Source organism: Pseudomonas sp. A34-9 (assembly GCF_029543085.1).
Classification (GTDB): Bacteria; Pseudomonadota; Gammaproteobacteria; order Pseudomonadales; family Pseudomonadaceae; genus Aquipseudomonas.
The window spans coordinates 6237550-6467668 of the sequence record NZ_CP119967.1; the positions used below are offsets into that span (position 1 = coordinate 6237550).

Genomic DNA, 230119 nt, shown 5'->3' on the forward strand with positions numbered 1-230119 from the left:
CACCCGCGGTTCAAACGCAGCTTCGGCGTCGAAGGGTTTGACGCTCAGCGGGCTGCCGTCGAGCAGCAGGACTTCCAGCCCGCTGTCCTGCAACGCCAGCGCCAGGGCGCTGCCGACCATTCCGGCTCCGACAATCAGCAGATCTGCGCGCATGTCCATGCTTTAAGCCTGTCTCGCTTGCGGCTTGAGCCGCACGTAAAGGGTTTTACCGACCCGCGCCACCAGATTGCCGGCGCCGTCATGAATGTCGACCTGCAACTGCGGCAGGTATTTCTCGCCATCGGCGGTCTGCCGGCGAATCTCGGCGAGCAGTGTCTCGTCGATGCTGAACCGGGCGAACACCGGGCCTTTGCCCGGCGCGATGAAATCGATGTCGGCAGCCTTGTCCCAGACGATGTAGCGCGAGCCGAGGTTTTCCATGAGCATCAGCATGAAGAACGGATCGACCATCGAATACAGGCTGCCGCCGAACTGCGTGCCGACGTAATTGCGGTTGTACCAGCCAAGGCCCATCGACACCTGGACGTCGCGAAAGTCATCGCTGATGTGCCGGACTCGAACACCGGCGCCGAGGTACGGCGGGTAGAACGTCATCACCCAGCGCATCAACCGCGCCTTGCCGAATTTTCCGCTTAACCACTTAAGCATCCGGTCGCGTTCCCAAACCCATGGCCTGACGCGCAAACCAGCGCTTGGCCGGCGGCAACAGATCGAGACCGAGCAAACCGATGTTGCGCCCCAGCGACACCAATGGCTGCTTGCTGCCGAACAGGCGCGTGACCTGATCGGAGAAGCCGACGGTGAGGTCCTGATCGAGACGCTGACGCTCGCGATAAGCCTGCAAGGTGGCGAAATCGCCCAGCGGTTTGTCGCTGGCCAACAGCGCAGCGGCCAAGGCATCGGCATCACGCAGCGACAGGTTGAAACCCTGCCCGGCTATCGGGTGCAGGCTGTGCGCGGCGTTGCCGAGCACGGCCAGGTGCGAGCGCACTTGTTCTTCGGCCTCGACCAGCGTCAGCGGATACAAATGCCGCGCGCCGACCTGTTTCAGCGTGCCGAGGCGGTAACCGAACACGCCCTGCAATTCGCTGAGGAAGTCGCGCTCGCTCAAATCGGCCAGACGCTGCGCGTCCATGCCCAGGCGGGTCCAGACCAAAGCGCAGCGGTTTTCCGGCAGCGGCAGCAGCGCCATCGGTCCTTCGTCGGTGAAGCGCTCGAAGGCCATGCCGTTGTGCGCTTCGCTCGGGGTGATGTTGGCGATCAGCGCGCTCTGGTTGTACGGACGCTTGCGCACATTGATGCCCAACTGCTCGCGCAGGCCGGAGCGACCGCCATCGGCGAGCACCGCGAGGTCGCATTCAAGGGTGGTTTCATCGTTGAGGGTCAGGCGATAGCCGTCGGGCAGCGGCTCCATACGCGTGACTTCCGCCGGGCAGCGCCAACTGATCACGTCTTTGTCGATGTGCTGCCACAGGCACTGGCCGAGCCAGGCGTTTTCCACCACATAGCCGAGCGCCGGCACGCCCTCTTCCATCGCCGACAAACGCGCGGTGGAGAAGCGGCCACGATCGGAGACGTGAATCTGCTTGATCGGCTCGGCACGGCGGGAGATTTCCTGCCATACACCCAGCCGTTGATAAATCTGCCGCGAGCCAAAGGACAGCGCCGACGAGCGCGCGTCGTAGCTCGGCTGCCAGCTGTCGCCCGGGGCGAACGGCTCGATCAGCACGATTTTCCAGCCACGCGCCTTGGCCCCGGCCTGCAAGGCCAACGCCAGACTGGCGCCGACCAGACCACCACCGATGATTGCCAGATTGACTCGACTCATGCCGCGTGTGTCCGTGCTTGCGCCATCAGCGCTTCGATTTCAGCGACGGTTTTCGGCACGCCATGGGTAAGGATTTCACAGCCAGTCTTTGTCACTACCACGTCGTCCTCGATGCGCACGCCGATGCCGCGCCATTTCTTCGCTACGTTCTGATTGTCCGGGGCAATATAGATGCCCGGCTCCACGGTCAGCGCCATGCCGACTTCCAGCACGCGCCATTCGCCGCCGACCTTGTACTCGCCGACGTCATGTACATCCATGCCCAGCCAATGGCCGGCGCGGTGCATGTAAAACGCTTTATAGGCTTCACTGGCGATCAATTCGTCGACTTCGCCTTGCAGCAATCCGAGCTTCACCAGCCCTGTGGTAATCACTCGCACCGTGGCTTCGTGCGCCTGATTCCAGTGTTTGTTCGGGGCGATTTCAGCGAATGCGGCTTCCTGTGAAGCCAATACCAGTTCGTAGATCGCTTTCTGCTCGGGCGAAAACTTGCCGTTGACCGGCCAGGTGCGAGTGATGTCGCTGGCATAGCAATCGATCTCGCAGCCAGCGTCGATCAACACCAGATCGCCGTCCTTGAGCACGGCGTCATTCTGCTGGTAATGCAGGATGCAGCTGTTGCGCCCGGCGGCGACGATCGAACCGTAAGCTGGCATTTTCGCCCCGCCCTTGCGGAATTCGTAATCGAGTTCGGCTTCGAGGCTGTACTCGTGGAGCCCGGCCCGACTGGCCTGCATCGCGCGGATGTGGGCTTGCGCCGAGATCCGTGCGGCTTCGCGCATCACCTTCACTTCTGCCGCCGATTTATACAGGCGCATGTCGTGCAGCAGATGATCCAGGGCAACGAATTCGTTCGGTGGCTGGGCGCCGAGGTGCGCCTTGGAGCGGATTACGTTGATCCAGTCCATCAAGTGGCGATCGAATTCGGGGTTGCTGCCCATCGCCGAATACACCCGGTCACGGCCTTCGATCAGGCCCGGGAGAATGTCGTCGATGTCGGTGATCGGGAAAGCGTCGTCGGCGCCGAAATCGCGGATCGCGCCTTCCTGGCCTGCACGCAAGCCGTCCCACAATTCGCGTTCGGCGTTGCGCTCACGGCAGAACAGCACGTACTCGCCATGCTCGCGGCCAGGCATCAGGACGATGACGGCTTGCGGCTCGGGAAACCCGCTGAGGTACTGGAAGTCGCTGTCCTGACGGTAGACGTGCTCGACGTCGCGGTTGCGAATGGCCACCGCGGCGGCGGGCAAAATCGCAATGCTGTTGGGTTCCATCTGCGCCATCAGGGCCTTGCGGCGACGGCTGTATTCCGCTTTCGGGATATGGGTCATGGGCAGATGGCTTTCCCTGGCACGCGATTAATGCAGCGACGGCTTGGCGGCTGGCGGCACGTCGGCTTTCTTGGTTTCCGAAAACAGCAGCAGCGGCGCGACGCGCAGGTACTCCATGACTTCCATGTAATCGTTTTCGCCGTCATCGGATTCTTCCAGGGCGTCTTGCACCTGGGAGATCGCTGCCAGATCCTGCAGCACTTCGGTGGCTTCAGTACTGAGCATGCTGCTGTCGCGGCAGTTCAGGCCGAAACCGCTGAGGAAGCCCTGGCACCATTCGCCCAGCGCGGCGGCGCGGTCGGCCAGTGGCGCATCATCGGTCGGCAGCAGCAGGACGACAGTGACGTCGTCGCCGGTCAGTTCACCTTTGACCATCTCTTGCAGGCCGATCAGGGCGTTGCGGACGTTGTCCTGGATGTCGCCTTCGAGCAGTTCGGCAGCGTCGATCAGCCAGCCTTCGTTATCGAAGCCGGCACCGGCGCAACTGCGCCCGAGCAGCACGCCGTGCAGTTCGGCAGGCGAGACGTTGTGGCCGCTGGCAGTCAGCAGGGTGGCAAAGGCTTGGTACGGGGAATTCGCAATGGTCATGGGCAGCTAGGCGCCAGACGGCGCTATGTCTAGAATGAAGGCCTTGTATCCTACATCGACAGACCCGCCAAGACTATTAAAGGCTGTCCGCCAGCTATCCCATCAGACAGACTCCGACCCAGTGGACACAATGGAAGACACCGACCTGCAAGCGCTGATGGCCAGACTCGAACTGCTGATTGGCCGAGTCGAGCAACTAAAGAGTCAAAATGCACTCTTACTAGCTCAGGAAAAAACCTGGCGCGAGGAACGCGCTCACCTCATTGAAAAAAACGAAATCGCCCGGCGTAAGGTCGAATCGATGATTTCGCGCCTCAAGGCCCTGGAGCAAGACTCATGAGTTCAAGCAATAGCGTCACCGTGCAGATCCTCGATAAAGAGTATTCGATCATCTGCCCGCAGGAAGAACGCAGCAATCTGGTCAGTGCCGCCCGCTACCTCGATGGCAAAATGCGCGAAATCCGCAGCAGCGGTAAAGTCATCGGCGCCGACCGCATCGCCGTAATGGCCGCGCTGAACATCACTCATGACCTCTTGCACAAAGAAGAGCGCCCGGACATCCAGGCCAGCGGTTCGACCCGTGAACAGGTGCGCGACTTGCTCGATCGTGTCGATCTGGTCCTCGCCGACGATCAGAGCACTACCAAGGGCTGATTCGACCGGCCGCTTGCGGTATACTCGCGGCACTCCCTGGGGTGCTTGCCAGTTGACGATGTCCCTGAGCCGATTCGCACTACCCTGGAAGTTGCACGTTGGGCTGGTGTGCATGTCCGCTAGACGGAAAGCCTTAAAGTCTACTGCATCTTCCACCTTGAACTTTCGGGTTCAAGGGCTAAGTTGACAGCGGTTCATCCGGGGAGCCTGATTCGAATCCGATGTCGGTGAAAGCCGCCATCGGATTTTTTATGCGTACGTTTTCGTCCAACCTGCCGAAGCCGAACCATGACCGAACCCGCGCTGCTGCCCCGCCCGCAACTCCGCCGCCTGCTGCGCAAGGCGCGCCGCTCGCTGAGCAAAAGCGAGCAACGCCAGGCCGCCAAGGGCCTGTACCGGCAACTGGCGCAAGACCCGCACTTTCGCCGGGCCAAACATATCTCTCTGTATTTACCCACCGACGGTGAAATCGATCCGCGCTTGCTGTTGCGTGAAGCGCAACGTCGGGGCAAAGCGACTTACCTGCCGGTGCTCAGCGCATGGCCGCGGACGAAAATGGTTTTCCAGCGCATTCGCCCGGGCGAAAAGCTCAAAGCCAATCGTTTCCGCATTCTCGAGCCACGGGCCAATCTGGCACAGCAACGCAAGGTCTGGGCGCTGGATCTGGTGTTGTTGCCATTGGTGGGGTTTGACGATGTCGGCGGGCGATTGGGGATGGGCGGCGGTTTCTATGATCGCAGCCTGGGGTATATGGCCCGGCGCAAAAACTGGCGCAAACCGACGTTGCTGGGGCTGGCCCATGAGTGTCAGAAGGTCGAGCGATTGGCGCAGGCGAGCTGGGATGTACCGTTACAAGGCACGGTCAGCGACAAGGCGTGGTATTTCGCGGGATAGGACGCCGCACAGATCAACGGCGTCGGGCGTGCAGTTTCAGCGCTTGAAGGCAGTAGACTGTTGAACCTGTTGCGCGACTTCGATCGGCGCATCGGCCTTGTTGGCCCACAGGCTCTGCGCGTACCCGGTGGTTACGACACCCAGGCCAAACAAAATTACCAAAGTCCATAGTAAATCCGGTTTGCGTTTCATCGATTGCCCCCCTCAAGGCACATCATCACGATGACAGCAGCGGTTTCCGTTTGTAGGCCGTGCAGCAGCGTCAAGCTTTAAAGGCCGGCATTTTGCGACAACGTGAACCCGCGCGCAAACGCTGACGTCAACCGACTGTCGGTTTGTCATAAAATTGCCCGACAACCTGCCCAATGACCGTTTCAGGAGCAAAAAACCATGGCCTATTGGCTGATGAAGTCCGAGCCCGACGAACTCTCGATCAAAGGTCTGGAAAAGCTCGGCAAAGCGCGCTGGGACGGTGTTCGCAACTATCAGGCGCGCAACTTCCTGCGCGCGATGGCGGTGGGTGATGAGTTCTTTTTCTATCATTCCAGTTGCCCGGAGCCGGGTATTGCCGGAATCGGCAAGATAATCGAAGCGGCGTACCCGGATCCCACCGCACTGGAACCGGAAAGTCATTACTTCGATCCGAAGGCTACACCAGAGAAAAATGCCTGGATTGCGATTGACGTTGAGCACGTCGAGACGTTTGCGCGGGTGTTGAAGCTGGATTACCTAAAGCAGCAAACGGCGTTGGCCGAGATGCCGTTGGTGCAGAAGGGTTCGCGGTTATCGGTGATGCCGGTCACACCCGAACAGTGGGCGGCGGTGCTTGCCCTGCGCTGACGCGCGAAAAGATCGCAGCCTTCGGCAGCTCCTACATTCGAATGCGTTTCCCTGTAGGAGCTGCCGAAGGCTGCGATCTTTTGACTTTAAATGCTTACTGAATGATCAGGTTGTTAAACAACAGATCTTCAACCACCGGCTTGCCGGTTTCGTCATTCATCACTTGCTGGGTCTGCTTCAACGCTTCCTGACGCAGCTTCTCTTTACCTTCGATACTGCCCATCGCCTCGGTGGTCTGCTGAGTAAACAGCGCCACCAGTTGATTGCGGATCAGCGGCTCGTTGGCCTTGACCAGTTTGGTCGCCTCATCGCCGGTCACCCGCAAAGCCACGTCAGCCTTGTAGACCTTGAGCTTCGGTGTGCCATCCAGCCCGTAGTTACCCACGAATGGCGGGCTCAGGGTGATGTAGTTGACCTTCGGCGCCTCGCCTTCTTTGGCTTCTTCGGCCAGCGCTGCCACAGGCAGAGACAGGGCCAGCAACAACATGATCCACGCTTTCACAATTCGCTCCTTATCCGGTTTGCGGCCTAGCATAACGACCCGCCGCGCAAGCACAAGCTTATGGCTGACTATCAGGGTCGGGCATGCTCGTTGACCCGTTGACTGACACACCTACACTTATCGGCCATCACTCCCAAAGGAATAGCCCTGATGAAAGCCGTGCTGTGCAAAGCCTTCGGCCCTGCCGAATCGCTGGTGCTGGAAGACGTCGCCAGCCCCGCCCTGAAGAAGAACGAAATCCTGCTGGAGGTGCACGCCGCCGGGGTCAACTTCCCGGACACGCTGATCATCGAGGGCAAGTACCAGTTCAAGCCGCCCTTCCCGTTCTCGCCGGGTGGCGAGGCGGCGGGCGTGGTCACCGAGATCGGGGAAAAAGTCAGCCACCTCAAGGTCGGCGACCGGGTCATGGCTCTGACCGGCTGGGGCAGTTTCGCTGAACAGGTCGCGGTGCCGGGCTATAACGTCCTGCCGATCCCGCCATCGATGGACTTCAACATCGCCGCCGCCTTCAGCATGACTTACGGCACCTCGATGCACGCCCTCAAGCAACGCGCCAATCTGCAACCGGGGGAAACCCTGCTGGTGCTCGGCGCTTCCGGCGGTGTCGGGCTGGCCGCCGTGGAAATCGGCAAAGCCATGGGCGCCCGCGTCATCGCCGCCGCCAGCAGCGCGGAAAAACTGGCGGTGGCCAAGGCTGCCGGCGCCGATGAGCTGATCAACTACAGCGAAACCAGCCTCAAGGACGAAATCAAACGCCTCACCGACGGCCAGGGCGCCGACGTGATTTACGATCCGGTCGGCGGCGATCTGTTCGACCAGGCCATCCGCGCCATCGCCTGGAATGGCCGCCTGTTGGTGGTCGGCTTCGCCAGCGGGCGAATTCCCGAACTGCCGGTCAACCTCGCCCTGCTCAAAGGCGCGGCAGTGCTCGGGGTGTTCTGGGGCTCCTTCGCCCAGCGCCAACCGCAGGACAACGCGGCGAACTTCCAGCAGTTGTTCGGCTGGTTCGCCGAGGGCAAGTTGAAACCGCTGGTATCGCAGGTGTACCCGCTGAGCAATGCGGCGCAGGCGATCAATGATCTTGGCCAGCGCAAGGCGGTGGGCAAGGTGGTGGTGCAGGTGCGCTGAAACGCCTCAACTGGCGGGCGACGCTGCCATGTCGCCCGGCATCAGTTGTTCCTGAACCTTCTCGCTTCGCGCCTGGATCAACTGCCCCTTGTCGTCGAAGCGCAAAACAATCAGCCAGTCGTAGACATCCACCGGCCATTTCGGCTGACCGATCAACGCCGGGCCATTACCGCCGAAGGCGGCAATCAGTTTGTTGATATGGCCGTGGTGCCAGGCAATCAGGACGGTCTTCGCCTGATGCTTTTGCGCATCGAGCTGACCAGTTTGTCGACGTCGTTATTGGCGAACGGCTGTTCAATGGGCAGTTGCAGGCGCCGGGACAGCGGGATCAGTGTTTGCCGTGGCCGGACACTTTCCGCGCTGTCAGCGGTAGCGATCAGCCGTTGAGGCGTGAGCGTCTGGCCATCCAGTTTCAACGGGGTGAAATAGTCGGCGTAGGCCGCAGCACGCTGTTCGCCCCGGGCATTGAGCTCACGACCCACCTCAGGCTTTTCCGCATGGCGAATGATCAACACAGTGACATTGCGTAAACCTGGCCCCGCGCAATCCTGCGCATAACTCAGTGCCAGCACTGAAACAGTGAGCGCTACCGCAACCAGCAATCTGGGCAGCAACATGCGAACTTTCACGGCCATCATTTTTCTCTGCGATCAGTCGGGTCTATTGATCGCGAGTCTAAGCCACAACATTCCGGCCGCCACAAAAACGCCCTGTTCTTACAGCTGAGCGACAGGTTCGTAAAGGAACACGCGACTTCCAACATTTTCCGCTGTTTGGTCGATGCGAACCGGTGCTATTTTCGGTAACGAAACTGTAACATTCGCATCCGCAGTCAAAACAAGAAATCTGGAGCTCTTGAATGTTTGCTTTCTTTCGTCCTGCCGCACATCAGGCTCCATTGCCTGAAGAAAAAATAGACAGCACGTACCGACGCCTGCGCTGGCAGATCTTCGCCGGTATTTTCTTTGGCTATGCGGGTTATTACCTGCTGCGCAAAAACTTCTCGCTGGCCATGCCCTACCTGATCGACGAAGGCTACAGCCGTGGCGATCTGGGCCTGGCGATGTCGGCGATCGCCATCGCTTATGGCTTGTCGAAATTCCTCATGGGCCTGGTGTCCGACCGTTCCAACCCACGTTACTTCCTGCCGTTCGGTCTGCTGGTGTCGGCCGGGGTGATGTTCATTTTCGGTTTCGCGCCTTGGGCAACGTCCAGCGTGACCATGATGTTCATCCTGCTGTTCATCAACGGCTGGGCCCAGGGCATGGGTTGGCCGCCAAGTGGCCGGACCATGGTGCATTGGTGGTCGCAGAAGGAGCGCGGCGGCGTGGTGTCCGTGTGGAACGTGGCGCATAACGTCGGCGGCGGTCTGATCGGCCCGCTGTTCCTGCTCGGCATGGGTCTGTTCAACGACTGGCATGCAGCGTTCTACGTACCGGCAGCCGTGGCGCTGGGCGTGGCGGTGTTCGCGTTCATTACCATGCGCGACACCCCGCAATCGGTTGGCCTGCCGCCGATCGAAAAGTACAAGAACGATTACCCGGAAGGCTACGACGCCAGCCACGAAGACGAATTCAGCGCCAAGGAAATCTTCGTCAAGTATGTGCTGCGCAACAAGATGCTCTGGTACATCGCCATGGCCAACGTCTTCGTCTACCTGCTGCGCTACGGCGTGCTGGACTGGGCGCCGACCTACCTGAAGGAAGCCAAGGGTTTCACCGTGGATAAAACCTCGTGGGCTTATTTCTTCTACGAGTGGGCGGGCATTCCGGGCACGCTGCTGTGCGGCTGGATGTCGGACAAGATCTTCCGAGGCAACCGTGGCCTGACCGGCATGGTGTTCATGGCGCTGGTGACTGTCGCGACCCTGGTTTACTGGTTGAACCCGGCCGGCAACCCGACCGTCGACATGATCGCGCTGTTCTCGATCGGCTTCCTGATCTACGGCCCGGTGATGTTGATCGGCCTGCAGGCACTGGAGCTGGCGCCGAAGAAAGCCGCCGGCACCGCTGCGGGCTTCACTGGCTTGTTCGGTTATCTGGGTGGTTCGGTCGCGGCCAGTGCCGCGATGGGCTACACCGTTGACCACTTCGGCTGGGACGGTGGTTTCGTGCTGCTGGTTGGCGCTTGCCTGCTGTCGATGGCCTTCCTCGCCCCGACGCTGTGGCACAAGCAAGTCGCCAGTCAGAGCCGCGAAGCGGTCGCTTGATCGGTCTGTGACTGACAGCGCTTGAGCCGCGCCTCCAGATTGCGGTCTGGCATGGCGTGGCTGCGCAGGGCGTGCGCGGTCTGCTCGACATAATCGCGAGTGGTTCCGTAACGCCCGCTGGCGCTTTCAAACACCTGGCTAAGCACGTGATCCGGCAAATTGCCGGCATAGCTGGGCAGGTGTCGCTCCAACACGAATCCCAATGCCTGAACCTGACTGCCATCTTCAAGCCGGCAGTTGAGCCAGTGTGGTCGATAGGACGGCACCGGCATCTCGCGTTTCCACAAGGCGTACAGCGCAGCGTCGAGATTGTCTTCCGGCAAGCGATAAGCGAAGCCGCTGCAAGAACCTCCGCGATCCAGACCAAAGACCAGACCGGGCATTTCCGGCGTACCGCGGTGCTCGTGCGACCACAGGTACAGGCCACGATGGTAGCCATGCACACGTCCGCGCACTCTTTCCACCGCCGAGCATTCCGGCCGCCAGATCAACGAACCGTAAGCGAACAGCCACACCGGCCCGCCCTTGTGGCGCGCCATGGTCGATTGCATGGAAGCGAGAAGTTGTTCGTGCGTCAGCTGCGGCCCAAGATCGAGCCGCGGAGGGTAATTCAAATTCAGAAAAGCGTTTTCAATGGCGCTCATGGCGAATAGCGTTCAGCTCCCCGCGGGTAAAGAATTACTTAATAGAACGCACCGCTGTAACAATAAGGCACATATGTTTTAAGGCAATTTGAGTGCCATGGCACGGTTCTTAATTGATTGCCTGATTGATATATAACCTAGCGGTATTTATGCAATTACATAAATACCGATCGGCTATATAGAGAGTTATAACGGACTCAGGAGCGCGGCGCGTAGGCGAACACGTCCGCACGCATTTGATGGGCGTCCATCCCGGCTTCAACCAAGGCATCCAGAGTGCCGTAGACCATGGCCGGCGAGCCGCTGGCGTAGACGTGCAAGGGCTTCAGATCCGGGAAGTCTTCACAGACTGCCTCGTGCAGCATGCCGCAGCGCCCTTCCCAACCGCATTGATCACTGACGACTTTGTGCAGGAACAGGTTGGGCAGCTTCAGCCATTCGTCCCAGTGTTCGATCTCATAGAAATCTTCCGGACGGCGCACGCCCCAGTAAAGATGCACCGGATGTTTGAAGCCGTTGGCGCGGCAATGCTCGATCAGTGCGTGAATCTGGCCCATGCCGGTGCCGGCGGCAACCAGCACCAGCGGCCCGTCCGGTAACTCTGCCAAATGCGTGTCGCCGAATGGCAGCTCGACACGCACCATCGCGTTGCGTTGCAGCTGTTCGATCAGGCTCAGTGCACTGGCTTCGCGCGCCAGCACGTGGATTTCCAGATCGCGTCCGCCGTGCGGTGCCGAGGCCATGGAGAACGCCGATTTCTCGCCGTTCTCGCGCTCAATCATCAAGTACTGGCCGGCGTGATAACGCGGCGGCTTGCCGGCCGGAGCGCGCAGCCGCACACGCCAGGTGTCGCCACCGACGTCGCGGCATTCGATGACCTGACACGACAGGCTGCGCACCGGCAGTTCTCCCAGCGCGAGCACGCCATCCCACAGCAGGATGCAGTCTTCCAGCGGCTCGGCTATGCAAGTGTAGAACTCGCCGTGGTCATGCACCTTGCCGTCCTGCGCGACGCTACCTTCAACCAGCAGTGCCGCACACACGTGACAATTGCCGTTGCGGCAGCTTTGCGGGCATTCGTAGCCCAGGCGCCGCGCGCCATCGAGAATCCGCTCACCGGGCCGTATCTCAAGCACCGCTCCGGAGGGCTGCAGGGTTACACGCATCAATCTATTCCTAACTGATTCCAGATGGCATCGATCCGCTGGGTGACGGCGTCGTCCTTGACGATCACGCGGCCCCACTCGCGATTGGTTTCGCCCGGCCACTTGTGGGTGGCATCGAGGCCCATTTTCGACCCCAGGCCGGAGACCGGCGAGGCGAAGTCGAGATAGTCGATCGGTGTGTTATCGATCATCACCGTGTCGCGCTTGGGGTCCATGCGCGTGGTGATGGCCCAGATCACGTCGTTCCAGTCGCGGGCGTTGATATCGTCGTCACAGACGATAACGAACTTGGTGTACATGAACTGTCGCAAAAACGACCAGACACCGAGCATCACGCGCTTGGCATGCCCCGGATACGACTTCTTCATGGTCACGATGGCCATGCGGTACGAGCAGCCTTCGGGCGGCAGGTAGAAGTCGGTGATTTCCGGGAACTGCTTCTGCAGGATCGGCACGAACACTTCGTTCAGCGCCACGCCGAGGATCGCCGGCTCATCCGGCGGACGGCCGGTGTAGGTGCTGTGGTAGATCGGTTTGATCCGGTGGGTGATGCGCTCGACGGTGAACACCGGGAAGCTGTCGACTTCGTTGTAATAACCGGTGTGGTCGCCGTACGGGCCTTCATCGGCCATTTCACCCGGATGGATCACGCCTTCGAGGATGATTTCGGCGGTGGCCGGCACTTGCAGGTCGTTGCCACGGCACTTGACCAGCTCGGTGCGGTTACCGCGCAAGAGCCCTGCGAAAGCGTATTCGGAAAGGCTGTCCGGCACCGGCGTCACGGCGCCAAGGATGGTCGCCGGATCCGCGCCAAGGGCCACCGACACCGGGAACGGCTGACCCGGATGCTTCTCGCACCACTCACGGAAGTCGAGGGCGCCGCCACGGTGGCTGAGCCAGCGCATGATCACCTTGTTGCGGCCGATCACTTGCTGACGGTAGATACCGAGGTTCTGCCGGTCCTTGTTCGGGCCTTTGGTGACAGTCAGCCCCCAAGTGATCAGCGGGCCGACGTCGCCGGGCCAGCAAGTCTGCACCGGCAGCATCGCCAGGTCGACGTCGTCGCCCTCGATGACCACTTCCTGGCAGACGGCGTCTTTGACGACTTTCGGCGCCATCGAGATGATCTTGCGGAAGATCGGCAGTTTCGACCACGCGTCTTTCAAGCCCTTCGGCGGCTCCGGTTCCTTGAGGAACGCCAGCAGCTTGCCGATTTCGCGCAGCTCGCTGACCGACTCGGCGCCCATGCCCATCGCCACCCGCTCAGGTGTGCCAAACAGGTTGCCAAGCACCGGAATGTCGTAGCCGGTAGGCTTCTCGAACAATAGCGCCGGGCCCTTGGCCCGCAGCGTGCGATCGCACACCTCGGTCATTTCCAGCACCGGCGAGACGGGAATCTGGATGCGTTTCAACTCTCCGCGCTGCTCAAGCTGCTGCACGAAATCCCGAAGATCCTTGAATTTCATTGACGATGGCACCCTCAAAATAGGCGTACATCCTACCTGCTCTGACGGGCAAACAGCAGCCCGTCAGTGCCCGGTATCGCTCAATTCTGACTCGCACCCAGCAGGATCGGCGCAAACAACGGGCTCAGTCTGGCACTGCCGACGTCAGAAAGATGATCCGCATCCTTGTACTGCGAGTGGCCGTCGACATCGATAGCGCAGAGCCCTTCCTTGCACATCAGCGGCGTCGGATCGATGACGTGCACACCGGAATCGGCGGCGCTCATCGAGCCGAACAGGTCGGTGAAAAACTGCTGGCGTGCCAAATGCTCACTGAGCGGACGACCAAGGCCTTCAGCTGAACGGCCGATCCGGGCCAGGCTGGTCAGGCGGTCGATGTAGCTCTTGTGCTGCAGCGGCACTTCCTTGAACAGCCAGACTTGCGCGCCGGCTTCGCGCAACTCGGCCACCCGCGCCTTGATGGCGGCGGCCATGCGCTGTTCTGCCTGACGCGGGTTGTCCTTGCGATCAAGCAGAAATTGCCGATCCCCGTCGCCGTCTTCGCGACCATAAACGTACAGGCTCCAGTTCGCCGCCAGCACCACGTCCTTGATCCCCAGACTGATGACGCGATCCATGTTGCGCTGGTTGAAGTCTTTGCACTGCGGGCGCAACGCGTCATCGATGATCGGCGGGCACCCCGTCAGGCTGTACAGCCACACTGGCTGCACCATGTGACTGGCATTGCCTTCGATGGCTGGCAACAACGCTGCGGCGTGACTGTCGCCCCAGAACATTTTTGTCGCCGCAATACTCTGATCACCGCCCACCAGACAGGACTTGGTCAGCGCCTTGTCGGTGCTCAAGTGCATGCACTTCGACTGTCCGGCGTTCCATTCGCGCGATTGCGCGTACTCAAGCGCCTTGCCGCTGAGACGTTGTGGAACACCGTCTGCCGAGCGGATCAGCGAACCCGTAATCGCCAGCACCGTGATCGACACCAAACCACCGACCAACACCGAGTTACGGCTGGCAAACACGCGTTTTTCGCGAAACGGCAGCTCGATATAGCGCAGGCTCAGCCAGGCCAGCGCCAATGCCAAGGCCATCCAGCCGAGCGCCTCCAGCGGCTGGATGCCGTCGATGGAGATCGCGTTGGCATACACGTAGACCGGCCAGTGCCACAGATAAAGCGAGTAAGAGAGCAAGCCAATCCAGACCATAGCCCGGACACTCAACAGACGACTGGCCCAGGTTGCGCCCTGTGCGCCCGACCAGATCAACGCCGTCGTGCCCAATACCGGCAGCAAGGCTGCCCAGCCCGGGAACACCGTGGTCTTGTCGAACGTGAACACCGCCACCAGCACCGCCGCCAGCCCGGCCAGACCAACGGACTGCCGCAGCCTTGGCCGCGCGACATGCTTAGGCACGGGAATTACCGCCAACATGGCCCCGCAGAGCAATTCCCAGGCGCGGGTCGGCAGGGCGAAAAAGGCAAACTCCGGCCGGCGCTCGATGTAGATGATGTTCAAGCCGAACGACACCAGCAGCACGGCGAACAACATCCAGCGCCAATGGCGGACGTAGCGCATCAGCAATACCATCATCAACGGGAAGAAGATGTAGTACTGCTCCTCCACCGCCAGCGACCAGGTATGCAACAACGGTTTGAGTTCCGAGGCGGGCTGGAAGTAGCCGTCTTCACGCATGAACAGAATGTTGGAAATGAACAGCGACTGGTAACGAATCGTGCGCCCCAGCTCCGCCAGATCCTTGGCCGTCAGCAGCAACCAGCCCAAGGCCAGCATCACCACCACAACCACAGTCAATGCCGGCAGAATGCGCCGGGCGCGACGCCCCCAGAAATCGAGAAAACTGAAGCGCTGGGCGCTGATTTCGCGGAACAGGATCGAGGTGATCAGAAAGCCGGAAATGACGAAGAACACATCAACGCCGACAAAACCGCCGCTGAATGTAGTGAATCCGAAATGAAAAAGTACGACGGGAATAACCGCCAGAGCCCGTAATCCGTCGATATCACGGCGATTGCCAAACGTGTGCATAACCGTTCTTATCCTTGTAGGTACAAACCGATCCAAACAAGGACACTAGCCTGTCGCGAAAGTTATGCACCGCGCACGCAAAAAAAAACGCCCCCTTGCGGGAGCGTTCTTTTTTACAGCGTGTGTATTACTTGCGCTTCATCGACAAGAAGAACTCGTCGTTGGTCTTGGTCGTTTTCAGCTTGTCGACCAGGAACTCGATGGCAGCCACTTCGTCCATCGGGTGCAACAGCTTGCGCAGGATCCACATGCGCTGCAGTTCGTCGTCGGCGGTCAGCAACTCTTCGCGGCGGGTGCCGGAGCGGTTGATGTTGATGGCCGGGAACACGCGCTTCTCGGCGATCTTGCGATCCAGAGGCAGTTCCATGTTGCCGGTACCCTTGAACTCTTCGTAGATCACTTCGTCCATCTTCGAGCCGGTTTCAACCAGCGCGGTGGCGATAATGGTCAGCGAGCCGCCTTCTTCGATGTTACGCGCCGCACCGAAGAAGCGTTTTGGCTTCTCGAGGGCGTGGGCATCGACACCACCGGTCAATACCTTGCCGGAGCTCGGGATCACGGTGTTGTAGGCACGGGCCAGACGGGTAATGGAGTCGAGCAGGATGACCACGTCTTTCTTGTGCTCGACCAGGCGCTTGGCCTTCTCGATCACCATTTCGGCAACCTGCACGTGGCGGGTCGGCGGCTCGTCGAAGGTCGAGGCAACCACTTCGCCGCGCACGGTGCGCTGCATTTCGGTTACTTCTTCCGGACGCTCGTCGATCAGCAGCACGATCAGGTGAACTTCAGGGTTGTTACGGGCGATGTTCGCTGCGATGTTCTGCAGCATGATCGTTTTACCGGCTTTCGGCGGTGCAACGATCAGACCACGCTGGCCTTTGCCGATCGGGGCGCACAGGTCGATTACACGACCGGTCAAGTCTTCGGTGGAACCGTTACCGGCTTCCATCTTCATGCGCACGGTCGGGAACAGCGGGGTCAGGTTCTCGAAGAGAATCTTGTTTTTCGCGTTCTCCGGACGATCGAAGTTGATCGTGTCGACCTTGAGCAGGGCGAAATACCGCTCGCCTTCCTTCGGAGGGCGGATCTTGCCAACGATGGTGTCACCGGTGCGCAAGTTGAAGCGGCGGATCTGGCTTGGCGAGACATAGATATCGTCCGGGCCGGCCAGGTAGGAAGCGTCAGCGGAGCGCAGGAAGCCGAAGCCGTCCTGGAGAATCTCCAGCACGCCATCACCGGAGATTTCCTCGCCGCTTTTCGCGTGCTTTTTCAGCAGGGAGAAAATCACGTCCTGCTTGCGCGAACGGGCCATATTTTCTATGCCCATCTGTTCGGCCAATTCGAGCAGTTCGGTAATCGGCTTTTGCTTGAGTTCAGTCAGATTCATATAGGAATGACGTAATCATTTATGGAGGGGGGGAAATTAAGCTTTTGGCTTAATGAGGCCGCGCCGCGGAGAAGGCGACAGGATCGCGAACTAATTCGAAAAGGAGTGCGTCGGCGACGGCTAGCAGGGGGCAGTGGAGAAACCAGTGCGGGGCCGAATGTACCACCTGAGTTTCGGAGCGTCTAGCCCTGAATACGTAAAAAGCCCCGCTAATTGCGGGGCTTTTTTTCAGGCACTTTACAGCGACGCTTAGATGTTGGCGTCGAGGAAAGCAGCCAGTTGCGACTTCGACAGGGCGCCGACTTTGGTCGCTTCAACGTTGCCGTTCTTGAACAGCATCAGCGTCGGGATACCACGCACGCCGTGCTTGGCCGGGGTTTCCTGGTTTTCGTCGATGTTCAGTTTGGCAACGGTCAGCTTGCCTTTGTAAGTCTCGGCAATCTCGTCCAGAACTGGAGCGATCATTTTGCAAGGACCGCACCATTCAGCCCAGTAATCGACCAGGACAGCGCCTTCGGCCTTGAGTACGTCGGCTTCGAAGCTAGCGTCGCTAACGTGTTTGATAAGATCGCTGCTCATGGAATTCTCCAGGTTGTAAGCAAAAAAACGTGGCCCATCATAGCCGCCCTTCCCCTGTTCAGGAAGCCGCAGTTGATTGAGTCTTGCTATGGCACTCGATGAGTTTGGGTATAGCTCAAGTCACGCCGTGGCGGGGGCAATGAAGGAAATTCCGGTACGCAGGGCCGCGTTGCGCACATGCTCCTGCATGGCTTTTTGCGCTGCAGCGCAGGCGCGACGTGCGAGGGCGCGCAGGATCTTGCGGTGTTCCTGCCAGGTTTCCATGGCGCGCTCGGCGCGGATGAACGGTAGTTTCTGGCTTTCCAGGAACATCTCGGCGCTGGCGGTGAGGATGCTCAGCATCGCCTGATTACCGCTGGCCAGCAGGATCCGTCGGTGAAATTCGAAGTCCAGTTTCGCCGCCGCTTCAAAGTCGCCGGCCTTCAATTGCTCACGCATGGCCGCGACGTTGTCTTCCAGCGCATCCAGATCAAATGTACTCAACGTCACCGCCGCCAGGCCTGCGGCAAAGCCCTCCAGCGCATAGCGCAATTGAAAGATATCCAGCGGTGACGCTTGCGCGGCGAATGACCAGCCCGGTGCGTTTTCGCCGCGCGACAATTCCACCGGCGCCTGCACGAACACGCCTTTGCCCGGCTGAATACTGACCACACCCAACGCACTCAGCGACGACAGTGCCTCACGCAACGATGCCCGGCTCACCCCCAGTTGCAACGCCAGATCGCGCTGTGAAGGCAAGGCGTCGCCAGCGCCGAAACCCTGTTCGGTGATCAGTTTGCGGATCGCTTGCAGCGCCACTTCGGGTACCGCACGGGAAATCGAATTCATGGTTTTTCAGACGCGCCAGGCCAATGTGCGGCTAGTTGTAAAGCTATTCGCCAAGTCCGGCAAGTCGTGCCCCAGCGGGGTTCGGTGCGGCACGCCGATGCGCGATAGCAGTGCGAAAACCAACCTGACTGTTCAGACCAGTAAGACCGAACAAACCCGCTAAAACCATGGCCTGCCGGGGCGAAAACCGCGTATTGGCACGGCCCGTGCTCTGTCCGATCGCAGAAATCACTTCCCCGCCGAACCGGAGATTGTTCATGACCAAGCGTTACAGCGCCCTTCTCGCCGCTCTGTTTTCCTCTCTGCTGCTCAGCCAGGCCCCTGCTCATGCCGACGGTCTCGACGACGTGGTCAAACGCGGCACCCTGAAAGTCGCCGTGCCGCAGGACTTCCCGCCGTTCGGCTCGGTCGGCCCGGACATGAAGCCGCGCGGTCTGGACATCGACACCGCGAAACTGCTGGCCGATCAGCTCAAGGTCAAACTCGAACTGACCCCGGTCAACAGCACCAACCGCATCCCGTTCCTGACCACCGGCAAAGTCGATCTGGTGATTTCCAGCCTCGGCAAAAACCCCGAGCGAGAAAAAGTCATCGACTTCTCCCGCGCCTACGCGCCCTTCTACCTCGCCGTGTTCGGCCCGCCAGACGCCGCCATCGCCAGCCTCGACGACCTCAAGGGCAAGACCATCAGCGTCACCCGTGGCGCGATCGAAGACATCGAACTGACCAAAGTCGCTCCCGAAGGCGTGACCATCAAGCGCTTCGAAGACAACAACTCGACCATCGCCGCCTACCTCGCCGGCCAAGTCGATCTGATCGCCAGCGGCAACGTGGTGATGGTCGCGATCAGCGAAAAGAACCCGAAACGCGTACCGGCGCTGAAAGTGAAGCTCAAGGATTCGCCGGTCTATGTCGGCGTGAACAAGAACGAAGCGGCGCTGCTGGCCAAGGTCAACGACATTCTGACCACCGCCAAGGCTGACGGCGCACTGGAAAAGAATTCGCAGACCTGGCTGAAAGAGCCGCTGCCGGCCGATCTCTGATCGACTGCGCGGGAGACTTTCATGGCTTATCAGTTCGATTTCATGCCGGTGGTGCAGAACACCGACCTGCTGCTGCGCGGGGCGCTGTTCACCCTTGAGCTGACGGCCATCGGCGCATTGCTCGGGGTCGGCGTCGGGATTGTCGGGGCACTCGTGCGGGCATGGAACATCCGCCCGTTCTCGGCGATCTTCGGCGTCTACGTCGAGTTGATCCGCAACACGCCGTTTCTGGTGCAGTTGTTCTTCATCTTCTTCGGTTTGCCGTCGCTTGGCGTGCAGATTTCCGAGTGGCAGGCGGCGGTGCTGGCGATGGTGATCAACCTTGGCGCCTATTCGACCGAGATCATCCGTGCGGGTATTCAAGCAATCCCGCGTGGACAGCTGGAAGCCGCAGCGGCGCTGGCGATGACGCGGTTCGAGGCGTTCCGCCACGTGGTGCTGCTGCCGGCGCTGGGCAAGGTCTGGCCGGCGCTGAGTAGCCAGATCATCATCGTCATGCTCGGTTCGGCGGTGTGTTCGCAGATCGCCACCGAAGAGCTGAGCTTCGCTGCCAACTTTATTCAGTCGCGCAACTTCCGCGCCTTTGAAACCTACGCGCTGACCACGCTGATCTATCTGTGCATGGCGCTGCTGATTCGCCAGTTGCTCAATTGGATCGGCCGGCGCTACATCAGCAGGAGCCGCGCATGAGCGATTTCACCTTCTGGGACATCCTGCGCAACCTGCTCACCGGCCTGCAATGGACGCTGGCGTTGTCGCTGGTGGCGTTTATCGGCGGCGGGATTGTCGGGCTGCTGATCCTGATCATGCGCATCTCGAAAAACCAGCTGCCAAGCAGCATCGCCCGCACCTGGATCGAGCTGTTCCAGGGCACGCCACTGTTGATGCAGCTGTTTCTGGTGTTCTTCGGCGTGGCGCTGGCCGGGATCGAAATCTCGCCGTGGATGGCGGCGGCGATTGCGCTGACCTTGTTCACCAGCGCTTATCTGGCGGAGATCTGGCGCGGCTGTGTCGAGTCGATCCCCAACGGCCAGTGGGAAGCCTCGGCGAGTCTGGCGCTCAATCCGCTGGAACAGCTGCGCTACGTGATCCTGCCGCAAGCGCTGCGCATTGCCGTGGCGCCAACCGTGGGTTTCTCGGTGCAAGTGGTCAAAGGCACCGCCGTGACCTCGATCATCGGCTTCACCGAGCTGACCAAGACCGGCGGCATGCTCGCCAACGCCACGTTTGAACCGTTCATGGTCTACGGCCTCGTCGCCCTCGGCTACTTCCTGCTCTGCTACCCCTTGTCCCTCAGTGCGCGCTACCTGGAAAGGAGACTGCATGCCTCTGCTTAGAATTTCCGCCCTGCATAAATACTACGGCGATCACCACGTGCTCAAAGGCATCGACCTCAGCGTTGAAGAAGGCCAGGTGGTGGCGATCATCGGCCGCAGCGGCTCGGGCAAATCGACCCTGCTGCGCACGCTTAATGGCCTGGAGTCGATCAACGACGGCGTGATCGAAGTCGACGGCGAATACCTCGACGCTGCCCGTGCCGATCTGCGCAGCCTGCGGCAGAAGGTCGGCATGGTCTTTCAGCAGTTCAACCTGTTCCCGCACCTGACTGTGGGCGAAAACGTCATGCTCGCGCCGCAAGTGGTGCAGAAAGTGCCGAAAGCCAAAGCGGCGGAATTGGCCCGGGAGATGCTGGAGCGGGTGGGCCTCGGGGAAAAGTTTGATGCATTCCCCGATCGGTTGTCCGGCGGCCAGCAACAGCGCGTGGCGATTGCCCGGGCGTTGGCGATGTCGCCTAAGGTTCTGCTCTGCGATGAGATCACCTCGGCGCTCGACCCGGAACTGGTCAATGAAGTGCTCAGCGTCGTGCGCCAATTGGCCAAGGAGGGCATGACGCTGATCATGGTCACCCATGAAATGCGTTTTGCCCGTGAGGTGGGGGACAAACTGGTGTTTATGCACCATGGCAAGGTGCATGAGGTGGGGGATCCGAAGGTATTGTTTGCCAATCCGCAGACGGCGGAGCTCGCGAATTTCATTGGCACAGTTGAAGCAACAGCCTGAGGGCTCTTGATCGTTACCCAATCGTTCCCACGCTCTGCGTGGGAATGCCTCAATGGACGCTCTGCGTCCGCTTTTGGGACGCGGAGCGTCCCGGGCTGCATTCCCACGCGGAGCGTGGGAACGATCATTGAGTGCGCAACGGTCCTTGGGTTTTTATGCGCAGGATCAAGGGTTTGAACCATGCGCGTTGGCGCCAGCGTTTGATCGTGGCACGATGTCGAGGTTATTGACCGAGACCCCCTGACCATGCCGCAATCCCAAGCCAAGAATCTTTCCCTGATCGCCGCAATCGACCTGGGCTCGAACAGCTTTCACATGGTCGTGGCCAAGGCCCAGAACGGTGAGATCCGCATTCTCGAACGCCTCGGCGAGAAGGTTCAGCTCGCCGCCGGTATCGACGATGAGCGCCATCTCAACGAAGAATCGATGCAGCGCGGCCTCGATTGCCTCAAGCGTTTTGCCCAACTGATCAACGGTATGCCGCTGGGCGCCGTGCGTATCGTCGGCACCAACGCCCTGCGCGAAGCGCGCAACCGCCTCGAATTCATCCACCGCGCCGAAGAAATCCTCGGCCACCCGGTGGAAGTCATCTCCGGCCGTGAAGAAGCGCGCCTGATCTACCTCGGGGTTTCGCACACCCTCGCCGACACCCCGGGCAAACGCCTGGTGGCCGACATCGGCGGCGGCAGCACCGAGTTCATCATTGGTCAGCGCTTCGAACCGCTGCTGCGCGAAAGCCTGCAAATGGGTTGCGTCAGCTTCACCCAGCGCTACTTCAAGGACGGCAAGATCACCCCGGCCCGCTACGCCCAGGCGTACACCGCAGCACGGCTGGAGATCATGAGCATCGAACACGCCCTGCATCGCCTGACCTGGGATGAAGCAATCGGCTCCTCGGGCACCATCCGCGCCATCGGCCTGGCGCTGAAGGCCGGCGGGCACGGCACTGGTGAAGTGAATGCCGAAGGTCTGGCGTGGCTCAAGCGCCGCCTGTTCAAGCTCGGTGACGTCGACAAGATCGATTTCGAAGGCATCAAGCCTGATCGCCGGACAATCTTCCCGGCGGGTCTGGCGATTCTCGAAGCAATTTTCGACGCCCTTGAACTGCAACGCATGGATCACTGCGACGGCGCCCTGCGTGAAGGCGTGCTCTACGACCTGCTCGGCCGTCATCATCATGAAGACGTGCGCGAGCGCACCCTGACTTCGTTGATGGAGCGTTATCACGTCGATCTCGAACAGGCGGCCCGAGTTGAGCGCAAAGCCTTGCACGCGTTCGATCAGGTCGCGGTGGACTGGGAGCTGGATGACGGCATCTGGCGCGAGCTCCTTGGCTGGGCGGCGAAAGTGCACGAAGTCGGTCTCGACATCGCGCACTATCACTACCATAAGCACGGCGCATACCTGATCGAACACTCCGACCTTGCCGGTTTCTCTCGCGAAGACCAGCAAATGCTCGCCCTGCTGGTGCGCGGCCACCGCCGCAACATTCCCAAGGACAAGTTTGCCGATTTCGGTGACGACGGTGACAAGCTGATCCGCCTGTGCGTGCTGCTGCGCTTTGCGATCCTGTTCCACCACATTCGTGGCACGCAGACGATGCCGCAGGTGGTGTTGCACGCCAAGGGCAACACCCTGGATGTGGAATTCCCGGAGAACTGGCTGGATGAGAATCAGCTGACTCAGGCGGATTTCGGGCTTGAGGCGGATTGGCTGACGCGGGTGGGGATTGTCCTGACCGTTCACTGAGTCTCGATTGGACATAAAAAAGGCGATCCTTCTGGATCGCCTTTTTTATTGGGTGTTCGCTTGGGTTCAGGCGGTGTAATCAAGATCGATCCCCCTCACCCCAGCCCTCTCCCCCAAGGGGGTAGAGGGGGAAAGGGAGCCGACCGCGTGAAGTTCAAAACCTGAGTTCGACTAGGTAGTTCAGGTCGGCGTAACTCGCCCATCCAACCCGGTCAGTCCCCTCTCCCTCCGGGAGAGGGTTAGGGTGAGGGGCTTTTGACTTTCAGCTCTCAGCTCTCAGCTGCTCACTGGCAGAATCGGGCTGCCCAACCGCTCCAGCAACGTCGCCTGCGCACTGCGCGGGTTCTGGTTGCCGGTCGGCGTGTTGCGGATGTAGCGGCCATCCGACTGCAGGCTCCAGCTGTGGGTGTTGTCGGTCAGGTACAGCTCCAGCTCTTTCTTCACCCGGGTCAGCAGCTTCTTGCCTTCTACCGGGAAGCAAGTCTCGACGCGCTTGTCGAGGTTGCGCTCCATCCAGTCGGCGCTGGAGAGGAACATCTGCTCATCGCCACCATTGAGGAAGTAGAACACGCGGGTGTGTTCGAGGAAGCGGCCGATGATCGAGCGCACATGGATGTTGTGCGAAACCCCGGCGATGCCCGGACGCAGGCAGCACATGCCGCGCACCACCAGATCGATGCGCACGCCGGACTGACTGGCCTTGTACAGCGCGCGGATGATCTTCGGATCGGTCAGCGAGTTGAACTTGGCGATGATGTGCGCCGGTTTGCCGTCGAGCGCAAATTGCGTCTCGCGGGTGATCATGTCGAGCATGCCCTTCTTCAGGGTGAACGGCGCATGCAGCAGCTTCTTCATGCGCAGGGTCTTACCCATGCCGATCAACTGGCTGAACAGTTTGCCGACGTCTTCGCACAAGGCGTCGTCGGAAGTCAGCAGGCTGTAGTCGGTGTACAGCTTGGCGTTGCCGGCGTGGTAGTTACCGGTGCCGAGGTGCGCGTAGCGGACGATTTCGCCGGCTTCGCGACGCAGGATCAGCATCATCTTGGCGTGGGTCTTGAAGCCGACCACGCCGTAGATCACCACCGCACCGGCCGCTTGCAGACGGCTGGCCAGTTGCAGGTTGGACTCTTCGTCAAAGCGTGCGCGCAGTTCGATGACCGCCGTCACTTCCTTGCCGTTACGCGCGGCATCCACCAGCGCATCGACGATCTCGGAGTTGGCGCCAGAACGGTACAGGGTCTGGCGTACGGCCAGAACGTGCGGGTCTTTCGCCGCCTGACGCAGCAGGTCGACCACCGGAGTGAACGACTCGAACGGGTGCAGCAGGAGGATGTCCTGCTTGCTGACCACGCTGAAGATGTTTTCGCTGTTCTGCAGCAGTTTCGGGATCTGCGGAGTAAACGGCGTGTATTGCAGCTCCGGATGGCTGTCCAGACCGGTGATGCTGAACAGCCGCGTCAGGTTGACCGGGCCATTGACCTGATACAGCTCGCTCTCGCTCAGGTTGAACTGCTTGAGCAGGTAGTCCGAGAGATGTTTGGGACAAGTGTCAGCGACTTCCAGACGCACCGCATCGCCGTAACGACGCGAGAACAGCTCGCCACGCAGGGCGCGGGCCAGGTCTTCGACGTCTTCGGAGTCGAGCGCCAGGTCGGCGTTTCGGGTCAGGCGGAACTGGTAGCAGCCCTTCACCTTCATGCCCTGGAACAGGTCATCGGCGTGGGCGTGGATCATCGACGAGAGGAACACATAGTTGTCGCCCGGGCCGCCGACTTCTTCCGGCACCTTGATGATCCGTGGCAGCAGGCGCGGCGCCGGGATGATCGCCAGACCGGAGTCGCGACCGAAGGCGTCGATGCCTTCCAGCTCGACGATGAAGTTCAGGCTCTTGTTCACCAGCAACGGGAACGGGTGCGTCGGGTCGAGGCCGATCGGGGTGATGATCGGCGCGATCTCGTCACGGAAATAGCGACGAACCCAAGTCTTCAGTTTGGTCGTCCAGTTACGGCGACGGATAAAGCGCACCTGATGCTTTTCCAGCTCCGGCAGCAGGATGTCGTTGAGGATTGCGTACTGCCGGTCAACGTGACCGTGGACCAGCTCGCTGATCCGCGCCAGCGCTTGATGCGGCTGCAGACCATCGGCACCAGCCTGTTCACGGGCGAAGGTGATCTGTTTCTTCAGGCCGGCGACACGGATCTCAAAGAATTCGTCGAGGTTGCTGGAGAAGATCAGCAGGAACTTCAAGCGTTCCAGCAACGGATAGGACTCGTCCAGCGCCTGTTCCAGCACGCGGATGTTGAATTGCAGTTGCGAGAGCTCGCGGTGGATATACAGGCTGCTGTCATCCAGACCGGGAATGGCAATCGCCGGCACCGCCGCCGCAGGTTCGGCCACCGGCGCGGGTGGCGCAGGCTCCAGTTCCGGCGGGGTCTCGGTGATTTGCTCGACCACCGGTTGAGCTTCTTTTACTGCAACTTCCGTGAGTCCTTCGGTATTCATTGAATGTTCCTGGGAGGGCTATTTCTGCTCTCGTAACAATTGAGCGGCGCGGACAGCAAAGTAAGTCAGGATGCCATCAGCGCCGGCACGTTTAAAGGCGGTCAGTGATTCGAGAATCACCGCCTCGCTCAACCAGCCATTCTGGATTGCCGCCATGTGCATGGCGTATTCGCCGCTAACCTGGTAGACGAAGGTCGGCACTTTGAAGGCATCTTTTACCCGGAAAAGAATGTCCAGGTACGGCATGCCCGGTTTGACCATGACCATGTCCGCGCCTTCAGACAAGTCCGCCCCGACTTCGTGCAGCGCTTCGTCGCTGTTGGCCGGGTCCATCTGATAGGAGGCCTTGTTGGCTTTGCCGAGGTTTGACGCAGAGCCCACCGCATCACGGAACGGGCCGTAATAGGCGCTGGCGTACTTGGCCGAATACGCCATGATCCGCACGTTGACATGACCGGCGATTTCCAGCGCTTCGCGGATCGCCTGAATGCGACCGTCCATCATGTCAGACGGCGCGACGACCTGAGCGCCGGCCTCAGCATGGGACAAGGCCTGGCGGACCAGTGCGTCGACGGTAATGTCATTCTGCACGTAGCCTTCTTCGTCGAGGATGCCGTCCTGACCGTGGGTGGTGAACGGATCGAGCGCGACGTCGGTGATCACCCCCAGTTCCGGGAAACGCTCACGCAGGGCGCGGGTTGCGCGCTGAGCGATGCCTTGAGGATTCCAGGCTTCGGCGGCGTCGAGGGATTTCAATCCGGCCGGAGTGACCGGGAACAGCGCCAGCGCCGGAATCCCCAGCTCAACCCACTTGGCTGCTTCCTCGAGCAAAAGATCGATAGTCAGCCGCTCTACCCCGGGCATCGAGGCCACGGCTTCGCGGCGGTTTTCACCGTCGAGCACGAACACCGGCAGGATCAAGTCATCGACCGTCAGCACATTTTCCCGCACCAGCCGACGCGAAAAATCATCACGACGATTGCGGCGCAGGCGTGTGGCTGGGAACAAACGGTTGGCTGGGGTAAAGCTCACGGCAGACTCCTGAGCCCGCGCAAACGGGCGAGCGTGACAGTTATAGACGGCCATTATGACGAACAGATGACAGTTATGTGAGACCTGTGTCACGTAGCCGCATTCCATTCTCAGTGTAGGAATTGTTCACGTCGAGACACATTTGGACACTTTCATGAATGTGTCCGAAGGGTTAGGCTGCGCGTTCATTTCGCCAGCACCCAGACAATGCTCCAACAATTTCTGCATGACTTTGGCTACTTTGCCTTGTTCCTCGGCACGTTCTTCGAAGGCGAAACCATTCTGGTGCTCGCGGGCTTCCTCGCGTTCCGTGGATACATGGACATCAACCTGGTGGTGGTTGTGGCGTTCTTCGGCAGCTATGCCGGCGATCAGCTGTGGTACTTCCTCGGCCGCAAGCACGGGCGCAAGTTGCTGGCGCGCAAACCGCGCTGGCAGTTGATGGGCGACCGCGCGCTGGAGCACATTCGCAAGCATCCGGACATCTGGGTGTTGAGCTTCCGTTTCGTTTACGGTCTGCGCACGGTGATGCCAGTGGCGATCGGCCTGTCGGGTTATCCACCGGGACGTTATCTGCTGCTCAACGGTATTGGTGCGGCAATCTGGGCGACCGCGCTGGCCGCCGCCGCTTACCACTTCGGCGCGGTGCTGGAAGGCATGCTCGGCAGCATCAAGAAGTACGAGCTGTGGGTACTGGGTGCGCTGCTGATTCTTGGCGTTGGCCTGTGGCTGCGCCGCCGCTTCAAGAATGCGCGTCTGGCCAAGCAGGTTTACGCCGACGAGCAAGCCGCGAAAGCTGCACTGCTCAATCAAGCCGAAGAGCCCAAGCCTGCCGAACCGAAGACGCCAGCCGAGTAATTCGCTGGCGACTCGCTACAGCCCGCCGGCACTGAGCGGGCTGGCCGACCCTTTCATTCAAATACGTCACTTTTATCCTCGCGACGCTGGCGCATTCAAGTTCGCCAACGGCGTTCTCACGCCAGAAATCTTCCGTTCGCCCACGCAGCAGGCAACCCCAAATAATGAACACCCCGCCGTTGTTGCGATCCATGTAGAAAGCGTTCCATGCAGGTGCAGCCACCACTTGAGCCTATGGCAACGCGCGACAATTTAGTGGACATTTAGCGCCATGAATCTGGAGAGAAACCCATGAGCAAAAAAGTTGCAGTGATCCTGTCCGGCAGTGGCGTGTACGACGGCGCCGAAATCCACGAAAGCGTGATCACCCTGCTGCGCCTCGACCAACGCGGCGCACAGGTACAGTGCTTTGCCCCGAACATTGCGCAATTGCACGTCATCAATCACCTGACCGGCGAAGAAATGCCCGAGTCGCGCAACGTCCTGGTGGAATCGGCGCGCATTGCCCGGGGCAACATCAAGGACATCCGCGAGGCCGATGTCGACGACTTCGATGCGTTGATCGTGCCGGGTGGTTTCGGAGCGGCGAAGAACCTCTCGAACTTTGCCGTCGAAGGTGCGGGCTGCAGCGTGCAGCCTGAAGTGCTGGCGCTGGCCGAGGCATTTGCCGAAGCGGGCAAACCGGTCGGCCTGATGTGTATCTCGCCGGCACTCGCCGCGAAGATCTACGGCCCGGGCGTGACCTGCACCATCGGCAACGACGCCGACACGGCCACGGCGATGAACAAGATGGGCGCGACCCACGAAGACTGTGCGGTGACGGAAATCATCGAAGACAAGGCGCGCAAGCTGGTGACGACCCCGGCTTACATGCTGGCGCAGAACATCAGTGAAGCGGCTTCAGGGATCAACAAACTGGTCGACCGCGTCCTCGAACTGACCCACGAAAACGACGCCTGATTCCCCCGTATGATCGTTCCCACGCGGAGCGTGGGAACGATCATCATAAGGCTCAGGGTGTGCGGGTCAGGCGCGTGAGGATGCGGTCCAGCGCATTGGCGAACGCCTGCTTCTCGCGATCGCCAAACGGTGCAGGGCCGCCACTTATCTGCCCCTGCTCACGCAGATCGGTGAACAGGTTGCGCACGGCTAGGCGCTCGCCCATGTTCTGCGCATCGAATTCCTTGCCGCGCGGATCGAGCGCCGCGACGCCCTTCTTCACCAAGCGATCGGCCAGCGGGATATCGCTGCAGATCACCAGTTCACCCGGCACCGCGTGCTCGACCAGATAATCGTCTGCCGCATCCGGGCCGCTCGGCACCACGATCAGTTTGACGATGGCCAGCGCCGGTTTGGTCTGCGGCTGCCCGGCCACCAACACCACTTCGAACTGGCGCTTGAGGGCGAATTTCACCACCAGATCCTTCGCCGCTCGTGGGCAGGCGTCGGCATCGATCCATACACGCATTTTCTTTACCTCTGAAAGCAAAAGATCGCAGCCTGCGGCAGCTCCTGCAGAGTGCGCGTCGCGCCGCAATATTGCGACATGCGCTGTCCCAGTAGGAGCTGCCGCAGGCTCGGGCCGCGATCGGACGATCCTTTAGGGATCACTCAATCAAGCAGGCGAAACCCGCCGCTTCTCCGCCACCCAACTACGCCCATACAACAGCACAATCGCCAGAATCGCCACCGCCTGCGCCGTCAACGAATACGCATCGGCATGGATCCCCAGCCAATCGAATTCAAAGAACGCCACCGGCCGCGTGCCGAAGATCCCGGCTTCCTGCAACGCCTTCACGCCATGTCCGGCAAATACCACCGACAACGCGCAGAGCAATGCGGCGTTGATGCTGAAAAACAGCGTCAGCGGCAGTTTCGCCGAACCGCGCAGGATCACCCACGCCAGACCCACCAGCAGCACCAGTGCGGTCGCACCGCCGGCGAGCACCGCGTCATGCCCGGCAGGACCGGCCTGCAACCACAGGGTTTCGTAAAACAGGATCACTTCGAACAGCTCGCGATACACCGAGAAGAACGCCAGAATCGCGAAACCGAAACGCCCGCCACCACCGACCAGGCTGCTCTTGATGTAATCCTGCCAAGCCGCTGCGTGGCGACGGTCATGCATCCACACGCCGAGCCACAGCACCATCACACTGGCGAACAGCGCCGTCGCACCTTCCAGCAATTCACGCTGCGAGCCGCTGACGTCGATCACATAAGCCGCCAACGCCCAGGTGCCGAGGCCGGCCAGCAGCGCCAGGCCCCAACCGACGTTGACGCTGCGCACCGCCGATTGCTGGCCGGTGTTGCGCAGAAAGGCGAGGATGGCCGCCAGCACCAGAATCGCTTCCAGACCTTCGCGCAACAGAATCAGCAGACCGGAAATGTAGCTCAGCGACCAGCTCAAGCCGTCACTGCCGAGCAACCCGGCGGACTCTTTAAGCTTGGCTTTGGCAGCGTCCAGGCGCTGCTCGGCCTGCGCGACCGGCAAGCCGTCCTGCAACGATTGCCGGTAAGCCATCAGGGATTTTTCGGTGTCCTTGCGCACATTGGCGTCGACGTTATCCAGCGAGCTTTCGACCAGTTCGAAGCCTTCCAGATAGGCCGCGACCGACAGGTCGTAAGCCTGATCGTGTTCACCGGCGCGGTACGCGGCAAGGCTCTTGTCCAGCGTTGCGGCGGTGTAGTCGAGCAACTGCGCCGGGCCACGCTTGACCTGCGGCGGCTGCGCGCGTTGTGCACGGAAGGTCGCCGCCGCTTGCGCGCCTTCGGCGGCCTGCACCTCGGCCGGTGTCTGACGGGCCAGATCGGCGATGTTGTAGGTCTTCTCGGCTTTGGCTGCCGCCGGATCGGCACTGAAGCCGGCGATGTAAGTCGCCAGATCCCAACGCTGACGATCGTCAAGCTGATCGGCAAACGCCGGCATGTCGGTGCCTTCAACGCCTTGGCCGAGGGTGTTGTAGATCGCGTACAGGCTCAGGTGATCCAACCGCGCCGCATCACGCAGATTGGCGGGTGCCGGGGTCATGCCGAGGCCCGCCGGGCCGTCACCGGCGCCGCTGTCGCCGTGGCACACCGAGCAATTTTGCGCATACAGCGGCGCACCCCGGGTGGGATCGGGGGTGATGATCGGTGCCTGGCTGACCTCATACGCCACCGCCAGTTGTGCGCCCAGCTGCCGCGCCTGACGGGCCACTTCGGCGCCGTCCTGTTTTGTGGTGATCGCCGCGTGCAGGGCGTCAACGCCCTGCTCCAGCGCAGCCTTTTCAGGCTTGGCCGGCATGCCGGCGATCAGGCCTTGCAGCGCTCGGGTAAATTCCAGTTGCTCACGGTACTCGGCGTCATCAACCACCTTGCCCGCCGCTACTGTCGGCGGATAGTCGGCGCTGATGTAATCGAGCAGGTGCAGCGCCTGGGGCGCGCCTTCCACGGTATCGGCCAGCAGATTAAAGCTGCTCAGGGCAAACAACGGGAACACCAGCCAGGCCAGAAATCGGGACGAGGCAGTCATGAAGGAGTCTCAAGGGGAAATACGGAGTTACATATTGTTCACTCCGGCGGCCAATCCCTCAAGCTTTGTCGGCACTCAGCGCAAGGGGGCGTCGACACTTCGGTAGTGTTCAGCCATGAATTCAACAAACACTTTGACCTTGAGCGCCACGTGCCGCGCGTGGGGATACAGCGCGTAATAGTGCCGCTGACCGAGGGTGCAATTGGGCAGCATCTGCACTAGGCGCCCACTCGACAAATCCTCCTGCACCGTCGCCCGAGTGAACGCGGCGATGCCCACACCGGCTAATGCGGCGGCGTGCAACGAGCTGATCGAATCGGCCTTGAAGCGCCCATTCGCACGGATCTGCGTGGCAACTCCGCGCGCATCAGTCAGCGTCCAGTCGCTGCCACCGGCAAACGCCAGCAACGAGTGCCCGGCCAGTTCCCGCACCTGCCGTACCAATCCGTGCCGTGCGATATAGGCCGGTGACGCGACCAGCAGCATCGGCGAAACCGTGAGCAAACGCGCCACCAAAGACGAATCTTCTAGCGGCCCGCAGATGCGCAACGCGACGTCGAAGCCTTCGGCGATCAGATCGACAAAACGGTCATCGCAGGACAGATCGACTTCAATTTCGGGATAACGCTGTTGAAACCCTGGCAGCCACTTCGCCAGTTCCAGCGTACCGATGACCACGGGGGCACTGATGCGCAAGATACCACTGGGTTTCTCATGGGCCTGACCGACCGCCACAGCGGCCTGATCGAGACGATCAAGAATATCCACGCAGGCGACATAATACTGCTGCCCCGCCGTGGTCAGGCTGAAACGCCGGGTGTTGCGATTGATCAGACGCGTGCCGAGTTCAGCCTCCAGTTGTTGCAACTGCCGGGAGATGGTCGAGTGCGTGGTCTCGAGCCGTTCAGCCGCAGCACTGAAACCGCGACACTCGACAATGCAACAAAAGGCGCGCATGGCTTGCAGTTGATTCATCGAGAGTTCCCGACTTGTTGATCGCTGAGCGCGCAAGCCTAGCGTAATCCTTACCCACCCGGCAGCAGCAAAGCGCCCCTATAATGCGTCACCCCCGTGCTTTTGCCGTTCAAGGAAGAACCCGTCTCCATGCGCCATTGTCTGCCGTTCTGCCTGCTGCTCAGCCTCATCGTGCAACTGAGCGGTTGCGCCGCTTATCGCAATTACGATCAGGAAATGCAGCAGACCATCGACCAGATGGCGCAGGGCAATCTGAACGAAGCGCTCTACCTGATGGAGCTGCACAATCCTTGGGAAGACAAGGATCTGCTGTATTACCTGGAGCGCGGCGCGATTCTCAGCGCCGGCACCAACCTGCCAAAAAGCCAGGAAGCCTGGCGCAGTGCCGACCGGATGATTTTCCAGCGTGAGGAGACTACCCCCTCAGCTCCAATCAAACTGCTGACCCGCTTCGGCAACGAAATGGGCACGATGCTGGTCAACGACAAGCTGCTGCGTTACGAGGGCTACGACTACGAAAAAGTCATGCTGACCACCGAGATGGCGCTCAACCAACTGGCGGAAAACGATTTCGACGGTGCCCGGGCCGACATCAAGAAAACCCACGAGCGGGAAACCCTGATTGCCCGCCAGCGCGAAAGGCAATACGAAGAAGCTGAAGAGCAAGCCAAAAGCCAAGGGATCACGCTGCATTACAAAGATTTGCAAGGCTATCCGGTGACCATCCTCGACGCTCCGCAAGTCATCGCGCTGAAGAATGGCTACCAGAGTGCGTTCAGTCATTATCTGGCTGGCTTCACCTATGAAGCCTTGGGCGAGCGTACGCTCGCGGCACCCGGCTATCGACAGGCGATCGAATTGCGCCCGGGCCTGCGGTTTCTCGAAAACGCTCTGCGCAATCTGGACAAACCCGGACCGGCAGGCGATGAAAGCGAGATTCTGATCGTGGTCCAGGCTGGCTTCGCCCCGGCACGCAGTTCGGTGCAAGTGCCGATCCCGGTGCGGCTGAACGAAAACCTGACGATTGTCGCCCCGATTTCATTCCCGGTGATGGTGCCCGACACTCTCACACCTCCGGTTCCAAGCGTGCTCGTCGATGGTAAACAATACCCGCTGACGATGATCAACAGCGTCACGGACATGGCCATGCGCACCTTGCGCGATGACATGCCGGCGATCATTTCCCGCGCCATGTTCCGCGCCAACATGGCCGCCATCAGCCAGGCGCAAAAGAACGAACGCGATCCGGCCAAGGCTTCGCTGGTGGTGACCGATCACGATCCTTTCGAGGAAGCTGACACACGAACCTGGCGCACACTGCCGGATAAAACCCTGGTCGCCCGTCTGCGCCTGAAAAAAGGCCTGCACCGCGTGAGCTTCCCGTACTTGCGTGCAGCGGACGGGTTCACCGTGCGCGTCGACCAGAACCATCAGGTGTTCAATCTGCGGGTATTCATGGGCATGAACTATTACGTGGGGTCTGCACTGGTGTTGCCCGAAGTACCCGAACCTACGAACGCTGGCGGTCCCGGACAGTAGTGGCACCCGACTAAGCAGTGAAATTAAAAAGCTATTACATAGCCATCAGCACACGCTTATAATGCCGCGCCCTCGCTATCGCGATACGGCATAAAAGCTCCTCTGGTTATGAGGAATTGGCAGGAGGCCAACGCCACTGTCGATGGGTCACACCAGCCCGACCAGCATCCGCGGCTGTAGTTACTCCAGGGAAGAAGTACCCCCATGGCATTCCGCGCCCCCACTCTGATCGCGCTCAGCGCCGTCACCCTGCTGTCCGGCTGTTCGGCGTTTCGCAACTACGACTCTGAATTGGCACAGACCAATCAGCAACTGGCCACCGGCAACGTCGACGCCGCGCTGACTCTGCTGGAGAAGAACAACACCGGCCCTGATAAAGACCTGCTCTATTACTTCGAGAAAGGTGAGTTGCTGCGCGCCAAGGGCGACCTCTCCGGCAGCCAGAATGCCTGGACCAGCGCCGACCAGGTGGTTGGCAAGTGGGAAGACTCGGTCAAGCTCGATACCGACAAGTACCTGGCCCAGTTCGGCAGTTTCCTGGTCAACGACAAAGTGCGTCGCTACGAAGGCTATGACTACGAAAAAGTCATGCTGACCACGCAGATGGCCCTGAACCTGCTGGCGGTCAACGATTTCGACGGTGCACGCACCGCGATCAAGAAGACTCACGAACGTGAGGCAGTGATCGCCGAGCTGCGCGACAAGGAATACCTCAAGAGCGAGGAAGAGGCCGAGAAAGAAGGCATCAAGACGCAGTACAAGGACCTGCAAGGCTACCCGGTCGCCAGTCTCGATGCGCCGGAAGTGGTTGGCCTGAAAAACAGCTACCAGAGTGCGTTCAGCCATTACCTGTCCGGTTTCGTCTATGAAGCCTTGGGCGAGAAAGGCCTGGCTGCACCGGGCTACCGCAAGGCCGCCGAACTGCGCCCGAACACGCCGCTGCTGGAGCAGGCACTGGTCAACCTCGACAAACCGGGCAAGTCCGACGACAGCGACATTCTGATCGTGGTGCAAAGCGGTCTGGCGCCGGCCCGCGATTCGATCCGCGTACCATTGCCATTGCCAATCTCCAACAACGTCGTGATCACGCCGCTGTCGTTCCCGATCATCAAACCGGACACTTCCACTGCGCCGTTCGCACAAATCGGTGTCGATGGTCAGCAAGTCGATCTGACCGCGCTCAACAGCACCACCGCCATGTCCCGCCGCGCCCTGCGTGACGACATGCCGGGGATCATCCTGCGCACCACTGTGCGGGCGATCACCAAAGGCGTGGCCCAGAAGAAGATCAACGAAACCAACCCACTGGCCGGTCTGGCCGTCGGTATCTCTTCAGCTGTGCTCGAAGGTGCCGATACCCGTACGTGGCGTACCCTGCCGGACAACACCCAAGTGGTGCGTCTGCGCTTGAAGAAAGGCGAGCACCAAGTCAGTCTGCCGAGCGCCGTCGGCGGTTCGGTGGTCAAGGTCACTGTCGATCAGCGTTATCAGGTGATCAGCCTGCGCGCCGTGGGCAACCAGGTGTTCGCCGCAGGCCTTGCCGCACACGTCATCCCGAGCGCCAGCGCGACCAGCGTCGCCAGCCTCAAACAACCTTAAGAACGGAGTCTTTGCATGCGCTTCAAACTCATCGCCGTCGCCGCCCTCGCCTTGCTGGCGAGCGGCTGCGCCACCCCGCCACCGCCAGAGCCGGGCAGCGCCGCGAGCAAAGTCGTGGCCATGGGTCCGCAGAAACACATCGTCGTCGGCGCCATGCGCGTCGCCCGCGAAAACGGCTTCATGACGGTCAATGTGCAGTTGAGCAACACCCTCAACAGCAACAAGATTTTCTACTACCGCTTCGCCTGGCTCGGTGCGGAAGGTTTCCCGATTGCCGAAGAAGAAGTGTGGAAAAGCCAAATGATGTACGGCGCCCAGACCAGCTTCATTCAGGGGATTGCCCCGACCCCGAAAGCCGTGGACTTCCGTCTGGAAATCAAGACGCCGTAAGCCTGTCACCCTATTTCTGTTTTAGAGAGCATTCCCATGTTTGTACGCTTTTCCTGCATCGCCGTAATCGCCCTGCTGGCCTCCGGTTGCGCCAACACATCGCCGACCCTGGGCAGCAAGAACATCAGCTATGGCGACACCAAAGCGGTTGAAACCGTGACCAACGAATTCGGCTCGACCGACCTGCAAATGATTGCCGAGTCGATGACCCGCTCGCTGGCCCAGTCCGGCATTCTGCAGGGCCGTCCGGTGGTTCAGGTCTACGACGTGAAGAACAAGACCAGCGAGTACATCGACACCCGCGAAATCACCACCAGCATCAAGACTCAGCTGATGAAGACTGGCGTCGCCCGCTTCGCCAGCGACAACAATGCGATGCAGAGCCAGGTTGACCAGCTCAAGCTGCAAAACCAGAGCGGCCTGTACAAGAAGAGCACCGTGGCCAAGACTGGCAACATGGTTGCCGCCAAGTACCGCATCGAAGGCTCGATCAGCTCGATCGTCAAGCGCAGCAGCGATTACAAGGACGTCTTCTACAAATTCAGCCTGCAACTGATCGACGTTGAGAGCGGTCTGGCCGAGTGGATGGACGAAAAAGAGATTCGCAAAACCACGGAGCGTTAATTGATGCGCGCATGGATTGGCATGATGGCCCTGGCTTGCGCGTTCAGCGCGCAAGCGGCCCCGAAAGTCGCGGTGACGGACCTGGCGTATCAGGAACGTGTGGAGCAATACATCCACATCGTTTCGGCCCAGAGCAATCACCGCGAGGGTTACTACAGCTCCAGCGGCTCGTCGAGTTACAACGAGATCGAAGCGAGCACCAGCTACATCGAACAGGGCGAGCTGCGCAAATTCACCGGCGACATCAAGGGTGAAATTCTGCGTACCGGCATGTTCCAGCTGGTGCAGGGCACGCCGTACACCGCGTCGTCCAAGGGCGACGTCTACGACGTGATCAAACGCATCAAGGCCGGCAACTTCAAGGGCGCCGACTACGTGCTGTTCGGCACCGTGTCGGACATCGACTTCACTCAGGACATGAACGAGCTGGCGCACACCGACAGCTATTCGGCGGTACTGGGCCTGACGTTGGTGGCGGACTTCAGCCTGATCAACACCAAGACCTACGAAATCACCTCGGCCTTCACGGCGATGGGCGAAGCGCAGGACACCAAACTGGTGAACCATCGCGACATCAAGATCTCGCTGAACCGCCCACGGGTGGTGCGTGACGTGTCGAAGGCCTTGGGCGAAGACGTGGCCGGGCAACTGAGCATGCAGCTCGGTGGCGGTGGTTACGAGCAGCCGCGCGAAGCGCCGCAGCGCAACAACTTGCCGCGTGATACCGCACCGGTGATTTTGCGCTGATGACTGGCCCCTGATCGTTCCCATGCTCCGCGTGGGAATGCATTCCGGGACGCTCTGTGTCCCAGCCACAAAAAAGGCGACCCGCAAAGGTCGCCTTTTTTGTGCCCGCTGGTTTATACCGCCGCTTTACGCAACGTCGCCATAAACGCCGCAGCGCCAATGAACAGCCCGGCAAACGTACGGTTCATGCGTTTCTGCTGGGTTGGCGTGCGCAGCAGGCGCAGCACCTTGGACGCCAGACCGGTGTAGCCGGCCATGACGATCAGGTCGACCACAATCATGGTCGCGCCGATTACCACGTACTGAATCAGCAGCGGTGCATGGGGATTGATGAACTGCGGCAGCACCGCCAGCATGAACACCAAGGCCTTGGGGTTGCTGATGTTCACCAGAAAGCCACGGAACACCAGCGCCAGCGGTTTGCCGATCGGCCGTACTGCGGCGTCATCGCTCATGTCCATGGGCAGCGCACGCCATTGCTTGATGGCCAGATACACGAGGTAAGCCACACCAAACCATTTGATCGCGTGGAAGGCCGTGGCCGAAGCGGTCAGGATCGCGCCAACACCGGCGCCGACAATCGCGATCTGCACAGCCAGGCCAATCTGCAGGCCGAGAGCGTTCCAGTAACCGCGCCAGAAACCGTATTGCAGACCGCTGGACATCGACGCAATGGCGCCGGCGCCCGGGGAAAGACTGATCACCCAGCAGGCGGCGAAAAACGCCAGCCATGTTTGTAGTTCCATCGCACACCTCGCATCTGAATCGTGACAGACGTCCAAGCTAATGCGGATTGGGGCTAAAAGCAAAAAATCGCAGCCTCCGGCAGCTCCTACAGGGTATTGACGTTCACCCTGTAGGAGCTGCCGCAGGCTGCGATCGTTTGATCTTGCTTGGAATATCTACTTCTCGAACCCGCTCGACGGAAACACATCCGAACCGCGCCAACGTCGCACCGAGCGCTGGAAGAACAAGCTGTTCGGCACCTGCACCATGGCGCTGCCAGTCCCCAGCTCTTCAGCCTCGATCAACGTGGTGTAGAGCAGATTGATCGCCACCACCCGGCCTTTGACGCCCGGCTTGTCGGTGGTGTCCACCAGCTCGACGATATCCCCGAGGCGAAACGGTCCGACGGTAAAGATCAGAATCGCGCAGAGCAGGTTCGACAGCACGCTCCACATCGCAAAGAACGCCACCGCCGCCACCGCGACGAAACCCGACAGCGCCGTCCACAAAACAGTGGCCGAAACGCCGAGTCGCTCCAAAACGAAGATCAGCGCACTGCCCATGATCAGCCAGCGTAGAACACCCCGCAGCGGCATCAGCAACTGCGGCGGGAATGGATAGCGCTCACCCAACCGGGTCAGACCTTTGGCAACGAAGCGCTGGGTAAGGTAGCCGGCCAGCAGGATCAGCAGAATCTGCACCGCAAACCAGATCGGCTCGATCCACTCCGCCGGCAGCGGCAGCTTGAACGCTTCCATCAGGACAGCGCCTCCAGCTCCGCCTGCATGCTTTCCAGCGTCTCGAGGGCTTCCATCCACGCTTCTTCCAGCTCGGCTTCGCGCACTTTCAGCTTGGCCTGCTCGGCCAGCAGATCACGCAATTCGTTCTTGCGCGCCGGCTCGTAGATGTCGCTGTCACCGAGGCTGGCATCCACCTTGGCCAGCTTCTCGTGAAGCTTGCCCAACTCGGCTTCGAGCTTGTCGGCTTCACGCTTGTGCGGGGCCAGTTGCTGACGCAACGCAGCCGCCGCCTGACGCTGAGCCTTCTTGTCGGTCTTGTCCGGGTTGGCCGGAGTGTTGCTGACCGGTGCATTGCGCTGGCGGTATTCCACCAGCCAGCGTGCGTAGTCCTCGAGGTCGCCATCGAACTCTTCGACCTTGCCGTCAGCGACCAGATAGAAGTTGTCGGTGGTGCTCTTGAGCAAATGTCGATCGTGAGACACCACCAATACCGCGCCGCTGAATTCCTGCAACGCCATGGTCAGCGCCAGGCGCATTTCCAGGTCGAGGTGGTTGGTCGGCTCGTCGAGCAGCAACAGGTTCGGCCGTTCCCAGGCGATCAACGCCAAGGCCAGACGCGCCTTTTCGCCACCGGAGAAGTTCAGCACTGGCTCGTCGATACGCGCACCACGGAAGTCGAAACCGCCGAGGAAATCGCGCAGGGTCTGCTCGCGTTCGGTCGGCGCCAGACGCTGCATGTGCAGCAACGGGCTGGCCTTGGAGTCCAGCGAATCGAGCTGATGCTGAGCGAAGTAGCCGACCACGGTGTTCTCGCCACGGGTCAGGCGTCCGGCGATCGGTGACAGCTCGCCGGCGAGGTTCTTGATCAGCGTCGATTTACCCGCGCCGTTCGGCCCGAGCAGGCCAATCCGCGCCCCCGGGGTCAATTGCAGCCTGACCTTCTCGAGGATGGTTTTGTCGCCATAACCCAGGCTCGCATCGGACAGGTCGATCAGCGGGCTGGAAATCTTGGTTGATTCGCGGAAGACGAAATCGAACGGCGAATCGACATGCGCGGCAGACAACTCTTCCATCCGCTCCAGCGCTTTGATCCGGCTCTGTGCCTGACGGGCCTTGGTCGCTTGCGCCTTGAAACGGGCGATGTAGCTTTCCATGTGCGCACGCTGCGCCTGCTGCTTCTCGTAGGCCTGTTGCTGCTGGGCCAGACGCTCGGCACGGGCGCGTTCGAATGCGGTGTAGCCGCCGCGATACAGGGTGATTTTGCGCTGATCGACATGGGCCACGTGATCGACGACTTCATCGAGGAAATCGCGGTCGTGGGAAATCAGCAGCAAGGTGCCCGGGTAGCTTTTCAGCCACTCTTCGAGCCAGATGATCGCGTCGAGATCCAAGTGGTTGGTCGGTTCGTCGAGCAACAGCAGGTCCGACGGGCACATCAATGCCTGCGCCAGATTCAGACGCATCCGCCAGCCACCGGAGAAATCGCCGACCTGACGATCCATCTGCTCGTTGGTGAAACCCAGGCCGGCCAGCAGTTTTCGCGCCCGCGCATCGGCGGTGTAACCGTCGGCGCTGTCGAGTTCGGCATGCAGACGGGCCTGAGCGGCACCGTCGTGCGCCGCTTCGGCGGCGGCGAGGTCACGTTGCACCTCGCGTAGACGCAGGTCGCCATCGAGCACATAGTCGACGGCAAGACGCTCAAGCGTCTCGATCTCCTGGCGCATGTGGGCGATGCGCCAGTCAGCCGGCAGGAAGCAATCACCCGAGTCCGGGTGCAGCTCACCCCGGATCAAGGCGAACAGGCTCGATTTGCCGGCGCCGTTGGCACCGATGAGGCCGGCTTTGTGGCCGGCGTGCAGGGTCAGCTCGGCGTCTTCTAGCAGACGTTGCGGGCCACGCTGTAAAGTCAGGTTCTGAAGTCGGATCATAATGGCGGCGGAGTCTACCAGCTTCGCTCACAACTGGCGCGAGTAGCACGATGTCCTCTGACCTGTGGAGCTTTTCCCTTGCCACCTACGCCCGACCGGGTGTGGAAGACGCCTGCCTGCAACTGCAGACGGCGGGCGCGAATGTGTGCCTGCTGCTGTGTGGTGTATGGCTGGAGCAACGCAAAGTGACCTGCGATGAACAACGCGTACGACTGCTTCAGGCGCTGACCGAGCCTTGGGATACCGAGGTGGTGCAGCCGCTACGAACACTGCGTATGCAGTGGAAAGCGCAGGCAGTTGATGACGCGGTGTTGAAAGGCATGCGCGAGCAGATCAAATCACTCGAGCTCGAGGCTGAGCGAACGTTGCTGTCACGGCTTGAGGGTGTGGCGCAGGAGTGGATGCGCAACGACGCAGGTTCAATAACCTGGCTTGAAGAATTGGCCGGCACGGCGGCCAGCCCGAACCGCGACGCGCTGCAAGTGCTGCGCGTCGCGGCAACCGGCACTTAGGAAGCGCTGGTCGGGTTGTTGCTGGCGCTCGACGCAGCAGCTGGCGATGGCGCCGTCGAAGGGGTCGAGGTAGTAGCGGCTGGCGCAGCGGCTGCTGGCGTAGCCGGAGTGGCTGGCGCGGTTGGCTTGGCAGCTGGTTTGGCGGCAGTTGGTTTGGCAGCGGCTGGTTTGGCAGCGGCTGGTTTGGCAGCGGCTGGCTTTTTCACGGCTGGTTTTGCAGCTGGCTTGGCGGCCGCAGGCTTGGCAGCAGTGGTCGCTGGTTTAGCCACGGCGGCTGGCTTGGCTGCCGGTTTGGCCGTAGCCTTTACGGCTGGTTTTGCAGCCGGCTTGGCGGCAGTTTTTGCAGCCGGTTTAGCTGCAGCCGGTTTTGCGGCTGGCTTGGCAGCGGCGGTTTTCGCAGCAGGTTTTGCGGCTGGTTTGGCAGCGGCAGTTTTCGCTGGAGCAGCTTTGCTCGGGGCTGGTTTTGCAGCCGGTTTGGCAGCGGCGGCTTTCGCTGGAGCAGCTTTGCTCGGGGCTGGTTTTGCAGCCGGTTTGGCAGCGGCGGCTTTCGCTGGAGCAGCTTTGCTCGAGGCTGGTTTTGCAGCTGGCTTGGCAGCGGCAGTACGTGCAGCTGGCTTGGCGGCAGCTGGTTTCGCAGCAGTGGTTTTAGCCGCCAGTTTTGCAGCGCTCGCCGCAGCCGGTTTTTTCGCCGCAGGTTTTGCAGCGGTTTTGGCAGCTGGCTTGGCCGCCGCTTTCACCGGTGCCTTGGCAGCAGGTTTGGCCGCCGTTTTTGCAGCAGGTTTAGCTGCTGCAGTTTTTGCCGCAGGCTTGGCTGCCGCCGGTTTGGCAGCTGCTTTCTTCGCCGGTGCCGCAGCCGGTTTGGCAGCACGGGAGGACAAAACTTTGCCCACGGCTTCTTGAACGCGACCCACACCCTGGGCCAGTTTCAGGCTTTCCTGGGCATCGCGCTTGAGTTGCAGAATGTAGCTGCGAGTGTCGGACTGACGATCCTTCAAGGCATCGAGCAGGTCTTCCAGTTCTTTCACTGCGCCCTTGGCTTTAGTCTGTGCCTTGGCTTTGCCGGCGGCAGCTGCGTCCTGCAATTTGGTGCGGGACTTGTGCAGTTTTTCTTGCGCCTTGCCACGTTGCTTTTCCAGTTTGGCGAGCAGTTTTTCAGCATCAGCCAAAGCTTGGGAGCAAGCGTTTTCCAGATGCTCGAGCAGGCTGCCCGAGAGTTGTTGGAGTAAGTGCAACGGAGTATTTACAGGCTTCTTGGTGGCCGACATGGTTTACCTCCTGGCTGACGTGAGTGCGGCTCATACTAGACCTCTGCAGTTACCGCCGCTAGGGCATCTTGACAGTATCGAATGCGTTGCGTTGCACCGGATCGAAAATGTTCTGCGCGAAGTCAAAAGCAGTTCACCGTTGCAGACCTTCGCGCTGGCATAATCCACCGCATCTCAGGACGGAGAGTGCCCATGTCGCGCTACTTTTTTTTATCCCTCTGCATGATTTTTACGGCCGCTCACGCGGACGAAAAAACCACCGCGAACGATGCTCACGATCTGGCCTACAGCCTCGGTGCCAGCCTCGGTGAACGGCTGCGCCAGGAAGTCCCGCAACTGCAGATTCAGGCGCTGATCGATGGCTTGCAGCAAGCCTATCAAGGCAAGCCGCTGGCGCTGAGCGAAGCACGTATCGAGCAGATTCTGGCCGATCATGAAGCGCAAAATGCCGAACACTCTGCACAGCCTTCAAGCGATGCGGCGATGGAAAACGAGCAGCGTTTTCTCACCGCTGAAAAAGCCAAACCGGGCGTGAAGGAACTGGCCGATGGCATCCTGCTCACCGAGCTGACACCTGGCACGGGGACCAAGGCCGGCCCTGATGGAAAAGTGCAGGTGCTGTACGTCGGCCGACTACCCGACGGCACCGTGTTCGATCAGAACACTCAGCCGCAATGGTTCAATCTCGACAGTGTGATTGCCGGTTGGCGCACCGCGTTGCAGAACATGCCGGTGGGTGCGAAATGGCGACTGGTGATTCCATCGGATCAGGCCTATGGCGCCGACGGCGCCGGCGACCTGATCGCACCGTTCACACCGCTGGTGTTCGAAGTCGAATTGCGTGGCGCGACGAGTTGAACAGGCAATAAAAAACGGTGCGCCTGGGGCGCACCGTTTTTTTGGATCAAAGAAAAGTATCAGGCCTGAACCGGATCTTCTTCCTTGTGCGCTGTGTGCAGCACTTCAATCAAGCAGTCTTCAAGCTCGAAGCGCTCGTGCAGCAGACCGCCGAGCTCCTTGAATTTCTCGGCTACGCATTTGCCTTCATCGCACAGGTCGTTGAAAGCGAGCAGCTTTTCGGTGATGACATCGATGCGTGGATAGAGGGTCTCGGCGAGTTCGAGGCCACGCTTGTCGTTGAACGCCTTGGCTTCGCCCGTCAGCTGTTCGTAGATCTCGAAGTGCCCGGCCGAGACGTAATCGACCAGCACGCCGCAGAATTCCTGCAAGGGCTTGCGGTTCTCGGCCAACGACTCAGGCTGCGCACCGAGTTTGTCGTAGGCACCGATCAGCTCTTCACGCTCTTGCAACCAGCGGTCGATCAGCAGATGAACTCCACCCCAACGTTCCTGAGCATTCTGACAACTTTCGAGCATGGCGATCTCTCTTCCCTTGTGGGTCATGCTGCTCTACACCCGCGCCCCTCTTTTGATTTTGGCTTGGGGGACGGCCGGGCAGAGCGTCATCGAGCAACATAAATCCAATGACACGTGCGGGCCAGATTATGCCCGCACGCCTATGGCTTCAAGGTACGCAGGAGATAAAGTTCATACAAGTGTTTAATCCCGCAGCAGCACCGAGTGCGACGCTTCGCCGCTGAGCGGGCGTTGCAGAGCACTCCAGACCAGCCGCAACAATTGATACACCGCCAGAATCGAGACCGCGACGAAGAACAGCAGGCTCCACTCCGGGATGCTCAGGTCAAACAGCGTCCAGGAAATTTCCGCACAATCGGCGCCACCGCTGAACATTTTTTGCAAGGCGCAGATCCAGGGCAGGCCACTGAACAATGTATCCGTGGCAGGCGTGCAATTGAGCAGTTGCAGCACCGGATCGCTCTGTATCAATACCTGCCGCCAGGCCGCCGTGGTGCCTCCCAGGCTCGCGCCCAGGGTCAACAGCCAGTAAAACCACAAACCAACACGCTTGGGGCCATGCACCGCTGCCACACCACTGGACACGCACAGTAGCGTAAGGAACAGACGCTGCACCAGGCACAGGCTGCACGGCGTCAGACCGACAGCATATTCAAGATAATAGGAAGCTCCCAGAGCAAAGGCCCCCGCAGTGAAAGCCATGAAGAACAAGGAGCGTGAGCAGGCCAACGACATGGCTTTTCCGTAACAGTAGAGACAGACGGTTACGGTAGAGGAAAGCGTGTCAGCCTTTCAAGGCAAGGCCCTGCCGACAGTTCACCAGAGGTGTAGGGAAAACCCGACAGGTTCGATAGGAATCGGTGCAACCCGCTGTAGGACTTCGCCTCAAGCGCTTACTGAAGTTGAAATTTCAGCCACAAAAGGTAAGCGAGGGGGCAACCCCCCTCACCACTTCAGGCGTGAGCCAGAACCGGCAGCGGTGCCGCCAAAAGGCGTTCATCCAGCAGGCCAAGGCCTTCCTGAAACAACTGATTGCTGCGCTCGGTATCGCCCAACTGTGCGAGCAAGCGCGCCAGTTCCGCGCAGGCTTCCGGATTGCGCTGCACACGCAGACTGCTTTCCAGATAATCCCGCGCCTTGCCCCACAGACTTGTTTGCAGGCACAGACGGCCGAGGGTCAACAGCAAGCTCGGATCGTTCGGATGATCCTTCAGCCAGCCTTCAGCGGTTTGTAACTGACGGGCCGGATCGCTGCCGCGCACCAGACCGTAGAGACGGGCCAGATGGCTGTCGTACTTGCGCTTGAGGGCGGTGCGCAGCACGGCTTCCGCTTCGACCTGAGCACCCAACTGCCGCAGCTGTTCGGCGTACGCCAGCACCAGGGGCGGCTCCTGACGCTGAGCTGAGGTGAGTTGCTCCCAGGCGCGCGTGAGCGACTGCAAGCCGACGCTCCCATCCTCTTCGCGCTGCGCTGCCAGCGAAAGGTTTTCACCCCAGGCGCGGCGTTCCAGTTCAGCCAGTTCGGCGGGTGGCAGGACTTTGTCCTTGCGCAACTCCGGCAGCAAACGAATCACCGCCGACCATTCGCCGCGCTGCTGGTACAAGCGCTGCAACTGGCGCAGCGTCTGCGCATTGTGCGGATGGCGATCGTGCATCGCTTGCAGGGTCACCAAGGCACCGTCGGTATCGCCACGGTCGGTCTGCAACTGCGCATGGCTCAGAGCGATAGCCAGTTCTGCTTGAGGCTGACGCTCCAGTGCGCGCTCCAGCAAACGATCACACTCTTGGTAATTGCCTTGCTCATTGGCCGCGCGGGCAGCGCCGAGGTAGTACAGCAATGGCTGGCGCTCGGCTTCAGCCGCTCGATAAAGATGACGTTGGGCACTGGCCCAGCGACCTTCGGCCAGATCCAGTTGACCGTGCTCGATCGCCACCTGCACGCGCCGACTGCGGTTACGGCGCGACCAGGGATTGACCACGCCAGTGGAGGTCATGACCAGCTCGACCAACGCCTTGATGCCCCAGATCAGCAGCCACAGCACCGCAATCACCGCGAGTGTCGCCCACAGGCTCGACTCGTAGCGGAAGCTCTTGTAGGCCACCAGCACGTAACCGGAATGCTCGGCAATCGCCAGACCCAGTGCAGCGGTTGCAGCGATCACCAGAAACACAATCACATACAGGCGTTTCATGGCGTAGTCTCCTGCGCGGTGTTGGCGGCAGGTTTGGCGAAGGGTTTCACCGATTCTTCGGCATTGACATTGCGCCGCTCAAGATAGGCTTGCACCGCACTCAGCGTGCCGGCCAGATCCGGCGTCGTGACCGTGACCGGTTCCTTGCTGAGCTCGGCGACCTGCTCGAGCATCACTTTGCTTTGCGGATTGTCCGGGTTGAAATTGCCCTTGAGGACATCACGCGCCTCAGCCAGCGCCTGGCTGTAGACCGGGGCCTGCCCGTTGAGCGCGGCCCACTGCGCCTGCTCCAGTGCCAGGCTCAGGGCCAGACGCACCTGACTCAGGCTCTGCCCGGCCAGCAGTGGCCGCACATTCTTGTCGGCATTGAAATCGATACGGATGTAGCGCGAGACCTTGTCCCACCACTGCGCCCAGCGACTGGCGCCGTCACCGTCGGCGGTCAGGCCCAGCAGCGACTCGCCGCGATCCTTGTACTCCGGCGCCAGCTCGGTGAGGTCGATGACCTGATCACGCAACGCGCCGAGACGCAGGAACAAACCGGTACGATCCGGTTGTGCAGTGCTGCGCAGCGCCACCAGGGTTTTCGCCACTTGTTCGCGAGCGGCGAAGGAGCCGGGATCGTTTTGCTCACGGAGGATTTCGTCAGCGCCCTGCACCAGCGCCTGAGCGCTGCTGATGTCCTGCAACGCCGAAAGACGCAGGCTGGCCAGACGCAGCAAATGCTCGGCCTCGGCCAGGCGCCAGTCCTTGCGACTGGCGCCCAACACCGTTTCCAGACGCTGATTGAGGCGTTGTTGATCGCCCTGAAGCTGCGTCACCAGACGCTGGCGCTCGGCAAGTTCGTCGGCACCCGGCAACTGCGCGAGACGCTCGGTCAGACGCTGCTCATTGAGCTTCAGACTCTGCGCCTGATCGTTCAATGCCTGCACTTCACCGGATTGCTGCTGAGTATTGGTCTGCAGGTGACGGACCTGCCAGACACCCCAGCCACCGATCGCGACGCCGGCAGCGCCGAGCAACAAGGCGACGATGGCCAGTCCATTGCCTCGGCGCGGCTCTATGGCCGGCGGTGGAGTTTCAACCTGGGTTTCAATCACAGGCTGGACGTCATCTTTAGGCAAGGCTGTTTCGCTCACGTATCCATCCTTTGCATTAGAAAACGGGTACGGGATGCTCCCGTAACGCCGTCAGCAAAGCCGCGGCACTCGCGCCGCGGCAATCCACAACTGTTTGAGCCCCGGCGGCACGTGCCAGCTCGGCGACTCTTGGGCTTGGAACAAACAACGGCAACGCCGCGATGGTCGGCCAGGCATCACCGGCCATTTGGCGCAGGTGCTCGAAACCCTGTCCACTGCTGACCACCAGCCCGTTCAAGCGTTCCGCTTCGATCCGCCGTGACAGCTCCTTCGGGGCGTAGGCTGGCAAGTCGCGTCGATACAATTCCAGATACTCGACACTAGCACCTCGCTCACGCAAGCGCTCGGCGAGCAGCTCACGCCCACCCTCTCCACGCAGGATCAATACCTGCGCCCCGGGCTGGCTGACCGCCTCACGCAGACGCGGCAATTGCAGCAAGGCTTCGCTGTCATCGCCGTCAGCCGGGAAGCTGACGTCGAGACCGTGATCGCGAAGAATCTGCGCGGTTGCCGCACCGACGCTGAACCACGGCATCGCCAGCGAAGACGAGCTGCCGAGCAGGTCCACCGCAATGCGTGCCGCCGGTTTGCTGACCACAATCACCGCGTTACAACGCGGCAACTGCGCAATCGCCTGACGAATTTTGTCAGAGACTGGCAGCGCGACAATGTCCAGAAGCGGCAAACAGCTACTGAAAACCCCCTGCACTGCCAACGTCTGCGCCAGCGCCGTACAGTCATCCGCAGGGCGCGTCAGCAGCAGGCGCCAGCTGGTCACTCGTGACCTGCCTCGCCGTACACCGCTTTGAGAATATCGTCGGCGCCCTGGCTGAGCAGATCTTCAGCCACCTTCACGCCCAGTGCTTCGGCATCCGCGCGTGGCGCACGCGCCTCGGCGCTGAGCAACTTGCCGCCACTCGGCTCACCGACCAGACCACGCAGCCACAACTGCTCGCCTTCGAGCACGGCGTAGCAGGCGATCGGTACCTGGCAGCCGCCATTCAAATGTTTGTTGAGGGCACGTTCAGCGGTGACCCGCGACGAGGTATCGGCGTGATGCAGCGGCGCGAGCAAGGCGTGAATTTGTGTGTCGGCGCTGCGGCATTCGATACCGACCGCGCCCTGGCCACCGGCCGGGAGGCTGTCATCAACGCTGATCGCCGAGGTGATGCGCTCTTCAAAACCGAGACGGATCAAACCGGCCGCTGCGAGGATGATCGCGTCGTACTCACCGGCATCGAGTTTGGCCAGACGGGTGTTGACGTTGCCGCGCAGGAAGCGGATCTGCAGGTCGGGGCGACGGGTCAGCAACTGTGCCTGACGACGCAGGCTGGAGGTGCCAACGATGCTGCCGGCAGGCAATGCCTCAAGGCTGGTGTAGGTATTGGACACGAAGGCATCGCGCGGGTCTTCACGCTCGCAGATGCAGAACAGACCGAGGCCTTCCGGGAAGTCCATCGGCACGTCTTTCATCGAGTGCACGGCGATGTCGGCTTCATTTTCCAGCAGCGCAGTTTCCAGTTCCTTGACGAACAGGCCCTTGCCGCCGATCTTCGACAGCGGCGAATCGAGCAGCTTGTCGCCGCGACTGACCATGGGCACCAGCGTCACCAGCAGGCCCGGATGGGCCGCTTCCAGACGGGCTTTGACGTATTCGGCCTGCCAGAGGGCCAGCGCACTTTTACGGGTGGCGATGCGGATTTCGCGAGAGGACATGGATCAATCCGTACTGAATAGATACGGCGGATAATAACAGCTCAGCCAAATCCACTTTGACTTGAATCAGAGTCGACGCGGCCTCCCTGGCCCGCATGTCCGGCAAAAAGGAACTGGCGCAATCCGCAATGACCGGGTTACAGGCCCTGCATCATCTTGCGCACACCGGCCACATGCCGACGGCTGACGATCAGCGCGTCACCATTGAGCCCTTTGAGGAACAGCTGGAAATGCCCCAGCGGCGTGCGTTGCAGGCGTTCAATACGGTCGCGGGCGACCAGCGCGTTGCGGTGGATACGCACGAAGCGCTCGCCGAATTCGTCTTCCAGCGCCTTGAGCGGCTCGTCCAGCAGCACTTCGCCGGCCTCATGGCGCAAGGTCACGTATTTATGGTCAGCAATAAAATAGACCACCTGATCCAGCGGGATCAGTTCGATGCCTTTGCGGGTGCGGGCGCTGATGTGGCTGCGCGGGCCGGTTCCGCTTTCGGCAGCGGGACGGGTCAGGGCCGAGAGTTGCGCCCGGTTGGGACGTTCCGCCCGTTTCAGGGCGTCATGCAGATGTTCGGTTCGCACGGGTTTCACCACATAGCCCACGGCGCTGGCCTGCAGGGCTTCCACGGCAAATTCATCGGGGCTGGTGCAAAACACCACGGCGGGCGGCGTTTCTCGTTCGCACAGACGGGCAGCGACTTGCAGGCCATCGAGGCCCGGCATGCGGATATCAAGCAGCACGATATCCGGTTTGTGGCTGTCGATCAGTGCCAACGCCTCCTCGCCATTCGTGGCGCTGGGCTCCAGAACTGTATAACCCTCGAGCTCGCTCACCATTCGGCTGAGGCGCTCGCGAGCCAGTGGTTCGTCATCAACGATCAGGACATTCATATTGCGCTGGATTCCTGCGTGAGTCTCGCACAAGGATAGCGTAGACAGGTGAAGTGACGTCCGTCACCGCGATCCACGCTAAGACTAGCCCGAGCGCCAAAAAGTGCCGTACGTCGGCCAGCAATATTTGCCAGTGTCCGGGTCGTACTGCTCAAAGCCCGCTGTTTCCTGCGTTTCTCACGGGGATTGCCGAAGGACAATTACACCCACCCCCCTCTTCTTATAGTCGGCGGCCAGACCTTTGCGCGATCTGCAGTCGCGCCGACCCTTATGTCCTACTGTAGACGCTCGTCGGGCCGATATTGCTCAATCGAAAAATATCCTTGCGCAAATCCCCCGGGTGCAGCGCCGACTATGGCGCACACAATGAGAAAAAAACGTATCGACCGGTGTCAGCGACAGTCTGGGCAACCCTGTTATTATCCGCGCCAGCGTTTCACGCCTTTTTTCTTCAAGCCGATACGAGCGAATTCATGAGCACTGACAAGACCAATCAGTCCTGGGGCGGCCGCTTCAGTGAACCCGTCGACGCCTTCGTCGCCCGCTTCACCGCCTCCGTCACTTTCGACCAGCGCCTGTATCGCCACGACATCATGGGCTCGATCGCCCACGCCACCATGCTGGCCAAGGTCGGCGTGCTGACCGATGCCGAGCGCGACAGCATCATCGATGGCCTGAAGACCATTCAGGGCGAAATCGAGGCCGGCCAGTTCGACTGGCGCATCGACCTCGAAGATGTGCACATGAATATCGAAGCACGCCTGACCGACCGCATTGGCGTCACCGGTAAAAAACTGCACACCGGGCGTAGCCGCAACGACCAGGTCGCCACCGACATCCGCCTGTGGCTGCGTGACGAAATCGACCTGATCCTCGCCGAAATCACGCGCCTGCAAAAAGGCCTGCTGGAGCAAGCCGAGCGTGAAGCCGCGAGCATCATGCCGGGCTTCACCCACCTGCAGACCGCGCAGCCAGTGACTTTCGGGCACCACATGCTGGCCTGGTTCGAAATGCTCAGCCGCGACTACGAGCGTCTGGTCGACTGCCGCAAGCGCACCAACCGCATGCCACTGGGCAGTGCCGCGCTGGCTGGCACCACCTACCCGATCGACCGCGAATACACCGCGCAACTGCTGGGCTTCGACGCCGTGGGCGGCAACTCGCTGGACAACGTCTCCGATCGCGACTTCGCCATCGAATTCTGCTCGGCCGCGAGCATCGCGATGATGCACTTGTCGCGCTTCTCCGAAGAGCTGGTGCTGTGGACCAGCGCGCAGTTCCAGTTCATCGATCTGCCGGACCGCTTCTGCACCGGCAGCTCGATCATGCCGCAAAAGAAAAACCCCGACGTGCCGGAGCTGGTGCGTGGCAAGACCGGCCGTGTGTTCGGCGCATTGATGGGCCTGCTGACCCTGATGAAGGGCCAGCCGCTGGCCTACAACAAGGACAACCAGGAAGACAAAGAGCCGCTGTTCGACGCCGCCGATACCCTGCGCGATTCGCTGCGGGCTTTTGCCGACATGATCCCGGCAATCAAACCCAAGCACGCGATCATGCGTGAAGCGGCGCTGCGCGGTTTCTCCACCGCGACCGACCTGGCGGATTATCTGGTGCGCCGTGGCCTGCCGTTCCGTGACTGCCACGAAATCGTTGGTCACGCGGTCAAGTACGGCGTGGACACTGGCAAGGATCTGGCCGAGATGAGCCTGGAAGAACTGCGTCAGTTCAGCGATCAGATCGAGCAGGATGTGTTTGCCGTGCTGACCCTGGAAGGCTCGGTGAATGCCCGTGACCATATCGGCGGCACTGCGCCGGCGCAGGTCAAGGCTGCCGTGGTGCGTGGCCAGGCGCTGATCGCTAGCCGCTAAAGATCAAAAGCTTCGCGAGCAGGCTCGCTCACACAGGTTTTGCGTCGTACACGTAATCGTGTTTCAGCACACAACCCTGCGGGAGCGAGCTTGCTCGCGAATGCAATCTTCAGAACAGCAAAAAAATTACTTCTTGGCAGCGATCATCGCCAAAAACGCCGGCATCGCAGCTTCCTTGTCCGCTGCAATCTTCTGCACATGCGGATTCTGCTCAAGCCGCTCCAGCAGCGCTTTCGCCTGTGGCATCTCAGCCAGCAAATCGATCCCGAACAGTTTCTGCCCGACCGCACAGGCCAGCGGCACGCTGTAGAGGAAATACAAATCGGCGATGCTCAAGCTGTCACCCGCCACGTACGGGGCGAACTTGCCATGCCGACCCAGCGCCGCAAAGCCCAGCAACAGTTCGGCCTTGGTCTTTTCCTTGATCGCATCCGGCAAAGTCACACCGAAAAACGCTTCGCCGTAACAAGCGCGACCCGGCAACTCGATGTACAACTCGATTTCCTTGGCAATCGCCAGCACCTGCGCGCGCTCGAACGGATCGCTCGGCAGCAGCGGTGTGCCTTTCTGGGTCTGTTCGAGGTATTCGAGGATGATCGCCGTTTCGTTGATGAAACCCGCGTCTACGCCCAGCACCGGCACTTTACCGCGCGGGCTGATGGCCAGTGATTCCGGGGTCGGCGCCGGGTAGAACGTGACTTCCTCGAACGGCAGGCCTTTTTCCAGCAGCGCCAGTTTGACCATGTTGTAGTAGTTGCTGACAGAGAATCCGTAGAGCTTGAGCATCACATAGCCTCCAGGCCGTGCGGGGTGGGCAGTGCCTGTTTATAGATCGCTCAGGCGTTTCCCGCCAGCAGCATTACCCACCTGAATGCAGGTAAACTGGCGCCTTTCCTTAAGGAGCCTGCCATGAGCGAGCCGACAGACATCGATAACGACGAAGAAGAGTTCACCGAGGCTACCTTGATCGAAGCCATCGAGAACCAGATCGAAAGCGACAACCCGCCAGCCGCCAAAGCGACCTTCAACAAGCTGACCCTGGTAGGCGTTGAGCGCGAAGAGATCCTCAATCTGATGGCCCACGTGCTGGCCTGCGAAATTGACGCGATGCTCGATGAAGACCGCGCTTTCAATACCGAATGGTACGAAGCGGCGCTGCGTGCATTGCCTGAGTTGCCACCAGAAAAACAGTAACAACACATTCCCCCCTGTGGGAGCGAGCTTGCTCGCGAAAGCGGTACATCAGCAAAAACAACGCTGAATGACACACCGCTTTCGCGAGCAAGCTCGCTCCCACACAATTTGTCACCCATCTATCCGCCCTGCGCCTGAGCCCCGACTACACTGGAATCCGCCTCAAGACAAAATCCCTGATCTGAGCACTGGACATGCCGCAAAAGCGGGTTCACCTTAGGGACGCTGTCGTCCAATTCCTAGAAAGTCTGGAGTCCTTATGTCGCTTACCCCTGAGTTGGTTGCCGAACTGGAAGTCCTCGCACTCTTTCCCCTGGACAGTTCCCAGGAAGGTTTGAAAATTCATCAGACCGCTGCCCCGAAACATATTTCTGCCGCCAAACGCCTCTTTGAAAAAGAACTCACCGACCAGCCCGATGGCGGGTATCTGACCAGCCTCGGTCGCGACGCCGCACAAAATGTGCAAACCGTGCTGACCATTCTGAGAGAGCAAGAAACCGCCTGATTCCCCCTGACGTCGCCCACGGGAACTCCTGCCACGGGATTTCCGCGGGCCTGCCCGGTCGCCCGCGATAGAAATCTGACGTCAAAAAACAAATTCAGCTTAAAAGTCCAACCGCGCAAAGGCTAAACTGCCTCCCATTCCGAGACCCTCTTCGTCCGAGCCTGCGAGCCGGTTTGAGCTGACATGACGCGCACCCACGAAATCCGCCCCGACCTGGACGAAGGCATCGACCGCAAGGTTCTCAGCCAGCTGCGCGCGCGTTTTCTCAAACTCAATGAAGGCCGCCTGGGCCGCGCCCTCGAAGGGTTGTCGCCACGCCAACAGAGCGTACTGACGCTGTTGCCACTATTCTTCCACGTCAATCATCCGCTGCTGCCAGGTTACGTCTCGGGCATTACGCCGGCCGGCCTGTCGAATTACGAGCCGGACGCCTCGGTACTGGCCGAAGCCCAGCGCCTGACCCGTTCGTTCTCCTACAAGCCGCGCCACGGCAGCAACCCGCCACGACCGATTCACGGCCTGTTCCTGATGGGCAGCCTCGGCACGTTGGCGCAGGCCGATCAGAGTGACATGGACGTGTGGGTTTGCCACGCGCCGGACCTGAGCGAAAGCGAACTCGCCGAATTGAGCAAGAAATGCCAGTTGCTTGAAACCTGGGCCGCGAGCCAGGGCGCCGAGGCGCATTTCTTTCTGATCGACCCGGTGCGCTTCGTCAAAGGCGAACGCGACACCCGGCTCAGCTCGGAAAACTGCGGTACCACCCAACACTATCTGCTGCTGGACGAGTTTTACCGCACCGCGATCTGGCTGGCCGGGCGCACACCCATCTGGTGGCTGGTGCCGGTTTACGAAGAAACCGCCTACGACCTCTACACCCATACCCTGCTGTCCAAGCGCTTTATCCGCGCCGACGAAACCCTCGACCTTGGCCATCTGGCGAGAATTCCGCCCGGCGAGTTCATCGGCGCCGGATTGTGGCAGTTGTTCAAGGGCATCGAATCGCCGTACAAATCGGTGCTCAAACTGCTGCTGACCGAGGTCTACGCCAGCGAACACCCGCAGGTGCAGTGCCTGAGCCTGCGCTTCAAAAAAGCCGTGTTCGCCAATCAGCTTGATCTCGATGAGCTGGACCCGTACATGGTCGTGTACCGGCGCATCGAGGAATACCTCACCGCACGCAACGAACCGGAACGGCTGGAACTGGTGCGCCGCGCGCTGTACCTGAAGGTCAACCGCAAGCTCACCGGCAACAGCCGCACCCAGAGCTGGCAACGTTCGTTGCTGGAGCGGCTGGCCAGCGAATGGCATTGGGACCAGCGGCAACTGACGCTGCTCGACAGCCGCAGCCAATGGAAAGTCCGTCAGGTCAGCGCCGAACGCCGCGCGCTGGTCAATGAGCTGAACTACAGCTACCGCTTCCTCACCCAGTTCGCCCGCACCGAACAGACGGTCAGCCTGATCAACAAACGTGATCTCAATGTGCTCGGCCGCCGGCTCTATGCCGCCTTCGAACGCAAGGCCGACAAGGTCGAGTTCATCAACCCCGGCATCGCCCCGGATCTGGCCGAAGACACCCTGACCCTGGTGCAGTCGCGCAACAAAAAGGAACCGGGGCAGACCCAATGGGGCCTCTATAACGGCAGCCTCACGGCACTTGAGTGGGAACACTTCGCGCCGATCAAGCGCAGCCGCGAATTGCTCGAACTGCTGACCTGGTGTCACCGCAACGGCGTGATCGACAGCAGCACCCGCCTCGCTTTGCATCCCGGCACCAGCGACCTCAGCGAATTCGAGCTGTTCAACCTGCTCGGTAGCCTGCAACAGTGCATCGCCCTGCCCTTGCCCACCGTTGCCGAAGAGCCATTGCTGCGTGCAGCGGTGCCGAGCGAAGTGCTGATGCTGGTCAACGTCGGGATTGATCCACTCAAGCATCACCGCGACCTCAACATCCTGATGACCACCGAGCGCACCGACTCGCTGAGTTACGCCGGCGTGCGCGAAAACCTCGTGCTGACGCTGGATCAGGTCACGCTCAACAGCTGGAACGAAGTGCTGGTCAACCGCTTCGACGGCCCGCATGCCCTGCTCGATTGCCTGCGCGATTACTTGAACAATCTGCCGCGCGGCCCCTTGCAACCGTCGTTGAAGGTGCGTTGTTTCTGCCACAACCGCGCGCAGTTCATTGCCCGTCGCGTCGAGGAAATCGTCGACACCGCGCAGAATCTGCTGCTCAGCGAGTTGAACCACCGCTACCTGATTCAGGTGCAGCAGCATTATCACGTGCTGGAATTGGTGCCGGGCCAGGTCAACCACGTCGCGCTCGCCACCCTGCCGGCGTTGTTCGATTACCTCGGTGAAGAGCAGCCGCGTTACAGCCCGCTACATCTGGACCCGATGGCGCTGGAGGAACATGACCTTGCGCTGATTTTGCCGATGGGCCGGCCGGAGTGCATTCAGGTGTTCTATCGGATCACCGAACAGCAGGCACAGCTGTACGTGCTGGATGAGTTCAACGCACTGTGGCAGCAACATTTGCCTTATCACGACGAGCAGAGTTTGCTGGTGCCGTTGCAGCGCTTCCTGCAATCAATTCTGTTTCGCCGCGAAGCGGTGCTACCGATGGACGCCGGTCCCGATGGCCGCCTCGAAACTTTGTATTACCAGTTATTACCTTCGGGTCCGGGGCGCGCGCGAAGGGTCGAAGCGCGGCCGGCACCGCAGACGCCAGTGAACAAGCCGTTCTACGACGTGCAGGCGATCGTCGGCAAAGCCGCACCGGGCGAAGTGCAGGTCACCCTGTATTGCAATCAACGGGAATTCAGCGAGCTGGAACATGGCGACCAGCTGTTCAGCGTGGTCGCCCGGGAGATTGTCGAGCAGCGCCGCGAGAGCGAACGCTATCGCTGCTACATCACCGACCTCGACCTTTCAGGCCTGCTCGGTGACGGGCAAAGTTCAAGCAATCTGTATCTGCGTTACAAGGCTGACCTGGAGCGCGCTCTGAACGAGGCACTCGAACAGGTCTGAGGCGGGTTACTCGCGGAAATCACCGCCGTTGGCCGGCTGCGATTCGACTTCGAGCAAGGTCAGTTTGAGGGTCTTGCCACCCGGTGCCGGCCAGTCGATGTGCTGACCGACTTTCAGGCCCAGCAGCGCACTGCCGACCGGAGCCAGAATGGAAATCTTGCCTTCGTCGGCATTGGCATCCTTGGGATAGACCAGCGTCAAGTGGTAGTCCTTGCCACTGCCTTCTTCACGGCAATGTACGCGGGAATTCATCGTCACGACATCGGCGGGCACTTCATCGTGGCCGACCACGGTGTCGGCGCGGTCCAGCTCGGTTTGCAGCGCAATCACGCCCGGCAGCGAGTCATCCAGGCTGTCGATCAGGCGCTCCAGACGTTGTACGTCCAGACGGGTAAGGGTGATGGAAGGTGCGGTCATGATCCGGGCAGACTCCTTTCTTCTGCACACAAAAAAAGCAAAACCCCGCCAAAAAAGACGGGGTTTTCACCAAGCCTCGATGGGTTGAGGCGTGTTCGGACACTATCACAGCTCAAAAAATATACAAGTCACCCACCCGGCCAGCCCTGTAGCAGCTGCCGCAGGCTGCGATCTTTTGACCTTGAATCTTTAAACGCAAAAGATCGCAGCCTTCGGTAGCTCTTACATTGAGCAATTGCGGCGTTCGGCGGCCTGGGCGCAGATGATCCGGCGGCGTTGATCGTCCGCCGAGCGCCACTCTCTGATGTCTTCAACATGCCGAAAACAGCCGAGGCAAACCTTTTGTTCGTCCAGTCGGCACACCCCGCTGCACGGCGAAGGCACTGCCGGGCTGATGTTGCTGTAAAGCGGCTTGGGTGGACGAACGGGCGCGGTGTCAGTCACGAAATCACAGACCTTCGAAATCGAAATCAGCGTCGGCCTGTTGCTTGACGATGCGCTCAAGCATTTCGCCCAACTGCTCTTCGCTCTTGTCGCACATCCAGCGTTCGCTCTCTTCGTCGTAGTCGAAGTGGAAACCACCGGACACCGCCGCCAGCCACAGCTGACGCAGCGGCTCCTGGCGGCTGAAGATCAGCTGCGAGCCGTTTTCGAACTTGACGGTGAGCACACCGGCCGAGTTCTCCATGTCGATATCCAGATCGCTTTCGTCAAAGATGTCTTCCAGTTTTTCCTGGGTTTCATCGACCAGATCGTGAAAACGGGCTTCGGACAAACTCATTGCGGCAACCTCAAAAAATGTCTGATCAGGCTCAAGCGCCGAAAGATACGGACGCTTCTGGCCGATTGCAAAGATTAACGACCAAGCACCCGTTGCCCCATACAACGCCGAACCCTGTGGGAGCGAGCCTGCTCGCGAATGGCCGGCACATTCAACATTATGGCTGGCTGACATACCGCATTCGCGAGCAGGCTCGCTCCCACAGGGAATCATGCGCTTCTCGGGAGCCCCGCCGGACGGGAACCCCCTCGCATAGGCAAGCTGCCGGGTGGCCGGTATACTCCGGCGCAATTAACGCATTTTCAAGGATTTCGCCATGAAGCGCCTGATCTCTTCCCTTGCTGCGCTCGTCGCGGTTGCCTGCCTCGTTTCGGCCTGTGGTCAAAAAGGCCCGCTGTACCTGCCGGATGACGATCAGGACCCGGCCGAGCAAGCCCAGTCTTCGCAGAAGCAGCCGTCCAAAGCTCACAAGCACGACGTTTACCAATAAGGGATCGCCATGGACGCTTTTAACTACCGTGGCGGGGAGCTGTTCGCGGAAGGTGTGGCGCTGTCCGCCATCGCCGAGCGCTTCGGCACGCCCACCTATGTTTACTCGCGCGCGCACATCGAGGCTCAGTATCTGGCTTACGCCGATGCCTTGGCCGGCATGCCGCACCTGGTTTGCTTTGCGGTCAAAGCCAACTCCAACCTCGGCGTGCTGAATGTCCTGGCCCGCCTCGGTGCCGGTTTTGACATCGTTTCCCGTGGCGAGCTGGAACGCGTACTCGCCGCCGGCGGCAGCGCTGACAAGATCGTCTTCTCCGGTGTCGGCAAGACCCGTGACGACATGCGTCGCGCACTGGAAGTCGGCGTGCACTGCTTCAACGTCGAATCCACCGACGAGCTGGAACGCCTGCAAGTGGTTGCCGCCGAACTGGGCGTTCGCGCACCGGTGTCGCTGCGCGTGAACCCGGACGTCGATGCCGGCACCCACCCGTACATTTCTACCGGTCTCAAAGAGAACAAGTTCGGCATCGCCATTGCCGACGCCGAAGACGTGTACGTGCGCGCAGCCCATCTGCCGAACCTGGAAGTGGTCGGCGTTGATTGCCACATCGGTTCGCAACTGACCACGCTTCCGCCATTCCTCGATGCCCTTGACCGTCTGCTGGATCTGGTCGACCGTCTCGGCGATTGCGGCATTCACCTGCGCCACATCGATCTCGGTGGTGGTTTGGGTGTGCGTTATCGCGATGAAGAGCCGCCATTGGCTGCCGACTACATCAAAGCGGTGCGCGAGCGTTTGAACGGCCGTGATCTGGCGCTGGTATTCGAGCCAGGCCGTTTCATCGTTGCCAATGCCGGCGTGCTGCTGACGCAGGTCGAGTACCTCAAGCACACCGAGCACAAAGATTTTGCCATCGTCGATGCAGCGATGAACGACCTGATCCGCCCGGCACTGTATCAGGCGTGGATGGACGTTACCGCGGTCAAGCCGCGCGAGAGCGCTGCACGCAAATACGACATCGTCGGCCCGATCTGCGAAACCGGCGACTTCCTCGCCAAGGATCGCGAATTGGCCCTGGCCGAAGGCGATCTGCTGGCCGTGCATTCGGCCGGTGCCTACGGCTTTGTGATGAGTTCCAACTACAACACTCGTGGCCGTGCCGCTGAAGTGTTGGTAGACGGTGACCAGGTTTTTGAAGTGCGCCGCCGCGAAACCGTGGCTGAGCTGTTTGCCGGCGAAAGCCTGCTGCCGGAGTAACCCATGCTGCTGCGTTTTACTAAAATGCACGGCTTGGGCAATGACTTCATGGTTCTCGACCTGGTCAGCCAGCACGCGCATATTCAGCCAAAGCACGCCAAGCAATGGGGCGATCGGCACACCGGTATCGGTTTCGACCAGTTGCTGATCGTCGAGGCGCCAAGCAACCCGGACGTGGATTTCCGCTATCGGATCTTCAATTCCGATGGCTCGGAAGTCGAGCAGTGCGGCAATGGTGCGCGCTGCTTTGCGCGCTTCGTGCTCGACAAGCGTCTGACCGCCAAACGGCAGATTCGCGTCGAGACCAAGGGCGGCATCATCGAACTGGACGTGCGTAACGATGGCCAGATCGGCGTGAACATGGGGGCCCCGCGCCTGGTGCCGGCGGACATTCCGTTCGAAGCGCCGGCGCAAGCCATCAGCTATCAGCTGGAAGTCGACGGCACCACGGTCGAACTGGCCGCCGTGTCGATGGGCAATCCGCACGCGGTATTGCGCGTGCAGGACATCAACAGTGCACCGGTGCATGAGCTGGGCCCGAAAATCGAACACCATCCGCGCTTCCCGGCCCGGGTCAATGTCGGTTTTCTCCAGGTCATCGACCGCAACCGCGCGCAATTGCGCGTGTGGGAACGTGGTGCCGGGGAAACCCAGGCCTGCGGTACCGGCGCCTGTGCCGCAGCTGTCGCGGCCATCAGTCAGGGGTGGATGGATTCGCCGCTATTGATCGACCTGCCTGGCGGGCGTCTGTCCATTGAATGGGCTGGCCCTGGCCAACCGGTGCTGATGACCGGTCCGGCAGTGCGTGTATACGAAGGACAAGTACGTCTTTGAGTGAGCAGAAACCATGACCGATAAGCCTCAGGTACCCGCCCGACAGTCCGACGAATCAGCGTCCGAGAGCCTGGAGGCGGCAGCGGTTGCCGCATACCTGGAGGCTCATCCGGACTTCTTCGTCGAGCACGAAGAACTGCTGCCGGCGATGCGCATTCCCCATCGTCGCGGTGACACCGTGTCGCTGGTCGAACGACAGATGACCATCCTGCGCGACCGCAACATCGAGATGCGTCATCGCCTCTCGCAGTTGATGGACGTTGCCCGCGATAACGATCGCCTGTTCGACAAGACCCGCCGTTTGATCCTCTCCCTGATGGACGCCACCAGCCTCGAAGACGTCGTCATCAGCGTCGAGGACAGTCTGCGCCAGGATTTCCAGGTGCCCTTTGTCAGTCTGATCCTGCTCGGTGACAACCCGGCACCGGTCGGTCGCTGGGTCAGCCACGCCGACGCGCAAGTCGCCATCGGCGGCCTGCTCACCGAAGGCAAAAGCGTCAGCGGCACCCTGCGTGAACACGAGCTGGACTTCTTGTTCGGTGAGGAACAGCGCAAGCAGATCGGCTCCACTGCCGTCGTCGCGGTCAGCCATCAAGGCATCCACGGCATTCTGGCGATCGCCAGCCGTGACCCGCAGCACTACAAGAGTTCGGTCGGTACGCTGTTCTTGAGCTACATCGCCGAAGTCATGGGCCGCGTGCTGCCACGGGTCAACAGCTCTCTGCGCTCGGTACGCTGAGCATGGAACGGCAACTGGACGCTTACTGCGAACACCTGCGCAGTGAGCGACAGGTGTCGCCGCACACGCTGTCGGCCTACCGCCGCGACCTCGATAAAGTCCTCGGTTGGTGCGTGAAACAGAACATCGACAGTTGGGCAGCGCTGGATATTCAGCGTCTGCGCAGCCTGATCGCCCGCCTGCACGCGCAGGGCCAGTCCTCGCGCAGCCTCGCCCGCCTGCTCTCGGCGGTGCGCGGGCTCTATCACTATCTGAATCGCGAAGGCCTCTGCGACCACGATCCGGCGACCGGTCTGGCGCCACCGAAAGGCGAACGTCGCCTGCCGAAAACCCTCGATACTGACCGTGCGCTGCAACTGCTCGAAGGTGCGGTCGAGGATGATTTTCTTGCGCGGCGCGATCAGGCGATTCTGGAGTTGTTCTATTCCTCCGGCCTGCGCCTTTCCGAACTGACCGGACTCAACCTCGATCAACTCGACCTCGCCGATGGCATGGTTCAGGTGCTCGGCAAGGGTAGCAAGACGCGCTTGCTGCCGGTCGGTAAAAAGGCCCGCGAAGCGATCGAACAGTGGCTGCCGTTGCGCGCGATGACCAACCCGACTGATGATGCCGTGTTCGTCAGCCAGCAAGGCCGGCGCCTTGGCCCGCGAGCGATTCAGGTGCGGGTCAAACTGGCCGGCGAGCGCGAGCTGGGGCAGAACCTGCACCCGCACATGCTGCGGCACTCCTTTGCCAGCCACTTGCTGGAATCCTCGCAGAACCTGCGCGCGGTGCAGGAATTGCTCGGCCACTCCGACATCAAGACGACGCAGATCTATACCCACCTGGACTTCCAGCACCTGGCGGCGGTCTACGACAGCGCCCACCCACGGGCCAAACGCATGAAAGGCGATGATTCATGAGCATCCAGTTGATCACCTTCGACCTCGACGACACCCTGTGGGACACCGCCCCGGTCATCGTCAGCGCCGAAGCGGTATTGCGCGAATGGCTGAGCGAACACGCGCCGAACCTGGGCGCGGTGCCGGTGGAGCATTTGTGGGCGATTCGCGAGCGGGTGCTGACCAGTGAGCCGGGGCTGAAACATCGCATCAGTGCGCTGCGTCGGCGGGTGTTGTTTCATGCGATGGAAGACGCTGGTTACGCCCATGGTGAAGCAACCGACCTGGCAGACAAGGGCTTTGAAGTGTTTCTGCATGCACGGCATCAGATCGAAGTTTTTCCTGAAGTCGAGCCGGTGCTGGAGATCCTCGCCAATCACTATGCGCTTGGCGTGGTCACCAATGGCAATGCTGATGTACGCCGGTTAGGGCTGGCGGATTACTTCAAGTTTGCGTTGTGCGCCGAAGATATCGGCATCGCCAAACCGGATGCCCGGTTGTTCCACGAGGCATTACAGCGTGGTGGTGCCACCGCCGAAACCGCTGTGCACATCGGTGATCATCCGGGCGATGACATTGCCGGGGCACAGCAGGCGGGGTTGCGGGCGATATGGTTCAACCCGGCGGGCAAGGCCTGGGAAGCGGATCGCTTGCCGGATGCCGAGATTCGTAGCCTGAGCGATTTGCCAGCAGTGCTCGCACGCTGGAATACCCTCTCGAACTGATCTACTACCCCCTGTGGGAGCGAGCCTGCTCGCGAAGGCATTCTATCATTCAATACTGATGTTGACTGACCCACCGCTTTCGCGAGCAGGCTCGCTCCCACAGGGAATTGCATTCGTTTCGATAACTTTATTTCACCCATGAAAAAGCCCGCAGCGACGGCGGGCTTTTTCAGCAAGCAAGCGGCACGCCTCAGATAGGGCGGCTACCGTACTTGTTGTCCGGCTTCTTCGGAGGATCGGCGACCACATTGGCCTCCACTTCCTGAACCTTGCCGCCGCGCGACAGGAACTCTTCCATGGCCTTGGCCAGGGCGTCGCGTTCCTTGTTCTTGGCCTCAATGCTCGGCAACTCGTCTACCGACACCGCAGCCTTGGCTTTGCCTTTGGCAGCCGGGGCCGGCGCATCGTCGCCACCATCGTCGTCAGCAACGTCTTCCGCTGCTGCTTCCAGACCTTCCTCGGCCTCGTCTTCGTCGCCTACTTCGAGGTCGTCGTTTTCCAGATCATCGTCGCTCATGTTCTACCTCATGACTTGCGAAAAGCAGATTAGTTATAGACCAGCTTTGGCAACTGTCGAAAGTCGCCGTTAAAAAATCGTTAACCGCTGCTGACCAGCGGTTATGCCCCTTCACCGTGCAAGGTGGCGAGGACTTTTCGGGCACCGCCATGATCACGGTGCTCGCCCAGATAAACGCCTTGCCAGGTGCCCAGTGCCAGGCGACCTGCCGAAACCGGCAGGCTGATCTGGCAGCCAAGCACGCTGGCCTTGAAGTGCGCCGGGAGGTCGTCCAGGCCTTCGTCGTTATGCTCATAGCCGTCTGTTCCTTGTGGGATCAGACGATTGAAAAATCGTTCGAAGTCGCGACGGACCGCCGGATCGGCGTTCTCGTTGATGGTCAACGACGCCGAGGTATGCTGCAGCCACAAATGCAACAGACCGACCCGGCACGCCCTGAGTTCAGGCAGGCCAGCGAGTAACTCGTCCGTTACCAGATGAAAGCCCCGGGGCCGTGCCCGCAGGGTTATCAGAGTCTGTTGCCACATACAGTTCTCCGCACGTTCGGGGCGCATTCTAGCGCGCTCAGGGAAAAAACAAAGGCCCTAATATTCCTGCAATGATGTAAGCCATTGGCCGCAGAAAAACGCCCGTCGTAAACACGACCAAAGCCGTACGAAAAATCCTTTCAGCCTTCACTTCAATGACAAATTCCAGGCAAAAAAATGCCCGGCGAACCGGGCAAGTTTTTTGATGCGCGTACTTACAGGTTGTAGCCGCGTTCGTTGTGTTGTGCCAGATCGAGGCCGACCGACTCTTCTTCCTCGGTCACTCGCAGACCCATCACTGCGTCCAGAACCTTGAGGATGACGAAGGTGACGATCGCCGTGTAGATGACAGTGAAGCCGACGCCTTTGCACTGAATCCACACTTGTGCGGCGATGTCGGTGACGGTGCCGAAGCCACCCAGCGATGGTGCAGCGAAGACACCGGTAAGGACCGCACCGAGAATACCGCCGATACCGTGTACGCCGAACGCGTCCAGGGAGTCGTCATAACCGAGTTTGCGTTTCAGGGTAGTGGCGCAGAAGAAGCACACCACGCCTGCCGCCAGACCGATGACCAGTGCGCCCATCGGGCCCACGGTGCCGGCAGCCGGAGTGATCGCGACCAGACCGGCGACCACACCCGAAGCGATGCCCAGTGCGCTAGGTTTGCCGTGAGTGATCCACTCGGCAAACATCCAGCCCAGCGCGGCAGCAGCGGTCGCGATCTGAGTGACCAGCATCGCCATGCCGGCAGTGCCGTTGGCGGCCGCAGCGGAACCGGCGTTGAAGCCGAACCAGCCAACCCACAGCATCGCCGCGCCCATCAGGGTGTAACCGAGGTTGTGCGGTGCCATCGGCGTGGTCGGGAAGCCTTTGCGCTTGCCCAGTACCAGGCAGCAGATCAGACCGGCTACACCGGCGTTGATGTGCACCACGGTGCCGCCCGCGAAGTCGAGCACGCCCCAGTCCCACAACAGGCCGCCGTTACCGGACCAGACCATGTGCGCAATCGGTGCGTATACCAGGGTGAACCAGATGCCCATGAAGATCAGCATCGCGGAGAACTTCATCCGCTCGGCGAACGCACCGACGATCAGCGCCGGGGTGATGATCGCGAAGGTCATCTGGAAGGTGACGAATACCGCCTCGGGGAACAACGCCGCAGGCCCGGTCAGGCTGGCTGGCGTGATGCCGGCGAGGAACGCCTTGCCGAAGCCGCCGACAAAGGAGTTGAAGTTGACGACGCCCTGCTCCATGCCGGTGGTGTCGAACGCGATGCTGTAGCCATAAATGACCCACAGGACGCTGATCAGACCGGTAATGGCGAAGCACTGCATCATCACGGAAAGAATGTTTTTGGAGCGAACCATGCCGCCGTAGAACAGCGCCAGGCCGGGGATGGTCATGAACAGCACGAGGGCTGTCGAGGTGAGCATCCAGGCAGTGTCGCCGGAATTGAGGACTGGGGCCGCCACTTCGTCTGCCGCCATGGCAAGGCTGGGCATTACGATGGACAACAGGGCTCCTAGCCCTGCGAATTTACGCAGAGTCATATTGTTTTCTCCTGGGGCGTTGGGGTTTGTGGCGGCGTTTAAATCGCGTCGGTATCGGTTTCGCCGGTACGGATGCGAATCGCCTGTTCCAGATTGACCACGAAGATCTTGCCGTCACCGATCTTGCCGGTGTTGGCCGCCTTGGTGATCGCCTCGATCACCCGGTCCAGATCCTTGTCGTCGATGGCCACGTCGATTTTCACCTTGGGCAGAAAATCGACCACATATTCCGCGCCGCGATACAGCTCGGTGTGACCCTTCTGCCGGCCGAAGCCTTTGACTTCAGTAACGGTAATGCCCTGCACGCCGATTTCGGACAGCGACTCGCGCACGTCGTCCAACTTGAACGGCTTGATGATGGCAGTGACTAGCTTCATGAAACTCTCTCCCGAATTGGTGGACTTGCCCCAGGAAAACAAACCCGACTCAAGTCTAAGCGCAGTGCCTGGCTTTGTAACGCATCGTCGGCCTTACCTGCCCGACTGACGCCAGCTAACCGCTGCTGACGAAACTCCCCGCTCCGTCTGCCGCACTGCATTCGTCACAGCGACTGCATCAGTGCATGGGTCGAAGGTGACTAAGCAGAAACCTTGCCATCTCGCCAAAATCCCCTGATTTCAATCCCTTGGCCGCTGCCGCACGCCATCCCGTGCTAAAGGCCCTGCGTATACGCACAACAACGGTGCGTCGCCGTCCGTCCGCCTGCGCGAAAAGCGTGCATCCCTGACCGCGAGATTGACTATAGACACTGCGTGATACACTGCCGGCCATTGTTTCCAGGACATCCACCATGCTCGCGCCTAAAGACTTCCTCGACGCCCTGAGCGGCACCGCCTCCCGCCTGTTCAGCGGCGACACCCCGCTGCCGAAAGCCGAAATCGAAAGCCAGTTCAAGATGCTGCTGCAAAGCGCCTTCAGCAAACTCGACCTGGTCAGCCGTGAAGAGTTTGATAGTCAGATGGTTGTACTGGCACGCACTCGTGCCCGCCTCGAGAGCCTCGAAGCCAAAGTTGCCGAGATGGAAGCGAAGCTGACGCCGCCTGCTGAATAATCCGCTCCCCCTGTAGGAGCTGCCGAAGGCTGCGATCTTTTGATCTTCAGCCCTTCAATCATCTCGGCAACGTCCTACAACTTGCACCACCGCCGTCCGATTGCGCCGAAAAGCCCAGGTTTCTAAGCTCACCCGATGCTGAATGTTCAGCACCGGGTTTGGCGACCTGGAAATCCTCGACGCAAGAACGACCACATTCGTACAGGGCGCTTTTCCCCCTCTCGAGTTATGGCGGCTTTGCGTGGGAGACTTTCGGGTCTGCCGGATTTCGGGGTTCCCGGTTCGCCAACCTGCGCATAGCTGCCACCCTTTTCGTTTGGCGACGTTCAGAGGCAGTATTCTCAATTCGACCCCGAGAACTGCACCATGGAAGAAACCTATTTAAAGCCTTACCTCTTCACCCGCCACAAACTTCCCCTCCACGCCCTCCTCATCCAGAACCAACCCTGGTTCTCCGCCCGCGACCTCGGGCGATTGGTCCACATCTACCTCAACGAACGCATGCTGCGAAAACTCGACCCCGACCAATACCAAACCCGCAAAACCCTGATCCACCACCAGATCGAAAACACCCTGCTGATCAGCGAATCCGGTATCTACGCCCTCCTCGTCTACCACTACTGCCCCGAATACCGAGCGCTGCGCGAATGGCTCACCCATCAGGTCATTCCCACCCTGCGCGACACTCAAGCGCCCACCACAAGCGAACGCCCACACCTGAGCCTGCTCAGTTGGCCGGATATGTCGTTGAGTTTGTTGCACTGGAATAACCAGCCGTGGATTCGGTTGCAGGATGTGCCACACATGGTGACGGAGCGAGAACAAGTAAACCGCACGGTTGTGAACTCATGGTGGAGAAAAGCTCTGCAATTGATCTGAATTTTTGCGCTGCAACCTCACCAAAGGTCATTTCAGTGATACCACTGAAATGACCTTTTTTGTGTCTTCGTTATCTCCACCCCCCCTACTCCGAAATCCTCCACTCACAGAAGTAACGTCCTACAAAACGCGTCCCCCACGTCTGATTTCGCTGCCCCCTCTCTGCTGGCTATCTTCTGCGACCAGATCCAAACAGATGAAAACAATGAGAAGGAAAGGCAAAGCAACGGATCTTCGTAACCAGACATTCAGATCAAACTCGCGAAAGATCGCCTACAAATTCTTTCTCAAGGACATTGCCCCGAGAATCCCAAATATTGATGCAGCAGCGGTCAAATTTGAGCCAATTACCCCAGCAGCGATAAAGCAATACTTTCTCTGGGAGGGGCCAACAATTTTTCCTTGGGATGACGTTGCAGACTGGAAAAGTAAAGATGCGAAAGGTCTGGATTTGGCTATATGGTACAAACAGATTCTTTGCGGCATGTGCTATGCGACCCCGCGCGCAAGCTCTATCTGCTTAAAGATTATTCTGTTGGAAGGTCATCCGGATAGGGCGCACCCGCTTCGCGGCAGGATCGCGCCGATTGCTCTGCTTGTCGCAGATCACTATGCGCGAGCGCTAGGATGCAAAGAAATCGAGATTCAGGATCCTGATCCGAATGTTGTTTTTTACTACTGGAAACTGGGGTTCGAATTCGACCACACCAACCGGCTTGTCATTTCTGTGGACGGTCAATAACATCGAAACCAACAACCCAATCGCACGAGGTGCGTATGAGCCCAAAAAAGCGAAAGGCAAAGCTTCTTCAGATTGTTGAACTACATCTCGAAGCACTCCGGTTGGCTGGGGATATGTCAGCCAACCAACGGCGATTTATTGAAGTTGCTGTTACATGTGGGCCAGAGCTTGAGCCAAGCGGTCCGCTAGCCGGTAGAAGATCCTGAGTCAAAAATAAAAAGGCGTCCATAGGACGCCTTTTTTGTGTTTGGAGGAGTAGTCGCAGCGATTCTTTAGCTCCTGGCGTTGCAGCCTTGGGTTCAGAATCCGACGAGCTGGCCCGTCGTCACTACTTCAGAGAAACCAGCTTTCTCTGCTGCCAAAAATGCGGGGGAGCTTTAGCTGGTGCCCAGTCCCGACGAATGCGCAGTTGCAGTCCTCGAACGGGAGGATCCGTCAATGCCGGGCGAGAGTCAACGCTCCAATTCAGGCAAGCAGTGACAGCCCATCGGGTCTTGATACGTCTTGTAAACCTCTATTTCAGCATCGAAACCCGGCTCAACTAACCTTCAAAAACCCGCAGGAAGCGGCCCCCGATTCAACTCAAGGAACGACCATGTCCCTCTCCATCGTCCACAGCCGCGCCCAGATTGGCGTGGATGCTCCCGCTGTCACCGTCGAAGTCCATCTGGCCAACGGCCTGCCGTCGCTGACCATGGTCGGCCTGCCTGAGGCGGCGGTGAAGGAGAGCAAGGATCGCGTGCGCAGCGCGATCATCAATTCCGGGCTGCAGTTTCCGGCGCGGCGGATCACTTTGAATCTGGCGCCGGCGGATCTGCCCAAGGATGGCGGGCGGTTTGATCTGGCGATTGCCTTGGGGATTCTGTCGGCGAGTGTGCAGGTGCCGTGTCTGACGCTGGATGATGTGGAATGTCTGGGTGAGTTGGCGTTGTCCGGCGCAGTACGAGCGGTGCGCGGGGTGTTGCCGGCAGCACTGGCGGCGCGCAAGGCCGGGCGTGCGCTGGTGGTGCCGCGGGCGAATGCCGAGGAAGCGTGTCTGGCGTCGGGGCTGAGGGTCTTTGCGGTTGATCATCTGCTGGAGGCGGTAGCGCATTTCAACGGACATACGCCGGTCGAGCCTTATGTGTCGGACGGGCTGATCCATGCCGCCAAACCTTATCCCGACCTCAATGAAGTGCAAGGTCAGATGGCCGCGAAACGCGCGTTGCTGATTGCCGCGGCGGGCGCGCACAACCTGTTGTTCAGCGGGCCGCCGGGGACGGGCAAAACCCTGCTGGCGAGTCGCTTGCCGGGGCTGCTGCCACCTCTGTCCGAATGCGAAGCGCTGGAAGTGGCGGCGATTCAATCGGTCGCCAGCGGCGTGCCGCTGACCCACTGGCCGCAGCGGCCATTCCGCCAGCCGCACCATTCCGCATCCGGGCCGGCGCTGGTCGGTGGCAGCTCGAAACCGCAACCTGGCGAGATCACCCTCGCCCATCACGGCGTGCTGTTTCTCGATGAACTGCCGGAGTTTGATCGCAAGGTGCTGGAGGTGCTGCGCGAGCCGCTGGAGTCCGGGCATATCGTGATCGCCCGGGCCAAGGATCGCGTGCGTTTTCCGGCACGCTTTCAATTGGTGGCGGCGATGAATCCGTGTCCCTGTGGATATCTCGGCGAGCCGAGCGGCAAGTGCTCCTGCACGCCGGACATGGTCCAGCGTTATCGCAACAAACTGTCGGGGCCATTGCTGGATCGGATCGATCTGCACCTGACGGTGGCGCGGGAGGCGACGGCGCTGAATCCGACGGTGAAGCCGGGAGAGGACAGCGCCAGTGCAGCCGCCGTAGTGGCCGAAGCCCGAGAGCGCCAACAAAAGCGTCAGCGTTGTGCCAATGCGTTTCTCGATCTACCGGGGTTGAAGCGGCACTGCAAGTTATCCACAGCCGATGAGAAATGGCTGGAATCAGCCTGTGAACGGCTGACGCTTTCGCTGCGTTCGGCACACCGGCTACTCAAAGTCGCCCGGACACTGGCCGACCTTGAGCAAGTCGATGCGATCAAGCGTGAGCACTTGGCCGAAGCGCTGCAATACCGGCCGGCGACACCTTAATGCTCGGTCAGATCAACCAGCGGCGTCTGCCGCACTTCGGTTTCACGCCCGGCCTGAATTTCGGTCACGCGCTTCAAGGCGTTATCCACAGCGTCTTTGTCCGCAAGCAGGCTGTAACTGATCTGGAACTGTTTGTGCTCCTTGGGTGCGATGGTCGGCACCAGATTCAGCGGACGCTGATAGCGGCGGTTGTAGGAAAAACTGGTGCCCGGCTCCAGCCCCGTGACGTAGCCCTGGCCCTGGGTGTCGGTGTTTTTCCACAGGGAAAACACCGGCAACTGCTGGGTATTGAAGCCGACGGAGACGCCGAGGCTGCCGGCCTTGTTGTGCAAAACGGTCAGGGTTTCGCCTTTGGCATCTGCATAGGGCACGACGTTGTAAACGGTTTCGTCGTAGTCCTTGGTCGGCGCACGATAGGTTTGCCAATCGGCCAGATCGCCCTTTGCCTTGTCGTTGAAAGGCGACACCTGTTTTACCGGTGCAGCAAACCGGGCGCCTTGCTCGAGGAACGGCGTGCTGAAGTTGCTGTGGTACAGCGCCTGGTATTCCTTCGGATAATCGCCGTTGTTGGTCAGCGTATCGTTGAGGGCGAAACGCGCAGTGCCCGGCTCGGTGACCAGCTCAGTGACGACCGAGAAGTCGACTTTCTTGAACGCCTGCTCTTTCAATTCGCCGCGCAGACTGATGGCATAGGGTGGTTTTTCATCGATGTGCAGCGTGACGGTACTGGCCGGGATGTTGGCGGCGCGGCCGTGCAAGGTCAGCAGTTCGCCATTGTCGATGCCGGGGTGGCCAACCCATTCGTAACCGCAGCGGGCCACCAGTTCGTTGAAGCCTTCCAGCCAGCCGAGACCACCGCGTCCGTTGAGTTCGATGAAGGCCGGGTTGACCACTTCCTTGACCGGCGAATCCCAGCCCATGCGCACGTTGCCGACAGAAGCCTGCAAGACATTCATGCCTCGGGTTGGCACCACCGAGAGCTTCATCGTGCCGTTATCGATATCAACAATACTGACACCTTCCTGCCGTCCGCCGTGCAAGGTGCGCAGGCTTACGGAGAAGGGTTTGTCGGTTTTCACGCCGAGCTGCTCACTGGTGATGCTCCAGTTTTGCGCGGGCTTGTTGGTATCGAGAAGCACGTAATCCCAAGCCATGGCGTGGGAAGCAGTAGAGAGTGCGCCGAGGGCGACGGCGAGTTTGAGCGGGGTCATGGCAGCAGCCTTTATTGGAGTTGTGCCATTTTTATAGCGCTGCGGAAACGTTTCAGCAAGTAGAGATGAGAGACATACAGGGTGATTTACCACGGATCGGCGGCGTTGCCTTCGCGAGCAAGCTAGCTCCCACAGGGATCTCGGGTGTTCACAAAATCTGTGATTCACACCGGAAACTGTAGGAGTGAGCCTGCTCGCGATAGCGATTTCAGCCGTACATCAACGAAACCGATCAACCTCGGAACGCAAATCCGCCGCCAGTTTCTCAAGCTCCTTGGCGGTAACAGCCAGGTTCGAAACCACCTCACGCTGCTCACTGTTGGCCAGCGCAATGCTCTGCAGATTGCTGCTCAACAACGTCGCAGTGCTGCTCTGCTCCTGAGTCGCCGTGGTAATCGCGGCAAACTGCTGCCCCGCCGAACGACTCTGCTCATCGATACGCGCCAGCGCCGACGCCACGTTGGCGTTGCGCGACAGGCCTTCCTGCATCAGCACATTGCCCTGCTCCATGGTGCTGATCGCGTTGCCGGTCTCCTGCTGGATGCTGTGGATCATGCTGGAAATTTCATCAGTGGCCTGACGAGTACGCGACGCGAGGCTGCGCACTTCATCGGCCACCACGGCGAAGCCACGACCTTGTTCACCGGCACGGGCCGCTTCAATCGCCGCGTTGAGTGCCAACAGGTTGGTTTGTTCGGCAATCGAGGTAATCACACCAACGATGCCGCCGATTTCCTGCGAGCGCTGACCGAGGGTGTTGATCACGGTGGCCGTACTGTTCAGAGCGCCAGCGATTTGCTCCAGCGACGACGACGCTTCTTCCATCGAACTGCGACCGATCTGCGTTTGCTGAGCGTTTTCCTGCGCCAGACGCTGGGTCGCGCCCATATTGTCGGCAATGTTCAGCGAGGTCGCGCTGAACTCCTCCACCGCACCCGCCATGCTGGTGATTTCGCCGGACTGTTGTTCCATGCCTTCGTAGGCGCCGCCGGACAGACCGGACAAGGCTTGCGCACGGCTGTTGACCTCTTCCGAAGAGCGACGGATGTGCTCGACCATGGTCGACAGCGCCTGGCTCATCTGGTTGAAAGCGCGGGACAGCTGACCAATTTCGTCGTTGCTCGACACGCTCAGACGCACGCTCAGATCACCAGCGCCCAAGGCCTCGGCCTGACGCACCAGATCGCCCAGTGGTGCCAGTTTGCTGCGCAGCAACCAAACCACGGAACCGACCGCCAGCAGCATCGCCAACAGACTGCCAATGGCCAATTGCGTACCGACGCTCCAGGTCACCGCGCGAATCTCGGTTTTCGGCATGCTCGCCACCACCGACCACGGCCCGCCATCGAACGGGACGGCGATGCTGTAGAAGTCTTCGGCGCGGTCGCTCCAGAACTCACCCTTGCCCGGTTTAGCCGCCAGACCTTTGATCACCGGAACCGCCTGATCCAGCGCTTGCACGCCCGCCGGGGCGACCAGCCATTTGTTTTGCTCATCCAGCAACGCCAACGAACCGCTCTGGCCGATACGGAAGCGCTTGAGGTTGTCGAACTGGATGTTCTGCGCGTCGGTGTAGTCAAAACCAACGAACAGCACCGCGATCACCTTGCCGCTGCCGTCTCGCACGGGCGTGTACTGAGTCATGTAGGAACGATCAAACAGCAAGGCGCGACCGACATAACCCTGGCCCGCCATCAACTTCGCATAAGCCGGGTGCGCGTGGTCGAGCAAGGTGCCGATGGCGCGCGTGCCATCCTGCTTGGTCAGCGAAGTGCTGACGCGGACAAAGTCTTCGCCACTGCGCACGAACAGCGTGGCGACGCCGGCGGTCATCTGCTTGAACTCGTCGACTTCCTTGAAGTTGTTGTTCAGCACTTCGCTGCCCAGATGCAGGCCCGGGGTCTGGGTGCCAGCCACCGTCACCGGTTCATCGGCGTGAAGGCTCAAACCTGCGCTGAAGCGCTTTTCGAACAACCCGCTCAGGCGCTGGGTGCTTTCACGCAGCGTGCCGTGGAAGGTGCTCAGTTGGTCGGCCAGCAGCCGCGCTTCACTGGCCAGATGCTCTTCACGGGTAGCAAGGTTGGCGGTATCCAGCGAACGCAAAGCAAAGACCGTACTGCCGCTGATGACGACCGCCAGAATCACAGCGAGGGCGAGGCCCAGCTGCGAGGCGATCCGAGCGCGAGGTTGAGACATGGACAGCTCCTGGCCGAACTTTCCGATCCTCCTTGATCGCAGCTCGGATAATTTCTAATAGTGGGGGTGAATCGTGGATACCGGCACGTCGGTTCCACATGCACGTATTCGGCGGTAGAACCGAATACTTGAGCGAACAACAGGGTTATGGCACAAGGCCGGCATTGTGGCGGCTCGAACGTTTCAGCTCAAGCGCGCAACCGCTGGTAGCTCCATGGCGCGGACTTCGCCTTGCAGGAAGTCGCTGAGGCGGCGCAAACGTTCACCTCCGGGACGGGTCTTTGGCCACACCAGGTAATAATTCAGTCCGCTGGCGACCGCCGTCGGCCACGGCAGGCTCAGTCGTCCTTGCGCCACGTCTTCGGCGACCATCAATAAATCGCCCATCGACACACCGTAGCCGCGCGCCGCCGCGATCATGCCCAACTCCAGGGTATCGAACACCTGCCCGCCCTTGAGCGACACCTGATCGGACAGCCCCATATGCTCCAGCCAACTGCGCCAATCGCGACGGTCAGGCGTCGGGTGGAGTAATTCGGTGCAAGCCAGTCGAGCCAAATCCCATGGCTGATCATTCAGCAGGTCTGGTGCACCCACTGGAATCAGCTCTTCAGGAAAGAGCAGGCTGGCCTCCCAGTCCGGCGGAAAATGCCCGTCACTCAACAGTACTGCGCTGTCGAACGGCTCATCGTTGAAGTCCACCGAGTCCACATCCATCCAGGCGCTGGTCAGTTGTACTTCGTTGCCCGGCTGCAAGTGACGAAAGCGACTGAGTCGCGCCAACAGCCAGCGCATGGTCAGGGTCGACGGGGCCTTCATACGCAAGATGTCGTCCTCGGCACGCAAGGTATTGCAGGCCCGCTCAAGTGCACCAAAGCCTTCGCGGATGCCGGGCAACAGTAACCGCGCGGCTTCAGTCAGTTGCAGATTGCGCCCGCTGCGCTGAAACAGCCGACAGGCGAAGTGATCTTCGAGCGTACGAATGTGCCGGCTCACCGCACTCTGGGTGATCGACAACTCCTCGGCCGCACGGGTGAACGAGCTGTGCCGTGCTGCAGCTTCGAATGCGCGCAGGGCATACAACGGAGGAAGTCGACGGGACATACACAAGGCTCCTGCAGCGGGATGCAGCAAAACGGACAGAATCACACCAGGATGAGTTTTACTCATGCCACCCATCCTTTTTATCCCTTTGTGCAAAGCCTGCCAAGCGCCGAGAATCGACGGTCTTCTGTTCCCTCTGAAAATCGAGTGGTGATGACCATGCAGCATCCTGTGCGTATCGAACTCTGGGCCATCCTGCGGCTGGCAGGGCCGTTGATTGCTTCACAGTTGGCGCACATGCTGATGGTGCTGACTGACACTTTAATGATGGCGCGCCTGAGTCCGGAAGCGCTCGCGGGCGGCGGTCTCGGCGCGGCGAGCTATTCGTTCGTGTCGATTTTCTGCATCGGCGTGATTGCGGCGGTCGGCACGCTGGTAGCGATCCGCAAGGGCGCCGGTGACATCATCGGCGCTGCGCGGCTGACCCAGGCCGGTTTGTGGCTGGCATGGCTGATGGCGCTGGGCGCCGGCTTATTGCTGTGGAACCTGAAACCGGTGTTGCTGTTGTTTGGCCAGACTGAAACCAACGTCAATGCCGCCGGGCAATTCCTGATCGCCCTGCCCTTCGCCCTGCCCGGCTACCTGAGCTTCATGGCCCTGCGCGGTTTCACCAGTGCGATTGGCCGAGCGACGCCTGTGATGGTTATCAGCCTCGCCGGCACGGTGGCCAATTTCCTGCTCAATTACGCGCTGATCACCGGCATGTTCGGCCTGCCGAAAATGGGCCTGACGGGCATCGGCCTGGTCACGGCGATTGTCGCCAACTGCATGGCGCTGGCACTCGCCTGGCATATCCGCCGGCATCCGGCCTATGACGCTTATCCATTGCGCGCGGGCTTGTCGCGGCCCAACCGGCAATACCTCAAAGAATTGTGGCGTCTGGGCCTGCCAATCGGCGGCACCTACGCGGTGGAAGTCGGTTTGTTTGCCTTCGCGGCGTTGTGCATGGGCACGATGGGCAGCACGCAATTGGGCGCGCACCAGATCGCCCTGCAAATCGTCTCGGTCGCGTTCATGGTGCCGGCGGGCATGTCGTACGCAATCACCATGCGCGTCGGCCAGCATTACGGTGCCGGACAATTGAGCGATGCACGGATGTCCGGGCGGGTCGGGATCGTCTTTGGCGCGGTGGTGATGCTCGGGTTCGCCATGGTGTTCTGGCTACTGCCGAATCAGTTGGTGGGGCTGTTCCTCGATCACAATGATCCGGCGTTCGCCGAAGTGATTCGCCTGGCGGTGAGTCTGCTGGCGGTGGCGGCGTGGTTCGAGTTGTTCGACGGCACGCAGACGATTGCCATGGGCTGCATCCGTGGCCTCAAGGATGCGAAGACCACGTTTCTGGTCGGGCTCGCTTGCTATTGGCTGATCGGTGCACCGGCAGCGTGGTGGATGGCGTTCCACTTGAACTGGGGGCCGACGGGCGTCTGGTGGGGGTTGGCGCTGGGGCTGGCCTGTGCGGCGGTGAGTTTGACGCTGGCGTTCGAGTGGAAGATGAAGCGGATGATTCGGCTTGTACCTGTGTCACAGAGGTTCGAGGCCGTTCGCGCGGATTAAGATCAAAAGATCGCAGCCTTCGGCAGCTCCTACAGGGATATGTGTAGGAGCTGCCGAAGGCTGCGATCTTTTAAACGGCCTCCACAGAAACCTGCTGGCTTGAGCCGAAGGTTAGATATTCAACCAGCTCCGCCAGCGGCAACGGCCGGCTGATCAGGTAACCCTGCACCTGATCGCAGCCAAACCCGCGCAGCAGCTCCAGTTGCTCCGGGGTTTCCACCCCTTCGGCCACCACTTCCAGATGCAGGTTGTGCGCGAGGTTGATCATCGCGTGCACCAGTTTGCGGTTTTCTTCGCGCTGTTCCATACCACCGACAAAGCTCTTGTCGATTTTCAGCAGGGTGATCGGCAGGCTGTTGAGGTGCACGAACGACGAGAACCCGGTACCGAAGTCATCCAGCGAGAAACGCACGCCGAGGCGACCGAGAGCGTCCATGGTCTGCTTGACCAGATCGCTGCGGCGCATCACTGCGGTTTCGGTCAGTTCGAATTCCAGCCATTGCGCCTCGACACCCCGCTCGGCGATCAACCGGCTCAACGTCGGTAATAACTGACTGTCCTGAAACTGGCGGAACGACAGGTTGATCGCCATGTGCAGCGCCGGCAATCCCCGTTCACGCAGCGCCTGCATATCGCGCAGCGCCCGGGAAATGACCCAATAGCCCAGCGGCACGATCAACCCGCTCTGCTCGGCCAGCGGCACGAATTCGCTCGGCGGCAGCAAACCGCGCTCGCCATGACGCCAGCGCACCAAGGCCTCGAGGCCGACAATCTGGCCGTCCTCAAGATTCAGGCGTGGCTGGTAATGCAGCTCTAGCTCATCGCGACGCAACGCCCGGCGCAGTTCGCTTTCCAGATCAGCCATGCTCCGCGCGTTGCGGTTGATGCGTTCGTTGAAGATATGAAACGTGCAACCTTGGGTGCTTTTGGCCTGCTGCATGGCGATGTGTGCGTGCCACATCAGCGGGTCGGCGCCGCCCTGCGCACGGGCGTGAGCGATGCCGAGGCTGGAGCCGATCAGCAGGCTCTCGCCATCGACCCAATACGGTTCGGCGAGTGCTTCGGTGATGCGTTCGGCCATCCACTCGGCGCGTTGTGGCGCACGGCGGGTGTCGATCAGCAGAGCGAATTCGTCGCTGCCCAATCGCGCCAGCTGATCACCGGCCTCCAGCTGACTTTTCAGCCGCGCGACCACTTGCAGGATCAAGCGATCGCCCGCCTGATGGCCGAGGGCATCGTTGGCGTGGCGGAAGTTGTCGAGATCGAGATGGCCGAGGGCCAGGCCGCGACCGTCGTTTTCGGCGAGGCGCGCGGCGAGCAAGGTCTGGAAACCCTGACGGTTGGCGATGCCGGTCAGCGGATCCTGTTCGGCCAGGCGTTGCAGGGTATTTTCCAGAACGCCGCGTTCGCGCACATGGCGCAGGCAACGGCGCAGCATGCCGGCATCGAGGGCGTCGAACACCAGCCAGTCACTGACGCCAACCGGCGTGGTGTCCGGTTCGTGTTCCAGCAATAACACCGTCGGCAGGCTGCAACGGCCCGGTGCCGGCTGCAACGCGGGAATGGTCAACAACACCGCGTGGCGGTTGTCTTCGAACAAACTGCTGACCGACTCCCAGCTCGGCGCGCTGATCAGCACCGCCGCGCTCCCCATCGGAGCCAGACACTCGCGCAATAACGCTGTCCACGCTGGCTCTTCGGCCAGTAGCAGCAAACGCAAGGGTTCGACAGGCGTAGACAAGCTAGCTCCCTAGACTCTGCAATGATGTGGGCGGGGCATTATGCCGTTGCGATGTTCAATGACAACGATTATCAGAACGTTATTTTGTGTCACGAATGAGAACATTAGCCGCAAAATCACCGTGCATCCTCCGCGAAAGTAACAAAACCGGCAAATTTGAATCGCGTGGTACGTCACAAGTCGGAGAGAGCAGCACAATTCTCTGAGCCTGTTAAAATGCCGGCCCATTTCGTCAACGACTCCCGAATTTTCGTATGTCCCGACTCAATCCCCGGCAGCAAGAAGCCGTGAACTACGTCGGCGGCCCTCTATTGGTGCTCGCCGGTGCTGGCTCCGGCAAGACCAGCGTGATCACGCGCAAAATCGCGCACCTGATCCAGAACTGCGGCATTCGCGCCCAATACATCGTCGCCATGACCTTTACCAATAAGGCCGCGCGCGAGATGAAAGAGCGGGTCGGCACCCTGCTGCGGGCCGGCGAAGGGCGTGGCCTGACGGTCTGCACCTTCCACAACCTCGGTCTCAACATCATCCGCAAGGAACACGCGCGGCTGGGCTACAAACCCGGTTTCTCGATTTTCGACGAGACCGATGTAAAAGCGCTGATGACCGACATCATGCAGAAGGAATACGCGGGCGAAGACGGCGTCGACGAGATCAAGAACATGATCGGCGCCTGGAAAAACGACCTGATCCTGCCGCCGCAGGCGCTGGAGAACGCACGCAATCCCAAGGAGCAGACTGCCGCCATCGTCTACACCCACTATCAGCGCACGCTGAAAGCGTTCAACGCGGTGGACTTCGACGACCTGATCCTGCTGCCGGTAAAACTCTTCGAAGAACACGCTGACATTCTCGAAAAGTGGCAGAACAAGGTGCGTTACCTGCTGGTGGACGAATACCAGGACACCAACGCCAGCCAATACCTGCTGGTGAAAATGCTCATCGGCACGCGCAACCAGTTCACCGTGGTAGGTGACGACGACCAGTCGATCTACGCCTGGCGTGGCGCGCGGCCGGAAAACCTGATGCTGCTCAAGGACGACTATCCGTCCTTGAAAGTGGTGATGCTCGAGCAGAACTACCGCTCGACGAGTCGTATCCTGCGCTGCGCCAACGTGCTGATCTCGAACAACCCGCACGAATTCGAAAAGCAGCTGTGGAGTGAAATGGGCCACGGCGACGAGATCCGCGTGATCCGCTGCCGCAACGAAGACGCCGAAGCCGAGCGCGTGGCCATGGAAATCCTCAGCCTGCACTTGCGCACCGACCGCCCATACAGCGATTTCGCGATCCTTTATCGCGGTAACTATCAGGCCAAGCTGATCGAGCTGAAGTTGCAGCACCACCAGGTGCCGTACCGCCTGAGCGGCGGCAACAGCTTCTTCGGCCGCCAGGAAGTGAAAGACCTGATGGCCTACTTCCGCCTGATCGTGAACCCGGATGACGATAACGCCTTCCTGCGGGTGATCAACGTGCCGCGCCGCGAAATCGGCTCGACCACCCTGGAAAAACTCGGCAACTACGCCACCGAACGCAAAATCTCGATGTACGCCGCCACCGACGAAATCGGTCTGGGCGAACATCTGGACAGCCGCTTCACCGATCGCCTGTCGCGCTTCAAGCGCTTCATGGACAAGGTCCGTGAGCAATGCGCCGGCGAAGACCCGATCTCGGCGCTGCGCAGCATGGTCATGGACATCGACTATGAGAACTGGCTGCGCACCAACAGCTCCAGCGACAAGGCTGCCGACTACCGGATGAGCAACGTCTGGTTCCTGATCGAGGCGTTGAAAAACACCCTCGAAAAGGACGAAGAAGGCGAAATGACCGTCGAGGACGCCATCGGCAAACTGGTCCTGCGCGACATGCTCGAGCGTCAGCAGGAAGAAGAGGACGGCGCCGAAGGCGTGCAGATGATGACCCTGCATGCGTCCAAAGGACTGGAGTTCCCCTACGTGTTCATCATGGGCATGGAAGAGGAAATCCTCCCGCACCGTTCCAGCATCGAAGCCGACACCATCGAAGAAGAACGTCGCCTGGCCTACGTGGGCATCACCCGCGCGCGGCAGACCCTTGCCTTCACCTTCGCCGCCAAGCGCAAGCAGTACGGCGAAATCATCGATTGCGCGCCCAGCCGCTTCCTCGATGAGCTGCCGCCGGACGATCTGGCCTGGGAAGGCAACGACGACACACCGACCGAAGTCAAAGTCGTGCGTGGCAATAGCGCATTGGCTGATATACGCGCGATGTTAAAGCGCTAGAATTGACCACTTTTTTTACTAGACCTTCGGCGCACAAAGCGCCAAAAGAGGACAGCTTCATGGAAGCATTGCACCAGAAAATCCGCGAACAAGGCATTGTGCTTTCCGACCAGGTCCTGAAGGTCGACGCCTTCCTGAACCACCAGATCGACCCGGCCCTGATGAAGCTGATCGGCGACGAATTCGCCACGCTGTTCAAGGACTCGGGCATCACCAAGATCGTCACCATCGAAGCCTCGGGCATCGCCCCGGCGATCATGACGGGCCTGAACCTCGGCGTGCCGGTGATCTTCGCCCGCAAGCAGCAGTCCCTGACCCTGACCGAAAACCTGCTGTCGGCGACCGTTTACTCGTTCACCAAAAAGACCGAAAGCACCGTGGCCATCTCCCCGCGTCACCTGACCAGCAGCGACCGCGTGCTGATCATCGACGACTTTTTGGCCAACGGTAAGGCGTCGCAGGCGCTGATCTCGATCATCAAACAGGCTGGCGCCACCGTTGCCGGCCTGGGCATCGTCATCGAGAAATCGTTCCAGGGTGGCCGTGCCGAGCTGGACTCGCAGGGTTATCGCGTTGAGTCGCTGGCTCGCGTGAAGTCGCTGAAGGATGGCGTGGTTACCTTCATCGAATAAACAAGCAGCACCGCAATACCCCTGTGGGAGCGAGCCTGCTCGCGAATGCTTAGGGTCAGTCGACATCTTGGTTGACTGATACACCGCTTTCGCGAGCAGGCTCGCTCCCACAATTGGTTTTGCGGTGGGCAGTTATTGCGCGGTGGCTTTGAGGCCGGTGAGGAGCAGGCGCTGGAACAGGTCTTCTTTGAGGCCTTCCGGGTTTGTCAGCTGCATGCGCTCCAGATGTTCGGGATACAGCGAAGCCTCCGGCGCATCCAGCGCAGCTTTGCCCAGTTCAAGGATTTCGGTGAGTTTGAATTTGCTCTTCAGCCAGTTCAACGCCCGCAACAGATCCCGCTCGATCGCGGTGAAATCACAGCCCAGTGGATACTCCGGAAACAGATTCGGGTGCTTCGCGGCAATCGCCTGCAAGCGTTGCGGCGTGTTGTCGGCGAATCGCGGATCGATGCGGAAATCCTTTGGCAGTTTGCCGACCTTTTGCGCCTGTTCGATCAACCCCGGCTGAAAGCGTGAATCGCTGATATTGAGCAGAGCTTCGATCACCGCCGAATCCGTCTTGCCGCGCAGATCGGCAATGCCGTACTCGGTGACCACGATGTCGCGCAGGTGCCGGGGAATCGTGCAGTGGCCGTACTCCCAGACAATGTTCGAACTGACCTCACCACCGGATTCGCGCCAACTGCGCAAAATCAGAATCGACCGCGCATCGTGCAACGCATGCCCCTGCGCCACGAAGTTGTACTGCCCACCGACACCGCTGAGTACCCGCCCGTCCTCCAGTTGATCGGCCACGCCTGCGCCCAGCAACGTCATGGTGAACACGGTGTTGATGAATCGCGCATCGAGGCGCTGCAAACGCTTGAGTTCTTCCTGCCCATACAACTCGTTGATGTAGCTGATGCGGGTCATGTTGAATTCGAGGCGTTTGCTCTGCGGTAACTCACGCAGACGCTCGTAGAAACTGCGCGGGCCGAGGAAGAAACCGCCGTGCACCGAGATACCGTCAGTCTGTGCCGCCTCGTCGAGCGTCCCGGCGTTGGCCTGTTCCTGCGTCTGCACATCGGGGTAGACCTTGCGCCGGATAATCCCGGCATCCGCCAGCACCAGCAGACCGTTGACGAACATTTCGCTGCAGCCGTACAGGCCTTTGGCGAACGGGCCGGTGCCGCCTTCGCGGTCGATCAATTGCGCCCACTGGCTGAGGTTGATGTCATGGAGCAAGGCCTGATAACCGGCGTTATCGGCCTGACGCGCGAGCAGTGCAGCGGTTAGCGCATCGCCCATCGAGCCGATGCCGATCTGCAGTGTGCCGCCATCGCGTACCAACGTGCTGGCGTGCAGGCCGATGAAATGGTCCTGAAAGCCCACCGGCATGTTCGGCGTGGAGAACAGCGTGCTGCTGTCCTTCGCGTCGATCAGCAGGTCGAAGGTGTCGATATCGACTTCGGCGTCGCCGGGCATGTACGGCAGATCGGTGTGCACCTGGCCGACCAGCAAAATGGTCTCCCCGGCGACCCGGCGCCTGGCGATCATCGGCAACAAGTCGAGGGTGATGTCCGGGTTGCAACTGAGGCTCAGGCGATCGGGATGCTCACTGCTGCTGGCGAGCAGCTGCGCCACCAGGTTCAGGCCGGCGGCATTGATGTCGCGGGCGGCGTGGCTGTAGTTGCTGCTGACATAATCCTGCTGGGCCGGTGCGCTGTTGAGCAAACTGCCGGGCTGCATGAAAAACTGTTCGATGCGGATGTTGGCGGGCAGGCTGTCGCGCTGCAGGTCGGCGAGAAAATCGAACTCCGGGTAGTCACCGAAGACGCGTTCGACGAAGGGTTCGATGAAGCGTTTCTGCAAGCCATCGCCCAACGCCGGGCGGCCGAGGCATAGCGCGGTGTAGACCGTCAGTTGCCGCTCGGGCAGCTGTTTGATCCGCCGGTACAGCGCATTGACGAAGTGATTGGGTTTGCCCAGACCCAGCGGCATGCCCATGTGGATATGCGCCGGCAACCGTGCGAGCACGTCGTCCACTGCCTGTTCGATCGAACACAACTGCACCATCTGAAGCCTCCTGCCCGTTCCGTGAATAGAGGTAGACCGAGCTTGCCTTGAGTTTGCTGCAATGAACAGAGTCAGATTCCCCTCACCCTAACCCTCTCCCAGAGGTAGAGGGGACTGATTGTGCGTTGCTGTGAAGATACGCCGACGTGAAAGTGATGTGCTGAATCCATAATCGCTAAGGTCTTTCAGGTCGATGGATAGCGAAAGACACCTCGGTAGCCCCCCTCTCCCTCTGGGAGAGGGCTGGGCGGGCGGCGTTCCGATGAGGGGCTCTTGAATTGCGCCCACAAAAAAACCGTCCGAAGACGGCTTTTTTCATCAGAAGCGCGCCTTACTTCAGGCCGGACATCTTCTGGATTGCGCCCTTCAACTCATCATCCGAGCAATCGGCGCAGGTGCCTTTCGGCGGCATCGAGTTGATGCCGGTAATGGCTTTGGCCAGGATGCCATCAAGGCCGCCCTGGTGGTCAGCACGTTCTTTCCAGGCCGCGGTGTCACCGATTTTCGGCGCACCCAACAGACCACTGCCGTGACAAGCGTTGCAATGTTTGGCAATCACTTCGTCCGGGGTTTTCGCACCGCCACCGCCGCCGGCAGTCGCAGCCACTTCCATCCCCTTGCATTCTTGCCCCTGAACACACACCTGGCCGACAGGCTCGAGGCGTTTGGCAATGTCGTCATTCGTCGCAGCTTGAGCGCTGACAGCCCAGAGGGCCAGTACGGTTGCTGGTGCGGCCAGCATTTTCATAATTAGGTTCACGCGTTCACCCTCAATGGTGGCTATTCACGCCTGCGGCCACGGTTCGCAGGCGGGCGGAAGTATAGCGGGTAGCCCGCCACACTGAAACAACCCCATAGTCGAAGGGGTTATACCGCGCAGTGAAAAAACTCTTCGGATGCCTTCGCCGTATGGCTTGGCGCCTCTTTGTTTAAAAATTCGCCGGCGTCGCTGCGCTGATTAGTCGCGCAGGCGCGTCGAACGGATTACGGAAACGATGCGGCTTGGTACTTTCAAAGTAGTAGCTGTCGCCGGCTTCGAGGATAAAAGTTTCCAGACCCACCACCAGTTCCAGACGACCTTCCACCAGAATCCCGGTTTCTTCGCCTTCATGGGTGAGCATTTCTTCGCCGGTGTCGGCGCCCGGCGGGTAAATTTCGTTGAGAAAGGCGATGGCGCGGCTGGGGTGCGCGCGGCCGACCAGCTTCATGGTCACGGCGCCGTCGGAAATGTCGATCAGCTCGTTGGCCTTGTAGACGATCTGGGTCGGCACTTCCTGCAGGATTTCTTCGGAAAAGAACTCGACCATGGACATGGGGATGCCGCCCAGTACTTTTCTCAGCGAGCTGATCGAAGGGCTGACACTGTTCTTTTCGATCATCGAAATGGTGCTGTTGGTGACGCCCGCGCGTTTGGCGAGTTCACGCTGGGAAAGCCCTTTGAGCTTGCGGATCGATTGCAGTCGTTCACCGACGTCCAAGGCGGGAGCCTCCTGATGTTGTAAGAATATTGAGCGTTATCATGGCGACAGCGTTCAGTATTTACAACACTTGGCCCCCGCAGCGGCCTTAACCCTCGGAATAGAGCCTTGGCACTCGGCGCAGGTTGCAAAAGATCTGGTACGGGATGGTGTCGGCCCACTGCGCCACTTCACTGGCGAGGATGTTTTTGCCCCACAGTTCGACGGTCGAACCGAGGCCGGCTTCCGGCACGTCGGTGAGATCGATACAAAGCATGTCCATTGAGACGCGACCGAGAATGCGACTGCGTTTACCCGCCACCAACACTGGCGTGCCGGTCGGCGCATGACGCGGGTAGCCGTCGGCGTAACCCATGGCGACCACGCCGACGCGCATCGGCTTGTCGGTAATGAATTTGGCCCCGTAACCGATCGGCTCGCCGGCCGGCAGCTCACGCACGCAGATGACTTTCGACTCCAGGGTCATCACCGGTTGCAGACGATCAGCCACGGCGTTGGCTTCTTCGAACGGGGTCGCGCCATACAGCATGATGCCCGGACGCACCCAGTCGCTGTGGATCTGCGGCCAACCGAGTACGGCCGGCGAGTTGCGCAGACTGACTTCGGCGGTCAGGCCCTGACGGGCAGCCTCGAACACCGCGACCTGATCGGCGCTGCTCTGCTCGTGCAGCTCATCGGCGCGGGCGAAGTGGCTCATCAGCACGATTTTCGCCACTTTGCCGCTGGCCAGCAGGCGTTGATAGGCCGCCGCGTAATCCTTCGGATGCAGACCCACACGGTGCATACCCGAATCGAGCTTCAGCCACACGGTGATCGGTTTGCTCAATGCCGCCTGCTCGATGGCTTCGAGCTGCCATAGCGAATGCACCACGGTCCAGAAATCATGCTCGACAATCAGCGCCAGCTCATCGGCCTCGAAGATCCCTTCGAGCAACAATACCGGGCCCTTGATACCGGCCGCGCGCAACTCCAGCGCCTCTTCGATACAGGCGACGGCAAACCCGTCGGCCTCGGCTTCGAGCGCCTGCGCGCACCGCACTGCGCCATGGCCGTAGGCATCCGCCTTAATCACCGCTAGCGCCTTGGCGCCGGTGACTTCGCGGGCAATTCGGTAGTTGTGGCGCAGGGCTTCTAGGTCGATCAGGGCACTGGCAGGACGCATGGCGGCAGACTTCTAGGCGGTCATGGGAAGAAAAACCGGCGCCGACTGACGACGTGAACCGCCAACAGCGCCGGGAGAGGGATATTTACAGCGGTTACGGCAGCGCGGCGACGATAGAGATTTCTACCAGAATGCTCGGCTTGGCCATTTTCGCTTCGACGGTGGCACGGGCCGGGGCAGCACCTTTTGGCAGCCACTGGTCCCACACCGAGTTCATTCCGGCGAAGTGCGCCGCGATGTCGTTCAGGTAAATCGTCGCCGACAACAGGTGCTGTTTGTCAGTCCCGGCCAGATCGAGCAAGCGCTCGATATTGGCAAGCACCTCGCGAGTCTGCTGTTCAATCCCGGCGTCGAAGTCGTCGCCGACCTGCCCGGCCAGATACACAGTGCCGTTGTGGCTGACGATCTGACTCATGCGCTCATTGGTGAGCTGGCGCTGGATTGACATGTTTTGCGGACTCCTGGGTTTTGTTGCCGTAACGGGAAATATCGAGACCTTCGGCGCTGATCTGTGGCTTCTTCTTCGCCATCAGATCGGCCAGCAAACGACCGGAACCGCAGGCCATGGTCCAACCGAGGGTGCCGTGACCGGTGTTGAGGAACAGGTTCTTGAATGGCGTGGCGCCAACGATCGGCGTGCCGTCCGGGGTGGTCGGACGCAGGCCGGTCCAGAAACTCGCCTCGGCCAGATTGCCGCCCTGAGGATAAAGGTCGTTGACGATCATCTCCAGGGTTTCGCGGCGGCGCGGGTTCAGCGACAGGTCAAAACCGGCGATCTCGGCCATGCCGCCAACACGGATACGGTTGTCGAAACGGGTGATCGCGACCTTGTAGGTCTCGTCGAGAATAGTCGAAGTCGGGGCCATCGCCGGGTTGGTGATCGGCACGGTCAGCGAGTAACCCTTGAGCGGATACACCGGCGCCTTGATGCCCAGCGGCTTGAGCAATTGCGGCGAGTAGCTGCCGAGCGCCAGCACGTAGCGGTCGGCGGTTTCCAGTTTGCCGTCGATCCACACGCCGTTGATGCGATCACCGGCGTAGTCGAGTTTCTGGATGTCCTGGCCGAAACGGAATTCCACACCGAGTTTCACCGCCATTTCGGCGAGGCGCGTGGTGAACATCTGGCAGTCGCCGGTCTGGTCGTTCGGCAGGCGCAGGGCACCGGCGAGGATGTCGGTAACGCCCGCCAGTGCCGGTTCGACGCGGGCAATGCCGGCGCGGTCGAGCACTTCAAACGGCACGCCGGATTCTTTCAGCACGGCGATGTCTTTGGCGGCGCCATCGAGCTGCGCCTGGGTGCGGAATAACTGAGTCGTACCGAGGCTGCGACCTTCGTAGGCGATGCCGGTTTCGGCGCGCAATTCGTCGAGGCAATCGCGGCTGTATTCGGACAGACGCACCATGCGCTCCTTGTTCACCGCGTAACGATTGGCGGTGCAGTTGCGCAGCATCTGCGCCATCCACAGGTATTGATCGATGTCGGCGGTGGCCTTGATCGCGAGAGGGGCGTGGCGTTGCAGCAGCCACTTGATCGCCTTGAGCGGCACGCCCGGCGCGGCCCACGGCGAAGCGTAGCCCGGCGAGACCTGGCCGGCGTTGGCGAAACTGGTCTCCATGGCCGCAGCAGGCTGCCGGTCGACCACCACCACTTCAAACCCGGCACGGGCCAGATAGTAAGCACTGGCGGTACCGATGACGCCGCTACCCAAGACCATTACGCGCATTTTGTATCCCTCATCGCGGCAGGGCCGCGTACGTCTGTTGTTAGAGCAATGATGCGCGCAGTGTAAAAAAGAAATGCCAGTGCTTTTCACTATATAAGCGCCTATATTTGGCGACAATTCTCGGCAAAAACCCTTTTCACGGAGGCGCATCCCCTATGCGTACCAACACTCAAACCAAACGTGAGCTGGACAAGATCGACCGCAACATCTTGCGGATCCTGCAGGCAGACGGGCGGATTTCCTTTACCGAACTCGGCGAAAAGGTCGGCCTCTCGACCACGCCGTGCACCGAGCGGGTGCGGCGCCTGGAGCGCGAAGGGATCATCATGGGCTACAACGCCCGGCTGAATCCGCAGCACTTGAAGGGTAGCTTGCTGGTGTTCGTCGAGATCAGCCTCGACTACAAATCCGGCGACACTTTCGAAGAATTCCGGCGCGCGGTGCTGAAGTTGCCGCATGTGCTGGAATGCCATTTGGTGTCAGGGGATTTCGACTATCTGGTGAAGGCGCGGATTTCCGAGATGGCCTCGTACCGCAAGCTGCTGGGCGACATTCTGCTGAAGCTGCCGCATGTGCGGGAGTCGAAGAGTTATATCGTGATGGAAGAGGTGAAGGAGAGCCTGAGCCTGCCGATCCCGGATTGAGCACCGCGGCGATCGTTCCCACGCTCTGCGTGGGAATGCCTCTTCGCACGCTCCGCGTTCGGCATTTGGGACGCAGAGCGTCCCGGGCTGCATTCCCACGCAGAGCGTGGGAACGATCATGAAACGCTGCGACTAAACCAACACCTGCCGATTCGCCGCCATGTACTCGAAGATCTGCTTTTCCACACGCGGATGAATCAGCTCCACTGGTCGCCGCTCATTCGGGCAAGGCAAGGTTTTTGTCGTACCGAACAAGCGGCAAATCAACGGCCGCTCCTCATACACCGTGCAGCCATTTGGCCCCAGGTGCACACAGTTCAGTTCTTCCATCGCGGCATCCTGCTCGGCGCGGGTCTTGCGCGGCAGGCGCGCCATTTCTTCCGGCGAAGTGGTCACCGGACCACAGCAATCGTGGCAGCCGGGCACGCACTCGAACGAGGGGATCTGCTGGCGCAAAGTGCGGATTTTCTGGCTGTTGCAGCTCATTGAAGCGGTGACCCAGATGAAATAGGCGGCAATTGTGCCGCAAAAGCCGTGATCCAGACACCGCAGGCCGACCAGTGTTGCCCACGTTCGGGCGTGCGGCTTATGCTCCGTCAAATTTTCTCGACACCTTAGCCGTTGGATGACGCCCATGACTGCCCGCGCCTACACCTCCGCGAGCCAACCCCACGTTGCCTCTTATTACGCCGCCAGCAGCTTGCCGCAGCCGGATCATCCGCTGCTGCGCGGTGAAGTGATTGCCGACGTCTGCGTGGTCGGCGGCGGGTTTTCCGGGTTGAACACGGCGTTGGAGTTGGCTGAACGTGGCCTCAGCGTGGTTTTGCTGGAAGCACACAAGATCGGCTGGGGCGCCAGCGGTCGCAACGGTGGACAGCTTATTCGCGGGGTCGGCCACGGCCTTGATCAGTTCGCCAATATCATCGGCGCCGACGGCGTGCGCGAGATGAAACTGATGGGCCTGGAAGCAGTGGAAATCGTCCGCCAGCGCGTCGAGCGTTTTCAGATTGCCTGCGACCTCACTTGGGGCTACTGCGACCTCGCCAACAAACCCGCAGACCTCGAAGGCTTTGCCGAAGACGCCGAAGAATTGCGCGGCCTGGGCTATCGCTTTGAAACCCGCTTGCTGCAAGCCAATGAAATGCACACGGTTGTCGGTTCCAGGCGCTATGTCGGCGGTTTGATCGACATGGGCTCCGGGCATCTGCATCCGCTGAATCTGGCCTTGGGCGAAGCGGCAGCGGCGCAACAGCTAGGCGTAAAACTGTACGAACATTCGTCGGTGACGCGTATCGATTACGGACCTGAAGTAAAGGTGCACACGGCGCAAGGCTCGGTACGCGCGAAGACGCTGGTCCTTGGCTGCAATGCCTATCTCAATGGTCTGAATCCACAACTCAGCGGCAAAGTCCTCCCGGCCGGCAGCTACATCATCGCCACCGAGCCATTGAGCGAAGAACAGGCACATAACCTGTTGCCGCAGAACATGGCGGTCTGCGACCAACGTGTCGCGCTGGATTACTACCGGCTCTCGGCAGATCGACGACTGCTGTTCGGCGGCGCCTGCCATTACTCGGGGCGTGATCCGAAAGACATCACGGCGTATATGCAGCCGAAGATGCTCGAAGTATTCCCGCAACTGGCCGGGGTGAAGATCGAATATCAGTGGGGCGGGATGATCGGTATCGGGGCGAACCGTTTGCCGCAGATTGGCCGGCTCGCGGATCAGCCGAATGTGTATTACGCCCAGGCGTACTCAGGGCACGGGGTGAATGCCACGCACCTGGCGGGCAAGTTGCTCGCCGAGGCGATCAGCGGGCAGCACAGCGGTGGCTTTGATCTGTTTGCCAAGGTGCCGCACATCACCTTCCCGGGCGGCAAGCATTTGCGTTCGCCGCTGTTGGCGTTGGGGATGTTGTGGCATCGCCTTAAAGAACTGGTCTGATTGATCGTTGATAGATCGTTCCCACGCTCTGCGTGGGAATGCATCCAGTGACGCTCTGCGTCACAGTGGACGCAGAGCGTCCGGGGCGGCGTTCCCACGCAGAGCGTGGGAACGATCGGTGTTGTTCAGATCCGCCAGAACGGCTTCAACCCCTCCTCCTGCGCTTGCTCACGGGTAAGCCCGATGTCCTTGAGCTGATCCGCCGTCAGCGCCAGCAACGCCCTGCGCGTGTGCAGACGATGCCACAACAGGCTCCAGCGACTCAGGCCGGACGGTGGATTACGCAGAATCTCATTGCGCGCACCGTCCTTTTGCCCTGCCGCCAGTTCCTGACTGTGTAACGTTAGCCGCACATCGCTCAAGCCATTCATTTTCAATGCTCCTGTTTACTTGGGTAGCCAGAGATTCCATGATGCGCGGGCGAGCAAAACCGTTAAAGATTCAAAGCAACTGTATTAACTCCATACAGATTTGCCGCTCTGAACACTGAATTGTCGATTTCCGCCGCATCTGTACTGGTTTATCGAATCACCTGCACCGAGGCAGTGCCATGACCCTCTACGTCAACCTCGCCGAATTGCTCGGCACGCGCATCGAACAAGGTTTCTATCGCCCCGGCGATCGATTGCCGTCTGTCCGAGCATTGAGCGTCGAACATGGCGTCAGCCTGAGCACGGTGCAACAGGCTTATCGCATGCTGGAGGACAGCGGTCTGGCCACGCCGAAACCCAAATCCGGCTACTTCGTGCCGGTCGGCCGTGAACTGCCGGAGCTGCCCGCCATCGGCCGTCCGGCGCAACGTCCGGTGGAAATTTCGCAATGGGATCAGGTGCTGGAGTTGATTCGCGCAGTACCGCGCAAGGATGTCGTGCAACTTGGTCGCGGTATGCCCGACATCAGCTCGCCAACGATGAAGCCACTGCTGCGTGGGCTGGCGCGGATCAGCCGCCGTCAGGACATGCCCGGCCTGCATTACGACAACATCCACGGCACCCTCGAACTGCGCGAACAGATCGCCCGGCTGATGCTTGACTCCGGCGGCCAGTTGAGCGCCAGCGACCTGGTCGTCACCACCGGTTGCCATGAAGCGCTGTCCACCAGCATCCACGCGATCTGCGAGCCGGGCGACATTGTCGCGGTGGACTCGCCAAGCTTTCACGGCGCCATGCAGACCCTGAAGGGCCTGGGCATGAAAGCCCTGGAAATCCCCACCGACCCACTCACCGGGATCAGCCTCGAAGCGCTGGAACTGGCACTGGAGCAATGGCCGATCAAGGTCATCCAGCTCACCCCCAACTGCAACAACCCGCTCGGCTACATCATGCCGGAGTCGCGCAAACGCGCCCTGCTCAACCTCGCGCAGCGCTTCGACGTGGCGATCATCGAGGACGATGTGTATGGCGAACTGGCCTACACCTACCCGCGCCCACGCACGATCAAATCCTTCGACGAAGACGGTCGCGTGTTGTTGTGCAGTTCGTTTTCCAAGACCCTGGCGCCGGGGCTGCGTATTGGCTGGGTTGCACCGGGCCGGTACCTCGAGCGCGTGCTGCATATGAAATACATCAGCACCGGATCGACCGCGCCACAACCGCAGATCGCCATCGCCGAATTTCTCAAGTCAGGGCATTTCGAACCGCACTTGCGGCGCATGCGCACGCAATACCAACGCAATCGCGACATGATGATTGATTGGGTCACCCGCTATTTCCCGGCGGGCACGCGCGCCAGCCGGCCGCAAGGCAGCTTTATGCTCTGGGTGGAATTACCGGAAGGTTTCGACACCCTGAAACTGAATCGTGAGCTGCACGACCAAGGCGTACAGATTGCCGTCGGCAGCATCTTTTCCGCCTCGGGCAAGTACCGCAACTGTCTGCGAATGAACTACGCTGCCAAACCGACGGCGCAGATCGAAGAAGCGGTGCGCAAGGTCGGCGAGACGGCTGTCAGATTGCTGGCAGAAGCCGACTGACTTTTTTCCAGAGAACCGCGTCCATATGCCGACCCTGGCCGCCAATCGGAATGATCCTACGTGAGCTTTAGACAGCCCCTTCTCGCTTTGCTGCTACTCGCCTCGTTCCTGAGCGGCTGTGCCAGTCTCGATGTTCCGCGTGAGCCCAGTCAGGCGCTGCCGGCCTCCGATTCCAGCTTCGGCCGTTCGATACAGGCGCAAGCGGCGCCCTATCAAGGCCGCTCGGGTTTCCGTCTGCTGTCCAACAGCAGCGAGGCGTTCACCGCGCGCGCCGAACTGATCCGCAACGCCCAGACGAGCCTCGATCTGCAGTACTACATCGTCCACGACGGCATCAGCACGCGGATGCTGGTGGAGGAACTGCTCAAGGCTGCCGATCGTGGTGTGCGTGTGCGCATTCTGCTCGACGACACCACCAGCGATGGTCTTGACCAGATTATCGCCACACTGGCGGCGCATCCGCAGATCCAGATCCGCCTGTTCAACCCGCTGCATCTGGGCCGCAGTACCGGCGTCACCCGCGCGGCGGGGCGCTTGTTCAATCTGTCGCTGCAGCATCGGCGCATGCACAACAAGCTATGGCTGGCGGACAACAGCGTGGCCATCGTCGGCGGGCGCAATCTGGGCGACGAGTACTTCGACGCCGAGCCGAACCTGAATTTCACCGACATCGACATGCTCAGTGTCGGGCCGGTCGCCGAGCAGCTCGGGCACAGTTTCGACCAGTATTGGAACAGCGCGCTGAGCAAGCCGATCGACGAATTCCTCGCCAGCCAACCGACCGCCAAGGATCTGCAGAACACCCGCACCCGCCTGGAAGAATCGCTGGAAGAAACCCGTAAACAGAATCACGCGCTGTACCAGCAGTTGATGACGTTCAAGACCGCGCCGCGAATGGACATCTGGCGCCAAGAACTGATCTGGGCGTGGAATCAGGCGTTGTGGGATGCGCCGAGCAAGGTGTTGGCCAAGGGCGAGCCGGATCCGCAATTGCTGCTGACCACGCAGTTGGCGCCGGAACTCACCGGGGTCAGCAAAGAGCTGATCATGATCTCGGCGTATTTTGTGCCGGGCCAGCCGGGGCTGGTGTATCTGACCGGACGCGCCGATGCCGGCGTATCGGTGAACCTGCTGACCAACTCACTGGAGGCCACCGATGTGCCGGCGGTACACGGCGGATATGCGCCGTATCGCAAGGCACTGCTGGAGCATGGGGTGAAACTGTTCGAACTGCGCCGTCAGCCCGGCGATGGCGGCGGCAGCGGCCCCCATGTGTTTTACAGCAAATCGTTTCGCGGCTCCGATTCAAGTTTGCACAGCAAAGCGATGATCTTCGACCGACGGAAGGCGTTTATCGGCTCATTCAACTTCGACCCGCGCTCGGTGCTGTGGAATACCGAAGTCGGGGTATTGGTCGACAGCCCCGAGCTGGCTGAGCATGTACGCGAACTGGCCTTGCAAGGCATGGCGCCGGCGCTGAGCTACGAGGCAAAGTTGCAGGACGGGAAGATCGTCTGGGTGACCGAGGATAACGGCCAGATGCACACGCTGAGCAAAGAGCCGGGAAGCTGGTGGCGACGGTTCAATGCGTGGTTCAGTACCACGGTCGGGCTTGAGCGGATGCTTTAAACAGCAAAAGATCGCAGCCTTCGGCAGCTCCTACAGTTTGAAATGCATTCCAACTGTAGGGGCTGCCGAAGGCTGCGATCTTTTGACCTCAGGCAGGTTCGGTCACGGGGCCGAATGCCCCTTGGTGCAAGAGCAGAATCACCAGTCCAAACGCGCCAATCGCCATCAACAACGGCAACGCATGCCCGCTGATCCACTGACTGCCCGCTCCCGCCATCAAAGGCCCGATCAGACAACCCACACCCCACAGCTGCGCGATGTGCGCATTGGCCCGCACCAGTGCATCGTCGCGATAACGCTCGCCAATCAGGATCAGCGACAAGGTGAACAAACCACCGGCGCTCGCCCCGAACAACACCCACAACGGCCAGATCAGCGACGTATCGATCAGCAGGGGGATCGCCAGACTCGACAGCATCAACACCACCGCACAACCGGCGAATAACGTGCGCCGCGAAAGGTAATCGGCCAACGCACCAATCGGCAACTGCAGCAGCGCATCGCCCACCACCACCGTGCTGACCATCGCCAGTGCAATCTCGGCGGTAAAACCCTGCTGCAGGCAATACACCGGCAGCAGCGTCAGGATCATCGCCTCGAACGCGGCGAACAATGAAACCGCCCAGGCAATCGCCGGCAGCTCGCGGGCGAATCCCCACAGGTCACGGAACGTTACGCTGCTCGCTTCACTGCTCGGCGCACCGCTGCGGCCCAGCAACAGCAACGGCGAAACCAGCAGCAGGCCGACGCCGACCCAGAAACCGTAATCATGCTCGGTGCCCAGCGCGCCCAACAGTAACGGGCCGCAGAGCTGGCTCAACGCATAGCTGCTGCCATACAGCGCCACCAATCGGCCACGCCAGTTTTCGACCACCAGTTGATTGATCCAGCTCTCGCCAAGGATGAACACGATGGTCAGGATCACGCCGATCATCAGGCGCAATACCAGCCAGATCGGGTAACTCGGCAACAGCGCCAGCAGGCCGATGGACAGCGCTCCAGCCCACAGGCACAGGCGCATCAGGTTGGCCGTGCCGAAGCGTGCCGCCAGATGACTGGAAATTTTCGCGCCCAACAACACGCCAATCGCCGGCATCGCCGCCATCACACCGATGGCGAAAGAGCCGTAACCCCAACCCTCCAGGCGCAACGACACCAACGGCATGCTGACCCCCAGGGCCAGGCCGACACTCAAGACAGACGCCAACACGGCGAAATACGTCGCCCACCGCATGTTCCACGCTCCTGTGGATATTTTTATGTGCACCACAAAACCACTGTGGGAGCGAGCTTGCTCGCGAATGCAATCTGACAGTCGACATTAATACTGACTGACACACCGCTTTCGCGAGCAAGCTCGCTCCCACAGGGGATCTCTGTACGGTTCGGGAGCCTGAGTGAATCAGGCTCCCTTAACGGCTTACAGCTTGATCCACGTCGCCTTCAGCTCGGTGTACTTGTCGAACGCATGCAGCGATTTATCGCGACCGTTGCCCGACTGCTTGAAGCCGCCAAACGGCGCGGTCATGTCGCCGCCATCGTACTGATTGACCCACACGCTACCGGCGCGCAGCGCCTTGGCGGTCAGGTGCGCCTTGGAGATGTCCTGGGTCCAGACCGCAGCGGCCAAACCGTAAGGCGTGTCGTTGGCGATCTGAATCGCTTGCTCGGCAGTGTCGAAAGCGATAACCGACAGTACCGGGCCGAAGATCTCTTCCTGAGCGATCTTCATCGCGTTGCTCACGCCGTCGAAAATCGTTGGCTCGACGTAGGTGCCACCGGTTTCCTGCAGGATGCGCTTGCCGCCAGCGACCAATTTGGCGCCGTCGGTATGGCCGGATTCGATGTACGACAGCACGGTATTCATCTGCTGCGTATCCACCAGTGCACCGACATTGGTCGCCGGGTCCAGCGGATTGCCCGGCTTCCAGGCTTTCAGCGCCTCAATCACCATCGGCAGGAATGTGTCTTTGATCGAACGCTCGACCAGCAGACGCGAACCGGCGGTGCAGACTTCGCCCTGGTTGAAGGCGATGGCGCTGGCGGCGGATTCGGCGGCCGCTTGCAGGTCCGGCGCATCGGCAAAGACGATGTTCGGACTCTTGCCACCGGCTTCCAGCCAGACGCGTTTCATGTTCGATTCGCCGGAGTAGATCATCAGTTGCTTGGCGATCTTGGTCGAACCGGTAAACACCAGCGTATCGACGTCGTTGTGCAGGGCCAGCGCCTTGCCCACGGTGTGGCCGTAGCCCGGCAGCACGTTGAGCACGCCTTTCGGAATACCGGCTTCAACAGCCAGCGCGGCGATGCGGATGGCGGTCAGTGGCGATTTTTCCGATGGTTTGAGGATCACCGAGTTACCGGTCGACAATGCCGGGCCGAGTTTCCAGCAAGCCATCATCAGCGGGAAGTTCCACGGCACGATGGCGCCAACCACGCCAACTGGCTCGCGGGTCACCAGACCCAGTTGATCGTGGGGGGTGGCTGCGACTTCGTCGTAAATCTTGTCGATCGCTTCACCGCTCCAGCTCAGCGCTTGCGCCGCACCCGGAACATCGATGTACAGCGAGTCACTGATCGGCTTGCCCATGTCGAGGGTTTCGAGCAGGGCCAGTTCTTCGGCGTGCTGTTTCAGCAGGCTGGCGAAACGGATCATGGTGGCTTTGCGCTTGGTCGGCGCCAGGCGCGACCAGACGCCGGAATTGAAGGTGGCGCGGGCGTTTTCCACGGCGCGCTGGGCGTCGGCGGCGTCACAGCTGGCAATCTTGCCAAGCAGACGGCCATCGACCGGGCTGATGCACTCGAAGGTCTCGCCGGAGACGGCGTCGGTGTATTCGCCGTTGAGGTAGGCGCGGCCTTCGATCTTCAGGTCGCGAGCGCGTTGTTCCCAATCGGCACGAGTCAGGGTGGTCATTCGAGTGTCCTCCTCTTGTTGAATAGAGCGCCGCGTTCTTCGCGGACGTCTTCAGGAATTCTGCCCGGCCAGCCTGCTTTCGGCCCAAGGCATCCGCCACCCTAAACCAGCGGCCGGGGTTGTTTCAATATATTTGACATAAGCGCGCTATACGGCCTTGCGGTGTTCATTTTAATAAACATAGACTTTGGCCCTTTCAAGCCACCACGCCGTCCTTACGGGAGAAAACAACAATGAACATCCAGAACGTCGTCGACATCAGCCTGACCGGCAGCGAAGCCGAACGCTATCGCCCGGACCCGGCCAAAGTGCTCAAGGGCGACCCCGAACAAGCCGTATTCCATCAATACGAAAGCCCTTGCGGGCAAATGGGTGTCGGCGTGTGGGAAGGTGCGGTGGGCCAGTGGACGGTGAACTACACCGAACATGAATATTGCGAAATCCTGCAGGGGGTTTCGGTGCTGCGTGACAGCGATGGCAATGCCAAGACATTGCGCGTGGGCGACCGCTTTGTGATTCCGGCGGGTTTCCGTGGCACTTGGGAAGTGCTGGAGGCGTGCCGCAAGATCTATGTGATCTTCGAACAGAAAGCCTGATCGAGATGCCTGTGTAGGAGCTGCCGAAGGCTGCGATCTTTTGATCTTTTTTTAAGGATCAAGATTAAAAGATCGCAGCCTTCGGCAGCTCCTACACAGACAGCGTGCAAATATCCAAGGCAACAAAAAAGGCCCGTATCGTGAGATACGGGCCTTTTTCGTAAGTCAGGAAAAATCAATTACTTGATTTTGCCTTCCTTGTAGATCACGTGCTTGCGAACAACCGGATCATATTTCTTGATCTCGATTTTGTCCGGAGTAGTACGCTTGTTCTTGTCGGTAGTGTAGAAGTGACCAGTACCGGCGCTCGAGATCAAACGAATCAATTCACGCATGATTAGCTCCCTTAAATCTTGCCATCGCGGCGAAGTTCGGCCAGCACGACAGTGATGCCGCGCTTGTCGATGATACGCATGCCTTTGGCAGATACGCGCAGACGCACGAAACGTTTCTCTTCTTCAACCCAGAAGCGGTGATGCTGCAGGTTCGGCAGGAAACGACGACGGGTTTTGTTGTTTGCGTGGGAAATGTTATTCCCAGTCACCGGACCCTTACCGGTAACTTGACATACTCTCGACATGCCTCAGCCCTCTAAAACCACATGCCCAACCCGGCATGGGTTGGCCGCTTAATCTCTCAGTCATTTGGCGCCAGGCGCCGCGTTTCTTTAGAGGTCTTACCGGCTACACCTACAGTGAAGGAACCGGGCCCCTAGAAAAGAGCGCTGCTTTATACCAGAAAGACCGGGGTGCAACAACTTTCCGTGTGCAATCAATCCACAAAAAAGCGCTTTTACGGCCTGCGAACGCTTTGGATAAAGGCTGGCATCGACTTTTACCACTCGTCGCAGAAAATCACCCTTGCGGGCGATTAAGACTTTTGGCTGCGCCACGCGGTCTGAAAAACCGCCATCACTGTGCCCCGAAAATGCAAAAAGGGGATAGTCATTTGTAATCCAGACCTCTAGGGTAGGCCTTTTCCAGACTGCACTTGCAGATGGGCCTTCGATCTGTAAAAGGAAACCGACCATGCGCCTCGCTGCCCTATCCCTGTTGCTCGCCCCGCTCCTGCTGAGCCCCCTGGCCCAGGCCGCCGCGCTGAGCGTCTGCACCGAGGCCAGCCCTGAAGGGTTCGACGTGGTGCAATACAACTCGCTGACCACCACCAACGCCTCGGCCGACGTGCTGATGAACCGCCTGGTGGATTTTGACACCACGAGTGGCAAAGTCGTCCCGAGCCTGGCCGACAGCTGGGAAGTCAGCACCGACGGCCTGACTTACGTGTTCAAGCTACACCCGCAGGTGAAGTTTCAAACGACCGATTACTTCAAGCCGAGCCGCGAGCTAACCGCTGAAGACGTCAAGTTCAGCTTCGACCGCATGCTCGACCCGGCCAACCCGTGGCACAAAGTCGCCCAGAGCGGCTTCCCGCATGCGCAATCGATGCAGTTGCCGGCACTGATCAAGAAAATCGACGCACTTGATCCGCTAACCGTGCGCTTCACCCTTGATCATCCGGATTCGACGTTCCTGGCGACGCTGAGCATGGGCTTCGCTTCGATCTACTCCGCCGAATACGCCGACAAGCTGATGAAGGCCGGCGCCACCGACAAGCTCAACAGCCAGCCGATTGGCACCGGCCCGTTTGTCTTCAACCGTTTCCAGAAAGACGCGGCGATCCGCTACAAGGCCAACCCGGATTACTTCGGTGGCAAGCCTGCGGTGGATCCGTTGATCTTCGCCATTACCCCGGACGCCAACGTGCGCCTGCAAAAACTGCGGCGCAATGAATGCCAGATCGCCCTGTCGCCAAAACCACTGGACGTACAGGCCGCGCTGAAAGAGCCGACACTGAAAGTCGAAAAGACTGACGCGTTCATGACCGCATTCGTCGGCATCAACAGTCAGCATGCGCCACTGGACAAGCCGGAAGTGCGTCAGGCAATCAACCTCGCCTTCGACAAGGCCAACTACATCAAGGCTGTGTTTGAAGACACCGCAGAAGCGGCCAATGGCCCCTATCCGCCGAACACCTGGAGTTACGCGAAGAGTCTGCCGGGTTACCCGCACGATGTCGCCAAAGCCAAGGCGCTGATGGCCAAGGCCGGTTTAAAGGACGGCTTCCAGACCACGATCTGGACGCGCCCGTCAGGCAGCCTGCTAAACCCGAATCCAAGCCTCGGTGCGCAACTGCTGCAATCGGATCTGGCGGAAATCGGCATTCAGGCAGAAATCCGCGTGATCGAATGGGGCGAATTGATTCGTCGCGCCAAAGCTGGCGAGCATGACCTGCTGTTCATGGGCTGGGCCGGTGACAATGGCGACCCGGACAACTTCCTCACGCCGCAGTTTTCCTGCGCCGCGGTCAAATCGGGCACCAACTTTGCGCGGTACTGCAATGCCGATCTGGACAAGCTGATCAGTGCCGGCAAGACCACCAGCGAACAAGGCGTGCGTACCAAGCTGTACGAACAGGCGCAGACGCAGATTCAGCAGCAGGCGTTGTGGCTGCCGCTGGCGCATCCGACGGCTTACGCGCTGACCCGCAAGGACGTGCAGGGTTACTCGGTAAGCCCGTTCGGTCGCCAGGACTACTCGAAGGTCAACCTCAAATAACTCCATCCCCTGTAGGAGCTGCCGCAGGCTGCGATCTTTTGACTTTTGACTCTAAAAACAAGATCAAAAAATCGCAGCCTGCGGCAGCTCCTACAGGGAGATAGCGAGGAGTTACATCCAGCCACACTCAGCCATCGACAACGGCTCACCATCGCCAACGATGAAGTGATCCAGCACCCGCACATCAATCAGCTCCAGCGCCTTTTGCAGGCGCTTTGTCAGCAGCCGATCTGCCTGACTGGGGTCAGTGTTCCCCGATGGATGGTTGTGGCACAGGATCACGGCGGCGGCGTTATTGGCCAAAGCACGCTTCACGACTTCTCGTGGATGGACACTGGTGTTGTCGATCGAACCGCGAAACAGCGCCTCGAAATTCAGTACCTGATGCTTTGAATCGAGAAACAGACAGCCGAACACCTCGTGCGGCTCATGGCGCAGCATGGCCTTGAGGTAATCGCGCACGACTTGCGGATTCTCCAGCGCCGGCTTCTTGCGCATGCGCTCGGCCAGATGCCGCCGCGCCATTTCCAGCACCGCCTGCAACTGGGCATATTTCGCCGGACCGAGGCCCAATTGCTCGCTGAACGCCGCCAGATCGGCTTCGAGCAAAACCCGCAGGCTGCCGAACTGGTTCAACAGATGTCGCGCCAGATCCACCGCGCTTTTTCCGGAGACCCCGGTACGTAGAAAAATCGCCAGCAATTCGGCATCGGAAAGGCTTCCCGAGCCGTGTTCCAGTAGCTTCTCCCGCGGGCGTTCCGCCGCAGGCCAATCGCGAATACTCATACACATTCCTTGTCTGTGGGCGCCGCTGTTCCGTAGCGGTCGCTGTGATATCGTAGCCCATCTTTTTTGCGGTCGATTTATCCCTGGGGAGGGGGCATCGCTCCGCAGTCATCAACGAATGAAAGGCAGACCTATGCAGCGGCTGTATCGGAAACGCATCGTTCTGGGCGTCGGCGGCGGCATCGCGGCCTACAAGAGCGCCGATCTGGTTCGTCGCCTGATCGATCAGGGCGCCGAAGTGCGCGTGGTCATGACCCATGGCGGCGCCGAATTCATCACTCCGCTGACCATGCAGGCGCTGTCCGGCCACCCGGTACACCTCGACCTGCTCGACCCGGCCGCCGAAGCCGCAATGGGCCACATCGAGCTGGCCAAGTGGGCCGATCTGGTACTGATTGCCCCGGCCACCGCCGACTTGATCGCCCGCCTCGCGCAAGGCATCGCCAACGATTTGCTGACCACACTGGTGCTGGCCACCGACGCCGTCGTGGCGGTCGCTCCGGCAATGAATCAGGCGATGTGGCGCGACCCGGCGACCCAGGCCAACCTGCAACTTCTGGAAAGCCGTGGCCTGAAGACCTTCGGCCCCGCCTCGGGCAGTCAGGCCTGCGGCGATGTCGGCATGGGCCGCATGATGGAAGCCACCGATCTGGCGCAATGCGCAGCGGACTGCTTTCAGCGTCAGGCATTGACCGGCAAGCATGTGGTGATCACCGCCGGCCCGACCCAGGAAAACATCGACCCGGTGCGCTACATCACCAACCACAGCTCCGGCAAAATGGGCTTTGCCCTCGCCGAAGCGGCAGTTGAAGCCGGCGCCCGCGTCACATTGATCAGCGGCCCGGTGCACCTGCCGACCCCGGATCGCGTCACACGCATCGACGTAGTCAGCGCCCGCGACATGCTCGCCGCGTGTGAAGCCGCGATCCCCTGCGACGTGTTCATTTCTTCGGCGGCGGTTGCGGACTATCGCCCGGAAGTCATTGCCCCGCAAAAACTCAAGAAAGATCCTACGAGCGGTGACGGCTTCGTCCTGCAAATGGTGCGTAACCCGGACATCCTGGCCACCATTGCGACCCGTCCCGACCGTCCGTTCAGTGTCGGCTTTGCCGCCGAAACCGAACACCTGCTCGACTACGCTGCACGCAAGCTGAAGGACAAGAATCTCGATTTGATCGTCGCCAACGACGTCGCCAACCCGAGCATCGGTTTCAACAGCGAAGAAAACGCCTGCAGCGTGATTGACCGTGCGCTGCACGCCACGGTTTTCGCCCAGACCAGCAAGAGCAAGATCGCTCGCCAACTGGTCACTTTTATCGCCGAACGTCTGAACCAGGTTTAATTTACATGCACGCTTTGCAAGCCAAGATCCTCGACCCACGCATCGGTAGCGAATTCCCGCTGCCGCAATACGCCACGCCAGGCTCCGCCGGCCTCGACCTGCGCGCCATGCTGGATCAGGACATCGTGATCAAGCCGGGTGAAACCGTGCTGATCCCCACCGGTCTGTCGGTTTACATCGGCGACCCGAATCTCGCCGCGCTGATCCTGCCGCGCTCTGGCATGGGCCATAAACACGGCATCGTGCTGGGCAACCTCGTCGGCCTGATCGACTCCGATTACCAGGGCCCGCTGATGGTGTCGTGCTGGAACCGTGGCCAAACCGACTTCACCATGACCGTCGGCGAACGTCTGGCGCAACTGGTGCTGGTACCGGTGGTGCAGGCGCATTTCGAAATGGTTGAAGAGTTCGTCGAAACCGAACGCGGCACCGGCGGGTTTGGCCACACAGGCACCAAATAACCGAATACATCTCCCGTAGGAGCTGCCGCAGGCTGCGATCTTTTGATCTTGATCTTAAAAACAAAGTCAAAAGATCGCAGCCCTCGGCAGCTCCTATAGGAGAGAAATTTGTGCAATTTGTGCGACAGGTTTTAACACCGTAAATCAAGGTTTTGCCGGCCGAAAGCCACGCCAGCCGAGGCGTCATGGCCCTTTCATACCACGAACTCTCTGTGGAAAACGCCGTCATACCCTTCAGTTTGAGCCTGCCGTCGAACGATTCGTCGGTCTGTCCCGCCACTTTCGAGATGGAGCATTTCCGTAGATGAGCACCCCAGCCAAGATCGCCCCGAAGCTGCCCGACAGCATTTTCCGCGCCTATGACATTCGCGGCACCGTGCCGGAATTCCTCAATGCCGAAACCGCTTACTGGATCGGTCGCGCTATCGGTTCGCAGAGCCTGGCCCAGGGTGAGCCGAACGTGTCCGTCGGTCGCGATGGCCGCCTGTCCGGCCCTGAGCTGGTTGCCGAGCTGATCCGCGGTATCGCCGAAAGCGGCTGCCACGTCAGCGACGTCGGCCTGGTACCGACCCCTGCGCTGTACTACGCCGCCAACGTGTTGGCCGGCAAATCCGGCGTGATGCTCACCGGCAGCCACAACCCGTCAAACTACAACGGCTTCAAGATCGTCATCGCCGGCGACACCCTCGCCAACGAACAGATCCAGGCCCTGCATGAGCGCCTCAAAACCAACAACCTGAGCAGCGGCGCCGGCAGCGTCACTCAGGTCGAGATTCTCGACCGCTACAACACCGAAATCGTCCAGGACATCAAACTGGCCCGGCGCATGAAGGTCGTGGTCGACTGCGGCAATGGCGCGGCCGGCGTGATCGCCCCGCAACTGATCGAAGCGCTGAACTGCGAAGTGATTCCACTGTTCTGCGACGTCGACGGCAACTTCCCCAACCATCACCCGGATCCGGGCAAGCCTGAAAACCTTGTCGACCTGATCGCCAAGGTCAAGGAAACCAGCGCCGACATCGGTTTGGCGTTCGACGGCGACGGCGACCGTGTCGGCGTGGTGACCAACACCGGTAGCATCGTCTACCCGGATCGCCTGCTGATGCTGTTCGCCCGTGACGTGGTCGCGCGCAACCCGGACGCCGAGATCATTTTCGACGTCAAATGCACCCGTCGACTGGTGCCGCTGATCAAGGAATACGGTGGTCGTCCGCTAATGTGGAAGACCGGTCATTCGTTGATCAAAAAGAAAATGAAACAATCCGGTGCCCTACTGGCCGGTGAAATGAGCGGGCACATCTTCTTCAAGGAGCGCTGGTTCGGTTTCGACGACGGCATCTACAGCGCCGCACGGCTGCTGGAGATCCTCAGCAAGGAAAAATCCACCGCGGAAGAGCTGTTTGCGACCTTCCCGAATGATATTTCTACGCCGGAAATCAATATCCATGTGACCGAAGAGAGCAAATTCAGCATCATTGATGCACTGCACGACGCACAGTGGGGCGCAGGCGCTGACCTGACCACCATTGACGGCGTGCGAGTCGATTACGCCAAAGGCTGGGGCCTGGTGCGCGCGTCCAACACCACACCGGTGCTGGTACTGCGCTTCGAGGCCGATGACGAGGCTGAATTACAGCGCATCAAGGACGTGTTCCACGCCCAATTGAAACGCGTTGCACCCGATCTCCAACTACCGTTCTGATCCACCCGGAGCCCTGAATGACCCTCGAACGCGAAGCCGCCGCCCATACCGCCCAGGTCCTGTCCGAAGCGTTGCCTTACATCCGACGCTATGTCGGCAAGACTCTGGTGATCAAATACGGCGGCAACGCGATGGAAAGCGAGGAGCTGAAAACCGGCTTCGCCCGCGACATCGTCTTGATGAAAGCCGTGGGTATCAACCCGGTGGTCGTGCACGGTGGCGGCCCGCAGATCGGTGATCTGCTCAAGCGCCTGTCGATCGAAAGCCACTTCGTCGACGGCATGCGCGTCACCGACGCGGCGACCATGGACGTAGTCGAAATGGTGTTGGGCGGTCAGGTCAACAAAAGCATCGTCAACCTGATCAACCGTCACGGCGGCAGCGCCATTGGCCTGACGGGTAAAGATGCCGGGCTGATCCGCGCGAAGAAGCTCACTGTTACCCGCCAGACGCCGGAGATGACTCAGCCAGAAATCATCGACATCGGTCAGGTAGGTGAAGTGGTCGGGATCAATACCGAACTGCTGAACCTGCTGGTCAAAGGCAACTTCATCCCGGTGATTGCGCCGATCGGCGTCGGCGAGAATGGCGAGTCGTACAACATCAACGCTGACCTGGTCGCCGGTAAAGTCGCCGAGGCGCTGAAAGCCGAGAAGCTGATGCTGCTGACCAACATCGCCGGCCTGATGGACAAGTCGGGCACTGTATTGACCGGCCTGAGCACCCAGCAGGTCGACGATCTGATTGCCGATGGCACCATCTACGGCGGCATGCTGCCGAAGATCCGCTGCGCGCTGGAAGCGGTTCAGGGCGGTGTCGGCAGCTCGCTGATCATCGACGGTCGTGTACCGAATGCGATCCTGCTGGAAATCTTCACCGACACCGGTGTGGGTACGCTGATCAGCAATCGCAAGCGCCCGTAAGCGCTGGCGCAAACGAAAAGACCCCGCTCAGTCTGGCTGAGCGGGGTCTTTTTTTGCCGGCAGTTGCGAATTCTGCTGCCATCTCTCTGTAGGAGCTGCCGCAGGCTGCGATCTTTTGACCCTGGCTTTAAAAAACAAGAGCTAAGGATCGCAGCCTTCGGCAGCTCCTACAGCGGAGTTGCGTCAGGTTAGCGATCAGGTCAGACGCCGAACTGGGCGCGGTAGGCTTCCACGGCTGGCAGGTGCTGCTTGAGTTGCGGATCATCGGCGAGGAATTCCAGCACCTGATTCAGCGAAACAATGCTGATCACCGGAATGCCGAAGTCGCGCTCGACTTCCTGAATGGCCGACAACTCACCGTTGCCACGCTCCTGACGGTTCAGGGCGATCAGCACGCCAGCGGCCTTGGCGCCGTCTTGAGAGGCGATGATCTGCATCACTTCGCGGATCGCGGTGCCAGCGGTGATCACATCGTCGATGATCAGCACGTCTCCAGTCAGCGGCGCGCCAACCAGGCTACCGCCTTCGCCGTGGGCCTTGGCTTCCTTGCGGTTGAAGCACCATGGCAGGTCACGGTCGTGATGCTCGGCCAGCGCGACGGCAGTGGTTGCCGCCAGCGGGATGCCTTTGTAGGCCGGACCGAACAGAACGTCGAAAGGAATGCCGCTTTCGGCAATGGCTGCGGCGTAGAAACGCCCCAGCTGCGCCAGGGCCGAACCCGAGTTGAACAGGCCGGCGTTGAAGAAGTAAGGACTGGTGCGCCCGGACTTCAGGGTGAACTCACCGAAGCGCAAAACGCCGCGATCGATGGCAAAACGAATGAAATCGCGCTGATACGCTTGCATGAAAAAAACCCCAAATACCACGGATTTAGCTAATTAGCTTGACGCCGTGTATCATACACGCACGCGATTTTTGGGGCCATTTATGCGGATCATCAGTGTGAACGTCAATGGTATTCAGGCTGCAGTCGAGCGTGGTTTGCTCAGTTGGCTGCAAGCACAGAATGCCGACGTCATCTGCCTGCAGGACACCCGTGCCTCCGCCTTTGAACTGGATGACCCAGCCTTCCAACTGGATGGCTACTTCCTTTATGCCTGCGATGCTGAAGTCCCTGCCCAAGGCGGCGTGGCTTTGTATTCGCGGTTGCAACCGAAGGCTGTCATCAGCGGTCTCGGTTTCGAGACGGCCGACCGCTACGGGCGCTACCTGCAAGCAGATTTCGACAAAGTCAGTATTGCCACCTTGCTGCTCCCTTCGGGGATGAACGGCGATGAGGACTTGAACCAGAAGTTCAAGCTCATGGACGATTTCGGCAAGTACCTGGACAAACAGCGACGCAAACGTCGCGAGTACATTTATTGTGGCTCGCTGTACGTGGCGCAGCAGAAGCTCGACATCAAGAACTGGCGTGACAGCCAGCAATCCCCGGGCTTCCTGGCGCCAGAACGCGCCTGGATGGACGAGATTGTCGGCAACATGGGCTATGTCGATGCCCTGCGCGAAGTCAGCCGCGAAGGCGACCAGTACAGCTGGTGGCCGGACAACGAACAGGCCGAGATGCTCAATCTGGGCTGGCGCTTCGATTACCAGATCCTGACCCCAGGCCTGCGACGCTTCGTACGCAGCGCACGCCTGCCACGTCAGCCGCGGTTCTCGCAGCACGCGCCGCTGATCGTCGACTACGACTGGACGCTGACCATCTAAGCGTCGTTTCGCAGTACAAAAAATGCCCGTATCGCAAGATACGGGCATTTTTTATGTGTCACTTCCCGACAGGCTCCAATTCAGACGGCCGCGAAGAACGGTAAGGCCAGATACAGCTTGATCACGATGACATTGATAATGTCGATAAAGAACGCTCCGACCATCGGCACCACCAGAAACGCGATCTGCGAGGGGCCGTAGCGCTGCGTCACGGCCTGCATGTTGGCAATGGCGGTCGGCGTGGCACCAAGGCCAAAACCGCAGTGCCCCGCTGCCAGCACGGCGGCATCGTAGTTGCGGCCCATCACCCGGAATGTCACGAAAATCGCGAACAGCGCCATGACCATGGTCTGCATCGCCAGAATGATGAAGATCGGCAGCGCGAGCGAGGCCAGATCCCACAACTTGAGCGACATCAGCGCGATCGCCAGAAACAGCGACAGACTGACATTGCCCAGTACCGAGACCTCACGCTCAAACACCTGATACAAGCCCAACGCGGAAAGACCGTTGCGCAGCACCACGCCGACAAACAGCACACAAACAAACGTCGGCAACTCGAACGCAGTCCCGTGCAACAGGCCATTCAACAGATTGCCCGCCAGCAAGCTCACTGCAATCAGAGCCAGGGTTTCGACAAACGAAAATGGCGTGATCGAGCGCTCCTTGTTCGGCTGTTCAAAACCCTTTGGCAACCGTGGCGCTTCCTGTTGATTGCATCCGGGCACTTGCACACGCTTGATGAGCAAGCGCGCGACCGGCCCGCCGATCAAACCACCCAGCACCAGACCAAACGTCGCAGAGGCCATCGCCAGTTCAGAGGCAGAAGCCAGACCGTATTTCTCACTGAATACCGTTCCCCACGCAGCCCCTGTGCCGTGACCGCCCGCCAGGGTGATCGAACCGGTCAGCAGCCCCATCAATGGATCGAGCCCAAGCATTTTTGCCAGCCCGATCCCCATCGCATTCTGCACCACCAACAGCCCGGTGACCGCCAACAGGAATATTCCGACGATCCGCCCGCCTTTCTTCAGACTGGCAAAGTCTGCGCTCAGCCCAATGGTGGCAAAAAAGGCCAGCATCAAAGGTGTTTGCAAGGAAGTATCAAAGCGAATTTCAATATCGAACGTTCGCAGCAACAATAAAACCAAGGCAACTACCAGGCCACCTGCGACAGGTTCAGGGATATTGTAACTGCGCATGAAGCCAACACGCATAACGAGACCGCGCCCAAGTAGAAGTACTAAGGAAGCGGCCACAAGCGTTCCGTAAAAATCGAGCTGAATCATTGGGATTGTTCTTGGCTATTTGTTCAGAGGCGAATTTTTTACCTGCATCCGCCCCCTGAACAGGCTGATTGTCTCAACACTGATTACTCGGAAATTCAAGAGCCTTCGATGGCTTGAACATGTCTTAATATTTCAACAGAAATATTAGCCGAGCAACTTTAACAACCGTCGACCTTGATTCCAAGGACATGAATCCTGACTAAGCCGATGCAGTTGTGACTAAAAGTGTATATGCGCAAAGAATAAGGACATGTCAGCGCAGTCAGATTATTCCTACATACAGCAGCAATTAATTATGTTGCATAAATAAAAATGCCCTGACAGGTCAGGGCATTGATATTGGAACTTTGCGAGCTTCTTATTTGATCAGCCGCCAGGTAAACGGATATCGGTAAGGAAAACCTTCATTGGCTTTCACACCGGCGATGATCGTCAAAACCAGCGCGCCGATCGCCACTATCCCCAACAGGAAGAACCCGATGATCAGCAGCATCAGCAGGAAGCAGATCAACGAAGCAATCGCGACGGTGATCTGAAAATTCAGCGCTTCCTTGCCTTGAGCATCGATGAACGGGTCTGTCTCGCGCTTCATCTGCCACAGGAGCAACGGCCCGATCAAATTGCCGAACGGAATCCAGATCCCCAACAAGGCGGACAAGTGACAAAACATCGCCCACTGGCGAACCTCCTGGCTCGGCTTGGGCAGCAACTCTTGTTCGTCACTCATCGCGTCCTCCTTGCGGTTATCAACCTGCTCAGTCGGCCAATGCAGCCTTTTGCAGTTCGAAGATTTCGTTCATGCCTTTCTTCGCCAGATCCAGCATGGCGTTGAGGTCTTCAGGCTGGAACGGCGCGCCTTCGGCCGTGCCCTGCACTTCGATAAAACCACCGGTGCTGGTCATCACCACGTTGAGGTCAGTCTCGGCGGCGGAATCTTCAAGATAGTCCAGATCCAGCACGGCCTCGCCCTGATACATGCCGACGGATACCGCACCGATCATTTGCTTGAGCGGATCGCCGCCCTTCAGGCCACCGCGCTTCTTGATCACTTTCAGCGCATCAACCAGTGCAACCATGGCGCCAGTGATGGAAGCGGTGCGAGTGCCACCGTCAGCCTGGATCACGTCGCAGTCGACGTACAGGGTCACGTCGCCCAGCTTGGACATGTCCAGCGCGGCGCGCAGCGAACGGCCGATCAGACGCTGGATTTCCAGAGTGCGACCGCCTTGCTTGCCACGGCTCGCTTCACGCTGGTTACGCTCGCCAGTGGCACGTGGCAGCATGCCGTATTCGGCAGTCAACCAGCCCTGACCCTGGCCTTTAAGGAAACGCGGCACGCCGTTTTCGACGCTGACGGTGCAGATGACTTTGGTATCACCGAATTCGACCAGTACAGATCCCTCGGCGTGTTTGGTGTAGTTGCGGGTAATGCGGATCGAGCGAAGCTGATCGGCAGCGCGACCACTTGGACGTTTCATAGGGAATACCTGTACTGGGGACGGAAAACTGCCGAGCATTATAGAGCGCTGCACCGCGCCTGGGCACTCGTTAAAAAATCCGGGCGACGATCGAAGGCCCTCAAACCCCCATTACCGACGGGCTGCAGCCCTTTGTCACACCGTGTGTTTGGGCGCATTCGCCGCACTGCGCTACAATCCTGCGCCTTTGCTGCCAGTCGGCTTAAATTCATTGATATCGAGCCTGCGGAACATCTGCTGCGCCGATCTGCATTGCGAGGTCACCGCCATGGTGCACAGCATGACCGCCTTCGCCCGCGTCGAAAAAGCCGGCGCCCAGGGCACCCTGAGCTGGGAACTGCGCTCGGTCAACAGCCGCTATCTGGAACCCCACCTGCGTTTGCCGGAGTCGTTTCGCGACCTCGAAGGCGCGGTGCGTGAAGCCCTGCGCCAAGGCCTGTCACGCGGCAAACTCGAGTGCACCCTGCGTTTCACCGAAGAAAGTACCGGCAAAACCCTGCAAGTCGATCGCGAGCGCGCCGCGCAACTGGTCACAGCGGCCGAGACCATTGCCGGCCTGATCAACAATCCTGCCGCACTCAATCCGCTGGAAGTGCTCGCCTGGCCCGGCGTACTGGTCGGCGATGCGACTGACCCGCAGGCATTGAACGCCGACGCGCTGGCCCTGTTCAATCAAGGCTTGAAAGAGTTGAAGGCCGGCCGCGAGCGCGAAGGCGCTGAGCTGGCACGCCTGATCAATGAGCGTCTGACCTCCATTGAGGAAGACGTGGTGACCCTGCGTGAACTGGTGCCACAGATGCTGGCCACCCAACGCCAGAAAGTCCTCGACCGCTTCGCCGACATGAAGGCTGAGCTGGACCCGCAGCGCCTCGAACAGGAAATGGTCATGCTCGCGCAAAAGAGCGACGTGGCCGAAGAACTGGATCGCCTGAGCACCCACATCATCGAAGTGCGCCGGGTGCTCAAGTCCGGTGGTGCCGCTGGTCGGCGCCTCGACTTCCTGATGCAGGAACTCAACCGCGAAGCCAACACACTGGGCTCCAAGGCCTTCGACCCGCGCAGCACCCAAGCCGCCGTCAACCTCAAGGTGTTGATCGAGCAGATGCGCGAACAAGTGCAGAATATTGAGTAAGGCAACCCCGACATGACCCACAGCACCGGCACCCTGTACATCATTTCCGCACCATCGGGCGCGGGCAAAAGCAGCCTGGTCAAGGCTTTGACCGATGCCGACCCGGAGATTCGCGTTTCGATCTCCCACACCACCCGCGCCATGCGCCCGGGTGAGGTGAACGGCGTGAACTATCACTTCGTGACCCGCGAAGCCTTCGTAAAGATGGGCGAGCACGGTGATTTCCTCGAACGCGCAGAAGTGTTCGGCAACTTCTACGGCACTTCGCAAAGCCATCTGCAACAGACCCTGGACGAAGGCCACGACCTGATTCTGGAGATCGACTGGCAAGGCGCCGAGCAAGTGCGCAAGCTGATGCCGCAGGCCCGCTCGATCTTCATTCTGCCACCATCGCTGCATGCCCTGCACCAGCGCCTGACCAATCGTGGCCAGGACAGCGACGAGATCATCGACGGGCGGATGCGCGAAGCGGTCAATGAGATGAGCCACTACGTCGAATACGACTACCTGATCATCAACGACGACTTTGCTCATGCGCTGGACGATCTGAAGGCGATTTTCCGCGCCAATCAGTTGCAACAAAAGCGCCAGCAGGTACGTTTCGGCAAATTGCTGGCCGAATTGCTCGGTTAATCAGCACTTCCCAAAACGCCTGCAAGCGCTTTACATTGGCACTTGCGGCGCGTTGAAGAGCTTGGTTAAAAAATCAGCGCTTCCCTAATCGCTGGTGATTTTTTAAACTGTTGAGTCCGCTCGCCCAACCGGGCAGCGCGCATATTGCATTCGCTCCGAGGAATACCATGGCCCGCGTAACCGTTGAAGACTGCCTGAACCACGTGGAAAACCGTTTTGAGCTGGTCATGCTCTCTACCAAACGTGCCCGTCAACTGGCCACCGGCGGCAAAGAGCCACTGGTTCAGTGGGAAAACGACAAGCCTACCGTTGTTGCCCTGCGTGAAATCGCTGAAGGCCTGATGAGCTACGAGTTCATCGCCAACGCTGAAATCGTCGAAGACGAACCGCTGTTTGCAGCGTTCGAGGACGAGTCCAACGAGGCCGTCTAAGCCTATGCCTGGTCGACGTAGCACGGCGCGGGGTCACAGCCTACGGCAGGAATTATCATGCCGAGCATAGACGCCCTCGCCGATCGCTTATCGACCTACCTCGGCAACGACCAGGTCAACCTGGTCCGCCGAGCGTATTTCTACGCCGAACAAGCCCATGACGGTCAACGCCGTCGCAGCGGCGAGGCGTACGTCACGCATCCTCTTGCCGTGGCCAATATTCTTGCCGACATGCACATGGACCATCAGAGCCTGATGGCGGCGATGCTGCATGACGTGATCGAAGACACCGGTATTGCCAAAGAAGCGCTGCAAGCGCAGTTCGGTGAAACCGTGGCCGAACTGGTCGACGGGGTCAGCAAATTGACCCAGATGAATTTCGAGACCAAGGCCGAAGCCCAAGCCGAAAACTTCCAGAAAATGGCCATGGCCATGGCACGCGACATCCGCGTGATCCTGGTCAAACTCGCCGACCGCCTGCACAACATGCGCACGCTGGAAGTGCTGTCCGGCGAAAAACGCCGACGCATCGCCAAGGAAACCCTCGAAATCTACGCGCCCATCGCCAACCGGCTGGGCATGCATGCCATTCGTATCGAATTCGAAGACCTCGGCTTCAAGGCCATGCACCCGATGCGTTCCGCGCGGATCTACCAGGCGGTCAAACGCGCCCGGGGCAACCGCAAGGAAATCGTCAACAAGATCGAAGAATCCCTTGGCCATTGCCTCGCCATCGACGGCATCCAGGGCGAAGTCAGCGGTCGTCAGAAACACCTCTACGGCATCTACAAGAAAATGCGCGGCAAGCGTCGGGCCTTCAACGAGATCATGGACGTCTATGCGTTCCGGATCATCGTCGACAAGGTCGATACCTGCTACCGCGTGCTGGGTGCTGTACATAATTTGTACAAACCGTTGCCGGGGCGCTTCAAGGACTACATCGCGATCCCCAAGGCCAACGGCTATCAGTCGTTGCACACCACGCTGTTCGGCATGCACGGCGTACCGATCGAGATCCAGATCCGCACCCGTGAAATGGAAGAGATGGCCAACAACGGCATCGCCGCCCATTGGCTGTACAAATCCAGCGGTGACGAACAGCCGAAAGGCACTCACGCCCGCGCCCGCCAGTGGGTCAAAGGCGTGCTGGAAATGCAGCAACGTGCCGGCAACTCGCTGGAATTCATCGAGAGCGTGAAGATCGACCTGTTCCCGGACGAGGTCTACGTGTTCACGCCAAAAGGCCGGATCATGGAGCTGCCGAAAGGCTCCACGGCGGTAGACTTCGCTTACGCGGTACACACCGACGTCGGCAACAGCTGCATCGCCTGCCGGATCAACCGTCGTCTCGCACCGCTGTCCGAACCGCTGCAAAGCGGCTCCACGGTCGAGATCGTCAGCGCCCCGGGCGCACGACCGAATCCGGCATGGCTCAATTTCGTCGTTACCGGCAAGGCGCGCACGCACATCCGCCACGCACTGAAACTGCAACGTCGCTCCGAGTCCATCAGCCTCGGCGAACGCCTGCTGAACAAGGTGCTCAACGGTTTCGACAGCGCGCTGGAGAAGATCCCGGCCGAACGCGTCAAAGCGATGCTCACCGAGTACCGCCTCGAACTGATCGAAGACCTGCTCGAAGACATCGGCCTGGGCAACCGCATGGCCTATGTTGTCGCCCGCCGCCTGCTCGGCGAAGGCGAACAGTTGCCAAGCCCGGAAGGCCCGCTGGCGATTCGCGGCACCGAAGGTCTGGTGCTCAGCTACGCCAAATGCTGCACCCCGATCCCGGGCGACCCGATTGTCGGGCACCTGTCGGCGGGCAAAGGCATGGTCGTGCACCTGGACAACTGTCGCAACATCAGCGAAATCCGGCACAACCCGGAAAAATGCATCCAGCTCTCGTGGGCCAAGGATGTTACCGGCGAATTCAACGTCGAACTGCGCGTCGAGCTGGAACACCAGCGCGGCCTGATCGCTCTGCTGGCCAGCAGCGTCAACGCAGCCGACGGCAATATCGAGAAAATCAGCATGGACGAACGCGATGGTCGCATCAGCGTGGTCCAGTTGGTGGTCAGCGTCCACGACCGTGTGCACCTGGCCCGCGTGATCAAGAAGCTGCGCGCCTTGACCGGGGTGATCCGCATCACCCGCATGCGTGCATAACTCAACCATTACAAGGAGTCATACATGACCAAGACTGTTATCACCAGCGACAAGGCCCCGACCGCCATCGGTACCTACTCCCAGGCGATCAAGGCCGGCAACACTGTTTACATGTCGGGGCAGATTCCTCTGGACCCAAAAACCATGGAACTGGTTGAAGGCTTCGAAGCCCAGACCGTCCAGGTGTTCGAGAACCTCAAAGCCGTGGCTGAAGCGGCCGGCGGTTCCTTCAAGGACATCGTCAAGCTGAACATCTTCCTCACCGACCTGAGCCACTTCGCCAAGGTCAACGAGATCATGGGCAAGTACTTCGACCAGCCATACCCGGCCCGCGCCGCCATCGGCGTTGCCGCCCTGCCAAAGGGTTCGCAGGTTGAAATGGATGCCATTCTGGTCATCGAGTGATGCGCACGGCGCGGCCTTCAACCGCCGCGCCGACTGCTCAGCAAGAAAAGGTTTTGAAAGGATTCCACCATGCGCAAAGCGCTAGCTCTCCCGCTGCTCGCCATTTTCCTCGGCGGCTGCGCCAGCAACCCTGCCGACCGTGATATCAGCGGCACCTGGATCAACCAGGTGGCGATTGATGCTGCAGCCAAGGGCGGCCCCCTGCGCGAAGCGCTTCAGGCTTACGGCCCGAACCTTGAGTGGGACGTCAACACCAAGGCCGGTCAGGCCCGCTATACCAACGGTTTTGAGAACGTCGAAGGACGGCTGCTGGGTGAACAATCCGGCGCCTGGAAAGTCGACTTCTATGGCAGCTCCGCCAGTGAGCTGAAACGCGACGGCGGGCAGTTGCAACAGGCCGCCAGCGATAACGAACCTGAGCAACTCTTCGATCGTGCACAGATTCCGGTGCCGGAAGGCGCACCGATCGGCGCCAGCTTCGAACGCGCGCTGTATTCGGCCTATATGGGCGGCAGCTGGAAAATCGCCAGTGGTCAGGGCGAAGGCCAAACCGTGCAGTTTCAGGCCGATGGCCAGGTCTCCGGCTTGCCCGGTGCCGACCGCTACGCCTTGTGCCTGGCAGGTGATTGCGCGTCGATGAGCAGCACCAACGACAACATGTGGCTGCAGCTCAACGGTCAGGGCAACGCCTACATCTTTGCGCGCAAGGGCAAGGAGCTGGAGATATTCCAGGCAGTGAACACGGCGCTGGCGGATGAAATGCCACAGTACACGCCGGGCGAGCGCAAGTGGTTGCTGGAGAAGCAGTAACCACCCTCGCAAGCCCCGCAGATCCAATGTAGGAGTGAGCCTGCTCGCGATAGCTATTTAACAGTCAGCATAGGTGTTGAATGTTAAGGCCCCATCGCGAGCAGGCTCACTCCTACAGTTGTATTTGGGGTGTCTAAAAGTCAGCACTTACCTTCAAGGATCGCGGCGTAGCCCTCGCGATAGCTTGGGTACGTCGGCGTCCAACCCAACGCTTTCGCCCGGGCATTGCTGCAACGCTTGCTGCCGGTGCGCCGAACGCTGGCATCTTCCGCCCACTCAGTGACGCCCAGATACTCGCGCAGCCAGCCCACCACTTCGGCCAACGGCGCCGGTGCATCGTCGACACCGATGTAGAAATCCTCCAGCTTCACGCCCTGCCGAGCCTTCTCCAACAGGCATGCTAACAACCCGGCTGCATCGTCAGCATGAATCCGATTGCCATACAGCGGCGGCTCGACGGCCACGCGATAACCGCGACGCACTTGAGTCAGCAGCCACTCGCGACCCGGGCCGTAGATGCCCGTCAGACGCAGAATGCTTGCCGGGATGCCGCTGTTGAGCGCTACCTGCTCGGCTTCAAGCATCAGCCGACCTGAATAGCCGGCAGCCACGGTCTCTGAGTTCTCATCCACCCACTCGCCGTCCTGCTGCCCGTAAACACTGCTGCTGGACACAAAGACCAGCCGCTCCGGCACTTGCCCGTAATCGTCCAGCCAGCTCAGTACGTTCTGCAAACCCTGCACGTAAGCCGCGCGATACCCAGCCTCATCGTGGTCGGTGGCAGCCGCGCAGTACACCAGGTAATCCACCGCCCCCACCGGCCAGGTCGCCGGGCAGTCTTCGTTGAACAGGTCACCGGCCACGCCGATCACCCCATCAGGCAGCTTCGAAACATCCCGGCGCAAGCCATGAACTTCCCAGCCAGCCGCCAGCAATTGCTTGGCCAGACGACTGCCGACATCACCACAACCGGCAATCAAAACAGAAGGCGCGGACATCAAAAAACTCCCATCGGAAAGCGACAGACTAGCCTTCGCGAAGGACGAACGGCTAGCAATCAAGGAAAAAAAGAAACTCTATTACTTTTGTTAACAAGAATTACTTGCAATAATGCACGCCACTTTTGTTCTCGGCCCTACGAGGCCTGGAAGAGCATCAACGTTTTTCTATCTCAGGTCCGGCCAGCATGACACGCAATCGAATCCCCGCTTCGCCAACCAAACGACCTCGCGCTTTCAGCGCGCTGGCGGCACTGTTGTTCAGCCTGATGCTGGCACCGACCGCCGCTTTCGCCGACGCTCAAGCACCCGCCACGCCAGCAGCCACCGAGCAGAGCGCGCCCGCTGCCGCCCCGGTCGCCACCGATCCGGTACAGGCTGTCGATGCGGCCGACGTTCCTGAAGTCCTCGAAGCCGACAACTCCCTGGGCATGGCCCACGACCTGTCGCCATGGGGCATGTACCAGAACGCCGACATCATCGTGAAAATCGTGATGATCGGTCTGGCCATCGCTTCCATCATCACCTGGACCATCTGGATTGCCAAAGGCTTCGAGCTAATGGGCGCCAAGCGTCGTCTGCGTGGTGAAATCGCTGCACTGAAAAAAGCCACCACCCTTAAAGAAGCCAGCGCCACGGCCGGCAAGGAAGGCACCCTCGCCAACCTGCTGGTGCACGACGCGCTCGAAGAAATGCGCCTCTCGGTCAACAGCCGCGAGAAAGAAGGCATCAAGGAACGCGTCAGCTTCCGTCTTGAGCGTCTGGTTGCAGCCTGCGGTCGCAACATGAGCAGCGGCACTGGCGTTCTCGCCACCATCGGTTCCACCGCGCCGTTTGTCGGCCTGTTCGGTACCGTGTGGGGCATCATGAACTCCTTCATCGGCATCGCCAAAACCCAGACCACCAACCTTGCTGTCGTAGCGCCCGGTATTGCTGAAGCACTGCTGGCCACTGCACTGGGTCTGGTTGCCGCGATCCCGGCCGTTGTGATCTACAACGTCTTCGCCCGCTCCATCGCCGGTTACAAGGCGCAGGTTTCCGACGCCTCGGCAGAAGTCCTGCTGCTGGTCAGCCGTGACCTCGACCACCAGCCTGAGCGCAGCTCGCAGCCGCACATGGTCAAAGTGGGGTAATCGGCCATGGGCCTGCATTTGAAAGAAGGCGCAGACGACGATCTGGCCGAGAACCACGAAATCAACGTCACGCCGTTCATCGACGTGATGCTGGTGCTGTTGATCATCTTCATGGTGGCCGCTCCCTTGGCCACCGTGGACATCAAAGTCGACCTGCCCGCTTCGACCGCCAAACCGGCGCCGCGACCAGAGAAACCGGTGTTCCTCAGCGTCAAGGCTGACCAGCGCCTGTACATCGGCGACGACGAAGTGAAAGCCGACACCCTTGGCGCCGTGCTCGACGCCAAGACTCAGGGCAAGAAAGACACCACTATCTTCTTCCAGGCTGATAAAGGCGTGGATTACGGCGACCTCATGAGCGTGATGGACAAGCTGCGCTCCGCCGGTTACCTGAAGGTCGGTCTGGTCGGACTTGAGACGGCAGCCAAGAAATGATCACGACGCGCCGTAAGCTGACGCGTTACAGCGGTAGCCTGGCCGTGGTGCTGGGCGTTCACGCGCTGGCCATCGCGCTGGCGTTGAACTGGACCGCCCGCCCGCCCATCGAGTTGCCGCCACAGGCAATGATGGTCGAACTGGCCCCGGTTCCGGCCCCGCCACCGCCTGCTCCGCCGAAAGTCGTCACACCACCGCAGCCACCGGCTCCGGTTGAAGAGTTGCCGATTCCGAAGCTGGCCGAAGCACCGAAAGCGGAAATCGCGGTGCAGAAACCCAAGCCGAAGCCCAAGCCGAAACCGCCAAAGCCGGTCGAGAAGAAGCTGCCTGATCCGCCGAAGGAAAAACCTTCCGAGGAAAAACCGGCTGACACGCAACCGACTCAGGCGCCGACGGAGAAATCCGCCCAGCCTGCACCGGGTCCGTCGCCTGCTCAGATGGCTGCCAAAGCCAGCTGGCAAGGCACCCTGCTCGCGCATTTGGCCAAGTACAAAAAGTACCCGGCCAGTGCTCAGGCACGGGGCAAGGAAGGCTTGAATCGCCTGCGTTTCGTGGTCGATGCCGAAGGTAATGTGTTGTCGTTCGAACTGGTGGGCCGCTCGGGCAACGCTGATCTGGACCGGGCCACCCTGGAAATGATCCGCCGCGCGCAGCCGCTGCCCAAGCCACCGGTCGACATGCTGAACAACGGCTCGATCGAAATTGTTGCGCCGTTTGTTTACTCCCTCGAACGCCGCCGCTAAATAGCAGATCAAAAGATCGCAGCCTTCGGCAGCTCCTACAGATGATCGCATTTCAATGTAGGAGCTGCCGAAGGCTGCGATCTTTTGCTTTTTGCCGCAGTCGCATTGAGCGCTCAGTCTGATAACGTGCGTCTATCGATTGCAGCCGGTATGCTTGGCCCGCATCTTCATGGACGCTTGCTATGACCCTCACAGAATTACGCTACATCGTTACCCTCGCCCAAGAGCAGCATTTCGGCCACGCCGCCGAACGTTGCCACGTCAGCCAGCCGACCCTGTCGGTGGGCGTGAAAAAGCTTGAAGACGAACTCGGTGTGCTGATTTTCGAGCGCAGCAAAAGCGCCGTGCGCCTGACCCCGGTCGGCGAAGGCATCGTCGCCCAGGCACAAAAAGTCCTGGAGCAAGCGCAAGGCATCCGCGAACTGGCCCAGGCCGGCAAGAACCAGCTGACCGCACCGCTGAAAGTCGGCGCGATCTACACCGTCGGCCCTTACCTGTTCCCGCACCTGATTCCGCAACTGCACCGGGTCGCCCCGCAGATGCCGTTGTACATCGAAGAAAACTTCACCCACGTGCTGCGCGACAAACTGCGCAACGGCGAGCTCGACGCGATCATCATCGCCCTGCCGTTCAATGAAGCCGACGTGCTGACCCTGCCGCTCTACGACGAGCCGTTCTACGTCCTGATGCCGGCCCAGCACCCGTGGACGCAAAAAGAAACCATCGACGCCGGCCTGCTCAACGACAAGAGCCTGCTGCTGCTCGGCGAAGGCCACTGCTTCCGTGATCAGGTTCTCGAAGCCTGCCCGACCCTGACCAAGGGCAACGACGGCGCCAAGCACACCACGGTCGAATCCAGCTCGCTGGAAACCATTCGGCACATGGTCGCGTCCGGCCTGGGCATCTCGATCCTGCCGTTGTCGGCGGTCGACAGCCACCACTACGCCCCGGGCGTGATCGAAGTGCGGCCGCTGTCGCCACCGGTGCCGTTCCGCACCGTGGCCATTGCCTGGCGCGCGAGCTTCCCACGGCCAAAAGCCATCGAGATCCTCGCCGACTCCATTCGCCTGTGTTCGGTGGCCAAGCCAGCGGCACCGGTTACGGCCGGTTAAGCGAGCGTCATGACGGAGCTGTCGCAAGTGTCGGTGACGGCACTCAAGGGTGTCGGCGAAGCCATGGCCGAGAAGTTGGCCAAGGTCGGCCTGGAAAATCTCCAGGACGTGCTGTTCCACCTGCCGTTGCGCTATCAGGATCGCACCCGCGTGGTGCCGATCGGCGCATTGCGGCCAGGGCAGGACGCCGTGGTCGAAGGCACTGTCAGTGGTGCCGATGTGGTCATGGGCCGCCGGCGCAGCCTCGTCGTGCGTTTGCAGGACGGCACCGGCGGCCTCAGTCTGCGCTTTTACCATTTCAGCAACGCGCAGAAAGAAGGCCTCAAGCGCGGCACGCGGGTTCGCTGCTACGGCGAAGCCCGGCCCGGCGCCTCAGGACTGGAAATCTACCACCCGGAATACCGCGCCATCACCGGCGACGAACCGCCGCCGGTGGACGAAACCCTGACCCCGGTTTATCCGCTCACCGAAGGCCTGACCCAGGCACGTCTGCGCCAGTTGTGTATGCAAACGCTGACCATGCTTAAGCCTGACACCCTGCCCGACTGGTTGCCGACCGAACTGGCCCGCGACTATCAACTGGCGCCGCTGGCCGATGCGATCCGCTACCTGCACAACCCGCCCGCCGATGCCGACGTCGACGAACTCGCCCTCGGTCATCACTGGGCCCAGCATCGCCTCGCCTTCGAAGAGCTGCTGACCCACCAACTGTCGCAGCAACGCCTGCGCGAAAGCATGCGTTCGCTGCGCGCACCCGCGATGCCGAAAGCGACCAAGCTGCCGCCGAAATATCTGGCCAACCTCGGCTTCAACCCGACCGGCGCCCAACAGCGCGTCGGCAACGAAATCGCCTACGACCTCAGCCAGCACGAACCGATGCTGCGCCTGATTCAGGGCGACGTCGGCGCGGGTAAAACCGTGGTCGCCGCCCTCGCCGCCCTGCAAGCGCTGGAGGCCGGTTATCAAGTCGCGCTGATGGCGCCGACCGAGATCCTTGCCGAACAACACTTCATCACCTTCAAGCGTTGGCTCGAACCGCTGGGCATCGAAGTCGCGTGGCTGGCCGGCAAGCTCAAGGGCAAGAACCGTGTTGCCGCGCTGGAGCAGATCGCCAGCGGCACGCCAATGGTGGTTGGCACCCACGCGCTGTTTCAGGACGAAGTGCAATTCAAGAACCTCGCGTTGGTGATCATCGACGAACAACACCGCTTCGGCGTGCAACAGCGTCTGGCGCTGCGGCAGAAAGGCGTTGGCGGGCGCATGTGCCCGCATCAACTGATCATGACCGCCACGCCGATTCCACGGACGCTGGCAATGAGCGCCTACGCCGACCTCGACACTTCGATCCTCGATGAACTGCCGCCGGGTCGAACCCCGGTCAACACTGTGCTGGTCACCGACACCCGCCGCGTCGAAGTCATCGAACGGGTGCGCAGCGCCTGCGCCGAAGGGCGTCAGGCCTATTGGGTGTGCACGCTGATTGAAGAATCCGAAGAGCTGACCTGTCAGGCCGCCGAAACCACGTTTGAAGACCTCACTCTTGCCCTCGGCGAACTGAAAGTCGGGCTGATTCACGGGCGCATGAAACCCGTGGAGAAAGCCGCCGTCATGGCCGAATTCAAGGCCGGCAACCTGCAACTCCTGGTCGCGACCACGGTGATCGAAGTCGGCGTCGACGTGCCCAACGCCAGCCTGATGATCATCGAAAACCCCGAACGCCTGGGCCTCGCGCAACTGCACCAGTTGCGCGGCCGCGTCGGCCGAGGCAGCGCCGCCAGCCATTGCGTGCTGCTCTACCATCCGCCGTTGTCGCAAATTGGTCGCCAGCGCCTGGGCATCATGCGCGAGACCAACGACGGCTTCGTCATCGCCGAAAAAGACCTCGAACTGCGCGGCCCCGGCGAAATGCTCGGCACCCGCCAGACCGGCCTGCTGCAATTCAAAGTCGCCGACCTGATGCGCGACGCCGACCTGCTGCCCGCCGTGCGCGACGCCGCGCAAGCGCTACTGGAACGCTGGCCGACCCACGTCAGCCCATTGCTCGATCGCTGGCTGCGCCACGGGCAGCAATACGGCCAAGTGTGAGCACCGTCGCAGTTTCTGACAGATCGTTCTGACCAAGGTGGTTATACTCCTGCCATTGTTTCAAAAACGGATACAGATCATGACCGAAGCCGCTCTCGCCCCCGAATCCCCGCACGCGCCGTCTGTCATTCGGCTGCTGCTAGGCAAACTCGGGATCGCCTACGAAGAAGTGCTCGACCACCACGGCCTCAATGCATCGCGCAAGGTACAAGCCGTGTTGCTGGACGACGCCGTCGGCGCGTTGATGGTGCTGTTTCCACAGAGCCAGTTGCTGGATCTCAATCGCCTCGCCGAACTCACCGGCCGTCGTCTGACCGCCGTCTCGACCGAGCGCCTGGAAAAGATGCTCGGCAAACACAGCCTGAGCCTGCTGCCAGGCCTGCCGGCGCTGACCAGTTCGCCGTGCCTCTACGAAGAAAGCCTGCTGCGCGAACCGAAGCTGCTGATCAACTCCGGCGAGCCAGGCCTGCTGCTGGAAATCGCCAGCGAAGACTTCAAGACCATGCTGACCAAGGCCAGCGCCGCCAACTTCGGCGAAGCCCTGAGCAGCATCCGCCCGAACCTCGACCGCCCGGACGATGACCGCGAGGAAATCACCCAGGCCGTGCAGGCGTTCACCGCGCGGCGCATCCAGCAACGTCTGGAAGCGACCATCGAGATTCCACCGCTGGCCGAAACCGCACAAAAAATCATCAAGCTGCGCGTTGACCCCAACGCCACCATCGACGACATCACCGGTGTGGTCGAAACCGACCCGGCGCTGGCCGCGCAAGTGGTGAGCTGGGCGGCGTCGCCGTACTACGCCTCGCCGGGCAAAATTCGTTCGGTGGAAGACGCGATCGTCCGCGTGCTCGGCTTCGATCTGGTGATCAACCTGGCGCTGGGCCTGGCCCTCGGCAAGACCCTGAGCCTGCCGAAAGACCACCCGCAACACACCACGCCGTACTGGCAGCAATCGATCTACACCGCCGCCGTCATCGAAGGCCTGACCCGCGCCATGCCGCGCGCCCAGCGCCCGGAAGCCGGCCTGACCTACTTGGCTGGCTTGCTGCACAACTTCGGTTACCTGCTGCTGGCCCACGTGTTCCCGCCGCACTTCTCGCTGATCTGCCGCCACCTGGAGGTCAACCCGCACTTGTGCCACAGCTACATCGAGCAGCACCTGCTCGGTATTAGCCGCGAACAGATCGGCTCGTGGCTGATGCGCTACTGGGACATGCCCGATGAACTGGCCACCGCCCTGCGCTTCCAGCACGACCCAAGCTACGACGGCGCCTACGCCGAATACCCGAACCTCGTCTGCCTGGCCGTGCGCCTGCTGCGCAGCCGCGGCATCGGCTCCGGCCCGGATGAAGACATCCCCGACGCCCTGCTCGAACGCGTCGGCCTGACCCGCGACAAGGCCAACGACGTCGTCAGCAAAGTCCTCGAAGCCGAAGTGCTGCTGCGCGAACTGGCCTCGCAGTTCAGCCAGGCCTAAAAACTTCGCGAGCAAGCTCGCTCCCACAAGGTTTCGGTGACCTCCTGTGGGAGCGAGCTTGCTCGCGAACAATCCAACTCGGTCTAACTGACCACCCTGATCGTTCCCACGCTCTGCGTGGGAACGCATCCCGTGACGTTCCGCGTCAGCAAAGGCTCAAGCCTTAGGCTTAGCCTTCCTCGGCACTAAATACTTCATCAACCCCTGAAACCACATCACCAGCGCCGGATTACCCTTCAGCTGGATCGACTTGTCCTGAATCCCCTGCATAAACGCCAACTGCTTGTTCTTCGCCTGCATCGTGGCAAAGCCATAACCGGCATCTTTAAACGCAATCGCAAACGCCGGCTCCGCCACCACGCCAGACTTGCTGGTGATGCGCTGATCCTTGACCACGAAATGCCGTGCCACTTTCCCATCCAGCGTCTGCAGCTGAAACACCAGATCCTTGTCACCCAACTGCTGCTGGAACGCAGGATTTGTCCGGCTGGCCTTACCCATCAACAAACCCATCATCCACAGAAGAAAACGAAATTTCATGCGCACAGCCTCAAAAGGAAAATGAACGGCCGGGGCAGTGTAAGGGATTCGGACGATAACGCCAGTATCTGACGCTGTTGGAAGAGGATGCAGACCAATTCCCGCACGATGACTGCCAAGTCACGATTCCGCAAGCAACGTCCTACACCTGTTGAAACACATCCCTGTAGGAGCTGGCGAAGCCTGCGATCTTTTGATCTTCCGGCCCGCAAATCTATGGGAAATTTCCTGCAAAGTGCGGGGCTGTCCATGAACTAGGCGAGTTGGCAGGCTAGCGATAGGCTCTGTGGGTCGCCGCAAAATCGGTGGCCGGATGTGCAAGTCCGAACTCGGGGAAATCAATTAACTGCTCAGGATTTACGCCGATGACCGATGAAACATTCAGCACTGAAGCAATCTCGCCTTACGAATCCCCCAATTCGAAGAAATTCCACGAAGCCGCCGAGCGCGCCCTCGACCACCATTTCAAACCAGCCGTCGATCCACACCCCAAACGCGAGAACGGCCTCTTCAAACTCTCCCCCGGCACCGACGCCGAGGCCCTCATGGCCAACGCCTCCGAAGACCTCCTGTCCATCAGCGTCATCGCCTGCGACCTGGCCGACGACCTCCACGGCTCCCGCCGCTCGGTGGCACTGGCCCTGAGTAGAATGGCGGACGGGGTGAGATTGATGGTGGAAGGGACGCTCGACCAGATTGAAGTGCGAAGCGTGGCGGCCAAGCCGTAGCGAGGTTTATGGATGAAAAAAAGGGGACGTTAAGTCCCCTTTCTGCAACTGCCTGTGAAAATCCAGGCACAAAAAAACTGCCAATCACGGCAGCTTTTTTGAGAATCCGAAATCGTCAGCCAGCCAATCGACCGACAGGCTCGAAATCACTGCCCTTGGACAGTGCAACATCCAGAAAGCGGCTGCGCTTGCCAGAGCGCTTGGCCAAAACTTCACGAGCTTCAGCCTGGAACCGGGCAGCCATCATAGGCTTGGGTTCATGTTTGGACTTTTTCATGGAAACCTCTCGGGTCTCGAAATTTGACTGGTTCGCCCTGTTTGCCGGCGCCACCCGCCCCCTTGATTCTTGGGCATGGATAATCAATGGCAATTTTGAAGGTTGAGAGAGTAGCGATATTTGAAAGCTTTTGAATAGCCGCCGGAAACACCCCGACATTGATTATCTGATCGAAGCAAACCGCAGATTCTATACCTGTCTCTGACTCATCACGCATCGGCGAGACGGGATTGACTACCCATAAAGGGACGTTAAGTCCCCTTTCTGATCCTTAACAACAACGACTAACGAAAATCCTCTGCGCTTTTCTGGCGTGTTTCCAACCCCCGGAGCGCCGCCCGGTTTATGTAGGCATTCCCTCCCTCACCGCAATACTGCCGGAACACCGCCTTGTCCTCCTTGAGCACCGTCAGATAACTCAGAAAGGCTTGATTAACGAGGTAGGTATAAGCACCGTTTTTGAACTTGATGATGTTCAAGTTCACGCTGCCTTCCGAAGCGTTCACGACAAAGAATTTTCCCTTGGGCGGCGAAGCCGTCTTCGGATAGATCATCTCTATTTTGCTGGGCACGCCGTAACGGTACTGAACAGAACCGGCCGTGGGCTTGCTGTTTCCCCGTGCACAAATGGAAACCGTCTTACCACCCTCCAACGGGCAACTGAAGTAAATGTCTTCGTCATCCGAACACAACGTTCCATCCTGCCCGCCCTGCAATGGCGCTGTTTCTTGCGAAACGCGTGCTGGGGATTGAGTGACATCGGCGCAGTTGGACAAACACACTAGCTTCGAAAGATCCGGAACATCGCTTTCAGTAAACAGGTAGGCTGCTGAACCGTCCCGGTTGCGGGCGTGGTAAACGGGAACACTGACGGCCAGCCCCTTGGCAGATACGGGGCCTGCCTTGTCTTTTCCTGAGACCACCCTGCCCTCAGCACCACCGCACAACGCCTCCAAGGCAACGTCACTGAAGGGTTCCTTCGTTGGCACTGCGAACGGCTTGGCATCACCTCGGCAGTCGTAGCCGTGCCAGTAAGGTCCGGTGTTCGGGTGAATGTCGATCGAGAAAATATAGGCGCCGTCGAGTACTACTTTTCCGCTGTCGTAGGTAAAAACCAGCCAACGGCGCGACTTTGCCTGGGAGTAATTTTCGTTCTCCAGGATGTAACGCTCGCCATCTCGATACAGCCAGAAACCACTCATTGCCCCGGCCGACTCCGCCTCCTCGGAGAAACGTTGTCCGGACATTGCGTCTACAAGAACGTTGTCTATCAGCGCTAAGGCGCAACCACTATCCGCGTCCATACATGACTTGAGCGCCGGGAACATTGGCCCCGCAGCCACAGAGAAAGAACACAGCAATAACGCGATCAAGACTATTTTTTTCAACTTGCCTCCCTGCATATGATTTACGGGCCTGATTGAATATGAAAAAAGGGACGTTCAGTCCCCTTCCTGAATATTCCCTGCCTCACCATTGGCAACCTGTTTCAGGTTTCGAATCCACGTTGTAATCGTTTTCGAACGAATACTTCTTTGCGGACTTGTAATTCGTATACGTCATCGCATCAACCCGGCCACCCTGAGTGACCATCTGATATTCACCTGTCAGCGCACCGTCAACCACTTCAAACCAAGTTGTCGTGTACTGGTAGGGCCTGCCATAGACCAACTCCTCTTGTTCAGTATTGCGATGAACCAGAGTGATGGCCTTCTTCGACTTGCTGTACTTGACGCCAGCACCGCTCCATTTGGCGACAGAGTCGTAATAGGTTCGGAATTCAAAATTTATGGGTTTGCCTTCATAGGAGCGGAAGCAAAAAACCTCGGTCGTGACCTCGCTATGAGCCGCCAGAGGAACGAAAGCGAGCAACGCGGAAAACAATGCAGACGAAAATTTCAAACCGAATATTCCTTTAGCGGTTTCATGAGTATCAGCAAACTATTCGGGCCTGTTAAGCACCAGGCTCAAGCGCGCCGCACTTCAGCTCTTTGATTTGCTCGTTCTTGATCGGAATCACACAGGCAAGGCGCTTCTCTCCGAGCCCACGAAGTTCCGTCAAACTGAGCGTCACGTGCAACCCATCCTCGGCAAACACATGATCCTCAAACCCGGCATCGGCGTAGTCCGTCCAAAATGCCTTGCCCTCGAAACTGCAAAACCGCTTGGAGGACAGCACTCTCCAACCGCCATTGGGCGCCAATATCTGGACTGTCAGGCATGGGCTGCCAAAGGTGCTGACATAACGCGCGACGACATCGCCAAAGCGCTGGGAGCCAGACAGGTACACCTTGTTGAGATCGACCACATCACCCGGCTCATCAGTGACGATCGTGTCCAGGTAAGCCGCACGCTCCAGACTCAGCCTGGCCATGCAGTTGTTGATCGTCGTGACATGCGCTGCCACTCCTGGCTCGATTTCCGTGGCTTCAAGCGGGCACGTGGTGTCGCGTAGCTTGATCCAGGCGCGCTGGGATTCTCTGGCCATGGCGACCAGCGCCTTACCCTGCTCAGGGTCGCGCCGTTGTTGAGCCTCAAACCGTCCCAGCAGTTTCTTGTAGCTGGCATTGAGTTGCTTATCGGCTTCCTTGCGGGCTGCCTCCACACACCGATCGACCTGGGCGCTCACGGTGATTTCCTTGCAGTCGTCCTCGGCCATCGCAAAAGAGGCAAACAGGCATCCAAAGGATAACGCGATAAAACGCACAAACATGTTCAATTTTTCATTCCCTGAATTGCGGATCGCTCAACTACGCGTTGAGGTATTTTCTGCGCCTTGCCATCGGCGCTCATCGCGTCGCGGTACTGGCTGTAATAACGCTGCGCTTCGTCTTTTCGATCAAGTCGCCATAGTGAGTCGGCCATGTTCAACATCAGTACCGTGCGTTTACCAACGGCCTCAACGCCGCGATAAAACTTCAGCGCCAACTCATCTCTACCGCCCTCGGCCAGATAAAAACCGAGGTCGTTGTAGACCCGAACATTTTGCGCCGGGGGATGGCATGCCATGTAGGACTCTGGACTTAGAAAGTTCAGGCTCGATTCGATGGACTCTGCGCGGGACTGTGCCGGCTCGATACTTGAGGCATATTTCAGCAAGTCCTTTGGGGACGTCGTCTCTAGGGTGAGAGTGAGCACATCGCCGTCTTCGGAAACCCATTGATTGCCCTTCCAGTGACCGACACCAAAAGTCGCCCAACGATCAGCCAGCACACAACCGGTCTCCATGGAAATCACAACGCAATGCTGTTGCGACTCCAGTTTTTCTTCGCCATTTTCGAGCGACAACATGCCGAACACGACGGGGTCGAGCAGTAAGGTTTTCTTGTCAGGACTGAGCCAGTCCGGGTGTCCGTCGGCGCCAACATCGGCACTGAAGAGCGGGAAGGTTTTGCCGTTGGCGGTGTACCATGCGATCGCCGAATCCACACCCGGCATCGTCCATTTTGTTGCTCTAAACGTCACGGTGTGTCCGTCGATGCCGACTATCGGTGGATCCTCGGCAAAGGCACTTGTGGCGGCAAGAAAGCTGCCGATCATCAACACCCATTTAAGGCTGGCCATAGACGATCCTCTTCACCGCCAGGCTTTCTGACATTAACTGTCTCTTCGTAACGCCATAGGCATCGATCAGCCCTTCCCGAGATCCCTTCGAACCAAAGGAGCGTTGGTTACTATCGAAGCTGTATTGCTCCAATCGTCCTGTTGTCGAGTAATAGCCGTGCCACTCCGCGCAGGCACCACAACCGCCATAGCCGCCTATAGAAACAAGACTGTCCTTGGTGCCTTCCACACAATCCATCGCCACAACAACATTGCTCAACATCTTCGTCCTCGCACCGTCGGAAGTGAGCTGTGAAACTTTGCCGATATCGCGTCGAAGCACTTTGCCGCCGATGTTGATGGTCTGGTCGGAGCAGACCGGGATGACGTGGGTTTCCGCACCATCCACCGTCACCGATCGGCACGACGAAACCAACACCACTTCAACACCGCCACACTGCATGACATCGCGCTGGGTGTAAGCATCCGTCGGCGCGGCTAAGGTTGGGGAAGAGAACAACCATGCCAGCCACCCGGAAAACAAAAGTTGATTCATTGAGAAATCCTTTTCGCCGTTAACCAGCCTGCTGTTCCGCCAAGCACTTCGCATAGCCGTCCGCAAACTTGGCATCGAATGACAATGCCACTGGCTCCTCCAACTCCGCCGAGCTATTGAGCAATACACGGGTAGCCGGGGTGTATTTGATCCAGCCAATCGTGCCGGCGCCGTCGGTGTCGAAAAACAGCTGAGCGCGCACTACTTCACCGTCGTCCTCGTCGATCAGCAAATTGACCTTGTCCTTGCCGACATAACGAAAAGGAAAATCGCTGCTCCTGACAAGCTCAGTAAGGTAGCCGTAGCAACTCCCTTCGCTGGCAATAGCGGGCAGTGAATGAGGTAATAGCGAAAGCGCGATCAGCACAGGTCGAATGAAAAACCGGTTCATCCACTCACTCCTCATCCATCGGCGAGGATTCCACATCGGTCATGCTCATCAGCCGGAATTCGTTGTTCACAAACTCGTAGTAACGATCCCGGTTACCGCTTTCCAACGCATTCCCTTGGACGTCCTCTTCACCGTCGAGCGTGATGCCGGAGACAATGATCAAGCGGCTCTCGGGCTGGTAAACCATGCCGAAGGTGCTGCCGTCGTAAGCATTGGGCAGACCGCCAACGACTTCACCGGTCTGGGCGTCCAGCACTTCGCCGCAAATCGCGCTGCCGCCACAGCCGAGCCTGTGCAGGATGTAATGGCCGGCGAAGTTGACCTTGCCTTTCAGGGCTTTCACCCGTGCCTGATCCATCATTGGGCTGCTGTTTTCTTGCGGCACCAGTTTATGGTTGGAGCCGGTGAAAACTGGCGTGACGGTGTAATCCTTGAAGGCTGGATCGGCGGCGAATGCCATGGACGCGGCAGCCAATATCAAGCTGCCGAGAAGCACTGAAAATCCTTTCACGTAGTAACTCCGTAAATGCAGTGGGGACCGTCGACTTACTCAGACTGCCCTTCATAACGCTGTGTCTGCGGATTGAATTGCCACCGATGGGGACGGGTCATGGCCTCTTTGCCCTTGTAGCGGATCTGGCCGCGCTTATCCCGGATGTAGGAGTAAATCTCGATGTCTTTTACATCGCCGCCGTTATTGGGCGAACCGTCCAGAACTTTTATCTCGGCGAAATAATCGCCCCCTACATGCTTCAAGTAACCGTGGCACTGGATGAGGAAGGCGAAGGTCGAATCACCCGCTGAACCGCGGCTTGAGTAAGAGGTGAAAATGAAGTCTTCCTGGCCGTCATCATTGAGATCGCCGCGGTACACCACCTTGCCCTCCTCCAGACTGAATCCATCAGTCTGAAGACTTGAATGTATGTCCAAGACGTAATCGGGTCTTTCCACCCATTGCGAGAGAAAATTCTTCGTATCGGTCTCCGAATTGCACAGATCCGTCGCCATGCTCACCATCGGCAACCAGGCCATACACATCAACAACAGTCGTTTCACTTCGCATCCTTCGAATTCATCAGTTCCAACTCACCATCCCGATACACCACCTCACACCCCACCCACGCCGGATCCACCTGCGGTATCACCGCCGAAGGCTTGCGCAGCTCCCGCAACAACGTCGAGCCATGCGACAAGCGCCCACCCATCCGCGCAATCACCGCCCGCGCTGTTTGGTAGTGCGCGTGCCGCCCCGGATCGAGGGTGTCTTCGAGCAGGATGTCGGCGCCGAGGATGCCTTGCACCTGCCCCGGATAAATCATGAACCCGGTGGCCTGCTCAGCACCTTCGCGACCGTCCTGCCAGAAGCTGCCGTCTCGGGCGCGCACATCCGGATGCGGCGCGAACCAGTGCTCGCGGTCGGCTAGGGGCATGGCATGGTGGAGACGGAAGAAGATGCGCATCAGGTTGTCGCGGTACCACTCGCGCACTTGCAGGTAGTAACCACGCAGGCCCGGCAGGCCGGTCGCGTTGGCGAGGCGGATCAGCCCTGACCATTGTGGGAATGGTTGTAATGGCAGCTCACTCGACGCGGGTCTAGGGGTGGCCGGATCGGTCTCCCAAGGCAATCGATGCGGACTGTTTTCAAGATTGTCGTAAGCCGTCGGCGGGCGTCCGAGCCAATCGCCGCCGCTACTCGCCAGCGCCGTGGCGATGCACAGATTGCCTTGCACCACGAATACGTAAAACCGGGTGAACCAGTCCGCCAGTTGTTGGCCATCGGCAGCCTGGGCGACGAGTTCTGCGAGTTCCTGATCAAAGCGCTGCAAGCCACTTTCCAGATTCAGCAAATGCCCGCGAGCCTTGCGTTGCATACGCAAAAACAGCGGCAACGAACGCAGCATCTTCAGCGGTTGCCACGGCAGATGCGGAGTCGCGCCACCGACTTCACCAGCGTAGTTACTCGCGCTAATGCCCCAGTCGGCCAGCCGGGCGAGAAACAGATCATTGTTGATGTAGGACGCGCCGCCGAACACCGCGGTGAACGGCTCGTTGTCCTGCAGCACCCGCGCATCCCAACGCGCCATGATCGCCGGAATACTCGCGGCGGCTCGGCGTTGGGCGTATTCCACCAGTACGCTCGGTTGTGGCGGCAGGATCTCGGCGATGTTGGCGGCGGTCAGGTGCCGGCGCCAGCCGTAGTCGCTGATCGGCCGGTATTGCAGCAACCACAATTGCGAGCCGTCCCAGGCCCATTCGACATCGCCGGGCACGTAGTGGAATACGCGCAACACGTCTTGCAGAAACTGCCACAGCAGCGCTTCGGTCAAACCGTGGGACGTGGTGAACGTGCAGCTGCGCCAGGCATCACCGAGCCGCGACAGCGTCGCCCGATCAGGGCTGACGTGACCGTCGGCCAGCGACTCCAGATGGCCTTCAACCCATTCCAGCTCCACCGACAGATGCCGGACAAACGCGATGCCGGAAACCAGCGGCGTGATGAAGCGCTGCACCACTACTTCCTCGACGCCTGCGGCGGTCAGTTCGGCGATGCGCGTCGGCACGTTGGCGCGCGGCACGCGCAGATAAGTGGTGGTCAGGCCGGCATTCGCCGAGTCGGCCTGATCTTCGCCATAACTGGAGGAGCGCACCGCCCAGGTCACGTCGGGTTGGGCGGCGAGAAACGCAGACAGACGCGGATCATCGCAATCGTTGAGGGTCAGCGCCGCCGGCACCGGTTGCCGGGCCAGTTCAGCGAGGCGCAACCGACCGCCCTTGGTGTGCGCGACAAATCCGCGCTCGCCGGACTCCAGCCACGCGGCAAATTCTGCCGGCGCGTCAATCCACGGGTAATGGCCCCAACGGGGTTTGAGGCTGATGGTCAGATCGGCGCGAGCCAGAATCGCTGACCACGCCGCCGCTTGCTCGATGCCCAACACGTTGTCCTGATCGCCCCAAACCAGCTCGACCGGATCGGTGATCCACTCCAGCAGCGGCAGCGCAGTATCGGCGCGAACCAGATCCCAATGCGGCACAAACGCACGGCAGCGCGCATAGCCGGCGCCCATGCGCTGGTACTGCGCGGGCGTCCAGGTCTGGTTGGAAAACTTGCGGGCGAATAGCGTGGGTTTGTTTGACAGCAGCCAGTGGATGGTCTTGCGAATCGGCAGTGGCGACATCAGTGCCGGCAACCGCCGCTGCCACAGAAAAGCACCGACCGGCGCCAACAGAACACTACGAGAAAAATGTCCGGGCCGACGTTGCAACGCGTGCAGCACCAGCAACGCATTGACTCCGACCGCCATGATCGCGCTGCCCTTCTGCGTCATCGCCAGTAAGGTCTGCGCGTAGTCCGCCAGATCCTCGCAGGGCGGTTGCGGGTTGGTGCCGAAGCCCGGCAACTCCAGCGGCACCACGTCGTAGCGCTGAAAGTGCGGCAACGCGTCATCCCACCAATCAGCGGCGCTGCCGTTGCCGGCCAGCAGGTACATCAAGGGCTTGCTCATGGACGATCCTCAGGTCAGATCGCGCAGAGCAGCGTCGAGGGTTGGATAACGGAATGTATAACCGGCTTCGGTCAAACGCTGCGGCACCACACGCTGGCCGTCGAAGAACAGCTGAGCCATTTCCCCGGCCAACGCACGCACTGGCGCGTCGGGAATGTGGAACCACACCGGGCGCTTGAGAACCTTGCCGGCACGGGCGGCGAACGCTGCCTGACTGACCGTTTCGGGCGCGACCATGTTGTAAGTGCCGACCAGACTTTCATCGTCGAAGGCCCGTGCGATCACCTGAAGCACATCGTCGCGATGCACCCAGCTCATGATCTGCCGACCATCGCCCATGCGTCCGCCGAAGCCCAGGCGGAACGGCAGCAGCAACGGCGCCAACGCACCGCCGGGGCCGAACACTACGCCGAGGCGCAGCACCACCTGACGCACGCCAAACTCGGTGGCCGGTTGCGCGGCGACTTCCAAACGCGCACAGAGTTCGGCCATGAAACCGTCGCCCTTGCAGGCGTGTTCGTCGAGGCTTTCGCTGGCATCGCGCACGCCGTAAAAACCGATGGCCGAGGCTTGAATCCACAGCGCCGGTTTTTGCTTGGTGTTCTGCAACCAGGTCATCAGCGCTTCGGTGGTGCCGACTCGGCTGGCGAGCAGTTGCGTCTGACGCTTGGGGCTCCAGCGCGGGCCGGCGACGGGTGCGCCGGCGAGGTTGATCACCACGTCGAAGGTTTCATCGTGGCTGAGTTCGCTTAGGGACTGCACGCTGCGAACGCGCCCGTCGAACAGATTTGCTGCTTTCAATGGATCACGTGCCAGCACACTCACGGTGTGGCCGGCGTCGAGTAATTGATTGACCACGGCCTCGCCAATAAACCCGGTGCCGCCGGTGATTAGCACGCGCTTGTAGGCGATCTCGGCAAAGGGGTTGGGCTTGCTCGACGTCTTGATTGAAGGGGATTTTCGGCGGTCATGGCGGTACAGCCAAATCAGCGGCGGCAACAGCAGCAACAGTGCAAAACCGTCGAGCCACAGGTGCGACCAGACCTGTTGTTGCGCCGAGAGCCACATGTCCTGCGGCGCCCATAACAGGATGCCCGCGATCAACCAGCCCCAGACTGCCGGGGATTTCAAGCGATTGCCCAGGTGCACCAGCGCGAGCATGTACAGCGAATAACTTTGCAGCGTCGCGCCGAACAGCGCGAGCCACCAGACTTGTTGTTCGTGGCCGGCGGTGGGCACCGCATCGGCGCCCCAGAATGCGAGTTCGAGGGTTTGCAGATAGCCGTCGAGTAATCCGGAGTGACCGGCCCAAGTCAGGGTGAGACCGGCGAGAATGTGCACGATTGCGGCGGCGTATAACCAGAGCACTAACGCGCGGCGAAGGGAGATCGAGGGGGCTGGCATTCCGTGTCCTGAGCGCATTCCTTGGGGGTGGGGAGTTTAAAGGAAAATCGCGGTCGTCAGATGCTCAAGTATTAAACGTTTAAGCGCCGCGGATTCTGGCTCAGCGCATATGAAAACGCGTTAGCCATGATGGCGGAACGCGTTTGATCACATCGCAGTGAAAAGGCGTCGGGCGCTGTAAACGCCCTTCTTCACTTAACCGCACTAAAAACAGCTGCTGGCCACTATCGGTTCGGCCACTTCGGACTGAAGTCGCTTAATCGCATTGATGCCCGAGTCGTTACCTTTGTCGGCAGCAAGCTGATAACAGGCCAAGGCGCGAGGAGTATCTTTCTTTCCTAGATCGCCGCTTTTCCAATAATCGCCTAACGAAACGAATGCGTGCGTTGATCCCATGGTGGTAGCACGAATCAACTCTTTTTCAACGTCCAGCGGGCGCTGGCAGGGTCCTGAACCGGCCAATTCATTGCCAAAACAATAGAAGCCAGCCAACGACTCAGCACCGCTCGGTGAATCAACGGCTGCTGCTTTGAAAAGAGCCTCAACTTTGCCGTATTCCAATTGCGGGGCCATACCCGACAGACTCAGCCCAGCCGCAGCCGAACTAGATATAGGATCGCCTGAAGCGGCCGCGCACAGGTAATTTTCCAAAGTCGCCTCAAAAAGTTCTCCTGTCAGCCGGTATTGCTCAAGGCCGCCCAAGCCAGCAAATCCTTGTCCGCGCTGCCAACAGAAATTCTCTGCACGACTCATTTTCCGCGTGCTGGCTACAGAAAGCTCTTTTTCAGGAATCGACCAGTCCTCAACCCCATCAAGCGTCCAGCAGGACTTCCGAGAAAAGTTGAAAATCTTGATATTGCTGTTGCCGGCGCGTTTATCCACAACGTTAACGTGGCGGTCATCCACCTTCTCGATCTCTATTCCTTCCACTTTCCCATCGGGCACAGCCACCATTAAGGGAAACGCCATATCGCGTCCCACCTCCGCAGTAACGTAAGTCACAATCCGCCCTATATCCGACGTCCCCTTTAATACCAGCAGCTTCACGGCCTGTGCAGTTAGTCGCTTCTGCGATTCGGCATTAGCGGAGAATGCTGGAAGAAACTGTGCAAAGTCTTGCGTAGGGCACGAGCCACGTCCAATTGTCGGGCCACTCCCGGTATCGGACGCGATATTGTCCAAAAACACTGAACGGTCACGACTCATACTGGCGATGCAATTGTTCACCGCTGCCACATGCACCGAAGAGCCCGGTTCCGTCTCCAACGCATCGACCTGGCAATCGGTATCGCGCAGTTTGATCCAAGCGCGCTGAGCCTCCTGAACCGTTGCCTTTTGCCTCGCCGCAAGAACTGGATCAGTTTGATACCCACCCTCGAGCCGAACCATCAGTTCTTGATAACTGGTATTCAACTGCTTATCTGCAGCAACCTTGGCACTCACAGAACATCGTTCACTCTGTGAGTTCGTAGTGATATCGGCACATGCATCGTCAGCAAATGCATGTCCCCCCAACAGAGATAAACCACCAATCAGCACGGCGGGCAGCACCGGAATAAGATATTTACTCAAGGCAAATTCCAACAATTTTTTGCGAAAGTGTATTTTTAAGTCGTGCTTATTCTTCAAGGGAGATAGCCATTTTCAGAGTAGATCCATTCAGATAAACGACTGCTTCGCGCCCATTAATATCGACAGGGGTAGGATTCTGGATCATTCCTTCATCACTAGCCTTCGCAATTTTTGTTAACGTCTTATCCGCAACATTGGCACGCCAAATAGTTTCATCACCATTCTTGAAATAAAACGTCGGCCGTGACTTGCTCCAAATCGGAGCATATATATTCCAACTGGCCTCGGGCCGACCAGCCTGCGCTATCGTTTCATACCCTGAGGTGTGCGAGTAGTACGCTTGCAATTTTCCATACTCACCACCCCAACCGAATGTCAAACCACTAACAGCATTTTCATCAGTATTTGGCCACTGCTGGAACAGCAAACTGCTTTCCAATGGCGGAGATTTTGAGCCGAGCTTATAAACCATCCCCCGCAGCTGATTCTTGGAGAGCTGCTGTCGATAGTAAAACGCCCCATCCAAGATTCCCGCGAATCTTTTCCCTTCGTCGTTTGAACCCAAACTCAAAGCACCATCAAAACCGATATCTTTCGCAATCGTGTGCAATACCGGCCTGTCGTTGCGATCAACGTACTCATATAGATTACCCCGGTACGCAATCATCGCCGCATCAAAATGCCCTTCAAACACGATGACATGCAACATGCCTGAAATTGTTTCAGCTGAGATCAAAAATCGTTCGACAGCCCCTTTTTCATTGGGAAGCCCTGTTAAATCAATGACCTTCCATGAGCGCTCAAACTGTGTGTACGGCTTATCACCCAACATTAACTTAATATCTTTCTGAGTTGGCCTAGGCGCAATAGAAACCGGTGTGAGAAAGCTTATCTGCTGAACATAAGCTTCCTCTAAACACTCGACTGACTCACAAGAATTACGCTCTGACTCAAGCCAATCACTTTCGATTATTTGCAAGGCTCGCCGATGTTTTATCGGTTTGAAGACCTCACCTAGCTTTTCATCCATTACCGACAAAGAAGGAGAACTACAAATTTTCCTCTCTACGTCCGTCGAAGCTTTGCCACATTCGAAACTCGCAGAAAACGCCACCGAACTGAAAAACAAAAAGGCTAACGGTAAAAAGCCAGGGAGCGAATATATATTTTTCATTGAATCAGCCATCGAAGAAATTTTCCCACCACGAAACGGATACGTTTACGCTCCGCCTCAAAATCAAATAATTTTGGCGCAAAAAATAAATCCGTCCCCTTTCACACGTAAAGGAAATAGCGCAAAAAAGAGAAAGAAAAGTTTGTTCATGCTCATCCAAGTCGACGCTTTCGCGCGAATGCACTGGCTTGTCCGTTTCAACGTCTGCTCTTGTCCGGAGCCAAAGCCAATTGGCGAGCACGCTCTATCGTCGCGCGAATTAGGCAGGCATCGGACCACTCACCGAAAACTGATTTATGCAATTTCGGGTCGGCTTGGCACTCCGCATCTCGAAATTTCATCCAGGCTCTTTGAGTTTCCCTCAGTGCTTTCTGACCGCTTTCGTCCAGCCGACTCATACGATCCCGATATACAGAATTCAGCAATGCATCCGCATCAGGAACCATCAGATCAATTACACCATTTCCCGAGGGAAACCACTCAACGTCCGCCAATGCCTGTTCGCTCTCATTGTTCCAATTGTAGAGGCCGTTTTCTTCGATCTTCAGTGTGGCGGATCGCTGATGGTGATTCGTCGGATCGCTCTCGCTGACCTCCGAGCGATAAACAATTTCCAAATAGATAGGGTCGGTTGTGCGCTGAGGATCATTCAATAGCGTTTGCCGAACAATGGCCCGTTGCTTATTGCTCTCAGTGATCTCTATCGAAAAGCATGGATCCGGCCCAGGACGTTCTGCGGACGCCTTCCTCTCCAGGCATCGATTACGAACCGCCATGGAAGGGGTATCCGAACCGCCACCCACATCAACGACTCTGACAAGCAACCGGACTTCCGGATCCTTGGAAAAGTCGGCCTGAAGGATGGTGGCAATCATCGTGCCCTCAGCCATGACCACAGGCGACAGTATTGAAAGTAAAAAAATGAGGCTGAATCTGAAAATCTGCATTCCTTGGCGTCCGTAAAAAACTCAGTGATCCGTTCAATTCTGAAAGAGCCTGCGACAGAAGATAGAGTCAGAACCGACAAACGGGCCAGATCTATTTAAGTTCTCAACCAAATTCAAAGCGATCGAGCGCAACAAATAAATCCGTCCCGTTTTCCTCAAAGATTTTCTCTCATGTCCATGCACTCCCTCGCATCCGCGAGGACTTTGCGCTCACCATTATTGAGGACGCACACAGGTTTTTTGAAGGTGCCTTTCATCTTTTGACAGACCGTGCTACCCGCTTCCTTATAAACACATTGCTCACCAGAAATGATCAACTCTTTACCTGGAGTCAAAGTCACAACTTTAGTACTTTCAATACGGTAAACGTTCTCGTAAATTGAATCACCGGACTGTTGAATATCTTTATAGGTACCATCCTCCAACTCCGAAGAACTAGCAGGGATGTCTCCGATATATGTGGCTTTTCCACCTTTAGCTACAGCAGAAAAAATCATAACCTGAGCGTTTAGGCCCATATCATCACTGGTTGGATAAGAAAATATAATTGCTACATTTTCGGCCCCTGCCACTTCTCTAACAACATAATCTGACCGACATCCGCGATCAGCATTATCAAGAGAGAAGACTCCCCCTTCAAAAGAAAGAGTCAAGCTAGCTTGATCGGCATTCTGATCAGCTTCTTTACATATCAGGCTATGCTCAGTTGAAGCCGAATAAGCAGCGCCACTATAAATGGACAACAAAAACACCATTAGGCGAATCATTCAAATGACCTCAGAAAAATTTTAGAAGCTTATTTGTCATTGTTTCACGAGCCGAGAAGTTCGCAGCAGCCGGCCAGGGATGAGCAGCATCGGTCCCGACTAAAGAACCGTCACCCCTAATACGGCGAGTCATTTGGGGTATGTCATTAGAGTCGGCAATTCCCAGCAATTTGTTTTTCGCCCAAAACCAGCCAGCCGTATCAATACAGGTGAAGGGCTCATCTTTTACACGATCAGGATTAACTATAATAGGCGGTCTGATTTGCGCATCCAGTTGTGCAATTGTGGCAGCATTTTGAATTGGTAGCGTCGCAGTCTGCGCGCCAGTAACTGTAGGTCCAGAAATGGTAATACCCCACCAAGAAGTGTGTTTCCACCAGTTATTTGAAAAAGTACTAGCTTGCAGCCACCCTCTGTAAACCCAATAGTTTGCATAGTTTGCCCTGCCTGTAAGCTGCTTCAAACCACGCCCTCTAAAGTCCCCACCATCATTGTATTTTATATTACCGAGCCAACCATTATAATTTTTGGCGCTGGCATAACGCCTAAAATAATCATGTGGTGTACCATTGTATAGTTCAGATACTGTATTGAGCTGACCAGACTCCACTCCTGCCTGCCCAAAAAAGTGAGAGCGTCTCAAGCGGCCAACTATTAGATATTTAGCAAGTGTTTTATTTATGTGGACAATATATTTATTAATGTTTGCATCGGACGCGGCCGGGTAAACCCCCTTCATATCGCTCTTGGTAAGCCAACCACACTGGCTGAAGGTACGGATAAATTCTTTAGGAGGAAAATGCCAATGCATATGATCGATCCCTACCAATGCTGCCTCCTCCCAGAATCCCAAGGCTTGCTGGTGAGACTTCAACTTTGCGTATTGATCTTCCGGCAGCGGACCGCCCTCCGCAACCTTCTTTAACCAATCATATCGAGTATCAAAGTCATTTCTACACCACTCACTTGGGAATTTGCACACTAGTCGCTTTACACGATCTTGAACTTCAGACTTTTCAAGTAATGACTGCGTCAACTGGCGCTCTGCGACGTATCTAGTTGAAAGATCCTGCTGCTCATTAGCCGAAAGAGTTGCATATGCGGGAGATTTGGCGATGCTAACAGCATCTAGATTATCAGAAACGACTTTACCAGCATCCAAATTTAATACAGCTCGGATGAATTGAGATTGGCAGTGGCTATCAGCGTCTGTATCGTCATCTACTAACTGCCACCCTTGCCAATGCGGAAAATCTGCATCGCTAAATTTAGTCACAGAAAAAGAATTGAGATCTATCCAACCAGCCTTACTTTCCTCACCAGTTTTTCCTGGAATTTTTATTTTCCGCCAATGGGCCGCATCAGCTGGCATAAGTTGGTCACCGCTCAACACTCTACCGAACCTAAGCAGTTCGAATCCCGCGCTAGGCGACTTTGGAAACTTTTCGGTCGCTGTGTTATATAGGTCGTATTCATAACTACCACTCTCGGCCTGCGAGCCTAGCTCAAAGCCAGAATGGCTATATGTAGTAAGCTTGCACTGCCCTTTGGCGTAACTCATCCTAAGGAACATGCCATTTTGCAGCTCCGAAGCTAACGACCAATCATACCCCTGAACTGAATCGTTGACATTTGATGTGGGCGCCCCAGCTTCCTGAATCGGGGCTGGCCCCGAAGGCATGGCGGGGCATCTATATACAACGGGAGAATCATTCTGTGCTGATAGAATATTATTTGGCGCTCTTTCATAAATAAGAACCTCTGGAGGAATAAAAAAATAAGTATCTCCCCAAACGCAATCTGAGCGCCCATGACCTGTCTGAAATTTTAAATCCCTTTCTTTCCTACCTACTAGATTCTCAATTTGGCCTTGATCAGCGACTACTTCAAAATGAATTCTCCCGCTCTCTCCATATATACTACCCGCCTCACCAATTTTATCTTTACGGGCAATCGCTTTACCCTTCTGTGGCGCTGCAATTAATATTTTCGAAAGGTGCATGTAAATAGAAAAAAATACGACCTTCGCCTTTTCGCCTTCACCTATTTCTGTTTCATGTCGAATAACCACACATCCGTCATCAGTCCATTTGTTCCGATAGCGTAATGCATGATCTGGAGGCGCAGTGCTTTCAAGGGTAGGCTGACGAAAATAAACCAGAGTGCCATCTGAGATAGCCTTTACGGGCAATGTACCCCCTCCTTCTTGAGGAGCAGTTAGATGGATGCCACCATGCCAATTAAGGTCAAAACTCAGCGGATAACCACCATCACCAGGAATGCCACCCACCATGGCACGTGCCAGATAAGCGTCGTCGGTTTCACCCGCCACTGGAGCAGGAATAAAGGGAGGGCTAATGATCATTCAAAAAATTCCTTGTTCATATTGTCGCTTGTCCGTCCGCTCAAAGCGAGAAAGGGTAATCAACTGTCGGCTTAACCTTCTCAGGCACCGCATTCCCCAACGCCTGATCCATCAAACTCCCCGCCTTATCCTTATCCGCCGCCCCCGGCAGCACCGGCGGTTTAATCCCGATCCCTGTGCCGGAGCCAGCCGAGCCACCCGCGTTGATTTTGATCACCGGCCCAACCACCGTCACGCCACCGCCATCGAGCTTGATAAAGCTCCCACCCCCAAGAATGGTCAGCTCCGTCCCCGCCTCAATAACAATCTTGTCCCCAGCCTTGAGGTGAATCTCTTTGCCCACACTGGTCAGTTGCGCAGTCCCCAACTTCACATGCTGGTTCTGCCCAACCGTGAGGTGATCATCCAGCTTCGCTTCAACCTTGCGGTCGGAGATCGTGGTGCGGTGTTCTTCGGCCTTCAGCTCGGTGTAGGTGTTCTTCACCACCGTGTCATGACGTTCATTCCCGACCCGAATCTTCTGATCGTGCTCAATGTTTTCATCCCAATCACGCTGGGCATGAATGTAGATCTGCTCCGCACCTTTCTTGTCTTCGATGCGCAGTTCGTTATACCCACCACCACCCGGCGAGCTAAGCGTTTTGAAGACGCTGCGGGTTTTGTTTGCCGGCAAGGCGTACGGCACCGGGTTTTCCTTGTGGTACAGGCAGCCGGTGACGAGGGGTTGGTCGGGGTCGCCTTCGAGGAAGGTGACGAGGACTTCCATGCCGATGCGCGGGATGGAGATGGCGCCGTAGCGGTCGCCGGCCCAGGAGCTGGAGACGCGCAGCCAGCAGCTGGTTTTGTCGTCGGCGAGGCCTTCGCGATCCCAGTGGAATTGCACTTTGATGCGGCCGTATTGGTCGCAGTGGATTTCTTCGCCTTTGGGGCCGGTGACCATGGCGGTCTGGCTGCCGAGGACGCGTGGTTTCGGGTGTTCGAGGGCCGGGCGGTAGAACACGTCCCACGGGGTGGCGAGGAAGGTGTTGCGGTAGCCCTGATGGAAGTCGTCCTTGTTGTCGGTGGTGTCGCTGGTCACGCCTTCTTCGAGGACTTGCGGCTGTTTGCCTTCGTGGAAGATTTCGGTGAGCAGCCACAGGTCGTTCCACTCGCTGCGCGGGTGGTCGGACAGGGCCATGAAGTGGCCGCTGACCAGTTTGGTCTGGTCGCCGCGACCTTCGGCCTGACGGTAGTCGGCGCGGTGGCGTTCGAGGGCGCGCTGGCTGAGGAACTTGCCACGGGCGCGGTCGATGAAGCGACCGGGGTAGTCGTAGTCTTCCAGATCTGGCTCAGTGCTCTCGCCTTCGGGTTTGTACGCGGATTCCATTTGCAGGCGCGGTTTTTCGAAGTCGTAGTCGCGGCGCGTGGTGCGGCTGGTGCGGGTTTCCAGGCGCAGTTTGAAGCCTTTGATCACCGGTTCTTCGGCGATCATGCCGCTGCCTTGCACATACGCGGTCGGCTGGCCGAGGTCGGGGAACACGGTCTGGTCGTCGCCGAACACCAGCAGGTGGCCTTTGTCGCTGTGCTGGAAGTGGTAGTGAATGCCTTCCTCTTCGCACAGGCGCTGAACGAAATGCAGGTCGGTTTCGTCGTACTGCACGCAGTAGTCGCGATCCGGGCACGGCTGGCTGAGCTGGAAGCTGTAGGCGTTGCCCTTGATGCCGTGCTCTTCGAGGATCAGCGCGATGATTTTCGGCGCCGACATCTGCTGGTAGATGCGCTGGTTGGTGCGGTGATGCAGGTATTGCAGTTGCGGCACCATCGACACTTTGTAGCGGGTCAGGCGCTTGCCGGCATCGCCTTGGGCGACGCGGTAGATCTGCCCGTGGATGCCCGAGCCTTGTGGATCGAATGCGAGAAACGCCTGTTTGTGCAGCAGTTGTTCGAGGTCCAGATCAGGGTTTTCGCTGACCAGTTCGAGGTCGAAACGATACGGCTGGCTGATGCCTTCGGTGCCGGTGAACGACAGCACTTGCAGGTCGCCCACGTAGTCTTCGACCTTGAGGCTGAAGTGGGTTTCGTTAGCTGGGTTGAACATAAAGTGCTCCCTGTTCGAATGTCGTCCGTTACGCCCGAAGTCGCAACCGTTGCAGCCAGGACGAAGTGGCGCCCAAGGCGTCACGCAATTGTTGGGCAGTGATGCTGCGTTCTGCCGGGTCGAAGCTCAGCGCGGTTCGCAGCGCTGGCCAGCTGTGTTTGGGTAAGTTCGCCGGCGCTTGCAGCTCGCGCTCCAGGTGCTCGTCGCGGGCCTGGATCGAGGGCAGGCGGCGGAACGGGTGTTTGCCGCCCGCCAGTTCATAGATCACGCAGGCCACGCCGTACACGTCCGCGCTGGCCGACAACGGTTGGCCCTCAAGCAGTTCGGGGGCGGCGTAGCCCGGGGTCCAGGCGTTGAAGCGTTCGCGGCTCAGGTGCGGCAGGCCGGGCAAGGTGCCCTCCTCTGCCTGGCCCAAGCCGAAGTCAAAGAGGCGCAGGCCGTCTTCGCTGAGCATGACGTTGCTCGGTTTCATGTCACCGTGCAGCACGCCGCGACCGTGGGCGTAGGCCAGCGTATCGAGCAGCGGCAGGACGATGTCGCGCAGTTCTTGCCACGGCAGGCCGAGGGGCCGCTCGCAGAGCAATTTGTCCAGGGTCAGGCCACGCATGTATTCCATGGTGATGAAGGCCCGCTGGCAGTCGGTGTCGACTTCAAAGGTGTGCGCACGCACGACGTTGTCGTGGCGCAGGCGTCGGGTCAGGGCGAACTCGCTGTAGAGCAAGGCACTGGCGTCCGGCGATTCGGCAAATTCTTCGCTGAGGATTTTCAGCGCAATGTAAGGATCGGGATCACCGAACTGTTCGTGCAGCAGATCCCGCGCCCGGTAAACAGCGCCCATGCCACCGGCCCCGAGCAGGCGCTCGAGGTGGTAGCGACCGGCGAGTACATCCGGCAGTGCACCGATGCTGGCCTTGGTTGGCGCCAGCAAAGGCTCTGCTTTGTTCTCCTTGGCGAAGGCGAAGTAGGTCAGGTTGTTGGCCTGTTCTTCGCTCATCAGCAAGTCATCGATTGGCGATTCGATATTGGTCATTGGCGGATCACCACGGCTGTCAGGTTGTCGCGCGCGGCGCCACGCAAGGCGCCGTCGAACAAACGTTCCAGCGCCACGTGCGGCGCGCTGAGGCTGAGGGCGTTGCCGAGGGCATCGCTACTCAGGCCCTGATACAAACCATCGCTGCACAACAGGAACGCATCGCCCGGATAGACCTCGAGTTCGAGGACATCCAAGGTCAGCTGTTCGGCGGCGCCAACGGCTCGGGTCAAGGCCTGAGCCGCCGGATGCGCCGCCGCCTGTTCAACGCTCATTTGCTGTTCGTCGATCAGTTGCTGTTGCAGCGAATGATCCTTGGACAGCTGATACAGCCGCTGCCCGCGCCACATATAGCAACGACTGTCGCCGGCCCAGATGCAGGCCGCGCGATTGCCTTCCATCAGCAGCGCCACGACGGTGCTGCCCATGATGCTGTCGTGGCGTCCGGCGGTGACCGTCAACTCCTGCCCCAAACGCCGGTTCAGCCAGTGCAGGCACTGGCGGATGGCTTTGAGGCGTTCGTCGAAATCCTCGTGTTGCGGCAATTCAGCCAGGCTGGCGACGATCAACTGGCTGGCGATGTCGCCACCCTGATGACCGCCCATGCCGTCCGCGACCACCCACAGCCCCTGCTGCGGCGAGTCGAGGAAGGCATCTTCGTTGCGCGCCCGCACCTTGCCCGGGTCGGTACGCGCCGCGCTGCGCCAGGCACTGGCCACCAGCATCAGAGCTGCACCGGCATACGGAAGGTACGCAGCACGCCCATGTCGAACGGGTTCGGCGTGCGCTGGCTGGTCAGCAGGTAGTTGGCGCGCAGGCCACCCACGTCGGCTTTCAGCACCAGCACGTCGCGACCGCTCAGGTACTCGGTCTGCATCAGGTCGAACAGACGGAACAGCGACCATGGGCCGGAGTTCTTCTCGATACCGATCGGGCGCCCGGCCATTTTGTCCATGACCAGACTGGTGCGACCGTCTTCAGCATCGGTCGGCCATTTGAACGACATCGGCAGGATCGGACCGTGGCGGTATTCCATGGTCTTGTCGCCGAACTTGAACTCGGATCGGCTGACGGCCGGGTCGAGGGTGTACGGCTCCAGTTTGAACTGCACGGTCGGCTCGGCCGGGTTGATCGAGAAGAAGCTCTGGCGAATCGTCAGGGCTGCCGCCATCTGGTCGAGATACATCTTCGACACCGGCAGGCTGTGGCCGTCGACGCTGCGCATCCGGTAGTTACCCGGATCACCGCTGACGAACGGACGCATGTAGCTGTCGAAGAAGCGGTCGACAGTGCCTTGAGCCCGGAAGAACTCGCGGAAATCGCTGATCGCCACGTCGCTGGTGCTGCTGGCGCTGAACGGATAACGCTTGCTGATGGTTTTGCCATACACGCTGTACAGCTCGTTCTGATAACGGCCGTTCAGGTATTGGTAAGCATCGTTGAGTACCAGACGCCACGAGTCTTCGGCCAGCACGTTGAACCACACGCTCAACGGGCGCGGCAGGCGACCCGAGGCCGCACGCAGGTTGGTCAGCGCATCACGCTGGCCGCTCATGCGGGTCTTGGCCATTTCGAACGCGGCTTGTTCCGGCGTACTGGAACGGGCCAGACCGGACAGTTGCAGTTGCAGGTCGTTGAGCGCGCTGAGGGCCGGAGTGAGGTCCGCCGCCGGGCCGTTGTTGTCATCGAGCAAACGATGCAGCGGTTCGAAGCGACGTTGCAGCGACTTCTTCGCGGTGTCCGGCAGGGTCTTCGCCACGTTCAGGGCCGAAGCCTTGTCCGCCACTGCAGACGCCAGTTTGCCGACTTTGCCCAGTTTGCCTTTCTGCCCCGCCAGTGCATCAGCGGCATCGCCGGCTTCATCCACCGGATCGGCGGCGGCCTGGAAGCGCGTGTTCTCGCGCACTTCAGTGAGCAAGGCCAGTACCGGCGAGTTGGCCGAAGTCAGGCCCGCCAGTTGCTCGGCGCCTTCACCGGCGTCGCTGATTGGCGGCAGTGCAACCTGACCGACGGCTTCGCTCCAGTAGTTGGCGTAGTCGCGGAAATACAGTTGCTCCAGCTCGACCATCAGACGACGCAAGTCCATGTCGCTGATGCCTGCGCCTTCGCCCAGCACCCAGTTGTCACGCAGGATGTCGGTGACCAGCGCCGAGCCCTGCACCGAGAAATACTGTTGATAACCGGTTTGCGTGTAGAAACCCGGGATCACGTATTCGGTGCCGATAAACAGCGAGCCTTGTGGACCGAGGTGTTGGCTGAAGCGATAGTCCGGCAGGTTGCGTGCCTGCTCGCGGAGCATGCGGTAAACCACCGTGGCCAGCGATTCGCTGCGCAAGACCTGACGCGCCTGGGTAACCAATTGGTCGTTCAGCGGGTAGATAAACGGCTGCTGCAGCAGACGTTCCAGATGCGCGTTCAAACCGTTTTGCACAGCGGTGTTGCCGGTGTAGCGCGTCGACCAGTCAGTGGCGACCCAGTCCTTGAGCCACGCCGCATCGCGACGGTCCTTCATGTTCAGCATCAGGTACGCGCGCAGGCTGTTGAGCAGGCGGTCGCGGTCCTTCATGTTGGCGCGGATCTGCCCTTCGAGCATCGTCGCCACCCGTGGCAGCAGTTGCTTTTCAAGCTCGCGCTCGTAAGCCTCCTTGACCACTGGATTGACGTCTTCGCCCTGATACAGACCGCCACGTTCGTGGTACGAAACGTCGCCCTTTTTCGGGAAGACCTGTGTCGCGGCGTAGCTGCTGTCGAGGGTTTTCAGCACGCCCATGGCGTCATCACGCGGCGACAATGCCGTGCGCTGCTGCGTCCAGTTCTGCGCCAGATTGCGCAGGTTTTCCAGACGCTCGTAGTTGGCCGAGAAACCGCCCGCCCACAGCATGCCAAACAATGCCAGTGCCGCCAGTGCGCCGACGTACAACGCACGCTGGCCCCAATGGATGCGGCTGCGTTCGCGCTTGTCCAGACCGGCCAGATCGGCTTCGGGGAAAATAACCTGGCTGAGCAAATGATGGATGAACCGCGAACGGCCGCTGCGCAAGGTCGGCAGCACACCGGCGCTCATGCCGAGGCTGGCGCCGATGCCGGCGGTGGTCGCGTCCATCTCTTGGGTCAGGTGCGGCGCGCTGGTCAGGTAGAAACCACGCAGTTGCGTGGCACGCTGGTAACGGTTGCCGGTGAACGCCATGTCGACGAACAGGCACAGGCGTTCGCCGATCTGCCCCAGTTGATGCGGGAAGTCGAGGATGCGGCCACGGCGCTGAGTATCGCGCTCGGAGTGCATGCGCATGATCACTTGGCTATTCAAGCGACGCAGCAGTTCTTCGAACTCGTTGCGCAGCACGGCCACGTCGGTGCCGACCTGTTCCTTGCGGAAACTGGTACCGAGCACCTGATCGCTTTCTTCGCGGGTCAGTTGATCGAAGAACTCGTCGAAACCGAGCAGCTTGTCAGCCTTGCTCAGCACCAGATACACCGGCACGTCGACGTGCAGCTTCTGATGCACGTCTTGCAGACGACCACGCACCTGGCGCGCGAGGGTATCGATGTCCTGCTCACTGCCGCCGAGCAGGGTTTCCACCGGAATGGTCACCAGCACGCCGTTCAACGGACGCCCGCGACGACGTTTGCGCAGCAACTCCAGCAATGTCGTCCAGGCACTGCCGTCGACTTCCGCGTCAGGCTGGGTCAGGTAACGCCCGGCGGTGTCGATCAACACACCGTGGTCGGCGAAGTACCAGTCGCAATGACGAGTGCCGAGGGTGTCGCGAGTCAGCTTGCGGTCGATCTTGTTGATCGGGAATTCCAGACCGGAAAAGTCCAGCAGACTGGTCTTGCCCGAGGCCTGCGGACCGATCAGCAGGTACCACGGCAAGTCACTGCGCCAGCGTTCGCTGCGGCCGCGATACAGGCTCGAGGTCTTCAGGGTTTTCAGCGCGTCTTTGAAGCGCGCCTTCAACTCTTTCTGCTCTTCGTCGATCAGCTCTTCGCGGCGGATACGATCCTGGCCGTCCTCGCTTTCTTCAACGGCTTTCTTGCGGATACCCGCGCGCCAGCTGACGAAGACCATGGTCAGGCCCCAGATCAGGAACAGCACGCTGATGGTCAGCAAACGCGAGGTCGCGCTCTCCCAGAACTTGTAGTCATCGACCGCCAACAACGGGCCGACAAACCACACCAGCAGTGCCACGAACAGCACCAGCAGCAAGGTCCAGACCCAGGTCTGGCGCAGGAAGGCGCCGACTTTCTTGAAAAACTTTTTCATCACACGTCCCTGTTTACGGCTGCGACTGCGGTTGCACCGCGGCCGGATCAAGCGGCTGATAAGGTTGCAGAACGGTGTCGCGCTGCTCGCCCAAGACCCAGGCGAAGCCCGAATACATCACCACCAGGCAGACGAGAGTGAACAACACCACCATCCACGCCGGCACGATGCGCACCAGGTTGCGACGCTGATCGTTGAGACCTTCCCAGTGCGGCGACAATTCGCGCGGTACGTCGCCACGCAACTGACGGATCTGCCGGTACAGGGCGTCGCGGATGCCTTCGAGTTCGAGCATGCCACGCGCCTGCACGCGGTACTTGCCTTCGAACCCGAGGGACAGGCACAGGTACATCAGCTCGAGCATCGGCAGGTGCTTGACCGGGTTTTTCGACAACCGATCGAGCAACTGGAAAAACTTCTCGCCACCGAAGGTCTCGTTGTGGAAGCTGCTCAGCAGGCTCATCTGCGACCACTCGCTTTCATTGCCCCACGGCGTGGTCACGACCGCTTCGTCGACCACGGTGCAGAGCACGTAACGGGCGGCCATCACCTGGCTGCTTTCGGCGCCGTTGTGCAGGGCGCGCACTTCAAACAGTTTGAGCCCGGCAGTCAGACGCTCGTTGAGCGCGTACAAGTCTTCGCGGGTTTCGCTGTGCTTGAGGCGCACCACTTCCGAGAGCAGCTCGGACGAGGCAGCGACCAGCGAATTGAGGCTGATGTTGAACGCTTCTGCCGGGCGCAGGCGCGCGGCGTAGATCATGCGTTCTTCCAGTTGCTCGAAACGCGGCGGCGCGGCGAAGTCGGTCAGCGGACTCGCTGCCGGTCCGTGGCCTTGACGATCGAGCAGGACGGTTTTGTCGTCCTGGCTGTAATCCGTTTCCTTGATCATGTCGGTCAGTTCCTGATGGCCCAGAATTTCAGTTCAAGCTCGGCGAATTCGCCGGACACGTGGAACGCGAAACCGCCGGAGCGCTCGAGTTGTGCCAGGTCTTCGGAACTGAGTTCGAGGATGAAATAGGTTTTGTTCGAGTGGAACGCGATCTGCCGCGGGGCCACCGGCAACGGTTTGACCTTGATCCCCGGCAAGTGCAGGTTGACCAGTTGGCGGATGCGCTCCACCGGGCCGACCTTGAGGTGCGCCGGCAAGCGATGGCGCAGTTCTTCGGAATCGCAGTTGGCACTGGCCGCCAGCACGAACGAGGCCGAGCCGAGCAGTTTGTGGTCGTGCAACGGCGAGACGATGATGCCGTACTGACGCGCTTGCAGGATCAGTTCGATGGCGTGCTGTTCGAGCACCATCGACAGCACCTGACGAATCGCTTCCATCAGCTTGCGGAAGCTCGCGCCCTGGTCGGCGTGGGAGTAGCGGCTGTCCAGACGCGGACGTTTGCTCTCGCCGGAGAAGGTCGCCAGATCGCCGAGCATGGTCAGCAGCGTGCGATACAACTCTTCCGGGTGCACTTGCTCCAGGCCGAGATAGTGACGCAGCAGCAGTTCGGTGCGGTTGATCAGTTGCAGCATCATGAAGTCGCCGACTTCGGCGCCGCCAACCTTGCCGTTGGAGCGAATCCGCTCGGCAATCGTGTCGCCACGGTGGCTGAGCATGCTGATGACTTCTTTCAGGCACGACAGCAGATAGCTGGAAGCGTGGGCCTGAATGTAGGTCGGCACGAAGTCCGGGTCGAGGCTGATCACGCCGTCGGGCGTGGTGTCGAGCACGTCGCAGATTTTCAGCTTCACGTAGGCCTGATCGCTCTGCTGCTCGCCGAGCAACAGTTTGAAGTCCGGGCGACCGCAGCTGACCTGGCTGGCGGAATCGTCGCCGGCGTTGGAATCGGCCACTTCGGCGTCGTACGCGGTATAACGCGCCAGCACGTCGGATTGCTCCGGACGGCGCGACTCGATGTGGTTACCGGTGACCAGCGGCAGCGCCAGGTAGATCGGCGTGTTGCCGGTGTTCGGCGGTACGTCCAGCGCCAGCGGCTCGGTGTTGCCACCGAGTTCGAACAGGCTGCCGTCCGGCAGAATCCCCGAGGCTTCACTGATCACCAGTTTGCCCATGTTGAGGAACTGCAGGTCGATCTCCAGATTGAGGAAACCCCAGGTGTAGCCACCGAGCAATTGCGTGCGGGTTTTCATCTGGTGATCGTAATAACGATCGTTGTGCTGGAAGTGCTGCGGACGCAGCAGCATGCCTTCCTGCCAAATGACTTTATGGGTATTCATGTTCAGTCATCCGCCTTGGCGAGCACTTGATGAGTGTTACGGATGCCGGTCTGGTCCAGGGTCAGATCGACTTCGGTGACTTCCAGCGGCGTGATCTGCACCGTGTAGCGCCATTGGGTTTCCGGCAAATCGCGGTAAGCGGCGAGAACGCCGACATAACTGCTGCCCTCTTCCACCTTGAGTTTCATCTCCACGGTTTCACCCGGGCGCAGTTCGAGTTCTTCGCTGGCCACCAGATCCGGGTTGAGGGATTCCTTGGCGCGCTCGTAGAGGCTGAAGAAATCAGCGTTCTCGAAGGTCACCGGATGCTTGAGTTCGAACAGGCGCACAACAATCGGCGACGGGCGCCCGTTGAGGTCCGGGTTGAGCTGATCGCTGCCGGTCAGCTTCAGGTTGATCTTGGTCACTTTCGAGTACGGCGACAGCGACGAGCAACCGGCGAGCAACACCAGCACGGTGAGCGCCGTCAGCGTCTTGAAAAAAGCGGTCGAGCGGCGAGACATGCGCATCATCCTTGGTGGTCGGTGTGGAGGGTGGAGATCAGGCGGATCTGTTCTTCGTAGGCTTGGGCGAAGTCGCGGGCCAGCAGGCGCTCGCTCCAGTCATCGTCCTGACGCAGCGCCTGGTGATAACGGCCGAACGCTCTCCAGCGCCCGCCCGATGTCGCGATCAACGGCTTGTTGTCGCGCTCGAAACGCAGGGTCAGTTGCTCCGGCGAGAAGTGCTCCAGGGTGCCGCGCACGGCGGCGCGGCTGGCGGTCAGCAGTGCGACTTGATGCGCCTGCAGGTCGCGGAACGCGCGGGAGATGGCTTGCTCGGCCGGCAGATGGCCGGGCTTGCTTGGCTGCAACAGAATCTCCAGTGCTTCGCTCGGGTCGACAGCGAATTTCAACGGATTTTTGTTGGTGCCTTGCACGGTGGTCTGGGCCAGACGCAGTTCGTTTTTCAGCTCCGAGCGGGTACGCAGGCTCTGCTGCAAACCGCCGATGCTTTGGCGCAGCAGACGCGCGGCGTTCAACGCCAGGGCTTCGCGCTCGTCGTGGCTGAGGCCTTTGACGTCGACACCCAGCGCCGCACCGAAGTGCTCCCAGAAACCCTCGCTTTGACGCTCAACGGCTTTTGGTGCCGGAGCAGGCTCAGGTTCGGCAGGCGCGGCGATCAGTTCCGGCACCATCAGGCTTTCCATGTCGATGCGCGCGTAGTCGGCGCGCTGACGGGAATCTTCAGGTTTGGTGTTCGGCGCCAGCAGCTCGTCGATTTCCGAGTACACACGCTCTTGCTGTTCGAGGGCGTTGAGCGGATCGAGATCGAGGAACGCGTCGTCGGGGATGATGCTGCCGGCCGCGCGCGGGCGCCCGACCTCACCGTCGAAAGTTGCCGGGTCGCGCACCAGCCGTGCGCGGATTTCGAAGTCGCCGAGCACATAGGTGCTGCCGTGCTCGATACGCACCGGTTCGCCCTTGTGCAGGCGTGCGCCGCTCTCGCCGTCCTGGACACCGTTGCTGCTGGTGTCGGTGAGGAAGAACGTGCCCTCGCGGTAACTGACAATCGCGTGGTGATTGGACAGGTGACGCTTGCGGTCGGGGATGATCCAGTCGCAGTCCTCGCCTCGCCCGATCACGCCGCCGGCCTGTTTAAAGGTCTTCTGGCACAACTCGGTGGGCACGAACTGCTTGGTGTTCAGCATTTCGAAAACCAATTCCATGTTTGATGCTCCTTGCGGTCACTTGCCGCGATTGACCGCTTGCGGATCACCCAACGGGCGATAGTCGTTGTCGTTGAATTTGTAATTGCCGCTACAGCCGCCAAGGCCGCATAGAACGACGAGGGTCAGCAGGACAGCGTGCCAGTGACGAACAGACATCAGAGGGTCTCCAGGTGTAGACAAAGCACAAAGCGCCGACCCTTGCGGGCGGCGCTGAAATTGGTTTTTGCGGGAAAATCGATGATCTTTTGCCTACCCATCGAAATCTCCCAGATTGATATTCAGGCGGCCGAGGCGGTACAGCAGCGTGCGTCGCGGCAGGCCCAGTTCGCGGGCGGCGAGGGTCTGGTTGCCGTCGTTTTTGCGCAGGCAATCGAGCAACAAGGTGCGTTCGACCTGCTCGAGGCGTTCGCGCAGATTCAGGTGGCTGTTGTCTTCCGGCATCGGTTCCATGCGCAGGGAGAAATGCTCGGCGAGCAACTCGCCGCCTTCGCACAACAACACCGCCCGCTCGACCAGGGCTTTGAGTTCACGCACATTGCCGGGGAAGTTGTAGCCGGACAGATGTTCCAGGGCGCCGCTCGACCAGCGCACCGGATCGCGTTGCAAATACGTGCAGGTTTTCTCGGCGAAGTGCTGAGCCAGTTCGAGGATGTCGCCTTCACGCTGACGCAGGGCCGGCAGCTCGATCGGGAATTGCGCGAGGCGGTAATACAAGTCCTCGCGGAATTTGCCTTCGCTGACCAGCGTCGACAGATCGCGGTGCGTCGCGGCGATGATGCGTACGTCGATCTTGTGCGTGTCGTTGGAACCCAACGGACGAATCTCGCCTTCCTGCAACACGCGCAGAATCTTCGCCTGCAACGACAGCGGCATGTCGCCGATCTCGTCGAGCAGCAGCGTGCCGCCATTGGCCGCATCGAACAGGCCGGCACGATCACGGTCGGCGCCGGTGAACGCGCCTTTGCGATAGCCGAACAGCTCACTTTCAAGCAGGTTTTCCGGGACCGCTGCGCAGTTCTGCACGATGAATGCCTGGGACCGACGCGGGCCGCAATCGTGAATCGCCCGCGCGACGACTTCCTTGCCGGTGCCGGTTTCGCCGCGCAACAACACGGTGTAAGGGCTGTGCAGAACTTTGCTGATCAGCGAATGGGTCTGGCGCATCGCCGCGCTTTTACCGATCAGGCCATAGCCACTGATGCTCGGCACACTGCGCGCGACCGTTGCCGATTCCGCCAGCGGCTGGCGCAGGCGTTGCAGCAAATGCAACTGTCCGAGCACAAACGAGCCGAGCTGGCCGAGGGAATCAGCGAAGCCTTGCAGGTTGGTGCGACGACGGCTGGCACACAGCAGCAGACCTTCGACAGCCTTGTGCTGATTGACCAAAGGCACGCACAACAGTGACTGCCACGGCGAGGTCGCCGCCGGCAGGAAACTGGTTTCGTGCAGGCTGCCGCTCAAGTCGTCGAGGCACACCACGCGGTTCTGGCACAGGGCGAATTGCAGCAGTTGCTCACCGTTGTAATCCGCCGGCAGGCTCGCCGCTTCCCGTGGTTGCAGCGCACCGTCGAGGCATTCGGCGTTCATCCCCAGGCACGTGTGGGTGGCGTCGAGCAAATACAGTTGCGTCAGTTCGCAACCGCTCAGCTCGGCCAGCCCGCGCACAAAGTCACCCAGCAACGCAGCTCCGTCCGCCGCCCGCGACAGACTGGCGAACTGCGCCAGCAACGCTTCGGCATAGACCAGTGGCTGCGGCACCTGAGTGAACATCACGCCCACCTCAGGCGAACTCGCACGTCACGCTGGCTTCACCGTCGAGCGTGGCATGCACACGCTTGAGGCTTTCACCGGTGGCCATGGCATCGAGCAAACGATCCGCCACCAGCGGCAGCACGTGCTGATCGAGCAGATGGTCGATCAGGCGCGCGCCGCTGTCGCTTTGCGTGCAACGCTCGGACAGGTGATCGACAAGGTTCTGGCACCAGCTGAAATCCAGCTGACGACGGTGGAGGCGCTCGCCGAGACGACCGAGTTTGATCTCGATCAGCTCGCGCAATACCGGGCCGCCGACCGGGTAGTAAGGCACCACTTTCATCCGCGCCAGCAGCGCCGGTTTGAAGTGTTTGCTGAGCACCGGGCGAATGGTTTCTTCGAGGACTTCGGCAGTCGGGCGTGCGCCGTTCTCGCAGAGGTCGCTGATCTTGTCGCTGCCCAGGTTCGAGGTCATCAGGATCAACGTATTGCGGAAGTCGATCTCGCGACCTTCGCCGTCGTTGGCCACGCCTTTGTCGAAGATTTGGTAAAACAGGTTAAGCACGTCCGGGTCAGCCTTTTCGACTTCATCGAGCAGCACTACCGAGTACGGCTTCTGGCGCACGGCTTCGGTGAGCATGCCGCCCTCGCCGTAACCGACGTAGCCCGGTGGCGCACCGATCAGGCGGGAAACGGTGTGCTTCTCCTGGAATTCGGACATGTTGATGGTGGTGATGAAACGATCACCGCCGTACAGCAAATCAGCGAGCGCCAGCGCGGTTTCGGTTTTACCGACGCCGCTCGGGCCGACCAGCAGGAACACGCCGACCGGTGCGTCAGGTTTGTTCAGGCCGGCAGCGGTGGCGCGCATCGAGCGATCCAGTGCGTGCACGGCTTGTTCCTGACCACGGATGCGCGTGCGCAGGTCGGTGGCGAAACTGGCGACTTTGGCGTTGTGTTCGCGGGCCAGTTGCGCCAGTGGCACGCCGGTCCAGGCGCTGATCACTTCGGCGACCAGACGCGGGCACACTTCGAAGCTGACCAGACGCTCTTTGACCTGGGCCGCGGTCAGGGCGCTGTGGGTTTCGTTGAGTTGGGCTTCCAGAGCTTCGACGCTCTGGCCTTCTTCGACTTCGGCGGCAACGGTTTCGATCACGGTGCCTTCGGCGTCTTCTTCAACGGTGACCACAGCCTCGACGGCTGCGGCTTCGCGGGCCTTGGCCAGTTGCTGACGCAGTTCCAGCAGGCGCTCGGCCAATGCTTTCTGTTCAGTCCACAGGGTTTCCAGCGCGACCATTTCGCTTTCGGCTTCGTCCAGACGCGCTTCCAGTGCATCCAGCGCTTCGTGGTCGATCAGCAGACCGGCCTCGGCATCGCGACGCAGGGCCTGACGCTGACGGCCACCTTCAGCCAGTTCGCCACGCAGGCGCTCAAGGCTTTCCGGGGCTGCAGCGAGGCTGATGCGCACGCGGGCGCAAGCAGTGTCGAGGACGTCGACGGCTTTGTCCGGCAGTTGCCGACCGGCCAGATAACGTGCGGACAATTCCGCCGCCGAGACCACCGCGTCATCACGCAGGTAGATGCCGTGGCTCTTCTCGTACACCTGAGCCAGACCACGGAGGATGGTCACCGCTTCGCTGACGGTCGGTTCGTGCAGTTGCACTGGCTGGAAACGACGGGCCAGCGCCGGGTCTTTCTCGAAATATTTCTTGTACTCGGCCCACGTGGTTGCAGCGATGGTGCGCAATTCACCACGGGCCAGCGCCGGTTTCAGCAGGTTGGCCGCGTCGGAGCCGCCGGCATTGCCGCCCGCGCCGATCAGGGTGTGGGCTTCGTCGATGAACAGAATGATCGGTTTCGGCGAGGCTTTGACTTCGTCGATCACGCCCTTGAGGCGACGTTCGAACTCACCTTTGACGCTGGCACCGGCCTGCAGCAGGCCCATGTCCAGCGACAGCAATTCAACGCCTTTGAGCACTTGCGGCACTTCACCGGCAGCGATGCGCGAGGCCAGGCCTTCGACGATGGCGGTCTTGCCGACACCGGCCTCACCGACGACGATCGGGTTGTTCTTGCGGCGACGGGCGAGGATGTCGACCATCTGGCGGATCGCGCCGTCACGGCACAGCACCGGGTCGAGTTTGCCGTCGCGGGCCTGTTGGGTCAGGTTGTGGGTGAAGCGCTGCAACAGCGATTCGCCCTGCGCGGCGGGTTTGCCATTGGCCGCCGGTTGCTCTTTTTGCGACAGGGCAAATTCCTTCAGGCGATCAATGTTCAGCTTGGCGAGCAGCGGCTGATAACGGCTGCCGGCGTAGCGCATCGGATTGCGCAGCAGGGCGAGGATCAACGCGGCATCTTCAACCTGGGTCTGGCCCAGTTCGAGGTTGGCCACCAGCAGCGCGTCTTGCAGCCACTGCACCAGCTCCGGGGCGAATACCGGGTTGCGCGAAGCGCTGTGTTCGACGCGCGATTGCAGCGCGGCGCTGAGTTCACCGGCGTCGACGTCTGCATCCTGCAGCGCGCGCGACAGCAAACCGTTCGGACGCTCCAGCAGGCCGAGCATCAAGTCTTCGACGAGGATCTTGCTGCCACCACGGGCCACACAACGCTCGGCGGAACGTTCCAGATCACGACGGGTTTCGGCGTCCAGCGCCTGGATGAGTTGTTGCAGGTCTACGTTGATCATGGCTCACGTCCTTAATGAATTTTGCTGCCCAGGGTCACCACGCCGTCCGCTTTTTCGCGGCCCAGCCAACTGGTCCAACCGAGGCGACAGGCGTTCTGCTCACCGATGCGCAGTTCGCGGATTTCTTCCTGGCGCAAAACCAGGCGGATGTCGTAATCGAGCGGGTCACGCAGGGTGAACCGCACCAGCGCGCAGAGCGGCTGGTAACCGAAACCGATCGGCAGGAATTCATGGAATCGCTGCCAGTCGAGTTCAGTGATGTGAATGCGGAATTTGCCGCTGCGGTCGCGCACCTGTTCGCCGAGCACGAGGTCTTCACCGAGCAGGCTGTTGGCACGACCCAAACGATTGCGCTGCTCCTCGAGAATTTCCACGCGGCGCTCGATGCACTGCTCGATGACCAGGTCTTCGTGCTTGAAGTAGTAACGCAGCACGGCTTCGATCAGCGCCGCCGAGTGCGCCCGCAAGCTGAGCAAACCGAGGTACGGCAGCAGGCGTTTCCAGTTGAGTTCCTTGGCCTTGCGGATCTCTTCGCCGCCCAGACCGATCAGCGCGAACAGTTGCGAGGAGAACGGGTCGATCGCGCCACTCTGGAAGCTTGCGCGATAGCGATACTTGCGCCAGATCGGCAGCATCAACCGTTGCAGGCGATGGTGGAACAGGTCGAGAAAATTGCGCGTCGGGTTGCCGTCTTCGCTGTCACCCAGGGCCTGTTCGCCGTAGAACGCCGGCAGCGGCGAACCGGAACCGACCAGGCCGATCAGGTTGAAACGCATGCGCGCGCGCATCTGCCCGTGTTCTTCGAAAAACTCGACGCGATCGACGTCGCTGCGCGGAAAGCCCAGGCTCGGGTTGGCCTGAAACTCCACATGGTCGTACAAATCGTCTTCGCTCAGGTGCGGGTGCGCATCGCGCAGCCGGTCGATCACCAGCAGCACGGCCTGAAACAGCGAGTATTCGCGTATTACCCGGGTCAACCCGCTTAAAGCAGGGGTTGCAGACCCATACGTGGTGTCCATTGGTACACCTCTCCCTGTGTGCTTTTTACGCGCAGCTCATGGAATGAATTGAGACTGGCGTAAAGCGCGAAAAACTCGTTAAGAACCGAAGCGAAAACGAACAGGTCGCCTTCGCCGATATACCCTTCCGGGTCGATGGTCAGTTCGGTGCGCAGACCGCGCACCGGTAACCCACGGTGCAAACGGTCAACGTGGTGATGCTTGATGTGCTTGAGGCCGCCGAGCAGTCGTTTGCTGACCTTCTCCGCGTGCTGGTCGTAGTAACGCGGCAGGTCGTAGGTTTCGAGAATCACCTTCAACGCATTGACGTCGGCCAGCGACAGATAGTTAAGCGACATGTTGCTGATCAGCTTCCACAGGAAGTCACGGTTCAGCGGTGGCGCGAAGCTGGAAGTCGCCGGGGTGATGTTGCGGAAACTGAGGAACTCCGGCGTCTCTTCGCAGGCCATGCAGATGTCGCCGAGCTTGAGCTTGCGCGGCAGGTTCTGGTTGGTGCACATCAGCTCGATCGACAGGGTTTCGTGGGCTTCGGTGTGGCGGATGCCGAAGCTCAGGTAGGTGTCGAGGCCGTCGTGCAGCAAGGACGAACGCTGGCGAATGCTGTAATGCGGACGGCTGTTGGGCACGTCGAAACTCGGGTCGTGCTCGAAGGATTCGAACGGCACGTACTCCTGATAACCGAGACCGCCGGGCTTCCAGCCGGTCACGGTTTCCACCGAGAACACACCGCAGTTTTCCAGATCGTATTCCGCCGGCAGCAACAGGTATTCGTCCTGCTTGCCATCAAGGCGAATCGGCAGTGCGTCGTGCGCGAACAGGTTGGCAATCGGCGTGCAGAACAGCTTCACGTTATCCAGAGTCGGACGCATGCGCATGATGCCGCTCTTGCGAATGTCGAAGCGCAATTCCAGGCCGCGCATCTGCTTGAGCGTGTCTTCCGGCAGCGCGTTGATGATGTCCAGACCGTTGACGTCGACGAACAGGAATTTGTCCTGAAAGGCGAAGTATTCCTGCAGGTAGCGATAGCCACGGAAGGTATTCAGCGGATACGGGATCAACGCTTCTTCTTCGGCAAAGCCCACCGGTTTGACCCGATCACCGGGAATCTTGAAGGCCATCGGCTTGCCGCTGACGCCATCGATCGGCTTGCCGGCACCGTCGAGCGGGATCAGTTCGATGCCTTCGAGGTTGCGCAGCAGGCTCAGGTAGAGCATCTGGCTGATGTAGCGCTCACCGGCAAAGTGCAGACGCAGCTTGCTCAGTTCCAGCTCGCCAAGGTGGCCGTCGGCGCTCATTTCCAGGCGCAGGCTGAGGAGCGAGCCGTCGCCCTTCACCGAGTAATTCAGCGCGGCCAGATCCAGCGGCAACACTTCGGTCGGGTAGCAAGTGCGGAAGCGGCAACGCACGTCTTCGATCGGCTTGCTTTCAATCGGCGTATCGCGCTCGACGCGCAACGCCGGCCCGGAACGCTTGAGCGGATCGAACTGCAAAATGCTGAACGCCGGCAGCGGGCGCATGTAGTTCGGCCAGAGCAATTGCATCAGCGAATGGCTGAGTTCCGGCAACTCGTCATCGAGCTTCTGGCGCAGACGCCCGGTCAGGAACGCAAAACCTTCGAGCAACCGCTCCACATCCGGATCCCGCCCGGCCTGGCCCAGATACGGTGCCAGCGCCGGACTACGCTCGGCGAAACGGCGACCGAGTTGGCGCAGTGCGGTGAGTTCGCTTTGGTAGTAGTGGTTAAAGGACACGGGTTACCTGCCTGGTAGTGGAACTCATCAAAAACACATCCTGGAGATCGGACGGATAACGCTGTTCATGCCGGCGACTTGACACCCAACTAATCCCCTCCAGCAATTTCATAGGGGGTGTTACTGATAAAGCTATTGAGCCAATGGTTTTTCCATTCCGGAACTCTGATACCAAAGTGCTGATCGCGCTTGTAAAAATCAATCCAGACGATACCTACAACTACATCATCTTCGTGAGAAGTCATATCCACAGTACTTCGCGAATACAGAGGCGATCGAAATACTGCATTGGAGTCTCTTTTGTCAGTAATCCTCAAGTATGCCAAATCATCAAAAGGCACCAGCAAACCTCTCACGGACACGTTTTCAATCAAGTAGTTCCCTGACTCGCTCATTACAGAACTGCTGGCCTGACGATTAATAATACTGTTTACAGACACAGCAAAAACAGCGATTACAACCACCGAGAAAACCAGGAAAAAAGCTATCTTTTTGGTGCGCATCATTTTTTCACCAACTCGATAGTCACAGGACTAATGCTTTCATAAAAAATATCAGAGTACAGCTTGAAATCCCCACCCTTGGAGTAGAGCTTTCTGTACTCAACGAAATGTTTGTTCTGAATAAAGAAATATCGTTTGTTCGCAGCTTCGACAAAGCGCTTTTCCGCTGATTCGCTCATTCCGAATATGGATGACTGCACGATGCCTGCAGTTTCCTGATCGATTGCCATGTTTTGCGCGTTAGCGTCCATCACCCCGGCAACCCCATCAAAATTCCAGTATCCGAGCGGTTGACTGATGAGATCGTCACCGTCGTTAAAGTCGTAGTTATCTTCGACGTAGTAGCCCAGGCGATCAGCGACAAACACGACTTTCTTGTCAAAGACGTTGACAACGCCTTCTGCAATAACCCGCATATTGAAATTCGCCAAGGCTCCGCGCAGCTCATCAAGCTCACCGCCACCGAACTGACTGAAGTTAACTGCACGGGAGTTGAAATAACCGAACTTCTCGGCCGCACGCCCTTTGCCGTTAAACTGGACTGGATAACAACCCGGCGCCGACTTGCCAAAAGCCCGGAGTATTTTCGTGCTGATTTCAGGCATGGCTTTCTCATTATTCCACGCCGCCTTTAGAACTTTCCGCGTCTCTTCAGGCTTCTTGAACTTAAGCACCCAATCCATCTTGACTATATTTTCTTCAATGTACTGATCGGGCACCGGCCTGACACGGTCTTTCTCTTCTTTTTCCATTCCGCCACTGGCGTTCTGCCAAGGGACGCCATTAAACCAGTGACGCATCAATGCGGCGGCGACCGGCCACTTCATTTTGTCCATGGCAGCAGGGATATCGCTAACTTTAAAAAGGCGCACAACAGTAGACTGCCCGGCTTTGTTACTCGCCGGGGTAAGGCTGGATGCTACTACCGTGTCTGCCATTTCAACGTCCTTACTTTAAAGCCCAGAAACAGAAGCTTACATTTAAAAAACAATCCAATACTTAGCCAATCATCACTTCGGTTTGTTGTTCAATCACCAACTCCACCGCCTCAGCCTGAGCGGAAGAAATTTTCTGAGTTTTTCCATCAGCACTGGTAATGCCGTTGATGATCTTTCCTGAGGCGGTTTTCAATGTGTAGGCCACACCCGCCACTGGCTTGCCGGTGTCTTGGCAATTGATCGTGAAGTGCTCGTCGAAAGGCCACTTGATCTCCACCGGCAAAGGCGGCACAAACGGCACCGGCGAATGCGAATTGCCGATAATCACCGTCCCCGATCCAGCCGTTACTTTATTTCCATGAGATCCAACCGAACCGACCGTGGCGGCCGGTTTTCCATTGATCAACACCGTGGTTGCCAGATCGCCAACCATCGCACCACCACACGCCGAGGCATCGCCTTGGCGGGCGGCCGCGAGGCCGTCGAAGAACACGTCGCCGGAACCGGCGGCGATCGGGTTGGTGCCGTGGCCGGGGAGCGGGCAAGCAGTGGGGTCGGATACGCGTGCTGCTGGTTTGCCAGACATCGGGGATCTCCTTAGGTGACCTTCACTTGACCGCTGCCATCCAGGCGCGCGGAAAAACTGACCTGACGCTTGAACCCTTCAACTTCCAGCAGGCCTTCGATACTGAAGGCCAGGCGCAGTTGGTCGTGGTCACGCGGCAGGGAAATGACACGCACGTTGCTCAGGCGCGGCTCGTAGGCTTCGATGAAGTTTTCGATGGCCAGACGGGCCTGACTCAGGGAGTCGTGCAGGCTCAGGCGCATGTCATTGAGATCGGGCAACCCGTAGTCGGACAGCGTTTGCACGCTGCCGGCCCGGGTGCTGAGCATTTTGGCCAGATGGGCAGCCACTGACGCCATGGCACAAGCCTCAAGGCTGTTGCCCTTGCGTAGTTGCGCGTCGCCGTTGAGGCGTTCGAACAGGCTGCCGTATCCGTCCATGAGTCGCTCTTACTCTTTGTCCAGCTTGCCAACCAGCGACAGGGTGAAATCGGCACCCATGTACTTGAAGTGCGGACGCACGTTCAAGCTCACGCGGTACCAGCCCGGCTCGCCTTCAACGTCGCTGACGATCACTTGCGCAGCGCGCAGCGGACGACGGCCACGGACTTCGGCGCTCGGGTTTTCCTGGTCGGCGACGTACTGACGGATCCACTTGTTCAGTTCCAGCTCGAGGTCGGTACGCTCTTTCCACGAACCGAGTTGCTCGCGCTGCAGCACTTTCAAGTAGTGAGCCAGGCGGTTGACGATCATCATGTACGGCAGTTGGGTGCCGAGCTTGTAGTTCAGCTCTGCAGCCTTGCCTTCTGCGCTGATGCCGAAGAACTTCGGCTTCTGCACCGAGCTTGCGGAGAAGAACGCCGCGTTGTCAGAGCCTTTACGCATGGTCAGGGAGATGAAGCCTTCCTCGGCCAGTTCGTATTCACGACGGTCGCTGACCAGAACCTCAGTAGGGATCTTGGTTTCGATTTCGCCCATGCTTTCGAAATGGTGCAGCGGCAGGTCTTCAACTGCGCCACCGCTCTGTGGGCCGATGATGTTCGGGCACCAGCGGAATTTGGCGAAGCTGTCAGTCAGCTTGGTGCCGAACGCGTAAGCGGTGTTGCCCCACAGGTAGTGCTCGTGGCTATTGGCAACGGTTTCCTTGTACACGAACGATTTGACCGGGTTTTCTTCCGGATCGTACGGGTTACGCAGCAGGAAACGCGGCACGGTCAGGCCAACATAACGGGAGTCTTCCGAAGTACGGAAGCTCTGCCATTTGGCGAATTGCGGGCCTTCGAAGTGGTCTTTCAGATCTTTCAGATCCGGCAGGCCGGTGAAGCTTTCCAGGCCGAAGAACTTCGGACCGGCAGCAGCGATGAACGGCGCGTGGGACATGCACGAAACGCTGGCGACGTACTGCATCAGCTTGACGTCTGGCGAGCTTGGCGACATGTAGTAGTTAGCGATGATCGCGCCCACAGGCTGACCACCGAACTGGCCGTATTCAGCGGTGTAGATGTGCTTGTACAGGCCCGACTGCATGACTTCCGGCGAGTCTTCGAAATCGTCCAGCAGGTCTTCTTTGGAGACGTTGAGGATTTCGATCTTGATGTTTTCGCGGAAGTTGGTGCGGTCGACCAGCAACTGCAGACCACGCCACGACGATTCCAGGGCCTGGAAGTCCGGGTGGTGCAGGATCTCATCCATCTGACGGCTGAGCTTGGCATCGATCTCGGCGATCATGCGGTCAACCATGGCCTTCTTGACCGGCTCACCGTTGTTCTGCGGCTTGAGCAGTTCTTCGATGAACGCCGACACGCCACGCTTGGCGATGTCGTAGGCTTCGTCGTCCGGAGTCAGACGGGTTTCGGCGATGATGCTGTCGAGAATGCTGTACTCGCCGCTGGCGGCGCTCTTCTCTTGTGCTGCGCTAGTGCTCATTGTGTTGGCTTCCTTGGCTGGAGTCTCAGGCGTCCGGGGCTGCGGCGTTCAGGCCCAGCTCACCGAGTACGCGACCGCGGGATTCGTCGTCGGCGAGCACGCCTTCGATCGCTTTACGGAACGCAGGTGCGTTACCCAGCGGGCCTTTGAGGGCCACCAGCGCATCGCGCAGTTCCATCAGTTTTTTCAGCTCAGGCACTTGCTCGACCAGGCTGGCCGGGTTGAAGTCCTTCATCGAATTGACGCGCAGTTGCACAGCCAGCTCGTCGGCCTCGCCATCTTCCTGCAGACGGTTCGGCACGCTCAGCGTCAGACCCAGTTCTTGCTTGGCCAACACTTCGTCGAAGGTCATCTTGTCGATGCTGATCGGCTTGCGATCTTCGATTTTGCGATCGTCCTTGCGGTGGGTGTAGTCACCGATTGCCAGCAGCTTCAGCGGCAGTTCAATCTCTTCCTGAGCACCGCCGGTGGCGGGTTTGAAGGTGACGTTGATGCGTTCCTTGGGGGCTACCGAGCCTTCTTTGGCCATGGCTTTTCTCCTTGCGGTTGTGGCCCTGGGGCCTATTCGAGTACCACTTCGAGGTCGAGGTGGCACAGCCTGCGATAAATCTCTTCCTTGCGTTCACGTACGGCATGGTTCTGCGGCAACAACTCGCAGCAACTGTGCAGCAGGTGCAGCACTTCCAATGCAAGATCGGGCTCCCAGGCGTGCAGGCCTGAGTCCTGTAATGTCTGATCGAGGGTTTCCAGCTGGTTCTTGGCCAGTTCGTATTTCTTGGCCATGAAGCACAGGCGCGCGAGGGCGAACTGCCAGAAGAAGCGCTCGCGGCCACCGTGGGCCGATTGCAAACCTTGCTTGAGCGTCTGCACGGCAGGCTTCAAGCCTTCCTTGCGCAGCAGCGGCAGGACTTCTTCAAGGGCCTTTTCCCAGGCCGGCTGGGTTTCGACGTTTTCGCTTTCGACCTTGCGCGGCGCACTGGCGCTTTGCAGGTGCGGCATGACGTTGGCGGCGATCCACGCCCGGGTGGACGGATCGGCAAACGGCGCGCCGTCATGGAAACGCAACTCGACGATGCCGGGCAGCCGTTGAACCAAAAGCGCGAAGTGGATTTCCACTTCGCGCATTGCCAACTCGGCGTTGAGGTTCTGGAGACATTCCCAGACCATCCTCTGGCCATCGAACCAGAACGGCGCCTTCGCCAGGCTCGCCTCCAGTTCCACCAGCAGGTCGGCGTATTTGCCCTGATCGAAACGGTCCTGGTAGAGCTTGAGTTTTTCCAGTGGCAGGCCGCGCAACACGGTGATCTGCTCGGCGTTGCGCTCAGGCACCGCGTCGATGGTCATCCACAGCAGCGTGCGGTTCAGGCGCAGGGCGCGCAGGTCGGTGGCCTTCTGCTTGAGCCACCAGGCACACAACGGCCGGGCGCTTTCCTGTTGCGCGCGCAGGGCTTTGTGCGCATCTCGTTCGTTGTCGATCGGTGCGCCGGGGGTGAGCAACTGGCTCGCGGCCTGCTTGACCTGCGCCACCGCCGCACCGACCACACCAGGGGCCGGCTGATTGTCGGCGGCGCGCTGGATCATGGTTTTCAGGCGGCGAGAGATCGGCAGCAGCAGCGGCGAATCATCGCCCAGGTGCTCAGCGCATGCCGCTTCGAGACCGGACAGGTGCTCGGAGAGCTGCCGGAACATCGGCAACTGCTCTTTGATCGCAATGTTTTCGGTGATGACCTGCTCGAGACGCGGCACCAGCCAGCCGATAGCGGCGGCACGGGTGCGGGGTTTGAGCGGGTGAACGTCGGCCCAGTTGTTTTCCGACAGATGGTGCAGCAGACCGAGACCGGCCAGCAGGCCGGGGAAGGATTCGCGCTGGTACAGCGACCAGGTCAGCCAGGCGCCGACACGCAAATCCTTGGATTGGGTACGCAGCAGATTTTCGCTGTTTTCGCGAATTTTCAGCCAGTCGATCTGCCCGCTTTCGTGCATCGACGAAGCTTTGGCCAGCTCGCTTTCCAGCGCCTCGAATTCGCTCGAAAAACGAACGTCTTCGCCCGCGAAATTCTCTTTGGAAACAGAGACTTTTGCGAGTTCGAGGTAATGGGCGGAAAGTTTGCTTGAGTAGGACATCCATGGCCTTTATTAAGGATTACAGTCAGGCGCCTATTGGAGTAACCGTGGCGCGGGACAGTATCGAAGAGCGGTGCAGCGACTCATCCAATTGAGATGTGCTCTTTCAAGTGGGCGCATCGTAATCACTATGATGGCCACTAGCAAGCATCTGATTAAACAACAAGACGAAGTGTTCATTGAGATCTGTAGGAGATCGCCCTATATGTTGCAAGGGAATCCCTGATAGTCATTTATATTCGCCGCATTTCTCTCTCCCCTGTCAAAGCCCTGAGCTAGAGCGCTTCGACGCGGAGAGGCGACATCCTGCCGGACGCCCGTCCCATTCCAGGGCGGCAAGCATGACAACTCTTGAAAAAAATAGAAGTAGGACACTTCCGAAAATGCATCGGCCTCTTTCAATAATTCAGCGCGGACAATGACGAACAGAAAAAGTGCCATCAATTTGATGGCAAAGTATTTTTGTGAAACTTTCACAGCCCCGTAAACACTGCACATTCGTGCTAACCCAATAAATACCGAAGTAGTCTCCTACAGCCCTTTCCTTCAATTCATACAACGTTTTACAACCCGGAAGTCTCTGACAAATGACAGAGACACTTCTTACATCAATTTATTTCCTGCGTTGCTAGCTTGCCTTGGCTAATTCCTTTCGCGTGGCGATCAGGGACGATCGAACACCGCGCATCGACTCACTTTGCTTAAGGACAAGCGTATGTTCAGCACGGCCAGTTGTGCGCCTTTTACCCTGCAAATTCCCGGAGTTCGCCACGACTTCAAGGTGCTCGCATTTGATGGTGCTGAAGCCATCAGCTGCCTGTACGCGATCCGGGTCGAGCTGGTCAGCGAGCGAGCAGATATCGATCTGGAAGGTCTGCTCAGTCAGCCGGCATTTCTGCAATTCGGGTTCAAAAACGAAGGTATTCATGGGCGCATTGAAGATGTGCGGGTGGGTGAAAGCGGAAAACGCCTGACCCACTATGAGCTGACGCTGGTGCCCGCGTTGCATTATTTGCAGTTCAGTCATGACCAGCGGATTTTTCAGCAGCGCACGGTGCCGCAGATCATCGCGCAGGTGCTCAAAGGTCACGGTATTCAAGGTGATGCGTTCACCTTTCATGTCTCCCCGAACCCGCCTCGCGACTATTGCACTCAATACGCGGAAAGCGACTTTGAATTCGTCCAGCGCCTGTGCGCCGAAGACGGAATCGCCTGGCATCACCAGCATTCGGCGGACGGCCATTTGCTGGTGTTCACCGATGATCAGGTGTTTCTCCCAAAGTTGGCTGCGATGCCATATCTGCAGAAATCCGGCATGGTGGCCGAGCATCAGGTGATCAGCCGATTCTGTGTGCGCAACAGTACGCGCACCAGCACCGTCACCCGTCGTGACTACGACCTGAAACGCCCGAGCCAGTTGCTTGAAAGCCGCTTCACCGCCGGATTCACGCCAATGCTGGAGGACTATCGTTATCCGCTGTTGATCGAGAACGAAAGGCGCGGCAAGCAAATTTCCCGACAGGCACTGGAGCGCCACCGTAGCGATTACGAACGGGGCGACGGTGCAAGCGATCAGACGAATCTGCGTTGCGGTCACTTGTTTGAGCTAACCGGGCACCCGCGTAAAAAGTGCAACGACCAGTGGCTTCTACTCAGCGTTGCCCATCAAGGCCGACAACCACAAGTGCTTGAGGAGTTCGGCACCAGCGACGCCAAAACCGCCGACGGCTTCACCCAGGGTTACCGAAATAGCTTTAGCGTGATTCCCGCCGAGGTGGTCTTCCGGCCTCCGCTACCGGTGCCACGCCGTCCATTGGTGACTCAGACCGCACGGGTTACCGGCCCCGAAAACGAAGAGATTTACTGCGATGAATTCGGTCGCGTGAAGATCGAACTTCCTTGGGATCGCAAAGAACTCAACAGTCAGCGCAGCAGTTGCTGGGTACGTGTGGCAAGCAGTTGGGCCGGTGATCATTTTGGAGCCGTGACAATTCCGCGGGTCGGCATGGAAGTCGTGGTGTCCTTTTTGGAGGGCGACCCGGACAAACCGCTGATCACCGGTTGTGTGGCCAACAGGGTTACCGCGCCGCCCTACTCTTTACCCGACCACAAGACCAGAACCGTCTTGCGCAGCGAAAGCTCGCCACGCAATGGCGGCTACAACGAACTGTCGATCGAGGATCGTGCCGGACAGGAGCTGATTTACCTGCGCGCGCAACGCGACATGGCGCAGAAAATCGGCAACAGCCTTCAACTGGAAGTGGGCAACGAACGCCGCGAAACCATCAATGGCAGCAGTTACACCCAGGCTGGAAAGTCTCTCGACATCGAGGCCGGCCAGCAAGTGCATCTCAAGGCCGGCGCCAGTGTGGTGCTGGATGCCGGCGCCAGCATCACGCTGAAAGCCGGCGGCCATCATCTCGTGATCGACGCGGGCGGCATTTTCAGCAGCACGGAAATCGAAACGGGACGCAAGCCACACGACAGTGAAGTCCCCCATCTGCTGCCGCCTGGACTGGATGGCGCATTACCCGTTGCGCCAGCGGTGCACGCACGTGCAGACGACGAACTCGAAGAAGAGGAGGAAGAAGTCGAGCTGGAGGATGAGACGCCGGGGGGAATAACTTTGCGTATCGGCGTGTTTTTCGATGGGACAGGGAACAATAAGGCCAACAGCGAAACAGTCGCCGCTTGCTACGCGCCGGATGCCAATCTCGCGGAGGCGGCCGAAGAGATACAGAAACACTGCGCTGCTTACGGTTACGACGGGGATGGAAACTCGCCGGATAACAGTTATGGGAATGATGTGAGCAATATTGTGCGATTGTATGAGTTGTATACCGACCATACGTACGAAGCTTTACCGGATACCACTAAAAACGCATCGATAGCGGTTTACATCGAAGGCATTGGTACCAAAAGCAATGGCACCGACTCTCTCTATTCACAAGCAACAGGTCGAGGCGAGACAGGAGTAGTAGCACGCGTCGAACAATGCCCAGCGGTTATCAAGGAGCAGATAAGCCTGCTTGTGGAACGAAATCCGCAGTTAGTAATTCAACAGATCGAATTCGATATTTTTGGTTTCAGTCGAGGAGCTGCAGCGGCAAGGCACTTTGCCAATGAGGTGTTCAAAGGTAGTGGGGGGCTTCTTGCCAAATCGTTTCCAAATGGCATCGAAGGTTTGGTAAACGGCTTTAGCTGGCGTCCGAAAATCGACACGCAGATCAACTTCATCGGGCTGTTCGACACCGTCGCAGCAATCGCCAACCCATGGCTGCTGGATTTTACCGGCGCTAACAGTAGGAACCCCGGGATCGAATTAAGGCTGCCGGAAGGTTGCGCCAACAAGGTGGTGCATCTAGTGGCGCGTGATGAATACCGTGAGAATTTCGCGCTTAACAGCTTGGGCGAAATTGATCTGTTATTGCCCGGCTCACACTCCGATCTCGGCGGTGGATACTTACCCAGAGCCAAGGAAAAACTTCTGCTGAGCGACCCAATCACCAGCACCATCAGTCAAGGCAAAGAAGCGACCCGTAGTGGGGCCTATATCGCAGCTGAGAAGGAAGCGTTTTCATGGTATGCAAAGGGTGTTATCGATGATGACGGTTCGGGTAACCAGTTACAGGTGACTGTGTGGGAAAGACCTGTTGCGCAAACAACAGAAAGGGGAAGAACCAGCCCGGATCCCCAGAAGCAGGTTTACGCGGCAGCCCGCATTGAGCGTCCCGTTCATGGTGAGCTGTCGCTGGTGTATCTGCGCATCATGCGTGAACTTGCGCTCAGAAACGGTGTGCCATTGAAAGTTATCCCTGAGACATCCGCTCTTAATCTGCCCGAAGAGTTGGTACTCATACATAAGAAACTCCAGGCTTACGCCTTAGGTGAGTCCTCCGTTGAAGGACTGACTATTGAAGAAAGAGCTTTGCTACGGAGCCGATATATACATCTTTCCGCTCATTGGAACGCGGCCAAAAATCTGAATAGCAGTGATATGAGCATTGTGTTCATAAATCGACCGGCTAAAAAAAACCAACGGGTGGTGCACCTGAATGAATGACTTCAATCGACCCATCATCAAAGGTGTGTGGCTTTTCTTAGGATTTGTACTGGCTGGCTGCATACAAAATATCTCCCAAGCGTCGGAAAAAACATCCTGGTTCCTTGGCTTTGGAGCACCCAGCTACATGGAGGTCTGGATTGAAACCGCCGATGTCCTGGATGTTCGGGAACGAGTGTTCCGGCGTGCTGGAGCTGGTATTGCGTCGGTACAAACGCCCATTGGCCTCAAAGGAAAGCCCGCTGGCTGGCCAGAAAACCCCGGCAGAGGCAAAGGCAGATATGTAACCGGCGCCGACTTGCCACGCCTGATCTACGTGCGATGGCAATCACTTGCCGAATCTCAAACCTATGAGGCTTACATCGTCATTCCGGAATCCGCCCGGGAAATCATGCGCAAGTCCGAAAAAGCTTTCTGCAGGTTTGGTGGGGAGTGGATCACCGAATCCCGCGACAATATGGGTATTGGACTTGCGCCGGGGGGCATAGTGAAGGTCTGGCTTGGAGGGACTTGCCTGAAGGCAGTTGAGATTGCCCGGGTTGAAGGGACCGTCAACAAGCAGGGCCCGGATCAAGGAAAAAGTCAGGGCCGCTATGCACTACCTCTTTCACCTGAGTCCAAAGCCTATATCGAAAAATTCGGAATTCCCTATGGCTCGTGGTAACTACAATGCGGCTAACACAGCGAGCATTCCGCGAGACCGCACCCAAACGGTCGCAGTTTTGCTGTTGGGATTACTGCTTGCGGGTTGCACGCAAGCCTATGCTCAATCAGCGGATAAAAAGCCATGGTTTCTTGGTTTTGGAGCACCAGACTATATGGAAGTCTGGATTGAAACCGCCGATGTGGTGGATATTCGAGAGCGAGTATTCCGACGTGCCGGTGCCGGGATTGCTTCGGTAAGAGCTCCCGCTGATAACAAAGGCACGCCCGCAGGGTGGCCAGAAAACCCCGGAAGTGGCGCAGGGCGGGATGTCACCGGCGCCGACCTGCCCCGTTTGATCTATGTACGATGGCAATCCCAGGCCGAACCTCAAACCTATGAGGCTTACATCACCATTTCCGAATCGGCCCGGGAAATCATGCGCAAGCCGGAAAAAGCTTTCTGCAGGGCTGATGGAAAATGGATCACCGATTACCGCAATGATATCGGTATCGGTCTGGCACCCGGCGGCATAGCAAAGGTCTGGCTGGGCGGCCCCTGCTTTAAGGCGGTCGAAATTGCCCGCGTTCAAGGAATAATCAATCCCAAAGGCCCTTACGAGGGTAAATCCGGCGGTAAACATCGGCCTCTATCCGACGTATCCAAAGCCTACATCGAAAAATTCGGCATTCCCTTCGGGAGCTGGTAAGGAGCATTACCTCATGGAATTGAAACCCCTGCTGTTCGCAGCATTGATATGGCTTCCCGTTACTCAAGCCTCTGCAGACACCCCGCCACTGGACGGTCATTATTATTTAAACGGCGCAATGGAAATGGGCGCCGAGTTGCTGCTGCGCAAGGACGGTACGTTTGACGCGGGCGTGGCGTATGGCAGTGCTGACGGGTTTGCCAAGGGCACCTGGCTGGTGGAGAACAACACTTTGACATTGAAAAGCGAAACCAAACCGGCGTCGAACGGCGATTTGTCGGCCCTGTTTCAGGATCTGCAACTGGCGATCGAGCCGAACTGCCTGGCCGTGGATTTCGGCAACGGCAAGGCCTGCTTCCGGCGTCAATAAGCCGATTGGCAGCCACAAAAAATGGGCACCCGACCGCAATCGGTGTGCCCATTTTTTATTGCAGTTCTCCCCGCTATTCGGGGAGTTCGCCGCAATTAAGGATTAACGCTGTCTTTCAACGATTTGCCTGGCTTGAACGCAACGGTGTTGCTGGCCTTGATTTTCACCGGCTCGCCGGTTTGCGGGTTTTTGCCGGTGCGGGCGCCGCGGTGGCGTTGCAGGAAGGTGCCGAAGCCGACCAGCGTGACGCTGTCCTTGCGGTGCAGAGCGCCGGTGATTTCTTCGAGAACGGCGTTGAGTACGCGGTTGGCCTGTTCTTTGGTCAGATCTGCTTTTTCAGCGATTGCAGCGGCGAGTTCTGGTTTACGCATTAGTGAAGCCCCTTTGACGGTTTTTTGTTGTTATGTCCGTGCTGTTCTCGTTGGAACAGCGCCCAAGGCGCCGCAGGCTCTACTCTGCGGCAGACGGGAGTGAGAATGGCACGCGGATACCGGCGGCGCCAGTCTCCCCGCGACCTTTGTAGGGGCAAAAGCGGGGTGATTCCGACAGAACGACCGGTATTTACGCCAGCAGGGCCGGAAGCTGTTTGTTCAGGGCGAGTTTTTCCATGACTGCCGCACCGGTCAGCGCGTAACCGAGCAATTGGCCGTCGGCGCTGTGGCACAGGGCCTTGATGTCGGCGCCCTGCCCTTCAACCGTCCAGACGCCTTCGCTGCCCCGTGGCGGCGGTGAAACCACCAGCGGACATACCGGGGTTTTCACGGTGATCGGCATCGGTCCGTAGCTCACGGCGGTAGGGTTTCCGGCGAGGGTTTGTGCCAGCGCTCGCGCACAACTCATGAGGGGCATCACGTACAGCAGATTCAGCCCGTCGACCTCGGCGCAGTCGCCCAGGGCGTAGATATTGGCGTGGGAGGTTTTCAGATGGCGATCCACCACGACACCGCGATTGACCTGTACGCCAGCGGCCGCCGCCAGATCGATGCGAGGACGCAGGCCAATGGCCGAGACCACCACGTCGCACGGAATGACTTGGCCGTCGGACAGATGCGCTTCGAGGCCGTCGGCGACTTTCTGCAGTCGGGTCAGTACCGGGCCGAGATGAAATTTCGCCCCGAGGCTTTCCAGCCCGGCCTGCACCGCCGCCGCAGCGGCCGGGTGCAGCAACATCGGCATGACTTGTTCGCAGGGTGCAACCAGTTGCACTTCGTAGCCGCCGAGGATCAGGTCGTTGGCAAATTCGCAGCCGATCAGGCCGGCGCCGAGCAGCAGTACCCGACGCTTGCCCGCCGCAGCGGCGCGGAAACGCGCATAGTCTTCGAGATCATTGATCGGGAACACCAGATCGCTGCCATCGCCTTCGATCGGCACGCGCACGGTTTCCGCGCCCCAGGCGAGAATCAGGTCGCGGTAATAAACGGCTTCTTCGCCGATCCACAGGCGTTTGTGGCCGGCGTCGATGCCGCTGATGCGCGTGTGAGTGCGCACTTCGGCCTTCAACTGCTCGGCCATGGCGCCGGGTTCAGCCATGCTCAGGCCGTCGGCGTCCTTGTTCTTGCCGAAACCGGTGGAGAGCATCGGCTTGGAGTAAGAGCGGCCGTCATCAGCCGTGATCAACAACAGCGGGGTTTCGCTGTCGAGCTTGCGAAACTCGCGGGCCAGGTTATAGCCCGCAAGGCCGGTGCCAACGATGACGACAGGTGCGCTCATGCCTTACTCCTTGTTTGTGCTTAGTTGATTTCGATCATTTCGAAGTCCATCTTGCCGACGCCGCAGTCCGGGCACAGCCAGTCTGCCGGTACATCTTCCCAACGGGTGCCCGGCGCAATGCCGTCATCCGGCCAACCGTCGGCTTCGTTGTAGATCAGGCCACAGACGATGCATTGCCACTTTTTCATTCAGGTACTTCCTCAGGGTTCAGGCTGGGTGCCGGCGCGGATGGTCGATGGGTGTTGCGCTGCCATCCGGCTCAGGGCGTTTTGTACTGATGGTGCCGGGCAGATGCAAGCCTGTTCGGCGCAATGGCGACCCGGATCAATCAATATCGCAGCTCGCCATGGTAAGCTCGCCGCCTCATTTGCGGCCAATAATGACTCATTGTGCAACATTCAAATGCCTGCCCGGCCCCGCTCTGGCTGACCCAAAGCCGACTGACGCCCCTCCCCGATTCGTTGACCCTCGACTGGTTGTTCGACGAAGGCTCCCTCACCCGCCGACTGACCCGGCTGTCCAATGATGGCTTCAGCGTGACGCCGTTGTTCGAAGGCTGGGACACCCTGCGTGCCGATGAATGCGCGGCGCTGGATCTGGCCGAGGGCAGCGAAGGCTGGGTACGCGAGGTGTATTTGCGCGGCCACGGCGAGGCCTGGGTGTTTGCCCGTAGCGTGGCGTCGCGCGCCGCTTTGCAGGGCGACGGTTTGCACATGGATGAACTGGGCAGCCGCTCGCTGGGCGAACTGCTGTTTTGCGATCAGGCGTTCCAGCGCGGCGCCATCGAAGTTTGCCATTACCCCGAGGAATGGTTGCCACCCGCCGTGAAAGCACCTGGGCTGTGGGGTCGCCGTTCGCGTTTCGACCGTGGCGCGTTGAGCGTACTGGTCGCGGAAATCTTCCTGCCGAGTCTGTGGAGCGCCGCCCGCGCCTATCCGGAGAACTGCTGATGTATCAGAGCCTGCTCAAGTCCCTGAACCGTTTGAACCCGCGCGCCTGGGATTTCATTCAGTTGACCCGGATGGACAAGCCGATCGGCATTTACCTGCTGCTGTGGCCGACCCTGTGGGCGTTGTGGATTGCCGGCAAAGGCTCGCCATCACTGGCCAACGTGGTGATTTTTGTTCTCGGCGTAGTACTGACCCGCGCCGGCGGCTGCGTGATCAACGACTGGGCCGACCGCAAGGTCGACGGCCACGTCAAACGCACCGCGCAACGACCGCTGGCCAGCGGCAAGATCAGTTCGAAAGAGGCGCTGGTGTTCTTCGCCCTGCTGATGGGCGTGAGCTTCCTCCTGGTGCTGTGCACCAATGCGCCGACGATCTGGCTGTCGCTGGGCGGGCTGGCGCTGGCGTTCACTTATCCGTTCATGAAGCGCTACACCTATTACCCGCAAGTGGTGCTGGGTGCGGCGTTCTCGTGGGGTATGCCGATGGCGTTCACGGCCGAGACTGGCGAGCTGCCAGCGGCGGCGTGGCTGCTGTGGATCGCCAACCTGCTGTGGACAGTGGGGTACGACACCTATTACGCGATGACCGACCGGGATGATGATTTGAAGATCGGTGTGAAGTCGACGGCGATTCTGTTTGGTGAGGCGGATCGGGTGATCATCCTGAGTTTGCAGGCGCTGTCGCTGGGCTGCCTGTTGCTGGCCGGGTCGAAGTTCGAGCTGGGCGTCTGGTTCCATCTCGGCTTGCTGGTTGCTGCCGGGTGCTATGCGTGGGAGTTCTGGTACACCCGCGATCGCGACCGCATGCGCTGCTTCAAGGCGTTTTTGCACAACCATTGGGCCGGGTTGGCGATTTTCGTCGGGATCGTGCTGGATTACGCGTTGCGTTAATCCGCAAAACCTGTGGGAGCGAGCTTGCTCGCGAAAGCGCTGGGTCAGTTGCCAAATATGCTGACTGAGACGACGCCTTCGCGAGCAAGCTCGCTCCCACAGGGACAAGGTTGCTGGAGGAATCAGTGTTTAGGCATGTGCCACATGTCCTTGAACCCCTCACCTTTCATGTCGCCTGGTTTCTCATCCATTTTGAAGGTGTATAGCGGCTTGCCGTCATATGCCCACTGCATCATGCCGTCATCACGTTTGATGGGGGTGAACTTGCCTTCGGCCTTGGCACCCGCTGGCGCCATCATCGGCGGCCAGTTTTTCGCGCAATCGCCGTTGCACATCGATTTGCCACCCGTGTCCTTGTCGAAGGTGTACACGGTCATGCCCTTGTGGTCGGTCATCATGCCGTCTTTCATCATGACCGGGTCAGCGGCGAACGCCATCGACGGTAATGCTACGGCAGCGGCAAGCAGCAGTGCTTTGAAAGAAACAGTCATTTGAGTCATGGAAACCTTCTTTTGTGGTTGTCAGGATTCGGACTTAGAGCTTAGTTCAGGATTTGCACAATCGCCGCCGGACTAAAATACTGTCACACGACTGCAATAATTCCGTTATCTAATGCGGCGCAAGACAGTTAAATGACAAGAGGATTAAGGCATGGTTGGCAGGAGCATTCTGATCGTCGACGACGAAGCGCCCATTCGCGAAATGATCGCCGTTGCGTTGGAAATGGCCGGCTATGACTGCCTCGAGGCAGAGAACTCGCAGCAGGCACACGCCATCATCGTCGACCGCAAGCCGGACCTGATCCTGCTCGACTGGATGCTGCCGGGCACCTCGGGTATCGAGCTGGCGCGTCGTCTCAAGCGTGACGAACTGACCGGGGACATCCCGATCATCATGCTCACTGCCAAGGGTGAAGAGGACAACAAGATCCAGGGCCTGGAAGTCGGCGCCGACGACTACATCACCAAACCGTTTTCCCCGCGCGAACTGGTCGCCCGACTTAAAGCCGTGCTGCGCCGCGCCGGTCCGACCGACGGCGAAGCGCCGATCGAAGTCGGTGGCCTGCTGCTCGACCCGATCAGCCACCGCGTGACCATCGACGGCAAACCAGCCGAGATGGGCCCGACCGAATACCGTCTGCTGCAATTTTTCATGACCCACCAGGAGCGCGCCTACACCCGTGGCCAGTTGCTGGATCAGGTCTGGGGCGGCAACGTCTACGTTGAAGAACGTACCGTCGACGTGCACATCCGCCGCCTGCGCAAGGCCCTCGGCGACGCCTACGAAAATCTGGTACAAACCGTGCGCGGCACCGGCTACCGGTTTTCCACCAAGGCATAAAAAAGCAGCTGCAAGCTTCCAGCTCCAAGCGGCAAGTAAAAGCCGATCCGCTTTAACTTGAAGCTTGTGGCTTGAAACCCGACGCTGCGTTAAGGACGCTCCGTGAATCAAAACTGGCATGGCACCCTGATTCGCCACATGCTGCTGCTGGTCACCGCCTGCCTGGTGATCGGCCTGATCACCGGCTATTACGGCTGGAGCCTTGCTGCAGGCCTGGGTATTTACCTGGCCTGGACGCTCAAGCAATTGCTGCGGCTGCACGAATGGCTGCGCCAGCATCAACCCGATGAGGCTCCGCCCGATGGCTATGGCCTGTGGGGCGAGGTGTTCGACAGCATCTACCACCTGCAACGCCGCGACCAACGTGTACGCGGGCGCCTGCAAGCGGTGATCGACCGGGTGCAGGAATCCACCGCCGCGCTGAAAGACGCGGTGATCATGCTCGACAGCGACGGCAACCTGGAGTGGTGGAACCGCGCCGCCGAAACCCTGCTCGGTCTCAAGACCCCGCAAGACAGTGGCCAACCGGTGACCAACCTGGTGCGGCATCCGCGCTTCAAGGAATACTTCGAACAGGAAAGCTATGCCGAACCGTTGGAAATTCCATCGCCGACCAATGATCGCGTACGCATTCAGCTGTACCTGACCCGCTACGGCAACAACGAACACTTGATGCTTGTGCGCGACGTCACGCGCATCCATCAACTGGAACAGATGCGCAAAGACTTTATCGCCAACGTCTCCCACGAATTGCGCACACCCTTGACGGTGATATGCGGCTATCTGGAAACCCTGCTCGACAACGTCGAGGAAGTGAACCCACGCTGGAGCCGCGCCCTGCAGCAGATGCAGCAACAGGGCGGACGCATGCAGACGCTGCTCAACGATTTGTTGCTGCTGGCGAAACTGGAAGCCACCGACTACCCGTCGGACAACCAGCCGGTGCAGGTCGACGCGCTGTTGCAATCGATCAAGAGCGATGCGCAGCAATTGTCCGGGGCGAAGAACCAGCGCATCACCCTCGAAGCCGAGGCCAGCCTGCTGCTCAAGGGCAGCGAGGCGGAGTTGCGCAGTGCCTTCTCCAATCTGGTGTTCAACGCGGTGAAGTACACCCCGGCCGAAGGCAACATCCGCATTCGCTGGTGGGGCGACGATCAGGGCGCGCACCTGAGCGTGCAGGATTCCGGGATCGGCATCGACAGCAAACACCTGCCGCGCCTGACCGAACGCTTCTATCGCGTCGACTCCAGCCGCAACTCCAACACCGGCGGCACCGGCCTGGGCCTGGCCATCGTCAAGCACGTGTTGCTGCGCCACCGCGCACGCATGGAGATCAGCAGCGTGCCCGGTCACGGCAGCACGTTCACCTGCCATTTCGCCCCGGCCCAAGTGGTCCAGGCGCGGGCGATCAGCGCCGCCGAGTAAGACCGACCGGCACTCGCCACTAGGCAATCGCCCTGTCAGCCGCTACATTGGCTGACTTGTGCCTGCCTTTCAGGCGCGGCTTTTACCTCTCTTGAATCACACGGAACCCGCAAAACTCCATCATGGACCCTTCCCCTGGCTTGTCCCTCGCAACAATATTTGCCGATTTCGGCATGATCCTTTTTGCTCTGATCCTGGTTTTGCTCAACGGCTTTTTCGTTGCGGCGGAATTCGCCATGGTCAAACTGCGCTCGACCCGGGTCGAAGCCATCGCTGATCAGAACGGCTGGCGCGGACACATCCTGCGCACCGTGCACAGTCAGCTTGATGCGTACCTCTCGGCGTGTCAGCTGGGTATCACCCTCGCCTCCCTCGGCTTGGGCTGGGTCGGTGAGCCGGCCTTTGCACACATTCTCGAACCGCTGCTGAGCGCGGTCGGCGTGCAGTCGCCCGAGATCGTCAAAGGTGTGTCGTTCTTCACCGCGTTCTTCATCATTTCGTACCTGCACATCGTCGTCGGCGAACTGGCCCCGAAATCCTGGGCGATCCGCAAACCCGAGCTGCTGTCGCTGTGGACGGCGGTGCCGCTGTACCTGTTCTACTGGGCGATGTACCCGGCAATCTACCTGCTCAACGCCAGCGCCAACGCGATTCTGCGGATCGCTGGCCAGGGCGAACCCGGCCCGCACCACGAACACCATTACAGCCGCGAAGAACTGAAACTGATCCTGCACTCCAGCCGTGGCCAGGATCCGAGCGATCAGGGCATGCGCGTTCTGGCGTCGGCGGTGGAAATGGGCGAGCTGGAAGTGGTCGACTGGGCCAACTCCCGGGAAGACCTGATCACCCTGGAATTCAACGCGCCGCTGAAAGAAATCCTCGCGATGTTCCGTCGCCACAAGTTCAGCCGTTACCCGGTGTACGACAGCGAACGCCAGGAGTTCGTCGGCCTGCTGCACATCAAGGACCTGCTGCTGGAGCTGGCGGCGCTGGACCACATTCCCGAGTCGTTCAACCTGGCTGAACTGACCCGTCCGCTTGAGCGTGTGTCGCGCCATATGCCGCTGTCGCAGTTGCTGGAGCAGTTCCGCAAGGGCGGCTCGCACTTCGCCGTGGTCGAGGAGGCTGACGGCAACATCATCGGCTACCTGACCATGGAAGACGTGCTGGAAGTGCTGGTCGGCGATATTCAGGACGAACACCGCAAGGCTGAGCGCGGCATCCTCGCCTATCAGCCGGGCAAGCTGCTGGTGCGTGGTGATACGCCGTTGTTCAAGGTGGAGCGCCTGCTCGGTATCGACCTTGACCACATCGAAGCCGAAACCCTTGCCGGGCTGGTCTACGAGACCCTGAAACGGGTACCGGAAGAGGAAGAAGTGCTGGAAGTCGAAGGGCTGCGGATCATCATCAAGAAGATGAAAGGGCCGAAGATTGTGCTGGCCAAGGTGTTGATGCTGGATTGAGTACAATGCGGGAAACCGCGTTGCCTGCCAAAAGATCGCAGCCTTCGGCAGCTCCTACATAGATACACATTCCCATGTAGGAGCTGCCGAAGGCTGCGATCTTTTGCTTTTAAAAGCTTACTGCTTGCCCAGCGCAAAGTTGGGCAACGCCCCCAGCGGCTGGTTGAACTGATACGGAATCGACACCAGCCCCTCACCGGTATTGCGCTGCACCACAAAGTGCAGATGCGGGCCGCTGCTGTTGCCGGTATTGCCCGACAGTGCCAGCGGACTGCCCACCGCCACCCGCTGCCCTTCGCGCACGCTCACCGAACCTTGCTTGAGGTGCAGGTACACACCCATGGTGCCGTCGTCGTGCAGCACCCGCACGAAATTGCCGGACGCATCCGAGCCGCGCCCGCTCTGGGAGTTCTCGGTCTTCACCACCACCCCGGCCCGCGCGGCAATGATCGGCGTACCCACCGGCATGGCGATGTCCATCGCATAGCGATTCTTCGGCCCGTAATGACTGTACTGGCCGTTGGCACCCTGGCTCAGACGAAACGGCCCGCCACGCCACGGCAGCGGATAGCGATAGCTCTGCGCGGTGCCGGCAGGGTCGCCCAGGGCGTATTGAAACTGCGGCGTATACACCAACGGCTTGCCGCTGGTAATTGCCGTCAGCAATGCCAGGCGCGTATTGCTGCGCGCCGGCAACACTCGGCGGATCGCTTTGGCCGGCGCGCCACGCACATTGCTCAATCCGGTAAACGCCAGTGCCACCTCAACCGGCGCATACAGATCGTTGCGCACGAACACCACGTCAACGCCCTTCTGCTTCTTGATGTCGAGGTAGACCTGCCGTTCGAGGCGCTCGACCATGCGGTCCTGAAAGACGAACACCTGCGAGCCTTTGCTCGGCCGGTCGCTGTACGAGACCACGCCGTTGGCATCGGTGGATTTGTAAATAGTCATGGCCACAGCCGAGGTGGAGGCCATGAAGAGACCACAGAAAAACAGCAGGCGCGCGAGCATGGGCAAGAGTCTGTCGAAGTAAGGCCTGGGAGTGAGCCTAGCAGTTGTGACAGACCAGGCTAGTCGACAGATGTTTCAAATTGGGCAGTCTGGGAGATTGATGGTGCAAGTGATGGCCCCTTCGCGAGCAGGCTCGCTCCCACCTTTGAAATGCATTCCAATGTGGGAGCGAGCCTGCTCGCGAAAGCGGTGTGTCAGGCGACGAAGATCAAGCGCCCGGAATGAAGTGCTTCTGCGCCGTGCCGCGAGCGATCAGGCGGGAGATGTAGTCGAGCTTCTGCGCGTCCTGGTCGACAAAGCGGAACGTCAGTTGCAGCCAGTCGCTGTCCGGTTTCGGCTCAAACGCAACGACGGCGTGCAGGTAGCCGTTGAGGCGAGCGATTTCGGCGTTGTCGCCCTGCTCCAGATCGAGCACGGCGCTGTCGAGGATCTGCGGCAGGGTGTCGGTGCGTTTCACCACCAACAACGCCTCCTTGATGCTCAGCGCCTTGATCACGCATTGCTGAGTACCGCTTGGCAGGCGCAACTGCCCCTGACCACGGCCACTGGCCGGCGCCGACGCGGCGGCTGTTGGCTTGACCGGTGGGCTATTGAGCAAACCACGGGACGGCGCAGCGGCGGGCGCCGGTGCAGCAGCCACCGGTTTGGCAAACGGATTGACCGAAGCGGCTGCCGGTGCGCCACCGACCACGGCAGGCTTGCCGCCGGTCAACGCGCTCAGGGAATCGTTGCCGAACGCCGAGTTCATCTTGGTCGGTGCGCTGTTCATCAGGGTGTCGAGCTTGCCAACCTTGTTCAGCGCCTGCTTGACCTTGGTCAGCAGTTGCTCGTTGGTGAACGGCTTGCTGACGTAGCCGGAAACGCCGGCCTGAATCGCCTGGACAACGTTTTCCTTGTCGCCACGGCTGGTCACCATAACGAATGGCATGGTTTTGAGGTTGTCTTGCTCGCGGCACCAGGTCAGCAGTTCAAGACCGGACATTTCCGGCATTTCCCAGTCGCACAAAACCAGGTCGAACGCTTCCTTGGCCAGCATGGCCTGCGCCTTTTTGCCGTTGACGGCGTCCTCGGTGCGGATCCCCGGGAAGTAATTACGCAGGCACTTTTTCACCAGGTCACGAATGAACGAAGCATCGTCCACGACCAACACACTGATCTTGCTCATCCAACACCCCTATAAAAATCCCGGCAAGCATACCGCTTTTACTGATGGCACATTGCCAACAATCTTCAGTCACGCCGGGACTTTTCGTTCGCGGGTGCTGCTTTTCAATTCGGCTCGCCCTAAACAAAAACGCCCGGCCAAAGGGCCGGGCGCTTTTCTCAGGCAATCTTACTTATCGTCAGCATCGCCCGGAACATTAGCGGTTTCGCCGCTTGTGCCTTCAACTTCTTCTTTCATGCGCTTGAGGCCCATGTGGCGCACGTCGGTGCCGCGCACCAGGTAGATGACCAGTTCGGAGATGTTGCGCGCGTGATCGCCGATGCGCTCCAGCGAACGCAGCACCCAGATGATGCTCAAGACCCGCGAGATAGAGCGCGGGTCTTCCATCATGTAGGTCGCCAGCTCACGCAGGGCGGTTTTGTATTCGCGGTCGATGATCTTGTCGTACTGCGCCACCGACAACGCCAGATCGGCGTCGAAACGGGCGAACGCGTCCAGTGCATCGCGAACCATGTTGCGCACCTGGTCGCCAATGTGGCGAACCTCGACGTAACCGCGCGGCGCTTCGCCTTCTTCGCACAACTGAATCGCGCGGCGGGCGATCTTGGTCGCTTCGTCACCGATGCGCTCAAGGTCGATCACCGACTTGGAGATGCTGATGATCAAACGCAGATCGGACGCCGCCGGCTGACGACGGGCGAGAATGCGCAGGCATTCTTCGTCGATGTTGCGTTCCATCTGGTTGATCTGGTCGTCGATCTCGCGCACCTGCTGAGCCAGACCGGAGTCGGCTTCGATCAGCGCGGTCACCGCGTCGTTGACCTGCTTCTCGACCAGCCCGCCCATGGCCAGGAGGTGGCTGCGCACTTCCTCAAGCTCGGCGTTGAACTGCGCGGAGATGTGATGAGTGAGGCCTTCTTTGGAAATCATGCATTCGCTCCGAAAAAGCGTTTAACCAAGAGCTGCAAGCTACAAGCTGCAAGCTGTTATGTGGTGATCCATGCCGCTTCGCTTCTGACTTGCCGCTTGAAGCTTGCCGCTCGCAGCCGCTTCAATCAGCCATAACGACCGGTGATGTAGTCTTCGGTCTGCTTCTTCGCCGGATTGGTGAACAGGGTATCGGTGTCGCCGAATTCCACCAGCTTGCCCATGTACATGAACGCCGTGTAGTCGGACACCCGCGCGGCCTGTTGCATGTTGTGGGTCACGATGACGATGGTGAACTTGGATTTCAGCTCGTAGATCAGCTCTTCGACTTTCAGCGTCGAGATCGGGTCAAGGGCCGAGCACGGTTCATCGAGCAGCAGCACTTCCGGCTCCACGGCGATGGTGCGAGCGATCACCAGACGCTGCTGCTGACCACCAGACAGGCCCAGTGCCGAATCATGCAGACGGTCTTTGACTTCATCCCACAGTGCCGCGCCTTTCAACGCCCACTCGACGGCTTCGTCGAGAATGCGCTTTTTGTTGATGCCCTGGATACGCAGGCCGTAGACCACGTTTTCGTAGATGGTCTTCGGAAACGGGTTGGGCTTCTGGAACACCATGCCGACGCGACGACGCAGCTCGGCCACGTCTTCGCCCTTACGATAGATGTTGTTGCCGTAGAGGTTGATCGCGCCTTCGACACGGCAGCCGTCAACCAGATCATTCATGCGGTTGAAGGTGCGCAGCAAGGTCGATTTACCGCAGCCGGACGGGCCGATGAAGGCGGTCACGCGCTGTTTCGGAATGTTCATGCTGACGTCGAACAGTGCCTGTTTCTCGCCGTAGTACAGACTCAGGCCGGGGACTTCGATGGCCACGGTTTCCTGCGCCAGGTTCAGGCTTTGCTTGTCGCGGCCCAAGGCGGACATGTTGATGCCGTGGGTATGTGTTTCGTGCTGCATGGGTCTCACTCCGTTCGTAGCTGCAAGCTTCTGGCTGCAAGCTGCAAGTTTGAGCAAAAGCGGCTTGTAGCTTGCCGCTTGTGGCTAATGGCTTTAGCTATCCAGTGCTTTGTATTTTTCGCGCAGGTGGTTGCGGATATAAACGGCCGACAGGTTCAGTGTCGCAATCACCAGCACCAGCAGCAGCGCCGTGGCGTACACCAGCGGGCGGGCCGCTTCGACGTTCGGGCTCTGGAAGCCAACGTCATAAATGTGGAAGCCCAGGTGCATGATTTTCTGATCGAGGTGCAGGTACGGGTAGTTGCCGTCCACCGGAAGCGACGGCGCCAGTTTCACCACACCCACCAGCATCAGTGGCGCCACTTCACCGGCGGCGCGAGCCACGGCGAGAATCATGCCGGTCATCATCGCCGGGCTGGCCATCGGGATCACGATCTTCCACAAGGTTTCAGCCTTGGTCGCGCCGAGGGCCAACGAGCCTTCACGCACGGTGCGTGGAATCCGCGCCAGACCTTCCTCGGTCGCCACGATCACCACCGGTACCGCCAGCAATGCCAGGGTCAACGACGCCCAGAGCAGACCCGGTGTACCGAAGGTCGGTGCCGGCAGCGCTTCGGGGAAGAACAAGCGGTCGACGGAACCACCCAACACGTAAACGAAGAAACCCAGGCCGAACACGCCGTAAACAATCGCCGGAACACCAGCGAGGTTGTTCACCGCGATGCGGATGATCCGCGTCAGGGTGTTCTGCTTGGCGTATTCACGCAGGTACACCGCCGCCAGCACGCCGAACGGGGTGACGATCATCGCCATGATCAAAGTCATCATCACGGTGCCGAAGATCGCCGGGAAGATCCCGCCTTCGGTGTTCGCTTCACGCGGGTCGTCCGAAAGGAATTCCCAGATCTTGCTGAAGTAGAAACCGACCTTGGTGAAGGTACTCATCGCGTTCGGCTGGTAGGCGTGAACCACTTTGCCCAGACCGATTTCAATCTCTTTGCCGTTGGCATCACGAGCGGTCAAGGCATCGCGGTTGAACTGCGCATGCAGATCGGCCAGACGCGCTTCGATGTCCTGATAACGCGCATTCAGCTCGGCACGCTCGGATTCCATGTCCGCTTGTGCGGTGGCGTCGAGCTTGCCTTCCAGTTCCAGTTTGCGACCGTGCAGACGGATGCGTTCGAGACCTGCGTTGATCGCACCGATGTCGGTCTTTTCCAGCGACTTCAGCTGTGCAGCCAGACCATTCACGCGGTTGATCCGCGCCTGCAGTTCAGGCCACGCGGCCTCGCCCTCGGCGATGACTTTGCCGTCCTGTTTGACGTTGACCAAGTAGCCGTAGAAATTGCCCCACTCGCGACGTTCGATCGCCATCAACTCCGGCGGTGTGGTCTGATTGGTCAGCCACTCGCCGACGATCCAGGTGAAGTCGTTGCCGTTCAGATCACGGTTGCCGACCTTGATCAGCTCGCGGGTCATGAATTCCGGGCCTGCATCCGGCACCGGCAAACCGGCGCTCTTCAGACGGGCACGCGGCACTTCTTCTTTCTGTACCACTTCGCCGATGACCAGGTGATTGGCCTGTCCCGGGACATCGTAGTTGGCGTGGATCAGATCCGCCGGCCAGAAGTGACCGAGACCGCGCACGGCAATCACGGCCAGCAGGCCAATGGTCATGATGACCGCGATGGACACCGCGCCACCGCTGATCCAGACGCCCGGGGCGCCGCTCTTGAACCATCCTTTCAGGGAGTTCTGTTTCACAGACTTCTACCTTTGCTTAAAGCGACGAGTATTTCTTGCGCAGACGCTGACGAATCAGTTCTGCCAGGGTGTTCATGACGAAGGTGAACAACAGCAGCACCAGCGCCGAGAGGAACAGCACGCGGTAGTGGCTGCCGCCGACTTCCGACTCCGGCATTTCCACCGCGACGTTGGCGGCCAGGGTACGCAGACCTTCGAACAGGTTCATTTCCATGACCGGGGTGTTACCGGTGGCCATCAGCACGATCATGGTTTCGCCGACCGCACGGCCCATGCCGATCATCAGCGCCGAGAAGATCCCCGGGCTGGCGGTCAGGATCACCACGCGGGTCATGGTCTGCCACGGCGTAGCACCGAGGGCCAGCGAGCCGAGGGTCAGGCCGCGCGGCACGCTGAACACGGCGTCTTCAGCGATTGAGTAGATGTTCGGGATAACCGCGAAGCCCATGGCCAGACCGACCACCAGAGCGTTGCGCTGATCGTAGGTGATGCCCAGGTCGTGGGAGATCCACATGCGCATGTCGCCGCCGAAGAACCAGTTCTCCATGAACGGGCTCATGTACAGCGACAACCAACCCACAAACAGGATCACCGGGATCAGCAGCGCACTTTCCCAGCCGTCCGGGACTTTCAGGCGGATCGATTCAGGCAGGCGGCTGAAAGTGAAGCCGGCGACCAGAATGCCGATCGGCAGCAACATCAGCAGACTGAAGATGCCCGGCAGATGCCCTTCGACATACGGTGCGAGGAACAGGCCAGCGAAGAAACCGAGGATCACCGTCGGCATCGCTTCCATCAGTTCGATCACCGGCTTGACCTTGCGGCGCATGCCCGGGGCCATGAAGTACGCGGTGTAGATCGCCGCGGCGACGGCCAGTGGCGCGGCCAGCAGCATCGCGTAGAACGCGGCTTTCAGGGTGCCGAAGGTCAGTGGAGACAGGCTCAGTTTGGGTTCGAAATCGGTGTTGGCGGCGGTCGATTGCCAGACGTATTTAGGCTCGTCGTAGTTCTCGTACCAGACCTTGCTCCACAACGCGCTCCAAGACACTTCCGGGTGCGGGTTGTCGAGCAGCAGCGGTTGCAGCTTGCCGCCGGCTTCGACGATCACCCGGTTGGCGCGCGGCGACAGGCCGAAGACGCCTTGACCATCGACCACCTGATCAACCAGCAGCGTGCGATGTGCGGTGCTGTGGAACACGCCGAGCTTGCCGCTGGCATCCAGCGCCAGGAAGCCTTTGCGGCGTTCTTCGGCAGTGATTTCAACGATTGGCGTAGTGCCCATCTGGAAGGTGCGGATCTGCTTCAGGCGCAGCTCGCCATCGGTGTCGCGGGCCATGAACCACTGGGCCAGACCACCCTTGGAGTCACCGACGATCAGCGAGATACCGCCAACCAGTTGCGTGGTTGCGGTGACTTCGGCGTCAGCGTTTTCCAGCAGTTTGTAGCGACCGTTGAGGCTCTTGTCGCGCAGGCTGAACACGTCGGCCTGGGCACGCCCGTTGACCACGTACAGCCATTGCTGGCGCGGGTCGACGAAGATGTTTTTCACCGGTTCGGTCATTTGCGGCAGATCGATACGCTTCTGCTCGTTGGTGACTTCGCCGGTCATCATGTTTTCTTCGCTGGTCAGCGACAGGACGTTGAGTTGCGAACCGGTCGAACCCACCAGCATCAGGGTGGTGTCGGTCGCGTTGAGGCTGACGTGCTCCAGAGCACCGCCGGCTTCGTTCAGGGCGATCGGCGTTTCGCCGTACGGGTACTCGATGGCCGGGGTGATAGTTTTCTTGCCATCGGGGTAGCTGACTTTATAAGTGTGACGGAACACCAGCGCCTGGCCATTGGACAGGCCCACGGCTACCAGCGGGTGGCCCGGCTGATCTTCGCCGATGGAGGTTACGGTTGCACCAGCAGGAACCGGCAGATCGACGCGCTTCAGTTCAGCGCCACTGTCGATGTCGAAGAACAATGCCTGGCCCTTGTCGGAAACGCGCATGGCCACCTGATTCTGCTCTTCGAGCGAAATCATCAGCGGCTTGCCGGCGTCCTGCATCCAGGCTGGGGTGATCGAGTCTTTCGCAGTCAGGTCGGCACCCTGGAACAGCGGCGCAACCACGTAAGCGAGGAAGAAGAAGATCAGGGTAATGGCTGCCAGCACCGCGAGACCGCCCACGAGGACGTACCAGCGGGTGAAGCGATCCTTGAGCGCGCGAATGCGGCGCTTGCGTTGCAGCTCAGGCGTATTGAAATCAATGCGCTTGGGAGGATTAGTAGTCATGTGGGAATTGGCCAGATCATTCATGCGCTCACCCTAGCGATCCTGTATGACAGAAAGATGACAATGCAGTGACGCAGCAAATCCACCGCCAGCGGGTACTGGAGGAGGATCAAGAAATTCGAAGGGTTTGGACCCTTGTGAGACGTGTTTGAAACCTGTGTAGGAGCCGTCGGGGGAACCGAGGCTGCGATCTTTTGATCTTGCGATCAGAGGCCAGATCAAAAGATCGCAGCCTCGTTTCACTCGACAGTTCCTACAGGGTTCCTGCAGGTTCGGGGTTCAGCCCGAACCTAAGGTGTTACTTCTTTGCGACTTCAGCGCCGCCTTCTTGCAGACCCAGGTCAGCCAGTGCTTTTGCAGCAACCTTGGCCGGCAGTGGGATGTAGCCGTCTTTCACTACGACTTCCTGGCCCTGTTTGGACAGCACCAGTTTCACGAACTCAGCTTCCAGCGGCGCCAGAGGCTTGTTCGGGGCTTTGTTGACGTAAACGTAGAGGAAACGCGACAGCGGGTATTTGCCGTTCAGGGCGTTTTCTTCGGTGTCTTCGATGAAGTCAGTGCTGCCTTTCTTCGACAGAGCAACAGTCTTCACGCTGGCGGTCTTGTAGCCGATGCCCGAGTAACCGATGCCGTTCAGCGAGGAGCTGATCGACTGCACGACCGAAGCCGAGCCTGGTTGTTCGTTGACGTTTGGCTTGTAGTCGCCTTTGCACAGGGCTTCTTCTTTGAAGTAGCCGTAAGTGCCGGATACCGAGTTACGACCGAACAGTTGCACTGGCTTGTTGGCCAGGTCGCCGGTCACGCCCAGGTCGCCCCAGGTTTTCACGTCGGCTTTGGCGCCGCACAGACGGGTGGACGAGAAGATCGCGTCAACCTGTTCCATGGTCAGGTGCTGGATCGGGTTGTCCTTGTGCACGAACACCGCCAGGGCGTCGACAGCCACCGGGATAGCGGTTGGCTTGTAGCCGTATTTCTGTTCGAAGGCCGCCAGTTCGGTGTCCTTCATCTTGCGGCTCATCGGGCCCAGGTTGGAGGTGCCTTCAGTCAGCGCAGGTGGCGCAGTGGCGGAGCCAGCGGCCTGAATCTGGATGTTTACGTTCGGGTATTCTTTTTTGTAGTTCTCAGCCCAGAGGGTCATGAGGTTGGCCAGGGTATCGGAGCCGACGCTGGACAGGTTGCCCGACACACCAGTGGTCTTGGTGTAGCTCGGGATAGCAGGGTCAACAGCGGCGAACGCGTTGGCAGTCGCAACGCCAGCAGCGACAAAAGTCATTGCCGCCATCAAACGCTTCAGTTTCATGCCTTACTCCTAGCAGATAGGGTGTGTTAAGTCGGGGCCAAGTATCAGCAGGCCGTGTGAACACTCTATGGCTGAAATATGACAATTGGATGAAAGGCCAGCATCCAGGGTTTTACTGGATGATTCGTGGTGCCCCCATTCGCGAGCAGGCTCGCTCCCACCGTTTGAAATGCATTCCAATGTGGGAGCGAGCCTGCTCGCGAAGAGTCCGGTACTGCTGGAGGAGATTTCGGATCAGCGACCCTTCTTCCAGAGCCACGCCCCCACCAGAACCCCCATCGTGCAAAGAACGGCTACGTAATAGGCCGGGCCCATCGCGCTTTCTTTGAGCAGCAGGCTGACCACCATCGGCGTCAGGCCGCCGAAGATCGCGTACGCCACGTTGTACGAGAACGACAACCCGCTGAAGCGCACCACCGGCGGGAACGCTTTCACCATCACATAGGGCACCGCACCAATGGTGCCCACCAGAAAACCGGTCAGTGCGTACAGCGGGAACAGCCAGTTCGGGTGGTCGGCGAGGCTGTGATAGAAGGTCCAGGAGCTGATCAGCAGGCCCAGGCAACCAAACACAAACACGCGACCGGCACCGAAGCGATCCGCCAGTGCGCCGGAAATAATGCAGCCAATGCTCAGAAACACGATCGCCAGACTGTTCGACTGCAGCGACTCGGTCGGCGTGAAGTGATAGACCGTTTGCAGCACGGTCGGGGTCATCAGGATGACCACGACGATGCCCGCCGAGAGCAGCCAGGTCAGCAGCATCGAGATCGCAATCGCGCCGCGATGATCACGCAGCACCGCGCGCAGTGGTACTTCTTCAGCCAGCGCCTTGCGCAATTGCAACTCTGCGAACACCGGGGTTTCGTGCAGCCAGCGGCGCAGGTACACCGAGAACAGGCCGAATACGCCACCCAGCAGGAATGGAATACGCCAGGCGTAATCGGCAACCTCGGCAGGCGTATAAATGCTGTTGATCGCCGTGGCGACCAGCGAGCCGAGCAGAATGCCGGCGGTCAGGCCGCTGGTGAGGGTGCCACAGGCGTAACCCATGTGTTTTTGCGGTACGTGTTCGGAAACGAAGACCCACGCGCCCGGCACTTCACCGCCAATCGCCGCGCCTTGAATCACCCGCATCAATAGCAGAAGGATCGGCGCCCACATACCGATCTGCGCATACGTTGGCAGCAGCCCCATGATCAGGGTCGGCACGGCCATCATGAAAATGCTCAGGGTGAACATCTTCTTGCGCCCCAGCAGGTCGCCGAAGTGCGCCATGACAATGCCGCCCAACGGCCGCGCGAGGTAGCCGGCGGCGAAGATGCCGAAGGTCTGCATCAGGCGCAGCCACTCGGGCATGTCGGCCGGGAAGAACAGCTTGCCGACCACGGTGGCGAAGAAGACGAAGATGATGAAATCGTAAAACTCCAGCGCGCCACCAAGGGCAGACAGCGACAGAGTCTTGTAGTCATTGCGGGTCAACGGTCGTGCGGGTTGCTCGGGCTGCGCGAGGCTCGAAGGCGCTGTGGTCATGGCAAGGGCTTCTCTTATAGTCGGATCTGCCGCCACAACAACGCTGGCGGTGGCTTGGGCAGGTTCGGCACCATAACAAATTGTTCGAAAAAGCACATAGAGGCGCGTATTTGACGGTCGAAATGAGAACCGGATGGTCGTCGCGGAGTCTACCGACCGATATACTCGCAACCTGCTCCGGTTTGTAGGGGGTTGCTGTGCGAAAACGTCGTTGGCCCGGCCTTTGCTCGGGATTAGCCGGTTTCGCAGAGTTTCTCCTTAGGCGCCTGATGGAAAACGTGACGAACGTAGTATGTTCGGTGCTGAATCGTTTTTCCCGAAGACGGCTACCACCAGCAATACCAACAAGAGTCACGGGTCAGAGGCACCCCCGGCATGATAGAGCTCGAACAAGAAGATCCAATCCCGCAAGGCGACCTGGCCCTGCAAATCACCGCACTTCCACGCGAAACCAATGGCTTTGGCGATATTTTCGGCGGCTGGCTGGTCGCGCAGATGGATTTGGCCGGCACCGCGATGGCCAGCCGTGTTGCTGGCGGCCGTGTAGCGACCGTCGCCATCGATCGCATGGCGTTCCTCGTGCCGGTGGCTGTCGGTGCGCAATTGTCCTTTTATACCCAGACCCTGGAAATCGGCCGCAGCTCGATCCAGATGATGGTCGAAGTGTGGAGCGACGACCCGCTGTCCAGCGAGTGGCGTAAAGTGACCGAAGCCGTATTTGTCTTTGTCGCCATCGACGGCAGCGGCCGCACTCGTTCGGTTCGGTCGCGAGCCTGTTAAACCTCGTGGCCGTTTTGCGGTCGATAATCGTCCCAAGTGTCTGATCGAGAGCTGTCCCATGAACACGCCCAACGTTGAAGCGGTGAAACTGGATGAACTGAACTGCTGGCGCATCCGCCACGGTCAGGCCGAGGTGCTGGTCGCCCAGCAAGGCGCGCACATCCTCAGTTATCAGATTGATGGGCAGCCGCCGATCATCTGGCTCAACGACAAGGCGCTGTTCAAGACCGGCAAGAGCATTCGCGCCGGCGTGCCGGTGTGCTGGCCGTGGTTCGGCATCTTCGAGCGCAATCCGCAGAGTGTGAAAGCGATGCGCGTCAGCGACGAGCCGGCCCCGGCGCACGGCCTGGTGCGGGCGATGGATTGGGAGCTGGGTGGCATCGAAGCCGAAGAACATGGCGTCAAGGTCGAGTTCAAACTGCCTTACCCCGACGGGGGCCTGCCGGGCTGGCCACATCAGGTGGATCTGACCCTGACCCTGCATTTGTCCGAACAACTGAGCTTCAGCCTGACCAGCCATAACCGGGGCAATGACACCGTCAGCCTGAGTCAGGCGCTGCACACGTATTTCGCGGTCAGTGATGTGCGCCATGTGCATGTCGAGGGTGTCGATGGCTTGAATTACATCGAGACGCTGGATGAGTGGAAAACCAAAAGTCAGCAAGGCGATCTGCATTTCGCCGGTGAGACCGACCGCATTTACCTCGATGCTCCGCCACAACTGAGCATCGTCGATCCGACCTGGGAGCGGCGCATCGTGTTGACCGCGACCGGTTCACGCACGGCAGTGATCTGGAACCCGTGGATCGACCGCGCAGCGGCGCTCAGCGACATGGCCAACGATGGCTGGCAGCGCATGCTCTGCATCGAGACGGCGAATGTGATGGATGATGTGGTGACTTTGGCGCCGGGTGCGAGCCATACCATGGGTGTCAGCGTCGCCAGCAAACCGCTTTAAGATCAAAAGATCGCAGCCTTCGGCAGCTCCTACAGGGAAATGCATTCCAATGTAGGAGCTGCCGAAGGCTCGGGCCGCGTTCGGACGATCGTTGCTTTAGAGATCCGATTCCTGCACCACCCGCACTTTGTCGGCGTCCAGCGCATACGCCGCGTCAGCCAGATCATTGCTGACCTTCTCGACCTTCAGCGTGCCGGTCACCCACAGCGGCGTGTAGATGTCATCCAGCTTCAAACCCTTCGGATAACGCACCAGCACCAGTTGATTCGGCGGCGGTGGCGGCACGTGGATGCAGGCGCCCGGATACGGCACGAGGAAGAACAGCGTGCTGCGGCCCTTGGCGTCGGACTCCAGCGGCACCGGATAACCGCCGATGCGGATGTGCTTGTCATTCATCGATGCCACGGTTTTGGTCGAATACATTACCGCCGGCAGACCTTTGGCCTGCTTCATCCCGCCCTTCTCGGTGAAGGTGCCGGTGGCTTCCGGGGAGTTGTGGTCGATTTCAGGCATGGCCTCGAGGGCCTTTTGGTCCGACTTGGGCATCAGTTCGAGCCAGTCGGTTTCCGGCAGTTCGCCGGCGTGGGCCAAACCGCTGCCCAGGAAAAGGAGAGTCAACAGAAGACGGCGCATGAAGGTGCTCGGTAAAGAAAGGAAGGAACAGTCAATCGCCGAGCATTCTAGCCCTCCCGGTCACGTTGGCAGAGAGGGCTTTGTCGCTTTGGATCAGTTCTTTTTGATCAGGCCGTAGATCACCAGCAACACGATCGCGCCGACCAGTGCGCCGATGAAGCCTGCGCCCTGACCAGCTTGATAGATGCCCAGGGCCTGGCCGCCGTAGGTGGCTGCCAGCGAACCGCCGATACCGAGCAGGATGGTCATGATCCAGCCCATGCTGTCATCGCCCGGTTTCAGGAACCGCGCCAGCAGGCCGACGATCAAGCCGATAAAGATGGTTCCGATAATTCCCATGGCAATTCCCTCTCAGTAGTAGATATGCGAAGCCTAGTCAGACTTTGGCATCCTGCCATGAGAGAACGGCGGCCCCTGAATGGTTCCGCCGCTGCCACATGAAACTGTCGTTACTCGGCGATCAGCGCTTCGACCTTGACGATCTGCGCCTGCAGCGTGGCCATGTCGGCGCAACGCAGATTGGCGTGGCCAACCTTGCGCCCGGCCTTGAAAGCCTTGCCGTAGTGATGCAAGTGGCAGTCTTCGATGGCGATGACTTTCTCTACCGGCGGAACCACGCCGATGAAGTTGAGCATCGCGCTCTCGCCGACCTTGGCCGTCGAACCCAGCGGCAGGCCGGCAACGGCGCGCAGGTGGTTTTCGAACTGGCTGCACTCGGCGCCTTCGGTGGTCCAGTGCCCGGAGTTGTGCACGCGCGGGGCGATTTCGTTGGCTTTCAAGCCACCGTCGACTTCAAAGAACTCGAACGCCATCACGCCAACGTAGTCGAGTTGCTTGAGCACACGGCTCGAGTAATCTTCGGCCAGCGCCTGCAACGGGTGATCGGTGCTGGCCACGGACAGCTTGAGGATGCCGCTGTCGTGGGTGTTGTGCACCAGCGGATAGAACCTGGTTTCACCATCGCGGGCACGCACGGCGATCAGCGACACTTCACCGGTGAACGGCACGAAGCCTTCCAGCAGGCAGGCCACGCTGCCCAGTTCGGCGAAGGTGCCGACCACATCTTCCGGCTTGCGCAGGACTTTCTGGCCCTTGCCGTCATAACCCAGGGTGCGGGTTTTCAGCACGGCCGGCAGACCGATCGACGCGACAGCAGCGTCCAGATCGGCTTGCGATTGAATGTCGGCGAAGGCCGGGGTCGGGATTCCCAGATCCTTGAACATGCTCTTTTCGAACCAGCGATCGCGAGCGATGCGCAAGGCTTCAGCGCTCGGGTAGACCGGGACGAATTGCGACAGGAATGCCACGGTTTCGGCCGGGACGCTTTCGAACTCGAAGGTCACCAGATCGACTTCATCGGCCAGTTGGCGCAGATGATCCTGATCGCCGTAATCGGCCCGCAGGTGTTCGCCCAGCGCGGCGGCGCAAGCGTCCGGCGCAGGGTCGAGGAAAGCGAAGTTCATGCCCAGCGGGGTGCCCGCCAGGGCCAACATGCGACCCAACTGGCCGCCACCGATTACACCGATCTTCATCTCAACAACCTCAGGCAATACGTGGGTCTGGATTGTCCAGGACGCTGTCTGTCTGCTCGGCACGGAAGGTTTTCAGTACCGCGTGGAACTGCGGATGCTTGGCGCCGAGGATGCTCGCCGAGAGCAGGGCGGCGTTGATCGCGCCGGCCTTGCCGATGGCCAGGGTGGCGACCGGAATGCCGGCGGGCATCTGCACGATCGACAGCAACGAGTCGACGCCCGAGAGCATGGCCGACTGCACGGGCACGCCCAGCACCGGCAGGTGGGTCTTGGCCGCACACATGCCTGGCAAGTGAGCTGCGCCACCGGCACCGGCGATAATCACCTCGATGCCACGGCCTTCAGCCTCTTCGGCGTACTGGAACAGCAGATCCGGGGTACGGTGGGCAGAGACCACCTTGACCTCGTACGGGATGCCGAGCTTTTCCAGCATATCGGCGGTGTGGCTAAGGGTGGACCAATCGGACTTGGAGCCCATGATCACGCCAACCAGTGCACTCATCGTCGCGCCTCTTCTCTCTGGAGCGCCCGCAGGCGCGTCATAAAACAACAAGCCACGCAGGTTGCGTGGCTTGATTGTACGAAAAATGGCCGGACGTGCCGGCCGAAGGCCGCGCAGTATACCGCAAAGAAAGCAATAAACAGCCCCCGAAACGACCATCTGTCAAATGAGCGAAAGGCCCGGTTTTATTGACTTTAAGGTCAGCCAAAAAGATCAAAAGATCGCAGCCTTCGGCAGCTCCTACAGGGATATGCATTCCAATGTAGGAGCTGCCGAAGGCTGCGATCTTTTCAGGAAGCTTGTGCAGCACCGCCCTCAAGCTTGCGCCACAACAGGCGCACGTTGGCCTTGCGCACCAGTGCGCAGCGATACAGACGAATCTCCAGCGGCACGTGCCATTGCGGGCCGCCGCAGACCACCAGTTCGCCGCGCGCCAGTTCCGCTCGCACGCTCAATTGCGGCACCCAGGCAATGCCGAGGCCTTCCAGCGCCATGCTCTTGAGGCTGTCAGCCATCGCGGTTTCGTAAATGGTGGTGAACCGCAGCTGCCGCTGACGCAGCAATCCATTCACCGAACGTCCGAGAAACGCCCCGGCGCTGTAGGCCAGCAATGGCACGCTCGCATCCCCTTCGAGATCGAACAACGGCTTGCCCTCGGCATCCGCCGCGCACACCGGCAACATCTCGGTCTGGCCCAAATGCAGCGACGGAAAAATTTCCGGGTCCATCTGCATCGCCGCGTCCGGGTCGTAGAACGCCAGCATCAGGTCGCAGCCACCCTCGCGCAACGCATGCACCGCATCGCCGACGTTGGTCGCGACCAGCCGCGTGGCAATGTTCAGCCCTTCATTACGCAACTGCGCAATCCAGCGCGGGAAGAAACCCAGTGCCAGCGAGTGAGCCGCAGCCACTTGCATCACCTCACCCTGCCCGCCTTCCAGATGATGTAGATGACGCAGCACTTCACCCAGCTGTTCAACCACGGTGCGCGCGGTCACCAGAAACAACTGCCCCGCCGCCGTCAGTTCGATCGGCGTGCGCGAACGGTTGACCAGCGTCAGCCCCAGCGCAGCCTCCAGACTGCGGATCCGTCGGCTGAAGGCCGGCTGGGTAACGAAGCGTCGTTCGGCCGCCTGCGAGAAGCTGCGGGTGGCGGCCAGAGCACTGAAGTCCTCGAGCCATTTGCTTTCCAGATTCATCACGTCCTCCCGGACACGCACCAAAACAGGTCACACGTCTGCCGCGCAGGCGGCGTCACATGGGCATTATGCCGAATGTGCATAGGGCAGTGCTGAACAGCATTGGCCCAAAAATTCCCACAAGCCTAGCATTCGCAGCGTTCCGGCACAGACCGGGTCCATATCGAGATGATTTCTATCATGTCCTCCGCTGCATCTTTCCGCACAGAAAACGACCTGCTTGGCGCCCTCGAAGTACCGGCTCAAGCGTATTACGGCATCCAGACCCTGCGAGCGGTGAATAACTTCCGTCTCTCCGGCGTTCCGATTTCGCATTACCCGAAACTGGTTGTCGGTCTGGCAATGGTCAAACAGGCCGCTGCTGACGCCAACCGCGAGTTGGGTCACCTGAGCGAAGCCAAGCACGCTGCCATCAGCGAAGCCTGTGCCCGATTGATCCGCGGTGATTACCACGAAGAGTTCGTGGTCGACATGATTCAAGGTGGCGCCGGTACTTCCACCAACATGAACGCCAACGAAGTGATCGCCAACATTGCTCTGGAAGCAATGGGTCACCAGAAAGGCGAGTACCAGTACCTGCACCCGAACGACGACGTCAACATGGCGCAGTCGACCAACGACGCTTACCCGACGGCGATCCGCCTGGGCCTGCTACTCGGTCACGACACCTTGCTGGCCAGCCTCGACAGCCTGATTCAGGCGTTCGCGGCCAAGGGCAAAGAATTCGATCACGTCCTGAAAATGGGCCGTACCCAGTTGCAAGACGCTGTACCGATGACCCTCGGTCAAGAATTCCGTGCCTTCGCCACCACCATGGGCGAAGACCTGGCCCGTCTGAAGACGCTGGCCCCGGAACTGCTGACTGAAGTGAACCTGGGCGGCACCGCGATCGGTACCGGCATCAACGCCGACCCGCGTTATCAAGCGCTGGCGGTTCAGCGTCTGGCACTGATCAGCGGTCAACCGCTGGTTCCAGCCGCCGACCTGATCGAAGCGACTTCCGACATGGGCGCCTTCGTGCTGTTCTCCGGCATGCTCAAGCGCACCGCGGTCAAGCTGTCGAAGATCTGCAACGACCTGCGCCTGCTGTCCAGCGGCCCACGCACCGGCATCAACGAAATCAACCTGCCAGCGCGTCAGCCAGGCAGCTCGATCATGCCCGGCAAGGTCAACCCGGTGATCCCGGAAGCCGTTAACCAGGTAGCGTTCCAGGTCATCGGTAACGATCTGGCGCTGACCATGGCAGCCGAAGGCGGCCAACTGCAACTGAACGTGATGGAGCCTTTGATCGCTTTCAAGATCTTCGACTCGATCCGCCTGCTGCAACGCGCCATGGACATGCTGCGCGAGCACTGCATCGTCGGCATCACCGCCAACGAAGCGCGCTGCCGTGAACTGGTCGAGCACTCGATCGGTCTGGTCACCGCACTGAACCCGTACATCGGCTACAAAAACGCCACCCGTATCGCCGGCCTCGCCCTTGAAAGCGGCCGCGGCGTGCTGGAACTGGTGCGCGAAGAAGGCCTGCTCGACGAAGCCATGCTCGCCGACATCCTGCGCCCGGAAAACATGATTGCTCCGCGTCTGGTTCCGCTTAAAGGCTGAACCGACACGTTACTGGTAGCACCGCTCACCAGGTCGAGGGACTAGACACCTCTCACCTTTTGAGGGCTTGGGGATTTAGTCCCCAAGCCCTTTTTTTTAACTTCTTTGCGGGCAGGACGTTAAATGTTTTGTGTATCTGATACCGCCAAGATCGCAGCCTTCGGCAGCTCCTACATGATCGATGTCCCCCTGTAGGAGCTGCCGAAGGCTGCGATCTTTTGATCTTGCAGCACCCTCGTTTCGTCGCTTGCACCACTACCGTGCAGACGGGCGCGCCACTGATCGGTATAGTGCCGCCCCTCTTCGCGTGAGCGGTCGTCGGTAACGAGGCCATAACCCATGCGAAACCCGAACTAATAACAAACCCGCGAAATGGATCCGCGACGAAACCCTCGCCTCACCTGTTGTGCCGCGCGCAAACCGGTGTAACGCGATGTTTCCGACCTTCCAGCATTTGCTCACACAAAAAACAGCGAGGAAAAATCCATGCTCGAAGTCATTAACGACTTCCTCTCAGGGAAAGTACTGATCGTGCTCATTGTCGGGCTCGGTAGCTACTTCACGATTCGCTCGCGTTTCGTTCAATTGCGTCACTTCTTCCACATGTTCGCGGTGTTCCGCGACAGCCTCAAGGGCAGCGCCGGGCAACTCAGCTCGTTCCAGGCCCTGATGCTCAGCCTTGCCGGCCGTGTCGGTGCAGGCAACATCGCCGGTGTCGGCATCGCCGTGACCCTCGGTGGTCCGGGTGCAGTGTTCTGGATGTGGGTGACCGCACTGGTCGGCATGTCCAGCAGCTTCTTCGAATGCACCCTGGCCCAGGTCTACAAGCGCGCCGATGGCGATGGCTTGTACCGAGGTGGCCCGGCCTACTACATCCAGCACGGCCTGAAGCTCAAAGGCATGGCGGTGGTGTTCTCCATCCTGCTGCTGGTCACCTACGGATTTGCCTTCATTGGCCTGCAGTCCTACACCGTGACCCACTCGCTGCAGAACGCGTTTGACTTCAACCCACAACACACCGGTATCGTCCTGGCGGTGCTGCTGGCCATCACCTTCATCGGCGGCATCAAGCGCATCGCCTCGGTGTCTGACCTGCTGGTACCGATCAAGACCCTGGCCTATATCGGCGTAACTCTGTACGTGATCGGCACCCAGATCGAGCACGTGCCCGCCATGCTGGAAACCATCTTCAAGAGCGCCTTCGGCCTCGACCCGGCGTTCGGCGGCCTGCTCGGCAGCGCCATCGTCATGGGCGTGAAGCGTGGCGTGTTTGCCAACGAAGCGGGTCTGGGCAGTGCGCCGAACGTCGCTGCCGTGGCCGCCGTGAAGCATCCGGGCGCGCAAGGCGTGGTCCAGGCTTTCAGCGTGTTCCTCGACACCTTCGTGATCTGCACCTGCACCGCGCTGCTGATCCTGCTGTCGGGCTTCTACACCCCGGGCTTCGAAGGTGACGGCATCGTCCTGACCCAGAACTCGCTGGCCGCTGTGGTCGGTGACTGGGGTCGCATGTTCGTCAGCGTCGCGCTGTCGCTGTTCGTCTTCACCTGCATCCTCTACAACTACTACCTGGGCGAGAACAGCTTGCAGTTCCTCACCCGCAACCGCGCCGCGCTGATGATTTTCCGCGGCCTGGTGCTGGCGCTGGTGGTCTGGGGTTCGATGCAGGACCTGTCGACCGTGTTCGCCTTCGCCGACATCACCATGACCTGCCTGGCCTTCGTCAACCTGGTGGCCCTGGCCATGCTGTTCAAGGTCGGCATGCGCGTGATGCGCGACTACGACGGGCAGCGCCGCGCCGGCGTCAAACAGCCCGTGTTCGACTCGAGCAAATTTGCCGATCTGGACCTGGACCTGAAAGCCTGGCCGGCCAACCCGGCGGATGTTGTCGGCAAGACCGAAGCCGAGCCGCAAGGCGTGCCTGCAGCGCAACGCTGACAGGTGAATGACGGGCGCATCCCCTGCGCCCGTCAGTTACAGTTCGGAAAACTGTGGGAGCGAGCTTGCTCGCGAATGCAGTCATTCAGTTGATACATACACTGACTGACACACCGCTTTCGCGAGCAAGCTCGCTCCCACAGGACCTCATCTTTCGGAGAATCCCCATGAATTCGTCGACCTACCCCGCCGCCCAGCACGTCATGGTGCTCTACACCGGTGGCACCATCGGCATGCAGGCAAGCGCCAATGGTCTGGCCCCGGCGTCCGGCTTCGAAGCGCGGATGCGCGACTACCTGCAGAGCCAGCCTGAACTTGTTGTACCGCAGTGGCGCTTCCGGGAAATGTCGCCGCTGATCGACAGCGCCAACATGACCCCGGCCTATTGGCAGCAGCTGCGTGAAGCGGTGGTTGATGCCGTGGACGTGCAAGGCTGCGACAGCGTGCTGATCCTGCACGGCACCGACACCCTGGCCTACAGCGCGGCGGCGATGAGCTTCCAGTTTCTGGGGCTGAATGCTCGCGTGTGCTTCACCGGTTCCATGCTGCCGGCGGGCGTCACCGACAGCGATGCCTGGGAAAACCTCAGCGGCGCACTGGTTGCTCTCGGCCAGGGCCTGGCGCCGGGCGTGCACTTGTACTTCCACGGCGAACTGCTGGCGCCGACCCGTTGCGCGAAAGTGCGCAGCTTCGGCCGTCATCCGTTCAAGCGTCTGGAGCGTCAGAGCGGCGGTGCCAAAGCCCCTTCGATTCCAGCGTCGTTGAACTACAACCAACCGAAACAACTGGCCAAAGTCGCCGTGCTGCCGTTGTTCCCGGGTATCAGCGCCGGGATTGTCGACGGCCTGCTCGACGGCGGCATTCAAGGTCTGGTGCTGGAGTGCTACGGCAGCGGCACCGGACCGAGCGACAACCCTGAGTTTCTCGCCAGCCTCGGCCGCGCGCGGGACGACGGTGTGGTGGTGGTCGCGGTCACGCAGTGCCATGAAGGCGGTGTGGAGCTGGATGTGTACGAGGCTGGCAGTCGTTTGCGCGGTGTTGGCGTGTTGTCAGGTGGCGGCATGACTCGCGAGGCGGCATTTGGCAAGTTGAATGGGCTGCTCGGTGCCGGCCTGGCGACAGACGAAGTCCGTCGACTGGTAGAGCTGGATTTGTGTGGTGAGCTGATCTGAGCATGGCTCCGGATTGGCCCTCACCCTAACCCTCTCCCAGAGGGAGAGGGGACTGACCTTAGTGTCTTGCGCTATACGCCGACCTGAAAGAAGGTGTCGATTGTGGATTCGGCAAAGTTTTTTCACGTCGGCGTATCTCTCCAATATCCCCCGATCGGCCCCCTCTCCCTTTGGGAGAGGGCTGGGGTGAGGGGCTGATGCGGCATGCAACTTGCTGCGCTCCAGTCATCCCCAGGCTGGAAGATCTTATGCTGCACTCCCACCTCACCACCCTCAACGCCGTATCGCTGATCCTCAACACCTTCAAGGCGGAAGGCCTGTCGAGCGAAGCGTTGCTGGCCGGCAGCGGCATCAGTGCGGCAGATCTGAACCGTGCCGACACCCGGATCACCACCAATCAGGAGATGCAGGTCTGCGCCAACGCGGTCGCGCTCAAGCACGATATCGGTCTGGAACTGGGCCGGCGCATGCACGTGTCCTGCTACGGCATCCTCGGTTACGCCTTGCTGACTTGTGCCACCTTCGGTGACGCTTTGCGCCTGGCGATCCGTTATCCGGCGTTGCTGGGAACACTTTTCGAACTGAGTCTGGAAGACGACGGCGAGCGCGTCTGGTTCGTCGCTGCCGATTATCGCGAGTGCCCGGCGATGGCGGTGTTCAACGCCGAGTTCTGCCTGGTGTCGCTGAAAGTCATTTGCGATGACTTGCTCGGGCATCCGCTGCCCTTGCGCGCGACGCGGTTCGAGCACGGCGCGCCGGACTATCGCGACAGCTACGCCGAACACTTCAACTCGCCCCTGCACTTCGCCGCCAAGGACAACGCCTTTGCCTTCGATCGGCATTGGCTCGACCAGCCACTGCCGTTGGCGGATGCCATCACCCACCAAGCCATGGCCGAGCGGTGCCGGAAGCAGAATCTTGAGTTCACCGGGCGTCAGGCGTGGCTGGGGCGGATTCGCCAGTTGCTCAGCGCGCAACTGAATGCTGCGCCGGGACTGGAAGGTCTGGCGCAGCAGATGAAGTGTTCGCCGCGCACCTTGCGCCGGCATTTGAAAGACATGGGCAGCAGCTATCAGGAACTGCTCGATGAGCTGCGTTTCGAGCGGGCCAAGCAGATGTTGTGTGAGGATCAATTGCCGATCTACCGCATCGCCGAAACGCTGGGCTTTAGCGAGACCGCGAGCTTCCGCCATGCCTTTGTGCGCTGGAGCGGCGTGGCGCCGAGCCAGTTCAGGGCCTGAAGATCAAAAGATCGCAGCCTTCGGCAGCTCCTACAGGGATCGGTGCAGGAGCTGCCGAACGCTGCGATCTTTTGATTTTAAAGGGGCGAATTGCGGTCATGATTTTTGGCCATATCGATCCCCTTTTGGCCTTTCCTGCCGTTCTCCGATTCGATCCGCGCCGCAACACTGGGGGCAACCGAATCAGCCCTGCGGAGAACAACAAATGCTGACGATCTACTCGGACGATCACCACCTGCACCATGGCCGCTGCGAACTCATCGATGGCCAGCTCAAGCCTTGCTTCGAGATGCCGTCGCGCGCCGACCATGTGCTGCAGCGCGTAAAAAACCAGAACCTCGGCCCGGTCGAGGCACCCAGGGATTTCGGTCTGGAGCCGATCGCCCGCATCCACAGCCACGACTATCTCGATTTTTTCAAAGGCGCATGGGATCGCTGGACTGAACACAACACCGACGGCGATCTGCTGCCCTACACCTGGCCGGCGCGCACCCTGCGGGCAATCAAACCGACCAGCCTGCATGGTCAGCTCGGTTATTACAGCTTCGACGGCGGCGCACCGATCACCGCCGGTACATGGCAAGCGGCCTACAGCGCGGCGCAGGTTGCCCTGACGGCTCAAGCGCAAATCCAGCGTGGCGCGCGCGGTGCCTTCGCCCTGTGCCGCCCACCGGGACACCACGCCGCCAGCGATTTGATGGGCGGTTATTGCTACCTCAACAACGCCGCCATCGCCGCGCAGGCGTTCCTCGATCAGGGCCACAAGAAGGTCGCGATCCTCGACGTCGACTATCACCACGGCAACGGCACGCAGTCGATTTTCTATGCGCGCAGCGACGTGCTGTTCACCTCGATCCACGGCCACCCGGAAGCGGAATTCCCGTTCTTTCTCGGTTACGACGATGAGCGTGGCGAAGGTGCCGGTGAAGGTTTCAACTTCAACTATCCATTGCCCGCAGGCTCCGGCTGGGACGTGTGGAGTGCGGCGCTGGATCAGGCCTGCGATGAAATCGACCGTTACGGTGCCGACGTCATTGTCGTGTCGCTCGGCGTCGATACGTTCAAGGACGACCCGATTTCGCAGTTCAAACTCGACAGCCCGGACTATCTGGCGATGGGCAAGCGCATCGCCGCACTCGGCAAACCGACGCTGTTCGTCATGGAGGGCGGTTACGCGGTGGAGGAAATCGGCATCAATGCGGTGAACGTGCTAGAGGGATTTGAACAATAACCAGGCACCCGTCGCACCTGTAAAAAAACCGACCCGCCCCACGCGGGTCTTTTTTCGCCTGCAATATTTATGTACCGCACGCGCCCCGCAGCCCGCCTCTACCTTGCCCGCAACCGCCGCCCTTTCGGCGCGCCCATCAGAGCAGGAGTTGCCCATGCCCGAAATCCCCTCGCCCAGCGCCGTCGATGTCGTGACGCAACTGGTGACCGGCCCTTCGATCCAAGAAGTTGCCTCGAAAACACTGCAACCGGCCCTCAAGACGCTGTACCCGGAGATCGATCTCGACCCGCAGTCGGCCATGGTCGTGAGACCGACCTGGGTCGTCGAAGGTGATCAAGTCGTCCCCGGTCGCCACCTGATCGAATCGCTGACGGACACGCTGGTCCGCCTGGGCCTCTCCGGTACCACGGTGGCGTATCTCGACGGTGAACATTATCTGACTTTACAGCCCGACTTGCCCTCAGCCATCCAGCTGCCAGTGAAAATCAGCGCGATCGGCAAACTGCTCAATGAGCTGGCACCGCTGCTGTTCGTCGCCTACAAGGAACACCATGTCAATTACTGGGACGAATTCACCTACCCGGGACAACCGCGCTGGCAGCAGCTGTCACAGGCTTTGCAAAACTTGTGGAAGGCCGACGCGAACACTGACTGGGATGCCGACCAGCGCGCCATGGTCGAGGCGGTCTACACGCATCCGGACAAAAACCAGCGGCTGCCCACCGACAAATACCAGACACGCGCCTGCCTGATCGATCTGGACCGCGGCGAAGGTGATGACCAGACCCACGTGACCCTGCTCGATACCGCCGTACTGATCGGCACCAGCGGCAAGCGCACCTTGATCATGACCCACTCGGTGATTCAGGGGTTCGAGCACTTCGAGTCGCTGGAAAAACTCGGTGAAGCCCTGCCGAATCGTTATTGGAAAGGCGCCTCCGGTGCCGGACTGAAGTGGCGCCTGGTCGAACCCCAAGGCAATTTCTTCGACTATCAAGCCTGCACGCTGATCGCGCTGGAGGCCGAAGCGTTGGGTGCGATCAATTTTTTCCAGGGCTCGAACGCCAGCGAGCTTTACCCGCACACCGGGACTGTTGGCAATCCTCGTGAACCGACACCGCGCCTCAAACCCCATATCGACCGTCTGCGCCCGATGCTGCCCGACTGGCTCGACAACGCTGCCCCCGCCGATCAAACCCGATACAGCCGGCATTTGCTGGACCTGACTACGGTGCAGCATACGAACAAGGGGAAATCCTTCCAGAGCGAAGTCATCGGCCTGCAAGCTTTCACCCGTGATGCCTTGAAAAAACAGATGCTCAAGGATCATCCGCTGGCCGGCGAAGTGAAGATCGATGACATCGAAATCAGCATCACCAGCCTGGTGGTGTGGGGCACGTTTGTCTTGCCGGGCAATACACAGACCCAGACGTTGTCGCTCATTGAACTCGCCCTGCAGAACCTCGCGGGGCTGCCGATTGGCAATAAAACCGTCCGTTACAAGGATGGCAGCGCGCTGCCTGTGTGGCTGACCGCAAGCTACGTGGAACAACTGGTGAGCAGCGTCGATATCGGCAAGACCTACCCGGCGCACCTGCAAAACCTGCTGGTCGACGACAGCGAGCAGGCAGCGGCGCTGCAAGCGCTATACACCAGCCAATTGCCCATCGAGCTGCCGTTGCTGGCGTTGCAACACAAGATACAAGGCAAGGCCGGCATTACCGAGCAGGGTTACCGCTATGTCGTTGCCGCATTGGCCAACACCGACGCTGAACGCCATGTTGATCGCGAAGAAATTGTCATTCGTCCGCTGGCGTTCATGGCCCATCGCAGCCGTTCACAGGCGGACACCGTCAACAACATGTTCGTTATCGGCCCGCGTGAAGTGGCTAAAGGACCGTGCGTGCTTTACCGGCCACTGTTCGAAATGGCGCTGATGCAGTTCCCCTCCCACACCAATCTGCTGTACGAAATCCAGCATTCACAACATCTGCGCGAGTCGGTGCTGGCCTGGTTGCCGGACGATGTGCGCTTCAACTACAGCCAGTTCGTCTTCACCGCCCGACTGCCTTCGGTCTGGACGATCCCGCAATCGCTGGTGAACCCTTTCACCGCCCTCGACATGTCCGGCCCCGTCGCCCTGGCGACTGCGATGATTGAATACGATGTACTGGGGACGCTGCATGACAGCAACGTGCAGGCGGTCATTACCCAGGCTGATCGCCAGTCGGTCTCCGACGCAGAAGCACGTTGGGCGACGCTCAAACACGGCGGCTGGGTGATGTTCAATGCGGCATTGCCATTCCTGGGACGCAGCGTCGGTACAGCGGCGTGGATCTGGCAGATCATGGACGATCTGCAAGAGATCAGCGACGTCGCCAATGAGCAATCCGGCAAGATCGCCTGGACCGCACTGGCCGACATTCTTCTGGCGTTGGGCATGGTCCTCGCCCATCGCGCAGCGGTTGGCGACCAGCCAATCAGCGAGTCGATCCCGCAGGAAGAACCCGCACCGACGGTCAAACCCGACATCGTCGCCAGCAAACCGGTGCAGTTGCCGGACGTCACCAGCACTGCACTGCCCATTACCCATGAGACAGTGGTCAACCCCTTCACTGCACTGAAGCGCTCGCCCGTCGCACTGGCCGCGCTGCTCGACAGTTTTCAGATCGCCAAACCCAAAGGCATCGGCGATGTCGCCAGCGAGGGCACGCACAGACACCTCTATCCCCGTCAGAAACAATGGTTCGCCCCCGTGGGCAGGCGCTGGTTCGAAGTCACCATCAATGAACACGCCGAAGTGCAGATCATCGACTCACGCCAGCAACCGTCACGTAACGGACCGGTGCTGACCCGCACCGCCAACGGTCAATGGGTGATCGACCTTCGATTGCGCCTGCGGGGCGGTGGACTCGACATCGCTCATCAGGAGGTTCAGGACGCCAATAAAATGGACGCCGTACAACTGACCGCAGAAATCAGCGCTTTCGACGCCACGATGCAAGACAAGACGGTGCAACGTGACGCCGATCACGACGCGTTAACAGGCGCGCTGCCGGAAGCCCGGGTTCAGGCACGCCAGCAGTATCTGGCGACGCTCGACTCCCAGCGCCAGGCCTACGGTACGAGCATCGAACAGATCAAGGCGCTGCATCAAAAACAACCCATCCCCAACTATCGGGAAGTGATGATTCAGCGACTGGAGATGCAGTTGTTTCTTGGGCAGGAATGGCTTGAGATTCACTCCACAGAGCTCAAAGCCAACTTGAAAACCATGCAGGCGATGCTTGCCGACGAAGCCGGTTTCGCACAGCGGTCATTTATTCAGATTTTTGAAGAAATGACTGATCAGATTCAGGCCATCATTGAAAAAACAGAGTTGGCCGAAACGCGTTTCGATGAATTGAAGTTGTTGGGAAAAAAAGCGGTCGAAGTGGTTCACACCTATCGCAAGGCACTGCCCGAATATGATTTGAACGACCTCAAACTGTTGCAGATCAGTCTCGGCCAGGAGATCTGCATCAAGGCCGGTGAAACAGCGACTGCGGCCAACGCCTATAAGGCGCTTGCCAGTCTCATCGAAGACGCGGCGCTGAGCATCCAGAGCACGTTGAATCTGACCGCCGATGAAAGCCTGGACAACCTGCGCGAACGTACGGATGGCTTGAGCAACGTCGCCGAACAGCTTTCCACCGTTGATCAACGCTTGGGCGATCTGCTCATCGACTATCCCGAGCAGATTTACACCGAGCGACTGGAAAATGTGCGCAAACGAGTGATCGGGTTCAAGGCGCGCACGGATACCAAGCTGGCCGAGCTGCTGCGTTACAAGCATCTGCTGGAACCGACACCGGGTCCTTCGAAGCCGGGATCATCGACGCGCCAGATCATCAAGACCAAATCCAGGGGCACGGTGGTCGGTGTCCGGAAAAAGCGCATCAAAGGTCAAAACTCCGACGTGGTGGAAGTACGGAGCCCCCTGAAAGGAGTCATCGCAACATTCGAGGAAGAGTCACCCGGTGTCTGGGTCGAACAACGCACGGCAAAACCCAAACCGCCCAAGGCCAGTGCCTCCCTCAATACCAGCATTCGTGAAGGTCAGGCCCTGATCGACGGGTTGGACGCATTCCACAGCCGTATGGAGGCCCAGCTAAAACGGGGGCGGCGCATTCCTGTCGAAGTTGAGGAGGACTATCACAAGCATGCCGCTGCCTTGCGCGAAGCCAACGCGGCGATCGATGAAGCATTGACTACCAGCAATCTGACCGCCGACCTCAAGAAGCCGACCGAGGAGCTCGGCCACAAGCTTGACGAGGCCGCCAACTCCCTTGAGGAAAAAGGCACCAGCACCCGCGTCATGCTGGTCAAGCAACAGCCACCGACCGCGGCTGGCGTTCAGTGGCTGAAAGACCAAGGCGAAGTGAAGATCTTACAAACCGTGACTCGACGCCGGCTCAAAGGTGCGGACCTCGGTTTTCTCGACGAGTACGAAATCCGCGACGCTCACAACAACAAGGTCGTGTGCTACGCACATTTTCACTACAGCAGCGTGAAAGCCCCCGTCGCGCCATTTCCTGTCGGGCATATGAAAACCGTGGCTCAGCGACGCATGGGAGGGGCCTATGAGCCGCGTTTTCTGAGTAATCAGGCGCTGATCGAAATCCATCGCAGCGGTATTTCCGACAGTTCTGCGCGATCGCTGTTTCTCACACCTGCCACGCCTGGCGCAACCGAGTCAGCGCCGCTTTGATCGCCGGCTCAGGTACGGCGGCGAAGCCCAGGACCAGTCCGGCACGCTGCGCCAGCGGCGTCGACGAATCCGGCAGCCAGTAACTGCTCAAGCCGTTGATCTCCACGTCGGCGCGGGCGGCTTGTTCGATCAATTGCCGCTCGCGCTCGATGCTGTCAACCGCCACGGTCAAGTGCAGTCCGGCCGAGACCGCAGGCAAATCGCCGACGCCGGCAATGGCGCTCGGCCAGCCGTCGAGCAAGGCATTGCGCCGGCGCAGGGCGGCGCGGCGCATGCGCCGGATATGCCGCTGGAAATGCCCGGCGGCCATGAATTCGGCCATGACTGCTTGCGTACTCACCTCGGAATGCCGGACATCCACAGCCCGGCGTTGCGAGAACGCATCCACCAGCCCCGGCGGCAAAACCAAATACCCAAGGCGCAGCGCCGGAAACGCGACCTTGCCGAACGTGCCGACATACAGCACGCGGCCCTGTCGATCGAGTGCCGCCAACGGTGCCAGCGGCGCGCCGGTGTAACGGTATTCGCCGTCGTAGTCGTCCTCGACGATCCAGCCTTGGCAGCGCTCGGCCCAGGCTAGCAGTTCGAGGCGTCGCGCCAGGCTCATCACCACGCCGGTCGGGTACTGATGTGAGGGCGTCACATACGCCACGCGACAATCCCCGGTGGCCGAGAGCGCCGAGCAATCCATGCCCTCTTCGTCCACGGCAATGCCGTGCAAACGAGCGCCCGCCACGGCGAACGCATGACCGGCCGCGCGGTAGCCAGGATTCTCAATCGCCACACCGTCGCCCGGCTCCACCAGCAACTGTGCACAAAGGCTAATGCCTTGCTGTGCGCCGCTGGTGATCACAATTTGCTCAGGTGAACACTGCATGCCGCGCGAACTGCGCAAATAGGCAGCGATCATTGCACGCAGGCGCGCATCGCCGGACGGATCGCCGTAACACAGTTGCTCCAGATCCGGTTTACGCCAGAAAGCCGCATTCAGCTTGGCCCACACCTCGAACGGGAACAGATCAAACGCCGGAACACCCACCCTGAATGCTCGCGGCGGACCACTCGGTGGGCGGGCCAAATGGTTCTTTTCGATGCGCGAAAAATTATCGCTGTGGATAACTTTACTGGATGGAATCACAGGTAAATCCAGCCAATTTGTGGATAAGGCTGTGGGTAAGCCTGTTGAAAACCCTGTGGATACTTTTGTGGATAGTTTCTTCGGCGAAGCGGCTACCGGCATCAGTTGTGCGACGTAGGTGCCATCCCCTACCCGCCCTTCAATAAAGCCTTCGGCATACAGTTGATCGTAGGCGCGCACCACGCTGTTGCGGGAGATTCCCAACGCCGCCGACAGATCGCGACTGGCCGGCAACCGCGTACCACTCGCCAGCCGCCCATCCAGCACACGCAGGCGCAATGCCTGATAAAGCTGACGACTCAAGCCCTGGCGGCGATCAAGCTCGATACCGGCAGGGTTGAATGGCATGGACAACGTTGGCGAATCGGGCATGGCAATGGACCTATGAAATTGGTCATCAATGGCTCTTACAACAGACCAATAGCCTGCCTACGATGCAGGCATTCGCCAAGGAAAATTTGTCCATGTACACACCTCGCGCCTTTGCCATCGAAGACCTCTCCCAACTGCACGAACTGATCCTTGCTACCCGCCTCGCCATTCTGGTGAGCCACGGCGAAAGTGGCTTGCAGGCCAGCCATGTGCCGGTGCTGCTGCATTGCGAACAAGGCGAGTACGGCACGCTCTACGGACACCTGGCCCGTGCCAACCCACAGTGGAAAGACCTGCGCGACGGCGCCGAAGCCATGCTGATCTTCGCCGGCGCCGATGCCTACATCAGCCCGGGCTTTTACCCGAGCAAGGCCGAGCACGGCAAAGTCGTGCCTACCTGGAACTACATCGCCGTGCATGCCTATGGCCACGCCGAAACCTTCAGCGATGGTGGAAGGCTGCTCGACATCGTCAGCACCCTCACCAACCGCCATGAGGCCGGTCGCGTGCAACCGTGGTCAGTCGACGACGCGCCCGCCGATTACATCGACGGCATGCTCAAGGCCATCGTCGGTTTTGCCATTCCCATCGACCGGCTCGAAGGCAAACGCAAACTCAGCCAGAACCGCAGCGCCGAAGACATTGCCGGCGTGCGCGAAGGCCTGGCGGCCAGCCCGCAAATCAATGATCAAACCCTCGCCCGATTGATGCGCTAAGGAAATCACCATGAGTCAGATCGACATTCGCCAGGTCAGCGCCGACGACCACGCCGCGTGGCTGCCGCTGTGGCAGGCGTACCTGCGTTTCTACAATACCGAACTGCCGCAAGCGGTGACGGAAAGTACCTGGCAGCGTTTTCTCGACCCGGGCGAGCCAACCCACGCGGCCTTGGCGTGGGCCGACGGTAAAGCCGTGGGCCTGGTGCATTACATCTACCATCGCTCGAACTGGAGCATCGAAAACTCCTGCTACCTGCAAGATTTGCTGGTCGAGGAACACACTCGCGGCAGCGGCGTTGGCCGTCTGCTGATCGAACACGTCTACGCCACGGCCAAGGCCGACGGCTGCTGCAAAGTCCATTGGCTGACCCACGAGACCAACGCCGCCGCGATCCAGCTCTACGAGCGCATTGCCGAGCGCCCGGGGTTCATCCAGTTTCGCCAAGCCCTTTAAGGAGAGACGCTCATGACCGCTTCACTTGCCGACTGGAAAGGCGTCCCCGCCCCCACGACCACGCTGCTCGAAGGCCGTTTCATCCGCCTGGAAAGACTCGACCCGGCGCGCCACGCCGACGAGCTGTTCAACGCCCTGCAAGGCCCCGGCGCCGACCCGAAACTCTGGGATTATTTGCCCTACGGCCCGTTCCCGGAGCGCAGTGTGTTCAATGACTGGCTGAACAATCACGCCGCCAGCAGCGACCCGTATTTCTTCAGCGTCATCGACCGCGCCAGCGGCCAGGTGCAAGGCATCCTCAGCCTGATGTCGATCGTCCCTGCTCAGGGTCGCATCGAAATCGGCCACGTCACCTTCGGCGCACCGATGCAGCGCTCGCCGAAAAGCACCGAGGCGGTTTATCTGCTGGGCAAATACGCCTTCGAGCTGGGCTATCGTCGCCTGGAATGGAAGTGCAACAACGGCAACGCCCGCTCCAAATACGCGGCCGAGCGTTTGGGCTTCAGTTTTGAAGGCGTGTTCCGCCAGCACATGGTGGTCAAGGGGCAGAACCGCGATACCGCGTGGTACTCGATTCTGGATGGAGAATGGCCGGCGATTGCGGCAGGGTTCGAGCAATGGTTGAGTGATGAAAACCAGACACCGACCGGGCAGGTGAAAGGCTTGGTCGAGTGCCGAAGCTAAACCCTTAAAAGCAAAAGATCGCAGCCTGCGGCAGCTCCTACACAGGTTAAATGTAGGAGCTGCCGCAGGCTGCGATCTTTTGATCTTCAGCTGATATCCCGCCGTACTCTAACCACGCCCATTTTCATCCCAAACGGACGGAACACGGCGTTCAACGACTTCAGCGTCTGATTACCTTCACCGTGCTCGATGTGCACCAGGGTACGAACCGAGATTTTGCACATTTTCGCGAACTGGGTTTGATGCAACCCCGTCACTTCTACACGTAAGCGGCGAACGGCTTCGCCGATCTCAAGCGTTCCCTGGGCCAGCGCTTCCCGTATGTTTTCAATAAGCACAGTGCGTTCGGCAACGGTCAGGCTCATTTCAGATCCCACTCTTTCAATCGCTGCTCCAGATTTTTCAATGCGATGCCTGGGTGATTCATGGTTCGGTCCGGCAGGCCACTCTCGGTCAAAATATCGGGAAGGGCCGCGAGGCGTTGTGCATCCAGACGCAGGCGCTCGAATGAATCCGGCGCGCCAGCCAAAGGGAACGATGTCATGAATGAAGGCTGGCACATTCGATCGCCGGCTATCCCAATCCAACGGACACCGTGCACTCACAGCCTTTGAGAACGGTGACCCTATCTCGTCGAAGTTATCGACGAGGTAAGTGGTTTGATAACCGAAATCGCAGCGACTTTCGAAACCCTTTTCGGGGTCAGCGAAACTCAGATTCATCGCGTCATGCCATCGCCCCGCCGTGAAAATCTGTAATGTCAGGTTGTACATGAGCTTTTTCACCTGCATTTAAATGCATTTTTGCGAAGAATCTTGCAGCTACAAATGCAATATAGTGCATATTTTGTATAAGTTTATAAGCTCGTCTGCAACAAAATGCAGATATGCCATGACGTATGCCAATTCAATCAAGCATCAATAACGTATTTCCCAACCAGTGCGCTGGCGGCACATGCGCAGGCGCCGCCAGCGCGTTGATCACGTCGTTGGCACTAACTTATCCAGCACCCGATTGACCGCCAGCTCTGCCAGCATCACCACTTGAGCGATGCCTTGCAGGGTTTTGCGGTGGGTTCCTTCAACCTGCGCGATATGGTTGTTGATAATGACGGTGGCCGAGCCGAGGGTCTCACTGGCATCTACCAGCAAGGACTCGTTGTCGGCCTCGGGACTGGCCATGTACAGCGTGTTGGGCTTGTAAGGCGCGGCCATGATGTCGGCCGCCGATGGGCCGAGATAGTGGTCGAGGGCGCGCTCGGCGGCTTCGTGAAATTTCTTTGAATCGGGCGATTCGTAGGGGGATGCCGGATCGGGGATCGGCGGGTTTGGCGTTACTTTGAACATCGGAATGTACCTTTGTAAGGCCGCACCATCCCGCTGCTAAACGATAGGGTGGCGGCTATGCGCAAGTTAGCAGACCGGTCATTCCGAAACCCGGCGCACCCGAAGATGCCATGCGCACAGCCACCATCGAGCGCAGGCAAATGCCTGACTGGATGAGACTTGTACGGCCGGAATGAAATGAAGCCGGGCTGCTAAACCCGATCACTGGGAATCAGTGACCCGATCAAGTTACGCAGCCCGCCCAGGGCGCACAAGCTGGCGGATTCTGGTGCATGCGTAGGCAGCGACGCAAGGTTTTGTAGGTCGCAAGACGTAAAGCCAACAGCCTTTAAACAAGAGCGACGACAGAGGTTTACCGCGCAAGAATAATTGGCGATTTATCTGTCGTATCAGCCCTCTTCTCTTAACCGAGTTTCTGCGCCAGCACCGCAATATGCTCCGGGCCGATCCCGCAGCAACCACCCAAATGACTGGCGCCGCGCTGCTGCCAGTCGAGCGCCCAATGCAGATAACCCGGCGGATCGAGATCTTCACGCAACGGATCGAGTCCGTCATTGGCCGTGGCCTCTTTGGGCTGCGGCGGAAACGCATTGGCATAGGCGCCGATGTGAATCTTCACCCCCAGACGTTCGAAGGTGTCGCGCGCCGCATCAATCGCCGCGCCGATCACTTCCGGCTGACTGCAATTGAACAGCAGCGTCTCGACGCCCAACTCGGCGGCCACCGCAGCCGCGTCAGTCACCGGTTCGCCGGAACGCAAACGCGGCACTTCGTCAGTGTCTTCGTCCCTCAAGGTAAACGACAGCCAGAACGGCTTGCCGTCCTGCGGCAGCCCGGCGTGAATGGCGCGCGCCTCGACGATCGAGCTCTGGGTTTCCGCCAGCCACAGATCAACATGCGGTGCCAGGCCGATGACCAAGGGCGCCAGCAACTCGGTCACTCGGGCGGCCTCGAACAGATCCGGACGATAGGAGCCGAACAGCGGCGGCAATGAGCCGGCCACACGCACGGATTTTCCCGAAGCGTGCACCGCACGTCGCGCCAGCTCACCGGCCAACGCTGCCAGCGCCTGCCCTTCAGCGGCAAAACGCGCTTCGCCAATATGGAACGGCACCACGGCATAACTGTTGGTGGTAATCACATTGGCGCCACTGACGATATAAGCGGCGTGTACCGCCTCGACCGCTTGCGGTGCTTCGCTCAAGGCCAGCGCCGACCACTCTGGCTGACGAAATGGCGCACCGGCGCGCTGCAGTTCACGGCCCATGCCGCCATCGAGAATAATCGTGCTTGCTGCGCCCATATGCTTTTCACTCATATGCTTATGAAAATAACTCACTATCAGAGTCGTTCTTATAACTATTTAATACGCACCATTCGGTTAATAACAACCTCTTTTTTGCCCAGGGATCGACTGTGAAATTTCAACCGCTACTGGCACTGGGCCTGACCATTCTGGCCGCCTCGACTCAAGCCTTCGGTGGCGCCACGCTGGATCGCGTCGAGCAGAAAAAGGAACTGGTCGGCGTGTTGATGGAAAGCTACCCACCCTTCTCGTTCCTCAACGAGCAGAACCAGCTCGACGGCTTTGACGTCGATGTGGCCAAAGCCGTGGCCGACAAACTCGGGGTTAAGCTGCGACTCGAAACGCCGTCCTGGGACGTCATTGCCGCCGGCCGCTGGAGCGGGCGCTACGACATCTGCATCTGCTCGATGACCCCGAGCAAGGCCCGCGCCGAAGTGTTCGATTTCCCGGTCGAGTACTACGCCTCGCCCGCAGTGATCGTGGTCAACGCCAAGGACGATCGCATCCACGGCGCCAAGGATCTGAGTGGCAAGAAAGTCGGCCTCACCAGCGCCTCCAGCTACGAAAGCTATCTGAACAAGAATCTGGTGATCGAAGGCGCTGAAGACACACAGTTGCAGTACCCGTTCGAAGGGGTGCAGATCGCCCCATATGACACCGACAACGTCGCGTTCCAGGACTTGGGCCTCGGTGCCGGCGTGCGCCTCGATGCGATCCTCACCAACCTCGTCACCGCGCAGCCGCGCCTGAACGCAGACAAACGCTTCAAGCTTGCCGGCGAGGCGCTGTACTCGGAGCCGAACTCGGTCGCCATTGAAAAGGGCGATGCGCAATGGGATGCGAAAGTGCGTGAGGTCTTTGCTCAACTGAAACAGGACGGCACCCTGAGCAAGCTCTCGCAAAAATGGATCGGCGCTGATATCAGCCAATGACTTCTTTCCCGACACCTCCACAGCCACCACAACCGGTGGCTGAATCACGTCTGCGCCGGCTCTTCGGTTTTCGTACGCGGCTGTACCTGACCTGGGTGCTGATGTTCTGCCTGTTCGCCGGATTCTTCCTGAGCTTCGACCTGAAGTTCTCGATTATCGTCGACAAACTGCCCAACCTGGTCGGCCTCAAGCTTGCACCCAATGGCTTTCTGCAAGGCGCGGCGCTGACGTTGTTTCTGTGCGTATGCTCGATTGTCGCTTCGTCATTGCTGGGCTTCGTCACGGCGCTGGCGCGACTGTCGAAAAGCGCTGTGGCGTTCGGTATCGCCAGTTTCTACGCCTCGTTCTTTCGCGGCACCCCGCTGCTGATCCAGATCCTGCTGATCTATCTCGGCCTGCCGCAACTGGGCATCGTGCCCGGCGCTATCGTCGCCGGCATCATTGCGCTGTCGCTGAACTATGGCGCGTACCTCAGCGAAATCTTTCGCGCCGGCATTCTTGGCGTCCCCTATGGCCAGCGCGAAGCATCGCTGGCTCTGGGCATGCGCGACTCGGTGATTCTCTGGCGCATCACCTTGCCCCAGGCCATGCGCACAATCATCCCGCCGACCACCAACCAATTCATCTCGATGCTCAAAGACTCGTCGCTAATCTCGGTGATGGGCGTGTGGGAAGTGATGTTTCTGGCGCAGTCTTACGGGCGCTCAAGTTATCGCTACATCGAAATGCTCACCACGGCGGCGATCATTTATTGGCTGATGTCGATCGGACTGGAGCTGATCCAGGCGCGAATGGAGCGGCATTACGGCAAGGCGTACGTGCGCCGAAGTTAAGGTGCTCTGCAACAGCGCAGACATCATTCTGTAAAAACCCATCGCTATACAGGACGGCCCGCTTATAACAAAAGGCCGTCCGCCATGCCCTTCCTGCCCCAGCGCTTGTCCCTCGCCATTGCCCTGTTGATCGCTGCCACATCTGCAAACGCTAAAACCGTGCAGATCGACACCGCCACCACTGCAGCGCAAACGCTGGGTGGTAGCGACACGCTGACGATTTCGGCCCCGGGCAGCATCACCAACAGCGGCAAGGCCGTGAGCCTGAAAGACAAGACCAGTGGTGCGGGTGTGGTGATCGATAACGCCGGCAAAATCATTTCCACCGGTGGCCGGGCCATCGACAGCAGCGGCGACCTGAGCCAGGCACGCAATTACACAATCTACAACCGCAGCGGCGGGCAAATCCTCGGCGCCAACGACGCCCTGCGCATCGACAGCAATTTCGTCAGCGGCAGCCTGTTGATCGACAACAGCGGCATCATTCGTTCGACCACCGGCCAAGGGCTGGATCTGGATGCACTGCGCAGCGACGGGGTGAAAACCACGATCATCAACCGCACAGGCGGACTGATTCGTGGCGACGCCAGCGACGGCATGAAGACCGGCGCCAATGCGACCATCACCAACTACGGGGAGATCTCCACCGGCGATTCGCACAACGCCGACGAGAAATTCGACGGCATCGATATCGATTCTGCGACGGGTGTTTCGATCACCAACTACGGGGTGATTTCCGGCGGTCGCCACGGCATCACCACCGACCTCGGCGCGACGCTGATCAACTATGGGCAGATCACCGGCCGCAACGGCTCGGGCTTCGGTTCCGATGGCGATGGCACAGTGATCAACCACGGCACCATCACCGGTGCCTACTCAGGCTTGCAAGCCAACGGTGACGGCGACGGCGTGGACATCGACAAGATCGCCCACATCGAAAACTACGGGACCATTCAGGGTGTCGGTGCCGGCGGTGTGGACAAGGGCGGCTTTGCCAACGGCAGCGAAGGCATTGCCCTCGGCGGGGGTTACATTCTCAACGCCCGCGGCGCGCTGATCAGCGGCGCCGACAGCGCGATTCTGGTGGACGATGGCAGCGGCGGTTCAGGGTTGGCGGCGACCACCCTGGAAAACTTCGGCATCATTCAAGGCCTCAACGGTTTCGGCGTGAAGCTGGTCGGCGAATTCGCCGACAACGTGATCAACGGCGGCACCATCAGCGGCAGCAACGGTCTTGCGCTGGACCTGGGCGGCGGCAACGACAGCCTGACTTTGCGTAATGGCAGCCGTTTCGTTGGCATGGTCGATGGCGGCAGCGGTTACGACCGCGTGGTGATGGACGACGCGGCCGGCGGCAGTTTCGGCGCCAGTCGCAACTTTGAATGGCTGGAGGTCAAGCAAGGCGCGTGGACGTTGACCGGCAGCGGCGATTTCAGCGACGGCGGCGCGGTGCGCAATGGCGCGACGCTGATCAATCAGGGCGGCATCGCCGGCAACCTCACTGTGGATGCCGGCGGTGTGTACGCCGGGGGCGGTTCGGTGGGCAATCTCAATGTCAACGGCACGCTCCGCACAAACACCGGCCTCGGCCGCGCAACCATTGTTCATGACCTGAACATGGGCAGCGCGTCCACCCTCGCCTACGGCGTCAATGCCGACGGTAGCAGCGCACCGTTACAGGTCGGCGGCATTGCCAATCTCAACGGCGCAACGCTCGCGGTGAATCCCGGCAGCGGCACCTATCCATGGCAGAGCCATTACACCGTGCTGCAAGCCGGGCAAGTCAACGGCACCTTCGGCAAGGTCACTAGCGACTACGCGTTTCTCACGCCGACGCTGGCCTACACGCCGACTCAAGTCGACCTGACCTATACCCGCAACGATGTCGCCTTCAGTGACTTCGCCAGTACCGGCAACGGCAGCAACGCCGCCACCAGCCTGGCCTCGATGGGCAAGAACAACGCGCTCTATAACGCCCTGCTCAACACCACGCGAAGCAGCGCTGGCGCGGCCATTGAACAACTGGCCGGCGCCAGCAACGCCAACCTGACCAGCGCCACGCTCGGCGCCAGCAGTCAGGTCGGTAGCAGCATGCTCTCGGCGATGCAGCAAATGGGCGGCAGCCCGGGACTGATGGTCGGCCTCGATCAGCGCGATACGCCCGTGCTGGCGGCCAACGGCGTGCCGTCCGAGGCGCGCAATCTGAATGACCCGAACGCCCGCGGCCGGCTCTGGCTGCAAGGCATCGGCGGCTACGGCAAACTCGATGGCGAGCATGGCAGCAGTGGTCTCGAACAACGCACCAAGGGCAGCGTACTGGGCGCCGACTGGTCACTGAATCCGGCATGGCGCCTGGGCGTACTGGGCGGTTATTCGAAAACCGATCTGGACGCGACCGGCGTCGACGGCAACGTCGAGAGCTGGCACGCCGGCGTCTACGCGCTGCATCAAAACGGCCCGATCGCCTTGCGCCTCGGCGCGGCATACAGCGGTCATCAGGGTGAGAGCAAACGCACCATCGCCTTCAATGGTTTCAGCGACCGCCCGAAAGGCGACTACGACGCCGACAGTCAGCAAGCCTTCGCTGAAATCGGCTACGCCATGGGCAGTGGCCGCCTCAGCGCCGAGCCGTTCGCCAGCCTCGGTTATCAGCGCTACCACCGCGACAGCTACAAGGAAAAAGGCGGCGCCGCCGCGCTGCAAGTCGACGGCCAGACCCAGGACAACTTCAGCAGCACCTTCGGCCTGCGCCTGGCGCACCTGAGCAGCCTGGACAACGGCATGAGCGTGACACCGCGCATGGCCGCTGGCTGGAAACACACCTACGGCGATGTCAGCAGCTCGACGCGCCAGGCGTTCGTGACCGGCGGCACGGCGTTCAATGTCGATGGCAGCTCGCTGGATCGCGACAGTCTGGTGCTGGAGGCCGGGCTGGATGTGGGGATCTCGGCGCGGCACACATTGGGTCTGGGTTACAGCGGCGAAATTGGCAGCAACAGTCGCAATCACGGGTTGATTGGGCAGTGGCAGATGAGTTTTTGATTGTTGAACAGCCGGCGGGTTCTTGATTAGCCGTAGGAAAAGGCGCCGCTGAAGCTGAGTAAAAATACTGCTCTCAGGTTGTGCGGCCATTTTCGACAAAACGATCCGACGTCGCCTGCAAGCGTGCGGGAAGCAGCCGACATCGGATCTTTCGGTGCATCAATAGAGTTGGGGCTCCTGTCAAAAGAGGCCGTACTCGATGCCCGTTCAACACACATGCAAACCGAAACATCTGGCTCTGGCGATTGCACTGGCGATTGGCGTTGTCGACTTTTCAATGGCTCAGCAGCCAACTTTCGAGCTCGAAACGAAGCATGAAATAGAACCCGATGCACTGTTGTCCGCACTCGAAACATTCGTGAAAAATCCGACGACTGTGCCGATCAAGATTACCAAGGCGTACAAGGCAACAGACGGTGTCGCGCTGCAACTGGATGACAGTAACCACTTGGTAACCGTCCAAGGCAAAGGCAGTTTTACGGGATTAGTGGACGGAGGCGGCGGCGAAAACATTCTGCAATTCGACGCATCCAAGGAAGGAACGCTGGAAAATTCCCGCAATTTTCTCGCCCTGGAAGTCAAGCAAGGCACCTGGACGCGCAGCGGCGATGGGGACTTCGAAGTCGGCGCTCTGGTGCGGCCCAAAGCCACACTCATCAATAAAGGAAATATTCTGGGTGGCGCGCTGGCTCAAGGCAACCTGATCAACAGAGGCACAATTGGCGGCAGGGTCGACGTATTCGAAGGTGGAGACTTACTCAACAAAGGGCTCATTGCAGGTGCCGTGCATGTGCGTGAACGCGGTCATTACGCCGGTAGCGGCGTCGCTGAGACGTTGAATGTCCACGGTCGACTCAGTGTCGGTCAGCGTCATGGGGCTCCTCGCGTGTCGAAGGATTTGCAACTTTCGCCAACCGCCACGCTGGCCTATGAAGTGAATGCGACCGGTAAAAGCGAGACCCTCTTCGTTGAAGGCGTTGCCAACCTTGGCAACTCGACCCTTGAACTGCAAACCGCCGGGGATTATCCGTCGAGCAGCCAACACACCATTATTACGGCTGGAAAAGTCGAGGGTCGTTTCGCCAAAGTCGAGAACCCTCTGGCCTTCATGACAGCGGATGTTCAATACAATGAGAAAGACGTCGGTCTGACCTACTCCCGTAATGAAGTGAAACTTGAGAGCGTTGCCACTTCAGACAACAGCCATGCGCTTGCCGCAAGTATTGAAGAATCCTCAATCCCTTTGCCAGGGCCCACACCGGACGCAATAGCAGTCATACGCGCAAACGACGTCGCCAAGCCCTCAACGCCCCAGCTTCCAAAGCGCGCAAACGCAGCCGTTGCCGCGATACTGACCAGCGACAAAAAAACTGCGCCGGTCGCCCTCGAACAACTCGCCGCCGGCAGCAACGCCAACCTTGCCAAAGCCACACTGAGCAGCATCACCCCCGTCAGTGCGAGCATGCTCTCGGCCATGCAACAACTGAATAGCCGTTACGGCTCTGCCTACAGCTCAGGCAACTCACCGCGTCAGGCCGCTGGCGCTGCCGATTCCGGGCGGGTATGGATTCAGGCGCTCGGCCATGGCGGCAAGGTCGACCGCGATTTCGATAGCACCCTCAAGCACGCCACTCAAGGTCTGGTCATGGGCGCCGACTGGCGGCTCAATGAGCAATGGCATATCGGCCTGGTCGGCGGAAAATCGCAGACCAGTCTTGATGCCCGGCAATACGACGGCGACCTCGACAGTTGGCACCTCGGTGCCTACGCCGTGCGCCAGGACGGACCGTTCTCGCTGCGTCTCGGCGCAACCTATGCCAGCCATGACGGCGACAGCAAACGGCGCGTGGCCTTCAACGGGTTCAGCGACCGCCTCAAGGGCAACTACGACGCCAACACCCAACAAGCCTTCGCCGAACTGGCGGTCAATGTTGGCCGGCACAACGCGACGCTCGAACCGTTCGCCAGCCTCGGCTATCAGCGCTACCAGCGCGACAGTTACAGCGAAAAAGGTGGGGACGCGGCGCTGAAAGTCTTTGGGCAAACCCGCGACAATCTCAGCAGCACCTTCGGTCTGCGTACGGCAAAAATTACTCGACTGGATAACGGCATGACGTTGACGCCGCGATTCAGTGCCGGCTGGAAACACACCTTTGGCGAGATTGAAAGCGACACCCGCCAGCAACTGGTCAAGGGTGGCAAACGCTTTGAGATTGCCGGTGCCGCGCTGGATCGAAACAGCCTGTCCGTGGATGCCGGTCTCGACCTCGGGCTGTCTGCCAACCATACAGTCGGGCTGGGCCTTACCGGCGAAATGGCCACTGACAGCCGCACTCACGGCGTGATGGGCCAATGGCGCATGGCGTTCTAACTGACACAACGCTCTCTGTAGGAGCTGCCGAAGGCTGCGATCTTTTGATCTTTGTTTTTATTAACCCAAAGCAACATCAAAAGATCGCAGCCTTCGGCAGCTCCTGCAGATGAAAAATTCAGGCAAAAAAAAGGGGAGCACATGCCCCCCCGAGGTTTAAAGCGTTGGATCGCGGCCGTTATCTCAGCCTTCGATCTCGATCAGAATTTCACCCGGATTGACGCGATCTCCCTTGGCCACATGAATCGCGGTGACCTTGCCGGCAACCGCAGCCTGGACTTCGGTTTCCATCTTCATCGCTTCGGTGATCAGCACAGCCTGACCCGCCTTGACGGTGTCGCCCTCCTTGACCAGCACATCAACGATGTTGCCTGGCATGGTGGTGCTGACATGGCCCGGTGCAGAGGCTTGCTTGCGCTTGCTGCTGCCACCGCCAACGAATTCGTTGAGCGGTTCGAACACCACTTCTTCCGGCATGCCGTCGATGGACAGGTAGAAGTGACGCTTGCCTTCCGCCTTGACACCGACACCGGTGATGTCGACGCGGTAGGTTTCGCCGTGGACGTCGATGACGAACTCGGTCGGCACGCCTTCGCCGCCCGCCGAAGCCACGCTACCCGCCTCTGGAATCGGCAGCAGCACTTCCGGCGTGAGGGTGCCGGCGGCACGCTCTTCGAGGAACTTGCGGCCGATGTCCGGGAACATGGCAAAGGTCAGTACGTCTTCTTCCGACTTGGCCAGCGCGCCGATGTCGGCACGCAGCTTGGTCATTTCCGGCTTGAGCAGATCGGCCGGACGCACGTCGATGACTTCTTCGCTGCCGATCGCCTGACGACGCAGTTTTTCGTTGACCACGCCCGGCGCCTTGCCGTAACCGCCCTGCAGGTACAGCTTCACTTCGTTGGTGATGGTCTTGTAACGCTCGCCGGCCAGTACGTTGAAGAACGCCTGAGTACCGACGATCTGCGAAGTCGGCGTCACCAGCGGCGGGAAGCCGAGGTCTTCACGTACACGCGGGATTTCCGCCAGCACTTCGGCCATGCGGTTCAGGGCGCCCTGTTCTTTCAACTGATTGGCGAGGTTGGAGATCATCCCGCCCGGCACCTGGTTGACTTGCACGCGGGTGTCGACGGCGGTGAATTCGCTTTCGAACTGGTGGTACTTCTTGCGCACGGCGTAGAAGTACAGGCCGATCTCTTGCAGCAGTTCGAGGTTCAGACCGGTGTCGTACTCGGTGCCCTTGAGCGCCGCGACCATCGACTCGGTGCCCGGGTGGCTGGTGCCCGAAGCGAAACTGGAGATCGCGGTGTCGATGTGGTCGGCGCCGTTTTCGATTGCCTTGAGCTGGCACATGGTCGCGAGACCGGCAGTGTCGTGCGAGTGGATGAACACCGGCAGCGACTGCTCGGCTTTCAACGCACGCACCAGTTCACCGGTGGCGTACGGGGTCAGCAGACCGGCCATGTCCTTGATCGCTACCGAGTCGCAACCCATCGCTTCCATTTGCTTGGCTTGCGCCACGAACGCATCGATGGTGTGCACCGGGCTGGTGGTGTAAGCGATGGTGCCTTGCGCATGTTTGCCGGCCGCTTTCACCGCCTCGATGGCCACGCGCAGGTTACGCACGTCGTTCATCGCGTCGAAGATGCGGAACACGTCGATGCCATTCACCGCAGCCTTGGCAACGAAGGCCTTGACCACGTCGTCGCTGTAGTGGCGGTAGCCCAGCAGGTTCTGGCCGCGCAGGAGCATTTGCAAGCGGGTGTTAGGCAGCGCGGCACGCAGTTGGCGCAGACGCTCCCAAGGGTCTTCTTTGAGAAAACGTACGCACGCATCGAACGTCGCGCCGCCCCAGCATTCCAGCGACCAGTAGCCGACTTTGTCGAGCTTGTCGCAGATCGGCAGCATGTCTTCGGTGCGCATGCGGGTGGCGAGCAGCGATTGGTGAGCGTCGCGCAGGATGGTATCGGTTACGAAGATCTTCTTAGTCATTGGTATCTCCTCATAGCGGCAAGCTTCAAGCTACGAGCGGCAAGAAAAAGCCAATCTGCTTTTACTTGCCGCTTGCAGCTAAAAGCTCGCAGCTGTTTCATTCATAGGCCTGCGTGGGCGGCGATGGCGGCGGCGATGGCCAGGGCCAGCTCTTCGGGTTTGCGCTTGATCGAGTAGTTGGTCAGTTCAGGGTGGCTTTCAACGAAGCTGGTATTGAACTGGCCGCTACGGAATTCCGGATTGCGCAGGATTTCCTGGTAGTACGCGGCGGTGGTCTTCACCCCCTGCAGACGCATGTCGTCGAGGGCGCGCAGGCCACGGTCCATGGCCTCTTCCCAGGTCAGTGCCCACACCACCAGTTTCAGGCACATCGAGTCGTAGAACGGCGGGATGGTGTAGCCGGTGTAAATCGCTGTATCGGTGCGCACGCCTGGACCGCCGGGGGCGTAGTAACGGGTGATCTTGCCGAAGCTCGGCAGGAAGTTGTTCTTCGGGTCTTCGGCGTTGATACGGAACTGCAATGCGAAACCACGGTGCTGAATGTCTTCCTGCTTCACCGACAGCGGCAGGCCGGAGGCAATGCGGATCTGCTCGCGGACGATGTCGATCCCGGTGATTTCTTCGGTAATGGTGTGTTCCACCTGCACCCGGGTGTTCATCTCCATGAAGTACACCTCGCCTTCAGCGAGCAGGAACTCCACGGTGCCGGCGTTCTCGTAACCCACCGCCTTGGCCGCACGCACCGACAGGTCACCGATGTAGGCGCGCTGTTCCGGCGTCAGTTGCGGGCTCGGAGCGATTTCGATGAGCTTCTGATTGCGACGCTGGATCGAGCAATCACGCTCGAACAGGTGCACGACGTTGCCGAAGCTGTCGCCGAGGATCTGCGCTTCGATGTGCTTGGGATTGACGATGCATTTTTCCAGGAACACTTCAGCGGAACCGAACGCCTTGGTGGCTTCGGAAATCACCCGAGGGAAATTCTGTTCCAGTTCTTCGCGGCTATTGCAGCGACGGATGCCGCGACCGCCACCACCGGAAGTGGCCTTGAGCATCACCGGGTAACCGATCCGGTCGCCCTCGGCCAAAGCCTCTTCGATGTCAGCAACATTGCCTTCTGTACCCGGCGTCACCGGTACACCGGCCTTGATCATGCTGCGGCGCGCTTCGGTCTTGTCGCCCATGCGGCGAATGACTTCCGCCGACGGGCCGATGAATTTGATGCCGCGTTCAGCGCAGATGTCTGCCAGCTCGGCATTTTCCGACAGGAAACCGTAGCCTGGGTGCAGCGCATCGCAGCCGGTTTCAACCGCAAGGTTCACCAGCTTGCGCGGGTTCAGGTAACCGGCCAGTGGCTCGGCTCCAATGCTGTGGGCCTCGTCCGCACGCTTCACATGCAAGGCATGACGGTCGGCGTCGGAAAAAATCGCAACCGAGCGAATGCCCATTTCGGCGCAGGCTCGCACGATTCGTACGGCAATCTCACCACGGTTGGCGATCAGGATCTTTGTTATCACTTGGAGGTTCCCTTGAGCCGGTGGCACCACGACCTGCTAGACCCAGGTCGACGCGTGACCAAATGTTTCAATTTAGTCGCAGGTCCACACTAGCGCTCATGAGGGATTAACAAAAATGAATAAAAATTGGGTTAGCCATAAGTAAAGACTTATAGTTAAACGATCAGCCCGCCGACAGAGCCTATAAGAAATGCGTAAGTCATTGATGCGTATGACATTGCGTCAATTGCAGATCTTCAACGAAGTGTGTGATTTACGTTCTTACAGCCGCGCAGCCGAGGAAATGTCCCTCACGCAACCGGCCGTCAGCCTACAGATTCGTCAGCTCGAAGAGCTGATCGGGCAGCCATTATTCGATTATGTCGGTAAAAAACTCTACATGACCGAAGCCGCTGAAGCACTTCAGCGCGCCAGCCGGGACATTTTCGGGCGCCTGGAAAACCTCGATATGCAGCTGTCGGACATGCAGGGGTCGCTGCAGGGCCAGCTGAAACTGGCGGTGGAATCCAGCGCCAAATATTTCGTCCCGCACCTGTTCGCCGCGTTCAAGCGCCAGCACCCGGAGGTGAATCTGCAACTGACCGTGGTCAACCGCGGACAAGTCATTCGACGACTGTCGGACAACCGCGATGACTTGGTCATCATGTCGATGGTGCCGCAAGACATGGGCCTGGAATTCCTGCCGTTTCTCAACAATCCGATTGTTGCGGTAGCGCGTCCTGATCACCCGTTGGCGCACATGGGCCCGCTGCGTTTGCAGGACCTTGAACCCTACACGCTGCTGATCCGCGAACCCGGCTCGGGTACGCGACTGGCCTGCGAAGAGTATTTCAAAGAGAAGCGCGTGCACTTCACTCAAACCCAGGAAGTGGCCTCGGCCGAAGCTCAGCGTGAATGCGTGCAGGCGGGCCTGGGCCTGGCGCTGTTGACGCGCCACGCCCTGAACCTGGAGCTGGCGACCGGCGGACTCGTCGAGCTGCCGGTCGAAGAACTGCCGCTGCTGCGTAGCTGGTGCCTGGTGCAAGCGAAAGCGAAACGCCTGTCACCGGTGGCGCACGCCTTCCTGGCGTTCATTCGCAGCGAACGCGTACAGATCAGCGCGCTGGTTGAGCGCTTCGACGGGAAGCTGCGGGCGCTGCCTGCCAGTGAGTGATCTCGGGAAAGTCGCCGATTTCGGCCTGAAGCTGGCGGAGTTCGAAGCGATCTTCGATAGCGCGGCGAAATTCCATGCGGCGTTGGTCTTCCTGCTGACGACGGGTTTTCGCGGCGCTGTTGCGTTCTTCGTAAGGCTGAGCCATTTCGAGTCTCCCAAGGCGTTTACGGGAGTTTCACGATAGGCGGGAGGGATGACGGTTTGATGAAAGTGACCGTCGAAAAGCAAAAGATCGCAGCCTTCGGCAGCTCCTGCATTGATCCGTGCAGGAGCTGCCGAAGGCTGCGATCTTTTGCTCTTAATCATCCAGCGCTTTGGCGGCCTTGGGCGACAAGCGCAAGCTGCGCAGACTGCGCTTCACGCTCTTGAGGTGATTGACCAGGCTCGGCCCACGCGCCATCGCCACGCCCATCGCTAACACATCAATCACCACCAGGTGCGCAATGCGCGAAGTCAGCGGCGTATAGATTTCAGTGTCTTCATGCACATCGATCGCCAGATTGACCGTCGACAGCTCAGCCAGCGGCGTCTGGCTCGGGCACAGGGTAATCAGCGAAGCGCCGCTCTCACGCACCAGATTGGCGGTGATCAGCAGATCCTTGGAACGCCCGGACTGCGAAATACAGATCGCCACATCGGTCGGCTTCAACGTCACCGCCGACATCGCCTGCATGTGCGGATCGGAATACGCCGCCGCCGTCAGCAGCAAACGAAAGAACTTGTGCTGCGCATCCGCCGCCACCGCGCCCGAGGCACCAAAGCCGTAAAACTCGACGCGCTGCGCCTGCGACATCAGCGTCACCGCGCGCTGCAACTCGACCGGATCGAGCTTCTCGCGAACCTCCATCAAGGTATGCAACGTGGTGTCGAAAATTTTCAGGCTGTAATCGGCAACCGAGTCATCTTCATGGATCGCGAACTGACCGAAGCTGGCGCCGGCGGCCAGGCTTTGCGCCAGTTTGAGTTTGAGATCCTGAAAACCGGAACAACCGATGGCGCGACAGAAGCGCACGATGGTCGGCTCACTGATGCCGACGCTGTGGGCCAGGTCGGCCATGGAACTGTGCATCACCGCCGCAGGGTCAAGCAGCACGTGGTCGGCGACCTTGAGCTCCGACTTGCGTAACAGGTGACGTGACTGGGCGATGTGTTGCAGCAGATTCAAGGGGCTGGACTCTTCTTATGGGCAAGGATGTAGCACGCTTGTAGTTATACTACATGAATTGGCTTTTTGCCTGCTCAATGCGTAACTCGATGTCCCCATATCAGGCGCGATGAGGTACATGTAGCCCTTAAAACAGTTTTTCCTGTTCGCGCAGAAGCCCGGCCAGACTGGCAGCTTCCACCGGCCGACTGATCAGATAGCCCTGCACCTCATCGCAACGCTCAGCGCGTAGAAATTCCAGCTGATCCTGGCGCTCGACGCCCTCCGCCACCACTTTCAGCGACAGCCCGTGGGCCATGGCAATGATCGCGCGAGTGATCGCCGCATCTTCGCTGCCCTCACCCAACCCGCGAATGAACGCCTGATCGATCTTCACGTAATCCACCGGAATGCGCTTGAGATAACTCAACGACGAATAGCCCGTGCCGAAATCATCGATGGCCAGTTTCACTCCCAGATCACGTAGCTGCTGGAAGGTCGCGATAATGTGTTCGACGCTGTCGAGCAACTGGCTTTCGGTCAGCTCCAGCTCGAGGTAGTGCGGCGCCAGACCGGTTTCCTCCAGCACCTGCCGCACCAGACTGACCAGCTTGCCCTGACGCAATTGATGCACCGACAGGTTCACCGAAACGCGGATCGGCTCCAGCCCCTGACGCTGCCATTCACAGGCCTGCCAGCACGCCTGGCGCAGGACGAATTCGCCGATCGGCCCGATCAGACCGGTTTCCTCGGCGAGCCCGATGAAATCCCCCGGCGGTACTCGGCCCATGCTCGGATGATCCCAACGCACCAGTGCTTCCGCGGCATTCAGCCGCCCGGTTTCAAGGCACAACTTGGGCTGATAGAACACTTTGAGCTGCTTTTCTTCGATGGCTTTGCGCAACTGGTTTTCCAGCTGCAAGCGCTCAAGGGTGCTGGCTTGCAGGCTGTCGGTGTAGAACTGGAAGTTGTTGCCGCCCAGATGCTTGGCGTGTTGCATGGCCATGTTCGATTGACTGACCAGCGCAGAAATCTCCCGGGCGTTGTCCGGCAGCATGCTGATGCCCATCGAGGCGCTGACCACCAGTTCATGCCCTTCCACGGTCAGCGGCAAACGCAGTTTGGTCGACAAGCGCGTGGCGACCCGGGCCAGACTCGACAGATTGCCGTAGGCGTCGAACAGTACGGCGAACTCATCGCCGGACAGCCGCGCGATGGTGTCGGCTTCCGGCAAGGCATTGACCAGTCGGCGCGCCATCTTCTGCAGCAACTGGTCAGCGACTTCGTGTCCGAGGCTGTCGTTGAGCAATTTGAAGCGATCCAGGTTGATGTGCAGCAACGCCAGACTGCGCCGGCCCTGACGCGAACGCTGATGCGCTTCGTGCAGGCGCTCGCGGAACAGCGAGCGGTTGGCGAGGCCGGTGAGCTCGTCGTAGTGAGTCAGGTAACGCATGCGCTCTTCGGATTCGCGCCGCGCTGAAAGATCGGCGAAGAAGCCGACAATATGACTGACATTTCCGCGACTATCGCGCACCGCATTCAACTGCAGCCACTGCGGGTACAACTCGCCGTTTTTGCGCGTCTCCACCAGTTCGCCCTGCCAACTGCCGTGCTGCTCCAGTGCATGACGGATCGCGACGTAATGGCGGCGGGCATCGCGGCTGCACGGCAATTCGACGACGTTGCGTCCGAGCATGTCCTCGATGTCGTAACCGGTGACCCGGCTGAACGCCTGATTGATTGCGATCAGCGCGTAGTTCGGATCGAGAATCACGATGCCTTCACTGGCTGCTTCGAACACCGTCGCCGCCAGCCGTTGCTGCTCTTCGAGACTCTTACTGGCACTGATGTCGCGCCGGGTGCCGACCATGCGGATCACCCGGCCGCTGTCGCTGCGTTCTACCGCGCGGCCACGGTCTTCGATCCAGACCCAATGGCCATCGCTGTGACGCACGCGGTATTCGATCTGATAGTCCTCGGTGCGCCCCTTCAAATGCTCGATCAACGCGTATTTCAACGTCGGCACATCTTCGGGGTGCAGGCGTGGCTTGAGGTCGCGCAGGAGCGCCGTGACGTATTCCGGAGCGAGGCCGAACAGTTCCTGAATCTGCGTGTGGTGGACCTCGTCGGTTTGCAGGTTCCAGTCCCACAGCCCCAACTCACTGGCCTTCAGGGCGAGCGCCAGCCGCGCTTCGCTTTTGCTCAAGGCCTGATTGGCGGCATCCAGTTCGCGGCTGCGCTGGGCGACACGGTCTTCGAGTTCGACATGAGCTTCACGCAACCTGCCTTCGGCGCAGCGCCGGTGTTCGATTTCCGTGGCCAACTCCTGATTGAGCTGTTCGCTGCGCGATTGCGTCTGTTGCAGATGCTCAATCAGGTGCTGATTCTGGAACCGCCGCAGCAAGCCGCGATCGATCAGCCGATTGACCTGCCACGCCACCACGCTCAAGGAGCCGAGCAGAATCAGCCCGAGCCAGCCCCAACCGCGCGCCTGTTCGTCGCCGCCCCAGAACAGGTAGCCGATCGCCGGCAACAGACAGGGCAAGGTAAAGGAGAGAAACGCTGGCAGGCTCACCGCGTAGGCGACGCTGGCGGACAGGGTTGCGGCGCCAATCAGGCCGAACACCCAGGCCTGTTGTATGAAGTTGTCGGCGGGCACCAGGGCGATGCCGGCACCGGCCAGCGTCAGACCGGTCATGGTCGAGCCAAGCAGAAACATCCTTCGCCAGATCGGCTGGGCCTGACGATCAGGGATCGCCGAATCGAACGCTGCGACCTGGATCACGCGCAATGCAACCAGCGACAGCAACCACACCAGCCAGACACTGACCACGAAGTAGCGCTGCGGGCTCCAGAGCAGGCCGGCGCAGACCAGACCATTGATCAACATGAAAAGTGTGGGCAACAACGAGCCCTGATACAGCAGGCGCGTGCGCTCGACCGCCATTTCGGTGGCGTAGCGCTTGCGGATAACCCGGGGTTCCACAGAGGGGCCCGACAGATCGGAGCTGAGGGTCATGGGCAACGTTCTTGTTCTTATAAGGAGGGCGTGCGCCCGAAACGTGGACGGAGCATACACAAGCCGATCCCGTTGCCAAACTGCTCCAGATCATAATTTCAGCGAAACTTTTGCGCTCCTGGCCAGCAGCAAATCCCTTGGAGCGCGGCGGGCCGATGCCTGTAGGCAGTGACCGACCGGTCGTCATCGACAGGACTTTCATCGGCTAATGCAAAGCTCGGTTTGCCCGGGCCTGCGGCGCACCCTAGAATGCCCCGATGCGCGATGATCTCTCCCTTCTGCTGAACTCCCTCAACGATGCCCAACGCCAGGCCGTAGCAGCCCCCGTTGGCCGTCAGTTGGTCCTGGCCGGTGCTGGCTCCGGTAAAACCCGAGTGCTGGTGCACCGTATCGCCTGGTTGATCCAGGTCGAAAACGCCTCGCCCCACTCCATCCTGTCGGTGACCTTCACCAACAAGGCCGCTGCCGAGATGCGTCATCGCATCGAACAGTTGCTGGGTATCAACCCGGCCGGCATGTGGGTCGGCACCTTCCACGGCCTGGCGCACCGCTTGTTGCGGGCGCACTGGCAGGAAGCGGGCTTGAGCCAGACGTTCCAGATTCTCGACAGCGACGACCAGCAACGGCTGGTCAAGCGGGTGATCCGCGAACTCGGCCTCGACGAGCAACGCTGGCCCGCGCGCCAGGCGCAATGGTTCATCAACGGGCAGAAAGACGAAGGCCTGCGCCCGCAACACATTCAGGCCAGCGGCGATCTGTACCTGGCGACCATGCGCGGCATCTACGAGGCCTACGAGGCGGCGTGCCTGCGTGCCGGCGTCATCGATTTCTCCGAATTACTGCTGCGCGCCCTCGACCTGTGGCGCGATCACCCGGGCTTGCTGGCGCACTACCAAAAGCGTTTCCGCCATATTCTGGTGGACGAGTTCCAGGACACCAACGCCGTGCAATACGCCTGGCTGCGCCTGCTCGGCAAGGGCGGCGACAGCCTGATGGTAGTGGGCGACGACGATCAGTCGATTTACGGCTGGCGTGGTGCGAAGATCGAAAACATTCATCAGTATTCTTCCGACTTCGCCGATTCGGTGACCATTCGTCTGGAGCAGAACTACCGCTCCACCGCCGGCATCCTCAAAGCCGCCAACGCACTGATCGCCAACAACACAGGACGTCTCGGTAAAGAACTATGGACCGACGGCGGTGATGGCGAAGCAATCAATCTGTACGCCGCGTTCAACGAACACGACGAAGCACGCTACGTTGTCGAAACCATCGAAAGCGCGCTGAAAACCGGCTTGGCGCGTAGCGATATCGCGATTCTGTACCGCTCCAACGCCCAATCACGCGTTCTGGAAGAAGCCTTGCTGCGCGAGCGCATTCCGTACCGCATCTACGGCGGCCAGCGCTTCTTCGAGCGTGCGGAAATCAAGAACGCCATGGCGTATCTGCGTTTGCTCGAAGGGCGCGGCAACGATGCGGCGCTGGAGCGGGTGATCAACGTGCCGGCCCGTGGCATTGGCGAAAAAACCGTCGAGGCGATTCGCGAGCACGCGCGCCACAGCGATGTATCGATGTGGGAAGCGATGCGCCAACTGGTCGCCAATAAAGGCCTGACCGGTCGCGCGGCGGGTGCGTTGGGTGCGTTTATCGAGCTGATCGAAAACCTCGCCGCCAAATGCATGGAAATGCCGCTGCACCTGATGACGCAAACCGTCATCGAGCAGTCCGGCCTCATTGCCTATCACGAAGCGGAAAAAGGTGAA

Annotated in this window: 209 protein-coding genes, 1 other RNA gene and 2 pseudogenes (2 of these 212 running past the window's edge); 88 read left to right on the forward strand and 124 right to left on the reverse strand. The window is 59.6% G+C overall.

Annotation, left to right across the window (positions count from 1 at the left end; all coding sequences use genetic code 11):
• The 5 genes in view from P3G59_RS28040 to P3G59_RS28060 are tightly spaced (at most 27 nt apart) and all read right to left on the reverse strand, a layout consistent with a single transcriptional unit that may run on beyond the window.
• A protein-coding gene (locus P3G59_RS28040) for a 2-octaprenyl-3-methyl-6-methoxy-1,4-benzoquinol hydroxylase (protein ID WP_277762209.1) crosses the window boundary here: on the reverse strand, positions 1 to 153 show its beginning. The gene continues 1065 nt to the left of window position 1, outside the view; only the first 153 of its 1218 coding nucleotides appear in the window; the start codon lies at positions 151 to 153; its stop codon lies off the left edge, out of view.
• A 9-nt stretch (positions 154 to 162) separates the two neighbouring features.
• Positions 163 to 648 carry a DUF4442 domain-containing protein gene (locus P3G59_RS28045; protein WP_277759772.1) on the reverse strand — a complete coding sequence of 162 codons (486 nt, stop codon included), beginning with the start codon at positions 646 to 648 and terminating at the stop codon, positions 163 to 165.
• The gene (gene ubiH, locus P3G59_RS28050; RefSeq protein WP_277759773.1) at positions 641 to 1828 is read right to left on the reverse strand and encodes a 2-octaprenyl-6-methoxyphenyl hydroxylase; all 1188 of its coding nucleotides are present in this window, start codon (positions 1826 to 1828) and stop codon (positions 641 to 643) included. Before ubiH ends, P3G59_RS28045 begins: the two co-directional genes overlap by 8 nt.
• Positions 1825 to 3159 (reverse strand): Xaa-Pro aminopeptidase, encoded by a 1335-nt coding sequence (gene pepP, locus P3G59_RS28055; RefSeq protein WP_277759774.1) that lies wholly within the window; start codon positions 3157 to 3159, stop codon positions 1825 to 1827. The genes ubiH and pepP overlap by 4 nt, the downstream gene beginning before the upstream one ends.
• Before the next feature lie 27 nt (positions 3160 to 3186).
• A complete protein-coding gene (locus P3G59_RS28060) occupies positions 3187 to 3747 on the reverse strand; it encodes a YecA family protein (protein WP_277759775.1) in 561 nt (186 codons plus the stop codon).
• A 130-nt stretch (positions 3748 to 3877) separates the two neighbouring features.
• Between P3G59_RS28060 and P3G59_RS28065 the strand changes: the two genes are divergently transcribed.
• The 4 genes from P3G59_RS28065 (at position 3878) to P3G59_RS28080 (ending at position 5295) form a co-directional block, all read left to right on the forward strand.
• Complete coding sequence (locus P3G59_RS28065) at positions 3878 to 4087, forward strand: TIGR02449 family protein (RefSeq protein WP_007911197.1); 210 nt, start codon at positions 3878 to 3880, stop codon at positions 4085 to 4087.
• Positions 4084 to 4401, forward strand: a complete 318-nt coding sequence (locus P3G59_RS28070; protein WP_126367508.1) for a cell division protein ZapA — start codon at positions 4084 to 4086, stop codon at positions 4399 to 4401. The genes P3G59_RS28065 and P3G59_RS28070 overlap by 4 nt, the downstream gene beginning before the upstream one ends.
• A gap of 30 nt (positions 4402 to 4431) precedes the next feature.
• A non-coding RNA gene (gene ssrS / locus P3G59_RS28075) (6S RNA) lies at positions 4432 to 4610 on the forward strand.
• A gap of 79 nt (positions 4611 to 4689) precedes the next feature.
• Entirely contained in the window at positions 4690 to 5295 is a 606-nt protein-coding gene (locus P3G59_RS28080; protein WP_277759776.1) for a 5-formyltetrahydrofolate cyclo-ligase, read from the forward strand.
• A gap of 36 nt (positions 5296 to 5331) precedes the next feature.
• On the opposite strand, the gene P3G59_RS28085 is transcribed toward P3G59_RS28080, so the two are convergent.
• Complete coding sequence (locus P3G59_RS28085) at positions 5332 to 5487, reverse strand: hypothetical protein (RefSeq protein WP_007911192.1); 156 nt, start codon at positions 5485 to 5487, stop codon at positions 5332 to 5334.
• Between the two features lie 198 nt (positions 5488 to 5685).
• Here P3G59_RS28085 and P3G59_RS28090 point away from each other — a divergent pair, with 198 nt between their 5' ends.
• Positions 5686 to 6135 carry an EVE domain-containing protein gene (locus P3G59_RS28090; RefSeq protein ID WP_277759777.1) on the forward strand — a complete coding sequence of 150 codons (450 nt, stop codon included), beginning with the start codon at positions 5686 to 5688 and terminating at the stop codon, positions 6133 to 6135.
• A 94-nt stretch (positions 6136 to 6229) separates the two neighbouring features.
• Here P3G59_RS28090 and P3G59_RS28095 read toward each other — a convergent pair whose 3' ends face one another.
• On the reverse strand, positions 6230 to 6637 hold the full coding sequence (locus P3G59_RS28095) for a flagellar basal body-associated protein FliL (protein ID WP_177482361.1): 408 nt from the start codon (positions 6635 to 6637) through the stop codon (positions 6230 to 6232).
• Positions 6638 to 6787: 150 nt separating this feature from the next.
• On the opposite strand from P3G59_RS28095, the gene P3G59_RS28100 reads away from it, so the two are divergent.
• A complete protein-coding gene (locus P3G59_RS28100; protein ID WP_277759778.1) occupies positions 6788 to 7765 on the forward strand; it encodes an NADPH:quinone oxidoreductase family protein in 978 nt (325 codons plus the stop codon).
• Between the two features lie 6 nt (positions 7766 to 7771).
• Here the strand turns inward: P3G59_RS28100 and P3G59_RS28105 are convergent.
• Positions 7772 to 8400: pseudogene (locus P3G59_RS28105) on the reverse strand (flagellar basal body-associated protein FliL).
• 224 nt (positions 8401 to 8624) lie between these two features.
• Here P3G59_RS28105 and glpT point away from each other — a divergent pair.
• A complete protein-coding gene (gene glpT / locus P3G59_RS28110) occupies positions 8625 to 9974 on the forward strand; it encodes a glycerol-3-phosphate transporter (protein WP_007911178.1) in 1350 nt (449 codons plus the stop codon).
• Here glpT and P3G59_RS28115 read toward each other — a convergent pair.
• The 7 genes from P3G59_RS28115 to P3G59_RS28145 form a co-directional block, all read right to left on the reverse strand.
• Positions 9950 to 10618 (reverse strand): gamma-glutamylcyclotransferase, encoded by a 669-nt coding sequence (locus P3G59_RS28115; RefSeq protein ID WP_277759779.1) that lies wholly within the window; start codon positions 10616 to 10618, stop codon positions 9950 to 9952. The two genes, glpT and P3G59_RS28115, sit on opposite strands and share 25 nt — an antisense overlap.
• 197 nt (positions 10619 to 10815) lie before the next feature.
• The gene (locus P3G59_RS28120; protein WP_277759780.1) at positions 10816 to 11784 is read right to left on the reverse strand and encodes a CDP-6-deoxy-delta-3,4-glucoseen reductase; all 969 of its coding nucleotides are present in this window, start codon (positions 11782 to 11784) and stop codon (positions 10816 to 10818) included.
• A complete protein-coding gene (gene ubiD, locus P3G59_RS28125; protein WP_277759781.1) occupies positions 11784 to 13250 on the reverse strand; it encodes a 4-hydroxy-3-polyprenylbenzoate decarboxylase in 1467 nt (488 codons plus the stop codon). Before ubiD ends, P3G59_RS28120 begins: the two co-directional genes overlap by 1 nt.
• An 80-nt stretch (positions 13251 to 13330) precedes the next feature.
• Complete coding sequence (locus P3G59_RS28130) at positions 13331 to 15292, reverse strand: acyltransferase family protein (protein ID WP_277759782.1); 1962 nt, start codon at positions 15290 to 15292, stop codon at positions 13331 to 13333.
• Between the two features lie 127 nt (positions 15293 to 15419).
• A complete protein-coding gene (rho, locus tag P3G59_RS28135) occupies positions 15420 to 16679 on the reverse strand; it encodes a transcription termination factor Rho (protein ID WP_003229334.1) in 1260 nt (419 codons plus the stop codon).
• A 249-nt stretch (positions 16680 to 16928) separates the two neighbouring features.
• Positions 16929 to 17258, reverse strand: a complete 330-nt coding sequence (gene trxA / locus P3G59_RS28140; RefSeq protein ID WP_003206727.1) for a thioredoxin TrxA — start codon at positions 17256 to 17258, stop codon at positions 16929 to 16931.
• Positions 17259 to 17378: 120 nt separating this feature from the next.
• Positions 17379 to 18086, reverse strand: coding sequence for an FCD domain-containing protein (locus P3G59_RS28145; protein ID WP_277759783.1), 708 nt, complete (start codon positions 18084 to 18086; stop codon positions 17379 to 17381).
• Between the two features lie 257 nt (positions 18087 to 18343).
• Between P3G59_RS28145 and P3G59_RS28150 the strand changes: the two genes are divergently transcribed.
• The 5 genes from P3G59_RS28150 (at position 18344) to ppx (ending at position 22939) form a co-directional block, all read left to right on the forward strand.
• Complete coding sequence (locus tag P3G59_RS28150) at positions 18344 to 19129, forward strand: transporter substrate-binding domain-containing protein (protein WP_007911166.1); 786 nt, start codon at positions 18344 to 18346, stop codon at positions 19127 to 19129.
• A 21-nt stretch (positions 19130 to 19150) separates the two neighbouring features.
• Positions 19151 to 19819, forward strand: coding sequence for an amino acid ABC transporter permease (locus P3G59_RS28155; protein WP_150793753.1), 669 nt, complete (start codon positions 19151 to 19153; stop codon positions 19817 to 19819).
• The gene (locus tag P3G59_RS28160) at positions 19816 to 20466 is read left to right on the forward strand and encodes an amino acid ABC transporter permease (protein ID WP_277759784.1); all 651 of its coding nucleotides are present in this window, start codon (positions 19816 to 19818) and stop codon (positions 20464 to 20466) included. Before P3G59_RS28155 ends, P3G59_RS28160 begins: the two co-directional genes overlap by 4 nt.
• Positions 20453 to 21190 (forward strand): amino acid ABC transporter ATP-binding protein, encoded by a 738-nt coding sequence (locus tag P3G59_RS28165; protein WP_007911148.1) that lies wholly within the window; start codon positions 20453 to 20455, stop codon positions 21188 to 21190. The genes P3G59_RS28160 and P3G59_RS28165 overlap by 14 nt, the downstream gene beginning before the upstream one ends.
• A 246-nt stretch (positions 21191 to 21436) precedes the next feature.
• Positions 21437 to 22939, forward strand: coding sequence for an exopolyphosphatase (gene ppx / locus P3G59_RS28170; protein WP_277759785.1), 1503 nt, complete (start codon positions 21437 to 21439; stop codon positions 22937 to 22939).
• Positions 22940 to 23215: 276 nt separating this feature from the next.
• Here the strand turns inward: ppx and ppk1 are convergent, their stop codons facing one another.
• Both ppk1 and hemB read right to left on the reverse strand, forming a co-directional pair.
• On the reverse strand, positions 23216 to 25441 hold the full coding sequence (gene ppk1 / locus P3G59_RS28175) for a polyphosphate kinase 1 (RefSeq protein WP_277759786.1): 2226 nt from the start codon (positions 25439 to 25441) through the stop codon (positions 23216 to 23218).
• An 18-nt stretch (positions 25442 to 25459) separates the two neighbouring features.
• Complete coding sequence (gene hemB / locus P3G59_RS28180) at positions 25460 to 26473, reverse strand: porphobilinogen synthase (protein ID WP_277759787.1); 1014 nt, start codon at positions 26471 to 26473, stop codon at positions 25460 to 25462.
• 207 nt (positions 26474 to 26680) lie between these two features.
• Here hemB and P3G59_RS28185 point away from each other — a divergent pair, with 207 nt between their 5' ends.
• Together P3G59_RS28185 and elbB are read left to right on the forward strand one after the other, a co-directional pair.
• Positions 26681 to 27331: a DedA family protein gene (locus P3G59_RS28185; protein ID WP_277759788.1), complete on the forward strand. Its 651-nt coding sequence runs from the start codon at positions 26681 to 26683 to the stop codon at positions 27329 to 27331.
• A gap of 291 nt (positions 27332 to 27622) precedes the next feature.
• On the forward strand, positions 27623 to 28291 hold the full coding sequence (elbB, locus tag P3G59_RS28190) for an isoprenoid biosynthesis glyoxalase ElbB (protein ID WP_038359087.1): 669 nt from the start codon (positions 27623 to 27625) through the stop codon (positions 28289 to 28291).
• A 52-nt stretch (positions 28292 to 28343) separates the two neighbouring features.
• Here elbB and P3G59_RS28195 read toward each other — a convergent pair whose 3' ends face one another.
• From P3G59_RS28195 to P3G59_RS28205, 3 genes are all read right to left on the reverse strand, one after another.
• Positions 28344 to 28799 carry a YaiI/YqxD family protein gene (locus P3G59_RS28195; protein ID WP_277759789.1) on the reverse strand — a complete coding sequence of 152 codons (456 nt, stop codon included), beginning with the start codon at positions 28797 to 28799 and terminating at the stop codon, positions 28344 to 28346.
• A gap of 147 nt (positions 28800 to 28946) precedes the next feature.
• Positions 28947 to 30845, reverse strand: coding sequence for an FTR1 family protein (locus P3G59_RS28200; protein WP_277759790.1), 1899 nt, complete (start codon positions 30843 to 30845; stop codon positions 28947 to 28949).
• A 75-nt stretch (positions 30846 to 30920) separates the two neighbouring features.
• The gene (locus P3G59_RS28205) at positions 30921 to 31820 is read right to left on the reverse strand and encodes a LysR family transcriptional regulator (RefSeq protein ID WP_277759791.1); all 900 of its coding nucleotides are present in this window, start codon (positions 31818 to 31820) and stop codon (positions 30921 to 30923) included.
• A gap of 129 nt (positions 31821 to 31949) precedes the next feature.
• Here P3G59_RS28205 and P3G59_RS28210 point away from each other — a divergent pair, with 129 nt between their 5' ends.
• The 5 genes from P3G59_RS28210 (at position 31950) to P3G59_RS28230 (ending at position 36719) form a co-directional block, all read left to right on the forward strand.
• Positions 31950 to 33359, forward strand: a complete 1410-nt coding sequence (locus tag P3G59_RS28210; RefSeq protein WP_277759792.1) for a hypothetical protein — start codon at positions 31950 to 31952, stop codon at positions 33357 to 33359.
• Between the two features lie 204 nt (positions 33360 to 33563).
• Entirely contained in the window at positions 33564 to 34958 is a 1395-nt protein-coding gene (locus P3G59_RS28215) for a hypothetical protein (protein WP_277759793.1), read from the forward strand.
• A 15-nt stretch (positions 34959 to 34973) separates the two neighbouring features.
• Entirely contained in the window at positions 34974 to 35348 is a 375-nt protein-coding gene (locus tag P3G59_RS28220; RefSeq protein ID WP_007911131.1) for a YcfL family protein, read from the forward strand.
• A gap of 36 nt (positions 35349 to 35384) precedes the next feature.
• Entirely contained in the window at positions 35385 to 35972 is a 588-nt protein-coding gene (gene lpoB, locus P3G59_RS28225) for a penicillin-binding protein activator LpoB (RefSeq protein WP_007911129.1), read from the forward strand.
• 3 nt (positions 35973 to 35975) lie between these two features.
• Positions 35976 to 36719, forward strand: coding sequence for a penicillin-binding protein activator LpoB (locus P3G59_RS28230; RefSeq protein ID WP_277759794.1), 744 nt, complete (start codon positions 35976 to 35978; stop codon positions 36717 to 36719).
• Between the two features lie 113 nt (positions 36720 to 36832).
• Here P3G59_RS28230 and P3G59_RS28235 read toward each other — a convergent pair whose 3' ends face one another.
• From P3G59_RS28235 to P3G59_RS28245, 3 genes are all read right to left on the reverse strand, one after another.
• On the reverse strand, positions 36833 to 37465 hold the full coding sequence (locus tag P3G59_RS28235; protein WP_277759795.1) for a LysE family transporter: 633 nt from the start codon (positions 37463 to 37465) through the stop codon (positions 36833 to 36835).
• A gap of 156 nt (positions 37466 to 37621) precedes the next feature.
• A complete protein-coding gene (locus tag P3G59_RS28240) occupies positions 37622 to 38203 on the reverse strand; it encodes a mechanosensitive ion channel family protein (RefSeq protein ID WP_277759796.1) in 582 nt (193 codons plus the stop codon).
• Positions 38203 to 40113 (reverse strand): ATP-binding cassette domain-containing protein, encoded by a 1911-nt coding sequence (locus P3G59_RS28245; RefSeq protein ID WP_277759797.1) that lies wholly within the window; start codon positions 40111 to 40113, stop codon positions 38203 to 38205. Before P3G59_RS28245 ends, P3G59_RS28240 begins: the two co-directional genes overlap by 1 nt.
• Positions 40114 to 40163: 50 nt before the next feature.
• Here P3G59_RS28245 and P3G59_RS28250 point away from each other — a divergent pair, with 50 nt between their 5' ends.
• Positions 40164 to 40625 carry a TIGR02444 family protein gene (locus P3G59_RS28250; RefSeq protein WP_277759798.1) on the forward strand — a complete coding sequence of 154 codons (462 nt, stop codon included), beginning with the start codon at positions 40164 to 40166 and terminating at the stop codon, positions 40623 to 40625.
• On the opposite strand, the gene P3G59_RS28255 is transcribed toward P3G59_RS28250, so the two are convergent.
• A complete protein-coding gene (locus P3G59_RS28255) occupies positions 40622 to 41890 on the reverse strand; it encodes an AlgP family protein (RefSeq protein WP_277759799.1) in 1269 nt (422 codons plus the stop codon). The genes P3G59_RS28250 and P3G59_RS28255 overlap by 4 nt on opposite strands.
• A gap of 192 nt (positions 41891 to 42082) precedes the next feature.
• On the opposite strand from P3G59_RS28255, the gene P3G59_RS28260 reads away from it, so the two are divergent.
• Positions 42083 to 42748 carry an FKBP-type peptidyl-prolyl cis-trans isomerase gene (locus tag P3G59_RS28260; protein ID WP_277759800.1) on the forward strand — a complete coding sequence of 222 codons (666 nt, stop codon included), beginning with the start codon at positions 42083 to 42085 and terminating at the stop codon, positions 42746 to 42748.
• Between the two features lie 59 nt (positions 42749 to 42807).
• On the opposite strand, the gene rsd is transcribed toward P3G59_RS28260, so the two are convergent.
• The 7 genes from rsd to P3G59_RS28295 all read right to left on the reverse strand — a co-directional run bounded on the left by rsd (position 42808) and on the right by P3G59_RS28295 (position 49197).
• On the reverse strand, positions 42808 to 43266 hold the full coding sequence (gene rsd / locus P3G59_RS28265) for a sigma D regulator (protein ID WP_277759801.1): 459 nt from the start codon (positions 43264 to 43266) through the stop codon (positions 42808 to 42810).
• A gap of 183 nt (positions 43267 to 43449) precedes the next feature.
• Positions 43450 to 44001, reverse strand: a complete 552-nt coding sequence (locus P3G59_RS28270; protein WP_277759802.1) for a disulfide bond formation protein B — start codon at positions 43999 to 44001, stop codon at positions 43450 to 43452.
• 218 nt (positions 44002 to 44219) lie between these two features.
• A complete protein-coding gene (locus P3G59_RS28275) occupies positions 44220 to 45458 on the reverse strand; it encodes a heme biosynthesis protein HemY (protein WP_277759803.1) in 1239 nt (412 codons plus the stop codon).
• The gene (locus tag P3G59_RS28280; protein WP_277759804.1) at positions 45455 to 46597 is read right to left on the reverse strand and encodes a uroporphyrinogen-III C-methyltransferase; all 1143 of its coding nucleotides are present in this window, start codon (positions 46595 to 46597) and stop codon (positions 45455 to 45457) included. Before P3G59_RS28280 ends, P3G59_RS28275 begins: the two co-directional genes overlap by 4 nt.
• A gap of 16 nt (positions 46598 to 46613) precedes the next feature.
• Positions 46614 to 47375, reverse strand: coding sequence for a uroporphyrinogen-III synthase (locus tag P3G59_RS28285; protein ID WP_277759805.1), 762 nt, complete (start codon positions 47373 to 47375; stop codon positions 46614 to 46616).
• Positions 47372 to 48313, reverse strand: coding sequence for a hydroxymethylbilane synthase (hemC, locus tag P3G59_RS28290; protein ID WP_277759806.1), 942 nt, complete (start codon positions 48311 to 48313; stop codon positions 47372 to 47374). The genes P3G59_RS28285 and hemC overlap by 4 nt, the downstream gene beginning before the upstream one ends.
• Positions 48314 to 48450: 137 nt before the next feature.
• Entirely contained in the window at positions 48451 to 49197 is a 747-nt protein-coding gene (locus P3G59_RS28295) for a LytTR family DNA-binding domain-containing protein (protein WP_007911111.1), read from the reverse strand.
• 473 nt (positions 49198 to 49670) lie between these two features.
• Here P3G59_RS28295 and argH point away from each other — a divergent pair, with 473 nt between their 5' ends.
• Positions 49671 to 51065 (forward strand): argininosuccinate lyase, encoded by a 1395-nt coding sequence (gene argH, locus P3G59_RS28300; protein WP_007911110.1) that lies wholly within the window; start codon positions 49671 to 49673, stop codon positions 51063 to 51065.
• A gap of 126 nt (positions 51066 to 51191) precedes the next feature.
• Here the strand turns inward: argH and P3G59_RS28305 are convergent, their stop codons facing one another.
• On the reverse strand, positions 51192 to 51851 hold the full coding sequence (locus tag P3G59_RS28305) for a glutathione S-transferase (protein ID WP_277759807.1): 660 nt from the start codon (positions 51849 to 51851) through the stop codon (positions 51192 to 51194).
• Positions 51852 to 51974: 123 nt separating this feature from the next.
• Here P3G59_RS28305 and P3G59_RS28310 point away from each other — a divergent pair, with 123 nt between their 5' ends.
• The 3 genes from P3G59_RS28310 to P3G59_RS28320 all read left to right on the forward strand — a co-directional run bounded on the left by P3G59_RS28310 (position 51975) and on the right by P3G59_RS28320 (position 55791).
• Positions 51975 to 52259: a hypothetical protein gene (locus P3G59_RS28310; protein WP_277759808.1), complete on the forward strand. Its 285-nt coding sequence runs from the start codon at positions 51975 to 51977 to the stop codon at positions 52257 to 52259.
• Between the two features lie 259 nt (positions 52260 to 52518).
• Positions 52519 to 52764, forward strand: coding sequence for a TIGR02647 family protein (locus P3G59_RS28315; RefSeq protein ID WP_277759809.1), 246 nt, complete (start codon positions 52519 to 52521; stop codon positions 52762 to 52764).
• 183 nt (positions 52765 to 52947) lie between these two features.
• Entirely contained in the window at positions 52948 to 55791 is a 2844-nt protein-coding gene (locus P3G59_RS28320; protein ID WP_277759810.1) for a class I adenylate cyclase, read from the forward strand.
• A 6-nt stretch (positions 55792 to 55797) separates the two neighbouring features.
• On the opposite strand, the gene rnk is transcribed toward P3G59_RS28320, so the two are convergent.
• The 3 genes from rnk to cyaY form a co-directional block, all read right to left on the reverse strand.
• A complete protein-coding gene (gene rnk / locus P3G59_RS28325; protein ID WP_103302553.1) occupies positions 55798 to 56208 on the reverse strand; it encodes a nucleoside diphosphate kinase regulator in 411 nt (136 codons plus the stop codon).
• A gap of 222 nt (positions 56209 to 56430) precedes the next feature.
• Positions 56431 to 56652, reverse strand: a complete 222-nt coding sequence (locus P3G59_RS28330; RefSeq protein WP_277759811.1) for a DUF1289 domain-containing protein — start codon at positions 56650 to 56652, stop codon at positions 56431 to 56433.
• A gap of 4 nt (positions 56653 to 56656) precedes the next feature.
• Positions 56657 to 56989, reverse strand: coding sequence for an iron donor protein CyaY (cyaY, locus tag P3G59_RS28335; protein ID WP_236427729.1), 333 nt, complete (start codon positions 56987 to 56989; stop codon positions 56657 to 56659).
• A gap of 316 nt (positions 56990 to 57305) precedes the next feature.
• Here cyaY and P3G59_RS28340 point away from each other — a divergent pair, with 316 nt between their 5' ends.
• From P3G59_RS28340 to P3G59_RS28365, 6 genes are read left to right on the forward strand one after another with little or no spacing between them, the layout of a single operon-like run.
• Complete coding sequence (locus P3G59_RS28340; protein WP_007911098.1) at positions 57306 to 57479, forward strand: lipoprotein; 174 nt, start codon at positions 57306 to 57308, stop codon at positions 57477 to 57479.
• A 9-nt stretch (positions 57480 to 57488) separates the two neighbouring features.
• Positions 57489 to 58736, forward strand: a complete 1248-nt coding sequence (lysA, locus tag P3G59_RS28345; RefSeq protein ID WP_277759812.1) for a diaminopimelate decarboxylase — start codon at positions 57489 to 57491, stop codon at positions 58734 to 58736.
• Between the two features lie 3 nt (positions 58737 to 58739).
• On the forward strand, positions 58740 to 59570 hold the full coding sequence (gene dapF / locus P3G59_RS28350; RefSeq protein WP_008084573.1) for a diaminopimelate epimerase: 831 nt from the start codon (positions 58740 to 58742) through the stop codon (positions 59568 to 59570).
• A gap of 13 nt (positions 59571 to 59583) precedes the next feature.
• A complete protein-coding gene (locus P3G59_RS28355; protein WP_277759813.1) occupies positions 59584 to 60309 on the forward strand; it encodes a DUF484 family protein in 726 nt (241 codons plus the stop codon).
• A gap of 2 nt (positions 60310 to 60311) precedes the next feature.
• Positions 60312 to 61211, forward strand: a complete 900-nt coding sequence (gene xerC / locus P3G59_RS28360) for a tyrosine recombinase XerC (RefSeq protein ID WP_277759814.1) — start codon at positions 60312 to 60314, stop codon at positions 61209 to 61211.
• Positions 61208 to 61915, forward strand: coding sequence for an HAD-IA family hydrolase (locus P3G59_RS28365; RefSeq protein ID WP_277759815.1), 708 nt, complete (start codon positions 61208 to 61210; stop codon positions 61913 to 61915). The genes xerC and P3G59_RS28365 overlap by 4 nt, the downstream gene beginning before the upstream one ends.
• Positions 61916 to 62105: 190 nt before the next feature.
• On the opposite strand, the gene sutA is transcribed toward P3G59_RS28365, so the two are convergent.
• From sutA to glnK, 4 genes are all read right to left on the reverse strand, one after another.
• The gene (sutA, locus tag P3G59_RS28370) at positions 62106 to 62432 is read right to left on the reverse strand and encodes a transcriptional regulator SutA (RefSeq protein WP_116028492.1); all 327 of its coding nucleotides are present in this window, start codon (positions 62430 to 62432) and stop codon (positions 62106 to 62108) included.
• 101 nt (positions 62433 to 62533) lie between these two features.
• Positions 62534 to 62959 carry a secondary thiamine-phosphate synthase enzyme YjbQ gene (locus P3G59_RS28375; protein ID WP_034152034.1) on the reverse strand — a complete coding sequence of 142 codons (426 nt, stop codon included), beginning with the start codon at positions 62957 to 62959 and terminating at the stop codon, positions 62534 to 62536.
• A 215-nt stretch (positions 62960 to 63174) separates the two neighbouring features.
• On the reverse strand, positions 63175 to 64512 hold the full coding sequence (locus tag P3G59_RS28380; protein ID WP_277759816.1) for an ammonium transporter: 1338 nt from the start codon (positions 64510 to 64512) through the stop codon (positions 63175 to 63177).
• A 38-nt stretch (positions 64513 to 64550) separates the two neighbouring features.
• Positions 64551 to 64889, reverse strand: a complete 339-nt coding sequence (gene glnK, locus P3G59_RS28385) for a P-II family nitrogen regulator (protein WP_002555808.1) — start codon at positions 64887 to 64889, stop codon at positions 64551 to 64553.
• A 413-nt stretch (positions 64890 to 65302) separates the two neighbouring features.
• Between glnK and P3G59_RS28390 the strand changes: the two genes are divergently transcribed.
• The 4 genes from P3G59_RS28390 (at position 65303) to P3G59_RS28405 (ending at position 69273) form a co-directional block, all read left to right on the forward strand.
• The gene (locus P3G59_RS28390; RefSeq protein WP_007920416.1) at positions 65303 to 65563 is read left to right on the forward strand and encodes an accessory factor UbiK family protein; all 261 of its coding nucleotides are present in this window, start codon (positions 65303 to 65305) and stop codon (positions 65561 to 65563) included.
• 366 nt (positions 65564 to 65929) lie between these two features.
• A complete protein-coding gene (locus P3G59_RS28395; protein WP_277759817.1) occupies positions 65930 to 66442 on the forward strand; it encodes a Bro-N domain-containing protein in 513 nt (170 codons plus the stop codon).
• Positions 66443 to 66638: 196 nt separating this feature from the next.
• Positions 66639 to 67184, forward strand: a complete 546-nt coding sequence (locus P3G59_RS28400; protein WP_338110656.1) for an N-acetyltransferase — start codon at positions 66639 to 66641, stop codon at positions 67182 to 67184.
• Between the two features lie 595 nt (positions 67185 to 67779).
• A complete protein-coding gene (locus tag P3G59_RS28405; RefSeq protein ID WP_277759818.1) occupies positions 67780 to 69273 on the forward strand; it encodes a YifB family Mg chelatase-like AAA ATPase in 1494 nt (497 codons plus the stop codon).
• Here the strand turns inward: P3G59_RS28405 and P3G59_RS28410 are convergent.
• The 3 genes from P3G59_RS28410 to P3G59_RS28420 all read right to left on the reverse strand — a co-directional run bounded on the left by P3G59_RS28410 (position 69270) and on the right by P3G59_RS28420 (position 73784).
• The gene (locus P3G59_RS28410) at positions 69270 to 70484 is read right to left on the reverse strand and encodes an aldose 1-epimerase family protein (RefSeq protein ID WP_277759819.1); all 1215 of its coding nucleotides are present in this window, start codon (positions 70482 to 70484) and stop codon (positions 69270 to 69272) included. The genes P3G59_RS28405 and P3G59_RS28410 overlap by 4 nt on opposite strands.
• Before the next feature lie 219 nt (positions 70485 to 70703).
• Entirely contained in the window at positions 70704 to 72680 is a 1977-nt protein-coding gene (locus P3G59_RS28415; protein ID WP_277759820.1) for a methyl-accepting chemotaxis protein, read from the reverse strand.
• Between the two features lie 183 nt (positions 72681 to 72863).
• A complete protein-coding gene (locus tag P3G59_RS28420; protein ID WP_277759821.1) occupies positions 72864 to 73784 on the reverse strand; it encodes a LysR substrate-binding domain-containing protein in 921 nt (306 codons plus the stop codon).
• A gap of 159 nt (positions 73785 to 73943) precedes the next feature.
• Here P3G59_RS28420 and P3G59_RS28425 point away from each other — a divergent pair, with 159 nt between their 5' ends.
• Positions 73944 to 75338, forward strand: a complete 1395-nt coding sequence (locus tag P3G59_RS28425; RefSeq protein ID WP_277762210.1) for a NorM family multidrug efflux MATE transporter — start codon at positions 73944 to 73946, stop codon at positions 75336 to 75338.
• 70 nt (positions 75339 to 75408) lie between these two features.
• On the opposite strand, the gene P3G59_RS28430 is transcribed toward P3G59_RS28425, so the two are convergent.
• The gene (locus tag P3G59_RS28430; RefSeq protein WP_277759822.1) at positions 75409 to 77079 is read right to left on the reverse strand and encodes a bifunctional diguanylate cyclase/phosphodiesterase; all 1671 of its coding nucleotides are present in this window, start codon (positions 77077 to 77079) and stop codon (positions 75409 to 75411) included.
• 254 nt (positions 77080 to 77333) lie between these two features.
• Here P3G59_RS28430 and rep point away from each other — a divergent pair, with 254 nt between their 5' ends.
• Together rep and P3G59_RS28440 are read left to right on the forward strand one after the other, a co-directional pair.
• Positions 77334 to 79343, forward strand: coding sequence for a DNA helicase Rep (gene rep / locus P3G59_RS28435; protein WP_201236314.1), 2010 nt, complete (start codon positions 77334 to 77336; stop codon positions 79341 to 79343).
• Between the two features lie 59 nt (positions 79344 to 79402).
• Entirely contained in the window at positions 79403 to 79975 is a 573-nt protein-coding gene (locus tag P3G59_RS28440; protein ID WP_003229440.1) for a xanthine phosphoribosyltransferase, read from the forward strand.
• A 132-nt stretch (positions 79976 to 80107) separates the two neighbouring features.
• Here P3G59_RS28440 and P3G59_RS28445 read toward each other — a convergent pair whose 3' ends face one another.
• From P3G59_RS28445 to dadA, 6 genes are all read right to left on the reverse strand, one after another.
• The gene (locus tag P3G59_RS28445) at positions 80108 to 82030 is read right to left on the reverse strand and encodes an acetyl-CoA hydrolase/transferase C-terminal domain-containing protein (protein ID WP_277759823.1); all 1923 of its coding nucleotides are present in this window, start codon (positions 82028 to 82030) and stop codon (positions 80108 to 80110) included.
• 331 nt (positions 82031 to 82361) lie between these two features.
• Positions 82362 to 82778, reverse strand: coding sequence for a c-type cytochrome (locus tag P3G59_RS28450; RefSeq protein WP_277762211.1), 417 nt, complete (start codon positions 82776 to 82778; stop codon positions 82362 to 82364).
• A 181-nt stretch (positions 82779 to 82959) separates the two neighbouring features.
• The gene (locus P3G59_RS28455; RefSeq protein ID WP_007920393.1) at positions 82960 to 83508 is read right to left on the reverse strand and encodes a cupin domain-containing protein; all 549 of its coding nucleotides are present in this window, start codon (positions 83506 to 83508) and stop codon (positions 82960 to 82962) included.
• An 88-nt stretch (positions 83509 to 83596) separates the two neighbouring features.
• A complete protein-coding gene (gene alr / locus P3G59_RS28460; RefSeq protein ID WP_277759824.1) occupies positions 83597 to 84670 on the reverse strand; it encodes an alanine racemase in 1074 nt (357 codons plus the stop codon).
• Between the two features lie 94 nt (positions 84671 to 84764).
• Complete coding sequence (locus tag P3G59_RS28465; protein ID WP_277759825.1) at positions 84765 to 85118, reverse strand: RidA family protein; 354 nt, start codon at positions 85116 to 85118, stop codon at positions 84765 to 84767.
• Positions 85090 to 86394 carry a D-amino acid dehydrogenase gene (dadA, locus tag P3G59_RS28470; protein ID WP_016985828.1) on the reverse strand — a complete coding sequence of 435 codons (1305 nt, stop codon included), beginning with the start codon at positions 86392 to 86394 and terminating at the stop codon, positions 85090 to 85092. Before dadA ends, P3G59_RS28465 begins: the two co-directional genes overlap by 29 nt.
• Before the next feature lie 155 nt (positions 86395 to 86549).
• Here dadA and P3G59_RS28475 point away from each other — a divergent pair, with 155 nt between their 5' ends.
• On the forward strand, positions 86550 to 87038 hold the full coding sequence (locus tag P3G59_RS28475) for an Lrp/AsnC ligand binding domain-containing protein (RefSeq protein WP_003177284.1): 489 nt from the start codon (positions 86550 to 86552) through the stop codon (positions 87036 to 87038).
• A gap of 132 nt (positions 87039 to 87170) precedes the next feature.
• Here P3G59_RS28475 and P3G59_RS28480 read toward each other — a convergent pair whose 3' ends face one another.
• Positions 87171 to 87524, reverse strand: a complete 354-nt coding sequence (locus tag P3G59_RS28480; protein ID WP_064389779.1) for a YkgJ family cysteine cluster protein — start codon at positions 87522 to 87524, stop codon at positions 87171 to 87173.
• A 148-nt stretch (positions 87525 to 87672) separates the two neighbouring features.
• On the opposite strand from P3G59_RS28480, the gene P3G59_RS28485 reads away from it, so the two are divergent.
• The gene (locus P3G59_RS28485; protein WP_277759826.1) at positions 87673 to 88983 is read left to right on the forward strand and encodes an FAD-binding oxidoreductase; all 1311 of its coding nucleotides are present in this window, start codon (positions 87673 to 87675) and stop codon (positions 88981 to 88983) included.
• A 125-nt stretch (positions 88984 to 89108) separates the two neighbouring features.
• Here P3G59_RS28485 and P3G59_RS28490 read toward each other — a convergent pair whose 3' ends face one another.
• Entirely contained in the window at positions 89109 to 89354 is a 246-nt protein-coding gene (locus P3G59_RS28490; protein WP_277759827.1) for a DUF1127 domain-containing protein, read from the reverse strand.
• A gap of 179 nt (positions 89355 to 89533) precedes the next feature.
• Here P3G59_RS28490 and P3G59_RS28495 point away from each other — a divergent pair, with 179 nt between their 5' ends.
• Complete coding sequence (locus tag P3G59_RS28495) at positions 89534 to 90955, forward strand: PLP-dependent aminotransferase family protein (RefSeq protein ID WP_277759828.1); 1422 nt, start codon at positions 89534 to 89536, stop codon at positions 90953 to 90955.
• A gap of 60 nt (positions 90956 to 91015) precedes the next feature.
• Positions 91016 to 92584: a phospholipase D family protein gene (locus P3G59_RS28500; protein ID WP_277759829.1), complete on the forward strand. Its 1569-nt coding sequence runs from the start codon at positions 91016 to 91018 to the stop codon at positions 92582 to 92584.
• Positions 92585 to 92672: 88 nt separating this feature from the next.
• Here the strand turns inward: P3G59_RS28500 and P3G59_RS28505 are convergent, their stop codons facing one another.
• Positions 92673 to 93818, reverse strand: coding sequence for an MFS transporter (locus P3G59_RS28505; RefSeq protein WP_277759830.1), 1146 nt, complete (start codon positions 93816 to 93818; stop codon positions 92673 to 92675).
• A 186-nt stretch (positions 93819 to 94004) separates the two neighbouring features.
• Positions 94005 to 95498: an aldehyde dehydrogenase gene (locus tag P3G59_RS28510; protein ID WP_277759831.1), complete on the reverse strand. Its 1494-nt coding sequence runs from the start codon at positions 95496 to 95498 to the stop codon at positions 94005 to 94007.
• Between the two features lie 233 nt (positions 95499 to 95731).
• On the opposite strand from P3G59_RS28510, the gene P3G59_RS28515 reads away from it, so the two are divergent.
• Positions 95732 to 96094 carry a cupin domain-containing protein gene (locus P3G59_RS28515; protein ID WP_277759832.1) on the forward strand — a complete coding sequence of 121 codons (363 nt, stop codon included), beginning with the start codon at positions 95732 to 95734 and terminating at the stop codon, positions 96092 to 96094.
• A 179-nt stretch (positions 96095 to 96273) separates the two neighbouring features.
• Here the strand turns inward: P3G59_RS28515 and rpmG are convergent, their stop codons facing one another.
• Positions 96274 to 96429, reverse strand: a complete 156-nt coding sequence (gene rpmG, locus P3G59_RS28520; protein ID WP_003177274.1) for a 50S ribosomal protein L33 — start codon at positions 96427 to 96429, stop codon at positions 96274 to 96276.
• An 11-nt stretch (positions 96430 to 96440) separates the two neighbouring features.
• A complete protein-coding gene (gene rpmB / locus P3G59_RS28525; protein WP_007920377.1) occupies positions 96441 to 96674 on the reverse strand; it encodes a 50S ribosomal protein L28 in 234 nt (77 codons plus the stop codon).
• 448 nt (positions 96675 to 97122) lie between these two features.
• Between rpmB and P3G59_RS28530 the strand changes: the two genes are divergently transcribed.
• Positions 97123 to 98709, forward strand: a complete 1587-nt coding sequence (locus P3G59_RS28530) for an ABC transporter substrate-binding protein (RefSeq protein ID WP_277759833.1) — start codon at positions 97123 to 97125, stop codon at positions 98707 to 98709.
• A gap of 111 nt (positions 98710 to 98820) precedes the next feature.
• On the opposite strand, the gene radC is transcribed toward P3G59_RS28530, so the two are convergent.
• Positions 98821 to 99495, reverse strand: a complete 675-nt coding sequence (gene radC / locus P3G59_RS28535; protein WP_277759834.1) for a DNA repair protein RadC — start codon at positions 99493 to 99495, stop codon at positions 98821 to 98823.
• A 133-nt stretch (positions 99496 to 99628) separates the two neighbouring features.
• Here radC and coaBC point away from each other — a divergent pair, with 133 nt between their 5' ends.
• The 4 genes and pseudogenes from coaBC (at position 99629) to argB (ending at position 103923) form a co-directional block, all read left to right on the forward strand.
• Positions 99629 to 100837: a bifunctional phosphopantothenoylcysteine decarboxylase/phosphopantothenate--cysteine ligase CoaBC gene (gene coaBC, locus P3G59_RS28540; RefSeq protein ID WP_277762212.1), complete on the forward strand. Its 1209-nt coding sequence runs from the start codon at positions 99629 to 99631 to the stop codon at positions 100835 to 100837.
• 5 nt (positions 100838 to 100842) lie between these two features.
• On the forward strand, positions 100843 to 101298 hold the full coding sequence (gene dut, locus P3G59_RS28545; protein WP_007920363.1) for a dUTP diphosphatase: 456 nt from the start codon (positions 100843 to 100845) through the stop codon (positions 101296 to 101298).
• A 298-nt stretch (positions 101299 to 101596) separates the two neighbouring features.
• Positions 101597 to 103000, forward strand: a pseudogene (locus tag P3G59_RS28550) (phosphomannomutase/phosphoglucomutase); the annotation flags it as partial.
• Between the two features lie 17 nt (positions 103001 to 103017).
• Positions 103018 to 103923, forward strand: a complete 906-nt coding sequence (gene argB, locus P3G59_RS28555) for an acetylglutamate kinase (protein ID WP_003229488.1) — start codon at positions 103018 to 103020, stop codon at positions 103921 to 103923.
• A 200-nt stretch (positions 103924 to 104123) separates the two neighbouring features.
• On the opposite strand, the gene pyrE is transcribed toward argB, so the two are convergent.
• Positions 104124 to 104768 carry an orotate phosphoribosyltransferase gene (pyrE, locus tag P3G59_RS28560; RefSeq protein WP_008078597.1) on the reverse strand — a complete coding sequence of 215 codons (645 nt, stop codon included), beginning with the start codon at positions 104766 to 104768 and terminating at the stop codon, positions 104124 to 104126.
• A gap of 82 nt (positions 104769 to 104850) precedes the next feature.
• On the opposite strand from pyrE, the gene P3G59_RS28565 reads away from it, so the two are divergent.
• On the forward strand, positions 104851 to 105630 hold the full coding sequence (locus P3G59_RS28565; protein WP_007920349.1) for an exodeoxyribonuclease III: 780 nt from the start codon (positions 104851 to 104853) through the stop codon (positions 105628 to 105630).
• An 80-nt stretch (positions 105631 to 105710) separates the two neighbouring features.
• Here P3G59_RS28565 and gltS read toward each other — a convergent pair whose 3' ends face one another.
• From gltS to rph, 3 genes are all read right to left on the reverse strand, one after another.
• Complete coding sequence (gene gltS, locus P3G59_RS28570; protein ID WP_277759835.1) at positions 105711 to 106919, reverse strand: sodium/glutamate symporter; 1209 nt, start codon at positions 106917 to 106919, stop codon at positions 105711 to 105713.
• Positions 106920 to 107277: 358 nt separating this feature from the next.
• Positions 107278 to 107646, reverse strand: coding sequence for a DUF4870 domain-containing protein (locus P3G59_RS28575; protein WP_277759836.1), 369 nt, complete (start codon positions 107644 to 107646; stop codon positions 107278 to 107280).
• Between the two features lie 28 nt (positions 107647 to 107674).
• Complete coding sequence (gene rph / locus P3G59_RS28580) at positions 107675 to 108397, reverse strand: ribonuclease PH (RefSeq protein WP_277759837.1); 723 nt, start codon at positions 108395 to 108397, stop codon at positions 107675 to 107677.
• Positions 108398 to 108665: 268 nt separating this feature from the next.
• On the opposite strand from rph, the gene P3G59_RS28585 reads away from it, so the two are divergent.
• The 6 genes from P3G59_RS28585 to P3G59_RS28610 all read left to right on the forward strand — a co-directional run bounded on the left by P3G59_RS28585 (position 108666) and on the right by P3G59_RS28610 (position 113971).
• The gene (locus P3G59_RS28585) at positions 108666 to 109529 is read left to right on the forward strand and encodes a YicC/YloC family endoribonuclease (RefSeq protein ID WP_277759838.1); all 864 of its coding nucleotides are present in this window, start codon (positions 108666 to 108668) and stop codon (positions 109527 to 109529) included.
• 12 nt (positions 109530 to 109541) lie between these two features.
• Positions 109542 to 110162 carry a guanylate kinase gene (gene gmk, locus P3G59_RS28590; RefSeq protein ID WP_277759839.1) on the forward strand — a complete coding sequence of 207 codons (621 nt, stop codon included), beginning with the start codon at positions 109542 to 109544 and terminating at the stop codon, positions 110160 to 110162.
• Positions 110163 to 110329: 167 nt separating this feature from the next.
• Positions 110330 to 110593 carry a DNA-directed RNA polymerase subunit omega gene (rpoZ, locus tag P3G59_RS28595; RefSeq protein WP_007894670.1) on the forward strand — a complete coding sequence of 88 codons (264 nt, stop codon included), beginning with the start codon at positions 110330 to 110332 and terminating at the stop codon, positions 110591 to 110593.
• A gap of 57 nt (positions 110594 to 110650) precedes the next feature.
• The gene (gene spoT, locus P3G59_RS28600) at positions 110651 to 112756 is read left to right on the forward strand and encodes a bifunctional GTP diphosphokinase/guanosine-3',5'-bis pyrophosphate 3'-pyrophosphohydrolase (RefSeq protein WP_064589822.1); all 2106 of its coding nucleotides are present in this window, start codon (positions 110651 to 110653) and stop codon (positions 112754 to 112756) included.
• Between the two features lie 24 nt (positions 112757 to 112780).
• Positions 112781 to 113161, forward strand: a complete 381-nt coding sequence (locus P3G59_RS28605; protein ID WP_277759840.1) for a RidA family protein — start codon at positions 112781 to 112783, stop codon at positions 113159 to 113161.
• Positions 113162 to 113230: 69 nt separating this feature from the next.
• Entirely contained in the window at positions 113231 to 113971 is a 741-nt protein-coding gene (locus tag P3G59_RS28610) for a hypothetical protein (RefSeq protein WP_277759841.1), read from the forward strand.
• Positions 113972 to 114111: 140 nt separating this feature from the next.
• Here P3G59_RS28610 and P3G59_RS28615 read toward each other — a convergent pair whose 3' ends face one another.
• Complete coding sequence (locus tag P3G59_RS28615; protein WP_277759842.1) at positions 114112 to 114969, reverse strand: SDR family oxidoreductase; 858 nt, start codon at positions 114967 to 114969, stop codon at positions 114112 to 114114.
• Positions 114970 to 115157: 188 nt separating this feature from the next.
• Between P3G59_RS28615 and exbB the strand changes: the two genes are divergently transcribed.
• The 6 genes from exbB to P3G59_RS28645 all read left to right on the forward strand — a co-directional run bounded on the left by exbB (position 115158) and on the right by P3G59_RS28645 (position 121957).
• Positions 115158 to 116102 carry a tonB-system energizer ExbB gene (gene exbB / locus P3G59_RS28620; protein ID WP_277759843.1) on the forward strand — a complete coding sequence of 315 codons (945 nt, stop codon included), beginning with the start codon at positions 115158 to 115160 and terminating at the stop codon, positions 116100 to 116102.
• 6 nt (positions 116103 to 116108) lie between these two features.
• Positions 116109 to 116537: a TonB system transport protein ExbD gene (exbD, locus tag P3G59_RS28625; RefSeq protein ID WP_277759844.1), complete on the forward strand. Its 429-nt coding sequence runs from the start codon at positions 116109 to 116111 to the stop codon at positions 116535 to 116537.
• Entirely contained in the window at positions 116534 to 117280 is a 747-nt protein-coding gene (locus P3G59_RS28630; protein ID WP_277759845.1) for an energy transducer TonB, read from the forward strand. The genes exbD and P3G59_RS28630 overlap by 4 nt, the downstream gene beginning before the upstream one ends.
• A 182-nt stretch (positions 117281 to 117462) precedes the next feature.
• Entirely contained in the window at positions 117463 to 118392 is a 930-nt protein-coding gene (locus P3G59_RS28635) for a hydrogen peroxide-inducible genes activator (RefSeq protein WP_007920331.1), read from the forward strand.
• 9 nt (positions 118393 to 118401) lie between these two features.
• Entirely contained in the window at positions 118402 to 120477 is a 2076-nt protein-coding gene (gene recG / locus P3G59_RS28640) for an ATP-dependent DNA helicase RecG (RefSeq protein WP_277759846.1), read from the forward strand.
• A 79-nt stretch (positions 120478 to 120556) separates the two neighbouring features.
• Positions 120557 to 121957, forward strand: coding sequence for an aminoacyl-tRNA deacylase and HDOD domain-containing protein (locus P3G59_RS28645; RefSeq protein ID WP_016985804.1), 1401 nt, complete (start codon positions 120557 to 120559; stop codon positions 121955 to 121957).
• 156 nt (positions 121958 to 122113) lie between these two features.
• Here the strand turns inward: P3G59_RS28645 and P3G59_RS28650 are convergent, their stop codons facing one another.
• Positions 122114 to 122497: a helicase gene (locus P3G59_RS28650; RefSeq protein ID WP_016985803.1), complete on the reverse strand. Its 384-nt coding sequence runs from the start codon at positions 122495 to 122497 to the stop codon at positions 122114 to 122116.
• Between the two features lie 365 nt (positions 122498 to 122862).
• On the opposite strand from P3G59_RS28650, the gene P3G59_RS28655 reads away from it, so the two are divergent.
• Entirely contained in the window at positions 122863 to 123225 is a 363-nt protein-coding gene (locus tag P3G59_RS28655) for a DUF6124 family protein (protein ID WP_277759847.1), read from the forward strand.
• Between the two features lie 115 nt (positions 123226 to 123340).
• Here P3G59_RS28655 and P3G59_RS28660 read toward each other — a convergent pair whose 3' ends face one another.
• The 36 genes from P3G59_RS28660 to tssA all read right to left on the reverse strand — a co-directional run bounded on the left by P3G59_RS28660 (position 123341) and on the right by tssA (position 164292).
• On the reverse strand, positions 123341 to 123502 hold the full coding sequence (locus P3G59_RS28660) for a hypothetical protein (protein ID WP_177434699.1): 162 nt from the start codon (positions 123500 to 123502) through the stop codon (positions 123341 to 123343).
• A gap of 284 nt (positions 123503 to 123786) precedes the next feature.
• A complete protein-coding gene (locus P3G59_RS28665) occupies positions 123787 to 124890 on the reverse strand; it encodes a hypothetical protein (protein WP_277759849.1) in 1104 nt (367 codons plus the stop codon).
• An 82-nt stretch (positions 124891 to 124972) separates the two neighbouring features.
• Positions 124973 to 125404: a hypothetical protein gene (locus P3G59_RS28670; RefSeq protein ID WP_277759850.1), complete on the reverse strand. Its 432-nt coding sequence runs from the start codon at positions 125402 to 125404 to the stop codon at positions 124973 to 124975.
• A gap of 52 nt (positions 125405 to 125456) precedes the next feature.
• A complete protein-coding gene (locus P3G59_RS28675; RefSeq protein WP_277762213.1) occupies positions 125457 to 126215 on the reverse strand; it encodes a lysozyme inhibitor LprI family protein in 759 nt (252 codons plus the stop codon).
• A 2-nt stretch (positions 126216 to 126217) separates the two neighbouring features.
• Entirely contained in the window at positions 126218 to 127066 is an 849-nt protein-coding gene (locus P3G59_RS28680) for a tetratricopeptide repeat protein (protein WP_277759851.1), read from the reverse strand.
• A complete protein-coding gene (locus P3G59_RS28685) occupies positions 127053 to 127601 on the reverse strand; it encodes a hypothetical protein (RefSeq protein ID WP_277759852.1) in 549 nt (182 codons plus the stop codon). Before P3G59_RS28685 ends, P3G59_RS28680 begins: the two co-directional genes overlap by 14 nt.
• A gap of 19 nt (positions 127602 to 127620) precedes the next feature.
• A complete protein-coding gene (locus P3G59_RS28690) occupies positions 127621 to 127992 on the reverse strand; it encodes a hypothetical protein (RefSeq protein ID WP_277759853.1) in 372 nt (123 codons plus the stop codon).
• A 4-nt stretch (positions 127993 to 127996) separates the two neighbouring features.
• The gene (locus P3G59_RS28695) at positions 127997 to 128452 is read right to left on the reverse strand and encodes a hypothetical protein (RefSeq protein ID WP_277762214.1); all 456 of its coding nucleotides are present in this window, start codon (positions 128450 to 128452) and stop codon (positions 127997 to 127999) included.
• An 86-nt stretch (positions 128453 to 128538) separates the two neighbouring features.
• Positions 128539 to 129048 carry a hypothetical protein gene (locus tag P3G59_RS28700; RefSeq protein WP_277759854.1) on the reverse strand — a complete coding sequence of 170 codons (510 nt, stop codon included), beginning with the start codon at positions 129046 to 129048 and terminating at the stop codon, positions 128539 to 128541.
• A complete protein-coding gene (locus P3G59_RS28705) occupies positions 129045 to 131495 on the reverse strand; it encodes an alpha/beta fold hydrolase (RefSeq protein ID WP_277759855.1) in 2451 nt (816 codons plus the stop codon). The genes P3G59_RS28700 and P3G59_RS28705 overlap by 4 nt, the downstream gene beginning before the upstream one ends.
• 9 nt (positions 131496 to 131504) lie before the next feature.
• The gene (locus P3G59_RS28710) at positions 131505 to 132899 is read right to left on the reverse strand and encodes a TIGR01777 family oxidoreductase (RefSeq protein WP_277759856.1); all 1395 of its coding nucleotides are present in this window, start codon (positions 132897 to 132899) and stop codon (positions 131505 to 131507) included.
• Between the two features lie 204 nt (positions 132900 to 133103).
• Positions 133104 to 134471 carry a lysozyme inhibitor LprI family protein gene (locus tag P3G59_RS28715; RefSeq protein WP_277762215.1) on the reverse strand — a complete coding sequence of 456 codons (1368 nt, stop codon included), beginning with the start codon at positions 134469 to 134471 and terminating at the stop codon, positions 133104 to 133106.
• Positions 134472 to 134517: 46 nt separating this feature from the next.
• Positions 134518 to 135657: a hypothetical protein gene (locus P3G59_RS28720; RefSeq protein WP_277759857.1), complete on the reverse strand. Its 1140-nt coding sequence runs from the start codon at positions 135655 to 135657 to the stop codon at positions 134518 to 134520.
• Between the two features lie 185 nt (positions 135658 to 135842).
• Positions 135843 to 136592 (reverse strand): lysozyme inhibitor LprI family protein, encoded by a 750-nt coding sequence (locus P3G59_RS28725; RefSeq protein ID WP_277759858.1) that lies wholly within the window; start codon positions 136590 to 136592, stop codon positions 135843 to 135845.
• A gap of 155 nt (positions 136593 to 136747) precedes the next feature.
• Positions 136748 to 137359: a hypothetical protein gene (locus P3G59_RS28730; protein ID WP_277759859.1), complete on the reverse strand. Its 612-nt coding sequence runs from the start codon at positions 137357 to 137359 to the stop codon at positions 136748 to 136750.
• Positions 137360 to 137369: 10 nt separating this feature from the next.
• The gene (locus tag P3G59_RS28735; protein WP_277759860.1) at positions 137370 to 139724 is read right to left on the reverse strand and encodes a hypothetical protein; all 2355 of its coding nucleotides are present in this window, start codon (positions 139722 to 139724) and stop codon (positions 137370 to 137372) included.
• Positions 139725 to 139764: 40 nt separating this feature from the next.
• Positions 139765 to 141801 (reverse strand): type VI secretion system tip protein VgrG, encoded by a 2037-nt coding sequence (locus P3G59_RS28740; RefSeq protein ID WP_277759861.1) that lies wholly within the window; start codon positions 141799 to 141801, stop codon positions 139765 to 139767.
• A 28-nt stretch (positions 141802 to 141829) separates the two neighbouring features.
• Positions 141830 to 142831: a serine/threonine-protein kinase gene (locus tag P3G59_RS28745; RefSeq protein WP_277759862.1), complete on the reverse strand. Its 1002-nt coding sequence runs from the start codon at positions 142829 to 142831 to the stop codon at positions 141830 to 141832.
• Positions 142828 to 143556, reverse strand: a complete 729-nt coding sequence (locus P3G59_RS28750; protein WP_277759863.1) for a PP2C family serine/threonine-protein phosphatase — start codon at positions 143554 to 143556, stop codon at positions 142828 to 142830. Before P3G59_RS28750 ends, P3G59_RS28745 begins: the two co-directional genes overlap by 4 nt.
• A complete protein-coding gene (tssM, locus tag P3G59_RS28755) occupies positions 143556 to 147095 on the reverse strand; it encodes a type VI secretion system membrane subunit TssM (RefSeq protein WP_277759864.1) in 3540 nt (1179 codons plus the stop codon). The genes P3G59_RS28750 and tssM overlap by 1 nt, the downstream gene beginning before the upstream one ends.
• Before the next feature lie 13 nt (positions 147096 to 147108).
• A complete protein-coding gene (gene icmH / locus P3G59_RS28760) occupies positions 147109 to 147984 on the reverse strand; it encodes a type IVB secretion system protein IcmH/DotU (protein WP_277759865.1) in 876 nt (291 codons plus the stop codon).
• Between the two features lie 5 nt (positions 147985 to 147989).
• Complete coding sequence (gene tssK / locus P3G59_RS28765) at positions 147990 to 149321, reverse strand: type VI secretion system baseplate subunit TssK (protein WP_095187889.1); 1332 nt, start codon at positions 149319 to 149321, stop codon at positions 147990 to 147992.
• Positions 149322 to 149323: 2 nt separating this feature from the next.
• Complete coding sequence (tssJ, locus tag P3G59_RS28770; RefSeq protein WP_277759866.1) at positions 149324 to 149824, reverse strand: type VI secretion system lipoprotein TssJ; 501 nt, start codon at positions 149822 to 149824, stop codon at positions 149324 to 149326.
• A gap of 5 nt (positions 149825 to 149829) precedes the next feature.
• Complete coding sequence (tagH, locus tag P3G59_RS28775; protein ID WP_277759867.1) at positions 149830 to 151026, reverse strand: type VI secretion system-associated FHA domain protein TagH; 1197 nt, start codon at positions 151024 to 151026, stop codon at positions 149830 to 149832.
• A gap of 18 nt (positions 151027 to 151044) precedes the next feature.
• Positions 151045 to 151185, reverse strand: coding sequence for a hypothetical protein (locus tag P3G59_RS28780; protein ID WP_003229566.1), 141 nt, complete (start codon positions 151183 to 151185; stop codon positions 151045 to 151047).
• Positions 151186 to 151278: 93 nt separating this feature from the next.
• Complete coding sequence (locus P3G59_RS28785) at positions 151279 to 152799, reverse strand: sigma 54-interacting transcriptional regulator (protein WP_277759868.1); 1521 nt, start codon at positions 152797 to 152799, stop codon at positions 151279 to 151281.
• Between the two features lie 10 nt (positions 152800 to 152809).
• Positions 152810 to 155467, reverse strand: a complete 2658-nt coding sequence (tssH, locus tag P3G59_RS28790; RefSeq protein ID WP_277759869.1) for a type VI secretion system ATPase TssH — start codon at positions 155465 to 155467, stop codon at positions 152810 to 152812.
• Between the two features lie 11 nt (positions 155468 to 155478).
• Complete coding sequence (gene tssG, locus P3G59_RS28795; RefSeq protein WP_277759870.1) at positions 155479 to 156486, reverse strand: type VI secretion system baseplate subunit TssG; 1008 nt, start codon at positions 156484 to 156486, stop codon at positions 155479 to 155481.
• Complete coding sequence (gene tssF, locus P3G59_RS28800) at positions 156450 to 158237, reverse strand: type VI secretion system baseplate subunit TssF (protein WP_277759871.1); 1788 nt, start codon at positions 158235 to 158237, stop codon at positions 156450 to 156452. The genes tssG and tssF overlap by 37 nt, the downstream gene beginning before the upstream one ends.
• An 89-nt stretch (positions 158238 to 158326) precedes the next feature.
• Positions 158327 to 158743 (reverse strand): hypothetical protein, encoded by a 417-nt coding sequence (locus P3G59_RS28805; protein WP_277759872.1) that lies wholly within the window; start codon positions 158741 to 158743, stop codon positions 158327 to 158329.
• Positions 158740 to 159678, reverse strand: a complete 939-nt coding sequence (locus tag P3G59_RS28810; protein WP_277759873.1) for a DUF6402 family protein — start codon at positions 159676 to 159678, stop codon at positions 158740 to 158742. The genes P3G59_RS28805 and P3G59_RS28810 overlap by 4 nt, the downstream gene beginning before the upstream one ends.
• A 61-nt stretch (positions 159679 to 159739) precedes the next feature.
• Positions 159740 to 160264: a PAAR domain-containing protein gene (locus P3G59_RS28815; RefSeq protein ID WP_277759874.1), complete on the reverse strand. Its 525-nt coding sequence runs from the start codon at positions 160262 to 160264 to the stop codon at positions 159740 to 159742.
• An 11-nt stretch (positions 160265 to 160275) separates the two neighbouring features.
• A complete protein-coding gene (gene tssE / locus P3G59_RS28820; RefSeq protein WP_123454704.1) occupies positions 160276 to 160683 on the reverse strand; it encodes a type VI secretion system baseplate subunit TssE in 408 nt (135 codons plus the stop codon).
• A 9-nt stretch (positions 160684 to 160692) separates the two neighbouring features.
• Complete coding sequence (tssC, locus tag P3G59_RS28825) at positions 160693 to 162168, reverse strand: type VI secretion system contractile sheath large subunit (protein ID WP_016772499.1); 1476 nt, start codon at positions 162166 to 162168, stop codon at positions 160693 to 160695.
• 25 nt (positions 162169 to 162193) lie between these two features.
• Positions 162194 to 162697 (reverse strand): type VI secretion system contractile sheath small subunit, encoded by a 504-nt coding sequence (gene tssB, locus P3G59_RS28830; RefSeq protein ID WP_003229587.1) that lies wholly within the window; start codon positions 162695 to 162697, stop codon positions 162194 to 162196.
• A gap of 32 nt (positions 162698 to 162729) precedes the next feature.
• Complete coding sequence (gene tssA, locus P3G59_RS28835; protein WP_007920270.1) at positions 162730 to 164292, reverse strand: type VI secretion system protein TssA; 1563 nt, start codon at positions 164290 to 164292, stop codon at positions 162730 to 162732.
• 715 nt (positions 164293 to 165007) lie between these two features.
• On the opposite strand from tssA, the gene tssI reads away from it, so the two are divergent.
• The 4 genes from tssI to P3G59_RS28855 are packed head-to-tail and all read left to right on the forward strand — an operon-like array spanning position 165008 to position 170077.
• Positions 165008 to 168355, forward strand: coding sequence for a type VI secretion system tip protein TssI/VgrG (tssI, locus tag P3G59_RS28840; RefSeq protein WP_277759875.1), 3348 nt, complete (start codon positions 165008 to 165010; stop codon positions 168353 to 168355).
• Positions 168348 to 169019, forward strand: coding sequence for a DUF2931 family protein (locus P3G59_RS28845; RefSeq protein WP_277759876.1), 672 nt, complete (start codon positions 168348 to 168350; stop codon positions 169017 to 169019). Before tssI ends, P3G59_RS28845 begins: the two co-directional genes overlap by 8 nt.
• On the forward strand, positions 169006 to 169707 hold the full coding sequence (locus tag P3G59_RS28850) for a DUF2931 family protein (protein ID WP_277759877.1): 702 nt from the start codon (positions 169006 to 169008) through the stop codon (positions 169705 to 169707). The genes P3G59_RS28845 and P3G59_RS28850 overlap by 14 nt, the downstream gene beginning before the upstream one ends.
• Positions 169708 to 169720: 13 nt before the next feature.
• A complete protein-coding gene (locus P3G59_RS28855; RefSeq protein WP_277759878.1) occupies positions 169721 to 170077 on the forward strand; it encodes a hypothetical protein in 357 nt (118 codons plus the stop codon).
• Positions 170078 to 170172: 95 nt separating this feature from the next.
• On the opposite strand, the gene P3G59_RS28860 is transcribed toward P3G59_RS28855, so the two are convergent.
• The 3 genes from P3G59_RS28860 to P3G59_RS28870 all read right to left on the reverse strand — a co-directional run bounded on the left by P3G59_RS28860 (position 170173) and on the right by P3G59_RS28870 (position 171975).
• Positions 170173 to 170448, reverse strand: a complete 276-nt coding sequence (locus P3G59_RS28860) for an HU family DNA-binding protein (RefSeq protein WP_003213368.1) — start codon at positions 170446 to 170448, stop codon at positions 170173 to 170175.
• 190 nt (positions 170449 to 170638) lie between these two features.
• The gene (locus tag P3G59_RS28865; RefSeq protein WP_277759879.1) at positions 170639 to 171787 is read right to left on the reverse strand and encodes an FAD-dependent oxidoreductase; all 1149 of its coding nucleotides are present in this window, start codon (positions 171785 to 171787) and stop codon (positions 170639 to 170641) included.
• Between the two features lie 20 nt (positions 171788 to 171807).
• Positions 171808 to 171975 (reverse strand): rubredoxin, encoded by a 168-nt coding sequence (locus tag P3G59_RS28870; protein ID WP_003177199.1) that lies wholly within the window; start codon positions 171973 to 171975, stop codon positions 171808 to 171810.
• A 201-nt stretch (positions 171976 to 172176) separates the two neighbouring features.
• Here P3G59_RS28870 and P3G59_RS28875 point away from each other — a divergent pair, with 201 nt between their 5' ends.
• Together P3G59_RS28875 and ubiA are read left to right on the forward strand one after the other, a co-directional pair.
• The gene (locus P3G59_RS28875; protein WP_277759880.1) at positions 172177 to 172737 is read left to right on the forward strand and encodes a chorismate lyase; all 561 of its coding nucleotides are present in this window, start codon (positions 172177 to 172179) and stop codon (positions 172735 to 172737) included.
• Positions 172737 to 173627 carry a 4-hydroxybenzoate octaprenyltransferase gene (ubiA, locus tag P3G59_RS28880; protein WP_277759881.1) on the forward strand — a complete coding sequence of 297 codons (891 nt, stop codon included), beginning with the start codon at positions 172737 to 172739 and terminating at the stop codon, positions 173625 to 173627. Before P3G59_RS28875 ends, ubiA begins: the two co-directional genes overlap by 1 nt.
• A gap of 122 nt (positions 173628 to 173749) precedes the next feature.
• Here the strand turns inward: ubiA and P3G59_RS28885 are convergent, their stop codons facing one another.
• Positions 173750 to 174127 (reverse strand): hypothetical protein, encoded by a 378-nt coding sequence (locus P3G59_RS28885; protein WP_250605636.1) that lies wholly within the window; start codon positions 174125 to 174127, stop codon positions 173750 to 173752.
• Positions 174128 to 174278: 151 nt separating this feature from the next.
• Here P3G59_RS28885 and phoB point away from each other — a divergent pair, with 151 nt between their 5' ends.
• From phoB to P3G59_RS28900, 3 genes are all read left to right on the forward strand, one after another.
• Positions 174279 to 174968, forward strand: coding sequence for a phosphate regulon transcriptional regulator PhoB (phoB, locus tag P3G59_RS28890; RefSeq protein WP_007896474.1), 690 nt, complete (start codon positions 174279 to 174281; stop codon positions 174966 to 174968).
• Positions 174969 to 175106: 138 nt separating this feature from the next.
• Positions 175107 to 176393, forward strand: a complete 1287-nt coding sequence (gene phoR / locus P3G59_RS28895) for a phosphate regulon sensor histidine kinase PhoR (RefSeq protein ID WP_277762216.1) — start codon at positions 175107 to 175109, stop codon at positions 176391 to 176393.
• Positions 176394 to 176515: 122 nt separating this feature from the next.
• Entirely contained in the window at positions 176516 to 177856 is a 1341-nt protein-coding gene (locus P3G59_RS28900; protein ID WP_007920256.1) for a hemolysin family protein, read from the forward strand.
• A gap of 117 nt (positions 177857 to 177973) precedes the next feature.
• Here the strand turns inward: P3G59_RS28900 and P3G59_RS28905 are convergent, their stop codons facing one another.
• The 8 genes from P3G59_RS28905 to P3G59_RS28940 all read right to left on the reverse strand — a co-directional run bounded on the left by P3G59_RS28905 (position 177974) and on the right by P3G59_RS28940 (position 188796).
• The gene (locus tag P3G59_RS28905) at positions 177974 to 178870 is read right to left on the reverse strand and encodes a M23 family metallopeptidase (protein WP_277759882.1); all 897 of its coding nucleotides are present in this window, start codon (positions 178868 to 178870) and stop codon (positions 177974 to 177976) included.
• Between the two features lie 208 nt (positions 178871 to 179078).
• A complete protein-coding gene (locus P3G59_RS28910; RefSeq protein WP_277759883.1) occupies positions 179079 to 180035 on the reverse strand; it encodes a response regulator in 957 nt (318 codons plus the stop codon).
• 168 nt (positions 180036 to 180203) lie between these two features.
• Complete coding sequence (gene phoU / locus P3G59_RS28915; protein WP_007954334.1) at positions 180204 to 180965, reverse strand: phosphate signaling complex protein PhoU; 762 nt, start codon at positions 180963 to 180965, stop codon at positions 180204 to 180206.
• A gap of 125 nt (positions 180966 to 181090) precedes the next feature.
• Entirely contained in the window at positions 181091 to 181924 is an 834-nt protein-coding gene (gene pstB, locus P3G59_RS28920; protein ID WP_103302696.1) for a phosphate ABC transporter ATP-binding protein PstB, read from the reverse strand.
• A 93-nt stretch (positions 181925 to 182017) separates the two neighbouring features.
• The gene (gene pstA, locus P3G59_RS28925; protein WP_277759884.1) at positions 182018 to 183688 is read right to left on the reverse strand and encodes a phosphate ABC transporter permease PstA; all 1671 of its coding nucleotides are present in this window, start codon (positions 183686 to 183688) and stop codon (positions 182018 to 182020) included.
• 16 nt (positions 183689 to 183704) lie between these two features.
• Positions 183705 to 185738, reverse strand: coding sequence for an ABC transporter permease subunit (locus P3G59_RS28930; RefSeq protein ID WP_172828111.1), 2034 nt, complete (start codon positions 185736 to 185738; stop codon positions 183705 to 183707).
• 523 nt (positions 185739 to 186261) lie between these two features.
• A complete protein-coding gene (locus P3G59_RS28935; RefSeq protein ID WP_034152107.1) occupies positions 186262 to 187263 on the reverse strand; it encodes a phosphate ABC transporter substrate-binding protein PstS in 1002 nt (333 codons plus the stop codon).
• Between the two features lie 234 nt (positions 187264 to 187497).
• Entirely contained in the window at positions 187498 to 188796 is a 1299-nt protein-coding gene (locus P3G59_RS28940; RefSeq protein ID WP_277759885.1) for an MFS transporter, read from the reverse strand.
• Positions 188797 to 189171: 375 nt separating this feature from the next.
• On the opposite strand from P3G59_RS28940, the gene P3G59_RS28945 reads away from it, so the two are divergent.
• Both P3G59_RS28945 and P3G59_RS28950 read left to right on the forward strand, forming a co-directional pair.
• Entirely contained in the window at positions 189172 to 189576 is a 405-nt protein-coding gene (locus P3G59_RS28945; RefSeq protein WP_277759886.1) for an acyl-CoA thioesterase, read from the forward strand.
• A 58-nt stretch (positions 189577 to 189634) separates the two neighbouring features.
• Complete coding sequence (locus P3G59_RS28950) at positions 189635 to 190534, forward strand: D-hexose-6-phosphate mutarotase (protein WP_277759887.1); 900 nt, start codon at positions 189635 to 189637, stop codon at positions 190532 to 190534.
• Positions 190535 to 190630: 96 nt separating this feature from the next.
• Here P3G59_RS28950 and P3G59_RS28955 read toward each other — a convergent pair whose 3' ends face one another.
• The 5 genes from P3G59_RS28955 to P3G59_RS28975 form a co-directional block, all read right to left on the reverse strand.
• On the reverse strand, positions 190631 to 191167 hold the full coding sequence (locus P3G59_RS28955; protein ID WP_008078784.1) for a DUF3299 domain-containing protein: 537 nt from the start codon (positions 191165 to 191167) through the stop codon (positions 190631 to 190633).
• A 93-nt stretch (positions 191168 to 191260) separates the two neighbouring features.
• Positions 191261 to 191506, reverse strand: a complete 246-nt coding sequence (locus P3G59_RS28960) for a GlsB/YeaQ/YmgE family stress response membrane protein (protein ID WP_003229635.1) — start codon at positions 191504 to 191506, stop codon at positions 191261 to 191263.
• A 110-nt stretch (positions 191507 to 191616) separates the two neighbouring features.
• Positions 191617 to 192699: a 5-(carboxyamino)imidazole ribonucleotide synthase gene (locus P3G59_RS28965; protein WP_047297318.1), complete on the reverse strand. Its 1083-nt coding sequence runs from the start codon at positions 192697 to 192699 to the stop codon at positions 191617 to 191619.
• A 10-nt stretch (positions 192700 to 192709) separates the two neighbouring features.
• The gene (gene purE, locus P3G59_RS28970; protein ID WP_007954291.1) at positions 192710 to 193201 is read right to left on the reverse strand and encodes a 5-(carboxyamino)imidazole ribonucleotide mutase; all 492 of its coding nucleotides are present in this window, start codon (positions 193199 to 193201) and stop codon (positions 192710 to 192712) included.
• A gap of 290 nt (positions 193202 to 193491) precedes the next feature.
• The gene (locus P3G59_RS28975; RefSeq protein ID WP_093429621.1) at positions 193492 to 194400 is read right to left on the reverse strand and encodes a LysR substrate-binding domain-containing protein; all 909 of its coding nucleotides are present in this window, start codon (positions 194398 to 194400) and stop codon (positions 193492 to 193494) included.
• 180 nt (positions 194401 to 194580) lie between these two features.
• Here P3G59_RS28975 and aspA point away from each other — a divergent pair, with 180 nt between their 5' ends.
• The 6 genes from aspA to P3G59_RS29005 all read left to right on the forward strand — a co-directional run bounded on the left by aspA (position 194581) and on the right by P3G59_RS29005 (position 206334).
• Positions 194581 to 196005, forward strand: a complete 1425-nt coding sequence (aspA, locus tag P3G59_RS28980) for an aspartate ammonia-lyase (protein WP_053125149.1) — start codon at positions 194581 to 194583, stop codon at positions 196003 to 196005.
• A 486-nt stretch (positions 196006 to 196491) separates the two neighbouring features.
• Positions 196492 to 197940 carry an alanine/glycine:cation symporter family protein gene (locus P3G59_RS28985; RefSeq protein ID WP_277759888.1) on the forward strand — a complete coding sequence of 483 codons (1449 nt, stop codon included), beginning with the start codon at positions 196492 to 196494 and terminating at the stop codon, positions 197938 to 197940.
• A gap of 167 nt (positions 197941 to 198107) precedes the next feature.
• On the forward strand, positions 198108 to 199112 hold the full coding sequence (locus P3G59_RS28990) for an asparaginase (protein WP_277759889.1): 1005 nt from the start codon (positions 198108 to 198110) through the stop codon (positions 199110 to 199112).
• Positions 199113 to 199360: 248 nt separating this feature from the next.
• Positions 199361 to 200353: an AraC family transcriptional regulator gene (locus P3G59_RS28995; RefSeq protein ID WP_277759890.1), complete on the forward strand. Its 993-nt coding sequence runs from the start codon at positions 199361 to 199363 to the stop codon at positions 200351 to 200353.
• A 205-nt stretch (positions 200354 to 200558) separates the two neighbouring features.
• The gene (locus P3G59_RS29000; RefSeq protein WP_277759891.1) at positions 200559 to 201584 is read left to right on the forward strand and encodes a histone deacetylase family protein; all 1026 of its coding nucleotides are present in this window, start codon (positions 200559 to 200561) and stop codon (positions 201582 to 201584) included.
• A gap of 154 nt (positions 201585 to 201738) precedes the next feature.
• Positions 201739 to 206334: a DUF6543 domain-containing protein gene (locus tag P3G59_RS29005; protein WP_277759892.1), complete on the forward strand. Its 4596-nt coding sequence runs from the start codon at positions 201739 to 201741 to the stop codon at positions 206332 to 206334.
• On the opposite strand, the gene P3G59_RS29010 is transcribed toward P3G59_RS29005, so the two are convergent.
• Positions 206291 to 207844, reverse strand: coding sequence for a PLP-dependent aminotransferase family protein (locus tag P3G59_RS29010; protein WP_277759893.1), 1554 nt, complete (start codon positions 207842 to 207844; stop codon positions 206291 to 206293). The genes P3G59_RS29005 and P3G59_RS29010 overlap by 44 nt on opposite strands.
• A 92-nt stretch (positions 207845 to 207936) precedes the next feature.
• Between P3G59_RS29010 and P3G59_RS29015 the strand changes: the two genes are divergently transcribed.
• The 3 genes from P3G59_RS29015 to P3G59_RS29025 are packed head-to-tail and all read left to right on the forward strand — an operon-like array spanning position 207937 to position 209701.
• On the forward strand, positions 207937 to 208560 hold the full coding sequence (locus P3G59_RS29015) for an FMN-binding negative transcriptional regulator (protein ID WP_277759894.1): 624 nt from the start codon (positions 207937 to 207939) through the stop codon (positions 208558 to 208560).
• Positions 208561 to 208570: 10 nt separating this feature from the next.
• Positions 208571 to 209017, forward strand: coding sequence for a GNAT family N-acetyltransferase (locus tag P3G59_RS29020; RefSeq protein ID WP_277759895.1), 447 nt, complete (start codon positions 208571 to 208573; stop codon positions 209015 to 209017).
• A gap of 12 nt (positions 209018 to 209029) precedes the next feature.
• Positions 209030 to 209701 (forward strand): GNAT family protein, encoded by a 672-nt coding sequence (locus tag P3G59_RS29025; RefSeq protein WP_277759896.1) that lies wholly within the window; start codon positions 209030 to 209032, stop codon positions 209699 to 209701.
• Between the two features lie 86 nt (positions 209702 to 209787).
• Here P3G59_RS29025 and P3G59_RS29030 read toward each other — a convergent pair whose 3' ends face one another.
• From P3G59_RS29030 to P3G59_RS29040, 3 genes are all read right to left on the reverse strand, one after another.
• On the reverse strand, positions 209788 to 210066 hold the full coding sequence (locus P3G59_RS29030) for a helix-turn-helix transcriptional regulator (RefSeq protein ID WP_277762217.1): 279 nt from the start codon (positions 210064 to 210066) through the stop codon (positions 209788 to 209790).
• Positions 210067 to 210681: 615 nt separating this feature from the next.
• On the reverse strand, positions 210682 to 211047 hold the full coding sequence (locus tag P3G59_RS29035) for a DUF6124 family protein (protein WP_277759897.1): 366 nt from the start codon (positions 211045 to 211047) through the stop codon (positions 210682 to 210684).
• A 403-nt stretch (positions 211048 to 211450) separates the two neighbouring features.
• Positions 211451 to 212350: a homocysteine S-methyltransferase family protein gene (locus P3G59_RS29040; RefSeq protein ID WP_277759898.1), complete on the reverse strand. Its 900-nt coding sequence runs from the start codon at positions 212348 to 212350 to the stop codon at positions 211451 to 211453.
• Between the two features lie 113 nt (positions 212351 to 212463).
• Here P3G59_RS29040 and P3G59_RS29045 point away from each other — a divergent pair, with 113 nt between their 5' ends.
• From P3G59_RS29045 to P3G59_RS29060, 4 genes are all read left to right on the forward strand, one after another.
• The gene (locus P3G59_RS29045; RefSeq protein ID WP_277759899.1) at positions 212464 to 213285 is read left to right on the forward strand and encodes an ABC transporter substrate-binding protein; all 822 of its coding nucleotides are present in this window, start codon (positions 212464 to 212466) and stop codon (positions 213283 to 213285) included.
• The gene (locus P3G59_RS29050) at positions 213282 to 214118 is read left to right on the forward strand and encodes an amino acid ABC transporter permease (RefSeq protein ID WP_277759900.1); all 837 of its coding nucleotides are present in this window, start codon (positions 213282 to 213284) and stop codon (positions 214116 to 214118) included. The genes P3G59_RS29045 and P3G59_RS29050 overlap by 4 nt, the downstream gene beginning before the upstream one ends.
• An 84-nt stretch (positions 214119 to 214202) precedes the next feature.
• A complete protein-coding gene (locus tag P3G59_RS29055) occupies positions 214203 to 217160 on the forward strand; it encodes an autotransporter outer membrane beta-barrel domain-containing protein (protein WP_277759901.1) in 2958 nt (985 codons plus the stop codon).
• 199 nt (positions 217161 to 217359) lie between these two features.
• Positions 217360 to 219531 (forward strand): autotransporter outer membrane beta-barrel domain-containing protein, encoded by a 2172-nt coding sequence (locus P3G59_RS29060; protein WP_277759902.1) that lies wholly within the window; start codon positions 217360 to 217362, stop codon positions 219529 to 219531.
• Between the two features lie 183 nt (positions 219532 to 219714).
• On the opposite strand, the gene oadA is transcribed toward P3G59_RS29060, so the two are convergent.
• A complete protein-coding gene (gene oadA / locus P3G59_RS29065) occupies positions 219715 to 221523 on the reverse strand; it encodes a sodium-extruding oxaloacetate decarboxylase subunit alpha (protein ID WP_277759903.1) in 1809 nt (602 codons plus the stop codon).
• 101 nt (positions 221524 to 221624) lie between these two features.
• On the reverse strand, positions 221625 to 223040 hold the full coding sequence (locus P3G59_RS29070; protein ID WP_025112637.1) for an acetyl-CoA carboxylase biotin carboxylase subunit: 1416 nt from the start codon (positions 223038 to 223040) through the stop codon (positions 221625 to 221627).
• Positions 223041 to 223230: 190 nt separating this feature from the next.
• On the opposite strand from P3G59_RS29070, the gene P3G59_RS29075 reads away from it, so the two are divergent.
• Entirely contained in the window at positions 223231 to 224193 is a 963-nt protein-coding gene (locus tag P3G59_RS29075; RefSeq protein ID WP_038359429.1) for a LysR family transcriptional regulator, read from the forward strand.
• On the opposite strand, the gene P3G59_RS29080 is transcribed toward P3G59_RS29075, so the two are convergent.
• The 3 genes from P3G59_RS29080 to P3G59_RS29090 all read right to left on the reverse strand — a co-directional run bounded on the left by P3G59_RS29080 (position 224135) and on the right by P3G59_RS29090 (position 228356).
• A complete protein-coding gene (locus tag P3G59_RS29080) occupies positions 224135 to 224338 on the reverse strand; it encodes a hypothetical protein (protein ID WP_008078845.1) in 204 nt (67 codons plus the stop codon). The two genes, P3G59_RS29075 and P3G59_RS29080, sit on opposite strands and share 59 nt — an antisense overlap.
• 153 nt (positions 224339 to 224491) lie before the next feature.
• The gene (gene hexR, locus P3G59_RS29085) at positions 224492 to 225358 is read right to left on the reverse strand and encodes a transcriptional regulator HexR (protein ID WP_007912071.1); all 867 of its coding nucleotides are present in this window, start codon (positions 225356 to 225358) and stop codon (positions 224492 to 224494) included.
• A 127-nt stretch (positions 225359 to 225485) separates the two neighbouring features.
• Entirely contained in the window at positions 225486 to 228356 is a 2871-nt protein-coding gene (locus P3G59_RS29090; RefSeq protein ID WP_277759905.1) for a GGDEF domain-containing phosphodiesterase, read from the reverse strand.
• A gap of 257 nt (positions 228357 to 228613) precedes the next feature.
• Here P3G59_RS29090 and uvrD point away from each other — a divergent pair, with 257 nt between their 5' ends.
• Positions 228614 to 230119, forward strand: partial view of a DNA helicase II gene (gene uvrD / locus P3G59_RS29095; protein WP_277759906.1) — the 5' portion only. The gene runs 678 nt beyond the window's last position; 1506 of the gene's 2184 nt are visible here — the first part of the coding sequence; the start codon lies at positions 228614 to 228616; the stop codon falls past the right edge of the window.

Excerpts from the sequence above, each read along its gene's own strand:
- P3G59_RS28045 (WP_277759772.1), bottom strand. The coding sequence starts at position 648 with ATGCTTAAGTGGTTAAGCGGAAAATTCGGCAAGGCGCGGTTGATGCGC.
- ubiH (WP_277759773.1), bottom strand. The coding sequence starts at position 1,828 with ATGAGTCGAGTCAATCTGGCAATCATCGGTGGTGGTCTGGTCGGCGCC.
- pepP (WP_277759774.1), bottom strand. The coding sequence starts at position 3,159 with ATGACCCATATCCCGAAAGCGGAATACAGCCGTCGCCGCAAGGCCCTG.
- P3G59_RS28060 (WP_277759775.1), bottom strand. The coding sequence starts at position 3,747 with ATGACCATTGCGAATTCCCCGTACCAAGCCTTTGCCACCCTGCTGACT.
- P3G59_RS28065 (WP_007911197.1), top strand. The coding sequence starts at position 3,878 with ATGGAAGACACCGACCTGCAAGCGCTGATGGCCAGACTCGAACTGCTG.
- P3G59_RS28070 (WP_126367508.1), top strand. The coding sequence starts at position 4,084 with ATGAGTTCAAGCAATAGCGTCACCGTGCAGATCCTCGATAAAGAGTAT.
- P3G59_RS28080 (WP_277759776.1), top strand. The coding sequence starts at position 4,690 with ATGACCGAACCCGCGCTGCTGCCCCGCCCGCAACTCCGCCGCCTGCTG.
- P3G59_RS28085 (WP_007911192.1), bottom strand. The coding sequence starts at position 5,487 with ATGAAACGCAAACCGGATTTACTATGGACTTTGGTAATTTTGTTTGGC.
- P3G59_RS28090 (WP_277759777.1), top strand. The coding sequence starts at position 5,686 with ATGGCCTATTGGCTGATGAAGTCCGAGCCCGACGAACTCTCGATCAAA.
- P3G59_RS28100 (WP_277759778.1), top strand. The coding sequence starts at position 6,788 with ATGAAAGCCGTGCTGTGCAAAGCCTTCGGCCCTGCCGAATCGCTGGTG.
- glpT (WP_007911178.1), top strand. The coding sequence starts at position 8,625 with ATGTTTGCTTTCTTTCGTCCTGCCGCACATCAGGCTCCATTGCCTGAA.
- P3G59_RS28115 (WP_277759779.1), bottom strand. The coding sequence starts at position 10,618 with ATGAGCGCCATTGAAAACGCTTTTCTGAATTTGAATTACCCTCCGCGG.
- P3G59_RS28120 (WP_277759780.1), bottom strand. The coding sequence starts at position 11,784 with ATGCGTGTAACCCTGCAGCCCTCCGGAGCGGTGCTTGAGATACGGCCC.
- ubiD (WP_277759781.1), bottom strand. The coding sequence starts at position 13,250 with ATGAAATTCAAGGATCTTCGGGATTTCGTGCAGCAGCTTGAGCAGCGC.
- P3G59_RS28130 (WP_277759782.1), bottom strand. The coding sequence starts at position 15,292 with ATGCACACGTTTGGCAATCGCCGTGATATCGACGGATTACGGGCTCTG.
- rho (WP_003229334.1), bottom strand. The coding sequence starts at position 16,679 with ATGAATCTGACTGAACTCAAGCAAAAGCCGATTACCGAACTGCTCGAA.
- trxA (WP_003206727.1), bottom strand. The coding sequence starts at position 17,258 with ATGAGCAGCGATCTTATCAAACACGTTAGCGACGCTAGCTTCGAAGCC.
- P3G59_RS28145 (WP_277759783.1), bottom strand. The coding sequence starts at position 18,086 with ATGAATTCGATTTCCCGTGCGGTACCCGAAGTGGCGCTGCAAGCGATC.
- P3G59_RS28150 (WP_007911166.1), top strand. The coding sequence starts at position 18,344 with ATGACCAAGCGTTACAGCGCCCTTCTCGCCGCTCTGTTTTCCTCTCTG.
- P3G59_RS28155 (WP_150793753.1), top strand. The coding sequence starts at position 19,151 with ATGGCTTATCAGTTCGATTTCATGCCGGTGGTGCAGAACACCGACCTG.
- P3G59_RS28160 (WP_277759784.1), top strand. The coding sequence starts at position 19,816 with ATGAGCGATTTCACCTTCTGGGACATCCTGCGCAACCTGCTCACCGGC.
- P3G59_RS28165 (WP_007911148.1), top strand. The coding sequence starts at position 20,453 with ATGCCTCTGCTTAGAATTTCCGCCCTGCATAAATACTACGGCGATCAC.
- ppx (WP_277759785.1), top strand. The coding sequence starts at position 21,437 with ATGCCGCAATCCCAAGCCAAGAATCTTTCCCTGATCGCCGCAATCGAC.
- ppk1 (WP_277759786.1), bottom strand. The coding sequence starts at position 25,441 with ATGAATACCGAAGGACTCACGGAAGTTGCAGTAAAAGAAGCTCAACCG.
- P3G59_RS28185 (WP_277759788.1), top strand. The coding sequence starts at position 26,681 with ATGCTCCAACAATTTCTGCATGACTTTGGCTACTTTGCCTTGTTCCTC.
- elbB (WP_038359087.1), top strand. The coding sequence starts at position 27,623 with ATGAGCAAAAAAGTTGCAGTGATCCTGTCCGGCAGTGGCGTGTACGAC.
- P3G59_RS28195 (WP_277759789.1), bottom strand. The coding sequence starts at position 28,799 with ATGCGTGTATGGATCGATGCCGACGCCTGCCCACGAGCGGCGAAGGAT.
- P3G59_RS28200 (WP_277759790.1), bottom strand. The coding sequence starts at position 30,845 with ATGACTGCCTCGTCCCGATTTCTGGCCTGGCTGGTGTTCCCGTTGTTT.
- P3G59_RS28205 (WP_277759791.1), bottom strand. The coding sequence starts at position 31,820 with ATGAATCAACTGCAAGCCATGCGCGCCTTTTGTTGCATTGTCGAGTGT.
- P3G59_RS28210 (WP_277759792.1), top strand. The coding sequence starts at position 31,950 with ATGCGCCATTGTCTGCCGTTCTGCCTGCTGCTCAGCCTCATCGTGCAA.
- P3G59_RS28215 (WP_277759793.1), top strand. The coding sequence starts at position 33,564 with ATGGCATTCCGCGCCCCCACTCTGATCGCGCTCAGCGCCGTCACCCTG.
- P3G59_RS28220 (WP_007911131.1), top strand. The coding sequence starts at position 34,974 with ATGCGCTTCAAACTCATCGCCGTCGCCGCCCTCGCCTTGCTGGCGAGC.
- lpoB (WP_007911129.1), top strand. The coding sequence starts at position 35,385 with ATGTTTGTACGCTTTTCCTGCATCGCCGTAATCGCCCTGCTGGCCTCC.
- P3G59_RS28230 (WP_277759794.1), top strand. The coding sequence starts at position 35,976 with ATGCGCGCATGGATTGGCATGATGGCCCTGGCTTGCGCGTTCAGCGCG.
- P3G59_RS28235 (WP_277759795.1), bottom strand. The coding sequence starts at position 37,465 with ATGGAACTACAAACATGGCTGGCGTTTTTCGCCGCCTGCTGGGTGATC.
- P3G59_RS28240 (WP_277759796.1), bottom strand. The coding sequence starts at position 38,203 with ATGGAAGCGTTCAAGCTGCCGCTGCCGGCGGAGTGGATCGAGCCGATC.
- P3G59_RS28245 (WP_277759797.1), bottom strand. The coding sequence starts at position 40,113 with ATGATCCGACTTCAGAACCTGACTTTACAGCGTGGCCCGCAACGTCTG.
- P3G59_RS28250 (WP_277759798.1), top strand. The coding sequence starts at position 40,164 with ATGTCCTCTGACCTGTGGAGCTTTTCCCTTGCCACCTACGCCCGACCG.
- P3G59_RS28255 (WP_277759799.1), bottom strand. The coding sequence starts at position 41,890 with ATGTCGGCCACCAAGAAGCCTGTAAATACTCCGTTGCACTTACTCCAA.
- P3G59_RS28260 (WP_277759800.1), top strand. The coding sequence starts at position 42,083 with ATGTCGCGCTACTTTTTTTTATCCCTCTGCATGATTTTTACGGCCGCT.
- rsd (WP_277759801.1), bottom strand. The coding sequence starts at position 43,266 with ATGCTCGAAAGTTGTCAGAATGCTCAGGAACGTTGGGGTGGAGTTCAT.
- P3G59_RS28270 (WP_277759802.1), bottom strand. The coding sequence starts at position 44,001 with ATGTCGTTGGCCTGCTCACGCTCCTTGTTCTTCATGGCTTTCACTGCG.
- P3G59_RS28275 (WP_277759803.1), bottom strand. The coding sequence starts at position 45,458 with ATGAAACGCCTGTATGTGATTGTGTTTCTGGTGATCGCTGCAACCGCT.
- hemC (WP_277759806.1), bottom strand. The coding sequence starts at position 48,313 with ATGTCCTCTCGCGAAATCCGCATCGCCACCCGTAAAAGTGCGCTGGCC.
- P3G59_RS28295 (WP_007911111.1), bottom strand. The coding sequence starts at position 49,197 with ATGAATGTCCTGATCGTTGATGACGAACCACTGGCTCGCGAGCGCCTC.
- argH (WP_007911110.1), top strand. The coding sequence starts at position 49,671 with ATGAGCACTGACAAGACCAATCAGTCCTGGGGCGGCCGCTTCAGTGAA.
- P3G59_RS28305 (WP_277759807.1), bottom strand. The coding sequence starts at position 51,851 with ATGCTCAAGCTCTACGGATTCTCTGTCAGCAACTACTACAACATGGTC.
- P3G59_RS28310 (WP_277759808.1), top strand. The coding sequence starts at position 51,975 with ATGAGCGAGCCGACAGACATCGATAACGACGAAGAAGAGTTCACCGAG.
- P3G59_RS28315 (WP_277759809.1), top strand. The coding sequence starts at position 52,519 with ATGTCGCTTACCCCTGAGTTGGTTGCCGAACTGGAAGTCCTCGCACTC.
- P3G59_RS28320 (WP_277759810.1), top strand. The coding sequence starts at position 52,948 with ATGACGCGCACCCACGAAATCCGCCCCGACCTGGACGAAGGCATCGAC.
- rnk (WP_103302553.1), bottom strand. The coding sequence starts at position 56,208 with ATGACCGCACCTTCCATCACCCTTACCCGTCTGGACGTACAACGTCTG.
- cyaY (WP_236427729.1), bottom strand. The coding sequence starts at position 56,989 with ATGAGTTTGTCCGAAGCCCGTTTTCACGATCTGGTCGATGAAACCCAG.
- P3G59_RS28340 (WP_007911098.1), top strand. The coding sequence starts at position 57,306 with ATGAAGCGCCTGATCTCTTCCCTTGCTGCGCTCGTCGCGGTTGCCTGC.
- lysA (WP_277759812.1), top strand. The coding sequence starts at position 57,489 with ATGGACGCTTTTAACTACCGTGGCGGGGAGCTGTTCGCGGAAGGTGTG.
- dapF (WP_008084573.1), top strand. The coding sequence starts at position 58,740 with ATGCTGCTGCGTTTTACTAAAATGCACGGCTTGGGCAATGACTTCATG.
- P3G59_RS28355 (WP_277759813.1), top strand. The coding sequence starts at position 59,584 with ATGACCGATAAGCCTCAGGTACCCGCCCGACAGTCCGACGAATCAGCG.
- xerC (WP_277759814.1), top strand. The coding sequence starts at position 60,312 with ATGGAACGGCAACTGGACGCTTACTGCGAACACCTGCGCAGTGAGCGA.
- P3G59_RS28365 (WP_277759815.1), top strand. The coding sequence starts at position 61,208 with ATGAGCATCCAGTTGATCACCTTCGACCTCGACGACACCCTGTGGGAC.
- sutA (WP_116028492.1), bottom strand. The coding sequence starts at position 62,432 with ATGAGCGACGATGATCTGGAAAACGACGACCTCGAAGTAGGCGACGAA.
- P3G59_RS28375 (WP_034152034.1), bottom strand. The coding sequence starts at position 62,959 with ATGTGGCAACAGACTCTGATAACCCTGCGGGCACGGCCCCGGGGCTTT.
- P3G59_RS28380 (WP_277759816.1), bottom strand. The coding sequence starts at position 64,512 with ATGACTCTGCGTAAATTCGCAGGGCTAGGAGCCCTGTTGTCCATCGTA.
- glnK (WP_002555808.1), bottom strand. The coding sequence starts at position 64,889 with ATGAAGCTAGTCACTGCCATCATCAAGCCGTTCAAGTTGGACGACGTG.
- P3G59_RS28390 (WP_007920416.1), top strand. The coding sequence starts at position 65,303 with ATGCTCGCGCCTAAAGACTTCCTCGACGCCCTGAGCGGCACCGCCTCC.
- P3G59_RS28395 (WP_277759817.1), top strand. The coding sequence starts at position 65,930 with ATGGAAGAAACCTATTTAAAGCCTTACCTCTTCACCCGCCACAAACTT.
- P3G59_RS28400 (WP_338110656.1), top strand. The coding sequence starts at position 66,639 with ATGAAAACAATGAGAAGGAAAGGCAAAGCAACGGATCTTCGTAACCAG.
- P3G59_RS28405 (WP_277759818.1), top strand. The coding sequence starts at position 67,780 with ATGTCCCTCTCCATCGTCCACAGCCGCGCCCAGATTGGCGTGGATGCT.
- P3G59_RS28410 (WP_277759819.1), bottom strand. The coding sequence starts at position 70,484 with ATGACCCCGCTCAAACTCGCCGTCGCCCTCGGCGCACTCTCTACTGCT.
- P3G59_RS28415 (WP_277759820.1), bottom strand. The coding sequence starts at position 72,680 with ATGTCTCAACCTCGCGCTCGGATCGCCTCGCAGCTGGGCCTCGCCCTC.
- P3G59_RS28420 (WP_277759821.1), bottom strand. The coding sequence starts at position 73,784 with ATGTCCCGTCGACTTCCTCCGTTGTATGCCCTGCGCGCATTCGAAGCT.
- P3G59_RS28425 (WP_277762210.1), top strand. The coding sequence starts at position 73,944 with ATGCAGCATCCTGTGCGTATCGAACTCTGGGCCATCCTGCGGCTGGCA.
- rep (WP_201236314.1), top strand. The coding sequence starts at position 77,334 with ATGTCCCGACTCAATCCCCGGCAGCAAGAAGCCGTGAACTACGTCGGC.
- P3G59_RS28440 (WP_003229440.1), top strand. The coding sequence starts at position 79,403 with ATGGAAGCATTGCACCAGAAAATCCGCGAACAAGGCATTGTGCTTTCC.
- P3G59_RS28445 (WP_277759823.1), bottom strand. The coding sequence starts at position 82,030 with ATGGTGCAGTTGTGTTCGATCGAACAGGCAGTGGACGACGTGCTCGCA.
- P3G59_RS28450 (WP_277762211.1), bottom strand. The coding sequence starts at position 82,778 with ATGAAAATGCTGGCCGCACCAGCAACCGTACTGGCCCTCTGGGCTGTC.
- alr (WP_277759824.1), bottom strand. The coding sequence starts at position 84,670 with ATGCGTCCTGCCAGTGCCCTGATCGACCTAGAAGCCCTGCGCCACAAC.
- P3G59_RS28465 (WP_277759825.1), bottom strand. The coding sequence starts at position 85,118 with ATGTCAATCCAGCGCCAGCTCACCAATGAGCGCATGAGTCAGATCGTC.
- dadA (WP_016985828.1), bottom strand. The coding sequence starts at position 86,394 with ATGCGCGTAATGGTCTTGGGTAGCGGCGTCATCGGTACCGCCAGTGCT.
- P3G59_RS28475 (WP_003177284.1), top strand. The coding sequence starts at position 86,550 with ATGCGTACCAACACTCAAACCAAACGTGAGCTGGACAAGATCGACCGC.
- P3G59_RS28480 (WP_064389779.1), bottom strand. The coding sequence starts at position 87,524 with ATGAGCTGCAACAGCCAGAAAATCCGCACTTTGCGCCAGCAGATCCCC.
- P3G59_RS28485 (WP_277759826.1), top strand. The coding sequence starts at position 87,673 with ATGACTGCCCGCGCCTACACCTCCGCGAGCCAACCCCACGTTGCCTCT.
- P3G59_RS28490 (WP_277759827.1), bottom strand. The coding sequence starts at position 89,354 with ATGAATGGCTTGAGCGATGTGCGGCTAACGTTACACAGTCAGGAACTG.
- P3G59_RS28495 (WP_277759828.1), top strand. The coding sequence starts at position 89,534 with ATGACCCTCTACGTCAACCTCGCCGAATTGCTCGGCACGCGCATCGAA.
- P3G59_RS28505 (WP_277759830.1), bottom strand. The coding sequence starts at position 93,818 with ATGCGGTGGGCGACGTATTTCGCCGTGTTGGCGTCTGTCTTGAGTGTC.
- P3G59_RS28510 (WP_277759831.1), bottom strand. The coding sequence starts at position 95,498 with ATGACCACCCTGACTCGTGCCGATTGGGAACAACGCGCTCGCGACCTG.
- P3G59_RS28515 (WP_277759832.1), top strand. The coding sequence starts at position 95,732 with ATGAACATCCAGAACGTCGTCGACATCAGCCTGACCGGCAGCGAAGCC.
- rpmG (WP_003177274.1), bottom strand. The coding sequence starts at position 96,429 with ATGCGTGAATTGATTCGTTTGATCTCGAGCGCCGGTACTGGTCACTTC.
- rpmB (WP_007920377.1), bottom strand. The coding sequence starts at position 96,674 with ATGTCGAGAGTATGTCAAGTTACCGGTAAGGGTCCGGTGACTGGGAAT.
- P3G59_RS28530 (WP_277759833.1), top strand. The coding sequence starts at position 97,123 with ATGCGCCTCGCTGCCCTATCCCTGTTGCTCGCCCCGCTCCTGCTGAGC.
- radC (WP_277759834.1), bottom strand. The coding sequence starts at position 99,495 with ATGAGTATTCGCGATTGGCCTGCGGCGGAACGCCCGCGGGAGAAGCTA.
- coaBC (WP_277762212.1), top strand. The coding sequence starts at position 99,629 with ATGCAGCGGCTGTATCGGAAACGCATCGTTCTGGGCGTCGGCGGCGGC.
- dut (WP_007920363.1), top strand. The coding sequence starts at position 100,843 with ATGCACGCTTTGCAAGCCAAGATCCTCGACCCACGCATCGGTAGCGAA.
- argB (WP_003229488.1), top strand. The coding sequence starts at position 103,018 with ATGACCCTCGAACGCGAAGCCGCCGCCCATACCGCCCAGGTCCTGTCC.
- pyrE (WP_008078597.1), bottom strand. The coding sequence starts at position 104,768 with ATGCAAGCGTATCAGCGCGATTTCATTCGTTTTGCCATCGATCGCGGC.
- P3G59_RS28565 (WP_007920349.1), top strand. The coding sequence starts at position 104,851 with ATGCGGATCATCAGTGTGAACGTCAATGGTATTCAGGCTGCAGTCGAG.
- gltS (WP_277759835.1), bottom strand. The coding sequence starts at position 106,919 with ATGATTCAGCTCGATTTTTACGGAACGCTTGTGGCCGCTTCCTTAGTA.
- P3G59_RS28575 (WP_277759836.1), bottom strand. The coding sequence starts at position 107,646 with ATGAGTGACGAACAAGAGTTGCTGCCCAAGCCGAGCCAGGAGGTTCGC.
- rph (WP_277759837.1), bottom strand. The coding sequence starts at position 108,397 with ATGAAACGTCCAAGTGGTCGCGCTGCCGATCAGCTTCGCTCGATCCGC.
- P3G59_RS28585 (WP_277759838.1), top strand. The coding sequence starts at position 108,666 with ATGGTGCACAGCATGACCGCCTTCGCCCGCGTCGAAAAAGCCGGCGCC.
- gmk (WP_277759839.1), top strand. The coding sequence starts at position 109,542 with ATGACCCACAGCACCGGCACCCTGTACATCATTTCCGCACCATCGGGC.
- rpoZ (WP_007894670.1), top strand. The coding sequence starts at position 110,330 with ATGGCCCGCGTAACCGTTGAAGACTGCCTGAACCACGTGGAAAACCGT.
- spoT (WP_064589822.1), top strand. The coding sequence starts at position 110,651 with ATGCCGAGCATAGACGCCCTCGCCGATCGCTTATCGACCTACCTCGGC.
- P3G59_RS28605 (WP_277759840.1), top strand. The coding sequence starts at position 112,781 with ATGACCAAGACTGTTATCACCAGCGACAAGGCCCCGACCGCCATCGGT.
- P3G59_RS28610 (WP_277759841.1), top strand. The coding sequence starts at position 113,231 with ATGCGCAAAGCGCTAGCTCTCCCGCTGCTCGCCATTTTCCTCGGCGGC.
- P3G59_RS28615 (WP_277759842.1), bottom strand. The coding sequence starts at position 114,969 with ATGTCCGCGCCTTCTGTTTTGATTGCCGGTTGTGGTGATGTCGGCAGT.
- exbB (WP_277759843.1), top strand. The coding sequence starts at position 115,158 with ATGACACGCAATCGAATCCCCGCTTCGCCAACCAAACGACCTCGCGCT.
- exbD (WP_277759844.1), top strand. The coding sequence starts at position 116,109 with ATGGGCCTGCATTTGAAAGAAGGCGCAGACGACGATCTGGCCGAGAAC.
- P3G59_RS28630 (WP_277759845.1), top strand. The coding sequence starts at position 116,534 with ATGATCACGACGCGCCGTAAGCTGACGCGTTACAGCGGTAGCCTGGCC.
- P3G59_RS28635 (WP_007920331.1), top strand. The coding sequence starts at position 117,463 with ATGACCCTCACAGAATTACGCTACATCGTTACCCTCGCCCAAGAGCAG.
- recG (WP_277759846.1), top strand. The coding sequence starts at position 118,402 with ATGACGGAGCTGTCGCAAGTGTCGGTGACGGCACTCAAGGGTGTCGGC.
- P3G59_RS28645 (WP_016985804.1), top strand. The coding sequence starts at position 120,557 with ATGACCGAAGCCGCTCTCGCCCCCGAATCCCCGCACGCGCCGTCTGTC.
- P3G59_RS28650 (WP_016985803.1), bottom strand. The coding sequence starts at position 122,497 with ATGAAATTTCGTTTTCTTCTGTGGATGATGGGTTTGTTGATGGGTAAG.
- P3G59_RS28655 (WP_277759847.1), top strand. The coding sequence starts at position 122,863 with ATGACCGATGAAACATTCAGCACTGAAGCAATCTCGCCTTACGAATCC.
- P3G59_RS28660 (WP_177434699.1), bottom strand. The coding sequence starts at position 123,502 with ATGAAAAAGTCCAAACATGAACCCAAGCCTATGATGGCTGCCCGGTTC.
- P3G59_RS28675 (WP_277762213.1), bottom strand. The coding sequence starts at position 126,215 with ATGTTTGTGCGTTTTATCGCGTTATCCTTTGGATGCCTGTTTGCCTCT.
- P3G59_RS28680 (WP_277759851.1), bottom strand. The coding sequence starts at position 127,066 with ATGGCCAGCCTTAAATGGGTGTTGATGATCGGCAGCTTTCTTGCCGCC.
- P3G59_RS28685 (WP_277759852.1), bottom strand. The coding sequence starts at position 127,601 with ATGAATCAACTTTTGTTTTCCGGGTGGCTGGCATGGTTGTTCTCTTCC.
- P3G59_RS28690 (WP_277759853.1), bottom strand. The coding sequence starts at position 127,992 with ATGAACCGGTTTTTCATTCGACCTGTGCTGATCGCGCTTTCGCTATTA.
- P3G59_RS28695 (WP_277762214.1), bottom strand. The coding sequence starts at position 128,452 with ATGGCATTCGCCGCCGATCCAGCCTTCAAGGATTACACCGTCACGCCA.
- P3G59_RS28705 (WP_277759855.1), bottom strand. The coding sequence starts at position 131,495 with ATGAGCAAGCCCTTGATGTACCTGCTGGCCGGCAACGGCAGCGCCGCT.
- P3G59_RS28710 (WP_277759856.1), bottom strand. The coding sequence starts at position 132,899 with ATGCCAGCCCCCTCGATCTCCCTTCGCCGCGCGTTAGTGCTCTGGTTA.
- P3G59_RS28720 (WP_277759857.1), bottom strand. The coding sequence starts at position 135,657 with ATGGCTGATTCAATGAAAAATATATATTCGCTCCCTGGCTTTTTACCG.
- P3G59_RS28725 (WP_277759858.1), bottom strand. The coding sequence starts at position 136,592 with ATGCAGATTTTCAGATTCAGCCTCATTTTTTTACTTTCAATACTGTCG.
- P3G59_RS28730 (WP_277759859.1), bottom strand. The coding sequence starts at position 137,359 with ATGATTCGCCTAATGGTGTTTTTGTTGTCCATTTATAGTGGCGCTGCT.
- P3G59_RS28735 (WP_277759860.1), bottom strand. The coding sequence starts at position 139,724 with ATGATCATTAGCCCTCCCTTTATTCCTGCTCCAGTGGCGGGTGAAACC.
- P3G59_RS28740 (WP_277759861.1), bottom strand. The coding sequence starts at position 141,801 with ATGTTCAACCCAGCTAACGAAACCCACTTCAGCCTCAAGGTCGAAGAC.
- P3G59_RS28745 (WP_277759862.1), bottom strand. The coding sequence starts at position 142,831 with ATGACCAATATCGAATCGCCAATCGATGACTTGCTGATGAGCGAAGAA.
- P3G59_RS28750 (WP_277759863.1), bottom strand. The coding sequence starts at position 143,556 with ATGCTGGTGGCCAGTGCCTGGCGCAGCGCGGCGCGTACCGACCCGGGC.
- tssM (WP_277759864.1), bottom strand. The coding sequence starts at position 147,095 with ATGAAAAAGTTTTTCAAGAAAGTCGGCGCCTTCCTGCGCCAGACCTGG.
- icmH (WP_277759865.1), bottom strand. The coding sequence starts at position 147,984 with ATGATCAAGGAAACGGATTACAGCCAGGACGACAAAACCGTCCTGCTC.
- tssK (WP_095187889.1), bottom strand. The coding sequence starts at position 149,321 with ATGAATACCCATAAAGTCATTTGGCAGGAAGGCATGCTGCTGCGTCCG.
- tssJ (WP_277759866.1), bottom strand. The coding sequence starts at position 149,824 with ATGTCTCGCCGCTCGACCGCTTTTTTCAAGACGCTGACGGCGCTCACC.
- tagH (WP_277759867.1), bottom strand. The coding sequence starts at position 151,026 with ATGGAATTGGTTTTCGAAATGCTGAACACCAAGCAGTTCGTGCCCACC.
- P3G59_RS28780 (WP_003229566.1), bottom strand. The coding sequence starts at position 151,185 with ATGTCTGTTCGTCACTGGCACGCTGTCCTGCTGACCCTCGTCGTTCTA.
- P3G59_RS28785 (WP_277759868.1), bottom strand. The coding sequence starts at position 152,799 with ATGTTCACTCAGGTGCCGCAGCCACTGGTCTATGCCGAAGCGTTGCTG.
- tssH (WP_277759869.1), bottom strand. The coding sequence starts at position 155,467 with ATGATCAACGTAGACCTGCAACAACTCATCCAGGCGCTGGACGCCGAA.
- tssG (WP_277759870.1), bottom strand. The coding sequence starts at position 156,486 with ATGGACACCACGTATGGGTCTGCAACCCCTGCTTTAAGCGGGTTGACC.
- P3G59_RS28805 (WP_277759872.1), bottom strand. The coding sequence starts at position 158,743 with ATGATGCGCACCAAAAAGATAGCTTTTTTCCTGGTTTTCTCGGTGGTT.
- P3G59_RS28810 (WP_277759873.1), bottom strand. The coding sequence starts at position 159,678 with ATGGCAGACACGGTAGTAGCATCCAGCCTTACCCCGGCGAGTAACAAA.
- P3G59_RS28815 (WP_277759874.1), bottom strand. The coding sequence starts at position 160,264 with ATGTCTGGCAAACCAGCAGCACGCGTATCCGACCCCACTGCTTGCCCG.
- tssE (WP_123454704.1), bottom strand. The coding sequence starts at position 160,683 with ATGGACGGATACGGCAGCCTGTTCGAACGCCTCAACGGCGACGCGCAA.
- tssC (WP_016772499.1), bottom strand. The coding sequence starts at position 162,168 with ATGAGCACTAGCGCAGCACAAGAGAAGAGCGCCGCCAGCGGCGAGTAC.
- tssB (WP_003229587.1), bottom strand. The coding sequence starts at position 162,697 with ATGGCCAAAGAAGGCTCGGTAGCCCCCAAGGAACGCATCAACGTCACC.
- tssA (WP_007920270.1), bottom strand. The coding sequence starts at position 164,292 with ATGTCCTACTCAAGCAAACTTTCCGCCCATTACCTCGAACTCGCAAAA.
- tssI (WP_277759875.1), top strand. The coding sequence starts at position 165,008 with ATGTTCAGCACGGCCAGTTGTGCGCCTTTTACCCTGCAAATTCCCGGA.
- P3G59_RS28845 (WP_277759876.1), top strand. The coding sequence starts at position 168,348 with ATGAATGACTTCAATCGACCCATCATCAAAGGTGTGTGGCTTTTCTTA.
- P3G59_RS28850 (WP_277759877.1), top strand. The coding sequence starts at position 169,006 with ATGGCTCGTGGTAACTACAATGCGGCTAACACAGCGAGCATTCCGCGA.
- P3G59_RS28855 (WP_277759878.1), top strand. The coding sequence starts at position 169,721 with ATGGAATTGAAACCCCTGCTGTTCGCAGCATTGATATGGCTTCCCGTT.
- P3G59_RS28860 (WP_003213368.1), bottom strand. The coding sequence starts at position 170,448 with ATGCGTAAACCAGAACTCGCCGCTGCAATCGCTGAAAAAGCAGATCTG.
- P3G59_RS28865 (WP_277759879.1), bottom strand. The coding sequence starts at position 171,787 with ATGAGCGCACCTGTCGTCATCGTTGGCACCGGCCTTGCGGGCTATAAC.
- P3G59_RS28870 (WP_003177199.1), bottom strand. The coding sequence starts at position 171,975 with ATGAAAAAGTGGCAATGCATCGTCTGTGGCCTGATCTACAACGAAGCC.
- ubiA (WP_277759881.1), top strand. The coding sequence starts at position 172,737 with ATGTATCAGAGCCTGCTCAAGTCCCTGAACCGTTTGAACCCGCGCGCC.
- P3G59_RS28885 (WP_250605636.1), bottom strand. The coding sequence starts at position 174,127 with ATGACTCAAATGACTGTTTCTTTCAAAGCACTGCTGCTTGCCGCTGCC.
- phoB (WP_007896474.1), top strand. The coding sequence starts at position 174,279 with ATGGTTGGCAGGAGCATTCTGATCGTCGACGACGAAGCGCCCATTCGC.
- phoR (WP_277762216.1), top strand. The coding sequence starts at position 175,107 with ATGCTGCTGCTGGTCACCGCCTGCCTGGTGATCGGCCTGATCACCGGC.
- P3G59_RS28900 (WP_007920256.1), top strand. The coding sequence starts at position 176,516 with ATGGACCCTTCCCCTGGCTTGTCCCTCGCAACAATATTTGCCGATTTC.
- P3G59_RS28905 (WP_277759882.1), bottom strand. The coding sequence starts at position 178,870 with ATGCTCGCGCGCCTGCTGTTTTTCTGTGGTCTCTTCATGGCCTCCACC.
- P3G59_RS28910 (WP_277759883.1), bottom strand. The coding sequence starts at position 180,035 with ATGAGCAAGATCAGTGTGTTGGTCGTGGACGATGCTTCGTTCATTCGT.
- phoU (WP_007954334.1), bottom strand. The coding sequence starts at position 180,965 with ATGATTTCCAAAGAAGGCCTCACTCATCACATCTCCGCGCAGTTCAAC.
- pstB (WP_103302696.1), bottom strand. The coding sequence starts at position 181,924 with ATGCAGCACGAAACACATACCCACGGCATCAACATGTCCGCCTTGGGC.
- P3G59_RS28930 (WP_172828111.1), bottom strand. The coding sequence starts at position 185,738 with ATGCAGGACGCCGGCAAGCCGCTGATGATTTCGCTCGAAGAGCAGAAT.
- P3G59_RS28935 (WP_034152107.1), bottom strand. The coding sequence starts at position 187,263 with ATGAAACTGAAGCGTTTGATGGCGGCAATGACTTTTGTCGCTGCTGGC.
- P3G59_RS28940 (WP_277759885.1), bottom strand. The coding sequence starts at position 188,796 with ATGACCACAGCGCCTTCGAGCCTCGCGCAGCCCGAGCAACCCGCACGA.
- P3G59_RS28945 (WP_277759886.1), top strand. The coding sequence starts at position 189,172 with ATGATAGAGCTCGAACAAGAAGATCCAATCCCGCAAGGCGACCTGGCC.
- P3G59_RS28950 (WP_277759887.1), top strand. The coding sequence starts at position 189,635 with ATGAACACGCCCAACGTTGAAGCGGTGAAACTGGATGAACTGAACTGC.
- P3G59_RS28955 (WP_008078784.1), bottom strand. The coding sequence starts at position 191,167 with ATGCGCCGTCTTCTGTTGACTCTCCTTTTCCTGGGCAGCGGTTTGGCC.
- P3G59_RS28960 (WP_003229635.1), bottom strand. The coding sequence starts at position 191,506 with ATGGGAATTATCGGAACCATCTTTATCGGCTTGATCGTCGGCCTGCTG.
- P3G59_RS28965 (WP_047297318.1), bottom strand. The coding sequence starts at position 192,699 with ATGAAGATCGGTGTAATCGGTGGCGGCCAGTTGGGTCGCATGTTGGCC.
- purE (WP_007954291.1), bottom strand. The coding sequence starts at position 193,201 with ATGAGTGCACTGGTTGGCGTGATCATGGGCTCCAAGTCCGATTGGTCC.
- P3G59_RS28975 (WP_093429621.1), bottom strand. The coding sequence starts at position 194,400 with ATGAATCTGGAAAGCAAATGGCTCGAGGACTTCAGTGCTCTGGCCGCC.
- aspA (WP_053125149.1), top strand. The coding sequence starts at position 194,581 with ATGTCCTCCGCTGCATCTTTCCGCACAGAAAACGACCTGCTTGGCGCC.
- P3G59_RS28985 (WP_277759888.1), top strand. The coding sequence starts at position 196,492 with ATGCTCGAAGTCATTAACGACTTCCTCTCAGGGAAAGTACTGATCGTG.
- P3G59_RS28990 (WP_277759889.1), top strand. The coding sequence starts at position 198,108 with ATGAATTCGTCGACCTACCCCGCCGCCCAGCACGTCATGGTGCTCTAC.
- P3G59_RS28995 (WP_277759890.1), top strand. The coding sequence starts at position 199,361 with ATGCTGCACTCCCACCTCACCACCCTCAACGCCGTATCGCTGATCCTC.
- P3G59_RS29000 (WP_277759891.1), top strand. The coding sequence starts at position 200,559 with ATGCTGACGATCTACTCGGACGATCACCACCTGCACCATGGCCGCTGC.
- P3G59_RS29005 (WP_277759892.1), top strand. The coding sequence starts at position 201,739 with ATGCCCGAAATCCCCTCGCCCAGCGCCGTCGATGTCGTGACGCAACTG.
- P3G59_RS29010 (WP_277759893.1), bottom strand. The coding sequence starts at position 207,844 with ATGCCCGATTCGCCAACGTTGTCCATGCCATTCAACCCTGCCGGTATC.
- P3G59_RS29015 (WP_277759894.1), top strand. The coding sequence starts at position 207,937 with ATGTACACACCTCGCGCCTTTGCCATCGAAGACCTCTCCCAACTGCAC.
- P3G59_RS29020 (WP_277759895.1), top strand. The coding sequence starts at position 208,571 with ATGAGTCAGATCGACATTCGCCAGGTCAGCGCCGACGACCACGCCGCG.
- P3G59_RS29025 (WP_277759896.1), top strand. The coding sequence starts at position 209,030 with ATGACCGCTTCACTTGCCGACTGGAAAGGCGTCCCCGCCCCCACGACC.
- P3G59_RS29030 (WP_277762217.1), bottom strand. The coding sequence starts at position 210,066 with ATGAGCCTGACCGTTGCCGAACGCACTGTGCTTATTGAAAACATACGG.
- P3G59_RS29035 (WP_277759897.1), bottom strand. The coding sequence starts at position 211,047 with ATGTTCAAAGTAACGCCAAACCCGCCGATCCCCGATCCGGCATCCCCC.
- P3G59_RS29040 (WP_277759898.1), bottom strand. The coding sequence starts at position 212,350 with ATGGGCGCAGCAAGCACGATTATTCTCGATGGCGGCATGGGCCGTGAA.
- P3G59_RS29050 (WP_277759900.1), top strand. The coding sequence starts at position 213,282 with ATGACTTCTTTCCCGACACCTCCACAGCCACCACAACCGGTGGCTGAA.
- P3G59_RS29055 (WP_277759901.1), top strand. The coding sequence starts at position 214,203 with ATGCCCTTCCTGCCCCAGCGCTTGTCCCTCGCCATTGCCCTGTTGATC.
- P3G59_RS29060 (WP_277759902.1), top strand. The coding sequence starts at position 217,360 with ATGCCCGTTCAACACACATGCAAACCGAAACATCTGGCTCTGGCGATT.
- oadA (WP_277759903.1), bottom strand. The coding sequence starts at position 221,523 with ATGACTAAGAAGATCTTCGTAACCGATACCATCCTGCGCGACGCTCAC.
- P3G59_RS29075 (WP_038359429.1), top strand. The coding sequence starts at position 223,231 with ATGCGTAAGTCATTGATGCGTATGACATTGCGTCAATTGCAGATCTTC.
- P3G59_RS29080 (WP_008078845.1), bottom strand. The coding sequence starts at position 224,338 with ATGGCTCAGCCTTACGAAGAACGCAACAGCGCCGCGAAAACCCGTCGT.
- P3G59_RS29090 (WP_277759905.1), bottom strand. The coding sequence starts at position 228,356 with ATGACCCTCAGCTCCGATCTGTCGGGCCCCTCTGTGGAACCCCGGGTT.